The organism is Variovorax sp. Varisp53, from assembly GCF_059491555.1.
This window is the reverse complement of the sequence record NZ_CP168512.1, coordinates 2,642,556-2,863,071: the sequence shown is the minus strand read 5'-3', so window position 1 is coordinate 2,863,071 and position 220,516 is coordinate 2,642,556. Positions and strand designations below refer to the sequence as shown.

Sequence of the window (220,516 nt, the reverse complement as noted above, 5' to 3'; positions counted from 1 at the left end):
TGAACCGCGTCTTCCTCGAAGCCGTAGCAAGGCGTGAGGTCCATGCCGCCGCCGAACCAGCAGACCGGCTCCCCGCCCTCGGGCAGGGCAGCCAGCATGCGCACGTTCATGTGAACGATGGGCACGTACGGATTGCGCGGGTGGAACACCAGCGACACACCCATTGCCTCGAAAGGCGCGCCCGCCAACTCGGGCCGGTTCTGCGTGGCAGAGGGTGGCAGCTTCGCTCCGCGCACCTGCGAGAAGCCGCAGCCCGCGCGCTCGAAGAGTTCGCCGCCCTCGAGGATGCAGGTCAACCCGTGGCCCTGCAGCGGCTCGCCGGGAGCCTTCTGCCATACATCGCGCACGCACGCACTGCCGTCGGCCTTCTCGACAGCCGCGATGATCGACTGCTGCAGCCCGCGAAGGTATTCGCCGACCGCTGCCGGGTTGGTTTGCTGCATCAAGCGCCGTGAGGGTTGCGCGCGTGAACCGCGCGGAATCCGATGTCCTTGCGGTACTGCACGCCGTCGAAGCTGACGCGCGCCGCAACCTCATAGGCCCGTTGCTGCGCCTGCTTCACGCTATCGGCCAGCACGGTCACGCAGAGCACGCGGCCACCGCTGGTCTTGAGCTCGCCGTCCTGCAGCGTCGTGCCGGCGTGGAACACCACGGCGTCGGGCGCCTCGGCCGGAATGCCGGTGATGCGGTCGCCCTTGCGCGGCGACAGCGGGTAGCCGTGCGCGGCCATCACCACGCCCAGTGCCACGCGCCGGTCCCATTGCAGCTCGACCTGGTCGAGCGTGCCGTCGGTGGCATGCCAGAACACTTCGAAGAGGTCGGACTTGAGACGCATCATGATCGGCTGCGTCTCGGGGTCACCCATGCGGCAGTTGAATTCGAGCGTCTTCGGATGGCCGGTGGCGTCGATCATCAGGCCGGCATAGAGGAAGCCGGTGAACGGAATGCCGTCTTTTTCCATGCCGCGGATGGTCGGCAGGATGATTTCGCGCATGGCGCGCGCATGCACCTCGGCCGTGACCACCGGCGCAGGCGAGTACGCACCCATGCCGCCGGTGTTGGGGCCTTCGTCGTTGTCGAGCAGGCGCTTGTGGTCCTGGCTGGTGGCCAGCGCGGTCACGTTCTTGCCGTCGCACAGCACGATGAAGCTGGCTTCCTCGCCCTGCAGGAATTCCTCGATCACGACACGCGCGCCGCCTTCGTTGTGCGACACGCCGAACTTGTTGTCGACCAGCATGAAGTCGACGGCCTCGTGCGCTTCCTGCGCGGTCATGGCCACCACCACGCCCTTGCCTGCCGCCAGGCCGTCGGCCTTGACGACGATGGGCGCACCCTTGGCGTCGATGTACGCATGCGCAGCTGCGGCGTCGGTGAAGGCCTCGTATTCGGCTGTCGGGATCTTGTGGCGCTTCATGAACGCCTTGGAAAACGCCTTCGAGCTTTCGAGCTGCGCGGCCGCCTGCGTCGGGCCGAAGATGCGCAGGCCGTGCGCGCGGAACTCGTCGACCACGCCCGCAGCGAGCGGCCCCTCCGGGCCGACCACGGTCAGCGCGATCTTTTCCTTGATGGCCCACTCGCGCAACGCGGCAGGCTCGGTGATGTCGATGCAGTCGTAGCGTTCGTCGGCCGCGGTGCCGCCGTTGCCCGGCGCCACGTAAACGCGGCTCACCCGGGCGGCCTGCGCCAGGCGCCATGCCAGAGCGTGTTCACGGCCCCCGCCTCCAATTACCAGTACCTTCATTCGCGGGCCTTCATTTCTCGCTGTGATTCAACAAACAAACTAACAGTCATTCATTCCGACAGCGAGGCGTTGTGATAAACGTCCTGCACGTCGTCCAGGTCCTCGAGCACGTCGAGCAACTTCTGCATTCTTGCGGCGTCCTCGCCGGTCACGTCCACGGTGTTCTCGGCGCGCATGGTGACTTCGGCCGCGTCGGGCTTCAGGCCCGCGGCTTCGAGCGCGTTCTTCACGGTCTCGAAGTCGGCCACGGCGGTGATCACCTCGATGGCGCCGTCGTCGTCGGTCACCACGTCCTCGGCGCCCGCTTCGAGCGCCACTTCCATCACCTTGTCTTCACTGGTGCCCGGCGCAAAGATGAACTGGCCGCAGTGCTTGAACTGGAAGGCCACCGAGCCTTCGGTGCCCATGTTGCCGCCGTGCTTGGAGAAAGCGTGGCGCACTTCGGCCACGGTGCGCACGCGGTTGTCGGTCATGGTGTCGACGATGATCGCCGCGCCACCGATGCCGTACCCTTCGTAACGAATTTCTTCGTAATTGACGCCTTCCAGATTGCCCGTGGCCTTGTCGATATTGCGCTTGATGGTGTCGATCGGCAGGTTCACCGCCTTGGCCTTTTCCACCGCCAGCCGCAGCCGGGGGTTGGAGCCCAGGTCGGCGCCGCCGGCGCGGGCGGCCACCGTGATTTCGCGAATGGCGCGGGTCCAGAGCTTGCCCCGCTTCTCGTCCTGGCGGCCCTTCCGGTGCTGAATATTCGCCCACTTGCTATGTCCGGCCATGGCTTTCTATCTCGCTGTCTTGTGTTTTCAAAGCAAGCTCCGAGTTTACTGTCCGGCGCACACAACGCCCGCCGCGGGCCGGGAATTCGGGGTAGAGCTTTTGGTGATAATCGTTCGATGACGCCATCGCCTTCCGTCGGGCCCGGGAATCCCGACACCCTGCCGCCGCACGCTCCTTTGCCGCTGTACTACAAGACCGAGGCCGAGCACCAGGCGTTCCTGCTGCGCATCTTCGACAGCACGGCGGCGGACTACGACCGCATCGAGAGCGTGCTGGCCTTCGGTACCGGTCCCTCGTACCGCCGCGCGGCACTGCAGCAGGCCGGACTCTCGGCGGGCATGCAGGTGCTGGACGTAGGCATTGGCACCGGGCTCGTGGCCCGGGAGGCGCTCAAGCTCATCGGCTCCATGGGCCACCTCGTGGGCGTCGATCCCAGCCCCGGCATGATGAGCCAGGTCAAGCTGCCCGGCGTCGAGCTGGTGCGCGGCGTGGCCGAGGCCCTGCCCCGGCCCGACGCCAGCTGCGACTTCGTGAGCATGGGCTACGCCATGCGCCACATCAGCGACGTGGCGGCGGCCTTCGGCGAATTCCACCGCGTGCTGCGCCCCGGCGGGCGCGTGGCGGTGCTCGAAATCACCAAGCCCGAAGGCCGCGTCGCCACGGCGCTGCTCAAGGGCTACATGCGTGCCGTCGTGCCGCTGATCGCCCGCGTGGTCGGCCGCCAGCGCAACACTTCCGAACTGTGGCGTTACTACTGGGACACGATCGAGGCCTGCATTCCCCCCCAGCGGGTGATGCAGGCACTGGCCGCCGCGGGCTTTCGCGACGTGCGCCGGCATGCGAGCCTCGGCGTCTTCTCTTCCTATACCGCCATCAAACCCGAACATCCCGCCGAGGCCAGCTGACAGTGCGAGCTCTGGACGACACCTCTTCTTCCCATTTGCGCGTCGAGCGCCTGTCGCTGCCGGCCAGCCTGGCGCTGGCCACCGACGGCAAGGCGCCTTTCGCGGCGCTTGGCTATGGAACGCCGCACGGCGTGGCCTGGATGCCGACGGTCAACGCGCGCGTGCTGTCTGCCAACGGCGCCATGGCCGACGTGTGGCATGCGAGCGGCCCGAACATCAAGTCGGGCACCACGGGCATTGCGCGCTGGCGCACCGACGGGCATTGGCTGCTCGGCGCCATCGATCTCGACGAGGCCAAGGAAAGGCAGGGCCTCGCCGAACTCGCGCACCGCGCCTACCGCGATCTCTTCAAGACGCTCGACCAGGCCGGCACGCCGCACCTGCAGCGCATCTGGAACTACCTGCCGCAGATCAATGCCGATGGCGGCGGGCTGGAACGCTACCGCCAGTTCAACCTCGGCCGGCAAGAAGCGTTTCTCGAAGCCGGCCGCGCCGCCTTCGAAGGTGCGCCGGCGGCCTGCGCGCTGGGCATCCACCAGGGCGCCCTGTCGATCCGTTTCCTGGCCGGCCAGCAAGCGCCGCTGCCGGTCGAGAACCCGCGGCAGGTCTCGGCCTACCGCTATCCCGAAACCTACGGCCCGCGCTCGCCGACCTTCTCGCGCGCCGCGCTGGCAGACATCGGCGATGGAAACATCGCGCTCTTCATCTCGGGCACCGCGAGCATCGTCGGCCACGAGACCGTGCACCGCGGCAACCTGCCGGAGCAGACGCGCGAAACGCTGCGCAACCTGCAGGCCGTGATCGCGGCCGCCAACGAACGCGGCACGGCGCAGTTCTCGCTGGGCGAACTCGACTGCGTGGTCTACGTGCGGCATCCGTCGGACACCGAGACGGTGCGCGGCATCATCGAGGACACGCTCGGCGCCGACGCCCCGATGGCGCGCCACGCGGTGTACCTCGAAGCCGACATCTGCCGCAGCGACCTCCTGGTCGAGATCGAGGCCCACACGGTCGCGGCCGGCCAGCTGCGGGCCTGACCGGTCGTTGTCCGGCACCCATCGTCTGATTGACTGATTCAATGACTCGCGTGCTGCGATTTCTCATGTCGATTCCGCTCGCGTTGATGCTCTACGCGCTGCTGCTGTTCCTGGGCCTGATCTCGCTGGTCTGGAACTTCGTTGCCATGCTGATCCACCCGGTGATGCCGGCCGCGCCCGCGCGCACCCTGGGCCGCATGACCATCGCCTTTGCGTACCGCATGTTCTGGTGGCTGGCATCGGTGACCGGCATGATGCGTATCGACGCCACCTGCCTCGACCCGATGCGCAAGGAGCCTGGCGTGATCTTCGTGGCCAACCACCCGACCATGCTCGATGCGCTGCTGCTGGTGGCACGCCTGCCGCGCAGCGCCTGCATCATGAAGGCCGACCTGATGGGCAACATCTTCCTGGGCGCGGGGGCGCGGCTGGCGCGCTACATCAGCAACAGGTCGGCCCGCACGATGGTGCGACTGGCCGTGAACGACCTGCGCAACGGCGGCCAGCTGGTGATCTTTCCAGAAGGCACGCGCACGGTGACGCCGCCGCTCAACCCGTTCCGCCCCGGCACCACGCTGATCGCCAAGCTCGCGCAGGCGCCCATTCAAACAGTGTTCATCGACACCGATTCGCCTTACCTCAGTAAAGGCTGGCCGCTGTGGCGCGTGCCGCCGCTGCCCATCGTCTTCACCTTGCGGCTCGGCAAGCGCTTTGCGCCCACGCAGAACAGCGACGTGCTGCAGGCCGAGCTCGAACAATACTTCCGCCAAAACATGGAGCAGCGCGCCACCGACGCGTCCCCCGAATGCCAGACGCCTCGCGCACCCACCTTGTCCTGATCCCCAGCTACAACACCGGCGAACGCCTGTTCTCGACAGTCGCCGCGGCGCGCGCGCAATGGAACCCCGTGTGGGTGGTGGTCGACGGCAGCGACGACGGCACGGGCGAGCGGCTGCAGCAGATGGCCGCCAGCGATCCCGGCCTGCGCGTGTGGGTGCTGCCGCAGAACCAGGGCAAGGGTTCTGCCGTGCTGCACGGACTGCGCGCCGCGAAGGACGCAGGCTTCACGCATGCGCTGACGATGGACTCCGACGGGCAGCATCCGGCGGACCTGATCCCGGCATTCATGAAGGCATCGCTGGCGCGACCCGAGACGATGGTGCTCGGGCGCCCGGTGTTCGATGCCAGCGCGCCGCTGCTGCGCGTGCGCGGGCGGCGCGTGTCGAACGGATGGACGCAGCTGGAAACACTGTTCGCCGGCGTGGGCGATTCGCTCTACGGTTTCCGCGTGTACCCGGTGGCCGACCTGATCGCCGTGATGGCACGCCAGCCGTGGATGCGGCGCTTCGACTTCGACACCGAAGCCGTCGTGCGGCTGGCATGGCGCGGCGTCAAGCCCGTGAACATCGATGCGCCCGTGAAATACCTGACGGCCGAGGAAGGCGGGGTCTCGCACTTCCGCTATGGACGCGACAACGTGCTGCTGACGTGGATGCATGCACGGCTGATGGTCGAGTTCGTGTTGCGGCTGCCCGCGCTGGTGTTCCGCAAGCTGGCGAAGAAGCCGCCGTTCCAGGACTGATGTCTTGCCCCCTCCCCCTCCGGGAGAGGGTTGGGGTGAGGGCTTCAGCGCGCGCGGCGCGAACGCAGCAGCAGCGTGACCAGCAGCAGCGAGAGAACGACGAAAGCAATGAACGACCAGTTCGCCAGCGTCAGGCCGAACAGCGTCCAGTCGACCTTGGAACAGTCACCGCCGCCGCGGAAGATCATCGGCAGCGCGCGCTTCAGCGGGAAGGTCTCGATCATCCCGTAGAGGTCGCGCCCGCAGGACACGACTTCGGGCGGATACCACTGCAGCCAGCTTTGCGAGGCCGCCGTGTAGGCGCCGCCGACCGCTGCGATCAGCGCCAGCACTCCGCCCGCGACCCGCAGGCCGACGCTGCGGAACACCGCGGCCAGCCCGGTGAACAGCGCCACCAGCACCAGCGCATAGCGCTGCACGATGCACATGGGACAAGGCTCGAGCCCGACCACGTGCTGCAGGTAGAGCCCGAAGGCCAGCATGAGAACGCAGGCCAGGCAAATCAGCGCGAACGCGCGGCGCGGCGCGCCGAAGTACCAATCGATCAAGGAGACACCCAATCTTCTTCTACGAACACCCTGGCCTTGCGCGGATTGGCGACGACGGTGTCGCCTTCCTTCAAGCCCAGTTCCCGGAACTGTTGCGCAGGGAGTTGCGCCTCGATGATGGTTCCGGAGCCCGGATTATCTGGATTCGTTTCGGTGGGTTCAAGTTCCAGCCGCGCGATGGGCCCGACCACGATGGCGCGCGCCAGCGTGGCGACGATGCCGGAGGCGCCAGGCACATAGCGTGTCACGTCGATGTCATGCGGGCGCACATAGGCGCGCGCCTTGGCGTCGCGCGCGCCGCTGTGCTCGGGCGAATCGAGGCGCATGCCTTCGAGCTGCACCTGGCCGTTGTCGGCCCGTCCATGGAACAGGTTCACGTCGCCCAGGAAGCCATAGACGAACGGGCTCGCGGGCTTGTCCCACACGTCCTGCGGCGAGCCGACCTGTTCGATCTGGCCCTTGTTGATGACCACCACGCGGTCGGCCACTTCGAGCGCCTCTTCCTGGTCGTGCGTGACGAAGATCGAGGTGACGTGCAGTTCGTCGTGCAGCCGGCGCAGCCAGCGGCGCAGTTCCTTGCGCACCTTGGCGTCGAGCGCGCCGAAGGGTTCGTCGAGCAGCAGCACCTTGGGCTCCACCGCCAGCGCGCGGGCCAGCGCAATGCGCTGGCGCTGGCCGCCGGAGAGTTGCGACGGGTAGCGGTCGGCCAGCCAGTCGAGCTGCACCAGCTTGAGCAGCTCGGTCACCTTGGCCTTGATCTGCGCATCGCTCGGGCGCTCCTTGCGCGGCTTCACGCGCAGGCCGAAGGCGACGTTCTCGAACACGGTCATGTGGCGGAACAGCGCGTAGTGCTGGAACACGAAGCCGACCTGCCGCTCGCGCACGTGCACGTCGGTGGTGTCCTCGCCCGCGAACAGGATGCTGCCGGTGTCGGCCGTTTCCAGGCCCGCGATGATGCGCAGCAGCGTGGTCTTGCCGCAGCCCGAGGGACCGAGCAGCGCGACGAGTTCGCCGGATTCGACGTCGAGACTCACGTCGCGCAGCGCACGGAAGTCGCCGAACTGCTTGCTGATGTTGCGGATTTCGATGCTCATGATTTCTTCTCTCTCAGGCTCAGGCCGCCGTGGTTTCCGGAGGACGCTCGGGGGGCAGCTCGGCAATGGCTTTCATCTCGCGCTCGTGGCGCCATTCGATGACCGACTTGATCACCAGCGTGACCAGCGCGAGGATGGCCAGCAGCGAGGCCACTGCGAACGCGGCCACCGACTGGTATTCGTTGTAGAGCACTTCCACGTGCAGCGGCATGGTGTTGGTCTGCCCGCGGATGTGGCCCGACACCACCGACACCGCGCCGAACTCGCCCATGGCGCGCGCGTTGCACAGGATCACGCCGTACAGCAGGCCCCACTTGATGTTGGGCAGCGTCACACGCCAGAAGGTCTGCCAGCCGGTCGCGCCGAGCACGATGGCCGCCTGCTCCTCGTCGGTGCCCTGCGCCTGCATCAGCGGCACGAGTTCGCGCGCGATGAACGGAAAGGTCACGAACACGGTCGCCAGCACGATGCCGGGCACCGCGAAGATGATCTTGACGTCATGCTCCGCAAGCCACGGGCCGAGCCAGCCCTGCGCGCCGAACACCAGCACGTAGATCAGGCCCGCCACCACCGGCGACACCGCGAACGGCAGGTCGACCAGCGTGGTGAGGAAGGCCTTGCCGCGGAACTCGAACTTGGCGATGGCCCAGGCCGCCGCCACACCGAACACGAGGTTCATCGGCACCGCGATGGCGGCCGTGATCAGCGTGAGGCGGATGGCGCTCCAGGCATCGGGCTCCTTCAGCGCGTCGAGGTAGGCACCGACGCCCTTGCGCAGCGCCTCGGTCGCCACGGCAGCCAGCGGCAGCACGAGGAACAGGAACATGAACGCCAGCGCGAGGCCGATCAGCACCCAGCGCACCCAGGGCGATTCGGTGGTGCCGGCCTGTGCGCGGCGAATGACTTTGGAAGGGGCGCTCATCTCATGCTCCCGCGCGGCGGCGCTGCCAGGCTTGCAGGCCGTTGATGACCAGCAGCAGCACGAACGAAATGACCAGCATCACCAGCGCGACCGCCGTGGCGCCCGCATAGTCGTATTGCTCCAGCTTGCCGATGATGATCAGCGGCGTGATCTCCGAGATCATCGGCATGTTGCCGGCGATGAAAATCACAGAGCCGTACTCGCCGATGGCGCGCGCGAAGGCCATGGCAAAGCCCGTGAGCAGCGCGGGCGCGATCGACGGAAAGATCACCTTGGTGAAGGTCTGCAGCCGCGTCGCACCCAGCGAGGTGGCGGCTTCTTCCAGCTCCTTCTCGGTGTCTTCGAGCACCGGCTGCACCGTGCGCACCACGAAGGGCAGCCCGATGAAGATCAGCGCGATCACGATGCCCGCCGGCGTGAACGCCAGCTTGATGCCGTGCGGCTCGAGCAGTTGCCCGACCCAGCCATTGCCCGCGAGCAGTGCGGTCAGCGAGATGCCGGCCACGGCCGTCGGCAGCGCGAACGGCAGGTCGACCAGTGCATCGACGATGCGCTTGCCTGGGAACTTGTAGCGCACCAACACCCAGGCCACCAGCAGGCCGAACACCACATTCACGATAGCCGCGATCAGCGAGGCGCCGAAGGTCAGCCGGTACGAGGCCATCACGCGCGGCGCGGTCACGGCCACCCAGAACTGCTCCCAGGTCAGCGTGAATGTCTTGAAGACCAGCGCCGACAGCGGGATCAGAACGATCAGGCTGAGGTAAAGAATCGAGAAGCCGAGCGTGATGTGGAAACCGGGCAGCACGCGCTTGGCGCCCCCTGCCCGGTTGGCACGAGAAAAAGGCGCTCCCGCTGACGGGAGCGCCGAAGAAACAGCGCCGCTCATTACCTGCCGCCGGGGGTGTACAACTTGTCGAACTGGCCGCCGTCGTTGAAGTGCACCTTCTGCGCTTCGCCGAGGCTGCCGAACAATTCCTGCACCGTGAACAGCTGCAGCGGCTTGAAGGTCGATGCGTACTTCTTGAGCACAGCCTGCGAGCGCGGGCGAAGCGCATGCTTGGCCGCGATTTCCTGCGCGTCATCGGAGTACAGCCAGTCGAGGTAAGCCTTGGCCAGTTCGCCCGTGCCCTTCTTGTTGACGGTGCGTTCCACCACGGCCACCGGGTTCTCGGCCACGATGCTGATCGACGGGTACACCGAGTCGACCTTGCCGGTGCCGAATTCACGATCGATGGACACCACTTCCGATTCGAAGGTGATCAGCGCATCGCCGATATTGCGTTGCAGGAAGGCGGTGGTCGCGTCGCGGCCGCCGCGTGCCAGCACCGGCACATTCTTGAACAGCTTGCCGACGAACTCCGCCGCCTGCGCGTCGGTGCCGCCCTTCTTCTTGATGTAGCCCCAGGCGGCCAGGTAGGCGTAGCGGCCATTGCCGCCGGTCTTGGGGTTGACGATCACGACCTGCACGCCGGGCTTGACCAGGTCGTCCCAGTCCTTGATGCCCTTGAGGTTGCCGTTGCGCACGAGGAACAGCATGGTCGACGTGGTCGGCGATGCGTTGTCGGGGAATTTCTTGCTCCAGTCCTTCGCGACCACGCCGGTGTTGGCGAGGAAGTCGATGTCGGTGGTGGTGTTCATAGTCACCACGTCGGCATCGAGGCCGTCAGCCACCGCACGGGCCTGTGCGCTGGAGCCGCCGTGCGACTGGTCGATCTTCACGTCCTTGCCGGTGGCCTTCTTGTAGTGCGCCACGAAGGCCGCGTTGTAGTCCTTGTAGAACTCGCGGGCCACGTCGTACGAGGCGTTCAGCAGCGACGTGCCCTGGGCAAAGGCGCTGCTGCCGGCGAGTGCTGAGGACGCCAGCGCGAGCACGGCGACGAAGGTCTTGATTCTGGAAGTCATGTGGTTGCCAAGGTTTCTGAAAATTCACGGCCCGCCGGCCAGGCGGCGGGCTCGTCGGTCAAGGACTGGAGCAAGGCAAGGCCCAGCGGCCAGTCCCCGTGCCCCGAGTCGACGTTGATGTGGCCCGCATTCTGCATGCGCACGAACTCGCTGCCCCAGGCGCGCGAATATGCACCCGCCAGGCGAATGGGGCAAAAGGGGTCGTTGCTGCTGGCCACCACGATGCTGCGGTACGGCAGCGCGGCGTACGGCACGGGCGCGAAGTCGGACAGCACGGCGCGGCGTTCGGGGTCCGCAGGTGCCACCAGCAGCGCGCCCTGGATGCGGGCAGCGGCTTCGGCCGGCAGGTGCGCCGTGGCGATGCAGCCCAGGCTGTGTGCCGCGATCACCACCGGGCCGGGGCTGTCGAGCACCAGCTTCGCCAGCGTCGACACCCACGCATCGCGCTTGGGCGAGGCCCAGTCGTCCTGCACCACCCGCGCCGCGCCGGGAATGCGCTCCTGCCACAGGCTCTGCCAGTGGCCGGGCCCGGAGTCGCGCCAACCTGGCACGATGATGACGCGGGTGTTCATGAGCACTCCCCCAGGCTTCGCGCACTTCGTGTCGCTTCGCCTCCCCCCTCGCCGGGGGCAACACCAGCGGCCCGGCAAAGCCGGTTCCGCGGTGTTCCACGAAGGAGCGTCGATGCTTTCACCGCCTGCTGTTCCGCTCTTACTTGTTCGGCTGCGGCGTGATGCGCAGGTAAGGCTTGACGGCCTTGAAGCCCTTGGGGAAGCGCTGGGCCAGTTCGGCCGGGTCCTGGATGCTCGGGATGATGACCACGTCGTCGCCGTCCTTCCAGTTCACGGGCGTGGCCACCTTGTGGCTGTCGGTGAGTTGCAGCGAGTCGATCACGCGCAGGATCTCGTCGAAGTTGCGGCCGGTCGAGGCCGGGTAGGTGATGGTCGTGCGGATGACCTTCTTCGGGTCGATGATGTAGACGCTGCGCACCGTGGCCGTGGCCGAGGCGTTCGGGTGGATCAGGTCGTACAGGTCGGCCACCTTGCGGTCTGCGTCCGCGATGATCGGGAAGTTGACCGTGGTGTTCTGCGTCTCGTTGATGTCGCCGATCCATTCCTTGTGCTTGTCGGCCGGGTCGACGCTCAGCGCGATGGGCTTCACGCCGCGCTTGGCGAACTCGCCCGACAGCGCCGCGGTCTTGCCGAGTTCGGTGGTGCACACGGGCGTGAAGTCGGCCGGGTGCGAGAAGAAGACGACCCATGAATCGCCGGCCCATTTGTAGAAGTCGATGGGGCCTTCGCTGGAATCCTGGGTGAAATTGGGGGCTGTATCGCCGAGTCGCAGAGTCGCCATGGTCGCTCCTGGGATGGATGGGAGCTTCGGATTGTGCGAACCATTGCTTCAATGCCAAACGAATATCTGCTTGTTTGGATATGGCGTTTTCCGCATAAGAAGCGGCTTCAGCAGCCTAATACATGCCGGATTCGTCGCCATGCAGATGTTCGGCCAGGAAATCGATCAACCGGCGAATCGCAGGCACCATCGCGCGCCGCGCCGGAAAAACCATGTGCGCGATGACCGGTGCCGGTCCCCATCCGGGCAGCAGCTTCGCGAGCCGGCCGGCCTCCAGGTCTGCCCGGCACATGTAGTCGGGCAGCAAGGCTGCGCCCACCCCCTCGAGCGCGGCGAGCTGCAGCATGGCAAGGTCGTCCGCCACGTAGCGCGGTGTATGGACATGCACGTGGATCTCGCCGTTGGGGCCTTCGAGCCGCCATTCGCTGCGCCCCTCGCCGCTGGCCGACATGGCAACGGTCTGGAGCCGCCCGAGGTCGGCCGGCGTGTTCACCGGCCCCAGGCGCTGCAGCAGTTCCGGCTTGGCCACCAGCACGGCGCGGCTGGTGCCGAGGACCTTGGCGACGAGCGTCGCACTGTCCTCGATGGCGGGGCGCACGCGCAAGGCGATGTCGATGCCCTCCTCGATCAGGTCCACCGGCCGGTTCATGACCCGCATGTCGATCCGCACGGCCGGATAGCGCTCCATGAAACGCGGCAACAACTGCCCCAGTCCGCTGTGAGCGATGGTGACCGGGCAACTCAGGCGGACCATGCCACAGGGCTCGGTGTGCACCTGCGCCACCGCTTCCGTCGCGGCTTGTGCCGCATCCCGCACGGCAGCCGAATGCCGCAGGAAGGTCTCGCCCGCAGGCGTGAGCGACAACCGCCGGGTGCTGCGCTGCATCAGCTGCACGCCCAGCCGCTCCTCGAGTTCCGCCACGCGGCGAGACAGGCGCGATTTGGGAATGCCGAGCGCCCGGCTGGCCGCCGCGAAGCCGCCGCGCTCAGCCACTTCGGCGAAGAAAACCATGTCGTTGAGGTCTTGCATGGCATCGATTGTCCCGCAAACAGGACGATCTAGGCGATTTTTGGCTACTTATCGATCACTCGATCCAAAAATAGAATTCTCCCATCCGCCGGCCACCTTGAGCGCCGACAGCCAACACAGAAAGTGATTGATTGACATGAAGCTGCTCCACATCGACTCCAGCATCCTCGGTACCAACTCCACCTCGCGCCTGCTCTCGGCCGAAGTCGTGACCGCCTGGCGTGCCGCCCACCCCGACACCGCCGTCGAATACCTCGACCTGGCCGTCGACACCCCCTCGCACTTCAGCGCCGACGCGCTGGGCATCAAGACCGGCGTGCAAGCACAGCCCACCGAAGCGCAACAGCGTGAAAACGCCCTGTCCGAAAAGCTCGTGAGCCAGTTCCTGGCCTCGGACGTGATCGTCATCGGCACGCCCTTCTACAACTTCTCGATCCCGACCCAGCTGAAGGCCTGGATCGACCGCCTCGCGCAAATCGGCCGCACCTTCAAGTACACCGACAAGGGCCCCGTGGGCCTGGCCAGCGGCAAGACCGTCATCGTGGCCTCGACCCGCGGCGGCGTCTATTCGACCAGCGAAGGCGGCCAAGCGATGGAACACCAGGAGAGCTACCTCAAGGTGATCTTCGGCTTCTTCGGCATCACCGACGTGCGCTTCGTGCGCGCCGAAGGCGTGGCGATGGGCGACGAAGCCAAGGGCAAGGCCCTGGCCGCGGCCCGCGCCGACATCCTGGTGGCGACGGCCGAAGCCGCGAACCAGCGCGATGCCGCCATCGCGGCCTGAGTTCGCTCCCGCACCATGAAAAGAGCCGCCCGGCGTGGGCGGCTTTTTTCGTTCTGCGCAGATCAGATCAGATCAGGCTGCGTGGTTCTTGACCCAGGCCACGTACTTGTCCATCCAGCTCTGCAGGAACTTCTTCGAGCCTTCGTTGCCGATGTGGCCCTTGTCGTCGAACAGGTCGTCCTTGGTCTGCAGGAACACTTCGGGCGTGCCCATCGTGGGCACGTCGAGGTAGGCCAGGATGTTGCGCAGGTGCTGCTGCGCCAGCGCGGTGCCGATGGCACCCACCGAAATGCCGAGCACGCCGGCCGGCTTGCCCGCCCAGGCGCTCTGGCCATAGGGGCGCGACGCATGGTCGATGGCGTTCTTCAGCACGCCTGGCACCGAGCGGTTGTATTCGGGCGTGACAAACAGCAGGCCCTGAGCCGCCGCGATCTCGGTCTTGATGCGCTTCACCGCCGGCGCCTGGTTGCCATCGTCGTCCTGGTTGTACAGCGGCAGGTCGTCGATGCGCAGGTGCTCGAAAGTGAAGTCCGCGGGCGCGAGGTGCGCCAGCGCGAGGGCCAGCTTGTGGTTGTACGAATCCTTGCGCAGGCTGCCGACAACGACGGCGATCCGGGTCTGGGCCATGGACGAAACTCCTTGTGTGAGAGGTTGGAATGACGGACGGATTATGCGAAGCGCCCAAGACCTTACGTGGAAAAGCCCATGCGGTGCCGGGCGAACGGCGTCGAATTGAACCGCATTCCGCCAACCCCATCAAGGCGCAGGACGCTCCCGTGACCCGGTCCTCTTCTTCTAACTGCGCCCCCAAGGCACGCGCCTGCATGCGCCCCTTTGCCCGCCAGCGGCTGCTGGAGAAGGCGACGGTGCAAAGCGGCCTCGCGCGAACGAGGGCATCATCGCTTCCGATCTTTTGGCTCAGGAGCAACACGCGATGAGATTTCTGGTGGTGGGTGCCGGTGCACTCGGTGGTTATTTCGGCGGCCGCCTGCTGGAGGCAGGGCGCGACGTTACCTTCCTGCTGCGCCCGCGTCGCGCGGCACAGCTCGCGAAAACCGGGCTGGTGGTGCAGAGCCCCTTCGGCAACCTGCAGCTGCCCGCACCCAGGCATGTGCTGGCCGACGGCATCGACGGCCCCTACGACGTGGTCGTGGTCGGCAGCAAGGCCTACGACCTCGATTCGACGATGGACTCATTCGCGCCGGCGGTCGGTCCCGACACCGTGATCCTTCCGCTGCTCAATGGCATGAGCCACATCGACCGCTTGGCCGAACGCTTCGGCAGCGAGCGCGTGCTGGGCGGCCTGTGCATGATCTCGGCCACGCTCGACGACGAGGGCCACGTGCTGCACCTCAACGACATGCACGGCCTGAGCTACGGCGAACGCGCCGGCGGCCGCTCGGCCCGCGTCGATGCCATCGCGGCACAGTTCGCGGGCGCGAAGTTCGACGCCACGGCCAGCGAGAGCATCTCGCAGGACATGTGGGAGAAGTGGGTCTTCATCGCTTCGGCAGCAGGCCTCACGAGCCTGATGCGCGCGTCCATCGGCGACATCGTGAGCGCCGGCGGGCAGGACGTGGCGCTGTCGATCTTCGACGAGTGCTGCGCCATCGCCGCGCACAACGGCTTTGCGCCCCGCCCCGCCGCCGTGCAGCGCGGCCGCGCCATCATGACGGCCGCCGGATCGCCGATGACGGCGTCGATGTACAAGGACATGGTGCGCGGCGCGGCGGTCGAGGCCGATCACATCGTCGGCGACCTGCTGGGCCGCGCGGCCCCAAGTAAATCGCCGATGCCGACGGTGCTGCGCACCGCATACGTCCACCTCAAGGCCTACGAAGCGCAACGCGCCCGCACGGCGAGCGCCTGAGGCCATGCGCGACGCACTGGCGTTCCTTCACACGGCGCAGGTGCATGTGCCCACCTTCGAACGGCTGGTGAGCGAGATCGCGCCCGGCCTGCGCGCGCGGCATTCGGTGCGGGAGGACCTGCTGGCCGATGCGCGCGTGGTGGGCCTCGATGACTCGGGGCTCGTGACACGCGTTCACGACGCCATGCGAGAGGCCGCATCCGGCGGTGCTGCGGTCGTCGTCTGCACCTGCTCGACCATCGGCGCCATCGCGGAACGAACAGCTTCGAGCGGCGCATTCAAGGCCATGCGCATCGATCGCGCCATGGCCGACCGCGCTGTGCGCACCGGGCCGCGCGTGCTGATCGTGGCGGCGCTCGAAAGCACGCTTGCGCCTACAAAGGCCTTGATTCTTTGCGCTGCGGAAAACGCGAGCGTCACGGTGCAGCCGGACGCATTGCTCGTCGAAGAGGCCTGGCCCTATTTCGAAGCCGGCGACGGCGCGCGCTACATCGAGACCCTGGCCCGTTCGATCCGCGCTGCGTCAGGCAGGGCCGACGTCGTCGTGCTTGCACAGGCCTCGATGGCCCCCGTGGCCGCCCTGCTCGCGGACCTCGGCATCGACGTACTCAGCAGCCCCGCCCTGGGCGTTGAACGCGCAGCAGCGCTGGCGGCTACTCCGACTTGAGGATCGTCTCCCCCTTCAACATGCCCATGTCCCGGATGTTGAAGCGATGCCGCTTCCAGCCCTCCCAGGTCCGCCGCATGTGCGTGATCGAGATGAAGTAGTACAGAACCTTGAACATGCCGAGCGGCCCCCGCATCGGCGTGCCGCGGTAGATGTCGCCGGCCAGCAGCGACATCAACCCCTCCTTCACGCGGAAGGGGTTGCCCGGATGCATGAACATGTCGCGGATGGTCGGGTTGGTCACGCGGTAGATGAACCACGAGTACTCGCGCGGGCCCTTGCGCATCATGGCCTCGAAGCCCTTGCGCGCCGCCGCCAGTTCGCCCGGCCGGTCGAGCGCGGTCGCAACGAGCGCCGCGCCGTCGAAGGCGCTGTGCATCGCGAGGTACACGCCCGACGAGAACATCGGATCGATGAAGGTGAAGGCGTCGCCGAGCATCAGGTAGCGGTCGCCCGTGGCGTGGGAGCTCGAATACGAGAAATTGCCGGTGGCATGCACCGCATCGTCGACCAGCGTGGCGTTCTTCAGGCGTTCCACCAGCACCGGGCAGGTCGCGATGGTGTCGTAGAAGAACTCCTTCAGCGGCTTGTCGCGCGTCTTCAGGTAGTACGGCCAGCACACCGCGCCCACGCTGGTGGTGCCGTCGGCCAGCGGAATGAACCAGAACCAGCCGCGCGGAAACCAGCAGATGCTGATGTTGCCTTCCTTCTTGCCCTCCAGCCGCTCGGCGTTCGTGAAGTGGCCGAACAGCGCGGTGCTGTTGTGGTCGGGGTTCTTTTCCTTGCAGCGGAATTTGTTGGCCAGCAGCGTGTCGCGGCCGGTGGCATCGACCACGAAGCGGGCGCGCCAGCTGCGGCGCGCGCCGTCGTCCATCTCGGCTCGCACCGTGGCGCCGTCGGCATCGAAGGCCACGTCGCGCACCTTGCAGCCTTCGACCGTCTGCGCGCCGCGCGTGGCCGCGTTGCGGAACAGCAGTTCGTCGAGTTCCGAACGGCGCACCTGCCAAGCGGAGTCGAGCGACTTGTCCATCCCTTCGGCAAAGTCCACGTAGCTGCGGTGCTCGTGCTCGGGTGAGACGAACTCGATGCCGAACTTGGGCATGCCGATCTTCTCGACCTGGTCGCGTACGCCGAGCTTGTCGAACAATTCGACGTTCGCGGGCAGCAGCGATTCGCCGATGTGAAAGCGTGGGTGGTGCGCCTTTTCGAGCAGTACCACCTTGCGGCCCTGTTGGGCCAGCAGCGCCGCGATGGTCGAACCGGCAGGACCGCCGCCGACGACCATCACGTCGCAGGACTCGTCGGCGGTTCCGGGCGCGGAAGAAAAAGAAGCTTCGGGCAAGGACATGCGTGGGCGGGCGACATTGTTAACGACAGTTAAGCATAGCGCGCCGGCCACCCGAAGAAAGCAAGGTCTGCTAAGCGGCGCACGCCGGAGCGCGGCACACTCCGGGCATGCCCTCGCGCCCAGTCGAACAGAACTACCGGGAACGTGTGTCGCGTGTCGTCGCAGCCATCGTTGCCGACCCGATGGCCGAGCACCGTCTCGAAGACCTGGCGCGCCTCGCGAATTTCTCGCCCTTTCATTTCCACCGCGTCTACCACGGCATCGCGGGCGAAACGGTGGCCGCCACGGTGCGGCGCGTGCGGCTGGCGCTCGCCACGCACTTGCTGACGCGCAGCGACGAGAGCATCACGCAAGTGGCGCTGGCGGTGGGCTACGAGAGCCCACAGGCTTTCACGCGCGCCTTCGGCCAGTTTGCCGGGCAGCCACCGCGCGAGTTCCAGCGGCAGATGCGCCAGGCGATCCTCGATGCGGCTCCCGCGCTCCAAGACCGTGGCACCGGCGCCCCGCCGCCCGTACGGATCGTCGAACGCCGCGCGCAGCCAGTGCATGCGCTGCTCCATCGCGGGCCGTTCTCCACCATTCCCCATACGCACCGGCGGCTGCGCGCGCATGCCACCGGCCGGGCCGTATCGCACTGGCTTGGCATTTCGTGCGGCGCCCCGGATGCACGGTACTACGCCGCTGCGGCATCGCCCGATCTCTGGCCGGTCGACGATGCGGAGATCGAACTGCTCGACATTCCTGGCGGCCTCTACGCCGTGCATAGCCTCGCGGGGCCCTACACCCGCATCAATGCAGCCGTGCACGCGCTCTACACGCTATGGCTGCCCGACAGCGGCTACGAGCCGGACGACCGCCCCGCACTGGAGCACTACCTGAACTCGCCGCGGCAGGTCGCCCCGGCCGCACTGCGCACTGACCTGCTGATTCCGATCCGCCCGGCAGGCTGACATCCGATCTTCATACAGGACCGACTCGCCATGCCCCTTCTTCGCTTCCTCTTCCTCGTTGTCTTCTGCCTCTCGGCGACGCTCTCCCAGGCCGCGGGCGTCAACACCATCGAGATACCGGGCGGCCGCGAAGGCCCGGCGATGCAGGGCGCCGTATGGACGCCCTGCGCCACGCCCGCGGGCGAGATCAGACTGGGCCGCTCCACGATCCAGGGCGTGCGGGACTGCCCGCTCCCGCCGGGCAGCACCCGGCTGCCGCTCGTCGTGATCTCGCACGGCTACGGGGGCTCCTTCCTCGGCCATCACGACACGGCACAGGCGCTGGCCGACGCGGGCTTCATCGTCGCGGCCGTCAGCCATTCGCAAGACAACTTCCAACTCCGCGGCGGCCCGGACGACAAGATCGTCGCGCTGGCGACGCGGACCACCGATATCAAGCGGCTGATCGACCACATGCTCCAGAAGTGGCCCGCGCACGGCAGGATCGCGGCCGACCGGATCGGCTTCTACGGTTTTTCGAGGGGCGGCTACACGGGCCTCGTGCTCGCGGGAGCGCGTCCGGACTTCGAACGGCTGCCGCCGCTGCCCTCATCCCCGTGCGCAACGGAGCCCGAGGGCAGGGCGTGCGAATGGATGAAGCAGGGCTTCCAGGAACTGCTCGCCACGCCGCTGACGCGCGACGCCCGCATCAAGGCCGCCGTGATCGCCGACCCGGTCAGCATGCTCTTCGACGCCCAAGGTCTGAAGAACGTGGCGATCCCCATCGAGCTCTGGGCTTCCACCTACGGCGGCGACGGCGTCACGCCCGAGAGCGTTGCCGCTGTCCGCCGCAACCTGTCGGTGGCGCCCGAATGGCATGTGGCCGAGAAGGCAGAGCACTTCGGCTTCCTCGCGCCATGCTCGCAGGCGCAACTGGACGCCAAGATCGAGATCTGCCGCGACGCGCCCGGCTTCGACCGCACGGCCTTTCACAAGGCTTTCAACGCCGAGGTGACGGTCTTCTTCAACCGCCACCTCGCGCCGCAGCACTAAGCAGGCTTCAGCCCGCGCGCCGCTGCGACGCCAGCCGGCGCACCACCGCCACCAGCCGGTCGATCTCGTCGAAGGTGTTGTAGAACGCGAGCGAAGGCCGCACCGTCGTCTCCACACCGAAGCGCCGCAGGATCGGTTGCGCACAGTGATGGCCCGTGCGCACCGCAATGCCTTCGTCGTTCAATGCATGCCCCACCTCCTCGGTGCTGTAGCCGTCGAGCACGAAGGACATCACGCTCGCCTTGTCGGCCGCCGTGCCGATCAGCCGCACACCTGCAATCGCACCGAGCTGCGCCATGCCGTACACCAGCAGGTCGTGTTCGTAGCGCGCGATGTTCTCGATACCGACCTTGTTGACGTAGTCGATGGCGGCGCCCAGCCCCACGGCGTCGGCGATGTTGCCGGTGCCGGCCTCGAACTTGTTCGGGATCGGCTGGAACACGGTCTTCTCGAAGGTCACGTCGGCAATCATGTTGCCGCCGCCCTGCCAGGGCGGCATGTCTTCGAGCACCTCGCGCTTGCCCCAGACCACGCCCATGCCGGTGGGGCCGAACACCTTGTGGCCCGAGAACACGAAGAAATCGGCGCCGATGTCCTGCACGTCCACGCGCATGTGCGACACCGATTGCGCGCCGTCGACCAGCGCCTTCGCGCCCGCGCGATGCGCCAGCTCGACGATCTCCTTCACCGGTACCACGGTCCCCAGCGCATTCGAGACCTGCGTGACTGCCACGATCTTCGTGCGGTCGTTCAGCAGCTTGCGGTATTCGTCGAGCAGCACCTGGCCCGAGTCGTCCACCGGGATCACGCGCAGCTTCGCGCCCTTGGCGGCGGCGAGCTGCTGCCAAGGGACGATGTTGGCGTGGTGTTCGAGGTTCGACACGATGATCTCGTCGCCCTCACCCACGTGCTGCCCACCCCAGCTCTTGGCCACGAGGTTGATGGCCTCGGTGGTGCCGCGCACGAAGATCACCTCTTCGACTTCGGGTGCGTTGATGAAGCGGCGCACCCGTTCGCGCGCGCCTTCGTAGGCGTCGGTCGCGCGCGCGGCCAACTCGTGCGCCGCGCGGTGGATGTTCGAGTTCTCGTGCTCGTAGAAGTACGCGATGCGATCGATGACCGATTGCGGCTTGTGCGTGGTGGCGGCGTTGTCGAACCACACGATCTGCTTGCCGTTCACCCGCTCCTGAAGGATCGGGAAGTCGCGCCGCACGGCCTGGATGTCGAACGGCGGATGCTGCCCGCTGCCGGCCAGCGGCACGGCACCGGGGCCACGCGGATCGGGTTTTGCCGGCGTGACGAAGCCGCTGGGCAGGCGCACCGCGTCGACGAAGTAGAACCTCGGCTCGCTCCCTCGCCCCTCTGGGGAGAGGGTTGGGGTGAGGGGCAACCCCGCGCCCTGACTCGTCCGCAGACCCTCACCCCGGCCCTCTCCCAAAGGGAGAGGGGGCAAGACCACGGGGGTCGCACCGGCCGAAGGATGGCCGTAGCCGTTGTCCAGAAAGTAGAACGACGAGGCCGCCGCTTGCGGTGCCACGGCCGCATTCACCTGCTGCGGCACGCCCAGCACCGCACCGCCCGAGCGCGGCTCGAACGCCGGCGCCACCGACAGCACGCTGTCCGGCACGCCATTGCCTGCCGCCGCATGCGGCCGCAAGGCGGGCGCGCGGTTCGCGAGCGAGGGCAGTTGCGTGGGTGATGCCGGCAGCAAGTTGGCGCCCGGAATCTGCCCTTGCGGAACCGGCGTGCCCGGCACGCTCGGCCCGAAGCCTGCAGGGCTTGCCAGCGGCGAACCCGGCGGCGCGACGTTGGCGGGAAACTGCGCGCCCGGAACCTCGGAGAACATGGCGCCCGCCATGCGCGCGAGGATGGCCGGGTCGAACGGCGCTTCGGGCGCCTCGCCCGGAATCGATGGAATGCTGCTCACCGCGGCTTACTTGTAGGTGTCGGGATAGTCGTGGTACTTGCCGATCTCGACGTCGTCGAGCACGGCCAGCGCGTCGGTGGTCAGCACCGCGAGCGAGCAGTACAGCGAGATCAGGTAAGACGCGATCGCGTGGTTGTTGATGCCCATGAAGCGCACCGACAGCCCCGGGCCCTGCTCGCCCGATAGACCCGGCTGGAACAGGCCCACCACGCCCTGGCGCTTGTCGCCCACGCGCAGCAGCAGGATCTTGCTCTTGCCGTCGGCCACCGGCACCTTGTTCGACGGAATCAGCGGAATGCCGCGCCAGGTGATGAACTGCGAACCGAACAGGCTCACAGTCGGCGGCGGCGTGCCGCGGCGCGTGGCTTCGCGCCCGAAAGCGGCGATGGCCAGCGGGTGCGTCAGGAAGAATGCCGGCTCTTTCCACACCTTGGTCAACAGCTCGTCGAGGTCATCAGGCGTAGGTGCACCGGTCAGCGGGAAGATGCGCTGCTCTTCCGTCACTTGCGCCAGCAGGCCGTAGTCGGGGTTGTTGATGAGCTCGCTCTCCTGGTTCTCCTTGATCGTCTCGATCGTGAGGCGCAGCTGCTCTTTGATCTGGTCGTGCGGGCTGCTGTAGAGGTCGGAGATGCGGGTGTGCACGTCGAGCACGGTGCTCACGGCATTGAGGTAGTGCTCGCGCGGGCTTTCTTCGTAGTCGACGAAGGTGCGCGGCAGCTGGTTTTCTTCTTCGCGCGAGGTGCAGGTGACCTTGATCGATTCGGGGTTCTTGACCTTGTTCACGCGGTAGATGCCGGCCTCCACCGGCACCCATTGCAGCAGGTGCGTCAGCCAGCGCGGGCTGATGGTTTCGAGCTGGGGGACTGTCTTTGTGGCATTGGCCAGCTGGCGTGCGGCGTTGTCGCCAAGGGCGGTGATACCACCGACTGTTGCGCTCATGAATCAAGGCTCCGTGTTGAGAAAAAAGTGGCCGCCAGTGTCCGGTGGCCACGGGTTTTCCCTCAACAGGCTATAGCCGCCAAGTTGATCCTTCGCGCAAGACGCGATTGCTCCAACTGCTCGCAGCGCATGAGCAGGCCGACCATGTTGATGCCGAGCGCGGTGGCCAGCTTCTGCGCGGTAACGATCGACGGGATGACGCGGCCGCGTTCGATCTCGCCCACGTAGGAGCGATTCAGATCGGAGCGCTCGGCCAGCTCCTCCTGCGACCAGCCCTCGCCTTCGCGCAGCTGGCGGATGGTCACGCCGAAGTCTTCGACGAATGCTTTCATGCGCCACCCTTCGGTGCGTTCTGCAGGCTGGCCTGCGTGACGCTCGCGCCCGGTTTCACGTCGTCGGTGATCCAGACGTTGCCGCCGATGACCGCGCCCTTGCCAAGCGTGACGCGGCCGAGGATGGTTGCGCCCGCGTAGATGACCACGTCGTCTTCCACCACCGGATGCCGCGGCAGCCCCTTCTGCAGGTTGCCCTCGGTGTCGATCGGAAAGCGCTTGGCACCGAGCGTCACGGCCTGGTACAGCCGCACGCGCTTGCCGATGACCGCCGTCTCGCCGATCACCACGCCCGTGCCATGGTCGATGAAGAAGCCCGCGTCGATCTGCGCGCCAGGGTGGATGTCGATGCCCGTCTGCCCGTGCGCCAACTCGGCCACGACGCGTGCCAGCAGCGGCAGGCCGAGCTTGTAGAGCTCGTGCGCAAGGCGATGGTGGATCATCGCGAGCGCGCCGGGGTAACAAAGCAGCACCTCGTCGACGCTGCGCGCGGCCGGGTCGCCCTGGTAGGCCGCGAGCACGTCGCTGTCGAGCAGGCGGCGCAGTCCGGGCAGCGCGTTCGCGAACCGGCGCACGGCCTCGGTGGCGATGTCGTCGACCTCGCTCGCGGGGCGCGGCTCGTGGCGCGAGTTGTAGTTGAGTTCAAGCCGTGCCTGCGCCAGCAGCGCCTGCAGGGCAGCATCGAGCGTGTGGCCGACGTAGAAGTCTTCGCTCTCGTGGCGCAGGTCCGGCGGGCCCAGCCGCATCGGAAAGAGCGCGCCTTTCAGCGACTCGACGGTCTGCGCAAGCGCATCGCGCGACGGAAACTCGCGTGCGCCAGGCTCGCGCGAGCGGCGCTGCGAGTCGCGCCACTCGTCGCGCACGCTGTGCAGCGCACGCACGATATCGCTCACTTCGAAATGGGCCATGTGTGTTTCTCCCTGGAAGATGTGCCTGGTGCCGCTCAGTCCTGTACCCACGGCAGGCCGTGGAAGCGCCAACCGTCGGAGCCGCCGCGGTGCTGCTGCGCATCGATCTCGCCCTCGAAGCCTTCGAGCACGTTGAACACCTGCGTGAAACCCGCCTTGGCAGCGGCCTCGGCCGCCAGCGCGGACCGCTTGCCGCTGCGGCACAACAGCAGCGCCACGGTCTCCTTGCCGCCGTCCTTCGCAAGCCTGGCTTCGAGTTCGCGCACGAAGCGGGGATTGCGCGTGAGCGCCGTGCCGGTTGCCCACGCCACGTGCAGGCTATCGGGCACATGGCCGACGAACTTGCGTTCTTCGCCCGAGCGCACGTCGACCAGCACGGCCAAGCCCTTCTGCACCAACTCCCAGGCCCCCGGCGGCGCCACGCCGCCGGCGTAAGGTAAATTGCTTTTGGTGGCCTTGGCGCGCGCCTGTTCCAGTGCTTCGGGCAAGACGAGTTCTTCAACTTCCACTGACATGCTGTGCGGCTCCTGTTGTGCGTTGGATTCGCCTTGATGGCGATGGCCACCACTGTAGGAGCCCTAGGCGGAAGCTCAAACAACCGAAAAGTCGGTTCCTAACAACCAGACGTTGTATAGACGCGTGTCAGGCAGCGGCGCCCGCGGTGGCGGCGCGCACGGCCGGCGCGGTCCGATCCACGCTCCTCGCGCCATCCACGCCGAACGGCACGTCGCCCGCAACCGTCACCCGCCGCACCACGCGGTGCTGGTCACCGTAGTCGTTGATCGCATAGTGCTGCGTGGCCCGGTTGTCCCAAATCGCCACGTCGCCCTGCGTCCAGCGCCAGCGCACCGTGTTCTCCAGGCGATGCACGTGGCTCTGCAGCACGCTCAGCAGGTGGCCCGAGTCGTTCGTCGAATGGCCGACGAGCTTCTTCGCAAAATGGCCCAGCACCAGGCTGCGCTCACCCGTCTCGGGGTGAACGCGCACCACCGGGTGCTCGGCTTCGAGCAGGCGGCACGTGAAGACCTCCCTGTAGCGCCTGGTGCCCTCCTCGTCGAGGTCGCCGGGCGAGCGCGCCGCTGCGTAGTCGTAGTCGTTGCCGTGGATGGCGCGCAGCCGGTCCGCCAGCGCCTTTAAGTCGTCGGGCAGGCTCTCGTATGCCGCCACTGTGTTGGCCCAGACGGTATCGCCGCCATAAGCCGGGATCACCACGGCCCGCAGGATCGACACCTGCGGATACGCGACCTCGAAGGTCACGTCCGTGTGCCACGAATTGGCACGGCCGCCATGGCGCGAGTCGAGTTCCAGCAGCCGCGTGCCGTCCCTCGAAGGCACGGTCGGGTGCGGCACCAGTTCGCCCCACAGGCGGCCGAAGGCCTCCTGTTGCGTGTCGTCCAGATGGTGTTGGCCGCGGAAGAAGAGCACCTTGTGTTTGAGCAATGCGGCCTTGATGGCGCCGAATACTTCCGGCTGTAGCGTGCCGGAGAGGCGCACGCCGCGCACTTCGGCGCCGATGTGGCCGGCCTGGCGGACGATGTCGAGTTCGGGGGCCTGTGCGGCTTGCGCAGGGGTTGTGGAAGAAAGAATGGCGCTCATCGGAGGTCCTTTTTCGGGGTTCCGGAAGATTCTGCGAGGCACCTGGTGGGGGTGGAAGGAAGCTGTTTGCAGTTCCTAATGCGCGGGCCGACTAAGAGGGGCGCCCCCGGAAACGAAAAAACCCGGCGCCAAAGCGGCGCCGGGTCGTCGCAGATGCCCGAGGGTCCGTCAGAGCTTCGCGATCGAAACCTCGGTCGACTTCACGAGCGCGACCACGTCGGAGCCCACCTTCAGCTGCAGCTCGTCGACCGAGCGGGTGGTGATGACCGAGGTGACGATGCCCCAGGCGGTCTCGACATCGACTTCGGAGACGACGTCGCCGCGGATGATCTCGCGGACCTTGCCCTTGAACTGGTTGCGCACGTTGATGGCTTGAATGGACATGATGGTTTCTCTTTCAGGATGAAGGAAGGACGGATGGGTGAAGGGAGAGAGGGATCGGTTCAAACGATCTCGGCCACGTCGTCGAAGGCCAGCCGCGGCCCGCGCTCGAAGGTGCCGGAGTGGTCGGCCACGCCGAGGTTGACGAGGAAGTTGGCTCGGTAGCGCCCGTCGGGAAAGAAGGCCTTGTCGACCAGGTCGGCATTGAAGCCCGACTGCGGCCCCACGTCGAGCCCGAGCGAGCGCGCCGCCAGGATCAGGTAGGCGCCCTGCAGGCTGCTGTTGCGAAAGGCCGTAGCCTGCGCGGCCTCGGCGCTCTTCTCGAAGAAAGGCTTGGCGTCGTAGGCCGGAAACAGGCTCGGCAGGTGCTCGTAGAAGCGCGTGTCGTGCGCCACGATCACCGTCACGCCGGCCGCGAGCGTCTGCGCGGTGTTGCCCGCGGACACGGCCGGCTTGAGCTTCTCCTTGGCCTCGGCGCTGCGCACGAAGACATAGCGCGCAGGCTGGGCGTTGTAGGCGGTCGGCCCCCACTTCAGGAGGTCGTAGAGCTTGTGAATCAGCTCGTCGGTCACGGGCACGGGCTTGAACGCGTGCACGGTGCGGGCCTTGCGGAACAGCTGGTCCAGCGCGGCTTCGGGAATGGCTTGCAGTGTGGTCATGGCTTCAGGAGAAAACTTTCAGTTCGATGCCGCGGCCAGCGCCTGGTCGAGGTCGGCGATCAGGTCGTCGATGTGCTCGATGCCGACCGACAGGCGCACCGTGTCCTCCGTGACGCCGGCCTTGGCAAGCTCTTCGGGCGACAACTGCCGGTGCGTGGTCGAAGCGGGGTGCGTGGCCAGCGAGCGCACGTCGCCGATGTTCACGAGGCGCGTGAAAAGCTTCAGCGCATCGAGGAACTTCGCCCCACCCTCACGACCGGCGCCGATGCCGAAGGTCAGCACGCCGCTGGAACGGCCGCCGAAGTACTTCTTCGCCAGCGCGTAGTCGGCGTGGTCTTCGAGCGCCGCGTAGTTCACCCAGTTGACGGCCTTGCTCCGTTCCAGGTGCTGCGCCACCGCCAGCGCATTGCTGCTGATGCGGTCCATGCGCAGCGCGAGCGTCTCGATGCCCTGCAGGATCAGGAAGGCGTTGAACGGCGAGATGGCCGCGCCCGTGTTGCGCAGCGGCACCACGCGCGCGCGGCCGATGTAGGCGGCCGCGCCCAGCGCCTCGGTGTAGACCACGCCGTGATAGCTCACGTCGGGTTCGTTCAGGCGCCTGAAGCGCTGCTTGTGCTCCGCCCACGGGAACTTGCCCGAATCGACGATGGCGCCGCCGATGCTGGTGCCATGGCCGCCCAGGTACTTGGTGAGCGAATGCACCACGATATCGGCGCCGTGCTCGATGGGCCGGCTCAGGTACGGTGACGGCACCGTGTTGTCGACGATCAGCGGCACGCCGTGGCGGTGCGCGATCTCGGCGATGGCCGCGATGTCGGTCACGTTGCCGGCCGGGTTGCCCAACGATTCGACGAACACAGCCTTGGTCTTCTCGTCGAACAGCTTCTCGAAACTCGACGGATCGCGGTGGTCCGCGAAACGCGTGGTGATGCCGAACTGCGGCAGCGTGTGGGCGAACAGGTTGTAGGTGCCGCCATACAGCGCGGTGCTGCTGATGATGTTGTCGCCAGCCTCCGCGATGGTCTGGATTGCATAGGTCACGGCCGCCTGGCCCGAGGCCAGCGCGAGCGCCGCGATGCCGCCTTCGAGCGCGGCCACGCGCTGCTCAAGCACATCCTGCGTCGGGTTGTTGATGCGGGTGTAGATGTTGCCCGGCACCTTCAGGTCGAACAGGTCGGCGCCGTGCTGCGCGCTGTCGAAGGCGTAGGCCACCGTCTGGTAGATCGGCGGCGCCACGGCGCGGGTGGTCGGCTCGGGCGAATAGCCGGCGTGCACCGACAGGGTTTCGAATTTCCAGTTCTGCGACATGCGACTGCCTTTCAAATTGGCGGATGGGTGAATGAAGAAGCTCAGATCGCCCAGCGCAGGGCGTGCGCCGGGGTTGCGAGCCAGCTGGCGTCGGTACTCTCGGCTTCGGTCTCTGCGGACTTCTGCAGCACCCGGTCGAGGATTCGTTTTTCAATCGCCGCAAAGGCCGGATCGCCCTGCGAACGCGGGCGGGCCAGCGCGATGTTCTCGTCGAGTGCGATGCGGCCGTCTTCGATCAGGATCACGCGATCGGCCAGCGCAACGGCTTCCTGCACGTCGTGCGTCACCAGCAGCGCGGTGAAGCGGTGGCGCTGCCACAGGTTCTCGATGAGGCGGTGCATCTCGATGCGCGTCAACGCATCCAGCGCGCCCAGTGGCTCGTCGAGCAGCAGCAGCCGCGGGTGGTGCACCAGCGCGCGCGCCAATGCCACACGCTGGCGCTGCCCGCCCGACAGGCGTGCAGGCCATTCGTTCTCGCGGTCGGCCAGCCCGACTTGCGCCAGCACTTCCTTGCCGCGCGCCATCGCATCGTTCGACAGGCCCAGCGTCACGTTGTCGAGCACGCGGCGCCAAGGCAGCAGGCGCGCCTCCTGGAACATGATGCGGGTGTCGTCGTGCAGGCCGTGCACGGCGTTGCCATCGGTGTAGAGACCGCCGGCGCTCGGCGCCTCGAGCCCCGCGACGAGCCGCAGCAGCGTGCTCTTGCCGCAGCCGCTGCGCCCGACGATGGCGATGAACTGGCCCGGCTCGATGGTCAGCCGGGTGTTGCGCAGCACTTCGCGCGCGCCATAGCGCTTGTGCAGGCCGCGCGCTTCGAGGCGCACGCCGCCGGCGATGGCCTGGGGTTGGATGTCTTTCAGAACGGCACTCATGGGTCAGGCTCCAGGCTTGAACAGCGCCACATTCAGCGCATCGATTTTTCGGGGCAGCAGCTTTTCGGCGAGAAAGGCGTCGGCGATGCGCTGCTGTTCGACCAGGCCCTCGGGCGCCACCGGGCGCACCGCGTAGCTGCGGCGGGCGTTGGCCTGTTCGATGGTCGCGGCGTCGAGGCCCCACACCGGGGACAGCAATGCGGCCGCCTCCTTCGGGTTCTGCTTGACCCACCGGCCGGTCTTCTCCAGTTCGGCATAGACCACGCGCAGCACATCGGGTCGCGCCTTCGCGAACCTGGTGCGCGCCAGGTAGTAGCGCTGGTACGACGCGATGCCCGTGCCGTCGGCCAGCACGCGCACCTTCGACTGGCGCTGCGCGGCGGCGAGGAACGGGTCCCACACCACCCAGGCGTCGATCGCGCCCTTCTCGAAGGCTGCGCGGCCGTCGGCAGGCGTGAGGTAGGCAGGCTCGATGTCCTTGAACGACAGACCGGCCTTGTCGAGCGCGGCGATCAGCAGGTAGTGCGCACCGGCCGCCTTGGCAAAACCGACCTTCTTGCCCTTCAGGTCGGCCACTATCTTGAGCGGCGAATCTTCACGCACGACGATGGCCTGCGCGGCGGGCGACGGCGCTTCCTGCGCAATGAAGGTCAGGTCGGCGCCTGCCGCCTGCGCGAACACGGGCACGGTGTCGGCCACGTCGGCGCTGATATCGAGGTTGTCGAGGTTCAGCGCTTCGAGCAGCGGCAGGCCGCTGGTGAACTCGTGCCAGCTCAGCGCGGCGTTGAGCGGCTCGAGCTGCTTCTCGAGCGCGCCCTGTGCCTTGAGCACGGCGATCAACGTCGACGACTTCTGGTAGCCGAGCCGCACGATGACCGGCCGCGCGGCCGCGCCCTGTGCAAACACTGTGCTGGCCCCCATTGCGCCCAGCGTGGCGATGGCCGCGCGTCGGGAGATGATGGACGAATGCGTCATGCCCCAGCCCTCACTTCGCCTTCTTCTGGTAGCCAGGGTGCCAGCGCAGCCACCATTGCTCCAGCCCGCGCGCGAACAGGTCGGCCAGCTTGCCGAGCAGCGCGTACAGCAGGATGCCCACCAGCACGATGTCGGTCTGCAGAAACTCGCGGGCGTTCATCGTGAGGTAGCCGATGCCGGCCTGCGCCGAGATGGTCTCGGCCACGATCAGGATCACCCACATCAGGCCAAGCGAGAAACGCAGGCCCACCAGGATCGACGACAGCGCCCCCGGCAGGATCACCTCGCGGTACAGCTGCCAGCGCGACAGGCCATAGGTGCGGCCCATCTCGATCAGCTGCGGATCGACGTTGCGGATGCCGTGGAAGGTGTTGAGATAGATCGGGAAGAACACCGACACCGAGATCAGGAACAGCTTGGCCGATTCGTCGATGCCGAACCACAGGATCACCAGCGGGATCAGCGCCAGCGCCGGAATGTTGCGCACCATCTGGATGGTGGAATCGAGCAGCGTCTCGGCGAATTTCACGGAGCCCGTCAGCAGGCCCAGCACAAGCCCTGCCCCGCCGCCGATGGCGAGCCCCGCGAGCGCGCGGCCCGCGCTGACCTTCACGTGTGTCCATAGCTCGCCCGAGGCCGTGAGCGTCCACGCGGCCTTGACCACGTCGACCGGCGCCGGCAGCACGCGGGTGCTGAGCCAGCCCAGCGACGACGCGATCTGCCAGAACACGATGAGCCCGACGGGCACGAGCCACGGCACCAGCCGCTTCGCGACGTTGACGGCGAAGGCCTTGAATGCATTGCCTTCGCTTTCGGTGAGCGCGATCGCCGGCAGATCCTGAACTTGTTCGGTCATGGGAGTCCTTAACTTTGGGAGGCGAGGCGCGAGGGCGCGTCGAGATTGGCAACGACTTCGCCGAACGGGCCGCTCAGCGAGCCGCCGGCCAGCTGCGTCTTCGCCTTGCGCGAGAGCAGCGGGAACACCAGCTCGGCGAAGCGGTAAGCCTCTTCGAGGTGCGGGTAGCCCGAGAGAATGAACTTGTCGAGGCCGAGCGCCGCGTACTCCTCGATGCGCGCCGCGACGGTCTTCGAGTCGCCCACCAGCGCGGTGCCGGCGCCACCGCGCACGAGGCCCACGCCGGCCCAGAGGTTGGGAGAAATCTCCAGTTCGGCACGCGAGCGCCTGGCGCCGCCCGCATGCAGCGCAGCCATGCGGCGCTGGCCTTCGGAGTCCATGCGCGCAAATGCGGCCTGGGCGCGAATGACCGTCTCGTCGTCGACACGGCTGATCAGCTCTTCGGCAGCCTTCCATGCGGCGTCTTCGGTCTCACGCACGATCACATGCAGGCGAATGCCGAACTCCACCGTCCGCCCTTTGCGCGCGGCGCGGTTGCGCACGTCGGCGATCTTCCTGGCCACCTCCGCGGGCGGTTCGCCCCATGTGAGATAGGCATCGACCTGCTCGGCCGCAAGCTCGTGCGCGGCGGCCGACGAGCCGCCGAACCACACCGGCGGATGAGGGTTCTGCACCGGCGGATAGAGCAGCTTCGCGCCCTTCACGCTCAGGTGCTTGCCTTCGTAGTCGAAGGCAAGCCCGCCGTGGCTGCGCGCAAGAATCTCGCGCCAGATGCGGATGAACTCGGCCGACTGCTCGTAGCGCGACGCATGATCGAGGTAGACGCCATCGCCTTCGAGCTCGGCCTGGTCGCCGCCGGTCACGAGGTTCACGAGCACACGCCCGCCCGAGAGCCGGTCGAAGGTCGCGGCCATGCGCGCGGCCAGGCTGGGCTGGTGCAGGCCGGGGCGCACCGCGACCAGGAACTTGAGCTTCTTCGTCGAGCCGATCAGGCTGGATGCGATGACCCACGGGTCTTCGCACGAACGGCCCGTCGGGATCAGCACGCCCTCGTAGCCGAGGTTGTCGGCCGCGCCGGCGATCTGCTGAAGGTAGGCCAGGTCGACGGGGCGCGCGCCTTCGCTCGTGCCGAGGTAGCGGCTGTCGCCGTGCGTGGGGAGGAACCAGAAGATCTGCATCACGCGACTCCCGCGCCGGCTGCTTCGAGCACGTTGATCTTTTTGGGGATCAGCTTCAGCGCGAAGAAGGTGTCGGCGATCTTCTGCTGCTCGGCCAGGATGGCCTTGGTGATCGGTGCCGTGCCATAGGCCCAGCGGTTCACCGACAGTTCCGCTACCGGCTTCGGCAGGCCCCAGAGCGCGGCCAGCTCACTGGCCAGCTCGCCCTTGTTGGCGGCGCCCCATGCGTCGACCTTGTTGAGCTCCTCGATCGCGATGGCCAGCACGTCGGCGTTCTTCGCCACGTAGTCCAGCGACGAGAAGTAATAGGCACGGTTGCCGACCACGCCGGTGGCGTCGGCCAGGATGCGCGCGTCGAGCGACTTCTCGGCCGCGGCCAGGAACGGGTCCCAGATGACCCATGCGTCGACCGAGCCCTTCTCGAACGCGGCGCGCGCATCGGCCGGCGGCAGGTAGACCAGGTTGAGGTCCGCGTATGCGAGGCCGTGCTTTTCGGCCAGCTTGACGATGAAGTAATGAACGTTCGAGCCCTTGTTGAGCACGATCTTCCTGCCCTTCAGATCTGCCACGGTCTTGATGGCGGAGCCCTTGGGCACCAGCACCGCCTCGGCCCGCGGACGCGGCACCGTCGCGCCCACGTAGGCCAGCGGCGCACCGGCGGCCTGCGCGAAGATGGGTGGCGCCTCGCCCACGTCGCCGAAGTCGATCGAGCCGACGTTCAGTGCTTCGAGCTGCACGGGGCCGGCCGTGAACTCGGTCCACTTCACGCTCACGCCGAGCGGTGCCAGGCGCTTCTCGAGCGTGCCGCGGCCCTTGAGCAGCGTGAGATAGCCCTTCTGGTGGCCGATGCGGAACTGGCGCGCGGGCGCCTGCGCCAGTGCGGCGAACGAGGAAGGCAGCGCGATGGCTGCGGCAGCGCCCTGGATCAGGCGGCGGCGGGGAGCAGAAATCTGTTGTGTCATGGCAAGGCTTGTGTGGAATGCGCCGCGCTCAGGCGGCGGCAATGAAGCTCACGATCAACGCGATGGCGCTGACGACGACGACGCTCACGGCGAGATCGCCCAGCGCGTGCCAGAGGGAGCGCGGCGTCGTGTCGAGCACGGAGTCTTCGGTAGCAACGGGGTTCATGCGGAGATTCCTTGGTGTTGCAAAACGTCGGGCAAAGGCTGTCCCGCACCGCGCGCAGGCGGTTTTCAGAACAGCGGGAATGAGGATGAGAGCGAGGAAGCCGGACTCGCGACGAGTCCGCGCTTTCAGACGCTACATCGCACTCGGGAGAACGGCACCGGCTCGAAGCCGTGGGTCGCGGGCAGCTTCAGGCCTTCCGTGGCCAGCACCTCGGTGGCCTCGTTGAGCCGTTCGGCCAGGTCGGGGTGCACCTGGTAGGCGTTCTCGGGCGTCAGCGCAATCTGCGATTCGCTGGCGTAGACGCCCGGCAGGATGTGACGCGCCGCCAGCGACTGCAGCACGGGCCGCAATGCGTAGTCAAGCGCGAGCATGTGGTGCGGGCTGCCGCCGGTGGCCAGCGGCAGCACCGTCTTGCCCTTGAGCGCGTTCTGCGAGAGCAGGTCGAGAAAAACCTTGAGCACGCCACTGTAGGCCGCCTTGTAGACCGGCGTGGCCACCACGACCACGCGGGCCTCGGCCACCTTGGCAATCGCGTTGACGATGGCCGGATGGTTCCAGTCGGCCAGCAGCAGCGCCTGCGCCGGCAACTCGCGGATGGCGAGCCGCTCGATCCGCGCATGGCGCCGGGCCAGGCGCTCGCCCACCGCGTCGAGCAAGGCGGTCGAGCGGGACGGGGTCGAGGGGCTGCCAGCAATGAGAAGAACGGACACGGGAGGAGACTTTCGTACAGAGCAAAGAAGCGCGAATTCGCGAGGGCCGCCGCGCACGGCCGCCCGAAGCGGCCGGCCCGCCCCCGGCAGGGGGTGGGCGAAGCGACACGAAGTGCGCGCAGCCTGGGGGGTTACTTTTGTTTTGTCGTATAGATCTGGTCGAAGGAGCCGCCGTCAGCGAAATGCTCCTTGTCGGCCTTCGCCCAGCCACCGAAGGCCTGGTCGATGGTCACCAGCGTGAGCTTGGGAAACTGCTTGTCGTACTTGGCCTTCGCCTTGTCCGACGTCGGGCGGTAGAAGTTGCGGCCGGCGATGTCCTGGCCTTCGTCGGAGTAAAGGTACTTCAGGTATTCCTCGGCCACGGCGCGCGTGCCCTTCTTGTCGACGACCTTGTCGACCACCGACACGCTGGGCTCGGCCAGGATGGAGATCGACGGCACGACGATCTCGAACTTCTCGGGGCCGAACTCCTTCAGCGCCAGAAAGGCTTCGTTTTCCCAGGCCAGCAGCACGTCGCCCACGCCGCGCTGCACGAAGGTGATGGTCGAGCCGCGCGCGCCGGTGTCGAGCACAGGCACGTTCTTGAACAGGCTGCCGATGTATTCCTTGGCCTTGGCGTCGCTGCCGTACTTGCGCTTGGCGAACTCCCACGCGGCCAGGTAGTTCCAGCGGGCGCCGCCCGAGGTCTTGGGGTTGGGGGTGATCACCTGCACGCCGGGCTTGACCAGGTCGTCCCAGTCCTTCAGGCCCTTGGGGTTGCCCTTCTTCACCAGGAACACGATGGTCGAGGTATAGGGAGCCGAGTTGTGCGGCAGGCGCTTCTGCCAGTCCGCGTTGACGAGGCCGCCATGCTTGACGATGGCATCGATGTCGCCGCCCAGCGCCAGCGTGGCCACGTCGGCGTCGATACCGTCGATGATCGAGCGCGCCTGCTTGCCCGAGCCACCGTGCGACTGCTTGACCGACACATCCTGGCCGGTCTTGGCCTTCCAGTACTTGGCGAAAGCCTGGTTGTAGTCCACGTAGAGTTCGCGCGTCGGGTCGTACGACACGTTCAGCAGCGTCACCGGGCCCTTCGCCGCGGCAGGAACCTGTTGCGTGAACGCCGGCAACGCCGACAGGGCCATGGCACCGACCACACCGGCACCCAGGGAAAGCTTGATAAAGTCGCGGCGAAGGCTCATGGTGTCTTGTTCTAAAAAGGCATATCAATGAAGCTGCGTATTCTCAATACGACATATAGAAACTGGAACAACCAAGTTTTCAGTTCTAAATAGCCAAATCAACTAAGCAACCGCTTTCCCCACTTTTCCCGTTCAAAGGCAATCGAAATGGCACGCATGGTTCAGTGCATCAAGCTCGGCAAAGAGGCCGAAGGGCTCGACTTCCCGCCCTATCCAGGCGATCTGGGCAAGCGCCTGTGGGAAAACGTCAGCAAGGAAGCCTGGGCCGCCTGGCTCAAGCAGCAGACCATGCTGGTCAATGAAAACCGGCTGAACCTGGCCGACCTGCGCGCCCGCCAGTACCTGGCGCGGCAGATGGAAAAGCACTTCTTCGGCGAAGGCGCCGACGTGGCCCAGGGCTACGTACCCCCTTCCGGAAGCTGATCGCCGCCGCTGCGTCGTGAACGCAGAACCGGTGGCCTGGCGCGCCGATGGCGTGCCGCGCAGCGAACGCTTCGACGACATCTACCACACCGAAACCGGGGCACTGGCGCAATCGCGCCATGTATTCCTGGGCGGCTGCGGCCTGCCCGAAGCCTGGGCCGGACAGCCGCAATGGCTGATTCTCGAAACCGGCTTCGGGTTGGGCCTCAATTTCCTGACAACCTGGCAGGCGTGGCGCTCGGATTCGGCGCGGCCGCGCATGCTGCACTTCGTCTCGGTCGAGGCGCATCCGGTTTCGCCCGACGATCTGCTGCGCGCGGCCAGCGCGTATCCCGAACTGGCGTCCCTCGCCGGCGAACTGGCTGCGCAGTGGCATGGGCTGCTGCCCGGCTTTCACCGGCTGACGTTCGATGAGGGCCGCGTGCTGCTCACCCTCTGCATCGGCGACGTGCAGCCGATGCTGCGCGCCCAGCGTTTCGAGGCCGACAGCGTCTTTCTGGACGGCTTCAGCCCGCAGCAGAACCCTGCAATGTGGTCGGAAGACACGCTCAAGGCCGTATCGCGCTTTGCGCGGCAGGGCACGCGCATCGCCACCTGGACCATCGCACGGGCGGTGCGTGATGCGCTCGTGCAGTTCGGGTTCACGGTCGAGAAGCGCCAGGGCCTGCCGCCCAAGCGCGATTGCCTGCACGGCGTGTTCGCGCCCGCCTGGACGGTGCGCCGCCGCGGCCCCACGCCCGAGCGAATTCGCGCGCCAGGCCATTGCGCCGTCATTGGCGCCGGGCTCGCGGGCGCGGCCGTGGCGGCCAGCCTGGCGCGGCGTGGATGGCAGGTCACGGTGCTGGAAGCCGCCGAGCGGCCCGCATCAGGCGCTTCGGGGCTGCCCGTGGGCATGCTGGCGCCGCACGTGTCGCCCGACGACGCCCTGCTCTCGCGCCTCACGCGTGCCGGCATCCGCGCCACGTGGATCGAGCTGACGCGGCTGCTCGAAGAAGGCCGCGACTGGCGCGCCAGCGGCGTGCTGGAGCGCCGGCCCGACGGCGATGTGCGCGTCCCGCCCGGCTGGAGCGACGACGGGCCCAACGAATCGTGGCCCGCGAATGGGGCGCAGTTGGCGGCGGTTGGCCTGCCGGTCGATGTGCCCGCCCTCTGGCACGCACGCGCCGCCTGGGTGCGGCCGCACAGGCTGATCGCCGCATGGCTGCGCCAGCCGGGCGTCGAGTTTCGCGGCGGATGCCAGGTGGCACGCCTGGAGCACCATGCGAACGGCTGGCAGTTGTTCGACCCGGCCGGTGAGTTGCTGACAGACGCCGACCGCGTGGTCATCTGCGCCGGCTTCGAATCGGGCCGCTTCGCCCCCAAGCTGCCGCTGCAGCCGGTGCGCGGCCAAGTCGCCTGGGGCCACATACCCGACGACATCGAATTGCCCGCCACACCCCTCAACGGCGACGGCCATCTCATCGCACGCGTGCCCGATGCCGAAGGCTCCCCGATCTGGCTGGCCGGCGCGACCTTCGACCGCGACAGCACGGACCTCGCCCCGATCGCGGCCGACAGCGACGCCAACCGCGAGCGCCTTGCGCGGCTGCACCCGGCGTCGGCCGCTGCGCTGGCTCCATCGTTCGCGCACGGCAAAATCCATAGCTGGGTTGGCATCCGCTGCGCTTCGGGCGACCGGCGCCCGTTGGTCGGCCCGATCGACGCGGAAGCACCGGGCCTCTGGGCCTGCACCGCATTGGGTTCGCGCGGCCTGAGCTTCGCTGCGCTGTGCGCCGAACTGCTGGCTGCGCAGTGGCATGCCGAGCCGCTGCCCCTGCCGGCCACGCTGGCCAAGGCGCTGGGAACGCAGCGGCTCTAGCCAGCGCCCTGCCCCGAAACTGCCAGCGGTGGTCGATCCGGCTGTCCCCATAGGGGCGCCGATTTTGTGGCATCCGCCCACGCAATCACCGCTTTGCCACGCGAACGCGTGAGAATGCGGCGCATGGCCATCCAGTACGACATCAAGCACACCACCGTCTACCGCTACAAGAAGCCGGTCACCTTCGGCCAGCACCGTGTGATGTTCCGCCCGCGCGACAGCCACGACCTGCGCGTGCTGGCCACCGACCTGCAGGTGAGCCCGCAGGCCTTCACCCGGCTCATTCAAGATCCGCACTCCAACTCCGTGGCGCTGGTGCAGCCGATGGGCGAAGCGACCGAGCTGCGCATCGTCTGCTCGTTCACCATCGAGCAGGTGCCGGCGCAGCAGGACCAGCTGGCGCTCGACCCGGCCGCCGAATTCCTGCCCTTTGCCTACTCGGTGCAGGAGCGCCTCGACCTCGAGCACTACCTGCGCCCGCACCACGACGACGACGCCCAGGGCACGCTGATCCGCTGGGCCCACCAGTTCCTGCACACCGACAAGCCCAACAGCACGCGCGAGGTGCTCGCACGCATGAACGCGCACATCGGCCAGAGCCTCGAATACAAGGCGCGCGACGAAGAAGGCACGCAAACGCCGCTCGTCACGCTGGCGCTCGGCAGCGGCAGTTGCCGCGACTACGCGCTGCTGATGATGGAAGCCGCGCGGCGCCTGGGCATCGCGACGCGTTTCGTCTCGGGCTACATCTATGACGCCGCGCTCGACAACGCCGCGCAGGTCCAGGGCGAATCGATGACCGGCGCCGGCACCACGCATGCCTGGCTGCAGGCCTACCTGCCGGGCATCGGCTGGCTGGCCTTCGACCCGACCAACAACCTGATGGGCAGCGGTCAACTGATCCGCGTGGGCGTTACGCGCGACCCGGCGCAGGCGGCGCCGATCTCGGGCAGTTGGTATGGCGATGCCGAGGCCTATGAGGGCCTCGAAGCGACGGTGGTCGTCACGCGCCGCAAGAACTGAACGGGCATCGCCGGGGGCCGCCGGCGCTGGGGCCTCAGCCCCCCGCCGCACCGCCCAGCTGGAACCGGAACACCGCGCCCTTGTCGGGCTGCTGCACCAGCCGGATGTCGCTGCCGTGCAGCTGCAGGATTCGCTTCACGATCACGAGGCCCAGCCCGCCGCTGCTGGCGCTGTCTGTGCGCGAACCGCTCATGAACACCGGTCGCATGAACAGGGCCTTCTGCATTTCGCCCGGAATGCCCGGCCCCGTATCGCTCACCTGCACCGTCACGCCCGCGTTCTCCGCCCGCAGCTGCACCACGATCTCGCCGCCCTCGGGCGTGTGGCGGATGGCGTTGTCCAGCAGGTTGGTCAGCACGCGCTCGATCATTCCGAGGTCGGCCGACACTACCGGCAGGCCCGGTGCGATGTCGGGCTCGAGGCGTTGATGGCGCGCTTCGGCCGCCAGCTCGAACTTCTGGAACACGTCCTGCACGAGGTCGGCCAGCGCGAAGTTCTCTTTCTCGGGCTTGACCACGCCGTACTCGAGCCGGGCCAGCTCAAACACCTCTTGCGCGAGCCGGCCGACCTTGCGGCTCTGGCCGAGCGCGATCTCCAGGTAGCGCCGACGCTCTTCTTCACTGAGCGTGCCGGCCTTGAGCAGCAGCGTCTCGAGGTAGCCGTGCAGCGACGTGAGCGGCGTGCGCAGGTCGTGCGAGATGTTGGCGAACAGCTCGCGGCGCTGCTGGTCCTGCAGCGTGAGCTCGCGCCATTGCTCGGCGATGCGGCGCGTCATCTGCGTGAAGGCCTGGCCCAGCTGGGCGATTTCGTCTGTGCCGTGGGAGAGGCGCTCCAGCGTGGGCGCTTCGCTTTCGAGTGAAGCGATGCCCTCGGTCTCGAAGCGCTTCACCGCCGCCGTCAGCTCGCGCAACGGCCGCGTGATGAGGCGAAAGGCCGCGAGGCCCGCGAGCAGTCCGAGCAGCGCCACCAGCCCCATCGACCAGAGCGTGGTGCGCAGCACGTTGTCGGCGCCCACGTTGGCGACCAGCGCGTCGTGGTCCTCGCCCTGCAGCACCACGTAGACGTAGCCCGCATCGCGCCCGCCCATGCGCAGCGGCGCGGCGCTGAATACCTTGGAGGCTGTGAGGCTGCGCGGGTCGTCGCCCGCAATCGGCAGTGGCGCGCCCGATAGCAGCTTGCGGATCGGCCCCAGCGCGACCCTGTAGCGCTTCAGGTGCCCGGGCGGTGCGGCCTGCGCCTCGATGCGGCCGTCGAGCCCCAGCAGGTAGACCTCCACGCTCGGGTTGACGGCCATCAGCTTGTCGAACAGGTCCTTTACCGCTTCCTGGTCGAGGCCGCCCGGCTTCATCAGCTCGGAGTTTTCCGCGATGTGCGCCGCCAGCCCGGTCGACAGGCGCTGGACGACCTCCTGCTCGTGCATGCCGTTGGAGCGCACCTGCAGCCACACCGAGGCGCCGCAGCACACCAGCAGCAGCACCGCGAACACGGCCGACAGCCGCCGCGACAGGGTGGCCCAGGCGATCACGCCACGTCCTCCCCGCTTCCGGTGGCCGACAACTTGTAGCCGCGTCCCCACACCGTGAGGATGCGCCGTGGCTCTGCCGGGTCGGCCTCCACCTTGGTGCGCAGCCGGTTGATGTGCGTGTTCACCGTGTGCTCGTAGCCATCGTGCTGGTAGCCCCAGACCTGGTTGAGCAGGTCGAGCCGCGAGAACACCTTGCCCGGGTTGCGCGCGAAGAAGTACAGCAGGTCGAACTCGCGCGGCGTGAGCTCGATGAGCCTGCCGTCCACGCGCACCTCGCGCGCCAGCGGCTCGATGCCGAGGTTGCCGAGCGTGAGGCTGCCGGACTCCATGCGTGCGTTGCGCGCCAGCGCATCGGTGCGCCGCAGCAGCGCCTTCACACGGGCCACCAGCTCCAGCACCGAGAAAGGCTTGGCCAGGTAGTCGTCGGCGCCCAGTTCCAGCCCGAGGATGCGGTGCACCTCGCTCGACCGCGCGCTGATGATGATGATCGGTGTGTAACGTGTCATGGCGCGGGCACGGCGGCAGATTTCGAGGCCGTCGATGCCGGGCAGCATCAGGTCGAGCACCAGCGCGTCCCAGCTGCCGCGCTCCAGCTCGCGCAGGCCGGCATGGCCGTCGGCGGCGTGCTCGACCGCATAACCTTCGTCGCGCAGGTGCATGCGCAGGAGTTCGGCGATGTGGGCGTCGTCCTCGACGATCAGCACGCGTTTGGGGGTGTCCATGGCCTCGATTGTCCCGCCATCCGGGTTCTGGAGTTATCACGATTAATTGAACTTTGCGTGATGAATCGGCCATGGGGTGCGCCCAACAATCCACCCCATGAACAGCTCAGCCATCGCCCCTCCTGCCGACCCGGCCGCGGCGTCCGATCGCCGCCCGATCCATCCGCTGTGGATGCGCATCACGCACTGGCTCAACGCGCTGGCCGTGCTGATCCTGGCGACGAGCGGCTGGCGCATCTACGACGCGTCGCCGTTCTTCCCGTTCACCATTCCGACCGTCATCACGCTCGGCGGCTGGCTCGGCGGTGCGCTGCAGTGGCACTTCGCGGCGATGTGGCTGCTGGTGTTCAACGGCCTCGTGTACCTCGCTATCAACATCGCCAGCGGACGGCTGGCGCGCAAGTTCTTTCCCGTGACGCCCCGCGGCGTCTGGCACGACGCGCTGGCCGCACTGAAAGGCCAGCTCTCGCATGCCGACCCTCGCCACTACAACAGCGTGCAGAAGCTGGCCTACCTGTTCGTGATGCTCGACCTGATCGTGATCGTGCTGTCGGGCCTGGTGCTGTGGAAGTCGGTGCAATTCCCCGTGCTGCGCGAACTGATGGGTGGCTACGAGTTTGCGCGCCGCATCCATTTCTTCGCGATGGCGGCCATCGTCGCCTTCGTCGCCGTGCACCTCGTGATGGTCGCCCTGGTGCCCCGAACCCTGCTCACCATGATCCGCGGCCGCGCGCCCAAAGCCCGATGAAAATCTTCAAAGCCCCCACCCTGAGCGGCATCGACGGCGACGCCGTGCTGCGCGAAGCCCGCACGCTGATCGCGAAGCAGCTCGACCAGCCCTCGCGCCGCGCCTTCCTGCAGCGCTCGCTGACGCTCGGCGGCCTCTCGCTGCTCACCGGTTGCAGCATCAGCGACAACACGCAGGTGGAAGCCGCGCTCACGAAGATCTCGCGCTTCAACGACAAGGTGCAGGGCCTGATCTTCAGCCCGACGCAGCTTGCGCCGACCTACTCGGAGGCAGAGATCACGCGCCCCTTCCCCTTCAACGCCTACTACGGCGAGGACGAGGTGCGCGAGGTGGACGAGGCCAGCTACAAGCTCGAAGTGACAGGCATGGTCGCCGACAGGCACGCCTGGACGCTTGCCGAGCTGCGCGCCATGCCGCAGCAAGACCAGATCACCCGTCACATCTGCGTGGAAGGCTGGAGCGCCATCGGCAAATGGGGCGGCGTGCGCTTTGCCGACTTCCTGCGCCACATCGGCGCCGACACCACTGCCAAGTACGTCGGCTTCAAGTGCGCCGACGACTACTACACCAGCATCGACATGCCCACCGCGCTGCATCCGCAGACCTTGCTGACGCTGACCTACGACGGACAGCCCCTGCCGCCCAAGTACGGCTTTCCGATGAAGCTGCGCATGCCGACCAAGCTTGGCTACAAGAACCCGAAGCACATCAAGGCGATGTTCGTCACCAACACCTATTCCGGCGGCTACTGGGAAGACCAGGGCTACAACTGGTTCGGAGGGAGCTGAGGGGCTGCTGAAGCCGCTCGACTGCCGAAGAAAGCGCGAGGCCGTGTTCACTGAACCGAGCCGATCCTGAAAACGAAACTTCATCAACCACTAGGAAAATTCCAAATGAACAAGCTCACCGCAACCCTGCTCGCAACCTGCATGGCCTTCGCCGGCGCCTCGGCCTTCGCCGCGGACGAAATGGTGAAAGACGGCATGGCCAAGGACGGCATGAAGAAAGACGCGATGACGAAGGACTCCATGTCGAAGGACGGCATGAAGAAAGACTCGATGGCCAAGGATTCGATGGCCAAGGACGGCATGAAGAAAGACTCGATGAAGAAGGACGCCATGAAAAAGGACAGCATGGACAAGGACGAGATGAAGAAGTAAGCGCCGTCGCAACCGCCATTGACGCCCGGCAGATTCGGCGTCAATGTCGCGTCGGCCGGTTTCCCAGCCACTGAAATCTCTCTCAAGGAACCCTCATGAAATCCCTTGCACTCACTGCCGGCACGCTGGCGGCCGCCGCCCTGGTCTGGTACGCGGTGCCCTCGTTCGCCGAAACCGCCCGCCGCGTGCCCGCGCCCACGGCCGACCTCGTGGCACCGCCGGCCGCCAAGACCGAAACCGCCGTGTTCGCCGGTGGCTGCTTCTGGGGCGTGCAGGGCGTGTTCCAGCGCGTCAAGGGCGTGAGCAATGCGGTGTCGGGCTATGCCGGTGGCGACGCGAAGACGGCGCGCTACGACGAGGTCGGCTCGGGGCGCACCGGCCATGCCGAATCGGTGCGCATCACCTACGACCCGCAGCAGGTCAGCTACGGCAAGCTGCTGCAGATCTACTTCTCGGTGGCGCACGACCCGACCGAACTCAACCGGCAGGGTCCCGACACCGGCACGCAATACCGCTCCACCGTGTTCGCCGAGAACGCCGAGCAGGCCCGCATTGCCAGCGCCTACATCGCGCAGCTGAACCAGGCCAAGACCTTCGGCAAGCCGCTGGCCACCACCGTCGAGATGGCCAAGCCCTTCTACGCGGCCGAGGACTACCACCAGGACTACCTGACGCTGCACCCGAGCCAGCCCTACATCGCGATCAACGACATGCCGAAGATCGACGAGCTGAAGAAGCTGTTCCCCGAGAGCTACAAGGCTACGCCTTCGCTGGTGAAAGCGGCCAAGGCCGGCTAAGGCCGATCAAGGCGTTGTGGCCAGTGCCCCGCGGCGCGCGGCCTGGTTGGATCGGGTGCGAAGCACCAGCGCCTGCTGTGCAGCAGCTGCGTTGGCGGCATCGCCCTTCCATGCGTCGAGCGCGGGCTGCTGCACCGCACGGGAGAAAGAGAAGGCCAGCGCCCACGGCACACGCGGCCTGAACCGGGCGTTCATTTCATTGAGGCGGGCGGAAGCCAACTGCGCCGGCTGGCCGCCCGAGAGAAACGCCACGCCGGGCACGGCGGCGGGCACGGTGCGCAGCAGGCAGGCGACCGTGGCCTCGGCCACCGCTTCGACGGAATCCTGGGTGGGCGCCTTCAGTCCGGGCAGCACCATGTTCGGCTTCAGCAGCATGCCTTCGAGCAACACGCCCTGCGCGCGCAACGCGGCGAAGGTCCGGTTCAGCACCTCTTCGGTCACCTCGGCGCATTGCGCCAAGGAATGGCCGCCGTCCATCAGCACCTCCGGTTCGACGATGGGTACCAGTCCGGCCTCCTGGCACAGCGCCGCATAGCGTGCCAGGGCATGCGCGTTGACGTCGATGCATGCGCGCGTCGGTAACCCATCGCCGATGGCGATCACGCCGCGCCATTTGGCAAAGCGCGCGCCCATGCCAGCGTATTCGGCGAGGCGCTCGCGCAGGCCGTCGAGCCCTTCGGTCACGGTTTCGCCCGGATGTCCGGCCAGCGGCTTTGCACCCGTGTCGACCTTGATGCCGGGGACGATGCCAGCGTCGGACAGCGCCTTCGCAAAGGGCACACCCGCATGGGTCTGCTGGCGGATCGTCTCGTCGAACAGGATCGCGCCGCTGATGCTGTCGGCCAGGCCCGGCGCGGTGACGATCAGTTCGCGCCATTCGCGCCGCGCCGCCTCGGTTTGCGGGATGCCGAGCGTGGCAAAGCGCTTGTTGCAGGTGGCGTTGCTCTCGTCCATTGCGAGCAGGCCCTTGTCGCCGGCGACGAGGGCGCGGGCGGTGTCGATCAGCGTCTGTGCGGTCATGGGGCACCTCTTTTGCGGAAGATCGTACGCCCTCCCCCCAGGCTGCGCCTAGATCACGTTCTTCTCCAGCAGCGGCCGGTTCTCCAGGATGCGCGCGAAAGACACCGGCGATAGATCGAGGCTGCGGTACTCGCCGAAGCGGATCAGTTCCGCAATGCCGCGCCCTGCGGCCGGGCACTGCTGCAGCCCATGGCCCGAGAAGCCATTGGCGAAGTACAGGTTGTCGCAGTCCGGGTGCAGGCCGAGGATGGCGTTGTGGTCGAACACGTTCATCTCGTAGTAGCCGGCCCACGCGCCGGTCATGCGAATGGCCTCGAAGGCCGGCACGCGCTCGGCCAATGACGGCCAGATGAAGCTGTCGAAGGCCTCGTACTCGACGTCGAGCGGAACGTCGTCGTGGTCCTGGTCTTCGGGCGGCGCGAAGCCGCAGATGAACTGGCGGCCTTCGGGGCGCAGCCAGATGCCGGAGGTGTCGATCACCAGCGGACAACCCGGCAATGTCTCGGGGCACGAGAAGCTGAACACGCTGCGGCGGCGGCCGCGCACCGGAAGATCGATGCCGGCCCATCCGGCGACCTGGGCGGCCCATGCGCCTGCGGCGTTGACGACAACGTCTGCTTCCAGGGTCTCGCCGCTGTCCAGCTGCACGCCCGTCACGGCGCGGCCGTTGCGGCGCAAACCCGTTGCATGGGCCTGCACATAACGCGCGCTTTGCGAGGCGGCCTTCTTGCGAAAGGCCTGCAGCAGGCTGTAGCCGTCGTACCAGCCCTCGCCCGAGAGGCCCAGCGACGCGAGCGCAACGCCCTCGGTCGAGATCCACGGAAAGCGCGCCTTCAGTTCGCCGGGCGTCATCAGCGCCACGTCCACCGCGTGCGCCTTCTGCATCGCATGGTTCTCGCGCAGCACGTCGACACCGGCCGGCGAGGCCAGGTACAGGTAGCCGGGCTCGACCAGGCCGATGTCGGGCACGTCATCGCCCACACGCAGGGTCTCGCCGAGCGTGCGGAAAAAGTCGATGCCGTAGAGCGACATCTCGATGTTGATGGCGGTGGAAAACTGCTGGCGGATCGAACTGGCCGACAACGCCGAAGAGGCCTGCCTGTACGAGAAATCGCGCTCGACCACCGTGACCTCGAAGGGCTCTTCCTCGGGGCTTCGGGTCAGGAAATAGGCGATGGCTGACCCGATCGCTCCACCTCCAATGATCACCACACGACGCATGCTGGGCCTCATGCCGGCCTAGACCGGGTTCGGATTGCGCTCAAGAAAGCCCTGCTGATGCCAGTACGGATAAGCCCGCGTCGTCGCGCTGGCCGCGTCGAGTTCCGCGACCTGCGCGGGTGTGAGGTTCCAGCCCACGGCGCCGAGGTTCTGGCGCAACTGCGCCTCGTCGCGCGCGCCCACCACCACGCTCGACACCGTCGGGCGCTGCAGCAGCCAGTTCAGCGCAACCTGCGGCACGGTCTTGCCCACCTCGGCGCCAACCTTTTCCAACGCCTCGACCACGCGGTAAAGCAGTTCGTCCGGCACCGGCGGGCCCATGTCCGCTGTCGCGTGCAGGCGGCTTTTGGCGGGCAGCGGCTGGCCGCGCCGGATCTTGCCCGTGAGCCGACCCCATCCGAGCGGGCTCCACACCACGGCGCCCACGCCCTGGTCTTGCGCAAGCGGCATCAGCTCCCATTCGTAGTCGCGGCCGACCAGCGAGTAGTAGGCCTGGTTCGCGACGTAGCGCGCGAGGCCGTAGCGCTCTGAAGTGGCCAGCGATTTCATCAGGTGCCAGCCCGAGAAGTTCGACACGCCGATGTAGCGCAGCTTGCCCGCGCGCACGAGGTCGTCGAGCGTCGAAAGCGTTTCTTCCACCGGCGTGCTCGCGTCGAAGCCGTGCATCTGGTAGAGGTCGATGTAGTCCGTGCCGAGGCGCTTGAGCGCGCCATCGACGGCCTGCACGAGATGGTGGCGCGACGAGCCGACGTCGTTCGGTCCCTCGCCGCTGCGGAAGGTGGCCTTGGTCGAGATCAGCAGCCGGTCACGCGGCCGGCCCTTGATCGCCTCGCCGAGCACCGATTCAGCGGCGCCGCCCGAGTAGACGTCGGCGCTGTCGAACATGTTGACGCCAGCGTCGATGCAGATGTCGATCAACTTGCGCGCCTCGGCCACGTCGGTGCTCCCCCATGCGCTGAATAACTCGCCCTTGCCCCCGAAGGTGCCGGTGCCAAAGCTCAACACGGGGACCTTGAGGCCCGATTTGCCCAGGTGACGGTATTCCAAAGTGGTACTCCTTCGTGTTTGCGGATTCAGGGAGAAAACCGACAAGCCGACCGGCATGTCGTCGCGCCATTCTTGGACGAAGCAGTGAACCCTGCAGGCCGGTGGACTTTGTGGAAATCGATCGGAATAAGTTGACAACCGTCACTGAATTCCCTGCTGTAGCATGCGCCGCGAAGCCGTGATCTGGGCCGTGAATTGATGGGAAGACACGCCTTCGTGGGAATCGATAACTAAATAATTATTTTCAGGAGGACCCGCATGCTTGTCGAAATTGACGCGAACGGAATGATCAATCACGCGCGAGTCAGAAGTGCTCGCAGCCCCGAAATCGAAAGAGGCAGGCGGACCGGTGCGATCACCGGCATCGTCGTTCATCAAACCGATGCCGACACATCGGCATCTTCACTGAACAGCTACAAGCGGCCGAAGGCGAATGGCGCGCACTTTCTCATCGATACGGATGGGACTATCTATCAGACGGCGGGGATTTATCAGCGTACGAATCATGTGGGGCCGCTGAAGGCGAGATGCTTGGCCGTAGGGGCCGCAATGCCGTGCGCCCTGCGCGACTATGCGAAGGCGGGAGTGGAAGGAATGCATCGCATTGAAATGCGCAAGCCGCCCAGCGATCGTTATCCGAGCAACATGGAGGCCGTCGGAATTGAATTGGTCGGCAGGGCAAGGCTGCCGGTAGGGTTCAAGCCAATCGGTGAAGCAGCAAAGTGGCCGCTCGAAAAACAACGAGGTGAGTACGGCATATTCGATACCCCGACTGCGGCTCAAAATCTATCTCTCTCGTGGCTTGTCAAGGCGCTTGAAGATTCCGTGCAGATTTCTTCGAGTGAAGTCTTTCCTCATCCCGCAGTCAGCAGAAAGAATCCAACGGAAGCCCGGGGCGCGAACTGGAATCTGCCCGTACCAACGCCATGAACAAGACCCACATTTTTGTGACCGTGGCGGCGCTGATCTTGGCCGCCGTCGCATGTCCGGCGCAGGCAGCCGACAGGCGCTATCGCCTCGCATATGTGCAGAAAGTGAAGGTCATAGAACCTTCAGGCCGAACTGCCTGGGAAAACAAGGATATCCTGGACTGCGACGACGTCGTGTTGACAGAAGAGGATGTCCGCTATGCCTTGCAGCACATGCGCAGGGTTTCATGGAAGGCCTACGACCCCGAAAACACCGACACCACGGGGTGTCATGGGAGCGCACTCGTTACCTTCCAGAACGGGAAAATCCTCGCCATGGGCATTGAGCCCACGGGGCGGATCAGCACCCAAGAGTATGACGCCAAGATGAAGCTCACGGCGAGTCCACCGGGCTTCTACGATTGCGCTCCTTGCGGCAAACGCAAGATGGCACTCCTGAAGGACGCGCTGTATCGAGCGCACGAGCGAGCGCTGAGGAAACTGGCGGCTGAAGGGAAGTTTCCGCCTGACGAGGTGGAGCGCCGGCTGAAGTGGTTCCGGGACAGTCGCTAACGGCCCTGACGCGCCTGCCAGGGCAACGACTCTCCCACCCCGCTGCGGCGGGGTTTTCCTTTTGGCCTCAGGGACACCATAAGATCCGGCGACCCAACGAAATCCTCCGCATGAACATTGCCCTCGAGCGCCCCAACCAGCCCGACGTCATCCAGCTCATCGACGATCTTGATGCGTACCAGAAGCCGCTGTATCCGCCCGAGAGCCACCATGGCATCGACATTGCGGCACTGTCGGCGACGCACGTGCTGTTCGCGGTGGCGCGCGACGAGGCGGGCATGGCCATCGGCTGCGGCGCTCTCGTCGTGAACCCCGGCTACGGCGAACTCAAGCGCATGTATGTGCGCCAGCAAAACCGCGGGCAAGGCGTTGCGGCGAAGATGCTGAGCTTTCTCGAAGGCGAAGCCGCGGCGCGCAATTGCACCCTGTTCCGGCTGGAGACGGGCGTGAGCCAGCCAGAGGCGCTCGCGTTCTATGCGCGCGCGGGGTATGCGCGGCGCGAGCGCTTCGGCGACTATCCCGACGATCCGTTGAGCGTGTTCATGCAAAAGACGACGAATCGTGGCGCACGGTTCATCGATTGAGGCGTGAGGCGTTGACCCAGGGTTTTTCCTAGTCCTCGGGCATGTCGAATCGCAGCGGGCTCATCCGACGTAACCACAGAGGGTCGTCCTCTGTTCTTCAGGAGAAAGCAACCATGGCTACCAACACTGTTCGTCTGCACCGCGTCCTGCGCACCTCCCCCGACCGGCTCTACCGTGCCTTCGTGGAGGCCAGCGCGTTCGAGCGCTGGCTGCCGCCCTTCGGATTCACCGGCAAGGTCCACACCATGGAGCCCGTGGTGGGCGGCGCCTGGCGCATGTCCTTCACCAACTTCGGCACCGGCCACAGCCACTCGTTCGGCGGCAAGTACCTGGAACTCGTTCCCGGCCAGCGCATTACCTACGACGCCAGCTTCGACGATCCCCATCTTCCAGGCACGATGAAGACCACCGTGACCCTGACCGCGGTGTCATGCGGCACGGACATGTCCGTCGTGCAGGAAGGCATCCCCGACGTGATTCCCGCCGAGATGTGCTACCTGGGCTGGCAGGAATCGCTGATCGCGCTGGCCCAACTGGTCGAGCCGAACATTCCGGGTTGAGGCGCTTGCGCTTCGGAAGCGTTTGAAGGCCGGCGCGGGCCCATGCCGCGCCTCACAGCCGGCAAATCCTTCTAGCCCGGCCAGCTCTTCCAGGATGGGGCACTCGGGACGCTCGTCACCTTCGCAGCAGTGGGCCAGGCGCTCCAGCAGGCGCTTCATGTGCGCGAGCTCTTCGATCCGCTGGGCCAGCTCCTCGGCCCGTTCGAGCGCGACGCGCTTCACATCGAAACTCGCGCGGCGCCCGTCTTGCCACAGCGCATGCAGCTCGACGACTTCCGCTGTGTCGAAACCCAGCGTGTGCGCCCGTCGTACGAACCGCAGCGTTGGCACAGTTTGCTCGTCGTAGAGACGGCCGTCCGCGCCGGTGCCGTCGAGCAGCCCGAGCGATTCGCAGTCGTGCAGCAATTGCGCGGACGCACCAGAGCGGGCAACCACGTCGGCAAGGGATAGGCGCGCCGCAGCAGTCGGCGCCGTGGGATGTCCCATGAAGTTCTCCTTCGAACCAAAACGCAAAAGTCTCAGCCTTCACACCATGGCAGGGTCAAGCCGCCGCATGACCTTGGCGCGCAAGGGGGTCAGGCTCCTGAGTTTTCGAGACCCGCCCGCCTGGCTTGTCCACCCCGGGCAAACCCTCAAATGCCCCCTCCCTTCTGGCCCGGTATTTGCGTCTACGATCGGAAATGACAGAAAATTTTCTTATCTGTCATATATTTGTAAATTCATTTTCATCGTCCGCACCCTTCCAGGTGCATCGCCCGCCCCATGAGCACCAACGTCGACACCCCAGGCACCACAGTGGCCCAGCGCATCGCGCAGGCGCTGCCGCGGCTGACGCGTTCGCATCGGCAGGTGGCCGACTTCGTGCTCGAGCACCCGCTGCAGGTTGCGACGCTGCCCATCGACGAGCTGGCCACCGCGGCGGGCGTGTCGGTCGCCACGGCCAACCGGTTCGCGCGGGCGCTGGACTTCGACGGCTACGCCACCTTCCGCGCCGAACTCGTGCGCGGCTTCGAGTCGCTGGTGGCGCCGGTCGAACGGCTGCGCGGCAACCTGGAGCGCCCGACCACGGTCGCCGAGGTGTTCGCCACGGCGCTCGACGAAAGCCGCCGCAACATCGAGGCCACGCGCCAGTCGCTGGACTACGCGGCTTGCGAGGCCGCGGTGCAGCGCATCCTGAAGGCGCGCTCGATCTACATCGGCGGCTTCGGTGCCAGCGCCTGGCTCGCGGGGCTGCTGCAACACGGCCTCGATGGTTCGTGCAGCGACGTGCGCATGCTCTCCAGCGTGAGCGGCATCACCCACGCGGCGCGCACACTGATGCACGCGGGCTCGCAGGACCTGTTCATCGGCCTGACCTTTCCACGCTACCTCACCGACACGGTGGCGCTGGCACAGATCGCGCGCGGCCAGGGCTGCGCGGTGCTCGCGCTGACCGACCGCCCCAGCTCGCCGCTCGCGCCGCTGGCCGACGTGGTGCTGTATTGCCAGACCGAAACCAGCTACCGCCCCAACTGCGAAACCAGCGTGCTCGCACTGATCGAAGCGTTGACCAGCGCGGTCGCCCTGCGCGCGCCGGGCGCGGCGCAATCGGCCGGCCGCATCCTGCAGGCGGTGCGCCCGTGGCTGCACGGCGGACTGGGCCAGGGCCATGTGCGCGGCGAGGTCTCCATGCCGTCCGTGCCTGCCGCCGTCGCTTCCGACGCCGGCAAGAAAAAGAAGAAAGCTTCCCGATGAAGAACGTCACACCCGTCATCGCCATCCACGGCGGCGCCGGCACCATCAGCGCGGCCACGACCGACGCCGCCCAGGCGCAGGCCTATCACGACGCCCTGCAGACCATCGTGCGTGCCGCGCAGGCCGCGCTGCTCAAGGGCATGTCCGCACTCGACGCCACCTGCCTCGCGGTCGAGATGCTCGAAGACTGCCCGCTCTTCAATGCCGGCTACGGCGCGGTGTTCACGCACGACGAAACGCACGAGCTCGACGCGGCCGTGATGGACGGCGCCACGCTCGCTGCCGGCGCCATTGCCGGCGTGAGCCACGTGCGCCGACCGGTGCGCGCCGCGCGCGCCGTGCTCGAGGACGGAGCCCACGTGCTGCTGGCCGGCGCGGGCGCCGAGGCCTTCGCGCGCGACCGCGGCCTGGAGATGGTCGAGCCCTTCTTCTTCTCGACCGACGCGCGCCGCCAGCAGCTGTACCGCGTGCGCGACACCGGCCGCGTGGTCACCGACCACGAGGGCGCCGCCATGACCAAACCGCCGCTGGACGAAGACAAGAAGCTCGGCACCGTCGGCGCGGTCGCACTCGACATGCACGGCCATCTGGCCGCCGCCACTTCCACCGGCGGCATGACCAACAAGCGCGTCGGCCGCATCGGCGATTCGCCGCTCATCGGCGCCGGCACCTATGCCGATGACCGCACGGCGGCCGTGTCGTGCACCGGCAGCGGTGAAATGTTCATCCGCGTCGCGGCTGCCTACGACGTATGCGCCCGCATGGCCTACGGCGGTGCCACGCTCGAAGCGGCCACGCACGCGGTGGTGCGGCAATCGCTGCCCGCCATCGGCGGCACGGGCGGGCTGATCGCCGTCGACCGCCACGGCAACCTGAGCCTGGCCTTCAACACCGAAGGCATGTACCGAGGCCACGCGCGCGGCGACGAAGCGCCGAAGACGGCCATCTTCGCCTGACGCCGCAGGCCCCATTTTCTTCGCACTCCCATGTCCACCCCTGCCATTGCCCTGCCGGACGGCCGCGTTCTCGCCGTCGACGACCTCACCGTTCGCTTCTCGACCTCCGAGCGCACGGTCGATGCTGTCAAGAAGCTGTCCTTCCACGTCGACCACGGAGAAACGCTCGCGGTGGTGGGCGAATCGGGCTCGGGCAAGTCGGTCACCTCGCTCGCGCTGATGCGGCTCGTGGAGCATGGCGGCGGGCGCATCCTCGATGGGCGCATGACCTTCCGCCGCCGCAACGGCGAAGTGCTCGATCTCGCACAGGCACGCGACACCACGATGCGCAACATCCGCGGCGCGGACATCGCGATGATCTTCCAGGAGCCGATGACATCGCTGAACCCGGTGTTCACGGCCGGCGATCAGATCGCCGAGGCCATCCGCATCCACCAGGGCAAGAGCGACTCTGCCGCGCGCGCGGAAGCCTTGCGCATGCTGGAGCTGGTGCGCATTCCTGAAGCGCGCAATGTGCTCGACCGTTTTCCGCACCAGCTGTCGGGCGGCATGCGCCAGCGCGTGATGATCGCGATGGCGCTGTCGTGCAAGCCGCAGCTGCTGATTGCCGACGAGCCCACCACCGCGCTCGACGTGACGATCCAGGCGCAGATCCTGCAGCTCATCCGCGAACTGCAGAAGGAGATGCGCATGGGCGTGCTCTTCATCACGCACGACATGGGCGTGGTGGCCGAGATTGCCGACCGCGTGCTCGTGATGTACCGCGGCGACAAGGTGGAAGCCGGCAGTTCCGACACCGTGTTCGCAGCGCCGCAGCACCCCTACACCAAAGCGCTGCTGTCGGCGGTGCCCAAGCTCGGCGCGATGCAGGGCACCGACCTGCCGGCCAAGTTCGAACTGCTGCGCACCGAGGCCGGCGCCGACACCGTGCCGTGCACGCAGACCACGCCGCAGGACACCGTGCGCGAAGACGCCGGCCCCATCCTGCGCGTGCGCGACCTCGTCACGCGCTTCGACGTGCGCAGCGGCATCTTCGGCCGCGTGAAGCGCCGAGTGCATGCGGTGGAGAAGATCAGCTTCGACCTGTACCCCGGCGAGACGCTGGCGCTGGTCGGCGAATCGGGCTGCGGCAAGTCGACCACCGGCCGCTCGCTGCTGCGCCTGGTCGAAAGCCAGAGCGGCGCCATCGAGTTCGGTGGCAAGAACATCCGCGAACTGCCCACGCGCGAGTTGCAGGCGCTGCGCCGCAACATCCAGTTCATCTTCCAGGACCCGTTCGCTTCGCTCGACCCGCGCGTGACGGTGGGCTTCTCGATCATGGAGCCGCTGCTGATCCATGGCATCGCCAAGGGCGCCGAGGCGCAGCAGCGGGTCGATTGGCTGCTGCAGAAGGTGGGCCTGCCGCCCGAGGTGGCGCAACGCTACCCGCATGAGTTCTCGGGCGGCCAGCGCCAGCGCATTGCGATTGCACGCGCGCTCGCGCTCAACCCCAAGGTGGTGGTGGCCGACGAATCCGTGTCGGCGCTGGACGTGTCGATCCAGGCGCAGATCGTCAACCTGATGCTCGACCTGCAACGCGAACTGGGCGTGGCCTTCCTTTTCATCTCTCACGACATGGCGGTGGTGGAGCGCATCAGCCACCGCGTGGCCGTGATGTACCTGGGCCAGATCGTCGAGATCGGCCCGCGCCGCGCCGTCTTCGAGGCGCCGCAACACGCCTACACGAGCAAGCTGATGGCCGCGGTGCCGGTGGCCGACCCGTCGCGCCGCCACAAGCCGCGCGCGCTGCTCGAAGGCGAGATTCCCAGCCCCATCCGCGCGGTGGGCGACGAGCCCGAGGTGCCGCCGCTTGTGCAGGTCGCGCCAGGCCACTTCGTTGCACGGCACGCCATCGGCGGCGCTTTCTGATTTTTCAACCCGCAGGCCCTCCTGCTTTTTTCCTCGAACCGACTGGAGTTCTTTTTCCATGAAGCAATCTTCTTCCTCTCTGCGATGGGCATCGGCATTGCTGGGCCTGGCCGCGTTGGCCGCATCGGGCACGGCACTGGCCGCGAAAGACGTGGTGCTGTCGATCGGCTACCAGCCGGAAACGCTGGACCCGTACAACACCAACACCACCATCACCACGGCCGTGACCAAGACCTTCTATGAAGGCCTGTTCCAGTTCGACAAGGACCTGAAGGTGCAGAACGTGCTCGCCGAGAGCTACGACGTGTCGAAGGACGGCCTGGTCTACACCATCAAGCTGCGCACCGGTGTCAAGTTCCACGACGGCACCGACTTCAACGCCGACGCCGTGAAGTTCACGCTCGACCGCGTGCTGAACCAGGACAACAAGCTGCTGCGCTACAACCAGTTCAACCGCGTGAGCAAGGTCGAAGTGGTGAACCCCAGCACCGTGCGCATCACTCTGAAGGAGCCCTTCGGCCCCTTCATCAACTCGCTGGCCCACGCATCGGCCGCCATGATCTCGCCCACCGCGCTGAAGAAGTGGGGCAACAAGGACATCGCCTTCCACCCCGTGGGCACGGGCCCCTTCGAATTCGTCGAGTGGAAGCAGACCGAAGCCGTCAAGGCCAAGAAGTTCGACGGCTACTGGAAGAAGGGCTATCCGAAGGTCGACAACGTCTCGTGGAAGCCGGTGCTCGAGAACAACACGCGCGCCGCGATGCTGCAGACCGGCGAGGCCGACTTCGCCTACCCCATTCCCTATGAGCAGGCCGACCTGCTGAAGAAGAGCGAGAAGCTCGAAGTGGTGGCGACGCCCTCGATCATCACGCGCTTCCTGGCATTCAACATGCTGCAGAAGCCCTACGACAACCCGAAGGTGCGCGAAGCCATCGGCTACGCCATCAACAAGGAAGCGCTGGCCAAGGTCGCGTTCGGCGGCTACGCCTTCCCCGCTCAGGGCGTGCTGCCCCAGGGCGTGAAGTACGCCGAGAAGATGGCTCCCATTCCCTACGACCTGAAGAAGGCCAAGGAACTGATGAAGGAAGCCGGCTACCCCGACGGCTTCGAGTCGGTGCTGTGGAGCGCCTACAACAACACGACCTCGCAGAAGACGATCCAGTTCGTGCAGCAGCAGCTCGCGCAGATCGGCATCAAGCTGCAGGTGCAGGCGCTCGAAGTGGGCCAGCGCACCGAGCAGGTGGATGCATGGCCCGATCCGAAGACGGCCAAGGTCCGCATGTACTACACCGGCTGGTCGTCGTCGACCGGCGAAGCCGACTGGGGCCTGCGCCCGCTGTTCGCCTCGGAAGCCTGGGCACCGAAGCTGAACAACATGTCGTTCTACAAGAGCGAGGTGGTGGACAACGCGCTGGCCAAGGCGCTGGTGACCACGGACGAGAAGGAACGCACTGCGCTGTACAAGACCGCGCAGGAAGAGATCCGCAAGGACCTGCCGCGCGTACCGATGATCACCGAGCAGAACCTTTCGGCGCACGCCAAGCGTCTCTCGGGCGTGTTCGTGATGCCTGACGGCAACATCAACATCGACGCCATCGCCACGTCGAACTGATCCCGGCTCCTCGTTTCCTGACTGACTGCCCGACGGGCGATGGCATGCCGCCATCGCCCGATCGCGGCAACCGCACCCCATGCTGAATTACTTCCTCAAACGACTGTTGGGCCTGATCCCCACGCTGCTCATCGTGGCGGTGCTGGTGTTTCTGTTCGTCCACATGCTGCCCGGCGACCCGGCGCGACTTGCCGCCGGCCAGGATGCCGACGAGCAGACCGTGGCCATGGTCCGCGCGGAGCTCGGGCTCGACAAGCCGCTGCCGCAGCAGTTCGTGAACTTCTTCACCCACATGCTGCAGGGCGACTTCGGCACCTCGATCCGCACACGGCGGCCGGTGTCGGTGGAAATCGGCGAGCGCTTCTTCCCGACGGTGATGCTGACCATCACCAGCATGGTGTGGGCGGTGATCTTCGGCATGGGCATCGGCATCGTGTCTGCCGTGTACCGCAACAAATGGCCGGACCGGCTGGGCATGACGCTCGCCGTGTCGGGCATCTCTTTCCCCGCATTTGCACTCGGCATGCTGCTGATGCAGATCTTCTCGGTCCAGCTCGGCTGGCTGCCCACGGTGGGCGCCAGCAGCTGGAAACACTACATCCTGCCCTCGATCACCCTGGGCGCGGCCGTGGCGGCCGTGATGGCGCGCTTCACGCGGGCCTCCTTCGTCGAGGTGATCCAGGAAGACTTCGTGCGCACCGCGCGCGCCAAGGGCGTGCACGAATCCAGCGTGGTGTTCAAGCACACGCTGCGCAACGCGCTGATCCCGGTGGTCACGATGATGGGCCTGCAGTTCGGCTTCCTGCTGGGCGGCTCCATTCTTGTGGAGGCGGTGTTCAACTGGCCGGGCCTCGGCCGCCTGCTGGTGGACGCGGTGCAGATGCGCGACTACCCCGTCATCCAGACGCTGGTGCTGTTGTTCTCGCTCGAATTCATCCTGATCAATCTCGTGGTCGATGTGCTCTATGGCTACATCAACCCCACCATTCGCTACAAGTGAGCAGCAAGCCATGACGCAAGCTACCGGCGCGACTGCCGATCCGATCACTCAGCCCATCGTGGCGGTTCAAACCGCCGGCAAGGTCCGCACCCCTTGGGGCGAATGCTGGCGCCGCTTCAAGAAGCAACCCGTGGGCATCGTCGCCGCGGTGTTCGTGCTGCTGCTGGTGTTCGTCGCGGTGTTCGCACCCTGGATCGTGCCCTTCGATCCGGAGAACTTCTTCGACTACGACATGCTCAACACCGGCCCCTCGGCCACGCACTGGTTCGGCGTCGATCCACTCGGGCGCGACATCTTCAGCCGCATCCTGGCTGGCGCGCGCATCTCGCTGATGGCGGGCTTCCTGTCGGTGGTGCTGGGCGGCATCATCGGCACCGCCTTCGGCCTGCTGGCCGGCTACTACGAAGGCTGGTGGGACCGCATCGTGATGCGCATCTCCGACGTGCTGTTCGCCTTCCCCGGCATTCTTCTCGCGCTCGGCGTGGTCGCCATCCTGGGCAGCAGCATGACCAACGTGGTGGTGGCGGTGTCGGTGTTCAGCGTGCCGGCGTTCGCGCGCCTCGTGCGCGGCAACACGCTGGTGCTGAAGCAGCAGACCTACATCGAGGCCGAGCGCAGCATCGGCGCATCCGACTGGACCATCATCGTGCGGCACATCCTGCCGGGCACCATCTCCTCGATCGTGGTGTATTTCTCGATGCGCGTCGGCACCTCGATCATCACGGCCGCCAGCCTCTCGTTCCTGGGCATGGGCGCGCAACCGCCGACGCCCGAATGGGGCGCGATGCTCAGCGAGGCCCGCGCCGACATGGTGACCTCGCCGCACGTGGCGCTGTTCCCGAGCCTGGCCATCTTCTTCACCGTGCTCGCCTTCAACCTGCTGGGCGATGCGCTTCGCGACGCGCTCGATCCGAAGATCGACCGCCAGTAATTCTTCGTTCATGCCATCCATCACCCTGCCCTACATCGGCAACCTGCTCCAGGGCGCGCGCAACGCCATCACCGACGTCGAAGGCGTCACGGTCGGCCACCAGACGCTGGATGACGGCGGTGTTCAGACCGGCGTGACGGTCGTGCGACCGCATGCCGGCGATCCGTTCCGCGACAAGGTGCCGGCGGCCGCCGTGGTGCTCAACGGCTTCGGCAAGAGCGTGGGACTGGTGCAGCTGGCCGAGCTCGGCGTGCTCGAGACGCCGATTGCGCTGACCAACACCTTCTCGGTCGGCACGGTTGCCACGGCGCAGATCCGCCATTGCGTGGCGGCCAACCCCGAGAGCGGTCGTTCGCTGCCCACGGTCAATCCGCTGGTCTTCGAATGCAACGACGGTTTTCTGAACGACATCCAGCGGCTGGCCGTGACCGAGGCGGACTATCTTCGCGCGCTCGACGGCGCCGGCGCCGATTTCGCGCAGGGCTCGGTTGGCGCGGGGCGCGGCATGTCGAGCTTCCAGTTCAAGGGCGGCATCGGCAGCGCCTCGCGACGCGTGTCGGCGCTGGACGGCGACGTGCATACCGTGGGGGCGCTGGTGCTGGCGAACTACGGGCGCCAGCCGCAGCTGGTGCTGGCCGGCCATGCCGTCGGCGAGCGGCTGGCAGCGCACGGCACGGCCGAATGCAAGGAGCCGGAGAAAGGCTCGATCATCATCGTCGTCGCCACCGACGCGCCGCTCGATGCGCGCCAGCCGCCGCAGCTGGCGCTGCGCGCGGGCGCGGGGCTGGCGCGCACCGGCTCGGTCTTCGGCCATGGCAGCGGCGACATCGTGCTGGCCTTCTCCACCGCCTACACCGTGCCCGACCGCATCGACCGGCCGATGCCGGCCATTGCGATGGTGCACGACGGGCTGCTCGACGGGCTCTTCCAGGCTGCGGCCGACAGCACCGAGCAAGCCATTCTTCACGCGCTCTGGCGTGCCACGGCCGTCACCGGCCGCGATGGCAACCACCGGCAGGCGCTGTCCGAGCTTCTGCCGCCCTCTTCTCTTTCTTCCTTTGCGGAATCGAGCATCCCTTCATGAAAGTCCTGATCTCCACCGACATCGAAGGCGTTGCCGGCGTTTACCACTCGGAGCAGACGCGTCCCGGCAACCCGGAATTCGAGCGTGCCCGCCTGCTGATGACGCAGGAGGCCAATGCCGCGATTGCCGGGGCCTTCGATGCCGGCGCCACCGAGGTGCTGGTCAACGACTCGCACGGCGGCTTTCGCAACATGCCGCCCGACGTGCTCGACCCCCGCGCCCGCGTCGTGCAGGGCAAGCCGCGCTACCTGAGCATGGTGGCGGGCGTGGAGGAAGAAGGCGTGGAAGCGGTCTGCATGGTGGGCTACCACTCGCGCGCGCAGGGCCGGGGCATCCTCGCTCACACGATCAACAGCTTTGCCTTTGCCGGCATCCGGCTCGGCGAGCAGGAGCTGGGCGAGGCCGGGCTCTACGGCGCGCTGGCAGGCGAGTACGGCGTGCCGGTGGTGATGGGCAGCGGGGACGACGTGTTCATCGCCGAGAACCGCGCACTTTTCCCGCATGCGACGTTTGTCGAGACGAAGAAAGCGACGGGGTTCAACAGCGGCGTGTCGCTGTCGCCGGAGCAGTCGCGCAAGGCGATCCGTGCCGGCGTGGCCGAGGCGCTGGCTGCGCGTGGCAACGCAAGGCCGCTGGTCTTCAAAGGTTCGCAAGTGGTCACGCTGCGCACCCAGTCGCCGATGATGGCTGATCTGTTTTGCCAGTGGCCAGCGTTTGAGCGGGTCGATGGCGTCACCCTGCGCTTCAACGCCGAGACGGTGGAGGCTGCGGTGCGCATGCTGAACTGCTGTTCGGCGATGTCGTCGATGCTGCGCTGATATCGGGCGGTCGGGGGAGACGGTGCCAGCGCTTCGCTGGCGGACCAGTTTCAGTGACGCACTCAGGGCCCGGGAATGCGATGGGGATCGCGTAGTGCATGACGGATGTGTCCGACGTCGGGTGGTACTGCGAATCGTATATCTCAAGGTCCGGCCCCAGGGTGTGCGAGTTTCCAGACGACAACATCCAGCTGGAATAGATGTAGTTCACCGTCGCGTCGATCTTCTGGGCGGCGCCCCGGTGGGTGAAGCGCGCGTAGGTCGATGCGGGCACTTGCATGGCAACCATGCCGAGCGGCAGTTCGCCAGGGCCGCGGACCTCGGTGCATGCGAGATAGCGCAACTGTTCGCTGTGCGGCCCCGCCGGTGCCACGACGCCGTAGCAGACTCCGGGCACCGCATGGGCAATCTCCTTCAATCGCGGCAGAAACTGGGCCCACAGGGGAGGCAGTTTCTGGCCGAGGTTGTTCTTTTCAGAATCGATGCCGTAGTAGTCGGTGGGCATTCCCACCATCTGCATGGCCGGCTGCGCCTTGATGTCAGGCGTCAGGGAGATGTTCTGGTGAAGGTGCGCAAGGTAGCTTTGGTCGAACCGGATCTTCCGGATGAAAAGCGACCGGTTTCCCATCTTGCGGTATTGCGACGGCGTCAACCGGAAGCACTCCCTGAAGGCGCGGGTGAAGCTTTCCTGGGTTTCGTAACCCGCCGCCAGCGCAATATCGAGCACGCTCAGCCGGGTGCCGGTCAGCTGCTCCATCGCCTTTGCAAAGCGGCGCGACCGGATGTAGGTCTTCAAGGTTTCGTTGGTCAGCGCCTTGAAGATCCTTTGGAAATGCCACTGGCTCAACCCGGCGGCCCGTGCAACATCGGAGGGATGGATATCGGATTCGAGATGGGCCTCGATGAAGTCGATGCCCTCCTGTATTTGCCTGAGATGAAGCACGGCCGTATCGGCTCAAGCGGTTTCGAAGAAACCGGTCATGGAAACCAGCCGGTCCTGGTCGTTGTAGCGGCCGTAACTCACGCCTTCTCCGATCACCTGGCCGCTGCCATTCAGCATGTTCCATTTGGCGATGCTTTGCCGATGGTGGCTGGCGAAGTAGTGTGTGACGAAATGGCCGCCCGGCACTTGACGGTGGAAGTCATCCATGCAGGCCGTCAATTGCGCCCAGCCCTGGGCGGTGGCCAGCGGGTCCTCGTAGGTGCAGGCAGGGTCGAGGGACTGGGCAAAGAGGGCTTCCCTGTCTGCGGCCGAATTTGCCTTCCATGACGCGGTATAGATCTCCCAGATGGATTGAAGCGAAGGGCTCATGGTGTGCTCCTGACGAGTGGTTTGGAGACGCCATGGTGCCGAGCCCCTGTGTGCCTTTTGGACATTTTGTGCTTATTTTCAGGCCAGAATTGCCGGTCCGGCGGCTCCTCGCCGGCGCCAGCGCCTTATCCGGAATAAGCATCCAACCGTCCCGCAACCCGCGTGGATACTGGGGAATAAGCTTATCCGCATAAGGCGCGAACCAAAAAATAGTTTGTTTCCATAAGGCCGGCTTTCAGAATCTCGGCTTCTTGCTGGGGCGATGGACGCACTGCACTTCAAGACACACGCACGATGTACCAATACACAGAATTCGACCGACAGTTCGTTCATCAACGAGCCGCCCAATTTCGAGACCAGCTCGAGCGCTGGCAAAAGGGCCGCCTCCACGAGGACGAGTTCCGCCCGCTGCGGCTGCAAAACGGCTGGTATGTCCAGCGCTACGCACCGATGCTGCGCGTGGCCGTGCCTTATGGCGAGCTCTCCAGCCGCCAGATCCGCGTGCTGGCCCGCATCGCCCGCGAATACGACGAGCCCGAAGCCGAGGTCTATAAAAAGGCCATCGAGACGCAGGGCCTGCTCGGCAGCCACAAGCTCCCGACCCACTACGCCCATTTCTCGACACGCCAGAACGTCCAGTTCAACTGGATTCCGCTCGCCAAGTCGGCCGACGTGATGGACCTGCTGGCTTCGGTCGACATGCACGGCATCCAGACCAGCGGCAACTGCATCCGCAACATCACGAGCGACGAGCGCGCCGGTATTGCCGTCGACGAAATCGCCGATCCGCGTCCGTTCGCGGAAATCATGCGGCAGTGGAGCACGCTGCACCCCGAGTTCGCGTTCTTGCCGCGCAAGTTCAAGATCGCCATCACCGGCGCCACCGAAGACCGCGCCGCGACCGGTTGGCATGACGTGGGCCTGCACATCGTGAAGAACGAGGCCGGCGAGATCGGCTTCCGCGTGCAGGTGGGCGGCGGCATGGGCCGCACCCCCATCATCGGCACCGTGCTGCGCGAGTTCCTGCCCTGGCAGCAGATCATGAATTACCTCGAGGCGGTGATTCGTGTGTACAACCGCTATGGCCGCCGCGACAACATCTACAAGGCGCGCATCAAGATCCTGGTGAAGGCCGAGGGCCAGCGCTACATCGACGACGTCGAGGCCGAGTACAAGCAGATCCTCGAGCACGACGGCGCGCCGCACACCATCACGCAGGAAGAGTACGACCGCGTGGCCGCCTCCTTCGTGCCGCCGACGCTCGCCACCCGCGTGCTGCAAAGCGCCGAGAAGACCGACGCCGAGCTGCGCGCCCAGGCCGCCGACGACGTCATGTTCGCCCGCTGGCTGGCGCGCAACGTGGCGCCGCACAAGAACCCCGCGCTGCGCGCCGTGACGCTGTCGTTCAAGCGCCTGAAGCAGGCGCCCGGCGATGCCTCGGCCGACCAGCTCGACACGCTCGCGCAATTGGCCGACCGCTTCTCGGCCGGCGAAGCCCGCGTGACGCACGACCAGAACGTCGTGCTGCCCTGGGTGCACGCCGAAGACCTGCACGCGCTGTGGCTTGCCGCCCGCGCTGCCGGCTTTGCCAGCGCCAATGTGCACCTGCTGACCGACATGATCGCCTGCCCCGGCGGCGACTTCTGCGCGCTGGCCAACGCACGCTCCATTCCCATCGCCGAAGCGATCACCGAGCGTTACCAAGACCTCGACGAGCTCGACGACCTGGGCGAGATCGACCTGCACATCAGCGGCTGCATCAACTCGTGCGGCCACCACCACAGCGGCCACATCGGCATCCTGGGCGTCGACAAGGACGGCAAGGAGTGGTACCAGGTCACCCTCGGCGGCTCCGACGGCTCCGCGCTCAGCGGCACGTCGCAGGCCGGCAAGGCGGTCGGCCCGTCGTTCTCGGCGGCCGAAGTGCCGGGCGTGATCGAGGCCGTGCTCACCGCGTACCGCGACACCCGCGAGAGCGGCGAGAACTTTATCGACACGCTGCGCCGCGTGGGCCATGACCCGTTCAAGGCCGCGGCCAACGGTGCGCGTTTCAAGGTGGAGGAAGCAGCATGAAGAAGAACCTGAACATCCTGGCCGCCGAAGAACATGTGGACGACGGCGACCCGAAAGTGCTGCAGTTGCCGAACGACGCAGACCCGCTCGCCATCGAGGTATGCCTGGAAGACATCGAGCGCATCGACCTGAACTTTCCGAAGTTCACCGACGGCCGCGCCTACAGCCAGGCCTTCCTGCTGCGCCGCCGCCTGGGCTTCAAGGGCGACATCCGCGCCACCGGCGACGTGCTGATCGACCAGCTGGTGCAGATGGAACGCACCGGCTTCTCCAGCGCCGTGCTCAAGGAAGGCGTGGACGCCTCCGACGCGCAGCGCCAATTCGACCGTTTCGCCGCGTTCTACCAGGGCGATGCGGTGAAGACCGCGCCGCACTTCGTGGCCGGCACCTGAGCCCCAAGAGACCTTCAGCCATGAGCATGGACCTCACCAAAATCAACGCCGAACTCGGCCGCAACGCCGAGGGCCTGGTGGACTGGGCGATCGGCCTGGGGCAGCCCACCATCGTCACCACCAACTTCCGCCCTTTCGAGGCCGTGATCCTGCACATGGTCACGCGCGCCAAGCGGGATGTTCCCGTGATCTGGATGGACAACGGCTACAACACCGAGGCCACATACCGCTTTGCCGACGAGGTGACGAAGCAACTGGGCCTGGACTTGCACATCTACCTGCCGCGCCGCTCGCGTGCGCATCGCGAAGCGGTGGAGGGCCCGACGCCGGCACTCGACGATCCGCGCCATGCCGCCTTCACGGAAGAAGTGAAACTGGAGCCCTTTGCCCGCGCGCTGCGCGAGACGGCGCCCAAGGTCTGGTTCACCGCGCTGCGGGCCACCGACACGGCCGTTCGTGCGCAGATGGACCCGGTCAGCGTCAACCCGGACGGCCTGATCAAGGTCGCACCGCTGCTGCACTGGTCGTCCAAGGAGTTGTACGAGTACTGCGAGGCGCATGGCCTGCCGAACAACTTCGATTACGTGGACCCGACCAAGGGCGAAGACAACCGCGAGTGCGGATTGCATCTTGCGCACTGAGAGCCAAGGTCTCACCAATTCACCGCATCCAGCATCCCCTCCGATGAACGCCCGTACCGAAACCGAACTGCTGCAGCCGCCCATGCACTCTCCCGCGCGCCTGTCCAACACGCACCTCGATGCACTCGAAGAAGAAACCGTCTTCATCCTGCGCGAGGTCGCGGCCGCCTTCGAGCGGCCCACCCTGCTGTTCTCGGGCGGCAAGGATTCGCTGGTGCTGCTGAAATGCGCCGAGAAGGCGTTCGGCACCGGCCGCATTCCCTACCCGCTGCTGATGATCGACACCGGCCACAACTTCCCCGAAGTGACCGACTACCGCGACCAGCGCGCGAAGGAGCTGGGTGCCGAACTCATCGTGCGCAGCGTCGAAGACTCGATGAAGCGCGGCACCGTGCGCCTCGCGCACCCCGGCGAATCGCGCAATGCGCACCAGTCGGTGACGCTGCTCGAAGCCATCGAGGAGTTCCGCTTCGACGCGCTGATCGGCGGCGCCCGCCGCGACGAGGAAAAGGCGCGCGCCAAGGAGCGCATCTTTTCGCACCGCGATTCCTTCGGCCAATGGCAGCCCAAGGACCAGCGCCCCGAGCTGTGGACGCTGTTCAACACGCGCCTCGCTCCCGGCGAGCACTTCCGCGTGTTCCCGATCTCGAACTGGACCGAGCTCGACGTGTGGCAATACATCGAGCGCGAACACGTCGGCCTGCCGTCGATCTACTACACGCACAAGCGTGAAGTGGTCGAGCGCCGCGGCCTGCTGGTGCCGGTGACCGGGCTGACCCCGGCGCGCGACGGCGAAACCGTGCAGGTGCGCGACGTGCGCTTCCGCACCGTGGGCGACATCACGACCACCTGCCCGGTCGAGAGCCTCGCGGTGGACGCGGGCGACGTGGTGCTCGAAACCCTGTCGGTCGACGTGAGCGAACGCGGCGCGACCCGGATGGACGACATGACCTCCGAAGCATCCATGGAAAAACGCAAGAAAGACGGTTACTTCTGATGAGCGCGACGACTGCAACCCCTGCGACCACCGACGTGCACGGCGACACCGGCACCGCCCTGCGCTTCATCACCTGCGGCTCGGTCGACGACGGCAAGAGCACGCTGATCGGCCGCCTGCTGGTCGACAGCAAGACCGTGCTGCAGGACCAGCTCGCCGGCGTGCAGCGCGGCGGCGAGACCGACCTGGCCCTCCTGACCGACGGCCTCTCGGCCGAGCGCGAACAGGGCATCACGATCGACGTGGCCTACCGCTACTTCTCGACCGCCAAGCGCAAGTTCATCATCGGCGACGCGCCGGGCCATGAGCAGTACACGCGCAACATGGTCACGGCGGCCTCGGCCGCCGACGCCGCCGTGGTGCTGGTCGACGCCACCAAGCTGGCCTGGGCCGCCGAGGTGGAAGACGGCACCGTGGTCAAGCGCGAGCTGCTGCCGCAGACGCGCCGCCACTCGCTGCTGTGCCACCTGCTGCGCGTTCAGTCGATCGTGTTCGCGGTCAACAAGCTCGACGCCATCGACGACGCCGGACTCGCCTTCGAGCGCATCTCGGCCGCGCTGAACGCTTTTGCCGAAGCTGCCGGCGTGCAGGTCGCGGCCATCGTGCCGATCTCCGCGCTCAAGGGCTGGAACGTGGCCACGCGCCATGCCGACTGGGTCGGCTACGAAGGTCCGAGCCTGCTGGAGCTGCTCGAGGAACTGCCCGTGACGGCGCAGGACGAGGCCGTGCCTTTCGCCTTTCCGGTGCAGTGGGTCGAGAAGTTCTCGGCCTCTGCCGACACCTCGCAGGGCCGCCGCGTGTTCTGGGGCCGCGTCGCCTCGGGCCATGTGGAACCCGGCCAGCGCGTGACCGTGCTGCCGAGCAACCAGACCGCCACGGTCGCGCAGGTGCTGAGCCATACGCGCCAGCCGAAGTCGGTGCATGCGGGCCACAGCGCCGGCATCGTGCTCGATCGCGAGGTCGACGTGTCGCGCGGCGACTGGCTGCTGGCGCCCGAGGCCTTCGAGCCGGTGCGCGAGATCACCGCCACCGTGGCCTGGCTCGACGACGAGCCGCTGGTCGCGGGCCGGGTGTACTGGGCGCTGCAGGGCCACCGCTGGGTCAAGGCCAAGGTGGCGCGCATCGTCGATCGCGTGAACATCACGACGCTCGAATCGGAGCCGGCAACGCAGCTGGAAGCCAACGCCATCGGCGACGTGGTGCTCACGCTGCAGCAGCCGCTGGCCGTGCTGCCCTTCACGCAATCGCGTGCACTGGGCTCGCTGGTGCTGGTCGATACCGCCTCCCACAAGACCGCTGCTGCCGTGCTCGTGCAGCCTGCCGCCGCAAGGGCCTAAAATCTGGGGTTTTCCCCGATCAAACTGACGTTAAAAGACAAATGACCCACGTCGTCTCCGAAGCCTGCATCCGCTGCAAATACACCGACTGCGTGGACGTTTGCCCCGTCGACTGCTTCCGCGAAGGTCCCAACATGCTGGTGATCGATCCGGACGAGTGCATCGACTGCGCGGTCTGCATCCCCGAGTGCCCAGTCAACGCGATCTACGCCGAGGAAGACCTGCCGGCCAACCAGATCGCCTTCATCAAGATCAACGCCGAGCTGGCCCTGGCCGACGGCTGGAAGAGCATCACCAAGCGCAAGCCGGCTCTGCCTGATGCTGAGGAGTGGAAGGACAAGACGGACAAGATCGGGGAGCTGGTCCGCTGAACCAGCCGGCCGCCACCGCCGCTGCGATCGAAACCGACGCGCTGATCGTCGGCGCCGGCCCCGTGGGGCTGTTCCAGGCCTTCCAGCTCGGCCTGCTCGAGATCTCCTGCCACATCGTCGATGCGCTGCCCGCCGCGGGCGGCCAGTGCGTGACGCTCTACGGCGACAAGCCGATCTACGACATTCCCGGCACGCCGGTCACCAGCGGCCGCGGCCTCGTGCAATCGCTGCTGGAGCAGATTGCGCCCTTCAAGCCCCAATTCCATTTCGGCGAGCAGGTGGCCACGCTCGAAAGGCAGGCCGACGAGCGGCTGCTGCTGACCACCTCGGCTGGCACCGCTTTCCTCGCCAAGACGGTGTTCATCGCGGCCGGCGTCGGCGCCTTCGTGCCCAAGCGCATCGCCGTCGAGGGCATTGCGCAATTCGAGGGCGCATCGCTTTTCTATCACCCCGATTCGCTGGAGCGTTTTACCGGCCAGACCGTGGTGGTCAACGGCGGTGACGACATCGCGCTCGAAACCGCCATCGCGCTCACGGCCATCGCGACGCAGGTCACGCTGGTGCACCGGCGCGACGGCTTCCAGGCCGAGGAAGCCACCGTGTCGGCCATGCGTACGCTCGTGGCCGAGGGCAAGCTAGCCTTCAAGGTCGGCCAGCCTACCGCGTTCGACGGCAAGCACCTGCAGATCACCACGCCCGATGCAACGACCGTCGATCTGCCGCTCGACGCGCTGATCGCCTGCCTCGGCATATCCCCGCGCCTCGGCCCCATCGCCGACTGGGGGCTGGAGCTGGAGCGCAAGCAGGTGCCGGTGGACACCGAGAAGTACGAGACCCGCGAACGCGGTGTGTTCGCGGTGGGCGACATCAACACCTACCCGGGCAAGAAGAAGCTCATCGTCTGCGGCTTCCACGAGGCTACGCTGGCCGCCTGGGGCGCCACGGCCATCGTGTTCCCCGGCAAGGCCGTGCCGCTGCAGTACACGACCACCAGCACCCGCCTGCACGAGCTGCTGGGCGTGGCCAGCTCCCGCTAGTTCCTGGCACTGGGCAGCAGCGCCCGGTACTCGCCGATGAAGCTGCCGATGGCGGCCACGTAGCGGTCGATGTCCGCATCGGTCAACGGCAGCGACAGCACGACGAAACCACGCGGCGAGGTATAGATACCCTCGCTCAGCAGGTGAAAGAACAGCAGCTGCCGCAGGCGGGCATCCACCGGCGCCAGGTCGTCCGTGCTGCGCACCTCCCCGCCCACGAAATGCGCGTTCATCAGCGAACCGATGCCGGTGAACTGCATCGCGACACCCTCGCCTGCGCACAGCGCGTTGAGCCGTGTCCGCATCGCATCGCCCCGCCCGGCCAGCGCGCCTGCCGCCTCCGGCGTGAACAGCTTCGTGAGCCCCGCGTGGCCGGCCGTCATCGTCAGCACGTTGTTGTTGAAGGTGCCCGAATGGGCCAGCGGGCCGGTGCGCGGGTCGAACAGCGCCATCACGTCGGCACGGCCACCGAAGGCGCCGAAGGACATGCCGCCGCCGATGTACTTGCCCAGCGTGGTCAGGTCCGAGCGAATGCCCAGCTTGTTCGCCAGGCCGTGCGGTGCCAGGCGCGAAGTCATCACCTCGTCGAATATCAGCAGCGCGCCGACGCGCGTGGCCGATTCGCGCAGCGCCTGCAGAAACTCCAGGCGACCCGGAATGCAACCGCTCGCGCCCTGCATCGGCTCCAGGAGGATGGCGGCGATCTCGGGGCCGTGTTTCTCGATCTGCTCCCGTGCGGTCTGCGTGTCGTTGTAGGGCAGCACCAGGAAATCGAAGGGCACGGTCGTTGGCAATGGCTTGGCACCGAAGCCCAGCACGCCGCCGTGGTAGCCACCCGAGAACACCACGATCTTGCGGCGTCCGGTGAAATGCAGCGCCGCCGTCAGCGCCATCAGGTTCGCCTCGGTGCCCGAGTTGGTGAAGCGCAGCTGCTCGATCTGCGGAAAGCGCTCGCAGATGAGCCTTGCGAGCCGGCCTTCGAGCAGGTTGTGGCCCGTGAGGTTGATACCGCCCTTCATCGCCTCGGCGACGGCCTCGCGGATCTCGGGCGCCGAGTGGCCGTAGACGCCGGCCGTGTACTCGGCGATGAAGTCGGCGTAGCGGTGGCCATCGACGTCCCACAGCGCGGCGCCCTCGCCCTTGGCGATGGTCAGCGGAAACGGCGCGTAGAACAGCACCGAGCGGCTGTTGGCGCCGGGCATGTAGCGCGCCTGTTCCTCGAACTGGCGCAGGCTCGCCGGGTTGTCTTCGGTGAAGCGCCGGTGCGCGGCTGCAAGGGCCTGGTCGATGTCGGCATGGGCCATGGCGATGTCCTTTCGGGATGACGCGCTCTTCGCATGCAGCGCGATTTATTGATCGATGCTCAATTTATTTTGTTTATACAGTCAAGCCGGCTGCCGCACAATGGCTGCAACCATGACGAAGAACCCGCTCCCCAAGCCCCCGAAGCCGCGCACCGCCGGCCGCCCCTCCGGCGGCGCAGGCCTGACGAAGCAGCGCATCGCCGAAGAGGCGCTCGCGCAGATCGACGAATTCGGCCTCGGGGCCTTCAGCATGCGCGAGGTGGCAGCGCGGCTCGACGTCTATCCCGCCACGGTGCACTGGCACGTGAGCACGCGCGAGGCGCTGCTGGCCGGAGTGGCCGCCCTCGTCATGGCCGAGGTCGCGCCGCCGCCCGGCAGGCTCATCTGGAAGGACTGGCTCGCCGAACTCTTCCGGCGCTGCCGTGCCGCCGTGCGGCGCCATCCGAACGTGGCGCAGCTGCTGGGAGCGCAGCTGGTGTCGAACGGCAGCCTGCCGATGGAGCTGGTCGAAGGCGTGCTGGCCGCGCTGTCCGAGGCCGGCTTCGAGGGCGAGCAGCTGCTCGAGGCCTACAACTGCGTGGTCGCCGCGATGCTGGGCTTCCTGACGATGGAGTTCTCGCCCCTGCCCGCCGACAACACCCAGGCCTGGGCCGAGGAGCTGCGCGAGCGCGTGCACACGATCCGCCCGCTCGACCATCCGGTGCTCACGCGCAACCTGCCGCTGCTGGCCAACAAGGCGTTCATCGTGCGATGGGACAACGGCACGACGGTGCCGCTCGACGGCAGCTTCGAGCGGCACATCCAGATCACCATCGACGGGCTCGAGGCCTTCGCGCGCCGAGTCGAGGCCGCATAGGACCCGCGGTTCGTACAGCGCCTCGCCGATGGTGGTGGCCTGCGGCCGGTGCTTCTGCGGGTTTACCCCCTGGAATGGCACGCCCGTCGTCGCGGGCTTCCCCGCAGCGGATAAACTCCGCCCTGCGCCGCGGTTCGCCACGGTGCAATTGCTAGGGGTGCTGAGCGGCTTGCCGTCCGGCTGAGAAAGTCCCTTTGAACCTGTCCGGTGGTTTCACCGGGGGCCCGCATCGTTTCCAACGACGCGGGCTCGAGGCAATCCTCGCGCAGGGAAGCTGGTCCGGTGGCCTCTCACGTTCTCTCGCGTGACGGCTGCGCCGCTCGGGCCCCGCCCACCTGCCAAACCTTTTGCACTGGAGCAAATGGATGGCAAATGATGACACCGCTACCGGCGCCAATGAGGCGCTGACGCCGCTGCCCGCCTCGCAGCGCGTGTTCGGCTGGCACGACCACGCCTCGCTCTGGTTCAGCCTCGGCGTGGGCCTGCTGGTGATGCAGATCGGCGCCTACCTGGTGCCGGCCGTGGGCACGCGCGACGCGGCCATTGCCATCGTGCTCGGCTCCTGCATCGGCGCCGGCCTGCTGGCCTGGACCGCGCGGCTGGGCTGCGAGAGCGGCCTCGCCAGCGCCGGCCTGATGCACGCCACCTACGGCAGCGCCTTCGCGCGGCTGCCGGTGCTGCTCAACATCGTGCAGCTGGTGGGCTGGACCACTTTCGAACTCGTCATCATGCGGGAAGGCACGCAGGCCATCGGCCAGTCGGTGGTCGGCCCTTCGCTCGGCACCGCCTGGGGCGGCGTGCTGACCACGCTGCTGTGGGGCGCGGTGCTGCTGGCGCTGCTCGCAGGCTCGATGGTCAAGCTGGTGCGGCGCTTCGTGAGCCGCTTCGGCCTGCCGCTGGTGGTGCTGTCGCTGATCTGGCTCACCTGGCAATTCGCGACGCGGCTGCAGGCCAAGGGCCTGGACGCCTTCTGGGCACGCCCGGGTGACGGCACGATGGGCATGTTCGGCGCGCTCGATCTGGTGATCGCGATGCCGGTCTCGTGGCTGCCGCTGGTGGCCGACTACGCGCGGCACGGCCGGCGCAGTGCGACCGGTAAGGGCGGCCTGGGCAGCGCCTTCAGCGGCACCTGGATCGGCTATGCGCTCGCCAACATCTGGTGCTACGCACTGGGCGTGATGGTGGTGAGCGTGGCCGAGCCCGGCACGGGCCTGGTCACCGCGTTGCTGCTGGCACAGGGCGGGCTGATGGCGCTGGGGCTGATCCTGATCGACGAACTCGACAACGCGTATGGCGATGTCTATTCGGGCTCGGTCTCCACGCACAGCCTGCTGCCGCGCTGGAGCGTGAAGCGCTGGGGCCTGCTGCTGGCTGCCCTGTGCATCGCACTGGCGCTGGTGCTGCCGATGCACACGCTGGAGCCCTTCCTGCTGCTGTTGAGCTCGGTGTTCGTGCCGCTCTACGGCGTGATCATCGGGCGGCTGGGCGGCGGCCAGTCGGTGTCGCCGGCCGGCACGCGGCAGATCGATTTCGGCGCGGCGCTGATCTGGATCGCGGGCATTGCGGCGTACCACGCGCTGGCCAGGTGGGCGCCGCAGTTCGGCTCTGCGCTGCCCACGCTGGCGGTGACTTTTGTTCTCGCGCGGCTCAGCCGGCCTTCACCGGCAAACGGTGCGTCGGCACTGGCGCAAAGCCGTGGTTGAGGGGGCCATGACCCGCGCCGACCTGCACGTTCGCACCAGCGGCCATCGCGCCGAGGATGTAGTCGCGCGCCTGTTCGACCGCCTCGGGCAGCGCCGCGCCCAATGCCAGATGCGCGGCAATGGCCGAAGACAGCGTGCACCCCGTGCCATGCAGATTGCGGCTGGCAATGCGCCTGGAAGCCAGCCGCTTGCGTTCGCCGCCGGATTGCAGCAGCACGTCGACCACGTCGTCGCCCGGCAAATGGCCGCCCTTGAGCAGCACGGCCTTTGCACCGAGCGCGAGCAGTTCGTCGGCGGCGCCGTCGAGGGCATCGACGCCATCGATGGCATGGCCGATCAGCAAGGCGGCTTCATCAAGGTTGGGCGTGACGACCACGGCGCGCGGGAACAGTTCGCGCACCAGCACCTGCACCGTCTCGGCCGCGATCAGGCGGTCGCCGCTGGTGGCGACCATCACGGGGTCGAGCACCACGTTCTTCAACTGATAGCGGTCGATGGCCCAGGCCACCACCTCGATCACCTCGGGCGCGTGAAGCATGCCGAGCTTGACGGCATCGACGCCGATGTCTTCCACCACCGCCTGTATCTGCGCCTTGAGGAAATCGGGCGGCACGCCGTGGATGCCCGAGACGCCGAGCGTGTTCTGCGCGGTGAGCGCGGTGATGGCCGTCATGCCATAGCAGCCGAGCGCCGCGAAGGTCTTGAGGTCGGCCTGGATGCCGGCGCCGCCGCCGCTGTCGGAGCCGGCGATGGAGAGCACGCGTGCGTAGCGCTGGGTGGGTGCTGGGGTCATGCCGAAAATTATCGGCGACCGGGCATGCATTTCTCCCTCCCCTTCCGGGGGAGGGTGGGGGTGGGGGCACGCGGCGCATCCATTGGGCGCTCTGCCCGCCCCCATCCCAGCCTTCCCCCAGAGGGGGAAGGAGCAAGACCATGAGCCTTCCTTTTCAATCGGCTGCCATCCTCGGCGCAGGCCTCATGGGTCGGCTGCTGGCGGTGACGCTCGCGCAGGCCGGCTGCAAGGTCGATCTGTTCGAAGCCGGCAGTCCCGATGCCGAAGGCGCCGCCGCGCGCGTGGCTGCGGCGATGCTCGCCCCGTTGGCCGAATCGGCCGTGGCACCGGTGTCGGTCGTGCGCATGGGGCAGCATGCGCTGTCGCGCTGGCCCGAACTGCTCGCCTCGCTCGCTCAGCCCGTGTTCTTCCAGCGCGAAGGCACGCTGGTGCTCTGGCACCGGCAGGACGCCGCCGAAGCCGCACGGCTTGCGCGCGTGCTTGCGAACACCGTCACGCAGGTACCTGAACTTGCGCCGATGCAGACGCTCGACGCGCAAGCAATCGCCGCGCTCGAGCCTTCGCTGGGCCAACGTTTCGCGCAGGGCCTGTTCCTGCCGGGCGAAGGCCAGCTCGACAACCGCGCGTTGCTGACTTCGCTGCTCGCCACGCTGCAGGCCAGCCCGCGCGTCACGCTGCACTGGCAATCGCCGCGCGCGCCCTCGGACTTTTCGCCCGGTGCGACGGGCCAGCCCGACTGGGTGATCGACTGCCGCGGCCTCGGCGCCAAGCCGCAATGGAACGCGCTGCGCGGCGTGCGTGGCGAGGTGATCCGCGTGCACGCGCCCGAGGTGAGCCTGAAGCGCCCCACCCGCCTCGTGCATCCGCGCTACCCGCTCTACATCGCACCCAAGCCCGGCAAGCTGTTCGTGATCGGCGCGACCGAGATCGAATCGGACGACATGTCGCCCGCCAGCGTTCGCTCCACGCTCGAACTGCTGAGCGCTGCCTATGCCGTGCACAGCGGCTTCGCCGAAGCGCGCATCGTCGAGATCGCCACGCAGTGCCGCCCCACACTGCCCGACAACCTGCCCGCCATTCGCCAGCCGCAGCCGCGCGTGCTGCAGATCAACGGCCTGTACCGCCACGGTTTCATGATCGCGCCCGCGCTGCTCGACGCCGCGATGGAACTTCTTGCGCATGGCCACTCGGCCCTCGCAAGGAGCTTCGGCATGGAGACCTCCGACACATGACGATGAACATCCTGATCAACGACAAGCTCTTCACGCTGCCAGACCACGCCAGTCTGACCGACGCTCTGGCGGCATTGAACGCCACGCCGCCTTTCGCGGTGGCCGTGAACCGCGAGTTCGTGCCGCGCTCGGCATACGCCGCGCGCACGCTTCAACCCGACGACCGCATCGAAGTGATCCGCCCCGTGACCGGCGGCTGAATGATGATGGAGACAAAGAACATGACCACGAACGACCCCTTGGTGCTCTACGGCGAGACCTTCCAGAGCCGCCTGCTGCTGGGCACCGCGCGCTACCCCTCGCCCGACCTGCTCGAAGCCGCGGTGAAACGCGCAAGGCCCGCGATGCTGACCGCCTCGCTGCGCCGCCAGACCGCCAGCCGGGGCTCGGGCAACAGCGAGCTCGGCAACGGCTTCTGGGAGCTGCTGCGCAAGCTCGCGGTGCCGGTGCTGCCCAACACCGCCGGCTGCCACAGCGTGCAGGAGGTGATTGCCACCGCGCAGATGGCGCGCGAGTTGTTCGACACGCCGTGGATCAAGCTCGAACTGATCGGCGACGACTACACGCTGCAGCCCGACACTTTGAACCTCGTCGATGCCGCTTCGCAGCTGATCCGCGATGGCTTCAAGGTGCTGCCCTACTGCACCGAAGACCTCGTGCTGTGCCAGCGGCTGGTCGACGTCGGTTGCCAGGCCGTGATGCCCTGGGCTGCGCCCATCGGCACCGGCCGCGGGCCGATCAACCCCTACGCGCTGCAGGTGCTGCGCGACCGCCTGAAGGTGCCGATGCTCGTCGACGCGGGCCTCGGGCTGCCATCGCATGCCTGCCAGGTGATGGAGTGGGGGTACGACGGCGTGCTGCTCAACACCGCCGTTGCGCTGGCGCAGGACCCGGTCGCGATGGCCGCTGCTTTCGCCGACGCGGTGCAGGCCGGCCGCACCGCATACCGCGCCGGCGCCATGGCCGCGCAAGACGCTGCGCAGCCCAGCACGCCCGTGCTCGGCACGCCCTTCTGGCATCACGCACCATGACCGCCGCGACCGACGCCCGCGCCATTGCGCACGCCGTCGTCGCGGCCCACGGGCTGCGCTTTGGCGCCATCACCTCCGCGCCCGTGACCGCGCCCAGCTTCTCCTCAGACGACCCCGTCTACCGCGGCGCCAAGCAGGCCTGCACCGCTCTCGGCTTCATCGAGATCGATGCCGAATGCCTGGCCCATGCATGGCGCGCACAGACAAAGCGCCTGGACAGCTTCGACGCCGTGCTGTGGCCCGCCGCACCCGAAGATTTCGGCATGCGGCCGTTTCCTCCCGCTGCGCGCGACGATGCGTTCCCGGCCTGCCCCGAACGGCTCGGCCTGTACGCCGTGCTGCCCGACGCGCAATGGGTCGGCCGCATGGCGCGCGCTGGCGTACCGACGGTGCAGCTGCGCTTCAAGTCCGATGACGCGGCGGCTGTCGAACGCGAAGTGCAGGCGGCCGTCGAAGCGGTGCAAGGTACCGGCGCCCTGCTCTTCATCAACGACCACTGGCAGGTCGCCATCGCGGCCGGTGCCTACGGCATCCACCTCGGCCAGGAAGACCTCGACGCACTCTCACCCGACGAGCTGGCGCAACTGCGCGCCTCGGGTCTTCGCCTGGGCGTCAGCACGCATGGCTACGCCGAGATGGTCCGCGCCGACAAGGTGAGCCCGAGCTACATCGCCATGGGCGCGGTGTACCCAACCACGCTCAAGAAGATGGCGACCGCACCGCAGGGCGTGGCCCGGCTCGGCGCCTATGCACGGCTGCTGCGCGGCTATCCGCAGGTCGGCATCGGCGGCATCGACGCCGTGCGGCTGCCCGAAGTGCTCGCCACCGGCGTCGGCTCCGTCGCCGTGGTGCGCGCGCTGGTCGCGGCCGAAGACCCCGAGGCCACGGCCGCGCAATGGATGGCGGCCATAGGCGCCACAGTGGGCAACTGAACAGAATGAACCAATCCAAGCTCTCTCCCTCCCCCGCCTGGCCGCTCTCGCCCGTTTCGCGCGCACTGGCCGTCGTTCTTTTCACCACTGCCTTCGGCGTGCATGCGCAACAGAGCACATTGCGCGAAGTCACAGTCACCGAAGGCGCCGCAGCACCGCAAGCCGACATCAGCAGCTTCGGCGACGTGCCACTGCGTGAACTGCCGCTCTCGGCCACGGTGATCGACGGCAAGCAGTTGCGCGACAGCGGCGCGCGCCGGCTCGCCGACCTCACGCAATTCGATGCCTCGGTCACCGACGCCTACAACTCCGCGGGCTACTGGGACTACCTGACGGTGCGCGGCTTCGTGCTCGACAACCGCTTCAACTACCGGCGCGAAAGCCTGCCGATCAGCGCGGAGACATCGATCCCGCTCGACAACAAGGAGCGCGTCGAGATCCTGCGCGGCACCAGCGGCATCCAGGCCGGCACCAGCGCGCCGGGCGGGCTGGTCAACTACGTGGTGAAGCGGCCCACCGAACAGGACCTGCGCACGGTGCGCATCGAGACCACGAGCCGCGGCAGCACGCTCGGCGCCATCGACCTTGGCGGGCGCTTCGGCGCGGACCGCCAGTTCGGCTACCGGATCAACGTGGCGAGCGAAAACCTCAAGCCGCTCACGCACAACCTCGACGGCAACCGCAACCTGTTCTCTCTCGCGGCCGATTGGCGCATCACGCGCGACTCGGTGCTGGAGTTCGAGGTCGAGCAAAGCCGCAAGACGCAGCCGAGCCAGAACGGCTACAGCCTGCTGGGCAGCGTGCTGCCTGCGCCGGTCGATCCGCGCATCAACCTCAACAACCAGCCGTGGTCGCAGCCCTCGGTGTTCAAGGCGCTGACGGGCACGGTGCGCTTTAGCCAGGCGTTGAACGCCGACTGGCGCTGGAGCGCGCAGATCGGCCAGCAGCGCCTGAAGAGCGACGACCGGCTGGCCTATGCCTTCGGCTGCGGCGCCGAAGGCAACTTCGACCGCTACTGCTCCGACGGCACCTTCGACTTCTACGACTTCCGCAGTGAGAACGAGCGCCGCACGCAGACTGCGGGCAGCCTCAATCTCAAGGGCAACGTGATGACGGGCAGCGTGCGGCATGAGCTCGGCTTCGGGCTGCTGCAAAGCCGCGTGCGCAATCGCTTCGACAACCAGGCCTACAACTACGCGGGCACCGGCAACATCTGGGGCACGGCCATCGTGCCGCCGAGCCCCGATGCCACCACGCCGCAGACCAACCGCGACGAACGCTCGACCGAGCTGTCGGTGCAGGACGCGATACGCTGGAACGACCGCTTCACCACCTGGCTCGGCGTGCGCCACACGCGGCTCGATCGCAGCAGCATCGGCAACGATGGCTCGAGCCCGACCGGCTACAAGCAGGACGTGACCACGCCGTGGATCGCGGCGAGCTACGCCATCCAGCCGGGGCTGCTGGCCTATGCGAGCTGGGGCAAGGGCGTCGAATCGCAGGTCGTGCCGAACAGGATCTCGCAGTACAGCAATGCGGGGCAGGCGCTGCCCGCGTTGACCTCGCGCCAATGGGAGCTGGGCCTGAAGGGCGGCAGCGAAGCATTCGGCTGGCAGGTCGCGTGGTTCGACATCTCGCGGCCGATGACCAACCTCGACCTGTGCGGCGCCTACTGCGAAGTGCGCAACGACGGGCGCGCGGTGCATCGTGGCCTGGAGGCCGGCGCGCAATGGAGCGAGGGGCCATGGCGCATCGGCGGCAGCATCGCGGTGATCGATGCCAAGCGGCGCGGGAGCATCGCGAATCCGGCGCTCAATGGAGAGTCGCCGACCAACGTGCCCAAGGAGGTGCTGCGGGCGCAGGCCGCGTACCGCGTCGCCTCGGTGCCGGGTCTCGAAGTCGCGGGGCAGCTTTCGTACGAAGGCCGCCGCAACGTGTTGCCCGACGGCTCGGTCACGCTGCCTTCGTGGACGCGCGTCGATGCGGTGCTGCGCTACGACACCAAGGTACGGGGCGTGAACACGAGCTGGACGCTGGCCGTCGACAACCTGTTCGACCGCCGCTACTGGAAGGAATCGCCCTATCAGTTCAGCCATGTCTATCTGTTCCCGGGTGCGCCGCGCACGCTGCGCCTGGGGCTGAGTGTTGCGCTTTGACGCGAGCACGGATGGCGGCATCAAAAAACACGCTATAATCTAAGGCTTGTTCCTCGATAGCTCAGTCGGTAGAGCGCCGGACTGTTAATCCGTAGGTCCCTGGTTCGAGCCCAGGTCGAGGAGCCACTACAAAGCCGCAAGGCCTCTGAATGCCCCGCTACTCACAAGGTAGCGGGGCATTTTCATTTGCACTGTCGCGCCGGGTGCTCGGCGTCACGCAAAAAATCGGGGATAGCCGGCGAGATCGGCAAATCCATTGCATATAATTTAAGGCTTGTTCCTCGATAGCTCAGTCGGTAGAGCGCCGGACTGTTAATCCGTAGGTCCCTGGTTCGAGCCCAGGTCGAGGAGCCACCACAAGCCGCAAGGCCTCTGGAAAGCCCGCTGTCTTTTTGGACAGCGGGCTTTTTCTTTGCCCGGCACGCGCTTAACGGCAAGGCACGTGAGGCCATTGCTCGAGGGCCTCGCGGCACGTCCTACACTCGGGCGCATGGTCCCCTCGTCCGTGTTCCGCAAACACCCTGCACGCGCAGCCCTGCCCCAGGCAGCGGCTGGCCGCCGCGCGAGTGCTGCCCTTGCGGCGACCACGGCAGTCTTGCGACGCACCCGCGCACTTTCCTGAGCCCGGCGGTCCGCTACCCTCCTTCCTGATGCGCGAACCATTGACCGCCGGGCACCCGCCGCGCGGCAGCGACGCCGTTCGTTCTTCCATCCAGAACGGCGCCGCAATCAACTGGAGTGCTTCATGCTTGAAACCATTCACGGGGAGCGCACGCTCACCGAACTCGACTTTGTCCGCCTCGGCAAACTGACGGGCCACCAGCTTCCGCCCGTGCTCGCCGAACTCCTCGATGTGGCGGACGTGCTGCCCTCGCGCGAGGTCCCTGAGGACATCGTGACGATGAACTCCCAGGTGGAGGTCGAAGACCCCGTCACGCGGCAGCGCCAGAAGATCACCCTCTGCTACCCCGGAGACGCGCAGCCGGGCGCGGGCTTCGTCTCGGTGCTGTCGCCCGTCGGCATCGGCCTGCTGGGCATGAAGACGGGCACGCTCGCCCGCTGGCACATGCCCAATGGCACGGAAGGCGCCGCGCACGTGGTCGCGGTGCTGTTCCAGCCGGAGGCCAGCGGCGACTACACGCGCTGAGGTCACTCATGACTTTCGGCACTGGCGCGCCGTAGTGCCGGGGTCGTATCGTCGCGCGGCCGCCGGCGGCGCGTCGAATCGGGAGGCCGTACAGGCCATGGCAATTCCAACTTCGGTCTTGACGAGTGACGCCTGCCACGGGCGCAGCATCCTTCTTCTCACTCGACAGATCGAACATGGCTTTTTCCAAACTCTCTCTCGCAAGCGCACTCACCGGCCTGCTGGCCCTTTCAGGTTGCCAGACCATGGACATGCAGATGGGCAGCCAGTCGGCCAAGACCATGGCCACCGGCAGCGCCGCAGGCAGCGCCACCTCCGGCGAAAGCAGCCAGCTCGAGCGCTGCGATTCACCGCTCGGCACGGTGTCAATGATCGAGAACGTGAATGCAGGCTGGTACACCATCCTGACCGGCGAATACAAGCTGCCGCCCACGGCCAACCTGCTGCGCCTGCTGGTGCAGCAATCGAACTGCTTCATCGTGGTCGAGCGCGGCGCGGCCGGCATGAACGCGATGACGCGCGAGCGCGCGCTGATGCAGTCGGGCGAAATGCGCGGCGGCAGCAACTTCGGCCGCGGGCAGATGGTGGCGTCCGACTACGGCCTGTCGCCCGAGATCGTGTTCAGCAACAACGATGCCGGCGGCATCGGCGGGACGCTGGGCGGCCTGGTGGGTGGCGGCCGTGGCCGCGCCATCGCCCAGCTCGGCGCGAGCATGCAGACCAAGGAAGCCAGCGCCCTGCTGACACTGATCGACAACCGCTCGGGCGTGCAGGTCGCGGCCGCCGAAGGCAGTGCCTCCAAGACCGACTTCGCGGGCTTTGCCGGGCTGGGCGGGCTTTCCGCCGCCGGCGGCGTGGGCGGCTACACGCGCACGCCGCAGGGCAAGGTGATTGCCGCTGCCTTCATGGATGCGTTCAATCAGATGGTGCGTTCGCTGCGCAGCTACAAGGCGCAGACGGTGCGCGGCCAGGGCCTCGGCGGCGGCGGCCGGCTGGGCGTGGACGGCGGTGCTGCGCCGTCGCAGACCTATGTGCCGGCGGAGCAGGCACCGGCACGCCGCCGCAAATAGGTGCGCATCGCCGGCCCGCCCACCTCGCTCAGAGGTAGCGCGTCTCGGCCGGCGGCTCGAACCAGTTGTTGTTGCGGCCGTCCATGTACTTGACGGGCGCCGTCGACAGCTCTTCCAGCGTGGCGTCGTCCAGGCAGTTCACGCTCACGCTGACATAGGCACCGCCGATCTCGGGCACGTTGCCGCGCCCGAACGGCCGGATGCCGCAATGCCTGCAGAACAGGTGCTCAGTGCTGTGCGTATTGAACTGGTACAGCGACAGGTCTTCCTCGCCCGACAGCAGCGTGAAGGCCTCCGGCTTCACGATCGCGCCCCATTCGCGGGCCTTGGTACAGATCGAGCAATTGCATTTGCCCGTGCCCTCGGCGAGATCGATCAGGGCCTGGAAGCGAACCTTGCCGCAATGGCAGCTGCCGTTGTATGTCTTCTTCATGGGTCTGTGTCCCGGTGGTGAGAGGAAAGCCAAGGCTACGCCCCATTGCGGACACTTTCCGTCCTCGATCGCAGGCATCATGCGCCCATGCTTTCCGCCTCCGCACGCCTGATCCGGCTTCTTTCATTGTTCCAGGCGCAACGTTCCTGGACGGGTGCCGACCTCGCCGCCCGCCTCGACATCACCGGGCGCACCCTGCGCCGCGATGTGGATCGCCTGCGCAGCCTCGGCTACACGGTCGATTCCACCTCGGGCGTTGCGGGCGGCTACCGGCTTGGCGCGGGAACCGCCCTGCCCCCACTGCTGCTGGAGGACGAGGAGGCTATCGCCGTCGCGCTCGGCCTGGGCAACCCGGCCGGAGCCTCGGAAGACATCGAAGACGCCTCGATGCGCGCCCTGGCCAAGCTCGAACAGCTGATGCCACCGCGCCTGCGCCGCCGGCTCGACAGCGTACGCGTGTCGGTGGTGCCGGTGATGCGCAGCAAGTCGCCCGTGCGCCTGAAGGCCGTGTCTTTTCTTGCCGAGGCCTGCACCGACCGGCTCCAACTGCGCTTCGGCTACAGCGACCACCACGACACCACCACCGAACGCACGGTGGAGCCGCACCGCGTGGTGCAGATGGGGCAGCGCTGGTACCTGCTGGCCTGGGACACGGTGCGCGGGGACTGGCGCACTTTCCGCCTCGACCGCATCGTCGAGCCCGCACCCACCGGTGCGCGCTTCACGCCGCGCCGGCTGCCCCACGGCGACGTCGCGGCCTACATGGAGCATGCGCTGCAGGTCTCGCCCTACCTGCACCACGCGCAGGTCGTGGTGCATGCGCCCGCCAAAGCGCTCGAACCCTACCTCGGCTGGGTCAACGGCAAGCCGCAGGCCATCGACGAGGGGTCGACGCGCATCGCCACCGGCGCCAACTCGCTCGACGCGCTGGCCGTCTGGCTCGGCTGCCTGCCTCACGATTTCGAGGTCGAATCGCCGAAGGAACTGATCGATCACCTGGCGCTGGTGGCAGCGCGGCTCGGCAAGGCGGCGCGCAAGCCACCGGGAGCAGCAGCCCGTCTCCCGCGTAGATAGGTCGGGCAGCGCCAGGGCCGCCCGCCTGCTGCGCAATTTCGGTTGGCTTCCTTGAGCCTCACCCGATCCGCACGGGCACGAATATCTTGTCTTCACCGCGCTGGATCAGCAGCGCCACCGACTTGTTGGTCGCCTTCGCCACCACGTCGCGCACCTGCTCCACGCTCTGCGCCGGCGTGCCGTTGATGGCCAGCAGCACGTCGCCCGCCTGCACCCCAGCCTGCGCCGAAGGACCGCCGACATCCTCGATCAGAAGACCGTTCTCGACCGAGGCCTGGCGCTTTTCCTGCGGCTGCAGCTGACGCAGCGCCAGGCCCAACTTGCCCTGCCCCACGTCGGCATCGGCCTTCGCGACCTTGGCGGGCTTGTCGCTCGCATCGCCCAGCTTGGCCTGCAGCTCCTTGCGTTCGCCCTGGCGCCACACTTCGAGCGTGACCTTCTTGCCCGGCGCCTGCTGGCCGATCACCGCGGGCAGGTCGCCCGAAGAGACGATGGCCTGGCCGTCGACCTTGCGGATCACGTCGCCAGCCTTCAGGCCCGCCTTGTCGCCGGGGCCGCCCTTCTCGATGTTCGAGACCAGCGCGCCTTCGGGCTTGTCGAGCTTGAACGAATCGGCAAAGGCCTGGTTCACTTCCTGCACCGCCACGCCGAGCCGGCCGTGCGTGGCCTTTCCGGTCGCGACGATCTGGTCCTTCACCTGGATCGCCACGTCGATCGGGATCGCGAACGACACGCCTTGGTAGCCACCACTGCGGCTGTAGATCTGCGAGTTGATGCCGACCACCTCGCCGCGCGTGTTGAGCAGCGGACCGCCCGAGTTGCCGGGGTTCACGGCCACGTCGGTCTGGATGAAGGGCACGTAGCTGTCGTCGGGCAGCGAGCGGCCCTTGGCGCTCACCACGCCGGCCGTCACGGTGTTCTCGAAACCGAAGGGCGAGCCGATGGCCAGCACCCATTCGCCGACCTTCAGGTCCTTGGTGTTGCCCAGCGCGAGCACGGGCAGGCTCTTCGCATCGATCTTGAGCACCGCGATGTCGGTCTTGGCGTCGGCACCGAGTACCTTGGCGCGGAACTCGCGGCGGTCGGTCAGCTTGACGGTGACCTCCTTCGCGTCCTTCACGACGTGGGCGTTGGTGATGATGATGCCGCTGGGATCGACGATGAAGCCCGAGCCCTGGGCACGCACCGGCACGTCGCGCTGCTGTTGCTGCTGGCCGCGCGGGTTGATCTGGCCCTGGAAGCGGCGGAAGAACTGGAACATCGGGTCTTCGGGGTCGATGCCCTGCATCTCGGCCGCCTCGTCGTCGGACGCCTTCATCGTGCCCGTCACGCTGATGTTGACCACGGCCGGGCCGTCGCGCGAGGTGATCGTCGAGAAGTCGGGCAGCGTGACCATGGCCGCGGGCGCCACGGCGGTAGCGTTGGTGGTCGGCGCGCTCACGGCACGGGCACTGGTGTAGGCACCGGCACCGACGGCACCGATCACGCCCGCGCTCGCCAGGGCAATCACCAGGGCGCGGGGCGAAGTCAGACGGGAGTTCATTTGTCGGTTCCTTTCAGGGCGTATGGACGCCAATGCGATGAAAGGAATGTCGCCCCCCCGACTTAAGCGCCGCTTAAACCAGGCCCGCCCCCGGTTCCAGCCCTCTCCCCTTGGGAGAAGGAGCGAAGACGACGCGAACCCGCAGGCCGCCCAGGCTCGGAGATTGATCGAGCGCCACCGTTGCCCCATGCAGGTCGGCAATCGACTTGACGATGGCCAGCCCGAGGCCGCTGCCGGATGCTTGCGTTTCACCGGAGCGATAGAAACGGTCGAGCACGCGCTCGCGCTCGGCCGGAGGCAGACCCGGGCCGCTGTCGTCCACGGTGAGCTCGACCGAGTCGCCTTGCCGGGCGATGCCGATGTCGACGCGGCCCTCCAGCGGCGTGTACTTGATCGCGTTCTCGAGCAGGTTGCGCAGCAGCATGCGCAAAGCCTCGGGCTGGCCGTCGACCACGGCCGCATCGGCATGCGCGATGCCGATGTCGATGCCGCGCGCCTGGGCCGCCGCCACCGCGTCGGAAACCGCGAGGCGCGCCACCTCGGACAGGTCGACCGGCTCCGGCTTCGCGCCGGCCGCCATGCTGGCCTCGTGCCGCGCCAGCGCGAGCATCTGCTCGACCAGCCGCGTCGCGCGATCGATGCCCGCCACCAGGCGGCTCACGGCGAGGTCGCGCGACGCACCGTCGGGCGCGCGCTGCAGGCCCTGCACCTGCAGCTTCAGCGCGGCCAAGGGCGAGCGCAACTCATGCGCGGCATCGGCGACGAAGTGCTTCTGCGCATCGAAGGCATGGCGCACGCGGTCGAACAGCAGGTTCAGCTCCTGCACCAGCGGGCGCACCTCCTCGGGCAGCCCCTCCTCGCTCACCGGCGACAGGTCGTCGGCCTGCCGCGACGCCACCTGCTTGCGCACGCGCGCCACCGGCGCCAACGATCGGCTCACCACCCACCACACGACCAGCATCAGCAGCGGCGCCATCAGCGCGACCGGTGCGACGGTGCGCAGGGCCAGCGTGCCGGCCATGTGGCGCCGCGCCGCCATGTCCTGCGCCACCTGGATCACCAGTCCGCGCGTCTGCATGGAGAACACACGGTAGGTGGTGCCGCGCGCATGCACGTCGGCGAAGCCCAGCACCGCGAGCTGCGGCAGTGCGGCCTCCTCGGCAGATTCGAAAATGCGCACGCCATCGGCCGTCCATACCTGCACGACGAAATCGAAGTTCTGTTCACCGGTGCCGATGCCGCCCACCGCCGCGCTCGGCGGCAGGCCGGCGCGCAGCGAGAGGGCCATCTGCTGCATGTGGTAATCGAAGATGTCGTCGGCCTCGGCGAGCACCGTGCGGTAGGCGACGAGCGCTTGCGCCCCCGCGGCGAGCACGATCGCCACCAGCAGGAACCAAAGCAGTCGTGCGCGCAACGAGCCAGTCAATGAACTCCAAACCTTTTTCATGCGCACTCCGTTCGTGGGACGACACGGAACCGGCTCCGCCGGGCCGTAGGCGTCGCCCCCGGCAGGGGGTAGGCGAAGCGACACGAAGTGCGCGAAGCCTGGGGGCGAGTCACAGCTTCGGCACCATGTAGCCAACGCCGCGCACATTGCGGATGAGTTCGGCGCCGAGCTTCTTGCGCAGGCCGTGCACGTAGACCTCGACCGCATTGCTGCTGATCTCGTCCTTCCAGCTATAGAGCTTTTCCTCGAGCTGGGCGCGCGACAGGACCATGCCGGGCCGCGCCAGCAAGGGCTCCAGCACCGCCCACTCGCGCGCCGACAGCACCACCGGCTGGCCCGCCACCGTCACCTCCCGCGTCGCGGGGTTGATGCTCACGCCCATGTGCTCGTACACCGGCTCGGCGCGCCCGGCCGCGCGGCGCAGCAAGGCGCGGATGCGGGCCAGCAGCTCGTCGAGGTCGTAGGGCTTGAGCACGTAGTCGTCGGCGCCGGCATCCAGGCCTTCGATGCGCTGCTGCACCGAGTCGCGCGCGGTGGCGATCAGCACGGGCATGCGCTGCTTGCGCGCGCGCAGGTTGCGCAGCACCTCGAGGCCGTCGCGGCGCGGCACGCCGAGGTCAAGCATCACGAGGTCGTATTGCTGGGTGCGCAGGGCCGACTCGGCGGCCTCGCCATCTTTCACCCAGTCCACCGCGTACTGCTCTGCGCGCAGCAGGTCGAGCACGGCTTCGCCGATCATCACGTCGTCTTCGAGGAGGAGGAGTCGCATAGGTGTGTCCGTTCTCGGGATTCGAGGCTGCGGCAGCGCCGAAAGTTCAGATCAGAGGAGCGAGCGCACCTCGCGCGCCGCCTCGAACAGCAGCGGCAGCATCTCGCGCTGCAGCGTCTCTTCCTGGTAGCGGGTGCCGGACAGCACCACGTTGAGCGCGGCCACGGTGTGGCCCTGCATGTCGCGCAGCGGCACCGCCAGCGCCTGCACGCCGAGTTCGTGTTCCTCGCTGGCAAAGCAATAGTCGTTCTTGCGCACCTGCGCCACCAACTGACGCAGGCCCCGCGCCTGCGTCACGGTGTGGGGCGTGAGCCGCGCCAGGTGGCGGCCCTTGAGCCACTGCGTGAACTGGGTCGGCGCCATCGCCGCCAGCAGGACCCGGCCGGTGGAGGTGGCATGCGCGGGCAGCCGCGCACCGAGATGCAAGCCATAGGCCAGCACGCGCGTCGGCGTGCCGTAGCTGCCGCTGCGCGCAACGATGACCGCTTCTTCGCCGTCGAGCACCACGGCCGAGAACGACTCCCCGGTCTGCGCTGCGAGCCGGTTCAGCGTGGGCTGCAGCGCCCGTGGCAGCCGCGACGAAGCGAGGTAGCTGCCCGAGAAGCGCAGCACCTTCGGCGCCATCCAGAAATAGCTGCCATCGGTTTCCAGGTAGCCCAGGTGCGCCAGCGTCAGCAGGTGCCGGCGGGCCGCGGCACGCGTGAGGCCGGCGCGCTCGGCGGCCAGCGTGGCATTGAGGCGCTGGCGTTCGGTGTCGAAGCTCTCGAGCACCGCCATTCCCTTGGCGATGCCCTCGATGAAGTCGGCTCTGGCGATGGTCATTCGTCGTCTGTGGTCGAGTTGTTGCGCGATCATCGCGCACGCATTCGCATGATCGCACAGAGCCTCGCGCAGCGCCCCCACAGACCGCCGCGTGCGCCCTACGCTCCATGAAACCCTCTCGGAGACACGAACATGCGCACACAAGTCGCGATCATCGGCGCCGGCCCAGCCGGCCTACTGCTCGGGCAGCTCCTGCACAAGGCAGGCATCGACAACATCATCGTCGAGCGCCAGAGCGGCGACTACGTGCTGGGCCGCATCCGCGCCGGGGTGCTGGAGCAGGTCACGATGGACCTGCTGGCCCGCGCGGGTGTCGACAGCCGCGCCAAGGCCGAGGGACTCCCGCACGCAGGCATCGAACTGCTGTTCAAGGGCGCGCGCCACCGCATCGACATGCACGGCCTCACGGGCGGCAAGCAGGTGACGGTGTACGGCCAGACCGAGGTGACGCGCGACCTGATGGAAGCGCGCACCGCGGAAGGCCTCACGACGATCTATAGCGCCGCGAACGTGAGCCTGCACGACTTCGATTCGGGCAAGCCGCGCGTGCGCTACGAGAAGGACGGTCGGACGCACGAGATCGAATGCGACTTCATCGCCGGCTGCGACGGCTACCACGGCGTGAGCCGCGCGAGCGTGCCGGCGGATGCGATCCAGACCTACGAGAAGATCTATCCCTTCGGCTGGCTCGGCGTGCTGGCCGACGTGCCGCCGGTGTCGCACGAGCTGATCTATGCCAACACCGAACGCGGCTTCGCGCTGTGCAGCATGCGCAGCGCCACGCGCAGCCGCTACTACGTGCAGGTGCCGACAGAAGAGCGCGTGGAAAACTGGAGCGACGAAGCCTTCTGGAACGAACTGCGCGCGCGCCTCGACCCCGAGGCCCGCGCGCATTTGGTGACGGGGCCCTCGCTCGAGAAAAGCATTGCGCCCTTGCGCAGCTTCGTCGCCGAGCCGATGCGCTTCGGTTCGCTGTTCCTCGCGGGCGATGCGGCGCACATCGTGCCGCCCACCGGTGCCAAGGGGCTGAACTTGGCGACTGCCGACGTGGGCTACCTGTCGCGCGCCTTCGAGATCTTCTACGCAGAGAAGTCGGCCTCGGCACTGGATCGCTACTCGGACTTGTGCCTGCGCCGCGTCTGGAAGGCCGAGCGCTTCTCGTGGTGGTTCACCTCGCTGATGCACCGCTTTCCGGAGACGGGCGCCTTCGGCCAGAAGATCCAGGAGGCCGAGCTCGACTACCTCGTGCACTCGAGCGCCGCATCCACCGCGCTGGCGGAGAACTACGTCGGGCTGCCGCTCGAAGACTTCTAGGCCGCAGCCGCAGTCGCCGCGGGAGCCGGGCGGCCCTCCAGCGCTGCCTTCATGGCGACCCCGCCCCGCTCCATCATCGGCCCGATGTAGGCCGCCATGGCATCGGGCAGCACGTCGGAGATCCAGACGAAGCGCGAGCGGCCCTCGCCTTCGTCGAACACCTGCGCCGTCGCATGGTGATGCTTCGCCTGTCCGCCGGTGACGGTGTAGGCCAGCCGGCGATGGGCCTCGTCGATACCTACCAGCACCTCACGCGCGACCATACCGTTGGCGAAGGTCAGGATGCGCGCACCCTCCGCGTCGATCGTGCAGGCCGTGAGAAAGCCCGGCGCGAGCCGCGTGTGCACGGCGTTGAAATCGCGCAGCGCGTCCCAGACCTGCGCCGCATCCGCCTCGACGATGAATTCCTTGTAGACCGTGGCCATGGGGATGAACCTCGCTTCAGGGGCAGACCGCCTCGACGTTGTTGCCGTCGGGGTCGATCAGGAAAGCCGCGTAGTAGGTCGGGCTGTAGTCCGGCCTCGGGCCCGCGCCGCCGTTGTCGGAACCGCCGGCTTTCAGGCCGGCCTTGTGGAAGGCGGCCACGGCCTCGTGGTTCGGCGCGCGAAAGGCGATGTGCGTGCCGGGGCCCTTCGCGCCCTTGGCTGCGTAAAGCCATAGCGCCGGCTCGTCGGCCGGCCCGATGCCGGCATAGCTGTCGTCGTGCGGACCCGGCACGTGGCCCAGCGGCGCGAGCGCGGCTTCGTAGAAGCGGCGGCTCGCGGCGAGGTCTTTGACTTTCAGTCCGATGTGGTCGTACATGATGGCTTCCTGCTCGATGGGTTGATCAGGAGTCCATCATCGAAGAGCGCCGCGATGCGTTCTTGGAGAATCTTGCGGTCGCCCTTGGCCGCCTTGCGGAAGCCGCCCGGCGACACGCCGGCGGCGCGATGGAAGGTGCGCACGAAGTTGCTGAGATCGGCAAAGCCCACGTCCAGCGCGACCTCGGTCACGGGCCGGCTGTCGTCGTCGGCCAGCAGGCGCGCGGCGTGCCGCAGGCGGGAGCGCACGAGGTACTGATGCGGCGTGACGCCAAGCACCTGCGAGAACAGCCGCAGGAAGTGAAAGGAGCTCAGGCCGGCTTCGGCCGCAGCGCCGTCGAGGCCGATGTCGTGCTGCGAATTGGCGTCGATCCACATCGCCGCATCGACCGCGCGGCGGCGGTCGCGCGAGATGGCGGACGAAGGTGCGGTGGGCTTTGCCCGGCCGGAAACGACATCCACGAAGCGGCTCGCGAACCACATGCCCAGCTCGTCCAGCCCCACGTCGCTCTGCCTGTCGGCAGCGGCCTGCGCCAATTCGCCGATGACCACCAGTTCGGCCAGGGGCGGCAGGCCGCCGGTGCGCCAGGTCTTCCGGTCGCCGCCGATCAGGTCGACAAAGCCCGGCGACAGGTGGAACGCCAGGCACTCGTCGCCGCAGACATGGTGGTCATGCGTGCAGACGTACTCGTCGCCCGGGCAGCCGACCAGCACCGATCCGGCGACCAGTTCGTAGGCCTGGCCGCGCGTGCGGTAGCCGAAGCTGCCCTTGCGCACATACGAGACCGAGTAGCCTTCGTGCAGTTCGGTGAAGGGCTGCGCGTCGGGCCCCGCGTCGCAGCGGTAGCTGGCGACGCGGATCGGGTCGGTCTGCAGTTCGGTGGTGACGAGCATGGCTTGCGCCTTTCAGGTCCACCGCACCGCAACGCTCAGTCGATGGTCTGCATGGCCTGCCACACGCGCGCCGGGCTCAGCGGCATGTGCAGGCGCGGCGCGCGCGTGGCGAGGCCGTTGCGTGCAAAGGCATCGGCCACCGCATTGACGATGGCCGGCGTGGCGCCGATGGTGCCGAGCTCGCCCACGCCCTTCACACCCAGCGGGTTGTTCTTGCACGGCGTCGATTCGTCCATCTCCATCTGGAACATCGTGTCGACGATGTCGGCACGCGGGGCCGCGTAGTCCATCAGGCTACCGGTGACGGGCTGGCCGGTTTCGTTGTCGTACACCACCTGCTCGTACAGCGCCTGCCCGATACCCTGCACCGCGCCGCCCTCGAGTTGGCCGCGCACGATCATCGGGTTGATGACCCGGCCCACGTCGTTGACCGAGCTGTAGGCCACCACGCTGATTTCGCCGGTGGGCGGATCGATCTCGATCTCGCAGATGTGGCAGCCGTTGGGCCAGGTCGGACCGGCCACGGTGCTGGTGGAGTCGACGAAGATTTCTCGCTCGGGCTGCTTGGCGGCAAGCGCAAAGAGGTCGAGTTCGAGGTCGGTGCCGGCCACGTTGAAGACACCGCGGCTGTAGACGATGTCGTCGATGGAGGCCTCGAACTCCTGCGCGGCAAGTTCGCGCGCCTTGTCGATGGTGCGCTCGGCGCCGACGCGCACGGCCGAGCCGCCGGTGAACAGCGAGCGAGAACCGGCGCTGCCGAAGCCGTCGCCGCGGTCGGTATCGCCGAGCACCACGCGCACTTTCTCGATGGGCACGCCAAAGGCATCGACCGCGAGTTGCGCGAGCGAAGTGGCAATGCCCTGCCCCATGGCGTTGACTGCGGAAAACACCTCGATCACGCCATCGGCCTGCACCGAGACCGTGACACGCTCCTCGAACACGTTTCCGCCCGTCCATTCGAGGAAGGTGGCGATGCCCAGGCCGCGGTGCCTGCCCTTGCTGGCCGAGTTGGCCGCGCGGGTCTCGAAGCCCTCCCAATCGGCGAGCGTCAGCGCCTGGTCCATCACCGACTCGAAGTTGCCGGTGTCGTAGGTCTGCGCCATCGGGTTCTTGTACGGCATCTGCTCGGGGCGGATGAAATTGCGGCGGCGCAGCGCGATGCGGTCGATGCCGGTCTGGCGCGCGGCCTCGTCCATCAGCCGCTCGATGGTGAAGATGGCCTCGGGGCGCCCTGCTCCGCGATAGGCGCCGGTGGGCGCAGTGTTGGTGAGCACCGCCTTGAAATGGAAGTCGATGGTCTGGATGTCGTAGACGCTGGTCTGCACCCAGGGGCCGATCAGCAGCTGGATTGCGACGCCGGTGCCGGTGGCGTAGGCGCCCACGTTGGCCAGCGTCTTGATGCGCAGGGCCAGGATCTTGCCGTCGGCGTCGAGCGCCATTTCGGCGCGCGCCTCGATGTCGCGTCCGTGCGCGCTCGACAGGAACTCCTCGCTGCGCTCGGCCACCCACTTCACCGGCCGGTCCACCTGCAGCGCGGCGAAGGCGACCGCAATATCTTCAGGGTAGGCGCCGGTCTTCATGCCGAAGCCGCCACCGACGTCGCCGACCACCACGCGCACCTTTTCCTTTGGAAGGCCGATGGCGGCACAGACGGAATCGCGTACGCCGGAGGGCATCTGCGTGCTCATGCGGATCGTGAGGCGGCCGGTTTCGGGGTCGCGCGCCGCCAGCACGGAACGCGGCTCGATCGTCAGGGCGACCACACGCTGGTTGTGCACATCGAGCGCCACCACATGGGCGGCCTTGGCGAAGGCCGCGGTCGCGGCCTCGCTGCTGCCGTGGCGCATTTCGGCGGCGATGTTGCCCGACGCCTCTTCGCACAGCAGCGGCGCATCGCTGGCGGTGGCACTCTCGAGGTCGACCACCATGGGCAGGTCTTCGTAGTCGACCATGATGGCCTCGGCGGCATCGCGGGCCTGCTGCACCGTATCGGCCACCACGGCGGCCACGACTTCGCCGACGAAGCGCGCGCGCTCGTGCGCGATGGCGTAGCGCGGCGGGCTGGCGCTGTCGCTGCCGTCCGCACGCTTGAAGCCCGCGGCGCCGGGCAGGGGCTTGACGTCGGCCTCGGCCATCTCGGCACCTGTAATCACACGCAGCACGCCGGGCATGGCGGCGGCGGCGCTGGTGTCGATGGAGAGGATGCGCGCGTGCGGATAGGAGGATCGCAGGAAAACGAGATGCGCCTGCTCGGGAAGCGTGACGTCGTCGGTGTAGCGTCCGGCACCTGACAGCAGGCTTTCGTCCTCGAGGCGGCGCACCGCCTGGCCGCTGCCGAAGCGCGTGGGATTGGGTTCAGTGGTCAACATGGTCCTCTTGTGCTCATCCCCGGCGTGTGCGCGGGCCTGCCTGATCTGCTTGTGGAAGCTGCGATTGCAAGCTGTGGACTATAGGGTTTTCGGCGGGTTTTGTGGTGCCGCAGCGTGAGGGCCGAACCTTGTGGCGCGTCAGCGGTGTGCGATTTTCACCCGGCTGGATTCGGTTTCGCGAAGCCGTGTATACCTATGCCCATGCGACAACTGCCTTGGCTCGAACCCGGAGACGCCCTGCCCGACCCCGCCTCTGCCTGGGGCGTGGCCGACCCCGTCCCCGGGCTGCTGGCGGCCGGTGGGGCGCTCGATGTCGATACTTTGATGCAGGCCTATGGCAACTGCGTCTTCCCCTGGTTCAGCGAAGACCAGCCGATTCTGTGGTGGAGCCCGGACCCCCGCATGGTGCTGCAGGTGGCGGAGTTCAAGCTGCACCGGTCGCTGCGCAAGACGCTGTTGCGTTTCGTGGAGACGCCTGGATGCGAGGTGCGCATCGACCATGATTTCGCGGCCGTCATCAAGGCCTGTTCGACCTCGCCGCGCGTCGGCCAGTCGGGCACCTGGATCGTGCCGGACATGGTCAGGGCCTATACGAATTTGCACGACGCCGGCAATGCCCACAGCGTCGAGACCTGGATCGACGGCAAGCTCGCGGGCGGACTCTACTGCGTGGCCCTGGGCCGCGCGGTGTTCGGCGAGTCGATGTTCACCCGTCGGCCGGACGCCTCGAAGATCGCGCTGGCCGCGCTCGTGGCGCTGTGCCGGCATGCCGGCGTCCAGATGATCGACTGCCAGCAGAACACCTCCCATCTCGCGAGCCTCGGCGCCCACGAGATGGCGCGCAAACGCTTCGTCGCACACGTGGCGCGGGTACGGCAACAGGAGGGCCCACGCTGGCGATTCGACCCCGTATACTGGTCCGAACTCCTTTCCGCGCGACCTCTTTCACCGACGTGACGCACCTCAAGGACCTTCCGCTTCACACGCTGCAGTTCTACGCAACGGCGCCCTACCCCTGCAGCTATCTGCCGGACCGGCAGGCCCGCTCGCAGGTGGCCACGCCCAGCCACCTGATCCACAACGACGCCTATTCCGACCTGGTGCTCAGTGGCTTCCGGCGCAGCGGCATGTTCACCTACCGGCCCTATTGCGACGGCTGCCGGGCATGCATCCCGCTGCGGGTGCTGGCCAACAGTTTCCGGCCCACGCGCAGCCAGCGCCGCGCGCTCAAACAGCATGCCGGCCTGCAGGCGCGCGTGCTCAAGCTGTGCTTCATGCCCGAGCACTACCAGCTCTACCTGCGCTACCAGAACGGCCGCCACGCGGGCGGCGGCATGGACCACGACAGCATCGACCAGTACACCCAGTTCCTGCTGCAGAGCCGTGTGAACTCCCGGCTGGTGGAGTTCCGCGAAACTCTGCCCGACGGCAGCGCGGGCGCGCTCAGGATGGTGTCCATCCTCGACGTGCTGAACGACGGCATCTCGGCCGTCTACACCTTCTACGAGCCCGAGACCCGCGCCGCGTCGGGCCGTCCCGAGCAAGCGGACGGCCCCCAAGGGGAGCAACGGGAACGCGAAGGGTCGGGCGGGGGGGCAATATCCACCGGTTACGGCACCTACAGCGTGCTCTGGCAGATCGAGCAGGCCCGCAAGCTGGGGCTGCCGCACGTCTACCTCGGGTACTGGATCGAGCACAGCCCGAAAATGAGCTACAAGGCGCGTTTCTCCCCGCACGAAGTATTGGTGGATGGACACTGGCAGGCGCCGGGCGATTTCACAAGGTAAAATGGCGCCCGGTCATCACCGCAGAGCGCCATGAGAAAAAACCAATCCGACATTCCCGCCGTTCCCGTGATCCAGGTGATCGAGCGCATGTTCGCGCTGATCGATGTCCTGGCATCCCGCGAGGAGGCGATTTCGCTGAAGGAAATCAGCGAAAAGACCGGGCTTCACCCCTCGACCACGCACCGCATCCTCAACGACCTGGCGGTCGGCCGCTTCGTCGACCGGCCCGAAGCCGGAAGCTACCGGCTGGGCATGCGCCTGCTGGAACTGGGCAATCTGGTGAAGGGCCGGCTCAACGTGCGCGATGCAGCACTCGGCCCGATGCGCGAGTTGCACAAGCTGACGCAGCAGCCCGTCAACCTCAGCATGCGCCAAGGCGACGAAATCGTGTACATCGAGCGCTCCTACAGCGAGCGCTCGGGCATGCAGGTGGTGCGGGCCATCGGCGGGCGGGCCGCCCTGCACCTGACCTCGACGGGCAAGCTGTTCCTGGCGGCGGACGATCCGCAGCGGGTGCGCAGCTACGCCACGCGCACGGGCCTGGCAGGCCACACGCGCAACAGCATTACCCAGTTGCCGGCGCTGGAGCGTGAACTGTCGAAGGCGCGCCAGTACGGCATCGCCCGCGACAACGAGGAACTGGAACTGGGCGTACGCTGCATGGCTGCCGGCATCTACGACGACCAGGGCAAGCTGGTGGCGGGCCTGTCGATCTCGGCACCGGCCGACCGGCTGGACGAAGGCTGGCTGCCCAAGCTGCAGGCCACGGCCAATGAAATCTCAGGCGCGCTGGGCTTCAAGGACGGGATGGCCGTCACGCCCTCGCCCACGAGCAGCAGCACCCCGCCGGCAGGCTGACCCGGCGAAGAAGGCCCGCCTCAAAAGCAAACAGGCCCTGCGAAGGGCCTGTTTTCATTGCGGGCTGGCGGACTGTTGCGGCGAATCGATCAGCCGGCCACCTGGTAGCTGGTATTGCGCGAAGAAGCGGCTGGCGTACCGTTGGCATGGGTGGCCTCCACCCAGCGGCGAACCCGCTCGGCGTCGGCGATGCGGCTGAACTTGCCGGCCGAATCCAGGAACACCATGATCAGCTTGCGCCCGGCCACCCGGGCCTGCATCACGAGGCACTGGCCGGCTTCGGAGATGTAGCCGGTCTTCTGCACGCCGATTTCCCAATCGGGGCTCTTCACGAGGCGGTTGGTCGTGTTGAACTGCAACACACGGTTGCCGACTTCGACCTGGTACTCAGGCGAGGTGGACAGGGAACGCACCGTGGCATCGGAGTAGGCGGCATTGACGAGCAGCGCCAGGTCTTGCGCGCTCGACTGATTGCGGCTCGACAGGCCGGTGGGCTCCACGTAGCGCGTGTCCTTCATGCCAAGCATCTTGGCCTTGGCATTCATGATGCTCACGAAGGTCGTCAGGCCACCCGGGTAGGTGCGGCCCAGCGCGTGCGCGGCGCGGTTTTCGCTCGACATCAGCGCCAGGTGCAGCAGTTCGCCGCGCGAGAGCGTGGTACCGATCGTCAGGCGCGAACTGCTGCGCTTTTCGGTGTCGACGTCGTCCTGCGTGATGGTGATGAGTTCGTCGTTCGGCAGATGAGCCTCGCTGATGAGCAGGCCGGTCATGAGCTTGGTGAGCGATGCAATCGGCAGCACGGCATGGTCGTTCTTGCTGAACAGCACTTCGTGCGTGTCCTGGTCGATGACCAGCGCGACGCTCGACTTCAGGTCGAGCACGTCCTCGGTCCCGTGCAGGCCGGCCATCTGGCCGAAAGATTGGCGCGGTGCCTCTGTGACACGAACCACCGAGCGGCGCTGCACGGCCACCACGGTCTTGCCGTTCTTTTTGCGGATGGTGGCCACGACATTGCGGCCGCCACGAACCACCTTGTCCGCCTTTTCGCTCTTCTCGGCCCGTCCGGCACGCGCCGTCTTGGACGATGCGCTGTGCTTCACTTCGACCGGCACCGGCCCCTTCGCCTTCTTGGCGACGGCGGCTTTGGCGACGGGCTTTTCTTTCTTCGCGGCCTGGGCGCCAGGCAGCAAAAACGCCGCGGCGCATAGCGCAACGGCGAGCATTTTGAGTGCGGGTAGAAACCGCTGGCTGGAAACTCGGCGGAGACGGGCTTCAGACATTTATAAATCTCCAGCGGCGACAAACGAGGACCGCAGTGTATCGAAATCAAAAAAGGCACGCAATATCAGTTACTTGCGTCCTCTTCTTCAATCGAAAATCAAGGATCGCCTAAAACCTAACCCTGTGCCGCAACTCTCTCAGCTTGGCTCTGTAACTTGTTGAGCGCGCTCAAATAAGCCTTTGCCGAAGCGACCACGATGTCCGGGTCTGCACCCACACCGTTGACCACCCGCCCTGCGTTTTGTAACCGAACTGTAACCTCCCCTTGGCTTTCCGTCGAGCCACTGATGGCATTGACAGAGTAAAGAACCATCTCGGCGCCGCTCTTGACGTGCGACTCGATGGCTTTCAACGAAGCATCAACCGGGCCATTCCCGTCGGATTCGCCTGTGACTTCCTTGCCCTGGACAGTGAACACGACCTTCGCCTGGGGGCGCTCGCCGGTTTCGCTGTGCTGGGAGAGAGAAACAAAAGCAAACTGTTCTCCAACGTGCGACACCTCTTCCGCGCTGACGAGCGCGAGGATGTCCTCGTCGAAAATTTCCGACTTGCGGTCGGCCAGCTCCTTGAACCGGAGGAACGCGGCATTGATGTCGCCTTCGCTTTCCATGGCCACGCCCAGCTCCTGCAGTCGCTGCTTGAAGGCATTGCGGCCGCTGAGCTTGCCGAGCACGATCTTGTTGGCCGCCCAGCCTACGTCCTCGGCGCGCATGATCTCGTAGGTGTCGCGCGCCTTGAGCACGCCGTCCTGGTGAATGCCCGAGGCGTGCGCGAAGGCGTTGGCCCCCACCACCGCCTTGTTGGGCTGCACCACGAAGCCGGTGGTCTGGCTGACCATGCGGCTCGCGGCCACGATGTGCTGCGTGTCGATGCGCAGGTCGAGCCCGAAATAATCCTTGCGGGTCTTCACCGCCATGACCACCTCCTCGAGCGAACAGTTGCCCGCGCGCTCGCCCAGGCCGTTGATGGTGCATTCCACCTGGCGCGCGCCGCCGATCTTCACGCCCGCCAGCGAATTCGCCACGGCCATGCCGAGGTCGTTGTGGCAGTGCACCGACCAGATCGCCTTGTCGCTGTTGGGAATGCGTTCGCGCAGCATCTTGATGAAGTTGCCGTAGAGCTCGGGAACGGCGTAGCCGACGGTGTCCGGCACGTTGATGGTGGTGGCCCCTTCGTTGATCACAGTTTCGAGCACGCGGCATAGGAAGTCCGGGTCACTGCGATAGCCGTCTTCGGGGCTGAACTCCACGTCGGCCAGCTGGTTGCGCGCGAAACGCACAGCCAGCTTGGCCTGCTCGTGCACTTCGTCGGGCGACATGCGCAGCTTCTTCTCCATGTGAAGCGGCGAGGTCGCGATGAAGGTGTGGATGCGCCCGCGGGCCGCGCCCTTGAGGGCCTCGGCCGCGCGCGCGATGTCACGGTCGTTGGCTCGCGAAAGGCCGCACACCGTCGAGTCCTTGATCGCATTGGCAATCGCCTTCACGGCCTCGAAGTCGCCGTTCGAGCTGGCGGGAAAGCCGGCTTCGATGACGTCGACCTTCAGCCGCTCCAGCAGCTTGGCAATGCGCATCTTTTCATCGCGCGTCATCGAGGCGCCGGGCGACTGCTCTCCATCGCGCAGGGTGGTGTCGAAAATAATGAGTTGGTCGGTCATCGTGAATCTCCTGTGATCGTTCCCACCTTGCGCGTCGGCAGCGTCAGGCGGCTTCAACCACCGATTGTGCGCCGTGTGCGCCCAGGGCACGAGCACGCTGCACGCCCGAGACAATTGCTTTCAGCGACGCCGTGATCACGTTCGCGTCGATGCCCACGCCAAACAGCGTGCGGCTTTCGTCGACGCGCAGTTCGAGGTAGGCCACGGACTTCGCATCGGCGCCGGCGCCGATGGCGTGCTGGTGGTAGTCCATCACGCGTACCGTGTGGCCGGTGGCCTGGCTCAGTGCCTGCGTGAAGGCGTCGATAGGGCCATTGCCGCGGCCTTCGATGGTATGGTTTTCACCGTCCCACGACAGGTCGCCGCGCAGGACCACCGAGGCGTTGACGCCCTCGCCTTCTTCCTCGATCACACGGTGCTGCAGTGCCTGAGCGGTCTCGATGCCGTACTCGCGCACGAACAGCTGCCAGAGGTCGGCGGCAGTGAGTTCCTTGCCGGCGACGTCCATCACGCGCTGCACGGTCTGCATGAACTCCATCTGCAGGCGGCGCGGCATCTCGAGGCCGTACTCGCTCTCGAGCAGGTAGGCCATGCCGCCCTTGCCGGACTGGCTGTTGACTCGGATCACGGCTTCATAGCTGCGGCCCACGTCCTTCGGGTCGATGGGGAGATAAGGCATGTCCCAGATGTCGCCTTCCTTGCGCGCGGCGAAGGCCTTCTTGATCGCGTCCTGGTGCGAGCCCGAGAACGAGGTGTAGACCAGGTCGCCCACGTAGGGATGGCGCGGGTGCACGGGAATCTGGTTGCAGTGCTCGACGGTGGCGCGGATCTCGTCGATGTTCGAAAAATCGAGCTCGGGCGAAACGCCCTGCGTGTAGAGGTTGAGCGCGACGTTCACAAGGTCGAGGTTGCCGGTGCGCTCGCCATTGCCGAACAGGCAGCCCTCGATGCGCTCGGCGCCGGCCATCAAGGCCAGTTCGCCGGCTGCGGTGCCAGTTCCGCGGTCGTTGTGCGGGTGCACGCACAGCACGATCGAATCGCGGCGCGCGAGATTGCGGTGCATCCACTCGATCATGTCGGCGAAGATGTTCGGCGTTGAATGCTCCACCGTCGTGGGCAGGTTCACGATGCATTTGCGCTGTGGCGTCGGCGCCCAGACCTCGGTTACCGCATCGACCACGCGCTTCGAGAACACGACGTCGGTGCCGGAGAACATCTCGGGCGAGTACTGGAAAGTCCACTGCGTTTCCGGCTGCCTGGCGGCGAACTCGTTGAACATGCGCGCATGGCTGCTGGCGAGCTCGACGATCTGGCCTTCGTCCATGCCGAGCACCACGCGGCGCATCACCGGCGCCACGGCGTTGTAGAGGTGCACGATGGCGCGCGGTGCGCCCTGCAGCGATTCGAAGGTGCGTTCGATGAGGTGGTCGCGCGCCTGCGTCAGCACCTGGATCGTCACGTCGTCGGGAATGCGGTCTTCCTCGATGAGCTTGCGCACGAAGTCGAATTCGACCTGCGAGGCCGAGGGGAAACCGACTTCGATTTCCTTAAAGCCGATGGCCACGAGGGTTTCGAACATGCGCATCTTGCGCGCGATGTCCATGGGCTCGACCAGCGCCTGGTTGCCATCACGCAGGTCGGTCGACAGCCAGATCGGCGCCTTGGTCAGCACGGCATCGGGCCAGGTGCGGTCCTTGAGGCCGATCGGGGCGAATGCGCGGTATTTGCTTTGAGGTTGCTTGAGCATGTCGATTTCTCTGAGATGGTTGGTAATCAACCAGCAACCCCAAAAACAAACGGCCCGTTGCTGGTGCGAACGGGCCGTGGTGAGGGATTTGCGCGTGCGCTACCGTCTCCGCCCGTGAGGGAGGGCTAGTAGGGCCAGCAGCGAAATCTTGGTCATGAGGATTGCGAATGTAGCACAAGCCACCGTCAGTTATGCAGGCCCCGTTCGTCCGGCTCTTCGGTCGAGGTGCTGATCACGCTCACCGGCTGGCCCTTGGCCTTGCGCCACGCGTACACCACGTAGCCGCTCAGGCCGTACATGACGAAAAGGCCGAACAGCACGGTGGGCGGATGGATGTTGATGACCGCGATGCCGAGCGCGATGAGCACGATTGCGGCGAAGGGCACGCTCTTCTTCATCTGGATGTCCTTGAAGCTGTAGAACGGCGCATTGGTGACCATCGTGAGGCCCGCATACAGCGTGAAGGCAAAGGTGACCCAGGTGATCTGCGTCCACGAGAGATACAGCACCTCCCCGCCGCGCTTGCCCCATTCGTCCACGAGCCAGATGAAGCCTGCTACCAGTGCAGCAGCCGCAGGCGACGGCAGCCCCTGGAACCAGCGCTTGTCGACCACGCCGGTGTTCACGTTGAAGCGCGCGAGCCGCAGCGCCGCGCAGGCGCAGTACACGAAGGCGGCGATCCAGCCCCAGCGGCCCAGACCCTTGAGCGACCACTCGTAGGCGATGAGCGCTGGTGCGGCGCCGAACGACACCATGTCGGACAGCGAATCCATCTGCTCGCCGAACGCGCTCTGCGTGTTGGTCATGCGGGCCACGCGCCCGTCCAGGCTGTCGAGAATCATCGCGGCGAACACACCGAGCGCCGCGAGGTCGAATCGCGCATTCATGGCCATCACGACCGAGTAGAAACCGCCGAACAACGCTGCGAGCGTGAACAGGTTCGGCAGGATGTAGATGCCCTTGCGGCGCTTGCGCGGCTGCACGTCGTCGGGAATCGTATCGTCATGCATTGGAATGGCCTCCGTCCCTCGTGGGCGCTACGCGGTCAGCTATCCATTCGATAGCATCTATGTCTGTGAATCGCATGGCTTGCAGTGTAGTTCAGGGGACCTCTTCGGCCCCTGCAAACAAAAGGGCCACCGCGACGGGTGGCCCTTGGGAAACGGGTGCCAAAGCACCCTCTCACCGGGAAGATCAGTTACGGGTTTGATCGACCAGCTTGTTCTTCTTGATCCAGGGCATCATCGCGCGCAGCTTTTCGCCGACGACTTCGATCTGGTGCTCTGCATTCAGGCGGCGGCGGCTGATCAGCGCGGGCTGGCCGGCAGCGGCTTCGAGCACGAAGCTCTTGGCGTATTCGCCGGTCTGGATATCGCGCAGCACTTGCTTCATGACCTTCTTGGTCTCGTCGGTCACGATGCGCGGGCCCGTGACGTACTCGCCGTATTCGGCGTTGTTCGAGATCGAGTAGTTCATGTTGGCGATGCCGCCTTCATAGATCAGGTCGACGATCAGCTTGAGCTCGTGCAGGCATTCGAAGTACGCCATTTCGGGCGCGTAGCCGGCTTCCACCAGCGTTTCGAAACCGGCCTTGATCAGTTCGACCGTGCCGCCGCACAGAACCGCTTGTTCGCCGAACAGGTCGGTCTCGGTTTCTTCGCGGAAGTTGGTTTCGATGATGCCGGCCTTGCCGCCGCCGTTGGCGGTGGCGTAGCTCAGCGCGAGGTCGCGCGCCTTGCCGGTCTTGTCCTGGTGCACGGCCACGAGGTGGGGCACGCCGCCGCCTTGGGTGTAGGTGCTGCGCACGGTGTGGCCGGGGGCCTTGGGAGCCACCATCCACACGTCGAGGTCGGCGCGCGGCTGGACGAAGCCGTAGTGCACATTGAAGCCGTGCGCGAAGACGAGCGAAGCGCCTTCCTTGATGTACGGGGCCACGTCGTTCTTGTAGACGTTGGCGATCTGCTCGTCGGGCAGCAGGATCATGACCACGTCGGCTGCCTTCACGGCGTCGGCGACTTCGGCGACTTGCAGGCCGGCCTTCCCGACCTTGTCCCACGAAGCACCGCCCTTGCGCAGGCCGACCACGACCTTGACGCCGCTGTCGTTCAGGTTCTGCGCGTGCGCATGGCCTTGCGAGCCGTAACCGATGATTGCCACCGTCTTGCCCTTGATGAGGCTCAGGTCCGCGTCTTTGTCGTAGTAAACCTTCATGTATTTCTCCTAAAAAATCTCAAGCACCCGCAGAGCGGGCGAATTTCACTCAGAGGCCGGAGGAATTCCGGTCCTTCATTTGCTGGTTGATGGACACGAGGCTGTCGTGGATGCGGAACAGCACGATGAGCAGTTCGCTGTAGATGCGGACACCGATGGCACCGAAGATCAGGAACGTGAAGGCCGGCAGGTACTGGCGCTGATAGAGCGCCGCCCCCGCAAGGACGATCACGCCCAGCAGGCCGAGGAAGTAGAGCACCCGCACGATCGCGGGAGTCACCATCCTGTCGAAACCGAGCAGACCTCGCATCACTTTTGCCTCATGTGTGGATGAACTGATGAACTGAGGGCGCCTTCACCCTCCTACACGCGCAGAATGCGCTCGCCGCGGCCGATGCCGCTGGCACCGGTACGGACAGTCTCGAGGATAGCGCTACGTTCGATCGCTTCCAGAAAAGCGTCGTTCTTGCCATGGTCGCCGGTGAGTTCGATGGTGTAGCTCTTATCGGTCACGTCGATGATGCGGCCGCGAAAAATTTCGGCCATGCGCATCATTTCCTCGCGCTCCTTGCCGACCGCGCGCACCTTCACCATCATGAGCTCGCGCTCGGTGTAGGCGCCTTCGGTCAGGTCGACGACCTTCACGACTTCGATCAGGCGATTCAGGTGCTTGGTGATCTGCTCGATCACGTCGTCGGAACCGGTCGTGACGATGGTCATGCGCGAGAGGCTCGCATCCTCCGTGGGCGCGACCGTCAGCGATTCGATGTTGTAGCCACGGGCCGAGAACAGGCCCACCACGCGGGAAAGAGCACCCGGCTCGTTTTCCAGCAGCACTGCAATGATGTGTTTCATGTTTGCGTGACTCCTCTTTTCGCCGCCCTCCCCCGCGCACGGTAATGCGCGGGCTTGGCGGGCAATAGATTCGTCAGTAAAAGTTGAACGAGAGAAAAATGCCCCGCGGATCAGAGATCCTCGGAACCCATCAGCATCTCGGTGATGCCCATACCGGCCTTCACCATCGGGAACACGTTCTCGGTGGGATCGGTGCGGAAGTCCATGAACACCGTGCGGTCCTTGAGCTTGCGTGCTTCGCGCAGCGCGGGCTCCACGTCTTGTGGACGCTCGATCAGCATGCCGACGTGGCCATAGGCCTCGGCGAGCTTCACGAAGTTGGGCAGTGCGTCCATGTAGCTGTGGCTGTAGCGGCCGGAGTATTCGATTTCCTGCCACTGGCGCACCATGCCCAGGTAGCGGTTGTTGAGCGAGCAGATCTTGATCGGCGTGTTGTATTGCAGGCAGGTGGAGAGTTCCTGGATGCACATCTGCACCGAGCCTTCGCCGGTGATGGTGAACACTTCCGAATCGGGCTTGGCGAGCTTGATGCCCATGGCGTAGGGAATGCCGACGCCCATGGTGCCCAGGCCGCCCGAGTTGATCCAGCGGCGCGGCTCGTCGAAGCGGTAGTACTGGGCAGCCCACATCTGGTGCTGGCCCACGTCCGACGTGATGTACGCGTCGGCGTCCTTGGTCATGTTCCAGAGGGTCTCGACCACGTACTGCGGCTTGATCACGTCCTTGTTGCCGCGGTCGTACTTGAGGCAGTCGCGCGAGCGCCAGGCTTCGATGGTCTTCCACCAGTCGGCCAGCGCGCCGGCGTCGGGCTTGGTGGTGCTCTCGCGGATCATCGAGATCAGCTCGGTGAGCACGTCCTTCACGTCGCCGACGATCGGGATGTCGACCTTCACGCGCTTGGAAATGCTCGACGGATCGATGTCGACGTGGATGATCTTGCGTTCGTTCTGCGCGAAGTGCTTGGGGTTGCCGATGACACGGTCGTCGAAGCGCGCGCCCACGGCCAGCAGCACGTCGCAGTTCTGCATCGCGTTGTTGGCTTCGATGGTGCCGTGCATGCCCAGCATGCCCAGGAACTTGCGGTCGCTCGCCGGGTAGGCGCCCAGGCCCATCAGCGTATTCGTGACCGGATAGCCGAGCATGTCGACCAGCGTGCGCAACTCGTTGGTGGCATTGCCCAGCAGCACGCCGCCGCCGGTGTAGATGTAGGGACGCTTGGCGGCCAGCAGCAGTTGCAGCGCCTTGCGGATCTGTCCGCCGTGGCCCTTGCGCACCGGGTTGTACGAGCGCATCTCGACTTTGTCGGGATAGCCTGCGTAAGGCGTTTTCTTGAACGAAACGTCCTTGGGCACGTCCACCACCACCGGGCCCGGGCGGCCGCTGCGCGCGATGTGGAAGGCCTTCTTCATCGTCATGGCCAGATCCTTGGGATCCTTGACGAGGAAGTTGTGCTTGACGATGGGACGGGTGATGCCGACCGTGTCGCATTCCTGGAAGGCGTCGAGGCCGATGGCGGCCGTCGGCACCTGGCCCGAAATGATCACCATCGGAATCGAGTCCATGTACGCGGTGGCGATGCCGGTGACCGCATTGGTCAGGCCAGGACCGGAAGTGACCAGCGCCACACCGACGTCGCCGGTAGCGCGTGCATAGCCGTCGGCCGCGTGAACGGCAGCCTGCTCGTGACGCACCAGCACGTGCTGGATGGTGTCCTGCTTGTAGAACGCGTCGTAAATGTAGAGAACTGCGCCGCCCGGATAGCCCCAGACGTACTGGACGCCTTCGACCTGCAGTGCCTTGACCAGCACTTCAGCGCCCATGAGTTCTTGCGTTGGGTTGCCTGCGCCTGAGGACGCGGCTGCTGCGGAAGCGATTTCCGCCTTGGAGATTTCCATGATCAACCTTTGTGTTATTTCGGGAACGAAATACCTTGGGTGCCCCTTGCCAACCCTTGTGGGGCCGCGCCAGGACTTGAGGCCAAAGCCATGGGCGGACTGATGTTCCGCCGGACCGTGACCCGTTTGCCTTTTGACTTGCAAGGCGGATTATGACATTTCCGGGCGTTCAGATTCGCTTCAGCTGCCTTGTAAAGCTACAAAGGCATAATCCGCGGCGATAAACACACACGCGACGTACGCAATCGCCAGACCCCTTTTCCCACGCGGCGCACCTTTCGCGCCCCCTCTCGCTTGGCAACTGAACAAGAACTCTCCGACTTCCTGAAAAGCGTCGAACGGCGCGCTTTCAAGCGCTCGGTCTACCACGTGCGGGATGAAGAAGCAGCGCTCGATATCGTGCAGGACAGCATGATGAAGCTGGCGCAGCACTACGGCGACAAGCCACCGGCCGAGTTGCCGATGCTGTTCCAGCGCATCCTGTCGAACTGCACGCTCGACTGGTTCCGCCGCCAGAAAACCCGGCGCGCCCTGTTCTCCAACCTCAGCGATTTCGAATCGATCGACGACGACGGAGATTTCGACCTGCTGGAGAACTTCGTCTCGCCGACCGACTCTAGGGAATCGGAGAGCGCCGAAGACACGACTCGCCGCGCCCAGGTCTTCCACGAAATCGAGGAACAGATCGCAGCACTGCCGGGTCGTCAACGCGAGGCTTTCCTGATGCGTTACTGGGAGGAAATGGACGTCGCAGAGACGGCCGCTGCGATGGGCTGCTCCGAGGGCAGCGTCAAAACCCATTGTTCGCGAGCCGTTCACGCTCTGAGCAAGGCGCTCAAGGCCAAGGGAATATCGCTATGAACACTAAGGTTCCAACATCAACTTCCGGCATCGCCGAAGACCAGTTCGGTCAGCGCGTGGTTGCCCGCCTTTCGGCTGGTAATCGGGAGTTGCCGCACGACATCGGCGAACGGCTTCGCGTGGCGCGCGCGCAGGCCGTGGCCGCGCGCAAGCTGCCTCCGCAGTTGCGAACCGCGACTGTGGCAGTGCAGTCGGGTCATACGCTCACGATGGGTGGCAGCTGGTGGACCCGCATCGGCTCCGTGGTGCCGCTGATCGCGCTCGTGGCCGGCCTGATCGCCATCAGTGCGATGCAGGAGGACGATCGCGCCAGCGAACTGGCCGAAGTGGATTCCGCGCTGCTGACGGGCGACCTGCCGCCCGCCGCCTACACCGACCCCGGTTTCGCTCAATTCCTGAAGGCCGACAGCGCCTCCGACTGAACCTTCACCAACCGAATGCGACGCCGTTCCATCTCCAGCGCGAACACCACCCATCCGTTGCGCCCGCTCCAGGCGGGCGCAGTCGTTTGGGCGGGTGCGCTTGCGGCCGCAGCCTTCGGCCTGACGCTCGCCAACGCCCAGCCCCCCACCGAGGCGGCGGTCAAGGGCTCGACCCCGGCAAGTTCCGCGTCGGCCACCAGCCCGAAGGCCATCTCGACCACAAAGCCGCTCTGGAGCGAACTCACGGCCGAGCAGCAGCAGGCCCTCAAGCCGCTAAGCGTTCACTGGAACACGCTGAATGTCGGCCAGAAAAGGAAATGGCTGGCGCTGTCTCGCAACTACGCGAGCATGTCGACCGAAGATCGGTCCACCCTGCACAGCCGCATGATCGAATGGGCTGCGCTGAGCAACCAGCAACGTGCGCAGGCTCGCCTGAACTTCGCCGAGGTCAAGCGCATTTCGCCCGACGAGCGCAAGGTCAAATGGGAGCAATACCAAGCCTTGAGCGAGGAAGAAAAGCGCAAGCTTGCGGAAAGCGCCCCGCCCAAGCCACGTGGGGCAGCCATTCCCGTGCGGCCGGTTTCGTCCCAGAAGCTCGTGCCGGTGCCGGCCGTCACGCCTGCAGGGCAGCACACGCCCAGAATCCTGCTGGCACCGTCGCCCGCAGCCGGGCCCGCAACGATCCTGGTGGCCTCGCCGCCGGAGCGCGCCCCCGCGGCAACGACGCCGGCGGTTTCCGTCACGCCTGCTGCACCCGCGCCAGCCAGCGCCGCGCCGGTTCCGGCGGAAGCCCAGGTACCGGCACCGTCTTCTGCGGCCGAGGCGCCTCCCTCTGCCCCCTGACCCCAAGGCTCCGATGGTTTCCAGCTCTCCCGAGGCGTCGGGCTCCGATCAGGCTGCCTCGCAGATTCCTCCAGCGACCCGCGCTCCTGTTTCGATAGTGCCGGGCCTCTGGCGCCGCATGGCCTGCTGGCTCTATGAGGGCATGCTGCTGTTCGCCGTGGTGTTCGTTTCTGGCTGGCTCTTCAGCACGCTGGGCCAGATGCGCGACGCCATGGATTCGCGGCGCCATCTTTTTCAGGCTTTTCTTTTCGTGGTGTTCGGCGTGTACTTCGTCTGGTTCTGGACCAAGGGCCAGACCCTCGCCATGAAGACCTGGAACATCCGCATCGTCGACGCACATGGACGGCCTGTCAGCCAGCGCCGGGCGTTGGTGCGCTACCTGCTGAGCTGGGTCTGGTTTCTGCCGCCGCTGGCCGCCATTGCGCCGTTCAAGCTGTCGGGCGGCGAATCGACCGTCCTGATTTTCGGCTGGGTCGCCGTCTGGGCGCTACTGGCGCGTTTTCACCCCGAGCGCCAGTTCTGGCACGACGCCTGGGCCGGCACACGGCTCATCACCTCCAAACCGATGAGTCGCCGATGAGTGCCTTGCCCAAACTTCCCGATCCCGCCGTCAATCCGCAGAAAGCCCGCAAGGGCCTCGAACGGGTCTGGCATGCCGCGCTGATCTCTCTGCACGGCCTGCGCGCCGGCTGGAGCGAGCCCGCTTTCCGCCAGGAAGCCATCATGTCGATCGTGATGATCCCGGCCGCCTTCTGGCTCGGGCGCGGCTGGACCGAGGTGGCGCTGCTCGCGGGCAGCGCGATCCTGGTGATGATCGTCGAGCTGCTCAACACGGCCGTCGAAGCAGCCATCGACCGCATCGGGCCCGAGTGGCACGACCTCTCCAAGCGCGCCAAGGACATGGGCAGCGCCGCGGTGCTGCTGTCGCTCACGCTCTGCGGGGGCATCTGGGCGGCGGCGTTGTGGCAACGCTTCGTGTCATGAGCAGGCCCGCGGGCTGCGGCATGATGGCAGGATGAATCCTGAATTTTCGATTTGCGTGTATTGCGGCTCGCGCCCCGGCGAGCGTCCCGAGTTTTCCCAGGCCGCGCAAGCGGTCGGCCAATGGATCGGCCGGCATGGCGGCCAACTGGTCTATGGCGGCGGCCGCACCGGCCTGATGGGCACGGTGGCCGAGGCCACCCGCCTCGCCGGCGGCCGCGTGGTCGGCATCATCCCCAAGGCGCTGGTCGACAAGGAACTGTCCAACCCGCTGTGCGACGAACTGCATGTTGTCGACACCATGCACGAGCGCAAGGCCATGATGGGCGAGCGCGCCGACGCCTTTGTCGCCCTGCCGGGCGGCATCGGCACCTTCGAGGAACTGTTCGAGATCTGGACCTGGCGCCAGCTCGGCTATCACGACAAGCCGACCGGCATCCTCAACACCGCCAACTACTACGACGGCCTGCTGGGCTTCCTGGCGCACAGCGTGCGCGAAGGCTTCATGGGCGATTGGCAGATGGAACTGATCCGCATCGGTACCGAGGTGCCCGAACTGCTCACGGCGCTGCGCGCCGAAGTGCCGCTCCACCCGCGCGAAGACAGGCTGTCGGAAAACCTCTGAGGCGCGCGGTTCGAAAAAAGCCCCCGTCGCCGGAGGCTTTTGCTTCAGACTGCGTTTTCGTTTTCTTCGCCGGTGCGGATGCGCACGATGCGCTCCACGTCGGTCACGAAAATCTTCCCGTCGCCAATCTTCCCGGTGCGCGCCGAGCTGACGATGGCCTCGATGCAGCGTTCCACATCGGCCTCGTTGACGACCACTTCCACCTTCATCTTGGGCAGGAAGTCGACCACGTATTCGGCGCCGCGATAGAGCTCGGTGTGCCCCTTCTGGCGGCCGAAGCCCTTGACCTCGGTGACGGTCAGTCCGGTAACGCCCACTTCGGCCAAGGCCTCGCGCACGTCCTCGAGCTTGAAGGGTTTGACGATGGCGGTGATCTGCTTCATGGTTTTTGCGCTCCGGCGGTTTCGTTGAATTTGCTGGTGATAGGGTAACGCCAATCCTTGCCGAAGCTTCGGTGGGTGACCCGGATGCCTACCGGCGCCTGGCGCCGCTTGTATTCGTTGATCCTGATGAGCCGCGCAACCCGCTCGACCACCGCGCGGTCATAGCCCGCGGCAATGACCTCGTCGATGCCTTCGTCGTCCTGCATGTAGCGTGCCAGGATGCCGTCGAGGATGTCGTAGGGCGGCAGGCTGTCCTGGTCGGTCTGGTCGGGGCGCAGCTCGGCGCTGGGAGGCCGCGTGATGATCCGCTCGGGGATCGGCGCTGCCCCCGTACCGTACGGGTCGTGGGCGTTGCGCCAGCGCGCCAGCGCAAACACGGTGGTCTTGAGCAGGTCCTTGATGACCGCGAAACCGCCCGCCATGTCGCCGTAGAGCGTGCAATAGCCGGTAGCCATCTCGCTCTTGTTGCCCGTGGTGAGCACGATGGCGCCGAACTTGTTCGACAGCCCCATCAGCAGCGTGCCACGGATGCGGGCCTGGATGTTTTCCTCTGCCGTGTCTTCGGGCCGGCCCTTGAACTCCTCTGCCAGCGCATCCTTGAAGGATTCGAAGGTGTGCTTGATCGAAATCTCGTCGTAGCGCACGCCCAGGCGGCTGGCCATGTCGCGCGCATCGATCCAGCTGATGTCGGCGGTGTAAGGCGAAGGCATCATCACCGCGCGGACCTTGTCCTTACCCAGTGCATCGACCGCGATCGCAAGCACCAATGCGGAATCGATGCCGCCCGAAAGCCCCAGGATGGCGCCCGGAAAACCATTCTTGCCGACGTAGTCGCGCACGCCCAACACCAGTGCGTCCCAGAGCTGGGCTTCAGCATCGCGCGGCGGTGCGATCGCAGCGGGCTCGGCCACGAAGCCGACGCTGCCCCGGGGTGTGCGCTCCAGCTGTGCGAAGACCAGCCCTTCCCGGAAGCTCTGCGCCTGCATGGCGGTGGCGCCGTCGGCCTGCAGCGCGAACGAAGCGCCGTCGAACACCACCTCGTCCTGCCCGCCGACCAGGTGCGCATACACCAGCGGCAGCCCCACGGCACGCGCCCGGTCGGCCATGCGCGCGATGCGCTCGCCTTCCTTGCCCACGTGGTAGGGCGAAGCATTGATCACCGCCAGCACCTCGGCACCGCCTTCGCGGGCCAGCTCGGCCGGCTGGTCGAACCAGGCGTCCTCGCAGATCAGCAGACCGACCGAGACCTCGCCCACCTCGAACACGCAGGTGCCCTGCCCCGGCGTGAAATAGCGGCGCTCGTCGAACACCTGGTAGTTCGGCAGTTCGCGCTTGGCGTAGGTTTCGAGGATGCGGCCCTCCTTGATGACGCTGGCCGCGTTGTGGCGCATCTGCACGGCCACCGAGCGGCTGCGCAGGCTGCCGCCGGTTGGATGCCCCACCACCACGACCATGTCTTTGAGGTCGGCCAGAGCGGCGGCAATGCCTTTCACGGCATCATCACAGGCTTCGGTGAAGGCGGGACGGAGGAACAGGTCCTCCGCCGCATAGCCGGCAATCGAGAGTTCGGGCGTCAACAAAAGACGCGCGCCCTGTGCATGGGCCTGGCGCGCGGCGTCGACGATCTTTTTCGCGTTGCCGGCGAGGTCGCCCACCACAAAATTGAGTTGCGCGATGGCGAGCTTGAGCGTCATACAGAAGGAAGAAAAAGGCTTGAACGATTATGTCATTCGGGTTCTGTCGTCGCCGTCGGACGTGAGCCCGGAAGCATGGAACGCGCTGCTGGCCGCCGAGGCCGAGCCCTCGCCTTTCATGCGCCACGAATACCTTGCGGCGCTGAACGACAGCCGCAGCGCCTCGCCGGACAGCGGATGGGTGCCGCAGTTCGTCACGCTGTGGCAAGGTGAGCAGTTGCAGGCGGCGTGCCCGTTCTACATCAAGGACCATTCCTACGGCGAGTACGTGTTCGACTGGGCCTGGGCCAACGCCTACGAACAGCACGGGCTGGCCTACTACCCGAAGGCCGTGGTCGCCGTGCCGTTCACGCCCGTGCCCGGCACACGGCTGCTGGCGCGCGACGCGCAGAGCCGCACATTGCTGGTGCAAGGGCTCGTCGCGCTGTGCAAACAGGAAGAACTGTCGTCGCTGCACCTGCTGTTCGGCGCCGAGGCGGACATCGCCGCCTGCACCGAAGCCGGCCTGATGCTACGCAACACCGTGCAATTCCACTGGACGAACACGGCACCCGCGGCCGGCACTGGCTACGCGGACTTCGACGCGTTCCTCGCCAGCCTCTCCCACGACAAGCGCAAGAAGATCCGCCAGGAGCGCCGCAAGGTGGCCGACGCGGGCGTGCGCTTCCGCTGGTCGCGCGGCACCGACATCTCGAAGGCCGATTGGGACTTCTTCTACCGCTGCTACGAACGCACCTACCGCGAGCACGGTAACCCGCCCTACCTCACGCGCGACTTCTTCCGGCGCATGGCCGGCACCATGCCCGAGGCCTGGCTGCTGTTCGTCGCCGAGCGCAACGGCAAGCCGATGGCCGCCAGTCTGATCGCCCTCTCGACGCAGTCTGACAGGCCGTTGGTCGCCTATGGCCGCTACTGGGGTGCGCTGGAGCGCGTGGACTGCCTGCATTTCGAGGCCTGCTACTACCAGCCGCTGGCCTGGTGCATCGAACATGGCGCCCAGCGCTTCGAGGGCGGCGCCCAGGGCGAGCACAAGATGGCGCGCGCGCTGATGCCGGTGAAGACCACCAGCGCCCACTGGCTGGCGCATCCCTCGTTCGCCGATGCAGTCGAGCGCTTCCTGGAGCGCGAGGGCGCGGGCATCGAGAACTACATGGACCACCTGGGCGAGCGCAGCCCCTTCAGGTCCGCCTGAGTTGCCATTCGGGGCTGCTATAAAGGCGCCCGATTCGACAACAACACAAAGAAACCAATGCCATTCTTCGGACTGGGGCTGCACGTCCTCATTGCGCTGTTCTTTGCCGTGCATGCGATGCGCCACGGCAAGCAGATGTACTAGCTCATCATCCTTTTCAGCTTCCCGCTGCTGGGCAGCATCGTGTACTTCATGGTCGAGTACCTGCCCGCCTCGCGCATGCAGCGCACCGCGGGCAAGGTGGCGAGCGCGGCCATCGGCTTCATCGATCCCGAGCGCGAATACCGTGCGGCCACCGAAGCCTACGACCTCGCGCCCACGGCCCAGAACAAGCTGCGCCTGGCCAAGGCCGCGCTCGACAAGGGCCAGGCCGCCGATGCCGTCGGCCACTACCGCGACGCGCTGAAGGGCCCGCTCGCCTCCGATCCCGAATTGCAATTCGGCCTCGCCAGCGCGCTGATGGCCGCAGGCGGCCCTTCGGCGGGTCGCGATGCCCTGCAGGCCTTGCAGACCCTGCGCAGCACGCGCGACGATTACCGCAACGACGAAGTCGCCGTGCTGACGGCCCGCGCCCTGGCGGCCGACAGGCGCAACACGGAAGCGCGCGAAGCCTTCGAAGCCGCATTGAGCAAGTACAACACGGTCGAGGCACGCGCCAGCTATGTGGTCTGGCTGGCGCAGCAAGGCGACGCCGCTGCGGCGCAGCGCCAATGGGACGAGCTCCAGCAGGCCGCGCGCCACTGGAACTCGCACGCCAGGTCGGTCAACCGCGAGTGGATGCGGCAGGCTGGCGATGCGATCCGGGGCTGATTACTTCTTGTAGGCGGCGATGCCGTCCAGGATTTCCTTCTTGGCGGCGTCGATGCCTTCCCAGCCCAGCACCTTGACCCACTTGCCGGCTTCCAGATCCTTGTAGTGCTCGAAGAAGTGGCTGATGGCCTTCAGGCGCATCGGGTTCACGTCGTCGACCGACTTCCAGTGGCTGTAGATCGGCAGCACCTTGTCGGTGGGCACGGCCAGCACCTTGCCGTCGACGCCAGCTTCGTCTTCCATCATCAGGATGCCCAGGGGGCGGCACGGCACCACCACGCCCGGCAGCAGCGGGTATGGGGCAATCACCAGCACGTCCACCGGGTCGCCATCGCCCGACAGGGTCTGCGGCACGTAGCCGTAGTTGGCGGGGTAGTACATGGCCGTCGTCATGAAGCGGTCGACAAAAATCGCGCCGGATTCCTTGTCGACTTCGTACTTGATCGGATCGGCGTTCATCGGGATTTCGATCACGACGTTGAAGGCATCGGGAACGTTCTTGCCAGGGGAAACTTTGTCGAAGGACATGACGTTTTTCGAGTAGTTGAAAAGTATGAGACGGATGGGGACAAACCCGGAGTTTACTTTCCGTGTCACCGGCCCGTCGCACGCTCGCTCGTTTTTGCCTGTAAATTGCAACCGTTGGCCAATCGGCTCCGCACCCCAGGTGCAGCGAGCTTCGAGGAAGCAACGCGGCGGAAAACATGGTCCCGTACGCGTTGCACGCAGGGCCCATGCTGTCCGTCTCCACAAGTCACAGCGAACGAATGGAGAAGCAAAGCATGATCGGCAACACCCCCCTGATACTGGCCATCGTCTGCGGCCTCGTGGCCGTGGCCTACGGTTTCTGGGCCCGAAGTTGGATTCTCGCGAAGGACGCCGGCAACGCCCGCATGCAGGAGATCGCGGCGGCCATCCAGGCCGGCGCCTCGGCCTACCTCGCCAAGCAGTACAGCACCATCGCCGTCGTCGGCGTGGTGCTCGCCATCCTCATCGCCATCTTCCTCGACCTGACCACGGCGGTCGGCTTCATCGTGGGCGCGGTGCTCTCGGGTGCCTGCGGCTTCATCGGCATGAACGTGTCGGTGCGCGCCAATGTGCGCACGGCGCAGGCGGCCACGCACGGGATCGGCCCGGCGCTTGACGTCGCGTTCCGCGGCGGCGCCATCACCGGCATGCTGGTGGTGGGCCTCGGCCTGCTGGGCGTGTCGGTCTTCTACTGGGTGCTGGCCGCTGGCGGCATTCCGGCCGGGGCCCACGGCCTCTCGGCCATCCTCAATCCGCTGATCGGCTTTGCCTTCGGCTCGTCGCTGATCTCGATCTTCGCGCGCCTGGGCGGCGGCATCTTCACCAAGGGCGCCGACGTCGGCGCCGACCTGGTGGGCAAAGTCGAAGCCGGCATTCCCGAAGACGACCCGCGCAATCCGGCGGTGATCGCGGACAACGTGGGCGACAACGTCGGGGACTGCGCCGGCATGGCGGCCGACCTGTTCGAGACCTACGCCGTGACGCTCATCGCCACCATGGTGCTGGGCGCGCTGATGGTCACCGCGGCGCCGACCAACGCGGTGCTGTATCCGCTGGCGCTGGGCGGCGTGTCGATCATCGCGTCGATCATCGGCTGCTTCTTCGTGAAGGCATCGCCGGGCATGGTCAACGTGATGCCGGCGCTCTACAAGGGCCTGGCGGTGGCGGGCGTGCTGTCGCTGATCGCGTTCTGGTTCGTCACCAGCTGGCTGATTCCCGACAACGCCATTGCCCCGAGCGGCAGCCAGCTCAAGCTGTTCGGCGCCTGCTTCGTCGGCCTTGCGCTGACGGCCGCCCTGGTGTGGATCACCGAGTTCTATACCGGTACCCAGTACAAGCCGGTGCAGCACATCGCACAGGCCTCGACCACGGGCCACGGCACCAACATCATCGCGGGCCTCGGCGTGTCGATGCGCTCGACGGCGTGGCCGGTGATCTTCGTGTGCATCGCGATCCTGACGTCCTATTCGCTGGCGGGCCTCTACGGCATCGCGGTGGCGGCCACGTCGATGCTGAGCATGGCCGGCATCGTGGTGGCGCTCGACGCCTACGGCCCCATCACCGACAACGCCGGCGGAATCGCCGAGATGAGCGAGCTGCCCGACAGCGTGCGCGCCGTGACCGACCCGCTCGACGCGGTGGGCAACACCACCAAGGCCGTGACCAAGGGCTACGCCATCGGCTCGGCCGGCCTCGCCTCGCTGGTGCTCTTTGCCGACTACACGCACAAGCTGGAGAGCTTCGGGCAGGCCATCAGCTTCAACCTGAGCGATCCGATGGTGATCGTCGGCCTCTTCATCGGCGGCCTGATTCCCTACCTCTTCGGCGCGATGGCCATGGAGGCCGTGGGCCGCGCTGCAGGCGCGGTGGTGGAGGAAGTGCGCCGCCAGTTCCGCGACATCCCCGGCATCATGGAAGGCACCGGCAAGCCCGAGTACGGCAAGGCCGTGGGCATGCTGACCGGCGCCGCCATTAAGGAAATGATGATCCCGTCGCTGCTGCCGGTGCTGGTGCCGATCATCGTGGGCCTGGTGCTCGGGCCGAAGGCGCTGGGCGGGCTGCTGATGGGCACCATCGTCACAGGCCTGTTCGTCGCCATCAGCATGTGCACCGGCGGCGGTGCCTGGGACAACGCCAAGAAATACATCGAGGACGGCCACTTCGGCGGCAAGGGCAGCGAGACGCACAAGGCCGCCGTCACCGGCGACACCGTGGGTGATCCCTACAAGGACACCGCCGGTCCGGCCGTGAACCCGCTGATCAAGATCATCAACATCGTGGCGCTGCTCATCGTGCCGCTGGTGGTGAAGTTCCATGCAGGCGATGCGGCAGCCGTACCGACGATGGCCGCGACGCCGCCGCCCGCGACGGCCCCCGCCGCCATGGCGCCGTCGACCCCGTCCACGCCTGCTGCTGCGGTCGCTTCAGGCGCCGTATCGGCCGCCGAGGCTGCCGCCGTGAAGGTAGAGAACGGCGTCGTGAAGTTCTACTTCGCAAGCGCCAGCGCCGAAGTCGCGCCCAACGCCAAGGAGGCACTGGCCGACGTCATCAAGGCCGTGCAGAGCGGCAGCACCGTGCTGGTGAGCGGCTACCACGACGCCAGCGGCGATCCCGCGAAGAACGCCGAACTCGCCAAGCAGCGCGCGATGGCCGTGAGCGATGCGCTCAAGGCCGCCGGCGCACCCGAGGACAAGATCGAGCTGGCCAAGCCCGAGCAATCGCAAGCCGATGGTCCTCCCACCGAAGCGCGCCGGGTCGAAGTGAAAGTAAAGTCCTGAGATGCCCACACCCGCCCGACTCGAATCTTTCATCGCCGCTGTCGAAGGCGGTGCGCATGCCCAAGCCATCGAGGACTTCTACACCGAAGATGCCACCATGCGCGAGAACCAGGCCGAGCCGCGGCGCGGCCGCAGTACGCTGGTGGCGCAGGAAACCGCCGTGCTCGAGCGCACCGAATCGGTGGCCTCCACCTGCGTGCACCCGGTGCTGGTGAACGGCGACCATGTGGCCATCCACTGGATCTTCGAGTTCACGTTCAAGGGTGGCAGCAGGATGCGCATGGAAGAGATCGCCTGGCAGCGCTGGGAAGGCGATCGCATCGCGCAAGAGCAGTTCTTCTACGATCCCGCGCAGAGAAAGCCGAGCTGAACGCTTCCGCGCAACGCCAACCTGAATTTCGGCTTCTAGCGCCTGCTCTCGGCCGCCACGGCCCGCACCAGCCGCGTGGCGGGCGCCACCAGTTCGCGCAGGTCGCCCGCGCGGTCCTGCTCGATGGCCTCCAGCACCAGTTCGTTGATGCCGCCGACCACCGTCATCGCCATCTCGCCCGTCAGGTGCACCCCGGGGTCTTCCGCGCCGGCACTGCCGCTGTTGATCGCCATCTGGATGAAGTTGGCGATCTCGTCGTTCACCCGGCGCCGCACCACGAGGCCGGGCATGCCGAGCCCCAGGATCTCGACGAACAGCGTGCGCAGCAGCACAGGGTCTTGCGCTAGGTAGTCGAAATACGCGGTCATGGCCTGCTCCACCTGCGCATGCCAGGGCTGCACCGGATCGAAGGCCTCGCTCACCGCCTGCAGTGCGAGGCGGCTGGCGGTCTCGTAGAGCGCGATCAGGCACTCGGTCTTGGTGCCGAAGTGTTCGTAGAAGGTGCGGCGCGACACGGCGGCCTCGCGCACGATGTCGGCAATGGTGGTTTCGGCGTAGCCCTTGGCGGCCACGGCATGCGCCATGCCTTGCAGCAGGCGCGTGTAGTGCTCGCTTCCGATGCCGTCGGCTGACTTGGAAGGCGCGGCTGTTTCGACGGTTTCACTCATGAACGGCACATTTTCCTACGCCTTGGTACTTGACAGTACCAACTTGCAATTGCACCATGGAGGCAAGCTGGTACGAAGACGTACCAGCCATTTCATCCCGTGCTTTTTTCCGAGGCTTGTTTTTCATGACTGATCTCGTGGTCCGCCGCCTTCTGATCGATTTGCAATCGCCCTTTGCCCGCGACTGGTGCGGCGGCGACGCATTCTCGACCGCTTTCTTCAACGCCCTGTCGATGAGCTTCCCCTTCGGCGAGCAATTCTTCATCGACGCGGTTCGCGATGCCGTCGCCACGCTGCCGACGGAAGTGCAGGAAAAGCATCGCGCCGACGTGCGCGGTTTCATCGGACAGGAAGCCACACACCGGCGCATTCATTCGCTCTTCAACAACCACCTCGAAAGCCAGGGCCTGGTGGATGGCTGGACGGCGCGCGCGGGCAAGCGCCTGGCGCTGATGGAGGACGCCGACCCGCGCCACGCGCTGGCGGTGACGGCGGCCACCGAGCACTTCACGGCGCTGTTCGCCGAATGGCTGCTGGCCCACCCCGAGATCCTCGACGGCGCCGAGCCCCGGCTGCGCACCATGTGGCTGTGGCACAGCGCTGAAGAACTGGAACACAAGAGCGTGGCCTTCGACATTTACAAAGCCGCAGGCGGCTCCGACGAATGGCGCAAACGGTGGTTCCGCCGCGTCACGATCATGTTCCTGAGCGACCTGATGCACCAGACCATCGACAACCTGCGCCGCGAAAAGCAGCTGTGGAAATGGTCGACCTGGAAGAGCGCGGCGCGCATCCTGCTGAACCGCGACGGTCTGCTGCGCGGCAACCTGGCCGGCTGGCGCAGCTACCTGCGCCCGGACTTCCATCCGATGCAGCAGGACAGCAGCCTCTCGGTGCGCTGGCTGGCGGACAACCGCGCACAGTACACGCCCGTAGGCGCGGCACCCGAGGCAGCGGCCGCGGGTTGACCGACAAGAAAGCTCAGTAGAAGTTGGCGCGTTGCGGCGCACCGCCGCTGGCCTGCTGGTGTTCGGGGCGCAGCGCCAAGTCGTGCAGGGTGTCGAAATCGGACGGAGCGTCCGGCACGCGCATCACCACTTCCAGCTCGTGCATCGAAGTGACCCAGCGGCCGGCCGGCGATTCGGCGGGCTCGTCGTTGGCGAACACGCCGTCGCGGATGTAGAGGGTCTCGCCCTCGGGGCGCTCGGTATGCAGCTCGATCAGGCGCGCGATGGAGAAGTTGTACGTCACGAGCTTCTCGCGCGTCTTGCGGTCCTTGCCGCCGCAATTGAACGAGCCTTCCGCGGCAATGACGATGCAGGAACCATCAACGCCTCCGTCCATCTCGATCTCGTTGCCCGAGCGCCAGATGGCGTTGGGCAGGCGCACGCGCACCTTGTCGATCACGAGGTCGCGCTGCTTGTTCAGGCTGCCAAGAGGCGGCACCAGCGAGCGCAATTGGCGCAGGCGCTCGGCGAAGTTGTCGTCCATCAGGAATTCGACATGGTGCGTGGCGCTGCCGGAAGAGCGCTTGACCACCTGTATGACCACGTGGCGCGACTTAGCCATGGCAGAGCCCCTTTGCAAGCGTTGAATTCCATGTCCCGCGAGGGGCGTCGACGGCGTGGCTGCAATTCATTGGAAATCGGCTACAAATTAGAACTTTTGAATTCATGCAATCACTTGCATCATTTGTTTCTAACTGTATAACGATTGGCGGCAATGGGGAAGGCCAATTCGTGACTTATGCACGCGGAAATGTCTCCAAAGTGCCTCCCTGATGTGCTATCAGGGTGTCCTTCACCGGACTCGGTCAATCCCCTATTCGAGGGATTCGTCGAGCGCCTTGCAGGAAGGCGCGCAAACGGTCTGGGACTTGCCCAGCACCTGGCGGGTGCGCAACTGCGAGCGCACGCGGTGCTTGCCGCACATGAAGCACGACATGGTCGCGCCACTGAACGACGCCGAGGCGCGAAACGGCGAACCGGGCGTCTTCGATTTGTAACGCAGGCCGTCCGCCACCACTGCCGTCTTCACTTCACCCTTCGCCATGCGTCTTGTCCTTGCTGTTCGGTTCGGCACGGCGCATCGCGCGTGCAATGGCTTCCCGGGCACTGGTTTCAGCCGCCAGGGAAGCGTCCAACGCCGAGCGGCAAAGCCCGGCGTACTGGTAGTTGAGGTTCTCGTACACCTCGGCCGCGGCCGGATAGGCATCGAGCAGGCGGCCGAGTTCGGCGCCCTGCTCGACATCCTCGAACTCATGCACGAGGTGTTCGACCACGGAACGGTACTGCTCTGCGCCAACAGGCACAGCGCTGTGTTCAAGCTTTTCCAGCAGTTGTGCCAACACGTGGGTCACTGCCAGATCGGTCTTGGGAGACGGATTATCGGTCGTGTTCATGGTTCGCATCTGGGGGCAGCATACGCCTATGCAAGTGGCTGCTCGCACGGGGAGGTCTCTGGCGCCCCGGTTTCCTGGGCCGCCTGCATCCGCTGGAGCAGGCTGTGCAGCATCTCGGTGGACAGCCCGTGGATCACCAGCCGATGCCCCGCCCGCAAAGTCGACAGGGGCACGAGCGGGTGCTTGTTGTTGACCAGAATGAGGTGTTCGGGCGCGGCCAGGATCGTGGCTGCGTAGATGCCGATGGTTTCGTCCAGCTGCAGGGAGTTGGCGGCGCGCCAGAAATCGTTGTCCGTCAGCATCAGCTGGTAAAGCGGCGTAAAAAGCTCGATTGCGCTTTGCAGGTCGAGAAAATTGAGCCTTCCCCGGGGCATGTCTTCCAGCCGCGGACCGGGCTCTTTGATCATCGAGAAATCGGCCAGCTCCGCCTTGCACAGCGCCACGCCCTTGTCGCGCAGCGCCTTGTTCAGCCGGATCACGAAGTTGAACAGGTTCAGGTCGTGCTTCAGGAACATCTCGTCCTTCAGCGCGTCGATGTCGGCCGGCTCCAGCGGGCTCGTCGCCACCGGGGCCGGCGAGTTTCGCCCGATGAAGGCCAGCACTTGCGAGCCCAGGTGAAAGTGCCGCAGGATCAGCCAATTGGCCTCCGGCGAAACAAAGCGCTTCAGCCCCCACGCGAGAAGTCGGTGCAGCAGCATCGAATGCGACCAGTTGCGCGGCACGAACACCTTCACGATCTGGATCAGGATGATCGTCAGCCGCGCGATCGGCCGCAGGAACGGCAGCAGGTACTGGCGCGAGGCCGAACTCGAATCGGCCAGCCACGCCGCCTTGACGTCGTCGGGCAGCGGCGTGCTCTGGTCGAGGTACAGCGCCAGCCAGGGACTGGGGTCGCGCTCGTCGTGCGCCTGGGTCAGGAAATCAGGTGTTCGGTCCATGGGGCCTGCGTTCGGTGATGTGCTGGAACTGCATCAGGTACAGCGCTGCCGTATGGCGCGCGGTGTCGGCTATCTGTCGAGCGGCGCGCGCCTGCCCCTCCACGGCCATGACCATCTCGACCGCCGTGAGCCAGCGGCTCAGGTGATGCTCGTCGTTGTGGCCGTGGTACTCGAGGAAGCGGAAGGCGTCGGGCGGCAGCTTCAGGCCGGACTTGAGCAGCGGCAGCAGCGCCGGCACGATGCGCTGGCCCGTGCCCTCGATGATGTAGATCGCGCCCAGCAGCCCGATCGGGTCGCGCGTGGCGGCCAGGCCATGCAGATAGGCGTTGAGCGCCTCGCCGCCGGGGTTGCGGCGCAGGTCCTCGATGGTCTCGACGGTGCCGCCGGCTTTGCGGTAGTCGCTGAAGAGGATGTTGAAGTCGTTCTGCTCCTCCCCCGCGTGCACGCCGATCAGCGAGGCCAGCATCTGGTACGGCTCGCTCAGCGAGGCGGCGCCTTCGCGCATCCACAGGCTGCCTTCGCGAACCTGGGGCACCCATTGCTCCATCCAGTTCAGGTAGTCGGGCACGGCAAAGCGGCGCTCGCGGATCTGGCGGACCAGCGGCGTGCGCCAGACGCGGGAGCGGTAGTCGTGCCAGATGGCGGCCAGTTCGGTCAGCAAGGCGCCGAGGCCTTCGGGCGCGGCGGCTGGGTCGTGCGGGGGCGCGATCACGAGGTCGTCGTCAGGCGCCACTGCCGCCGCGCGCGGTGCGGCAACCACCGGCACGGCATCGACCGCCTCTACTTCGAGCAGCATGTACGCTGCCATGAAGCGCCCCGACTCTGGCACGTAGCAGAAGATCTGCTCGCCGGGCTTCAGCGCCTTGGTGTGCAGGAATTCGGCCAGCATCACGAGGATCGACGCGGCCCCGGTGTTGCCGCGCCAGGCGAGGTTGCTCCACCAGCGCTCGCGCGGAATCGACAGGTCGGCCTTGGCCATCAGGTCCTCGACCACCGGGATGAATTTTTCCGACGAGTAGTGGCAAAGAAAGTGATCGACCCGCTTCGGATCGACCCAGCCGTCGCGCACGAGACCCGCGTACTCGTGGATGCCGATGTCGAACAGGTGCGGCAGCAGACGGATGTCCTGGCGCAGCGACAGCGCGCCTGCAGCTTCGGCCTCGGCCCAGGAGCCGAAATCGAGGTGGCCGCGTGCCCGGTCTTCGGTCAGCCCGAGCTGCATGCACACCGGATAGTCGCCCGAGAAAGCGCGCTGGTGCACCCACTTCAGCTTCAGCCGCAGCCCCGGTGCGCCGGCCAGTGCAGGCGTACCGTCGGACAGCAGCAAGGCGCCCGCGCCATCGGACAACATCCAGCGCAGGAAGTGCGAGTCGAAGTCGGTCTCGTAGCCGCGCGCCGCGAAGCGCGAGCGCTTGAAGAGGCGCGACGGCATCTCGCTGGCCACCGCCACCGCCGAGCGGTGCGCCCCCAGCTCGATGCCCTGCGCAGCTGTCTGGATCGCCGACACGCCCGCCGCGCAGATGCCGTGCACCGAATGCGTCTCCATCGGCTGCGCCGCCAGCTCGCCCTGGATCATGTTGGCAAAGCCTGGCATCAGCGTGTCGCCGCCCGACGAGCCGCTGGCCAACAGCGACACGCGCGACAGCTCCGCGCCGCCCCGCCGCAGGCAGTCGCGGATCGCACCGGCCGCCAGTTGCGCATTGGTGTGGCGGGCCACGCCTTCCTCGTCGATGGCGTAGTGCCGCGTGAGGATGCCGTTCTCCGCCAGGATGCGCCGCTTGATGCGCTCCGACATGCGGTTGAGCGGCGCGATGTAGGCGTCCATGCGGTCGTTGGGAATGGGCTCGCCCGGCATGAAGTAGCCGGCGCTTTCGAGGTAGACGCGTTGAAATGAGACAGGCATGGTTCAGTTGATGGATGAATCGGGAGGCATCAGCGGGCGGCTGCGAAAACGCGGCCACACGGCCCCCAGCAGGAACACCCGCACCATGTACGGCACCAGCCCGCCCTCGTTGAGCACGGGATCCACCTGCGCGCGGTAGCGCGTGCGATGCAGGCGGGTGAGCTCGGACCAATGGGCATGCGGGTTCTCGTGGTGTGCGGTGTGCAGGCCGATGTTGAACAGCAATGGGTTCACCAGCCCCTCGAAATTGCGGGCGTAGTTCAGCCGGCTACCCGGGGTATCGCCCTGCGCCTCCTTGCGAGGAGCCTTCCGGCCGTCGGCGTGGGCATGCTGCAGATAATTGGTCGCCAGCAGCCAGTGCAGGCCATGCAGCTGCGGCACGATGACGAAGAGCAGCGCCTTGCGCCAGTCGAGCGCCAGCAGCACCGCCCAGCTGGCCAGCCACAGCGCGTACTGCGCCATGCAGTAGCGCCACGCGCCGCGCCTGTGCAGGCGCAGCCGGGCAAGCCACGCGAAGAACACCGGTATCAGCGCCCACACCGCCTGGAACGGATGCAGAAGGTAGCCCCGCAGGTGGTTGGTATCGCCGCCGAAGCGGTAGGTGCGCGCCACGTCCTTCGGGCCATGGCGATGGCGGTGATGATTGGCGACGTGCGCGGGCCAGAACACGAAGGTCGGATGGCCTTGCAGCAGCGTGATCCAGAAATCCGTCAACCGGTTCATGCCCCGCCCCCGCCACATGCGCAGATGCACATGGTTGTGGTGGATCACGCCGACGCCGAGCGTCAGGAACAGCGTCAGCCCATACAGCGGGACATCGAAGCCGTGGAACCACTGCCACGCAGCCAGCACAGGCAGCGCGACGAGATAGGCAAGGCTCTGCCAGTCGCGCCAGTGACGCAGCCGCGGCAGGTGGCGGCTCGCGTCAGGCCGTGGTCGCGCCATGCTTCTTGCGAAAGGCCTGGAGAACCGGCTCAACTGCATCGGCCGCGACACGCGTTCCGAACAGCCGGTCCATGAACGTGAACTGAAAACCGTAGTTGCCGTTGTGCACGGCATGGTGCAGATGGTGCCGGCGGCTCGCCGCGAACCAGTGGCTGTACGACACGCCCGTGAAGAAGTCGTAGTTCGAATGCCCGACGCAGTTGAAGAACAGGCTGAACACCGGCACCGCCGCGAGCGACCAGAAGCTGAAGTCGTGCACCACCATCGGCAGCAGGATCACGTTGCCGAGCATCAGCGCCTCGACGGGGTGAAAGCTGTAGGTGGCCCACGGCGTGGTCACGAACGAGCGGTGGTGCGGCCCGTGAAAGCGCCGCAGCCAGCGCGTGTGCAGCAGCCGGTGATTGATCCAGAAATGCACGTCATTCCAAAAGGCGAGCGCGAGGATCTCGACCGCGACCTGCGGCCACCCCGCATCGCCGTCGAGCCGCGCCCAGCCCAGCTGCAGCACCCCCCATGGAAACACCATGCCCAGCCCGAAGATCAGCACCGACACCCCCGACTGCCCCAGTTCGCGCCGCAGCTGCCCCGGCTGCAGCGGCCGAGGATCGAGTTCGCGCCCGATGCCCAGCGCGGGCAGCATGCGCTTCGTCAGCAGCCACGTGAGGCTGCCAAAACAGAGATAGATGCCGCCGAAAAAAAGCACGCCCCACAGCATGACCTGCGGGGCGGACAACGAGGTGAAAGTCTGCGCCATCCCCCGAGGCTACAACAGCATCTCGGGAACGATCGGCGCAATGAGCATGTTGTAGAAGCGCTGGAAGAAGCCCGATTCGGGCTCCGAAGTCAGGATCATCTCTTTCTCGCCATCGTTCGTCAGCCATTGCAGCGTGCCGGTGTCCTTGGCCAGCCGCAGCCGGTAGGAATTCTGCAACTTGCTGATGTTGATGACGCGCAACATCTCGCGCGCCAGCTGCGGGCTGTCGACCACCACCCCCATCTCGGTGTTCTGGCTGGCCGAGCGCGGATCGAGATTCATCGAGCCGATGAAGATGCGCGTCCTGTCGATCGCAGCGGTCTTGGAGTGCAGCCGCCCCAGCGACTTGCCGAACATGCCGAAGCGCTCGCCCGCGCTGGTGCGCTGCGGACTCAGTTCGTAGAGGTCGGCGCCGCTTTCGAGCAGCCGCTGGCGATAGCGCGCATAGCCGGTGTGCACCAGCGGCTCGTCGTTGGCCGCCAGAGAATTGGTCAGCAGCGTGAGCTTGACCTTGCGTCTGGCCAGGTCCTCGAAAGCCTCCATGCCGCGCTCGCCCGGCACCAGGTAGGGCGAGGTCAGGTCGACCTCGGTCTTGGCGTCGAGCAGCAGCGCCCAGACCTTCATCGTCACGCTGGTGGCGATGGCCTCGTCGGCGGACATGGTCGCGGGCTTGGTGGGCGGGTCGGCGATGGCGCGGGCCTCGCCCCACAGCAGGCCCATGCGGCCGCCGTCGAGCTCCTCGGCAATGGGCCCGTAGCCGAGGATGTCGGATGGCGGCAGCACGATCTTCGGTGGTGGCGCGGCCATGCCCACCCAACTGTCGAAATCGGCGCCGTTCGGCTTGCGGCCGCCCTCGCCCGTCACGATGTCGGCAATCGGCCAGACCTGCACGCTGTTCCAGTAGGCGTCGAAGATCGATTCGAGCTGCGGCACCACCTTGCCGATCACCAGCGCATCCATGTCGATGAAGTTCTGCGCCTCGCTGAGCACGAAATACTCTTCGGCGATGTTGCGCCCGCCCACCACCGCCATCACGCCGTCAGCAATGAAGAGCTTGTTGTGCATCCGGTGGTTGAGCCGCGAAATCTCCCACGGCGACGCCGCGAAGCGCGACAGGAAGCCGTTACGCCCGCAGCAGAACGGGTTGAACAGGCGCACATCGACATTGGGCGTCTCGGACAGTGCCAGTAGCAGCTGCTGGCTCTTGACGGTGTACAGGTCGTCCACCAGCACCCGCACCTTCACGCCGCGCATCGCTGCCTCGCGCAGCGTGCGCAGCAGCAGTCGGCCGACCGCATCGTTCTCGAGCTGGTAATACTGCACCACCAGCGAGCGCTGGGCCCGCTGGGCGAGTTGGATGCGTGCGTCGAGCGAATACACGCCCAGCGGCATCAGCCGGAAGCCCGAGTGCTCGCCAGGCGGCGTGGATGCGGCGGCGATCTTCGCGAGCGTGGTCGACGGGTCGGCAGAGGAGGCAAATTCGGCGGGCCGTTCCCGCGCCGGCGGCAGTGAACCGCAGGCGCCGAGCGCCGCAATCAGGGCGCCAGCGAGCGCGAGGCGCAGAAGCGAGAGGCAGGCGTTCATGATGGTGCTTCCATGGCGTGGTTCTTCTCGTCGTTTCTTCAATTGTTCTGCTCAATACGCGGGCCGGCCTGCACCGGTTTCAAGGGCCCCTTTTGGGGACGCCCGGCCTAGAATTCGACCCACATCGCTGCGGAGTTACATCATGGCCCGTTCGCACCTCCATCGCATCGTCTGGATGACGGTTTTTTCAGCCCTGGCGCATCCCGCCTGGGCCGCCCTGGACATCGGCGACCCCGTGCCCAAGTTCACCGCCACCGCGGCCCTGGGCGGCAAGACCTTCCGCTACTCGCTGGCCGACGCGCTCGCCAAGGGGCCGGTGGTGCTGTACTTCTTTCCAGCGGCCGATTCCAACGACTGCTCGATCGAGGCCCACGCCTTCGCCGAAGCCGTAGACCAGTTCGCCGCACTGGGCGCCAGCGTGATCGGCGTTTCGGCGGACGACATCGGCACCTTGTCGAAGTTCTCGGTCAAATCCTGCCAGAGCCGCTTTCCGGTGGCGTCGGACGAGGGCAAGACCGTGATCCAGGGTTTCGACGCGCTGATGCAGACGCGGCCCGACTTCGCCAACCGCCTGTCGTACGTGATCTCGCCGGACGGCAAGGTCGCCTACTACTACCAGAACCTGAATCCGGACAAGCATGTGGAGCGCACGCTGAATGCGGTGAAGGCGCTGCCGAAGGCCGGCACGGCCAAGTAAGGATTGCGGGCCGCAGGGCCATGGGATTCGCGCGCTTCGCGCAAAATCCGCGCATGCAGCTCAACTACATCGCCAACGCGCACGTCCCGTCCTCTTCCGGCCGCACCCTGCCCGTCATCGACCCTTCCGACGGCCAGGTTTTCGACGAAATCCAGCGCAGCAACGCGGCCGATATCGACTCCGCCGTGCGCGCCGCGCGCGACTGTTTCGAAGGCGTCTGGCACAAGGTCAGCGCCGCCGACCGCAGCCGCCTGCTCTACAAGCTCTCGCAGAAGATCACCGAGCACGTCGACGAGCTCGCGCTGATCGAGCAGCGCGACTGCGGCAAGCCGGTGAAGCAGGCGCGCGCCGACGCTGTGGCGCTGGTGCGCTACTTCGAGTTCTATGCCGGCGCCTGCGACAAGCTGCACGGCGAAACCATCCCCTACCAGGACGGCTACAGCGTCTTCACCTGGCGCGAGCCGCACGGCGTCACCGGCCACATCATTCCGTGGAACTACCCGATGCAGATCTTCGGGCGCAGCGTGGGCGGCGCCCTGGCGGCCGGCAATGTGTGCGTGGTCAAGCCGGCCGAAGACGCCTGCCTCTCGCTGATCCGCGTGGCGCAGCTTGCGGCCGAAGTTGGCTTTCCGGCCGGCGCGCTCAATATCGTGACGGGCTACGGCCATGAAGTGGGAGACGCGCTCGCTCGGCACGAGGGCATCGACCACATCAGCTTCACCGGCAGCCCGAAGATCGGCACGCTGATCCAGCAGGTGGCGGCCGAGCGGCATTGCCCGGTCACGCTGGAGCTGGGCGGCAAGAGTCCGCAAATCATCTTCGCGGACGCCGACCTGGACGCGGCCATTCCCGTGGTCATCAATGCCATCGTGCAGAACGCCGGCCAGACCTGCTCGGCCGGCTCGCGGGTGCTGATCCAGCGCGACATCTACGAACCGCTGCTCGAGCGCCTGGGCCATGCCTTCGAGGCGCTGCGCGTCGGTCCCGCGGCCATGGACCTCGACGTGGGCCCGCTGATTCGCCAGACGCAGCAGCAGCGCGTGTGGGACTTCTTGAGCGATGCGCAGCATGCCGGCATCCCGATGGTGGCGCAGGGCATCGTGGTCGAGGAGGCGCCCGAGACCGGCTTCTACCAGGCACCCACCCTGCTGCGCGACGTGCCGGTGAATCACCGGCTCGCACAGGAAGAGGTGTTCGGCCCGGTGCTGGCAGCCATGGCCTTCGCCGACGAAGACGAAGCCGTGGCGCTTGCCAACGCCACGCAGTTCGGCCTGGTCGCCGGCGTGTGGACCACCGACGGATCGCGCCAGTTCCGCATGGCCAGGCGCGTGAGGAGCGGCCAGGTGTTCATCAACAACTACGGCGCGGGCGGCGGTGTCGAGCTGCCGTTCGGCGGCGTAAAGTCCTCGGGCTACGGCCGCGAGAAGGGGTTCGAGGCCCTCTACGGCTTCACCACGCTCAAGACCGTCGCCGTCAAGCACGGCTGAGGCCAAGGGACGGCCCGGCAGTCGCCCCAACACATAGTGCATTGCAGAAGATTGATCTGGGACATGGTTTACGCGGCGGCGATCAAGTAGCCTGAGGTTCACAGGCCCTTGGGCCGTGGCGCAAAATCGGACCCGCTTCATGAAAAACAGCAGCAATACCGTCATTCCGATCTCCACGATCGGCCGCGCACGCCCCGCCGTGGCCGTGCCGGACGTCGCCGTGCCCGCCACGGGGTTGCTGCTCGACCGTCTGGGCCGGCCCATGACCGACCTGCGCATCAGCGTGACCGACCGGTGCAACTTCCGCTGCAGCTACTGCATGCCGAAGGACGTGTTCGACAAGGACTACAAGTACCTGCCGCACAGCGCGCTGCTGAGTTTTGAGGAAATGACGCGGCTGGCCCGCCTGTTCGCCGCGCACGGCGTGCGCAAGATCCGCCTGACCGGCGGCGAGCCGCTGCTGCGCAAGAACATCGAAGGCCTCATCGAACAACTCGCCGGGATCCGCACGCCCGCCGGCGAGCCGCTGGCGCTGACGCTCACCACCAACGGCTCGTTGCTCGCGCGCAAGGCCTCCGGGCTGCGGGCCGCAGGCCTGCAGCGCGTGACCGTGAGCCTCGACAGCCTCGACGACGCCGTGTTCCGCCACATGAACGACGTCGACTTTCCGGTGGCCGACGTGCTGGCGGGCATCGACGCGGCGCTGGCCGCCGGCCTCGGTCCCATCAAGGTCAACATGGTGGTCAAGCGCGGTACCAACGAGCAGGAAATACTGCCGATGGCCCGCTACTTCCGCACGCACCTCGGCGGCAAGGTGGTGCTGCGCTTCATCGAATACATGGACGTGGGCGCCACCAACGGCTGGCGCATGGACGAGGTGCTGCCCTCGGCCGACGTCATCGCTCGCATCCATGCCGAATTTCCGCTGATGCCGCTCGAAGCCACCACGCCCGGCGAAACCGCCCAGCGTTGGGCCTATGCCGACGGCAGCGGCGAGATCGGCGTGATCAGCAGCGTCACGCAGGCCTTCTGTCACGACTGCAGCCGCGCGCGCCTGTCGACCGAAGGCAAGCTGTACCTCTGCCTCTTCGCCAGCACCGGCCACGACCTGCGCCCGCTGCTGCGCGGCGCCGCCAGCGACGACGACATCGCCTCGGCCATCGGCCACATCTGGCAGGGCCGCGCCGATCGGTATTCCGAGCTGCGCGCACTGCGTGGGCCCGACGACGACAGCGGCGATGCCAGCGGCAAGGCGCCGCGCCGCGTCGAGATGAGCTACATCGGCGGATGACGCAGGCGGCCGCCATGCCAGCGCACGCCTTCATCGCGGCCACCGACATCACGGGGCTTCTGCTGGCCGGCGGACGCGGCTCTCGCATGGGCGGGGTCGACAAGGGATTGCAGCCTTTCAACGGCGAGCCGCTGGCTCTGCATGCGATACGGAGGCTGGGGCCGCAGGTCGGCCGGCTCATCGTCAATGCCAACCGCAACCTCGCCGACTACGAAGCCTTCGGCGTGCCGGTGTGGCCCGACAGTCTCGCGGACTATCCGGGGCCGCTCGCGGGCTTTCTCACCGGGTTGGAGCACTGCACCACCCCCTGGCTGTTGACCGTGCCTTGCGACACGCCGCTGTTTCCGCCAGACCTCGCCGCCCGGCTCGCCGAAGCGGTGGCCGCCGAAAATGCAGAGATCGCGATGGTCAACGCACCCGAAATCTCCGAAGGCGAGGTGGTGCTGTGCCTCCAACCCGTCTTCTGCCTGCTGCGTGCCGACCTGCGCGAGAGCCTGCGGCGCTACACCGAAGCCGGCGGCCGCAAGGTCCAAGCATGGACCGCACAGCACCGCACAGTGCACGTGCCCTTCAACCGCCCCGGCGACGTGCCCGACGCTTTCTTCAACGCCAACACCCTGGCCGAACTGCACGCCCTCGAAAACCGATGAGCCGCATCGCAGACATCGCCTCCGCCCTTTCGGGCTACGACGCCGCCATTGACCTGAGCGTCGAGGCCGTCCACGCTTTTCTCTCGCAACTCACGGCCTCGGCTGTCGTCACGCAACGGGAGACCGTCTCCCTGCTCGACGCCCTCGGCCGGGTGCTGGCCGAAGATATCGTCTCACCCGTCAGCGTGCCGCCGCACGACAACTCCGCCATGGACGGCTACGCCTTCGACGGCGCGGTGCTGCCCCGGGACGCACCCATCGACGTCTCGGTCACGCTGCGCGTAGCGGGAACGGCGCTGGCCGGGGCCGCCTGGCGTGGCACGCTGGGTCCAGGCGATGCGGTGCGCATCATGACCGGCGCCATGATGCCGGCTGGCCTCGACACCGTCGTGCCGCAGGAGTTCTGCAAGGTCGACGGCGACCGCGTGTGCTTCCCGGCCAGGGTGCTGCGCCGCGGCGACAACCGCCGCCTTGCGGGCGAAGACCTGATGCAGGGCCAGACCGCGCTGCGCAAGGGCGAACGCCTGTCGCCCGCCGCGCTCGGCATGGTCGCGAGCCTCGGCCTGCCGAGCGTGCCTGCGCTGCGGCGGCTGCGGGTGGCCTACTTCTCGACCGGCGACGAGATCCTGAGCCTCGGCGACACGCCGCGCGAAGGCGCCGTGTACGACAGCAACCGCTACACCGTGTTCGGCATGCTCGCGCGGCTGGGCTGCGAGGTGATCGACCTCGGCCTCGTGCGCGACGATCCGGCCACGCTCGCCGCCACCTTGCGGCGCGCCGCGTGCGAGGCCGATGCCATCATCACCAGCGGCGGCGTCAGCGCCGGTGCGGCCGACCACACGCGCGACGTGATGCAGCAACTGGGCGACATGGCGTTCTGGCGCGTGGCCATGCGCCCGGGCCGGCCGCTGGCGGTGGGGTTGATCCCGCGCCAGGCGTCGCCGCAGCCGGCGGTGCTGTTCGGCTTGCCGGGCAATCCGGTGGCCGTGATGGTGACCTTCCTGGCCTTCGTGCGGCCGGCGTTGCTGCGCCTGATGGGCTGCCACGACGCGGCAGCCGCGCCACCGCCCCTGCTGCGTGCACGCAGCACGGGCCCGATCCGCAAGAAGCCGGGCCGCACCGAGTACCAGCGCGGCTTCGTGAAGACCGTGCCGGGCGCGTTGCCTGAGGTGTGCGTCGCGAGCCACCAGGGCTCAGGGGTGCTCAGCTCGATGGTCGAAGCCAACGGGCTCGTGGTGCTGCACCACGATCAGGGCAATGTCGCGGCGGGCGGCGAAGTCGACGTGATGATGTTCGACGGCAACATCTAGGTACCCCGAACGGTCAGATCCGGCCCAGGGCCTTGTCCACGCCCTTGTTGGCCAGCATGTCGGCGCGCTCGTTGCCCGGGTCTCCCGAGTGGCCCTTGACCCAGCGCCACTCGATCTGGTGGCCGCCCTCGCTCACCAGCTTGTCGAGCCGCTGCCAGAGTTCGACGTTCTTCACGGGCTGCTTGCTGGCTGTCATCCAGCCCTTGGCCTTCCAGCCGCGGATCCACTCGGTGATGCCCTTGCGCACGTACTGGCTGTCGAGGTAAAGCAGCACCTTGCAGGGCCGCTTGAGCGCGGCCAGGCCTTCGATGACGGCGGTCAGCTCCATGCGGTTGTTGGTGGTGTCGAGTTCACCGCCGAACAGGTCTTTCTCGGTGGAGCCCGACTTGAGCCACGCGCCCCAGCCGCCAGGGCCGGGGTTTCCCTTGCATGCGCCATCGGTGTAGATCACGACTTCGTTCAAACCGGCTTTTCCTTCTTCATCATCATTCGTTTTCGTTCATTCTCAATTCTTGCCGACCTCGTTGCGGTGCACCTTGCCCGCGATGGGCACCGGCGCCGTGGCGCGGGCGGCCGAGCGGCGCCACTCGGCGCTCAGCAGACGCATGCCGCGCACCCGCTTCACGGCGACCACGAAGTAGGCGGCGCCGAAGATCGGCCACCAGCGCTCGCCGGCGGCATCCATCCAGCGCGAGCGCTCCAGCCAGGCTTCGCTTCGCACCGCGGGCCGGTAGATGCCGAAGCGGCCCGACTCCACCTCGAAGCTCAGGAGCCGCAGCCAGTCGCGCATGCGCCAGTAGCCGATGAACTCCCCGCCTTCGGGCAGGTACAGGTCGCCGATGCCGAGCCGGCGATAGAGGTGTGCGCGGCGCTGCCGCATGCCCCAGAGGCTGGCCGGATTGAACCCGCAGATCACCACGCGGCCCTCGGGCACCAGCACCCGTTCGACCTCGCGCAGGGTGGCGTGCGGGTCGGGGCTCAGTTCGAGCGCGTGCGGCATCACCACCAGGTCGAGGCTGTTGGCTGCAAACGGCAGTGCCGCAAAGTCGGTCAGGAGCGTCGCCCTGCCGCCTCGGGCGGGGTCGTCCAGCGCCAGCCAGCGGTGCGGCATGCGGTTGGCGCGCAAGCCGTCGACCTCGGCCGCACCCAGTTGCAGCGCGTGATAGCCGAACACGTCGGCCACCGCCTGATCGAACTGGGCCTGCTCCCAAGCCAGAAGGTAGCGCCCCGGGGGGGTCGCGAACCAATCCTGCAAACCTATAATTTGACCGCTCATGACCCTTGTTCCGCTGCCCGCCTTCGCTGACAACTACATCTGGATGCTGCACGACGGGTCCCACGCCATCGTGGTGGATCCGGGCGACGCCCAACCGGTGTTCGACGCGCTGGCGCGCCACAAGCTGCAGCTGGCCGCGATTCTAGTCACGCACCACCATCCCGATCACACAGGGGGCGTGGCAGCGCTGCACGAGGCCACCAGCGCACCCGTGTGGGGGCCGGCGCGCGAGCGCATTCCCGAGCCGTTCACGCCGCTGGCGCAAGGCGACATTGCCGAGGTGCTCGGCCTGCGCTTCGAGGTCATCGACGTGCCGGGCCATACGGCCGGCCACATCGCGTACTTCCTGCCTGCGGCGCAAACGGCGGGTGGCGATGCACCGCTGCTGTTCTGCGGCGACACGCTGTTCTCCGGCGGCTGCGGGCGCCTGTTCGAAGGCACTCCCGCGCAGATGCTGGCTTCGCTAGATGCGCTTGCCGTACTGCCGGGCGACACGCGTGTCTGCTGTGCGCACGAATACACACTTTCTAACCTGCGTTTTGCCCAGGCGGTGGAACCGGGCAACGCCGAACTGGATCACTACAACGCGCGCTGCGAAAGCCTGCGCGCGCAAGGGCAGCCCACACTGCCATCGCAACTGGCAATCGAACGCCAGGTCAACCCCTTTCTTCGCAGCCGCGAAGCCACTGTCCTTCGAGCGGTGCGTGCCCACGCTGAGCTGGCTGCCGATGCAGCCGAGGCCGACGTGTTCGCCGCACTGCGCCAATGGAAAAACGACTTCCGATGAAACTGATCGCTGCCACCTGCCTTGCAGGTTCACTGGTGCTCGCGGGCTGCGCGGGCACGAGCAACAACAACAGCTCCTCCCCCTCTTCTTCTTCGTCGGCCGGCGGCACCGGCGCCAAGGCCACGGGTAGTGCGACACCAGTCTACCCACGCGACTCTCTCTCGCCCCTCACCACCGGACAGGCCCAATCGCAGAGCGTGGTCACGCTCGCCCCGCCGGTCGACATGTGGGACCGCATCCGCCGCGGCTTCAAGATGCCCAACCTCGACAGCGACCTGGTGCGCGATCGCGAGCAGTGGTATTCCAGCCGGCCCGACTACATCCAGCGCATGACGGAGCGCTCGAACAAGTACATCTTCCACATCGTCGAAGAGCTCGAACGGCGCAACATGCCGACCGAACTCGCACTGCTGCCCTACATCGAGAGCGCGTTCAACCCGCAGGCCATCTCCAGCGCGCGCGCCGCGGGCATGTGGCAGTTCATGCCGGCCACCGGCACCGACTTCGACCTGAAGCAGAACATCTTCCGCGACGACCGCCGCGACGTGGTGGCCTCCACCCGCGCCGCGCTCGACTACCTGCAGAAGCTCTACGGCATGTTCGGCGACTGGCAACTGGCCCTGGCCGCCTACAACTGGGGCGAAGGCAGCGTGAGCCGCGCCATCGCCAAGAACCAGCGCCTGGGCCTGCCCACCACCTACAGCGACCTCACAATGCCCGCCGAGACGCGGCTCTACGTGCCCAAGCTGCAGGCCGTGAAGAACATCGTGGCGAATCCGCAGGCCTTCAACACCGAGCTGCCGCTGATCGCCAACCACCCGTACTTCCAGACCGTCACGCTCACGCGTGACCTCGACGTGGAACTCGCCGCCAAGCTTGCCGACGTGCGGCTCGAAGACTTCCGCGCGCTCAACCCCGCCGCGCACAAACCGGTGCTGATCGCGGCCGGCACGCCGCAGCTCCTGCTGCCGTGGGACAACGCGGCCGTGTTCCAGCGCAACTTCGATGCCTATTCGCAGGGCCAGTACGCCAGCTGGACCGCCTGGGTCGTGCCCAGCACCATGACCGTGGCCGACGCGGCCCAGCGCTCCGGCATGAGCGAAAGCGACCTGCGCGCCATCAACAACGTGCCGCCGCGCATGCTCATCAAGGCCGGTTCGACGCTGATCGTGCCGCGCGGCGCCCGCGTGAAGGAAGACGTGGCGGCCGTGGTGGCCGATGGCGGCCACCTGAGTTTCCAGCCCGAAATCGTCACCCACCGCACGACGGTGAAGGCCGGCCGCGCGGACAGCGTCGCCAGCATTGCGCGCCGCTACAACCTCAAGCCCGCCAACGTGGCCGAGTGGAACGACGTGAAGCCCAACCACGCCTTCAAGCGCGGCTTCAGCGTGGTGGTGTACCTGCCGATCCGCGCCACGGTGGCAGCGCGCGCCGGCACCGGCGTGGCGGTCGGGCGCGGCCACGCGGTGGCGGTATCTGCGAAGCGCGGCGCACCGGTGAAGGCTTCGCCGCGGGGCACCAATGTCGTCAAGGTGCCTGCCAGCAGCAAGCAGCAGGTGGTGCGCGAGAAGCGCGGCGGCACGCCGGCCAAGAAAAAGCGCTGAAACGGCGCTCTTCGTGCTTCGGTTTCTGCAGGTTCAGCGGGCTGCCGCCGCAGCCCATGCCCTGCGGCGCACCACGGCTTCGAGTGCCGCCACGGCGATCATGACGAGCGTCGTGAGCGTGCCCACCACCATCACCGAGAGGTGCGGTGCAAAGACCGCGAGCACGGCCAGCAGGCCCAGGCCGTAGAGGTGCGACTGCGGCAGGAAACCGCGCACCACACGCTTGAACAGCGCATTGCCGAACAGGTACAGCGCCGGCCCGCCGATGAGCGCGCCCAGGTACTTGAGCTCGGCATGGTGCGAGCCCTCGTTGATCGTGAGCTCGTCCGCCACCGCGCACACGATGATGCCCGCCACCAGGATCACGTGCGTGTAGTGGAACTTGGCGCCGATGCCGCCGGGGTCGGGCGAATGCTCGATGGCATGGGTCGCCTCCTTCGCGCTGGTGTCGAAGTACATCCACCACATCGCGAGGCTGCCCGAGAAACCCACGAGCAGCGCGAACAGGTCGATGCCGTGCCATTCGGTGTGCTGGCCGAAGGCGATGCCGGTGGCCAGCACCGACTCGCCCAGCGCGACGATCACGAACAGCTGGCAGCGTTCGGCGAGGTGGCCGCCGTCGATGGTCCAGTCGGCGGTCGTGGAGCGGCCCAGTCCCGGAAAGCGCAGCCCGATCATCGGCGCGATGTATTCGCACAGCACGCCGACGAACCACAGCGCGAGGCGCGCCTGCCCTTCGGCCAGGCCGCCCGCGATCCAGAACGCGCCGGCCAGGCAGTTCCATGCCAGCAGCCGGCGAAAATTGGGTGTGAGCGGATCGTTCGAGCCGATAGCGATCAGCATGCAGAACGTGCGCCCCGCCTGGATGCCGACGAAGCACAGCGCGAACACCAGCCCGCGCTCTGCGAAGGCGCCCGGCAATGCCGAGGCCATCACCATGGCCAGCAGCATGATGGCGAACAGCACGCCGCGAATGCGTAGCGCGCCAGGGTTGAACCAGTTGGTGGTCCAGGCCGTGTACTGCCAGCCCAGCCATACCGCGAACCACATCACCAGCGTCTGGAACGCGCCCAGCAGCGTGAGGTGGTCCAGCAGATAGTGGGAGAGTTGCGTGACCGAAAACGCATAGACCAGGTCGAAGAACAGCTCTTCGTTCGAGACCCTGGCAGCCTCGTCGCGCGAGCGCAAGGTCGTGGCCCGCTTGTTGTCGTGGCTCATTGGCTTACTACCCCAGTGAAATCGTTGCCGCGCTCTCCGGCGCCGCGCAAGATCATCGCATGAGGGAGTTACAGCTTCTCGGTTTCGCCGGTCTTGGGCTGCCACTTCATGAGCCGCTTCTCGATCAGCCCCACGATGCCGTCGAGCACCAGCGCAAAGGCCGTGAGCACCACGATGCCGGCGAACACTGTGTTGACATCGAAGGTGCCCTCGGCCTGCAGGATCAGGTAGCCCACGCCGCGCGCCGAACCCAGGTACTCACCCACCACCGCGCCCACGAAGGCCAACCCGACCGAAGTGTGCAGGCTGGAGAACACCCAGCTCGTCGCGCTCGGCAGGTACACCGTGCGCAGCAGCTGCCGCTGGTTCGCGCCCAGCATCTTCGCGTTGGCCAGCACCACCGGGCTCACCTCGCGCACGCCCTGGTAGACATTGAAGAACACGATGAAGAACACCAGCGTGACGGCCAGCGCCACCTTGCTCCAGATGCCCAGGCCGAACCACAGCGCGAAGATGGGCGCAAGGATCACCCGCGGCATCGAGTTGGCGGCCTTGATGTAGGGGTCAAGAATCAGGCTCGCCGTGGGCGCGAGCGCCAGCCACAGCCCGCAGCCCAAGCCGAGCACCGTGCCGATGCCGAAGGCCAGCACCGTCTCCAGCAGCGTGGTGCCCAGGTGCAGGTAGATGTCGGCGTTGCCCTTGAGCCCGTCAGGGAACAGCGCATTGGGCGGCACCTCGAACGGCAGGAACCAGCTCCAGATGCGGCCCGCCACCTGGATCGGCTCGCCGAGGAAAAAGGCGAACTGCTGGTTGCGCGAGGCAATGTGCCACGCCACCAGGATCACCACCAGCAACGCCAGCTGCCAGAAGCGCGCGTTGCGCTCATTGAGTCCGAGGCGGGGCATCACGCGGCCTTCCTCAGTTGCTGCGCGTAGCCCTTCAACACCTCGTCGCGCAGCACCTCCCAGATCTGGGTGTGCAGCTCGACGAAGCGCGGCTGCGTGCGCACCTCGGCAACGTCGCGCGGGCGCGCCAGGTCGATGGCGAACTCGCCGATGGGGTGCGTTGCCGGGCCGGCCGACAGCACCACCACGCGGTCGCTCATGGCAATGGCTTCGTCCAGGTCGTGCGTGATGAACAGAACGGCCTTCTTCTTTGCGCTCCAGAGGTCGAGCACTTCGTTCTCCATCAGCTGGCGCGTCTGGATGTCGAGTGCGCTGAAGGGCTCGTCCATGAGGATGATGTCGGGGTCGAGCACCAGCGTCTGTGCCAGCGCCACGCGCTTGCGCATGCCGCCGGAGAGCTGGTGTGGGTAGCGGTCACCGAAGCCCGAGAGGCCCACGCGCGAGAGCCATGCCTCGGCCTGTTGGCGCGCTTCGGCATCGGACACGCCGCGGTACTGAAGGCCCACCATCACGTTGTCGATCGCGCTGCGCCAGGGCATCAGCGCCTCGGTCTGGAACATGTAGCCGGCGCGCGTGTTGATGCCCGCGAGCGTCTGGCCGAAGACCTTCACGGTGCCCGAAGAAGGTTCGAGCAAACCTGCGCCAACGTTCAGCAACGTCGACTTGCCGCAGCCCGTAGGTCCCACCACCGAGACGAACTCCCCCGCCTTGATGCGCAGCGTGGTGTCGGCCACCGCGGTGTAGCGCTGGCCTGGATCGTCCTTCGAATGGAAGGTGCAACTGATGGAGAGAAGTTCGAGTGCGTGGTCGGACATGGCGTAAAAAACCCGGCCTGAGCCGGGTCGCGAGGACGTTCGGAATCAGGCTTTGAACCTGTCTTTCGCGCGCCGAGCAAAATCGTTGGTGTAGGTCTTTGCGAGGTCGATCCTGTCGGCCTTCACGGTGGTGTCGAAGCTGGCGATCGCGGTCAGCGCGGTCTTGGGGCCGTCGACCGGCACGAGGCCATCGGTTGCGATCGACTCGCGCACCTTGTCGAAGGACGCGAGGTACAGCGCCCGGTCGCCGAGCAGATAGGTCTCGGGCACCGTCTTGATGATGTCGCCGGGCCCCGCCGTCTGCAGCCACTTGAGCCCGTGCACGATGGCATTCGCCAGTGCCTGGCAGGTGTTGGGATTCTTCTGGATGAACTCGCTCGACGCATACAGGCAGGCTGCCGGCATCGGGCCGCCGAACACCTGCTGCGTGCCCTGGAGCGTGCGCGTGTCGCTGATGATCTTCACGTCGCCCTTCTGTTCGAGCATCGTCATCACCGGGTCTGTGTTGCTGATGGCGTCGATCTGGCCCGAGCGCAGCGCGGTGAGCGCACCGGCCGCCACGCCCACGCCGATGTAGCTCACGTCGCTGGCCTTGAGGCCGCCGCGCGACAGCACGAGGTTGGCGACCATGTTGGTCGATGAGCCTGGCGCCGAGACGCCGATCTTCTTGCCCTTGAGGTCGGGAATGCCGGTGTAGCCCGCCATGTTCTTCGTCGACACGCCCACCGCGATCTGCGGTGCGCGGCCCTGCAGCACGAAAGCCTGGAAGAACTGGTTCTTGGCTTGCAGGTTGATGGTGTGTTCGTAGGCGCCCGAGCAGACATCGGCCGAACCGCCGACCACCGCCTGCAGCGCGCGCGCACCGCCGGCGAAATCGGAAATCTCCACATCGAGCCCCTCGGCCTTGAAGTAGCCGAGCTGTTCGGAAATGGTGAGCGGCAGGTAGTAGAACGCCGCCTTGCCACCCACCGCGACGGAGATCCTGGTTTTCTCCAGCTTCGCCTGCTGCGCAAAGACACGCGGCAACGCGATGGTTGCGGCAGCGATGGCGGAAGCTGAAATGACGGTTCGGCGATGGAGCATGAAACGGTGCCTGCGGGCTCGATGATTCCTGGGACTGAATCGAGCTTAGGGGCCGCATCAGGCGACGGCATCGGGGTGATCCCGTGCGGGTTTTCACGTAATCATGAAGGCCTCGCCGCGAAGCCCGCGCCGAAGCGTCAGCGCGCCAGGAAAAGTATCGCGACGTTGACCAGGAACCCGAGCGCCCAGACAGCGCTGCGCGCACTGCCCAGGCCCTTGATGTAGAGCACGATGTAGATCGCGCGCAGCACCACGTAGGCCGCGGCGAGCATGTCCAGGCGCGCCTGTGCCGCGCCAAGCTGGTGCGCGATGATCACCGCGCCGATGAAGAACGGCAGGCCTTCGAAGCTGTTCGCCTGCGCACTGTTGGCACGCGCGCGCCATCCGCCCTGCTTCGCGGCCCAGTCGCGCGGATGCTGGTTGTCGCACGGGCCGAAGCTTCCAGCCTTGGCGGTCCACGCCGCGAAATACGGCAACCCGCAGGCGATGAAAACGCACCAGTAGGCGATCGTGAGCAACGAGAAAGTCATGTCCGCGTGCGCGTGCTACCTGCGATCCACCAGGGCATGCGCGATGGTGCCGAGATCGACGTATTCGAGTTCGCTGCCAGCCGGCACGCCGCGCGCAAGGCGCGTCACCGTGAGGCCATGCTGCTTCAGCGCCTCGCCGATCACGTGCGCGGTGGCTTCGCCCTCGGCGGTGAAGTTCGTGGCCAGGATGACCTCGCTCACCGTGCCGTCGCGCGCGCGGTCGAAGAGCTTCTGCAGTCCGATGTCCTTCGGCCCGATGCCGTCGAGCGGACTGAGCTTGCCCATCAGCACGAAGTAATAGCCGCGGAACGCGCCGGTGCGCTCGAGTGCTGCCTGGTCGGCCGGCGTCTCGACCACGCAAAGCTTGGTCCCGTCGCGCCGCGAGTCCATGCAGACGCTACAGATCGGCGCCTCGGTGAAGGTGTTGCAAAGCTCGCAATGCCGCACGTGGCCCGCGGCCTGCTGCAGCGCGCGCGCGAGCAGCTGCGCACCCTCGCGGTCGTGCTGCAGCAGATGGAACGCCATGCGCGAGGCCGACTTGACGCCGACACCGGGCAGGCGGCGCAGCGCATCGACCAATGCATCCAACGAACTCGCGTCTGCCATGTCAAGCGGCTCCTTCGCGGGAACACCGCGGAACCGGCTTCGCCGGGCCGCAGGTGTTGCCCCCGGCGAGGGGGTTGGCGGCCACACGAAGTGGGCAAGCCTGGGGGAGAGTCATTCAGAACGGCAGCTTCATGCCGGGCGGGAGACCAGGCATGCCGGCCGTGAGCTTGCCCATCTTCTGCTCGCTGGTTTCCTCAGCCTTGCGCACGGCAGCGTTGAAGGCGGCAGCCACGAGGTCTTCGAGCATGTCCTTGTCGTCCGCCAGCAGGCTGGGGTCGATGGTGATGCGCTTGACGTCGTGCTTGCAGGTCATGACGACCTTGACGAGGCCGGCGCCGGATTCGCCTTCGACCTCGATGTGGGCGAGCTCTTCCTGGGCCTTCTTGAGGTTGTCCTGCATTGCCTGCGCCTGCTTCATGAGGCCGGCCAGTTGTCCTTTGTTGAACATCGTTGGTCCTGATTGTTAGGTTGAAAAGTGGGTGAAGGATAAGAGAGTTGGAGGCTCAGGCCGGTTTCAGCGTTCCGGGAACGATCTTCGCGTCGAAGTCGCGCATCAGCGCCTGCACTTCAGGGTCGCTCATGATGGCCTCTTCGGCCACGCGCTGGCGCTCGTCGGCGGCCTGCTTGTTGCGGCGCGCGGGGCTGTCGACCACGCCGCCGATCTCGATGGCGAGCTTGATGTTGTGGCCGAGGTTGTTCAGCGCAGCTGTCAGCTTTTCGCGGCTCGACGGCTGGTTAAGCGTCTCGCGCTCGATGCGCAGCAGCCACTGGTCCGTGTCGCGGCCCACCAGCTGCGACTGCAGCGCCAGTTCGCGTGCCAGGGCCGTGATGGCCTCGGCCGCGACCAGTTCGGAAACCGTGGCGTACCAGAAGTCGCCGTCTTCACTGGCCGGAATGGGGGTGAATGTGCTGCGCGGCTCATCGGGGCGCGGCGTGTCCCGGACACTCGGCGGGGGCTGCACGCGAATGGGCACGCCGACGACCCTGGCGGTCGCATCGCTGGCCTCGGGGCGGGATTCGGCCTGTCGGGGTTCATCGACCACCGCGAGGCGATGGCCGGCGGGGACCGGGGCGGCATGGGCGGGCGCCGCAGCAGGCGCTTCAGCTTCAATCGGAGCGCGAACGACCGGCATGGGCGCCGGAGCGGGGGCTGCGGCACGCACCGGAACCTGCGGCGCCGCGGCCGCAGCTTCATTCAGAGTTTTTTTTTCCGTGGAGGCCGTCGAAGCAGCAGCGTTGGAGGGCTTGAAGGCAAGTAGCCGCAACAGCACCATGGTCAGCGCGGCGTACTCATCGGGGGCTAGGCCCAGCTCGCCGCGGCCATGCAGGCACAGGCTGTAGAGCAGTTGCGTCTCGTCGGCCGGCATCAGCGCGGCGAGGCGCGCAGTGTCGGCCGCGTCAGGATCGGTGGCGGCATCGGCCGACTCCGCCCGCGAGGGCACGGCCTGCAGCACGGCCATGGCCTGCAGCACAGCCGTCATTTCTTCCAGCGTGGAGGCGGCGGACATGCCATCGACGCGCAGCGCCTCGGAGGTTTCGACCACCGTCTTGCCGTCGCCCTGCGCGAGCGCCTCGATCAGGCGGAATACATGGCCGCGATCGACGCTGCCGAGCATCTGGCGCACGCCGGTCTCGAGCAGTTCGCCGTTGCCGAAGGCGATGGCCTGGTCGGTGAGCGACAGCGCGTCGCGCATCGAGCCACGCGCCGCGCGCGCCAGCAGGCGAAGCGCCTGCGGCTCGGCCGGAACATTCTCGGTTTGCAGCACGCCGGTGAGATGTTCGAGCACCGTCTCGGGGGCCATCGGCCGCAGGTTGAACTGCAGGCAGCGCGACAGCACCGTGACCGGCACCTTCTGCGGATCGGTCGTGGCCAGCACGAACTTGAGGTACTCGGGCGGCTCCTCGAGCGTCTTCAGCATCGCGTTGAACGCGGTGTTCGTGAGCATGTGCACTTCGTCGATCATGAAGACCTTGAAGCGCCCCTGCACCGGCTTGTAGACGGCCTGTTCGAGCAGCGACTGCACTTCGTCCACGCCGCGGTTCGAGGCCGCGTCGAGCTCGGTGTAATCCACGAAGCGGCCCGAATCGATGTCGCGGCAGGCCTGGCACACACCGCACGGCGTGGCCGTGATGCCGCCCTGCCCGTCCGGGCCCTGGCAGTTGAGCGACTTCGCCAGAATCCGCGAAACGGTGGTCTTGCCCACACCCCGGGTGCCGGTAAAAAGATAGGCGTGATGCAGGCGCTGCGTTTTCAACGCGTTCTCGAGCGCCTGCACCACGTGCCCCTGGCCGACCATCTCACCGAAGGTTTTCGGACGGAACTTGCGAGCGAGCACGAGATAAGACATTGCGGGCATTCTAAAAGGCGTGAGGCGGGTCCTCGGCCCCACCTCGCAATCAAAAAAGACCCCTCTTTTCGTGAGACACCGAGGAACCGGCTCCGCCGGGCCTCTGGTGCCGCCCCCAGCAGGGGGGTGGGCGAAGCGACACGAAGTGCGCGCAGCCTGGGGGGTTACAATAAGCCTTGACGGGCCTCCCTGCATGGTGAAGTGGCCAACCGGGTCAGGTGGGGAACCAAGCAGCCCTAACTGCGTAGTCAGTGCCAGGGGTAAGGCTCGTCAACCTAACATCCAGAAGCCGTGAGTTTTCAATAACTTACGCGCTGACAAGGGGTTACGAGCCCTGGTCTGTAGAACCCAACTGTAGAACCTCGCACAGCCATGACCTTGGAGAAAGACATGGCAGGCACCCTCACGGGCTTGAATTTGCGAGGCACTCGGTGGTCCATCAACATCGTGATTCCGCCCGACCTCAGGCAGGTCTACGGCAAGCGCGCGATGAACTTTGCACTCGGCACCAGCGACCGCCGAGAGGCCACCGTTCGGGGCACCATGAAGCGTGCCGAATGGCTGGCTGAATTCGCCGCAAAACGCCGCGAACTGAAACCTGAGCCGCTTGCAGTCATCACGCCGGAACTGGCCCAAGAGTTGGCCCTGAGGGTTCGCGCTCGGGTGCTTGAACAAGACGACACTTTGCGCGATGACGCCGCAATACTTGCCCCATTCACCGATGCCGTAAAGGCCGTCGAACATCGTGGGCGCACCTCACTATCCATCGGCGGCTCCACGCCCTACGTCCCGCCTCTTCGCGATACCTCGCCCAGGGCGGGCCTCAGCGATGACGACGCCGAAACCTTGGCGGGATTGAACGCGCTGCTTGATGCCCGCGCAGGAGCTGATTTGGCAAAGCGCAGGCGTGCTGCCGTCCTTCCCTTGGTGCGTTTTGAGGCGCTCAAGCTGGGGATCGCATTCGATCCCAACGGAGAAGGCGCCCAGGAGGCTCTAGCTGCATGCCTGCTGGCGTATCGCAAGGCACGACAAGAAGCAGCCTTGAGAGATGCTGGCGAGGCCATTGAAACCCCAGTAGTTCCGCACACCTCACAGCCCATCACAACCGTCGCCAAGGCCAAAGCCCGAACCCTGCGCGATGCCTACGACAAGTGGAAAGTGTCAGGCGACAAGGCTCGCTCCACCGACTCCCTCGCAGTCTATGACCGCGCCCTGAGGCAGTTCGAGGGCCAGCACAAGGGGCTCGCCCTTGCCGACATCACGCGAGAGATTGGCGACACGTACCGAACATGGTTGCGCGAGAACTGCAACACGACAAAGACCGCGCGTGACCGGTTGACGAACATCAAGTCCCTCTTGAAGTTCGCTCATGAAACCCTTGAATGGATGCCTAAGCAGCCGTGGCGCGGCTTGGACATCAAGACCACGACGACGAACAAGCGGAGGCCGTGGACGACTGACGAACTGGCGACGCTGTTCGCTGCACCACTGCACACTGCCTACGCCCTCCCTGAGGCTCGCTACGGTGGTCGTGAGGCGGCGTACTGGATACCCCTCTTGGGCCTTTTTACAGGAACCCGCCTGGGAGAACTCTGCCAGCTTCGCACGGTCGATGTTCAGAAGGTCGAGGGCATCGATGTCCTTGTGCTGACCAACGAGGGCGAAGGCCAGAGCATCAAGAGTGACGCTGGACACCGCAGCGTGCCCATTCATAGCGAGTTGGTGCAGCTCGGATTTCTCCGATACGTGCAGACCGTCAAGGAATCTGGCAGAGACTCTCTATGGCCGTCCCTCCCGTTTCGTGAAGGGAAGCCAAGTGACTACTTCGGGCGCTGGTTCAAGGAGCATCGCAATGCCTTGGGCCTCACCGGCACCCGCCCCGACTTCCATTGCTTCCGGCACACAGTTCGCCCACTGATGCGCAAAGCGGGCCATAGCGAGGGCACCATGGACAAGGTGACGGGGCACAAGACGGTGGGCAGTATCGGGACTGTGGTTTACGACCATCGCACGCTAAACGAGGTCCAGGAGGCTGTTGAGGCTATCCAGTACCCTGCCCTCAAGCTGCCCGTCGTGGCGCCTTCTGGGGGACATCTACTAGCTCATGAAATGCCCCCCAAAAAACCGCGATTGCCCGATGTCAATTGAGCCAGTGACATGCCTTACCATGTGATTCCGGCCTACAGAAATCCCGCTTCCGAGCGGCATATCTCTTAAGAATGCAGAAAATGACGCCCACCAGTGCACCACTTGAAGACCAGGAGCCTGTATCGGGAAACGGAACGAAGCCGACGCAAGCGATAAAAGCGGTCCGGCGTCGCGCAACCCACTCGGCACGGCGGGATCTGAACGAAAAGGAACTGAATTCGCCGGGTGTTCAGCAAATGTTGCTGGACGAGTTAGCACAAGCCGAAGAACAGATTCTTGAGCTAACGACATTTCGAACGGCCTATTACTCGGCAGACAAAGAGGTGGCCGTGTTGCAAGCCAAAGGGAAAATAGTTGTCAGTCAAGAGATTATTTCTTTCTTGACGGGTGCACTCGGAGGCGCTGCGTTTGGTTTTTTGCCGACCGTGTGGGAGAAAACAGACGGCAGCGGCGCTCTTACATTGGCGGTCGGCGTGGTCCTTCTTGCAGCAGGTGCGATTGCAAAGGTAGTCCGAGCATGAAACTGAATCTCAGCTATATCGCTGATCGAGGCGAGCTTAAGGGCGAGCGGCTCGTTATGGTCGCCGCCGAAGATATCGACCTAGGAGATTACCTTGTGTTGTGCACTCGTTATGAAGGAACCCAGTTAACAACCGCAGTGGCGGCTACGTTCTGGTTTCCAGACGAGCCCTTAAAGAAGGGCGACAGAGTAATCCTGTATACGAAGGCCGGAACACCAAGCTCGCGAGATCGAGCATCGGGCGGCAAGAGCCACTTTCACTACTGGGGACTTGAGGCGTCACTCTGGAGTAAAGCAGAAAACGGGGTGGTACTTCTTCATGCAGCGTCGTGGTTGTCCAATCGATCTGACGCACTGCCAAGCGCGCCGCCAGTCAATGTCGCGGCGGCTGTTCCTGTGGATTGAGCTTGCGAAGGCACGATGGATAAGGCAGTTGTAGGCCGTGGACAAATTGTTAGCTCCTATGAAAAGAGAAGCCCCCGAGGCGTGAACCTGCGGGGGCCGTGAGGGGACGCTGAAGGGTTACTTCGTGGCGTTTTCGTCGGTCGGGTAGTCGTTCGCCAATGCGTTGAGGAACGGGGCCACGAGTGCTGTGTTGTTGAGGGGCAGCAGCCGGCCCCACGCCCCCGATGGTGTTCTCCGGGTGGTCTAGGAAGTCATGAGGGGCCTTACCCGTGGCGATGTCGCGGCGGATCGCTCGGAGTTCGCTTGCGGCCCCGAGGGTGGCCTTCCATCCCATCGACCCAACGATCTGCGACAGCTCGGACACCTGATTCCACACCGCCCCGCCCATCAGGCGGATCACGTTGAAGTCCCGCCATTGGCTCATCGCCTTGTTGAGCATCGAGAACTCCTCTTGGGGAATCCCTTGGATGCGGTCAACGGCGAACTTGAGGTCCTTCTTCGCTTGCACGGCTGCGGCCTCACTGAAGCCCTCGCCGCCGAACGTCTTGGCCGTGGCCTTGTCGATCAAGGAGCCGATGTCGGATTGCTTGTAGATGTCCAGCCTGTCGGCCAGCGCGATGCTCGAAGCGGTGCGCCGGAAGTAGGACTCGCTCACGTCGAGGGCGTTGGACTGGATGAAGTCGTTGATGGTGATTTCCACCTCGCTGTCTTCGCCCGCCTTCTTCCACTTCTCGCTGTGTGTCTCCGAGAGTGAACTGACGGACTTCCCCCGTCGAGGTCGGTTGACCCATGTGTTTTCCTTGGCGTGTTGATTCGTAGAGAGCAAAGAAAAAGCCCCAACACCAAGATGGCGCAGGGGCTCGGAATAAAGACGCGAAGATGGGCCTATCGGCAACCGCTTGGGGTCACGTAGAGGCGGTCTGAAGGGGGATCAAGCCGCCGTCGATAGATGCACCAGGGGCTTAGAACAGATGCCCTGACGGGCATCCCAGAATATGAAAAGAAAGAACGGAAGAGCAGAGGGCGTACATGCCCCCCCCCCTGCCCTGGCGTCACTCGATAGGTTCGCTGAACGACCGTTCTGAGGAGCGTCGCTTGTTGGGCCGGAGCGCCCAATGCCTCGCGTCTCTTTCTTCCGCCGCGCAGAGCCCCACCCTCTCGGCCTTTCGTTCCAGACCTTTGCGCATAGTCGCTTGCAGCATCGCAAGTTGCGCCTGAAGTTGCTCGGGGGTGGCATCAGCTAGCGCAAGCCGCTCCTCGCCACGGATGTAGATACCGTCCATCCGGATCGCCGGGAGGACAACCCCAGTGACCCATCTCTTGAACGCAAGCGCTTCAGGTTTGTGGCTCCGGAAAATGAGTGCAAACAGGCCCGCTTCATTGATCGTTGCGAACGGCTGAAGGCCCCCGGGGGTGAGCAATTGGCACACCCCCTTGTCCGCGTTGTCCAACCGCCCAAGCGTGCGGCCGGTTTTCGCCAAGCCGAGTACCTGTCGAACATCCTGAAAGATGAACCATGGGAGGCCGGACGCGTCCTTGACAGCGCGGATATTGATCTGGGCATCGCCAAAGGCGAAGGTCAGGATGTCATCGGAGGGCGTATTCGGGCGGGGGGCCGCTTGAGTGCGGAGTTGCTGCCCGCCGAAGTTGTCGTTGATTTGAAGGCGGCTCATCCGGTCACCTTCCGTTGCGTGCGCAGTTCGCCGCCAACGTAGGCGTTCGCCACCCGGAGACCGGCGCCGAGGTAGTCCGCGACACCTGGCCCACCGACATCACGGATGCCCGCGAGCTGGCTGCGCTGGTTGATGCCGATGTTTGCCACGCGATCTTCACGGGCAGCAGCCGTGCGGGCGTAGTTCGTGGCGCTGGTGGTTCCCGCTTCGAGGCCCTTACCTGCCAGGTCGAGCATCAAGGCGTCCACCGAAGCTCCGCCGACTCCAGCGGCCCCAGCGGAGACCCGGGCGCTTGACAGACGGGTGACCTTCTCGCGGTTGATCTGGCTCAACTCAACCGACTGGTTCTCACGGTCTTCGATGCCCTGCCGGTTGGCCTGGGTGTAGTTCTCGATGGCGGCGGCGTGGACCGCCACGCGGTGCTGTTCGTTGGCCGCGTTCTGGTTCTTGGATGCCACGCGCTGCGAGTACAGTGCGGAGCCCGCAGATGCCGCCGCCGAGGCGATTAGGAGCATAGTTGGCGTGATGACGTCACACATGCTTCGCCCTCAATGCGCCACGGCGTCGCTAGCTTCAGGCAGCACGGGCGCCCCCCGAACACCTTGCTTGTGCCACTCGTTCGCCACTCGCGCATTCGCCGCGATGACAGAAAGAGACGTTCCTTCGCGAGTACTCATTTCGGCGATAGTCGCGTGTGTACGAACGATTTCCGTGAGTGCATCGATAGCTTGGGCATGGCCGCAGGCCACACGGTAGACCTCAAGATAGGCGGCGGCGTCGGCGGGAAGTTGCACCGCCCGCCCTTTGCTGGGGATGAAGGTCCCGAGACACAGGGCGTTCACAAATTCAGCAACAAGCATGCCCTCCCGCTCGGCAACTGAGGTGAGCTGCCGGTGAATTTCTACGATGTCACCAAGCGCTTCGCTCGTACTAATCCAATGGGGATCACCTTCTTGCGCAACCTTGCCGCTGCGCCGGTCGATGTCGCATTGGTGTCGGCGCTTGATGCCTTGGAGATGGTCGAACTGCTCGACGGAGAGGGAGTAGGCGCGGAGCACACGCCGAGAGGATTTGTCTGTCATAAATGGACTCGTAGATGCGTAGGTACAAAGAAAAAGCCCCGGCACCGGTTAGGGTGTGGGGGCTCAGGACAAGGACGCGAATATGCGACCTATCGGCAATGGCTTGGTGTCACGGAGAGGTGAACGGGGTGGGCGTCAAGCCGCTGGCGATAGCTCACTGGGGAGAGGCCGTTGCACGGGTGAGACCACGAAGGAATTTCATCGTGAAGGCGAAGACTGAAGGACCACAGTTGGCCCCACGCCGGAGGCACAGTTAGAGGTCATCAACTCGTTACCTTCAGGTCGAATCTCTAAGGTTTTTTCTTCTTCTAATCATCCTCATAAGGGATGCACCTTCTGGAATCGCGGAGGAAATCTTCTCGACACCTTTAGGTGCTCCCCCTACCCCCTCGTACATCACGATGCCATCGCCCCCTTCGAGGGTCTCGCTGCGGACCCTCGGGAGGTCTGCGGATGATTTTGGGTGCCCGCACTAGGCTGGTCTTGGTGGTCTCGGCAAATCACGGGTGTGACGGGCTCTACCAAATGAAGGGGATAATCGATCCGAGAAGTCCATCGCCCCTAGCGAGCACAAGTAGGGCGAAGCGATCGCGGTGTACGGTAAACGCGGAGTTCCCATCCGAAGGCTTGCCATGCGGTTGTGTTATGTCCGTCGTTGTTCCGGGCCTGCGGTCGCCGGGTGTCCTTTGGACTTTTAGAGCCGACTTGAGAATGCAGCCTGTTCAAGGCCGGGACAAGGCGCAAACAAGATAGGCCGGTTCTCCTTTGTTATCGTGAAGTTACCAAGCACCACGAAGCAACTGAGACCAGCCTATGCAGCGGATTCTAGCGAGCATCACCAGCCTCGAACAACACGCTCAGGCCTTGGCCGAAGGTGGTGAGGCTTACCGCCCGACAGCGTGCCCGCACTGCCGGCATGGCGGGCTGTGGCGACACGGTTGCTATCACCGCAAGGCCGATCGCGGCGCGGGTCGCGGCGAGTCGCTCAATCCGGTGGCGGTGCTGCGCTTCCTGTGCCGGGCATGCGAGCGCACGTGCTCGCGGCTGCCGGCATGCATCGCGCCTCGGCGCTGGTATGACTGGGCCGTGCAGCAGGTGGTGTTGTTGCTCGTGTTGAGTGGCTGCTCGGTGCACCGTTGCGCGGTCTGCACGTGCCGTGATCGCCGCACCGTGCGGCGCTGGAGGGACTGGCTGCGGGGTCGCAGCGAGGGCTTTGCCTTCTTCCTGCGTAGCCGGTTCCCGGAGTTCGGACGATTCGCCGATCACGAATCGTTCTGGCGCAACGTGATCAACAGACTGTCGCTGCAGCAGGCCATGGCCTGGCTGGACCGGGACCTGATCGTCCCGTGATGAGTCGCCCCTGAATCGCGCGCGGACAGCGCAGGCCCCGCCCGGGCGGGGCCCCCACACACTTTGCCCCCTGCCGTCGCAGACGGATCGCCGCTGTCATCGGACCTCCACAACCTGAAGGTGCATGACATGAAGCAAATCGATCCCAAGGCCTTGTTCCGGCTGTCCGTGCTGGGGCCACTGGTCAGCCGCGAACGACTCGAGCGTGGCGAGTTGCAGCAGGTGATCCGCGAACTTGCGCAGCGCGAGTACGCCATTCCCCAGTCGCAGCGCCGCCATCTGGGCGAGAAGACCATCCAGGCTTGGTACTACGCATGGCGCCGCGAGGGCATCAATGGGCTGGAACCCAAGATCCGTGCGGACCGCGGTCAGTCCAAGATCGCGCCGGCGATCCAGGAGGCGGTGCTGGCGGCCAAGCGGGACAATCCGCGGCGCTCGATCCGCCAGATCCTGCGTTTGCTCGAAGTCGCCGGAATCGTGGCGAGCCAGAGTCTGTCGCGCTCGGCGATTCATCGGCTGCTGCACCGGCACGGCCTGTCGCAGATGGCCGGCTCGGCCAGCCTGCCCGAGGAGAAGCGCAGCTTCACAGCCGAGTTCGCCGGCTCGATCTGGTACGGCGACGTGATGCACGGCCCGCGTGTTCCCGTCAAGGGGCAGCTGCGCAAGACCTACATGGTGTCGCTGATCGACGATGCCTCGCGACTGGTCGCGCACAGCGCGTTCTGCCTGGGCGAGACCGCGCTCGATGTCCAAGGGGTGCTCAAGCAAGCGCTGTTGCGTCGTGGAGTGCCAACCAAAATCGTTGTCGACAATGGCGCCGCTTACCGGGCCCACACCCTGCAGGGCTTGTGCGCTCGGCTGGGCATCCATCTCATCTTCTGCCGCCCTTATGCCCCAGAGGGAAAGGGGAAACTCGAGCGCTGGCATCGGACATGTCGGGATCAATTCCTCACGGAGATTGACGAGCGCCACATCACGAGCCTGGGCGATCTCAATGCCCGTCTGTGGGCCTGGCTTGAGCAAATTTACCACCAGACGGCGCACGGCGGCCTCGGTGGCATGACGCCGCTGGCGCGCTACCAGCGCGACCTGCCCAGGATCCGCAGCCTGGGTGCCAAGGCCGCTCATCTCGATGCGCTGTTCCACCACCGGGTGCCGCGCTTCGTGAGGAAGGACGGCACGGTGTCCTATCTGGGCCGGCGCTTCGAGGTGCCCTATGAGCTCTCGGGCAAGACCGTCAGGCTGGTGGTCGATCCGCACGCCGAGCGTGTCGTGGGCGTCGAGGACGAGGCTGGTGCATCGCTGGGCAGCGCCACCGAGCTCGATCAACTCGCCAACCAGCACCGCACCCGGCGCAAGCCCGACCCCGACGTGGCCACAGGCAGTGTGCGCAGTGGTCCCAACCTGGTGGAGATCGCCCTGGCCCAGTACCACGGCACGAAGGAGCAATGACATGTACCTTCAGCACTTCGGCTTGCGCCACCCGCCGCTGGGCAAAGATGTTGCCCAGCCCTGGGATGACGGCGCCCTGGAACAACTCACCCAGCGCTTCAACTGGCTGCTGCAATCGCCGGGCATCGGCCTGCTCACCGGCGAGCCCGGCGTGGGCAAGACTGCCGCCCTGCGCAGCCTCACGCGCGCGCTCAACCCGCACCGCTACCTGGTGCTCTACCAGGCCGAGACCGACTTCGGGCGCGTGGACATCTACCGCGGCCTGGCGCGCGCCCTGGGGATCGAGCCCAGCTACCGGCGCGCCCAGCTCTGGCGCGACATCAAGCAGCGCGTGCACGAACTGGTCGACACCAAGCAGGTGACGCCGTTGTGGATCATCGACGAGGCGCAGAACCTGCCGTGCGAGTTCTTCCGCGACTTCCCCGCGTTCCTGAACTTCGCCTTCGACTCGCGCGACCTCATCACCGTCTGGCTCGTCGGGCATGTGGCATTGGCGCAGATGCTCGAGCGTGCGCCGTATGCCGCGCTGTACAGCCGCATCCAGGCCCGCGTCCAGCTCAAGCCCGTGGTGGAGCGCGAACGCTTCGCCGCGCTCATCGAGCACGCCCTGACGAGTGCCGGTTGCCAGCACACCGTCGTCTCCACCTCGGGCATGGAAATCCTGCGCCAGGCCTCCAAGGGCCTGCCCCGGCAGGCCGGGCGCATCCTGTGCACCGCCATGCGACTGGCCGTGCCCAAGGGGCTCAACCATCTGCCGGACGAGGTCCTGCAACTGGCCATCGCGGAGCTGCAATGAAGAAAGCCTCAACACCAAAGAGGTTCGACGACGTGCCGCTGCCCAGGCTCAGCGACGATGCCGCCGTCGAGATCTACCACTTCCTCGAATACCTCTTCGATCTCTTCGAAGCGCGCTACGGCGATCAGATCAGCCGCTTCTACGAAGACCGCTCCAGGCACAACCTCGTCGAACCAGACCCGAACCTCGAACTCGACGACCCGCCGTTCTGAGGTCCCCGCCAACTTGCTCATCAACGCCGCCAGCTTGACCGCCGGCGGCGTTGCTCATGGTGCCTCGCGAGTGCCTGCGATCACGCCCGACCGGTCGACCGCTGACCACCTTCGTCTCACCTTCCTCGCGGTCCGCGTCCGGGCTATGCGAGCCCGGGACGCCACCCTCCGATCGGCCTCACTTAGCGCGGGACCGGCTCTCGAAACTATCGTGGGACGTAACAGTTGTCCTCTTGGAGGCGCCGCAGCTTGCACGCTCCCTGAGAAAATCCAACGGGCGTCCCTTCCAACCAATCATTCCCGAATGCTATGAATACTGGGCGTCCAATGCGATTCATGCCTATCGGCCCAACCGCTGATCGTGGAGACGGGGCCTTCCCGGAAAGGCCCGAATATGAGGAGTTCTATATCGCTTACGGCGAGTGCTTCGCAATATGGTCAAAGGTTGAAACTCAGCTGATGGCGATCTTCCTAGTTCTTTTGAAGTCTCCGGACTATGACGCCGCGTCGTCGGCCTTCTACTCGACAACGGGGTTTCGCGCCAAGCTGGACCTAGTCAACTCTGCCATATCAAATTCCAAGCGAATTTCAAACACCGACAAAGAAGATTGGACCGAAATCCACAGGAGCGCGTCGAACAGTTCCAGGCGTAGGAATCAACTAGCGCACAACACGGTTTTCTTTGGCCGCTTAGGAGAGGAGCGCCGAAAAATCTTTCTTGGAGACCCTCACGACCCAGCCGGAAAGTCTCGTTTTCACGCGCACGACCTAAAGGCTCTGCAAGAGTCTTTTGCTTCGCTTTTAGATCAGCTCTACTTGTTTTGGGAACGCCTTTTAACCCTGCCGTGAGCGGTGTTGACCTTCAACATGCTCAGGAGGCCGTGGAGGCATCTCGAATTCGCATGATTGTCTGACGGCTGGTGCTGAACGTTCTGGCAATCGCTGCCACGCTCTCCCCCGCCGCGAGGCGCCTGCGCACTTTGTCAACGGCATCGCTCTGCAAAGCATGCGGCCTGCCGAGAATTTTCCCTTCGGCTTTGGCCCGAGACAGTCCAGCTTGAGTACGCTCGACTAAAAGGTCCCGCTCAAACTCTGCGACGGCGGCGATAACGCCCATGGTCATCTTCCCTGCGGGACTCGTCAGGTCCACGCCACCAAGCGCCAAGCAGTGCACTCGTACGCCCATACCAGACAGCCCCTCAACCGTGCTCCTCACGTCCATCGCGTTTCGACCAAGACGGTCCAACTTGGTGACTACGAGAACATCGCCGGCTTCCAGCTTGTTTAGGAGCATCCCGAACCCAACCCGCTCCGAGGCTGCGACGGAACCCGACACGGTTTCCGCGATGGTGCGCTGAAGGGTGACACTGAAGCCTGCCGCACCGATTTCTTTAACTTGGTTCTCGGTGGTCTGGTCAGCAGTGGAGACACGGCAGTATGCAAACACACGTGACATGAGGGGGCCTCTTTGATGTACGGAAAGGATGTCCGAATCATCAGGCATGTTCAAAATGCCGTCAAGCTATTTTCTGAACGCCCTCTCCGGGACTGTCCGTATCCGGTCGATTTTGGACACATATTCCGGGCTCTGACCCACTACTTCTCCCGATTGAAGCTCGTGTGATTCGCAAGGCCACTGATATAGCCAGCGAGCAGGACGCAAGACATTGAAGTGAATTCTTCCAGCACTTGCCGTGGGTGCGTCAGCTCTTTGGCCTTGTCCAGCCCCGAAGCTTTCGTAAGGTATTGCGTCAGAGGCAAGAGATGCTCAAGTTCAATCTTGAAGTCGATGTTGTGGCTTAACCTGTTCCGCAGCGAGTTCATGTGCTTGATTGCTGGTATGCAGTCGTACTTATCGGAAACTTTGAAGTCGGACAGGAGAGCGACCTTTTGACCAAACGTGTGGCGTGCAGCTGCCCAATCTAACGTGGGATACGAGATGCGTAGGAACTCGTCGAGATAGTGCTCAACGATCAGGTGACAAGACAGAAAGTAGCCGAGAGTCTCATAGTCAATTCCCTCAAGCCTTCCCCATGTCACTTTTCCATTGGCTATATCCAAAATTTTCGGAGGAAGTGAAGCAGTGACCATGGAGCGTAGAAGCTGAGTGATGGAGACAGCACTCTATCGCGCCCTCTGAATTAACGCCACGCTTCCTTATCAACACTTCGGTGTGCTGCGATGCCCTGTATGCGCCAGCGGGTGCGCAAGCGCTCCACCTGCGTTGACGGGCGCGGTACGCGGGTGGACTGCGCGAGGGGCCACGGGGGGATTCGGCGCCCGGATGTCTTCGAGGGGGCTTTCAGATTTTTGCGATGAAACCAAAGCCGCGAGCCTCCTATGATGTTGATCTCACAACGAGGAGAGAAGATGACTTGGATTTGTGACACGTGCCATGAAACGATCAACTCGGTAGACGATGGCTGGGTCGAGTGGAAGTCTGTGCATAAGGTGGACGGCGCCTATGGGGGAAAGATCGGCTTCCGCTTGGTTCATGCTGGGACCAAAGGCCCTAACGGGCTAAAGGGGTGCATGTACGACGAGCGCGGCTTCGCCAGGGGGGAGTCTCTGGCTGATCTCCCGATGGAGCAGTTTGTCGGGGCAGACGGCCTCATGAACCTTATGGAGTTTTTGTCAGACAACCCAGGCTCTGATGAACTGATCGAAATGATCAAACGCCTTCATGTCCCCGGCTATGAAGGGGTTCGCTCGCATTTCGACAGGGCAATTAGCGTGGGCGTGTTCGAGCCAAACTCGAAGCCCGGCTTTTATAGTCAACGTCAGATTGAACGAGTGCGGACTTGGCTTGAAGAAAAGAAGTCCGATTGACCGCAATCAGTCCTTGTCATTCGCCGCTTGCTTGACCTTCAAATACTGCAAAGCGGCGAAGCAAACCTCCACATCGGCTCGCGTGGACTCGTCGCTGATTGCCTGACTGTCCCAGTCAAAGTCCGGCTTCAGTTCATAGACCAAGCTTTCCATGATCCGCAGGAGGCTCCCCGTGCAGGTCGGGCCGTGCATGTCACTTACCAGCATCGCCAGGAACTTGCGCTGGTCTTCGCTGAAGGAGTCCGGATCAGTCATGGCGGTGATGTGCGGCTGGTCGCAAAGGCGCAGATCATCGCACGTCACAAGTTAGGGTTGCTAGCGAAGTTAGGCCACCGCTAACACGAGGTGCCAGCACTATAGGCACGTCTGCTGCCGTCGCAATCCTGAGCATCCTAGAAACAATGTACTTGGCGCCGCACTTTTCGTGCGAACCATCTGCTACATCCAACAACTCTTTCAGTTACACTCATTGCGCCTTGCTCGATGGAGTAAGGGTGTGTCACAGGATGTCAAGCGTCCCGGCAGCTGCCGCGACGAAGGCCATCATGAAGCTTGTTGAAATCTGCATAGCAGAGAACCTCCAGGTGATACTGACATTATACGTCATTGTTAACATAAGCGGTTTACCCGAATTCGGGTTAGACGGTGATTAATATCACTAGGTTAAGCCGGAAAGGGATTAATGGATTACCGCAGTCCTTCCCTTTCCGGTTTTGCTAAATGAAAAACCCGCCCGCTTGGTACAAGAATCGACGCTACCTTCATTTTGACTCTCCCATTTCTGCAGCGGCAGCAGAAAAAATCGTGAACGACAGCGCCACCGTTCAGCGACATTCATTCTATCCGTTAATTCGATATACGCTGTCGACGTATAAGTTGTCAGTTGAAAAATCCACGAGCATGCTCGTGCGCGTCTCAAAGGAGCGCCCTATCTCCTACGCAAGTCACGTAGATTCCCACATTTATGCCTTCTATACGGAGAGCTTGAATGGACTCTACGAGGCAAAACTTCAAGAGCTAGGCCTAGAGGAAAATGTCATGGCCTTCCGAGCGCTTGGAAAAAGCAACGTTGACATCGCGAAGTTAGCCTTTGACAGAATTAAATCCAGAAAAAAGTCAGTTGCCCTCGCGCTTGACATCACTGGCTTCTTCGATAACCTCGACCACCATATTCTAAAAATCAGCTGGCAAAATCTTCTAAACTTAAAACAGCTCCCAAAAGATCATTTCAATGTTTTCAAATCCATCTCCAAATATTCATGGGTAGTGTTACGTCCCACGATAGTTTCGAGAGCCGGTCCCGCGCTAAGTGAGGCCGATCGGAGGGTGGCGTCCCGGGCTCGCATAGCCCGGACGCGGACCGCGAGGAAGGTGAGACGAAGGTGGTCAGCGGTCGACCGGTCGGGCGTGATCGCAGGCACTCGCGAGGCACCATGAGCAACGCCGCCGGCGGTCAAGCTGGCGGCGTTGATGAGCAAGTTGGCGGGGACCTCAGAACGGCGGGTCGTCGAGTTCGAGGTTCGGGTCTGGTTCGACGAGGTTGTGCCTGGAGCGGTCTTCGTAGAAGCGGCTGATCTGATCGCCGTAGCGCGCTTCGAAGAGATCGAAGAGGTATTCGAGGAAGTGGTAGATCTCGACGGCGGCATCGTCGCTGAGCCTGGGCAGCGGCACGTCGTCGAACCTCTTTGGTGTTGAGGCTTTCTTCATTGCAGCTCCGCGATGGCCAGTTGCAGGACCTCGTCCGGCAGATGGTTGAGCCCCTTGGGCACGGCCAGTCGCATGGCGGTGCACAGGATGCGCCCGGCCTGCCGGGGCAGGCCCTTGGAGGCCTGGCGCAGGATTTCCATGCCCGAGGTGGAGACGACGGTGTGCTGGCAACCGGCACTCGTCAGGGCGTGCTCGATGAGCGCGGCGAAGCGTTCGCGCTCCACCACGGGCTTGAGCTGGACGCGGGCCTGGATGCGGCTGTACAGCGCGGCATACGGCGCACGCTCGAGCATCTGCGCCAATGCCACATGCCCGACGAGCCAGACGGTGATGAGGTCGCGCGAGTCGAAGGCGAAGTTCAGGAACGCGGGGAAGTCGCGGAAGAACTCGCACGGCAGGTTCTGCGCCTCGTCGATGATCCACAACGGCGTCACCTGCTTGGTGTCGACCAGTTCGTGCACGCGCTGCTTGATGTCGCGCCAGAGCTGGGCGCGCCGGTAGCTGGGCTCGATCCCCAGGGCGCGCGCCAGGCCGCGGTAGATGTCCACGCGCCCGAAGTCGGTCTCGGCCTGGTAGAGCACCAGGTAGCGGTGCGGGTTGAGCGCGCGCGTGAGGCTGCGCAGGGCGGCAGTCTTGCCCACGCCGGGCTCGCCGGTGAGCAGGCCGATGCCCGGCGATTGCAGCAGCCAGTTGAAGCGCTGGGTGAGTTGTTCCAGGGCGCCGTCATCCCAGGGCTGGGCAACATCTTTGCCCAGCGGCGGGTGGCGCAAGCCGAAGTGCTGAAGGTACATGTCATTGCTCCTTCGTGCCGTGGTACTGGGCCAGGGCGATCTCCACCAGGTTGGGACCACTGCGCACACTGCCTGTGGCCACGTCGGGGTCGGGCTTGCGCCGGGTGCGGTGCTGGTTGGCGAGTTGATCGAGCTCGGTGGCGCTGCCCAGCGATGCACCAGCCTCGTCCTCGACGCCCACGACACGCTCGGCGTGCGGATCGACCACCAGCCTGACGGTCTTGCCCGAGAGCTCATAGGGCACCTCGAAGCGCCGGCCCAGATAGGACACCGTGCCGTCCTTCCTCACGAAGCGCGGCACCCGGTGGTGGAACAGCGCATCGAGATGAGCGGCCTTGGCACCCAGGCTGCGGATCCTGGGCAGGTCGCGCTGGTAGCGCGCCAGCGGCGTCATGCCACCGAGGCCGCCGTGCGCCGTCTGGTGGTAAATTTGCTCAAGCCAGGCCCACAGACGGGCATTGAGATCGCCCAGGCTCGTGATGTGGCGCTCGTCAATCTCCGTGAGGAATTGATCCCGACATGTCCGATGCCAGCGCTCGAGTTTCCCCTTTCCCTCTGGGGCATAAGGGCGGCAGAAGATGAGATGGATGCCCAGCCGAGCGCACAAGCCCTGCAGGGTGTGGGCCCGGTAAGCGGCGCCATTGTCGACAACGATTTTGGTTGGCACTCCACGACGCAACAGCGCTTGCTTGAGCACCCCTTGGACATCGAGCGCGGTCTCGCCCAGGCAGAACGCGCTGTGCGCGACCAGTCGCGAGGCATCGTCGATCAGCGACACCATGTAGGTCTTGCGCAGCTGCCCCTTGACGGGAACACGCGGGCCGTGCATCACGTCGCCGTACCAGATCGAGCCGGCGAACTCGGCTGTGAAGCTGCGCTTCTCCTCGGGCAGGCTGGCCGAGCCGGCCATCTGCGACAGGCCGTGCCGGTGCAGCAGCCGATGAATCGCCGAGCGCGACAGACTCTGGCTCGCCACGATTCCGGCGACTTCGAGCAAACGCAGGATCTGGCGGATCGAGCGCCGCGGATTGTCCCGCTTGGCCGCCAGCACCGCCTCCTGGATCGCCGGCGCGATCTTGGACTGACCGCGGTCCGCACGGATCTTGGGTTCCAGCCCATTGATGCCCTCGCGGCGCCATGCGTAGTACCAAGCCTGGATGGTCTTCTCGCCCAGATGGCGGCGCTGCGACTGGGGAATGGCGTACTCGCGCTGCGCAAGTTCGCGGATCACCTGCTGCAACTCGCCACGCTCGAGTCGTTCGCGGCTGACCAGTGGCCCCAGCACGGACAGCCGGAACAAGGCCTTGGGATCGATTTGCTTCATGTCATGCACCTTCAGGTTGTGGAGGTCCGATGACAGCGGCGATCCGTCTGCGACGGCAGGGGGCAAAGTGTGTGGGGGCCCCGCCCGGGCGGGGCCTGCGCTGTCCGCGCGCGATTCAGGGGCGACTCATCACGGGACGATCAGGTCCCGGTCCAGCCAGGCCATGGCCTGCTGCAGCGACAGTCTGTTGATCACGTTGCGCCAGAACGATTCGTGATCGGCGAATCGTCCGAACTCCGGGAACCGGCTACGCAGGAAGAAGGCAAAGCCCTCGCTGCGACCCCGCAGCCAGTCCCTCCAGCGCCGCACGGTGCGGCGATCACGGCACGTGCAGACCGCGCAACGGTGCACCGAGCAGCCACTCAACACGAGCAACAACACCACCTGCTGCACGGCCCAGTCATACCAGCGCCGAGGCGCGATGCATGCCGGCAGCCGCGAGCACGTGCGCTCGCATGCCCGGCACAGGAAGCGCAGCACCGCCACCGGATTGAGCGACTCGCCGCGACCCGCGCCGCGATCGGCCTTGCGGTGATAGCAACCGTGTCGCCACAGCCCGCCATGCCGGCAGTGCGGGCACGCTGTCGGGCGGTAAGCCTCACCACCTTCGGCCAAGGCCTGAGCGTGTTGTTCGAGGCTGGTGATGCTCGCTAGAATCCGCTGCATAGGCTGGTCTCAGTTGCTTCGTGGTGCTTGGTAACTTCACGATAACAAAGGAGAACCGGCCTATCTTGTTTGCGCCTTGTCCCGGCCTTGAACAGGCTGCATTCTCAAGTCGGCTCTAAAAGTCCAAAGGACACCCGGCGACCGCAGGCCCGGAACAACGACGGACATAACAGTAGAGCGTACACCGCTGTATGAAGCGTTTGGCATATCGCCCTACAATCCCAAAATGGGGCGATATCGTATATGTATGCCAGCAGAATTTCGTGCAGAAGTGCGAGGCAAGAACCTTATAAAGAAAAACATTGAAAGCAAAGGAATCCCACAAGGCGCCCCCATCAGCGCATTCCTCTCCAACCTCTACATGTTGGAATTTGACAAATTCGTCAAACTCATAACCGCCCGGGTCAAAGGTTGGTACATACGCTACTGCGATGACATCTTGATTGTTGTGCCTCCGTACTGCGCAGACAGAATTGAAAAGAGGGTTCTCAAGAAAATAAAAGAACTCCGCCTGGAAATCAACTCCAAAAAGACTGAGCGCAGCCGATTCTCGACCATCGGAAACTCTTTGGTCGCGGATAAATCGCTCCAATATCTGGGATTCACTTTCGATGGACAGCGAATATTAATCCGCTCAGCCGCTCTCGCCCGCTACTCACAGCGAATGAAAGGGGCAGTCCGCAGAGCCAAAGCAACTGCAAAAAGCCGAAACACCGCAAAAGTGTCCAAAGGCTTACCCACAAAGCCTCTTTATAAGAAATCGCTTCTAGAAAAATACTCTCATGTGGGGCGGCGCAACTTTATTACCTATGGGCTCCGCGCGGCCCAAACTCTTGAGTCCAAAAGCATTAAACGTCAACTCCGGCCTCTCTGGAAAAGGCTACAGGATGAGATTGCAAAATAGACCGGCGCTGGATGTTCATGGCAAGCCCCCTACGACTCAAAAGGCCGTCGTCGCAGCTATGGCGATTTAACCGACTCAAGCGTACCGCTGAGTGATGCTGGCACGAACCTTCCGAGCGCAGTGAGGCGCACCACCCGACGCCGACCGTTCTCAAGGTCTCTATGCTGGACCAAGAGGCCAGCATCTACAAGCTTCGCAACGTGCCGCGATGTGGTTTGTCTTGAAAAACCTGTCACCTTGCTGATGTCCGTCTGCGAGCATCGACCATTGCGCACGACCGCAATGAACGTCTGAATTTGCTCCGCAGTGATCCCAGGCGCTGCCCTGCGCATCTCCGAGGTCACGCTTTCATAGCTCATCAGGCCAATGTTGAGAGCGCCCGGAAAGGTACCGGTCGCGGGTGGTGAAAGATCGTGCATGCGCATATCTCGCACGTTCAAGCTCCGCGCATTTCTTCCCGCATGAACAGCAGCAACCAGCACGCCACCTCGCCGGATTCACAAGAAGAGTCGTTGCCGGCAGCCGTTTTTCCAAGCTCTACGACTGCGTAGTAAACGCTTTCGAAGGGGATCACATCAATGTCCCACCACTCTGCCTCATCGTTCATGAAGCAGTAGTAGGCCGCCGCGAGAAGGGATGCCCCGAAGGGCTCCAAGTCGGCCTCAAGGGTGAAAGTGTTGGACAAAAGGTCAAATGCCATCGGGTGCTTTCTTGATGATTTGCGTGCGTCGGGATTGACGCGACGGACTGAATCATCATGAGGAAAACAGGCCGAAGCTATACGCAAAATCACGCCTAGAAAGGCGACGTGCTAGAGTCGAAATTAATGCGAGGAATAACGATGTCCCTTGCCTTTCGGCAAGCGCACATACTCATCCTTTCGAGACTATCTCGCAATCAAGATGATTCTTCCTCTGGACGTGTCCACGTCCTGCTACGATGGTTCAGGCTGTGCAACCAAACTGTAGAACCTAGCTGCGCATCGAGTTCTGTAAGTCATTGATTTCATTGACCATTCAGAAACTGAGGACGGCGGTAAGGCTCGTCAACCTCTTCAGCAGCTTCGTTTCATTCCGTGCGAAATGAAACGAGGCTTGCAACAACCGCTATCAGCCCAGACCCAGGCGACGAATCGCGCCGCGCGCCGCGGCCGCGCCGCTGGCCATCGACGCTGTCAGCAGGTAGCCGCCGGTCGGCGCTTCCCAGTCGAGCATCTCTCCTGCCGCAAACACGCCGGGCAGCGCGTTCGACATCAGCTGCGCATCCAGTGCGTCGAAGCGCACGCCGCCTGCCGTGCTGATCGCCTCGTCGACCGGCCGCGTCGCGATGAGCTTCAAGGGCACCGCCTTGATCGTCGCGGCCAGTTGCGCCGCGTCCTGCATCGCTTCGCGGCTCAAGGCCTCGTGCAGCACCCCCGCCTTGATGCCCTCGAGCCCCAGCCGGCTCTTGAGATGACTGCTGAGCGAACGCGCGCCGCGAGGGTGCGTCACTGCGGCCAATACCTGTTCGGCACTGCGGTCGGGCAGCAGATCCAGCAACAGCGTCGCGCTGCCCTTCGCGGCAATCTCGTCGCGCAGCAGCGCCGACGCGGCATAGATCAGGCTGCCTTCGATTCCCGTGGCCGTCGCGACGAACTCACCCTTGCGCGCAAAGTGCCTCCCCTGGCTGTCGGTGAACGAGATCGCGACCGACTTGAAGGGCTGCCCGGCAAAACGGCTGGAGAAATGCTCGCTCCAGCCCATGCTGTCGAAGCCGGAATTGGCCGCCAGCAGCGGCGCCACCTCCACACCCTGCGCCTGCAGCCACGGCGCCCACGCGCCATCGGAGCCGAGGCGAGCCCAGCTTGCCCCGCCCAACGCCAGCACTACCGCATCGGCCTTTGCCGTAATGCCGCCGGTCGGCGTCGCGAACCGCAGCGACGCCATGTCGAAAACCCCATCGCCCATCCAACGATGCCGCATATGAAACTGCACACCCGCCGCACGCAGGCGATGCAACCACGCGCGCAGCAGCGGCGCGGCCTTCATGTCGGTCGGAAACACGCGCCCCGACGTGCCGACGAAGGTCTCGATGCCCAGGCCGCTCGCCCATTCGCGCATCTGCTGCGGTCCGAACAGCGCCAGCATCGGCTCGAGCTGCGCGCGGCGCTCGCCGAAGCGGGTCATGAACACGTCGAAGGGCTCCGAGTGCGTGAGGTTCAGCCCGCCACGGCCGGCCAGCAGGAACTTGCGGCCGACCGAAGGCATCGCGTCATACACATGCACCTGTGCGCCGGAAGCGCTCAGGACTTCAGCCGCCATCAGGCCGGCAGGTCCGCCGCCGATGACGGCGACGGTAGGGGAAACAGTCATTCGAGATTTACCAGTTCGCCCTGCCCGGTGAGGAACGCGACGCGCACCGTGGCACCGGGATAGGCATGTTGCACTGCCGCGCGATAGCGCTGCATCTGTGCGATCAGCGCAGCGTCCCGTTCGGGGCGCGCCGCAGATTTGTAGTCGAGGATCCACCAGGCGCCGCTGTCGCGCTCGCGCACCAGACGGTCGATGCGCAAGGTCTCGCCTTCATGCACCAGCGTGACTTCGTTGCCATGCCAGTCGACCCTGCGATCGTCCCACACCCAGGCGCCCTCGCCCGCGCGGATACGCCGCGCCAGGGCGGCGGCACCGCGCGCCTGCTGCGCATCGAGCATGAATTCGCGTGCCGCGGCGCGCACGTGGGCCGCAGGCAACGGCTCGCCAGGGACCGCCCATTCGAGCAGACGGTGCATGGCCTGGCCGAAGGCGGCGGCGCGCGCGTCAACGGTGGTGCCTGGCGCTTTCTTGGTGGCAGGTTGTTCGACCAGCACGGGCGCCGCAGGCATGCGCTTCATCGAGAAGCTGCCCGCGCCGGAGTCGGTCGGCAAGACGACCAGTGGCTCGTCGGCCTCGGCAGGCTCGCACAGCGGTTCCAATCGTGCCCACCAGCTGCCTTCGTTGGCGCGCGCCGGGCGCACCGACGACAGCACCAGCCGCTCGCGTGCCCGCGTGGTCGCGACATAAAGGCCGTTGAGCTCTTCACGATGGCGTGCGCGCTGCTCCTCTTCGAGCAATGCCGCCGCGCAGGCCGGCGGCGTCTTCTCGCTCGCGAGGAACACGAAGCGCGTCGGCGCGCTGTCGCCGCCCTTCCATTCGACCAGCACGCCCATGGTCTGGGCGCGCGGTGGTGCCGCGTCGCAGTCGAGCATGAGGACGGTATCGGCCTCCAGTCCCTTCGCGCCATGCACGGTCAGCAGTTGCACCGCATCGGGCGCGGCCACGGTCGGAGCGCGCACGCCGCCCGCGCGCAGGGCGCGCACCAGCGCATACGGTGTCGCGAAACGCGCGCCGTCGATCTCGAGCGATGCGGACAGCAGGCCGCGCAGATTGGCCAGCGCGCTCTGGCGCATCGCGGCTGGAACCGCGGCCCCGAATTTCGCGAGCAGATCGCCATCGTGGAAGATCGCGTCGAGCGCGTCGTGAGGCGGCAGTGTCATCAGCCAGCGCTGCCACTTCCTGAGCTTGGTGCCCACCTCGATCAACGCCGGCGGCAGACTTTCGTCCTTCAGGATCAGCGCGAACCAGCTCACCGGGCCGCGCTCGCGCTGCGCCAGCGCGAGCTGCACCAGCGCCGCGTCATCGATGCCGAACACCGGCGACTTCAGCGCCCGCGCCAGCGAAAGATCGTGCGCGGGCGACACCAGGGCGTCGATCAGCGCGACCACGTCCTGCACTTCGGGTGCGTCGTGCAGATCGTTCTTCTCGGGCTGCTGCACGGGGATGTGGCGCTGGCGCAGTTCGTCCTGCATGGCCGAGAGCCGGCTGCGGCGGCGCGCCAGCACCATGATTTGGCGCGGCGGCGTTCCGTCGGCGATGCGCTGCGCCACCCATTGCGCGGCCTGTTCGCATTCCTTCTGCAGCAGCTGTTCTTCGGGCAGCACGCGCGGCGTGACGAGGCTGTCGCGCCAGTGCAGCATGCCGTCGTCGGCCGGCGCCGCGTCGGACGCATCGCCGAGTGCGTCGCGGTCGATGGCCGGCAGCTTGAGCAGTTCGCCTTCGTCGCCGCGCTCGGTGGTGTGGGCGCGGTAGCCATCGAACTCGCCGGCCTCTTGCGCCGCAAGCATCGCCGCGTTGACCAGCCCGACCACGGCCCGTGCATTCCGGTGGGTGTGGTCGCAGTTCAGCAACTCGCCGTCGAGCCCTTCGCGCACGAACTTCTTCGCGGCGATGAACACCTGCGGCTCGGCGCGGCGGAAGCGGTAGATGCTCTGCTTCGGGTCGCCCACGATGAACACGCGCGGCGCGCGGCCCTGCGCCCCGGTGTACGCGCTGAGCCAGCCGTAGAGCGCCTGCCACTGCAGCGGGTTGGTGTCCTGGAATTCGTCGATCAGCAGGTGCGCAATGCGCGCGTCGAGCCGCTCCTGCACCCAGCCCGAGAGCGCCGACTGGCCGAGCAGCAGCTGCGCGGCCTGCTCGACGTCGTTCATGTCGACCCAGCCGTGGGCGCGCTTCACATCGGCAAAGGCCGCGATCAGCAGGCGCGTGAGGCGCGTCATGCGCTGCTGGTAGAGCCATGCGGCGTGCTGGGCCTGTGCGCCGCACAGCACCTGCAGCTCGGCCTCGGCTTCCTGCGCGGCGGGGAATTTCTGCAGGTTCTTGTTGAGGCGGTCTTCGGTGGCGACGAAGAAGTTCTTGCGCAGGTGTGCGAGCGCGGCCGCCAGCGAATCGGCTGCGGGCTCGCCCATGCCGAACACGTCGATGATGGCCTCGGCCGCCTTCTGCGGCGTCTTGTTGCTCTCTCGGCCAAGCGCGGCGGCGCGGTCGAGCCAACGGCGGCGCACCGGCTCGCCGAGCAAGGCCTCGGTCGGTTCGTCCAGGCCTTCGAGCGACGGAAAGAACGCGCTGAAATGCTGGACGGCATTCTCTGCATCGGCCAGCGAGAACTCGACGCGCTTCGACAGCGCCTCGCTCAGGGCCTTGGCCGTTTGCGAGCGGCCGTGCGTGGCCACGACGGCGTAGTAGTCGGCCAGCACGTTCTTGTCGGCGGTGACGGCCTCGAAGAAGGGCCGCCATGTGTGGCCGCGCGCCTCGGCATCGTCTTCGAGCAGTTCGTAGTTCGACGGCAGGCCCAGCTCGCGCAGCACCGCGAGCGGCGCGTTGCGCAGCAGGCCCGCGAACCAGGCGTGGAAGGTGCGGAACTGCACCGGCCTGCCGCCTTCGAGCAGGCGCCGGTAGAGGCCCTTCAGGCGCGGCACGGCCGCTGCCGCAGCGACGGGCTCCACGCCGCGCATCACGAGTTGGCCGACCAGTTCTTCCGGCGTCCGTTCGGCAAAATCTTCAAGCCACTGGTCGAGCCGCTCACGCATCTCGCCGGCCGCCTTCTTCGTAAAGGTGATGGCCAGGATCTCATGCGGCTCGCAGGCAGACTCGCCTTCTTCGAGCAGCGCGCGCAGGATGCGCGACACCAGCATCCAGGTCTTGCCCGCGCCTGCGCAGGCCTCGACGGCGACCGAACGGCGCGGATCGCAGGCGACGGTGTAGAAGGCCTCGCGCGTGACGTGCCGGCCGTTGTGTTCGTAGGCGGCGCCGTTCATTTCGCAATGCCCCCGAAACGGGGTGCCTCGTTGCCCCAGAAGTCCTTGCGGCAGAGGCCGCGCGCGGCGCAGTAGTCGCAGACGGCGCCCTCCCCCAGCGGCGGCAGCGCAGCCCCGTGCGCGATGCGCGTGAAGTCGTCGATGATGCCGGCCACCAGCGCATCCCGCGCCTCGACCACGGCGGGCTGCTCGACGGTCTGCGTGCCGGAGGACTTTTCCCCGACGTTCACATAGGCCGCGCGCAAGGTGTCGTCGGCCACCAGCGCGGCGTAGAAGGCCAGTTGCGTGTCTTCGGTCGGGTCCTTCACGCGCTCCTTGCTGACCGTTGCCGATTCGGTCTTGTAGTCGATCACGAAAGCCTGGCCGTCGGGCATGCGGTCGATGCGGTCGAGCCGGCCGATCAGCCGCAGCGTGCCCAGGGGCTGTTCCTTCCAGGGTTCGGCTTCGACGAAGACCGCGCCGCCCGCCTCGTGCCCCGTCAACCAGTTGAGGTAGCCGTCGCGCACCGCGGGCCAGGCCGCGGCGAATGGCAGGAACTCGGCTTCGGACAGGCTGAGCTCCTTCGTTGCGCGCCGGGCCGCCTCTTCGATGAGCGAGATTCGTTCCTGCGCATCCTGCGCCGGGGTTTCGACCAGCGCCTCGTGGAAATGACCAAGCACGGCATGCAGCCAGTTGCCGAAGTCGCGCTTGTCGACCTCGGCATCGAGCTCGTCGGCGCTGCGCAGGCCCAACTGCCGCAAGGCGAAGAAGCGGTAGGGGCAGCGGCGCAGGTCTTCATACACGCTGGTCGAGATGTTCTCCAGTGGCAGGAGCGCGCCGGAAGGAGTCGGATATTCGGTTGGCTGCACGGCCACTTCGCGCGGCGTGCGTGGATCGGCCGAGGGCTGCAGCGCGTGATCGAGCTGCAGCGCCTGCACCAGCGGACTGGGCCGTACCGGCTCGCCGCTGGCGTCGGACTGGCGCCAGATCAACTCGCACGACGGGTTGTGCAGGGCCGCGGCCCAGGCTGCGCGCTGTGCGGCTTCGAGCGTTTCACGCGATGCCAAGCCCAGCTCGAGTCGCTGGGCGGCGCTCCAGTTGCCGGGCGGCTCGGGTGACGCGGGCAGACGCCGGTCGTCGCAGCCCGGGATGACCACGGCACCGAACGCCCGACCCAGCAATTGGTACAGCGGCAGCACGACGACCTTCGGCGCCTGGTCACCCGCGGGGGGCACGAAGCTCGCGTCTTCCAGCACGTCGCGGACCCAGGCGGTGAACTCGGCCAGCGTGTGGCGGCCGCCGGGGAAATCGTCGTCGTCGCCGTGCGCGCCGGCATCGAGCCACAGGGCGCCGATCACTTTGCCGCCGGCGAGGTCTTCGTCGAGCAGCGCCCATTGGCCGCTGGCTTCCAGCAGCTCGCGCAGCGCGCGCAGCCAGTCGGCCAGGGGGCGGGACCGGGCCATGGGCGCGCGTCGCGCCTCGATGGCCTCGGTGAAGGACAGCAACGTGGCGTCCTGCGCCTTCTCGCTGCGCGCCACCAAGGCACACCAGGCCAACCAGTCGCGCAGGCCTTCGCGGCGCAAGCGGGCTTCGAGCAGTTGCACGGTCGGCGCATCACCATCGGCGCCGCTCTTGAGCCATTCGAGCACCTGGTCGCTGGCGGCGTCATGGGCACAGGCGCGCAGCGCGCTCATCAGCGTGGCGGCGGCGCGCGTGGTCGACAGCTTCCAGCCCGTTTCGTCGTGCGTGACGATGTCTTGCGCACTCAGCTGGGCGCTGATGCGGCGCGTGAGGGCGCGGTCGGTTGCGATCAAGGCGACCGGTGCGCGGCCTTCGGCGAGGTGGCGCAGCACGCAGGCGGCGGCGAGCTCGGCTTCGTCTTCGGGGTCGAGGGCGACGTGCGAAACCGCAGCCTGCGTGGGCGCGCCCGAAGGCACGAGCGAGAGATGAAGAGCGCGGTCGCCCCACAGCTTGCAGAGCGACTGCGTGAGCGGATCGGCCAGGAAACCCTCGAGCACGATCAGCGCATCGACCTGCGCACGCGTGCTGTCGCGCTGAAGCACGTCGGTGGCATAGCCCGAGGTCGAGGCCCACGCGACGGCGATGCGGATCAACGCGCTCTCGATGCGGAACCATTCCGACTCGCTGCCCGCCTCGGCCACGCCCGCTGCGCGTTGCGCCCATTCGCCGCCCCGCACTTCGGGACTCACGGCAGCTGCAAGAGGGGCCAGTTGATACGCCAGTTCGACGACGCGACCGGCCAGGGCGAAGCGCTCGGCACTGAAACCGGCTTGCGACAGCAACGCCTGCGCCGTGACGAGGTCGCGCGCCATGTCGTGCGCGATGTCGTAGCCGGTCGGCACGAAGCCGCCCGCGCTGCGGGCCCAGTTATGGGTGGTCTCGAAGCGCGGCACGAAGCCGGGGCTGCCGCAGCGAGCCCACATGGCGCGCGCCACGCCCATCAACTGCGCGTAGGGCACCAGCACCACGGTGCGGGCGGCATGCAGCTGGCGATCGGCCAGCGCGCGGACGATCCGCGCAACGACGCCATTGGCGGGATCGCACCACAGGGCCTGGACAGGGAGGCCTTCGTTCATGTTCTATCGAGGGGTTGGAGAGCGCGTGGACGTGACGCACAAGGGCTTTTGGCTATCGCCGCCATAGCGTCCCCGCACGGCACGCCACCCCTTGGTTTCTGTCACAATGACCAGCACTTTAGCTGCACCGAAACTCTCTGCGCACAAGGACCCACACATGGCCAGCGAACTCATCAAACACATCTCCGATTCCTCCTTCGAGGCCGACGTGCTCAAGTCCAGCCAGCCCGTGCTGGTCGATTACTGGGCCGAATGGTGCGGTCCCTGCAAGATGATCGCCCCGATCCTCGACGAAGTGTCGGCCACCTACGAAGGCAAGCTGAAGATCGCCAAGCTGAACGTGGACGAGAACCGCGACATTCCCGCCAAGTTCGGCATTCGCGGCATCCCCACCTTGATGCTGTTCAAGGACGGCCAGTTGGCCGCCACCAAGGTCGGCGCCATGAGCAAGGCGCAACTCACGGCCTTCATCGACCAGCAACTCGCCTGAGCGATTTCCACCGGCCAGCGCGCAATGCGTTGGCCGGCGCGTTTTTCCTGTCATAATCTCCCACAGATCACCGGCCCTTTATCCAGGCAACCGGTTCGAGTTCCCCGGTTGGTGAGGCACCTCTCGCTTCACACCCAACCTCCCCCCGTTTTCCGTTCGATTACCCCGCGAGGGGTCATTCCATGCACTTAAACGAACTCAAGGCACTCCACGTGTCTGAAGTCCTCAAGCAAGCCGAAGCGCTTGAGATCGAAAACGTCGGCCGCATGCGCAAGCAGGAGCTGATGTTCGCGATCATCAAGAAGCGCGCCAAGGCCGGCGAGCAGGTCTTCGCCGACGGCGTGCTCGAAATACTGCCCGACGGCTTCGGCTTCCTGCGCAGCCCCGACACCAGCTTCACGGCCAGCACGGACGACATCTACATCTCGCCGAGCCAGGTGCGCCGCTTCAACCTGCACACCGGCGACATGATCGAAGGCGAGGTGCGCACGCCCAAGGACGGCGAGCGTTATTTCGCGCTGACCAAGCTCGACAAGGTCAACGACGGCCCGCCCGAGCAGAACAAGCACAAGGTGATGTTCGAAAACCTGACGCCGCTGTTCCCCAAGGAGCAGATGAAGCTCGAGCGCGACGGCATCAAGGGCGACGAGAACATCACGGGCCGCATCATCGACATCATCGCCCCCATCGGCAAGGGCCAGCGCGCCCTGCTCGTGGCGCCGCCCAAGAGCGGCAAGACGGTGATGATGCAGCACATCGCCCACGCGATCAGCGCCAACTACCCCGACGTCCACATGATGGTGCTGCTCGTGGACGAGCGCCCTGAAGAAGTGACCGAAATGCAGCGCACGGTGAAGGGCGAAGTCATTGCTTCGACCTTCGACGAGCCCGCAGCGCGCCACGTGCACGTGGCCGAAATGGTGATCGAGCGCGCCAAGCGCCTGGTCGAACTGAAGAAGGACGTGGTGATCCTGCTCGACTCGATCACCCGCCTCGCCCGCGCCTACAACAACGTCGTGCCCTCGTCGGGCAAGGTGCTGACCGGCGGTGTGGATTCGAATGCGCTGCAGCGTCCCAAGCGCTTCCTGGGCGCCGCGCGCAACGTGGAAGAAGGCGGCTCGCTGACCATCATCGGCACCGCGCTGATCGACACCGGCAGCCGCATGGACGAAGTGATCTTCGAAGAGTTCAAGGGCACCGGCAACTCCGAAATCCACCTCGACCGCCGCCTGTACGAAAAGCGCGTGTTCCCCTCGATCCAGCTCAACCGCAGCGGCACGCGCCGCGAAGAATTGCTGCTGGCCCCCGAGATCCTGCAGAAGACCCGCATCCTGCGCCAGCTCATGTACAACATGGACGAGATCGAGTCGATGGAGCTGATGCTCAAGAACATGAAGGCGACGAAGACCAATGTCGAGTTCTTCGACATGATGCGTCGCGGCGGCTGAGCATCACGCTCTCCCGCAAAAAGCGCGTTGGCCCCACGGCCAAACGCGCTTTTTTCATGGGCGCTCGATGCGGATGGCGCGGCCTTCGGCGGCGCTCTGGCGGCCGATGTCGAGCAACTCCATCAGCGCGACGGCCTGCTCGGGCGGCACGGGATTCGGGCCGTTGCCGAGGATCGCGTCGCGGACCGCGGCGTAGTAGTCGACGTAGTTGCCGGCCCGCGTCGGCAAGGCGCGAAAGTGCGGCGCCCCGTCGCCACCGATCAGCGTGAGCTCGCCATCGAGCGGATCGGCGCCCCATCCCACGGCCGGCGGGCGCTGCCCGGCGCGCAGCGCGTCCTCCTGCGGATCGACGCCGTGCTTGACGTAGCTGCCGCGCGTGCCGTGCACGATGTAGCGCGGCGCAGCGTGGGCGGCGAGCGTCGTCGAATGCAGCACCACGCGCAGCGGCGCATGCGGCCCCTGCTCGTAGCGCAGCACGGCATGAAAGTAGTCTTCGACCACGGCACCGTCGCGCAACACGGCGGTGTCGAGCTGGATGGTGTCGGGCCGGCCGAAAAGCTGCACCGCCTGATCGACCAGATGGGCGCCCAGGTCCACCCACAGGCCCGACCCCGGCACGGCCTGCTCGCGCCAGCGCGCCTTCACCTCGGGCCGGAAGCGGTCGAAATGCGACTCCAGGTACACCGGCCGCCCCAATTCGCCGGACGTCAGGACCTCCTTGAGGGTCAGGAAATCGGCATCGAAACGCCGGTTCTGATACACCGCCAGGACAAGGTTGTTGCGCTTGGACAACGCCTCGAGCTCCCTCGCCTCAGCCACATCGAGCGTGAAAGGCTTGTCCACCACCACGTGCTTACCGGCTTCCAGCGCCGCCTTGGCGACCGGATGGTGTTGTGCGTTTGGCGTCGCGACCACGACCAGGTCGATATCGGCGCGCGCCACCAGCGCCGCCACGTCGGGCACCACGAGCACACCAGGCCAGTCGGCGTGCACCTTGTGCGGCTGCGAACTCGCCACTGCGGCCAGTTCGAGCCTCGGAACGGCCGAAAGCACGGGCGCATGGAAGGTCTGGCCGGCAAAACCGTAGCCGACGAGGCCGGCGCGCAAAGGTGCAAAGGTCATGGAAGGGCTCCGTTTGCTCGAAAATGGGGCAGTATGCGATAATCATGGGCTCCGCGAAAAGTGCGGCTGGGCAGCTTCGCCCGGCCTCCTGGATTTCCCAGGGCAGCGCGCCAGACCATTGGCACGCTGGTGGCTCTCGCATCGACCGCGCATTGATTCCAACAGCGCAAAAGGAAAAACCATGGCAAAAGAAGGCATCCACCCGAATTACCGCGAGATCCTGTTCGTCGACATGTCGAACGGCTTCAAGTTTGTGACCCGTTCGTGCGCGAACACCAAGGAAATGGGCAAGACCGACGACGGTCGCGAGCTCCCCCTGTTCAAGCTCGACACCACCAGCGAATCGCACCCGTTCTACACCGGCACGCAGAAGTCGGTCGACAACATGGGCGGCCGCGTCGAGAAGTTCCGCAACCGTTTCGGCAAGACCACCGGCGCTGCTTCGAAGTAAGGCACGCGCTTTTGCGTCGAGGGCAGCCCGGTTTACCGCGCTGCCCTTTTTCTTTCCGAATCCTGCCCTCTTCCGCCACTTGAACCAGCCCACCCCCGCGATCGTTGCCCAGAGTGCCGTGCGCCGGCTGCCGCGCATCGCGTTGCTTCTGCTGTGTGCGGCCTACCTGCTGCCGGGCCTGGTCGGCCGGGGCCCCTGGAAGAGCGCGGACATCACGGCCTTCGGCTACATGGCCGAACTGGCCCGCAGCACCGAAGGCATCGCGCGCTGGTTCGACCCTCTGCTGCTGGGCCTGCGCCCTGAAACGCCCGCGCTGATCCCATACTGGATCGGCGCCCTGGCCATCAAGATCGCGCCGTCGTGGCTCAACCCCGACCTGGCCGTGCGCATCGCATTCGCGTTCCTGCTCTGGGGCACCTTCACGGCCAGCTGGTATGCGGTGTACTACCTGGCCCGTACGGCGCGCGCCCAGCCCGTGGCCTTCGCCTTCGGCGGCGAGGCACGGCCGACCGACTACGCACGCGCAATTGCCGACGGCGGCCTGCTGGCGCTGATCGCCTGCCTCGGCCTCGCCCAGCTTGGCCACGAGACCACGCCCGCGCTGGCACAGCTGTTCTTTGCCTCGCACCTGTTCTACGGCGTGGCCGCACTGCCCTATCGCCGCGCGGGCCCGTTGATCGCACTGACGGTGGGCACCATCGGCATCACGCTGAGCGGTGCGCCCACCGTAGGGCTCGCGCTGGCTGTCGGCAGCGTGCTGTACATCGCCTACGAGCGCCGGCTCGCCGCGCAGTCCGAGCGCGAGAACATCAACGACGAAGACAACGGCCCCGGCTACACGCGAGGTGCCCTCCTCGCGATGGCTGGCATTACCGTGCTGGCGGCGGTGCTCGTGTTCGGGCTGAAGCTGCCGACATGGAAGATCACCGTGCTCGGCGGTTCTCTGCTGGGCGACGTACGCAGCCAGGCCAAGCTGCTGCTGTGGTTCACCTGGCCGGTCTGGCCGCTTGCCATCTGGACGCTCTGGCGCTGGCGGCGACAGCTCACGGCGCGCCACGTCGCGCTGCCCTTCTGGTTCGCGCTGGTGCCGCTGGCGGCCACCTGGACCACCGACTACTCCGACCGCTCGCTGCTGCTGGCGCTGCCCGCGTTCGCCACGCTGGCCGCCTTCGCCTTGCCCACCTTCAGACGCAGCGCAGCGGCGCTGATCGACTGGTTCAACGTGCTGTTCTTCAGCGGCCTGGCCGTGCTCGGCTGGATCTACTGGGTTGCCATGCAGACTGGCGTCCCGCCCAAGCCCGCCGCCAGCGTGGCGCGACTGGTGCCCGGCTTCGTGCCCGAGTTCTCTCCCATTGCCGTTGCGCTCGCGGCGGCCGCGACAATCGCCTGGTGCTGGCTGGTGCGCTGGCGCACGGGGCGGCACCGTGCCGCGCTCTGGAAGACGCTGGTGCTGCCCGCCGGCGGCACGGCGCTGTGCTGGATGCTGCTGATGACGCTGTGGCTGCCGCCCATCGACTACGCGCGCAGCTACGTGCCGCAGGTGCGGGCCGTGGCCGAACGCGTCGGCCAGCCGCGCTGCATCGCGGAACTCGCGCTCAGCCGCCCGCACATCGCGGCCCTGCGCCACCACGGCAACTTCAACGTGCAACCGCTGCTGCTGGGCACCGATTGCCCATGGCTGCTGGCGAGCCCAGAGACCATCGAGCGCCTGCACACCATCATTCCCTTCGACCAGTGGCGCTTTGCCGGCACGCTGCGCCGACCCAGCAGCGCGGCCGACGACCTCCTGCTCTACCAGAAGATCACGCCGCAGTGAGGGGCGGCGAACGGGCCCTGATCGCGCGGCACGCGGGCACCGTGCTCGCCGGGCAGCTGGCCGTGATGGCCTTCGGCGTGGCCGACACCATCATCGCCGGGCGCTACTCCGAGCAAGCACTGGCCGCCCTGTCGGTCGGCGCCGCCATCTTCGTCAGCGTGTACGTCTCGCTGATGGGCGCGCTGCAGGCGCTGCTGCCGGTCTGGGCCGAACTGCACGGTGGCGGCCGCGCCGGCGAGGTGGGCCGCTCGGTGCGGCAATCGCTTTACCTGGCCGCCATTGCCATCATGGCCGGCATGGCGATCCTGCTGCTGCCGGACGCGGCCCTGCGGTGGACCCAGGTGCCGGCTGCGATGCGCGGCGAAGTCGAGGCTTATCTGGCGGTGCTGGCCTTTGCGCTGGCGCCGGCCCTGCTCTTTCGCCTGTTCAGCACGCTCAACCAGAGCCTGGGCAAGCCCCAGCTCGTGACATGGCTGCAGCTCGGTTCGCTGGCCGTGAAGCTGCCGCTGTCGATCTGGTTCACCTTCGGCGGCGCGGGCTTGCCGGCCATGGGCCTCGTGGGCTGCGCCTGGGCCACGCTGTGCGTGAACTGGGCGATGCTGGGATGCGCCATCTGGCTGCTGCGCAATCGCGCGTTCTATCGCGACTACGGGCTCTGGAAGCGCATCGAGGCGCCCGACTGGCAGCAGATCCGCAAGTTCGCGCGGCTCGGCGTGCCAGGCGGCTTGGCGGTGCTGGTCGAAGTGACCTCGTTCACGCTGATGGCCTTGTTCATCGCCCGCCTTGGCACGGCGGCCGCGGCGGCTCACCAGATCGCGTCGAACCTGCTGGCCGTGGCCTATATGACCCCGCTGTCGCTGGCCATCGCGACCAGCGCGCGCGTGAGCTTCTGGCTCGGTGCCGGGGATACGGCCAGGGCCCGGCACGCCTGTCGCCTGGGCTTCGAGCTGACCGCGCTGTGCGCCCTGTTCTACGCCGCCGCCATGGCTGCGCTGCGCTACGAGCTCGCCAACGTGTATTCAGACAACCCCGCTGTGATCGCGATGGCCGGCGCACTGCTGCTGGCAGTGGCCATGTATCACTTCGCCGATGCGGTGCAGACCTTCTGCGTGTTCGTGCTGCGGTGCTACCGGGTCACGCTGGCGCCGCTGGTGATCTATTGCGCGATGCTGTGGGGGCTGGGCCTCGGCGGAAGCTACCTGCTGGCGTACCGCGGCCTTGGCCCCTGGACGGCCATGCAATCGCCGCTAGCGTTCTGGATCATGAGCGCCTTCGCGCTGGTGCTGACGGCCCTGCTTTTCGGCGCGCTGCTGCGTTGGACGATGCGCCAGCGCGCCTGACAAGAGCTGCCTGCTACCTGGCCAGCACGCGAGCTTCCCGCACGCGCGCTGCGGGAAACACCAGCGCAAAGCGCGAACCCTTGCCCACCGTGCTTTCGATGCGCAGCTCGGTGCCGTGCCGCTGTGCAATGTGCTTGACGATGGCCAGCCCCAGCCCCGTGCCGCCCGTCTCTCGCGAACGGCTGCGGTCGATGCGGTAGAAGCGCTCGGTCAGTCGGGGAATGTGCTCGGCGGCAATGCCGGGGCCCGTGTCTTTCACTGCGTATTCGCCACGCCCGTCAGGCAGCACCCGCCAGCTCACCGCCACCTCGCCGCCGCCGGGCGTGTAGCGGATGGCATTGCTCAGCAGGTTCGACATCGCGCTCTGCAGTTCGGTCGGTGCGCCCGACACTTCGGACTCGGCATCGATGGTGAACGACAGCCGATGTCCCTGCGGTGCCACACGGCCCGACAGCCCGCGGCCCTCGTCTTCGCACTGTGCGAGCAGCGCACGAATGCGGATCCACTGGTTGCCCGAAGGCGCCGCGCTGCCTTCCAGCCGCGACAGCGTCAGCAGGTCGTTCACCAGCGTTTCCATGCGGTGCGACTGCTGCCCCATCAGCGACAGGTAGCGCATGCGTTCGTCCGCATCGAGCGGCAGGTTCTGCAGCGTCTCGACGAAGCCCGCCAGCACCGTCAGCGGCGTGCGGATTTCGTGCGACACGTTCGCCACGAAATCACGCCGCATCGCCTCGGCCTGCTCCAGCGCCGTGATGTCGCGCGTCAGAAGCATGCGGCGGTTGCCGGCATAGGGATGCACCTGCACCGACAGCCGCACTAGGTGGGGGCGCTGATGCGAGTGGCCGGGTCCGGAGGCGTCGATGACCACGTCGCGGCTGTAGTTCCACGATGCAAGGTAGGCGACGAAGGCCGGATCGCGCACGAGGTTCGCCAGATGCTGCGCAAGGTCGCGCTCGGCGTCGATGCCGAACTGGCTGGCGGCCGTCTGGTTGCACCATTCGATGCGGCCCTGCTCGTCGAGCAGCACCACGCCGTTGGGCGACGCCTGGATGGCCGCGAGGAATTCCTGCAGCCGCTCTTCGGCTTGCCGCGTCTGCTGCTCGCGGTCGCGCAGCAGCTTGCGGATGCGCTCCGACAGCTCGCCCCACACGCCCGCTCCCCGCGTCGGCAGGCCCGCCGCGTCGTTGCGCAGCACCCGCATCAGCCGCTCGGCGCGCCAGGCATCGAGCGCCAGCCAGAGCACCGCGCCCAGCCATGCGCCCAGCCATCCGTACTTCCAGCCAAAAATGGCGACAGCGCCCGCTCCTATTGCAAGGGACGCTATTAAAAAAGTAGCAATTCGAAAAGGCATGGCGGGCGATTATCCGCGCCCGCGGCCGAGGGACGCCACTGCGCTCAAACCGTGACTTGGGCGGTCAGCCGGTAGCCCGCTCCGCGGACGGTTTCGACCATCGGCGCCGCCGCACCCAGCGATTCGCGCAGGCGCTTGACGTGCACGTCGACCGTACGCTCCTCGATGTAGACGTGGTCGCCCCACACCTTGTCGAGCAGCTGCGCGCGGCTGTGCACGCGCTCGGCATGCTGCATCAGGTAGGCCAGCAGCTTGAACTCGGTCGGCCCGACCTTCAGCGCGCCGCCCTGCCAGGTCACGCGGTGGGTGGAGGTGTCGAGTGCCAATTCGCCGATCTCGACGCGCTCGGTCACCACTTCCGGCGCGCGGCGGCGCAGCACCGCGCGGATGCGAGCCAGCATTTCCTGCGTGGAGAACGGCTTGGTGATGTAGTCGTCGGCACCTGCATCGAGGCCGGCCACCTTGTCGGGCTCGTCGCCGCGCGCAGTCAGCATCAGGATCGGGATGGCCTTGGTGCGCGGGTCCTTGCGCCACTGGCGCGCGAGCTGCAGCCCGCTCTGGCCCGGCAGCATCCAGTCGAGCAGGATCAGGTCCGGCAGGAAGGCGTCGATCTCGCGCTGGGCCGCGGCGCCATCTTCCGACCAGATCGGCTCGAAGCCGTTGTGGCGCAGGTTGACGGCGATCAGCTCGGCGATCGAGGACTCGTCTTCGACGATCAGGACTCGGGGTTTCTTCATTGCTTTCTTGGGAGTCTTGCCGCGGTTGTCACTGCAGCGCGGACTCTATTTCTTGCATCGAAGTGTGCCGCACATCGGCGCCCTTGACGATGTAGATGATGAACTCGGCGATGTTCTTGGCGTGGTCGCCGATGCGTTCGATGGCCTTGGCCAGGAACAACAGGTCCAGGCTGGCGGAGATGGTGCGCGGGTCTTCCATCATGTAGGTGACCAGCTTGCGCACGAAGCCGTCGAACTCCTTGTCGATCAGGTCGTCGTCTTTCAGGATCGACAGCGCCGCGGCCGTGTCCAGGCGTGCGAAGGCGTCCAGCGCGGTGCGCAGCAGGCCCGAGGCCAGGTCGGCCGCGATGCGCAGTTCGGTCGTGGGCAGCTGGCGGGCCGCCCCGCTCTCGATGATCGACTTGACCATGCGCGCGATCTTGTTGGCCTCGTCGCCCACGCGCTCGAGGTTGGCGGTGGTCTTGCTGATGGCGATCAGCAGGCGCAGGTCGCGGGCGGTCGGCTGGCGGCGCGCGATGATGGACGACAGCTCGCGGTCGATGTCGATTTCCATCGCATTGACGCGGTGCTCGGTCTCCATCACGCGGTCGGCGGCTTCGGTGTCGAACTGCAGCAGCGCATACACGGCCTGGTGAATCTGCGACTCGACCATGCCGCCGAGCTCCATCACGCGCGACGAGACGCCGTTGAGTTCGCTGTCGAACTGGCTGGAAAGGTGTTTCTCGGTCATGGTGTCTCCTTAGCCGAAACGGCCGGTGATGTAGTCCTCGGTTTCCTTGCGCTGCGGCTTGAAGAACATCTGTTCCGTCGCACCGAACTCGATCAGGTCGCCGAGGTACATGTAGGCGGTGTAGTCGCTGCAGCGGGCGGCCTGCTGCATGTTATGCGTCACGATGACCACTGTGTATTCATTCTTCAGCTCGGCGATCAGTTCCTCGATCTTCGCGGTGGAGATCGGGTCGAGCGCCGAGCAGGGCTCGTCGAGCAGCAGCACTTCGGGCTTGATCGCGATGCCGCGCGCAATGCACAGGCGCTGCTGCTGGCCGCCCGAGAGGCCCGAGCCGCTTTGCTGCAGCTTGTCGCGCACTTCGGTCCACAGGGCGGCCTTCTTCAGGGCCCACTCGACGCGGTCGTCCATTTCGCTGGCCGAGAGATTCTCGAACAGCTTCACGCCGAAGGCGATGTTGTCGTAGATCGACATCGGGAACGGCGTGGGCTTCTGGAACACCATGCCGACCTTGGCGCGGATCAGCGCCACGTCCTGCTTCGACGTGAGCAGGTTCTCGCCGTCCAGCGCGATGGTGCCTTCGGCACGCTGCTCCGGGTAGAGCTCGAACATGCGATTGAAAGTGCGCAGCAGGGTCGACTTGCCGCAGCCCGAGGGGCCGATGAAGGCGGTGACCTTGTTCTCGGGAATCTCGAGGTTGATGCCCTTGAGCGCGTGGAACTTGCCGTAGTAGAAGTTCAGGTCCTTGACCGAGATCTTCGAGCGCGACGGTTGTTGTGCGACGGTGTTTGGCATGTTGTCTTCTTCTGGATTCAGTGTTTGGTGCGCGTCAGGACCCGCGCCAGGATGTTGAGGGCAAGCACGGCAATCGTGATCAGGAACACGCCGGCCCATGCCAGCTGTTGCCAGTTCTCGTACGGGCTCATCGCGAACTTGAAGATCGTGACCGGCAGGCTGGCCATCGGCTGGCTCACGTCGGCGGTCCAGAACTGGTTGTTCAGCGCGGTGAAGAGCAGCGGCGCGGTTTCGCCCGCGATGCGCGCCACAGCCAGCAGCACGCCCGTGACCACACCGGCGCGTGCAGCGCGCAGCGTGATGCTCAGGATGACCTTCCACTTCGGCGTGCCCAGCGCGTAGGCCGCTTCGCGCAGGCCCGGCGGCACCAGCTGCAGCATGTTCTCGGTGGTGCGGATGACCACGGGGATCACGATCAGCGCGAGCGCCAGCGCACCGGCCAGGCCCGAGAAGGTCTTGAAATAGGCCACCACCACGGCATAGACGAACAGGCCGATCACGATCGACGGCGCCGACAGCAGGATGTCGTTGACGAAACGCGTGACGGATGCGAGCCAGCCCTTGGGGTTGTACTCGGCCAGGTAGATGCCGGCCATGATGCCGATGGGCGTGCCCACGAAGGTGGCCAGCATCACCATCACGAACGAACCGAAGATCGCGTTCGCGATGCCGCCCGCCTCGTTCGGCGGTGGCGTCATCTCGGTGAAGGTGGCAATGGCCAGGCCGCCGACGCCCTGGCGCAGCGTTTCCCAGAGGATCCACACCAGCCAGAACACACCGAAGGCCATCGCAGCGAGCGACAGCGTGAGGGCGATCTTGTTGACGCGGTTGCGCGAGGCGAACCGGGCCTGGCGCGTTTCAGCAAGCGCCTTGGCGTTCAAGAGATTTTGAGCGGTACTCACGATTTGGTTCCTTCGCTCTTCTTCATCTTGGCCAGCAGCATCTTGGAGAGCGACAGCACGACGAAGGTGATGAAGAACAACACGAGGCCGAGGTACATCAGCGCAGCCTGGTGCAGGCCCGCGCCGGCTTCGGCGAATTCATTGGCGAGTGCCGAGGTGATGCTGTTCGCAGCCTCGAACACCGACAGCGAGTTGAGCTGGTTCATGTTGCCGATCACGAACGTGACCGCCATCGTTTCACCCAGCGCCCGGCCCAGGCCGAGCATGATGCCGCCGATGACGCCGGCCTTGGTGTAGGGCAGCACCACCTTGGAGACGACTTCCCAGGTGGTCGAGCCGAGGCCGTAGGCCGACTCCTTCAGCAGCGGCGGCGTCACCTCGAACACGTCTCGCATCACCGAGGCGATGAACGGGATGATCATGATCGCCAGGATGATGCCGGCCGACAGGATGCCGATGCCCACCGGCGGGCCGGAGACCAGTGTGCCGAGGTAAGGCACGCCGCCGAGCAGCTTCTGCAGCGGCTGCTGCACCCAGGTGGAAAGGATCGGCCCGAACACCAGCAGGCCCCACATGCCGTACACGATGGAGGGCACCGCCGCCAGCAGTTCGATGGCCGTGCCCAGCGGGCGCTTGAGCCAACTGGGCGAAAGTTCGGTGAGGAAGAGCGCAATGCCGAAGCTCACGGGCACCGCGATCACCAGCGCGATGATCGAGGTGGCCAGCGTGCCGTAGATCATGACGAGGCCGCCGTACTCGTCCTTGACCGGGTCCCACACGCTGCTCGTGAGGAAGCCGAGGCCGTACTTCGAAATGGCGGGCCAGGCGCCGGCGATCAGCGACAGCAGGATGCCGATGAGCATCGCGAGCGTCAACAGCGCGGCGCCCTTGGCGGCCCAGCCGAACAGCCGGTCGGCCATCGGGCCGGAGCGCGGTGCCTTCACGGGCGGCGGAGGGGCGGTGGCACGACCGCGCTCGGCCGCGAGGTCGAGGGAGGTGGCAGCGGCGGGAAAGGTGGATGACACAGGTCGCTCCGGCAAAGACGAAAGCGGCGCGTCCTGGAGCGAGGGTTTGCTCATGGACACGCCGTTCTTCTGGGCTGATGGGTGGATTACTTGAACGCGACGGCCTTGCCCGACGCGTCCTTCACTTCACCCCATGCCTTGGCGATGGTCGCCTTCACGGCGTCGGGCATCGGCACGTAGTCGAGGTCGTCGGCCGTCTTGTCGCCGCTCTTGTAGGCCCAGTCGAAGAACTTGAGCACAGTAGTGGCGTTGGCGGGCTTGTCCTGCACCTTGTGCATCAGGATGAAGGTGGCGCCGGTGATGGGCCATGCATCCTTGCCGGCCTGGTTGGTCAGCACCTGGTAGAAGCTCTTGTTCCAGTCGGCGCCGGCGGCGGCGGCCTTGAAGGCCGAGTCGTCGGGCGACACGAAGGTGCCGGCGGCGTTCTGCAGTTGGGCGTACGTCATCTTGTTCTGCTTGACGTAGGCGTACTCGACGTAGCCGATCGAGTTGGGCAGGCGGTTCACGAAGGCTGCGACGCCTTCATTGCCCTTGCCGCCCGCGCCGGTGGGCCAGTTCACGGCCGTGCCTTCGCCGACCTTGCTCTTCCACTCGGCGTTGACCTTGCTCAGGTAGTTGGTGAACAGGAAGCTGGTGCCCGAGCCGTCGGCGCGGCGAACCGGGGCGATGGCGGCGTCGGGCAGGTTCAGCGAACCGTTCAGCGCCTTGATGGCGGGGTCGTTCCACTTGGTGATCTTGCCGAGGTAGATGTCGCCCAGGACCTGGCCGCTGAGCTTCAGCTCGCCGGGCTTGATGCCGGGAATGTTGACCACGGGGATCACGCCGCCGATGACGGTGGGGAACTGCATCAGGCCCTTGGCCTGCAGTTCGTCGTCCTTCAGGGGAGCGTCCGAAGCGCCGAAGTCGACGGTCTTGGCTTCGATCTGCTTGATGCCGGCGCCCGAACCGACCGACTGGTAGTTGATCTTCACGCCGGTGGCCTTGTTGAAGTCGGAGGCCCACTTGGCGTACAGCGGTGCCGGGAAGCTGGCGCCGGCGCCGGTCACGTCCTGGGCGAAGGCGGAAATGGAGAACACCGCGGCCACCAGGCCGGCTGTTGCAAATTTGAACGTCGTTTTCATGAAGCTTCCTTTAGAAGTAAGAAGTAGTCCCTTTTTTGGGCTTGAACGGACTCTAGAAAGCTTGTGTGACATCGGTGTGACACCCCTCTGTCGAGGGAAAATGCCTTCGTTTCCCTCGCGATCCATGTGACGCTGTCACGCAACCGTCATGGTCCGCGCCTAGCCTTGCGAACCTCGCTGTCGCGCGAATCTGGAGGCTGCGCGCTCTGTCACGGCGCTACGATCAAACACAACAAGACACCCGCCTTCTTCTCGGAACCACATGCAAAACGGCACCCGCCTCGCAGCAGTCGACCTGGGCTCGAACAGCTTCAGGCTCGAAATCGGACAGGTCGATCACGGCCAGATCCACCGCACCGAATACCTCAAGGAGACCGTGCGCCAGGGCAACGGACTGGACAGCGCGCGCAACCTCACCACCGAAGCCATGCAGCGCGGCTGGGACGCCCTCGCCCGCTTCGGCGAGCGGCTGGCCGGCTTCAAGCGCTCGCAGGTGCGAGCCGTAGCCACGCAAACGCTGCGCGAAGCACGCAACCGCGAAGAGTTCCTGCTGCGTGCACGCACCATCCTGGGCTTCGGCATCGACGTGATCCCGGGCCGGGAAGAAGCCCGCCTCATATATCAAGGTGTGGCGCACATGCTCCCGCACACCGACGCATCCGAGCGCGAGCGCCGGCTGGTGGTCGACATCGGCGGGCGTTCCACTGAAATGATCATCGGCCACGCGCTCGAGGCCGAGCTGGTCGAGTCGTACCGCGTGGGCAGCGTCGCCTGGTCGATGAAGCACTTCGCCGAGGGCCAGTTCACGCCCGCAGCCTTCCGCGCCGCCGAAGTGGCCGCCAAGGCCGTGCTCGACGATGCGCTTGGCAGCTACACCCGCGACCAGTGGGACGTGGCCTACGGCGCCTCGGGCACCATCGGCGCGGTCGGCGACGTGCTCGCTGCCGCGGGCGCCGAATCGGGCCTCGTCACCCGCGAAGGCCTCGACTGGCTGCTCGACCGCTTGCTCAAGGCCGGCAGCGCCGACAAGCTGCGCATCGACGGCATGCGCGAGGACCGCAAGGCCGTGATCGGCGGCGGCGTGAGCGTGCTGCGCGCGGTGTTCGATCTGCTCGGCATCGAGGAAATGAAGGTGGCGCAGGGTGCATTGCGCCATGGCGTGCTCTACGAATTGCTGGAACGAGACGAGAGCGTGGCCGACATGCGCACGGCCACCGTGGCCCGTCTGGCCAGCCGGTTTTCGGTCGATGCGGCCCAGGCCAAGCGCGTGGGCGAAACGGCCGCGTCGCTGTTCGTGCAGCTCTCCCCCGCCGCACGCGGCGGCAGCACGTCGAGCCGCGCCGGCCGCGCATTGCGCAAACTGGGTTGGGCGGCCCAGCTGCACGAGATCGGCACGCTGGTCTCGCACAGCGACTATCACAAGCACGGCGCCTACATCCTCGACAACACCGACGCGCCCGGCTTCGCGGTGAACGAGATGCACGCGCTCGGCCAGCTGGTGCTTGGCCAGCGCGGCAAGCTGCGCAAGCTCGAAATCGCGCTGGACGACGAGACCTTCGTCATGCAGCTGCTGTCGCTTCGGCTCGCGATCATCCTGTGCCATGCGCGCCGCGATCCCGATCCGCTCGCGCTGCATCTCGCGGCATTGGGCGCCAGGGCTTTCACGATTGCCTGCGCGCCCGACTGGGCCGAGGCCTACCCGCAGTCCGCACACCTCCTGCGCGAAGAAGTGCAGGCCTGGCAGAAGACCAGCACCTGGCGCGTGGAACTCAGCGGGGCCTGAGCCGCTTTACTTGGGGTCGAGGCCGACCGTCCGACCGGCTGTCGCATGGGCCATGCGAGGCTCGTCGTCCCCGAACATCCCGGCATAGGCAGGCTGAACGACCTGGGCAAGCCCTTGCCTCAGCCCTTCCCGGGCAACCGCAGGATCGCTGAGCAGGCCGTCATACCGGAAGTAGGTCGGCTGGCTCAAGTCGGAGGTATGGCTTGCCTGGTAGAGGACAGCCTGATGCTCGTCTCTGAGCAACTGCTCGACCGCCACGATGGGCTTGAAGCTCGAAGTCGCATCGGATGCCCCATAGGCAGTCGTGATCCGCAGGATCAACGTGCTGTAGCCGGGGGTCGGCTGGAGTTCCGGCACCTTCATCTCGGGGAGCTTTCCGGTCGCGCGCATGAAAGGCGTCAGCTTCACCTCGCGGCCGCCGTCCCGCAGGCGCGCCGCCAGCCGCTCTGCGAAATAGCTGTTGAGCCCCATGGGCACACCGCTGTTCCTCACCGCGGCCGTGAACTCCTTGCTGCGCCGGTCCGTGCGGTCGGCCGTCGTCATCCGGCTGTTGGTGTCGATGCCAAGTGCCAGCAGCGCGCCGATGGGCCCCAGGAACCCGGCAAAGCCCGTCAGCCCCGAACCGCCGCCATCCACGACGATCAGTTCGTCTTCCTGGTTGTAGATGATTTCGACCTTCGCCACCGCCCGGGCGGCATCGTGGCGGGCCTGCAGCGCAGGCGGAGGCGTGTCCGTGGCGCACCCTGACACAAGGGCCGCGGCAACAAGCAGGGGAGTCAGCGTTTTCAACGACATGCCCGCGCTTTCCCGCAGCAGGTTCGTGAAGCTTCTTGGCGAGAGGTTGAGCAGTTTCATGCGCGTTCCCCAGTGAGTTGGCCGACTGGCAATGGCCTTTCCCCTCATCGGGGCCAGGCGGACTGCCGTGGAGTCACTGTAGAAATTGCGCCGCTTTCGCACATGAGCGGTGCGCCCCTTTTCCGGGGAGACAAGCGCCCCTCCCCGCCTGGTCTGCAACCATGACAAAGCGCCTGCCCGGAAGCGGCAGGCCGGGGGGCGCCTAGATGAGTTCGGGCGACTGCACCGTGACGACGACGGTCTGCACGTCGCCGTCGCGCTCGCGCGTGCGGATCCACCACAGCGCGCCCTTGCGCACCGGGCAGCTGTCCTGCTTGAGGCCGAGCAGGAGCGAGATGGCCTGCCCCACCGAGGGCTGGTGGCCGATCATCAGCACCACCGATTTGCCGTTGGGCCAGCCGGCCGCGCCGAGCAGCGCCTCGGGCGTGGTGTCGGGCGCGAGTTCCGAACGCAGCTTGTACTTGCGGCCCAGGGCCAGCGCGGTCTGCTCGCAGCGTCGCGCGGGGCTGCAGATGATGCGCGTGCCGTCGGGCAACTGGCGGTCCAGCCAGCTGGCCATCCGCTTGGCCTGCTTCTCACCGCGCGGGGTGAGCGAGCGCTGCATGTCGTCGCAACCCTCGGTCCAGTCCTCGGCTTCGGCGTGGCGCCAGAAGATCAAGTCCATGGTCATGGTCCTTCGTGCGTCAGTTGCTGGATGCATCGCGCAGATGCCCTCGTGAAGCATAGCGGTTCATGAGCGCAGACTGCGCACCATGAGCCTCGATGGCGCGCGCCACGCCGTCCTCGCCCGGATGCGTGTCGTGGTCGATGCGCGTGTAGATGCCGTCTGCGCCCAGGTCCCAGGCGTCGCGCCCGTCGTGCAGGTAGGCCACCAGGCATTCGTCGATCAGCCGCTGGCGCAGCGCGGGGTCCGTCACGGGCCACGCGAGTTCGATACGCCGCATCATGTTGCGGTTCATCCAGTCGGCGCTCGACAGGTACAGCGACTCGTCCTCGCCGTTGCGGAAATAGAAGACCCGCGAATGCTCCAGGAAGCGCCCGATCACCGAGCGCACGCGGATGTTGTCGGTCAGACCCGGCACCTGCGCGGGCAGCGTGCACGCGCCGCGCACGATCAGGTCGATCTTCACGCCCTTTTGCCCTGCGCGGATCAGCGAGGCGATGATCTCCTCGTCGGTCAGCGCGTTCATCTTGGCGACGATGCGCGTGGGGTGGCCCGCCGCAGCGGCCATGCCCAGCGCATCGATCTGCGCCGTGATGTTCTTGTGCAGGTCGAACGGCGCCAGCCACATGCGGTTGAGTCTGGGCAGCCGGCTCTGGCTGGCCATGTGCACGAACACCGATTCCATGTCGGCCGTGAGCAGCGGGTCGGCCGTGAGGTGGCTGATGTCGGTGTAGAGCCTGGCCGTGCGCGGGTTGTAGTTGCCCGTGGAAAGATGGCCGTAGCGGCGCATCTGCTTGCCCTCGCGCCGCGTCACCAGCAGCATCTTGGCGTGGGTCTTCAGGCCGACCACGCCGTACACCACCTGTGCGCCGATCGACTCGAGCATCTCGGCCCAGTTGATGTTGGCCTCTTCGTCGAAGCGCGCCTTCAGCTCCACCACCACCGTGACTTCCTTGCCGCGGCGCACCGCTTCGCGCAGCAGATCCATCAGTTCGGAATCGGTACCCGTGCGATAGATGGTCTGCTTGATCGCCAGCACCTGCGGGTCGAGCACCGCTTCACGAAGGAACGCGAGCACGCCCTCGAAGCTCTCGAAAGGTTGGTGGATCAGCACGTCGCCGCGCTGCAGCCGCTCGAAGAACGACTGCGCCGGCGACAGCGTGACCGGGTACGACGCCGGGTATGGCGGGAACCGCAGCTGCGGCTCCTCGAGCAAGTCGGCCAATTGGGTGAGCCGTGCCAGGTTGACCGGCCCGTGCACGCGGTACAGCGACTGCGGCGGCAGGTTGAACTGCGCCAGCAGAAAGCTCGCGAGCGACTCGGCACAGCTCGCCGACACTTCCAGCCGCACGGCCTGCCCGTAGTGGCGATGCTGCAGCCCCTGGCGCAAGGCGGTGCGCAGGTTCTTCACGTCTTCCTCGTCCACTGCCAGGTCGGAATGCCGAGTGACGCGGAACTGCGAAAAATCGCCTACCTCCCGCCCCGGGAACATGCTGGCAAGGTGCGCACGCACCACGCTCGACAGCGCCACGAACAGTGTCTTGCCGTCCGACACCTTGGCCGGCATCTTGATCAGGCGCGGCAGCACGCGCGGCACCTTCACGATCTGGATCGGGTTCTCGCGCCCGAACGCGTCCTTGCCACCCAGCCGCACGATGAAGTTGAGCGACTTGTTGGCCACCTGCGGAAACGGATGCGCCGGATCGAGCCCGACCGGGATCAGCAGCGGGCGCACCTCGCGTTCGAAATACTCGCCGACCCACTTGCGCTGCGCCGGATTGCGCTCGCCGTGCGAAATGATGTGGATGCCATGCGTGGCAAAGGTCGGCATCAGCTCGTCGTTGTACAGCGCGTACTGGCGCGCCACGAGCTTGTGTGCCGCTTCGGCCAGCCGCTCGAACGACTCGACGGTGTAGACGCCCTTGCGGTCGCCGGCGCTGCCCGCGATCAGGTGCGGCGCGGCGCGAACCTCGAAGAACTCATCGAGGTTGGAAGACACGATGCAAAGGTAGCGCAGCCGTTCGATCAGCGGCACCTCGGGCCGATGAGCCCAGTCGAGTACCCGTTCATTGAATGACAGGATGCTGTGGTCGCGGTCGAGCAGCGTGAACGTGGGCGCCGCGACGGCTGGGGACCGGTCTGCGGGGGCGAGTGGCATGGGCACTGATTCTGGAGCAAGCGGCACGGGAGCACACGTAGGCGGAAATATGACAGTGTCGATGTCGTTTGTGACGCTCTCATGACACTCTCGTGACGCCACCGCCGCCGTCTTGTGGGGCTCCATCATGCCCGGAGACAGGGCGGGCAACCCGTTGTGAGACGGGGCAGCCGCCGGCTTCATGCGCCCAGGAAATGCTTGCGGTAGCGCGCCGGCAAATCGTCGATTCGCATCAGCATCGGCAGGTCGGCCGCGTTGAAGTCCGGGTCCCAGGCCGGCGCGCCGAGCACCTTGGCGCCCAGGCGCAGGTAGCCCTTGATGAGCGCCGGCGGCTCCACGTCGAGCGTGCTGTCGAGCCGCTCGACCGGCAGCGGCAGGCGGGGCTGCACCTGGTACTGGATCGGCGCCATGTGCTTGGCCGACACCTGGCGCCAGATGCTGGCCGCCGCGTCGCCGTTCGTGACACCGTTGTGTGACATCGGAATGCTCGCGCAGCCGATCATCGTGTCGAGCTTGTTGCGATGCATGAAGCCGGCCAGCGCGCCCCACAGCGCGAGGATCACGCCGCCCTGGCGGTGGTCCGGATGCACGCAGCTGCGGCCCAGCTCGACCATGCGCTCGCGCAGGTCGCGCAGGCGGGTGAGGTCGAACTCGGTGTCGCTGTAGGTGCTGCCGACGCGGCGGGCCTGGGCCGGCGTGAGCACGCGGTAAGTACCGATGACCTGCTGCGTCAGCTCGTCGCGCACCAGCAGGTGTTCGCAGAAATCGTCGAACAGGTCGATGTCGTGGCCGGCCAGCGGCGAGGAGACCCGGGCGCCCATTTCGCCGACGAACACGTCGTAGCGCAGGCGCTGGGCGGCTCGCACGTCGTCCAGGTGGCGGGCCCAGCCCACGGTGATGCCTTGCTTGGACTCGACAACCGGCGGCAGGATGACAGCAGGCGCCTGAGGCACCGACGTGCGGGCAACCGCAGGCACACCGGTTGCGGGAGCGGGCCACAAGGCCGCGCGCAGCCCGATCTGTGAAAGCGGAAACGTCGGGTTGGGCAGTTCTTTCATGGGGAACCCTTTCTGCCGAGGGAGTCTCCGCACCTGCCATGAAGCGCGCGTGTCAGGAAGATTGCAGCCGCATGACGGTGTGCGGCGCGCCGCTTCGTCGTTTAATGCAGTGGATTCGCGACATGGAGTTCCCAGACATGCCCCTCGACGCAAACGGCACCGACAGCAACCGCCTTCACCAGACTTTCCCGGTCCTCAGTGACACCGAGATTGCGCGCATTGCGCACTTCGGCACCGTGCAGCAGTTTGCGCGCGGCAGCCGGCTCTTCACCGCCGGGGAAACCGGTCCCGGCATGTTCGTGCTGCTCAAGGGCGTGGTGGCCGTCACGCAGCGCGACGGCCTTGGCCACGTCGTGCCCATCGTGCGGCAGGGGCCGGGCGAATTCCTGGCCGAAGTCGGCCAGTTGAGCGGCCGCCCTGCCCTGGTCGATGGCCATGCCGACGAAGACGTCGAGGCGCTGCTCGTCTCCCCCGCGCAGTTGCGCGCACTGCTGGTGGCCGAAGCCGACCTGGGCGAGCGCATCACCCGCGCGCTGATCCTGCGGCGCGTGGCGCTGATCGAGTCCGGCGCCAGCGGCCCGGTGCTGATCGGCCAGCCGCAGTCGCCCGACATGGCACGGCTGGAGAACTTTCTTCGCCGCAACGGCTATCCATATCACCTGGTCGATGCCGCCGAAGACCCCGACGCCGCCGCGCTGCTTGCGCAATACGGCGCCAGCAAGCTGCTGGCCGTGTGCCCCGACGGCTCGGTGCTGGTCAACCCGGCCGACGACGCGCTCGCGCGCTGCCTGGGCATGGTCGACACCGCCGAGCGCAACGAGCTGTTCGACGTGGCCGTCGTCGGTGCCGGGCCGGCAGGGCTCGCCACCGCCGTCTATGCGGCCTCCGAAGGCCTGCGCGTCATCGTGCTCGACTGCCGCGCCTTCGGCGGTCAGGCGGGCGCGAGCGCGCGCATCGAGAACTACCTGGGCTTCCCGACCGGCATCTCGGGGCAGGCGCTGGCGGGCCGGGCTTTCGTGCAGGCGCAGAAGTTCGGCGTCGAGATGCTGATTCCGGCCAAGGTGGTGTCGCTCGACTGTTCGCGCGACAACGCCCTCGACAGCCTGGCCGTTGCGCTGGCCGATGGCCGCACGATCCATGCGCGCACCGTCGTCATTGCCAGCGGCGCGCGCTACCGGCGACCGGAAGTACCGCGTCTCGCCGAATTCGAAGGCCGCGGCATCTGGTACTGGGCCTCGGCCATCGAGGCGAAGATCTGCGCGCAGCAGGAGGTGGCGCTGGTCGGCGGCGGCAACTCGGCGGGACAGGCCGCGGTGTTCCTGTCGCGCCACGCGGCCAAGGTCAACGTGCTCGTGCGCGGCCCGTCGCTGGCCGCCAGCATGTCGCGCTACCTGATCGACCGCATCGAGGCCACGCCCAACATCTCGCTGCAGCCCCACACCGAACTCGTGCGCCTGCACGGCGACTCCGACGAAGGCCTCACCGGAGCGACCTGGCGCTGTCACACCAGCGGAGCCGAACATGACTGCCCGGCGCGCAACATCTTCCTGTTCGTTGGCGCCGAGCCCGAAGCCTCGTGGCTTGAAGGCTGCGGGGTGGCCGTCGACAAGCACGGCTTCGTGCTCACCGGCGCCGCCGCGAGCAGCGGCTTTCCGGCGCGGCCAGCCGCGGCGCTCGAATCGAGCGTGCCGGGCGTATTCGCCGTGGGCGACGTGCGATCGGGTTCGGTCAAGCGCGTGGGCGGCGCCATCGGCGAAGGCGCGGCCGCGGTCGCGCTGATCCATCAGCACCTGTCGCAGGCCTCGGCCGTGGCCTGAGCCGCGCATCCATCCGCCAAGCCAGGCCAAACAATTGCGCCCCGCACGCGTTCGAAAGGCCGCGTATATGCTGCCGGGCTCGCATCACATCACGGAGTGCAAGTCGACATGCCCGCATCGCCCATCGAGGTTTATTCCTGGCCCACGCCGAACGGCCACAAGGTTCACGTCATGCTGGAGGAGTGCGGCCTGCCGTACCACGCGCACCCCGTGAACATCGGCAAGGGAGATCAGTTCGCGCCCGAGTTCCTGCAGATCAGCCCGAACAACAAGATCCCCGCCATCACCGACCCCGACGGTCCCGACGGCAAGCCCATCTCGCTCTTCGAATCGGGCGCCATCCTCGTCTACCTTGCGGGCAAGACCGGCAAGTTTCTGCCCACCGGCGATCGCGAACGCTACGACGTGCTGCAGTGGCTCATGTTCCAGATGGGCGGCGTCGGCCCCATGCTCGGCCAGGCGCACCACTTCCGCCTGTACGCACCCGAGAAGATCGCCTATGCCATCGACCGTTACAGCAACGAAGCCAAGCGCCTGTACGGCGTGATCGACAAGCAGTTGTCGAAAAACAGGTTCATTGCCGGCAAGAGCTATTCGATTGCCGACATTGCAATCTTTCCGTGGCTTCGCAGCTGGGAGAACCAGGGCATCACCCTCACCGACTTTCCGCACCTGAAGGCCTGGTTCGACGGCATCGCCGCGCGCCCCGCCGTGCAGCGCGGCGTGAAAGTGCTGGCCGACCTGCGCCAGCCGATCACCGGCGACAAGGAGCGCGAGATTCTTTTTGGCAAGACCCAGTACGAGAAACGCTGAGAAGTCCGAGAAGGGCCAAGATCCGGGCTAGAATTGAAGGCTTGTCGGGGTGTAGCGCAGCCTGGTAGCGCATCTGGTTTGGGACCAGAGGGTCGAAGGTTCGAATCCTTTCGCCCCGACCATAGAAAACGCAATGCGGACAGTCACTCAAGTGGCTGTCCGCATTTTCGTTTCTGCGGGGATGGTGTCCCTGTAGCCGTCGGCAGCGTTCGCTTCAGGTGCAGGCCTTGCACTCAAAAAAGGATCACCCATTCGCCGCGCAGGTATCGATAGTGGTAGCTGGGCCCCGAAAAGGTAGTGCTGCGGCTGTAGCCCGCGCCAAAACGAAATACCTGCGAGCCCCTGACCGGACTTTGAAGGCTCAGGTCGAACAATCTCGTTGGTTGATTCAAATCGTGGTTGATCGTCTCGTTGCCAAGCCCCGCCGTCAGGGAGGCCGTCCATCCCTGGAAACGGTGCCGCCAACCGATCGCCAGCATCGACTCGCTGTAGCTCTTCGGATTGAAATAGGCTCTGTCCACGTCCTCATGGGTGCTTCGGTACGTTCGATAGCGCGCCTGCAAGGTCAGCCCCAGATCGAGTGACGGCTGATAGATCAGCCGCAGGCGGGCATGGTCCCGTCGATTGCCGTCCGAAAAATATTGCTGTCCCAGCAGTCCGACCAGAGTCAAATGGCTTCCCAGCCCCTGGTCCACGGCAACCCCGACAAACGAAAAATCGATCCCGCGGTCCAGGGACTTCGGAGTTTCCACCCAGTCGCGGGTTACGAGAAACTCCACCGCGGTACTCTTCGTGGGTGACATGCGGTAACTGCCGTCCAGTGTCAGCAGCGTGTGCCCTCCCTGCTGAAACAGGCCGGCCTCCAGGGCCCCTCCATCGCCAGTCCTGGATTCGATCGAGCGGGCTAGAAATGAAATCTTCTTTCCGACCCTTTGCCAGCTATCTTGCTTGTATTGGTAGTCGGAGAGACGAAAACCCAGGTAGCGATCGGCATTCTCGAAAGCAGGAAAGAATTCGGCCGATACCCTCCTCGACTGAAAATGATCGCTGTCGCTGGTCAGGAAAAATTCCGTGCCAAAAGCCATGTCGCTTGGTTTTTCCTTGCCTTTTTCTTCTTCGGCTTTACAGGGTCCAGCCAGCACCATGGCCCCGGAGAGAACGGCAATGGAATATCTCAACGCCTCCATCATTTCGTCCCCCAGGCCTTGGGCTTTCTGAACAACTCATCCAGATATCCGAGAATACTGGCGGGCTGCAGCAGCAGGCTGTACAGGAGCACGTAAACGAAGAAGCCCTGGATATTTTTTCGCACGACCAATCCCGTTTTCTTGAACATTCTGCGTTCGATTGAAAACATCAGAAGACTCAACGCGAATGCCGCCGGTATCAGCGCGAGCGTCATTACGCCCACAATCCAGTAATAGCCGAAAAGCGCGAATATGATTCCTGGAATGAATCCGATCGTGTATGCCAGATCCAGCCATGGAAACACCAGATTCCAATAAATGAAAAATGTCGACAACCTGGGTTTGAAGAGGATTCCCGGGTGCTTGACAAAGGCCTCGGTCATGCCGCGCGCCCATCGCTGGCGCTGCTTGACCAACTGCCTGATGGTGCTGGGCACATTGGTAAACAGGCACGCATCCTCACAGTGACCCACCCGATACCCGGCTTTCAGCAGGGCCCACGTCAGCACGATGTCTTCTCCCACGCACTCAGGCCACCCTCCGACCTCGATCAGCGCGGCCCGGTCGTAGATGGAAAACGCGCCCTGCGCAACCAATGTGCCTTGAAACAGCGATTGCACCCGCTTGATTGCTGCAATACCGTGAAAATAGTCCCATTCCTGGCAGCGGGTAATCCAATTTTGCCTCGAGTTCCGGACCAGGATTTTTCCTGCGACGGCCCGGGTATTGGGTGGATCGGCTCGGTAACGCTCGACAATGCTGGCGAGGGCTCCTCGGTACAGAAAAGAGTCGGCATCCACGGTAACGACCAGGTCGTGCAAGACTTCCTTGAATCCGATATTCAGGGCCCGGGCTTTGCCTCCATTTTTTTTCAGATCGACGAAGGTGAGCCAGGAGTACTGATCCTTGGCTCGCTGAACAACAAGAGAAGTGTTGTCCGTGGATCCGTCGTTGATCACGAGAACCTGCAGTTCGCCAGGATAATTCTGGCGCCCGATGCTGGCAAGCGTCTCCTCAATGGAGGCTTCCTCGTTGTAAGCGGCCACCAGAATGGAAATCGGGGGATAGACGGACAACGGGGAATGCGTCGGTCTCTTGTCGAGAAGCAGGCTTATGGCCATGAAGGCATTCATGAAGCCCGGAATAATGGCAATTCCATATACCAGGAAAATGGCCAGCACGGTACCGACGTAATGCTTCAAATCGGCCAGCCATGCCTCCGCAGCCCATATTGAAAATCCCATCCACGCGGTGGCACCAATTAACGCGATAAGGAATTTCCCGGAAACCGACAGGTAAAGCAGTGGCAGTGCTTTTTGACCATCTTCGTTCATATCGCCCTTGATAGTTCCATGGAATGTAACGCTCAAGAAACGTGCTGAACAGTCTGTTCAACCCACTCGCGCGGCTTTGGCGCCACGCGGATTCGGTCAGACTTCCCTGATTACGAAATTAGGCTTCCCTCCGAACCAAACCTGATTCGGCTCCCGCGTGGCGTCGAACTACGGTCCCGCCCTGCGAGTCAAGGCGCGGAACTCGGTAGAATCCGCCGCTGCCGACTGTAGGTAAAGCATCTAAGTCGTTGATTTTCCGGGCATCCCTCCAGCCTGGAATCTGCCCGTAGCTCAGTTGGATAGAGCACCTGCCTTCTAAGCAGGTTGTCGGGGGTTCGATCCCCTCCGGGCAGGCCAATCCCGCATTTCATGCAGCTTCACGCTGCCTCAGAACTCGCACTTCTCACAGGGGCGGCGGGTTTTTCTTTGCCTCTCACAATGTCGGGCCGTAGCATCGAATCTTCGTAATTTGTCGGTACTTCTTCAGGTACCTGCACGTGGCCTGAATCCAGGTACCGACAGCACGGGGATCACCATGCCACTGACCGACGCATTCGTGAGGCACGTAAAGCACAAGGGCACTGCAATCCGCGAGCGCTACGCCGATGGCGGCGGCATGTACCTTCGGGTCAAGGCGGCGGGTAGGTACTGGCGCATGGATTATCGTTTCCACGGCAAGGCCAAGACCCTGGCGCTCGGTCTTGCGACGTCGACAACTAGAAGTTGTCCGCGGTGAATTTCGGGATGTCGCGCGCCATGGCCAACAGGGCCTGCGCTCGGGTGGCCACGAACTGAGCAAGGCCCTGTACGAAAGCGACTTCCTCTCCCATGTACGCCGGGTCCGCCGCCTGCGCCGGTGCCTCTTGAAGTGCGAACTCACAGAGTCGCGTCAACTCGCGTGCGAAGTACCTGCGGTCAATGCCCATGCGCATGCAGAAGTCCGCAAGCGCGAACGAGCGCACTGCTTCCAGCTCGAACTCATCTCCGAATGCCATCGCCAACTCGTGATGGAACCCCGCGTACTGCACGACACTCACCAGGTCATACAGCGGCGTCGGCGTGAGCCCGGTGCGGTCGACGAAGAACGAGATGTTCTTGCCGTGCGAATCGCTGTTGCCGAAGAGCAGCGTCGCGACCGCCCAAAGGACCAGGCGCTGCATCCCCAGCGCCGGTTCGACGAACCCGGGCCTGAGTGTGCCGAGCTTTTCGAAACTGGCGCCATCGCGAATGTGCCGCACCTCCGGTTGATCCCCCACGTTGCGCTCGTACTTTGCACTCACCGACAGATCCAGTGCCTGGCACCCATCAATGATGTGCAACCGCTCGACACCGTCCGGCGTCCTGCGGCGGTCGAACCGCTCGATGCTCAAGACCGGCGACGGTACCCGCAGGATGCTCACATGTGCGGCACTGGGCGCCTTCCAGCGTCGCATGCTGATGCGATTGGCCAGTTGCATGCAGAAATGCTCGTTGGCTACCATGAACCTCGTTTTCTCGCGCGCAGGCTCAGGCTTGAGGATGTGCGTAGATGACAGCACCCCGTCAACCAGGAACAGTTGGTCTTCTTCGATGGCCACCAGAAGCTTGTCCTGGTGCCCCGCGATGGACATGCGCACTTTGCCGTCCCACCGGTTGAAGGGTTCGTTCGCGCGGTTGTCGATCCGTGCCTGCAGCTCTTCGAACGGCAGGCGCCGGCGCAGTGGCGCCTGCTCGGCCGGCACTTGGCCGGTGGAGATAAAGCTCAGCGCGCCAGCAGTCTCATGTCCGAGGTGGCGAAGAAGGCCAAAGACGTTGTTGCGCGCCACGCGAGCATCGTTGGCCGCCACAGCCAGTGCCTCGCCTTCAGGGAGCAGGTTCTCCAAGAATCGGCGGATGGCCTGCGGCGCTGCGCCACCCTCCAAGGGCAGGTGTGGCGAGAGCGGGTACCGGCTTGGCAACGCCCGCCAGGCAGCGTCATAGTCAAAGTGGAAGGCATCCTGAGCCTGGTCGTAGCCCAGCGTGCCGACGCGCACGGCTCCCGCGTAGACGTCCAGCATGTACCCGTCCATCACCGCCCCTCCCCCGCAGACGGGTCAAGCGCTGCCTCGAGGGCAGGAACGGCGCTCTTGGGCACGACGAGCATGCGAAGGCCCAGGCTCTCGAGCACCAGCATGAGCTTGTCCGAGGTCACGGGCTTGCCGTTCTCCAAACGCGAAAGCAAGTCGCTGGAGACTCCGCTGAGGGATGCAGCGTCGTCGATGCGCATGCGCGACTGGGCGCGTCGATTTCGCACGAGCTTGCCGAGTTGCTCGAGGGATGCCACGGCTGGACTTAGGTTCTGCTGGAATTCAGGAAGTGTGCGGGCCATATTGTTCCGTATTTCCGGAATTATAACCCAAAAGCTGAAAATCCCCCATTAATTTCGCAATGACGGAACAATTCTACACCGGCATCTCTAAAGGCGCTTGTTCCGACATGCCGGAACAAACAGTGTTTGAATGGCAGGCATCGCGGTCACCACCGTAGCGTGACCCGTTAGGCCGAGTCACGATATCGGCAGCCAGTAGTGCGGCGCTGGCGAGCCCACTGAGAAGCTACCTGCGCTTCCGACGTTCGAGGGTGGCTCGAAGGGAAAGCTCAAAGTAGCCATGTCGTCCTCCTTGAACGGTTACGGGCGGGATTGCCCGGGACCGCCCCCGGCACTCCGCAGCGCCGCAGTCAGGGTTCGAAGACGGTCGCAGGCCGCCAGCGCGCCAAGGAGGTCGCTCACACCTGACAGGGACCTCAATCCGTAGTGTGGACGTGACCGAACTGGGCGCGGCGATGATCCTGGCGTCCACGTTTCCGACTAACCATCACGTGCATCGGAGCTACGCCGCGGCACGACAGCGGATCACGGCTTCAACTGCCGCCTGACTCCGCCGATCGCTCGATCTGCGTCCGGAAGTGCCGTGCGACTGGACTGTCGTCCCAGACGACGGCCCTGCCATCGTCGACCGCCTGGCGTCCGTAGACGATCCATGCATCGCAGACAGTGCCAATGGACTGGACCATCTCGAAGCGCTCTGCATGCGCCGTGTTATGTCCGTCGTTGTTCCGGGCCTGCGGTCGCCGGGTGTCCTTTGGACTTTTAGAGCCGACTTGAGAATGCAGCCTGTTCAAGGCCGGGACAAGGCGCAAACAAGATAGGCCGGTTCTCCTTTGTTATCGTGAAGTTACCAAGCACCACGAAGCAACTGAGACCAGCCTATGCAGCGGATTCTAGCGAGCATCACCAGCCTCGAACAACACGCTCAGGCCTTGGCCGAAGGTGGTGAGGCTTACCGCCCGACAGCGTGCCCGCACTGCCGGCATGGCGGGCTGTGGCGACACGGTTGCTATCACCGCAAGGCCGATCGCGGCGCGGGTCGCGGCGAGTCGCTCAATCCGGTGGCGGTGCTGCGCTTCCTGTGCCGGGCATGCGAGCGCACGTGCTCGCGGCTGCCGGCATGCATCGCGCCTCGGCGCTGGTATGACTGGGCCGTGCAGCAGGTGGTGTTGTTGCTCGTGTTGAGTGGCTGCTCGGTGCACCGTTGCGCGGTCTGCACGTGCCGTGATCGCCGCACCGTGCGGCGCTGGAGGGACTGGCTGCGGGGTCGCAGCGAGGGCTTTGCCTTCTTCCTGCGTAGCCGGTTCCCGGAGTTCGGACGATTCGCCGATCACGAATCGTTCTGGCGCAACGTGATCAACAGACTGTCGCTGCAGCAGGCCATGGCCTGGCTGGACCGGGACCTGATCGTCCCGTGATGAGTCGCCCCTGAATCGCGCGCGGACAGCGCAGGCCCCGCCCGGGCGGGGCCCCCACACACTTTGCCCCCTGCCGTCGCAGACGGATCGCCGCTGTCATCGGACCTCCACAACCTGAAGGTGCATGACATGAAGCAAATCGATCCCAAGGCCTTGTTCCGGCTGTCCGTGCTGGGGCCACTGGTCAGCCGCGAACGACTCGAGCGTGGCGAGTTGCAGCAGGTGATCCGCGAACTTGCGCAGCGCGAGTACGCCATTCCCCAGTCGCAGCGCCGCCATCTGGGCGAGAAGACCATCCAGGCTTGGTACTACGCATGGCGCCGCGAGGGCATCAATGGGCTGGAACCCAAGATCCGTGCGGACCGCGGTCAGTCCAAGATCGCGCCGGCGATCCAGGAGGCGGTGCTGGCGGCCAAGCGGGACAATCCGCGGCGCTCGATCCGCCAGATCCTGCGTTTGCTCGAAGTCGCCGGAATCGTGGCGAGCCAGAGTCTGTCGCGCTCGGCGATTCATCGGCTGCTGCACCGGCACGGCCTGTCGCAGATGGCCGGCTCGGCCAGCCTGCCCGAGGAGAAGCGCAGCTTCACAGCCGAGTTCGCCGGCTCGATCTGGTACGGCGACGTGATGCACGGCCCGCGTGTTCCCGTCAAGGGGCAGCTGCGCAAGACCTACATGGTGTCGCTGATCGACGATGCCTCGCGACTGGTCGCGCACAGCGCGTTCTGCCTGGGCGAGACCGCGCTCGATGTCCAAGGGGTGCTCAAGCAAGCGCTGTTGCGTCGTGGAGTGCCAACCAAAATCGTTGTCGACAATGGCGCCGCTTACCGGGCCCACACCCTGCAGGGCTTGTGCGCTCGGCTGGGCATCCATCTCATCTTCTGCCGCCCTTATGCCCCAGAGGGAAAGGGGAAACTCGAGCGCTGGCATCGGACATGTCGGGATCAATTCCTCACGGAGATTGACGAGCGCCACATCACGAGCCTGGGCGATCTCAATGCCCGTCTGTGGGCCTGGCTTGAGCAAATTTACCACCAGACGGCGCACGGCGGCCTCGGTGGCATGACGCCGCTGGCGCGCTACCAGCGCGACCTGCCCAGGATCCGCAGCCTGGGTGCCAAGGCCGCTCATCTCGATGCGCTGTTCCACCACCGGGTGCCGCGCTTCGTGAGGAAGGACGGCACGGTGTCCTATCTGGGCCGGCGCTTCGAGGTGCCCTATGAGCTCTCGGGCAAGACCGTCAGGCTGGTGGTCGATCCGCACGCCGAGCGTGTCGTGGGCGTCGAGGACGAGGCTGGTGCATCGCTGGGCAGCGCCACCGAGCTCGATCAACTCGCCAACCAGCACCGCACCCGGCGCAAGCCCGACCCCGACGTGGCCACAGGCAGTGTGCGCAGTGGTCCCAACCTGGTGGAGATCGCCCTGGCCCAGTACCACGGCACGAAGGAGCAATGACATGTACCTTCAGCACTTCGGCTTGCGCCACCCGCCGCTGGGCAAAGATGTTGCCCAGCCCTGGGATGACGGCGCCCTGGAACAACTCACCCAGCGCTTCAACTGGCTGCTGCAATCGCCGGGCATCGGCCTGCTCACCGGCGAGCCCGGCGTGGGCAAGACTGCCGCCCTGCGCAGCCTCACGCGCGCGCTCAACCCGCACCGCTACCTGGTGCTCTACCAGGCCGAGACCGACTTCGGGCGCGTGGACATCTACCGCGGCCTGGCGCGCGCCCTGGGGATCGAGCCCAGCTACCGGCGCGCCCAGCTCTGGCGCGACATCAAGCAGCGCGTGCACGAACTGGTCGACACCAAGCAGGTGACGCCGTTGTGGATCATCGACGAGGCGCAGAACCTGCCGTGCGAGTTCTTCCGCGACTTCCCCGCGTTCCTGAACTTCGCCTTCGACTCGCGCGACCTCATCACCGTCTGGCTCGTCGGGCATGTGGCATTGGCGCAGATGCTCGAGCGTGCGCCGTATGCCGCGCTGTACAGCCGCATCCAGGCCCGCGTCCAGCTCAAGCCCGTGGTGGAGCGCGAACGCTTCGCCGCGCTCATCGAGCACGCCCTGACGAGTGCCGGTTGCCAGCACACCGTCGTCTCCACCTCGGGCATGGAAATCCTGCGCCAGGCCTCCAAGGGCCTGCCCCGGCAGGCCGGGCGCATCCTGTGCACCGCCATGCGACTGGCCGTGCCCAAGGGGCTCAACCATCTGCCGGACGAGGTCCTGCAACTGGCCATCGCGGAGCTGCAATGAAGAAAGCCTCAACACCAAAGAGGTTCGACGACGTGCCGCTGCCCAGGCTCAGCGACGATGCCGCCGTCGAGATCTACCACTTCCTCGAATACCTCTTCGATCTCTTCGAAGCGCGCTACGGCGATCAGATCAGCCGCTTCTACGAAGACCGCTCCAGGCACAACCTCGTCGAACCAGACCCGAACCTCGAACTCGACGACCCGCCGTTCTGAGGTCCCCGCCAACTTGCTCATCAACGCCGCCAGCTTGACCGCCGGCGGCGTTGCTCATGGTGCCTCGCGAGTGCCTGCGATCACGCCCGACCGGTCGACCGCTGACCACCTTCGTCTCACCTTCCTCGCGGTCCGCGTCCGGGCTATGCGAGCCCGGGACGCCACCCTCCGATCGGCCTCACTTAGCGCGGGACCGGCTCTCGAAACTATCGTGGGACGTAACACGCCGTCGCGAAGGAAGTGAAGACGATGCCCGCGCTGTAGCGTCCTTCTGTCAGACCGGACTGGACAGCAAGCACCGTCGGCTCGTGGACGATGATCGGCCAGTCGGAAAAGGTCGACATAAGCTCTGCGTTGCAGTCTGCACACCCACCTTGCCAGCGCCCTCCCCGCCTCCCCTGGACCGCACCAGCGCCATGGACTGGCTGGGCGAAATGAAGGAGTCGACCACCACCATGGCCGTGCGATAGGTGCCCGTGATCTCGGCCGCGGCCGGATGCACGGCGCACTGAAGCAGGTAATCCGCCTCCCCGGCGATCAGCGCGCGCGCCGCTGTGGAAGTCGTCGAACAACACGATGCGGCAGGCTTGCGCAATGCCGTGCGCGGCCAGGTACTGCTGGAGAACGAAGTGATGGTTGCTGCCCTCATGGCCCAGCGTTGCAAAGATCAGCATGTGTTCGCCTTGGCAGTGCCGCACGGCCGGTGACAGTGGGTCGGCCTCGACGGCCACCTGATGGGGATCGCGGCATGCGCGAGCGCCGGCAGAGCCGGAACCAGCGCTTGCTCGAGCGCACAACGAGCGACTCATGCAGACGTCGAGGGCGCACCGATGATCTCATCCTCGAGCCGGCATGTCTCCCTGATGATCAGGTCGTAGAGGGCACGCAGGAGAGTGGTGGAAGCCAGCGGCAGCTCCGCAGCGAAAGCGGTCTGTCGGGCGTCTGCATTTGACATCCGCTTCTTGCATCGCGGCTGCTCCAACTACCCGCGGGAAGAAAAGCTGGCCACAAAAGCCGGGGCGATTCAGTTCGCCCTGTGCTGTTAGCCTTACATGGTCGGCAGGGCCTCTGCCACGCCAACTCCGGCCATCGTGCCCAATTTTAGAAGTGAACTCACTATGACCAGCCCGCTGTACCACGCCTCCGTTCCCGTCATGCAGCAGATGCTGCGCGCCCTGTCCGACGTGCTCAAGAAGGCCGAAGACCACGCGACGCAAAAAAATATCGATCCAAGTGCGCTGCTGCAGGCGCGGCTGTTCCCTGACATGTTTCCGCTGGTACGTCAGGTACAGATCGCCGCAGACTTCTGCAAGGGCATTGCCTCCCGCCTGGCTGGTGCCGAGGTGCCGTCCTGGCCCGACACTGAGGTCAGCTTCGCTGACCTGCAAGCGTTGATCGCCAAAGCTTTGGCCCATATCGGCTCGTTCAAGTCTGAGCAATTTGATTCAAGCGAGAGCCGCGAGATCGTATTGCGCCCCGGCACTCCCAAGGAAAAGAAGCTGACCGCCAGCGCATATCTTCTGCACTATGGATTGCCGCAGTTTTTCTTCCACGTGACCACCACCTATGCCATCTTGCGCCACAACGGTATTGAGATCGGTAAGCGCGACTACATGGGTGCCTACTAACCCAAGACAGGCAGGAGTTCAGCCACTCTGGCCACTGCCGCTCGATAGCAACCAGAGCCTCAGTCGCTGCGCGAGCGGCCATGCAGCGGGAGCGGACTGTCGTTGGCCGAAGCTAACTTCCGGGTTCGGCCAGAAGCATCGGTGATCGGGCGGGTGCCCGATCACCGATGCTCTTGATCGACTACGGTCTCAGACGCGTCCTCTTGGGTGATGCACGCAAGCTGGGAGGTCGGGCCCAGCGGGCGCGGCAGCGCGATCTCCTGTAACCCCCGATCGAGCAGCACACGAGTGCTTCGGTCGCGCCAAGGAAGATGGCTTCTGCGCATCGCACCATCTCGAAAGGCTGAAGAATTCATCCGACTGGGAGCGCAGCGCAACAGGTGGCGGCGGGGTTTGCTCGAGAAGTTGAAACTGCTCACTGAGTGCGGGGGCTGCTCGCAGTCAGATCATCTCGTGCCGGTCGCATCCAGGTGGCGTTTGGCCATCTCGATCCAGAGGGTCAAAACCGGCTCGTTGTCATCCGGGCGAACGGTCAATCCATCGTAAATTGCCATGCCTCGGAGCACGGCAAAGTTCAGCTTCAAGAACGTCGCGGTCTTCTCCAGATCTCCGTCGAGACCCGCGACCCGACGGAACGTGTCATCACGGGCGACAGTCCATGTCGCCAGCGATTCCTGCAGGCGCGTGCGCAGAGGCGCGTCGTGCCGCGCGGCCAGCATCAACTCGATCGCAGCGACGTAGTCGGGTTGGTTGAAGACCTCTCGCCATAGGTAGCGAAGCATCTCGTCGATCGAAATGGGCGCTCCCGGAATCGCGAGCATGGCCGACCTTCTCTGCTCCCAACTAGCCAGCAAGTAGTCGAAGGCGGCAGCGAGAACGTCCGCTTTCGTCGGGAAATGGTGCGTCTGCGCGCCCTTAGACACCTGCGCACGCTGGGCAATCAGCGCCGTGGTCACCCGCTCGTAACCCATCTCCGAGAGCAGTTGCAGAGCGGCCTCGCAGAGTTTCTGTCGAGTTTCCGTGCTGCGTTCGGCGTGAGAGCGGCGCAGTTTCGGTACGGGTGACAGACGCTTCGGAGCGTGGGGACGTGCGGTGATTGTCATTGGGAGGATTCTCCAGGAACTGCAGTGCCTGCCCGATCTGCGGCCGCGCGCCCTCATTTTACCTATTTACAAACCGCCTGGTCGGTTTCTATAATTCAAACCGCTGGGCTCGTTCCCAGCTCACCTTCTGGAGATACCCCGAGATGCCCAAGCTGACTCAAGCCGTATGGCGGTACCGCCGCGAAAAGATGCAGACCCTGATGGATGACTTGGGCGTGGATGCCCTGGTCTTCACTACAGCTGACTTCTTCCAGTTCGCAACGAACTTCCACACCGACGTTCAACCTTGGGAGCGCCCGATCTTTGCGGTGATTCCACGGCAAGGCGACGGTTTCCTCGTGATGAACGAGCTGTCGACGAACCACATGCGCTTCTCGGTGGAGGCGGAAAAGGTGTGGGTGACGGACGTCACCTTCTACGCCGAGCACCCGATGGTCCGAGCGCGCCTGCCGCTGATCTCCCAGTTGCCCGAGGTCCTGGCCGATCGGCTGAAACGAGCCGGACTGGCGCGTTCGAGGATCGCAGCCGACGCGGGAAGCCCGGTGCTCGCCGCCGCACAGAGGCTGCTGCCGGACCTGCAGGTACGCGTTGCGACAGCCGACTTCCGCAGCTTGCGTTGGCAGAAGCATGCCGAAGAGCTGCAGGTCATGGAAGCGATGGCCAGCCTCACCGACTGGCTGCAAGACCGCTACCGCGAGTCGATCAAACCCGGCAGGCTGGTGCAGGAGCTGGACTTCGCCATGGCGAGCCTGTTCGTGCAGGAAGCCGCCGAGCGCTTTCCAGGCGAACAGTTCGAGGTGATTCGGTGCTGGACGCTCAGCGGCCCCGCCTCGGCGTCTCCTCACGGCGATGGTGCGTCATGCGGTGCCCGCATCCGCGAAGGCGATGTCTTGGTCAACATAGTCATTCCTCGCCTGAACGGCCTCACGATCGAAAACGAGAGAACCTGGTTCTGCGGGCGCCCGGACGAGCAGAAGAAGGCTCTGTGGACCGCTGCCCGGGACGCAAGCGCGGCCGCCACTGCCGCGGCGGCGACCGGGAATCCCGTCTGCGCCATCGATGCGGCCGCACAAACCGTCATCGAGCAAGCCGGATTCGCTGACTGCATCCGGCATCGAACGGGCCACGCGATCGGGATCGTCCACCACGAGTATCCCGAGGACATGGCCTTCAGCCAGCGCCCGTTGCTGGACAACGAGGTCTATTCGGCGGAGCCAGGCTTGTACCTCTATGGCGTTGGCGGATTCCGGATCGACGACACCGTCGTCGTCGGCCAAACGCCGCGCGTCCTCACCGCCACGCCCAGAACTCTCGAATACGCCACGGTCGGCTGATGCGGCCCCTACAACCTAAACACGAAAGCCGCCCATGTTGATTCGTCGCACCCTGCTCTGCGGCTCAGTCGCCGCTGCATCGCTGCTCGCCCTGCCCTCGTTCGCACAAGGCAACTTCCCTAGCAAGCCCATCAAGATCATCGTTCCGCAGCCCTCGGGCTCCGGACCCGATGCGCTCGCCCGAACCCTCGCCGACATTCTGCAAAAGAGCCTCAATCAGATCGTTGTCGTCGAGAACAAGCCCGGCGCCAACGGCTCGCTCGCAGCAACCTACGTGCTTTCACAGCCGGCCGACTGCTACACGCTGTTCCTGGCGGGCGTTTCCAACATGTCCTGGAACCCGCTTCTCTACAAGACCTTGGCCTACAACCCGGCAAAGGATTTCTCGGGAATCGCAGTCGTCGCCAACACGCCGTTCGTCACCGCCGTGTCGCCCAGCCTCGGTGTGAAGACACTGCCCGAACTCATCAAGATGGCCAAGGCAGAACCCAACAAGCTGAGCTACGCCTCCGCCGGCATCGGGAACTCCACCCACCTCGCGACCGAATTGTTGAAGTCGCGCGCGGGCATCCAGATGCAGCATGTACCCATCAGCGGCGCAGGCGGCCCCAGTGCGGTCACCAGCGTCATGGCGGGCGACACCCCGGTGATCACCACAGTCCCCGTAGGCATCGTGCCGTTCGCGAAGTCCGGCAAACTCGTCGCGCTCGCGGTGACGGGCGACCAGCGTCTTTCGCAATTGCCCGATGTCCCGACCTTCAAGGAACTGGGAATCGACATGGAGGTACCGGGTTGGTACTCCGTCGTGACGCGTTCAGGCGCCCCTGCTGACGCCATCGATCGCCTGAACAAGGAGATCAACAAGGCGCTCGATACAGCCGAAATGAAGGAGCGCCTTGCCGGCCAGATGTTGACTGCAATCAAGTCAACGCCGGCCGATGTCCAACGCCTGACGAAGCGCGATTCCGAGGCTTGGGCGCCCGTCATCGCACGCCTCGGCATTGCGCAATGAATTGAGCCGCGATGAGGTCACCATGAGCGCGCAAGGACAAGGGAACGCTGACGATCTCCACGAGCTCGACGCCCGCCTCCGGACGAATCCGGCAAGCGCGCTTGCAGTCATCGACGACTACTTGCGAAGGTATCCGGGACACAGGCTCTTCACCGTGCTGGCGATCGACTGGACGCGACACGAAAACAGGCGCATCTATAGCAGCAATCCGGACTCGTATGCATGCGGCGGTTCAAAGCCGCTCGTGCCTGGCAGTGCCTTCCATCAGGAAGTCATCCTGGGCAACCGCGCTCGAATCTGTCCGGACCGTGCGTCGTGCATCCAGGCATTTCCCGACTTCGACCTGATTTTCTCGCTGCACTGCGAATCCGCAATCAACGTGCCAATTCGTCGGAGTGACAGGACGATCGGCTCGCTCAACTTGCTCCACAAGGCCCACTGGTATCAGCCGGCAATGACCGCCCTGCTGACCCGGGTCGCAGGCCTCGCAGCACCTTTTCTTCCTTGACTTCGATCTGGACCGCATCCATGAATCATCCGTACCGTCGCTCGTTGGTCATCTCTCTGCTGGCAGCCTGCGCATCGTTCATTGCGCCGTTGGCAAGGGCGGCAGACGCTCCCTATCCGACCAAGCCAATTACCATCGTCTACCCCTATGCCGCGGGCGGTGCTTCCGACCTCCTCGCCCGGCAGATCGGTGAGCTCATTGGCAAGTCCCTCGGCCAACCCGTCATCGTGGACGCGAAGCCCGGTGCAGGTGGCTCAACGGCTCTCGAGATGGTGACTCGCGCACCTGCCGATGGCCACACCCTTGTCTTGACGGCCAGCGGCACGATGGCTGTGAACCCGTATATCTACAACCTCCGGTACAAGCCTGCTGAGGACCTGGCCTCCATCACCATCCTGGCAGAGATTCCGTTCATCGTCGTCACGAACAACTCCTTCCCAGCCAGAAACCTGAAGGAGTTCGTTGCGTACGCCAAGGCAAATCCAGGAAAGATCAGCTTCGCCAACGCCGGCATTGGAACGCAGGCCCACCTCACGCAGGTGATGTTCCTCAAGACCGCAGCTATCACTGCGAACGTGGTGCCCTACAAGGGCGGAACACCCGCGACCACTGACCTCCTTGGCGGACACGTGGATGCCCTCTTCGACAACGCCGCCGCACAGGTCGGCAACGTCCAGGCCGGCAAAGTCCGCCCCCTCTTCGTGACGACAAAGGCTCGAAGCCCATCATTGCCCTCTGTTCCCACTGCAGAAGAAGCAGGCCTGCCCGGATTCGTGACCGCTGGCTGGTTTGGTCTCGCGGCCCCCAAGGGAACACCGCAGGCCGTCATCGACAAACTCAACGCCGTCATCGTCAAGGGCATGGCAGAGCCGGAGCTGCACAAGAAGCTGATGGAGGCCGGCTGGACTCCGATCGGAAGTTCGCCCAGCGATGCCACGGCTCGCGCCAAATCCGATCTCGCACGGTTCGGGGCCGTCGCGCAGCAACTCGGCCTCAAGAAGGAATAGGTCTCTGCCGACCGTTCAGGAAGCAAATCCATGACCATGATTTCCGCCCGCATCGAGCGGCTTCCCTTTTCCGGTTTCCATCGCAAGTTGCTGCTCGCGGGCGGCCTCGGCTACACCTTCGATGCCATGGACGCCGCGGTGCTCGCCTTCGTGCTGCCTGCGTTGCGCACGGCCTGGAGCCTGTCCGCCATGCAACTTGGCATGCTGGCCAGCGCTGGCTTCGTCGGCGCCGTGGTCGGCGCCTTGGTGGCCGGCACGCTGGGCGACCTCATTGGCCGGCGCAAGGTGATGATGTCCGCGCTGGTGCTGTATTGCGTGGCGTCGGCCGGTAGCGCGGTGATCAACGACTGGACGTCCTTCCTGAGCTGGCGCGTCGTGGCTGGCATCGGTGCCGGCGCCGAGAGCGTGATCATCGCGCCCTATCTGTCGGAGTTCGTCGCCCGCCGCTATCGCGGCATCTTCACCGGGGCGTTGGCTGGCTTCTTCTCGTTCGGCTTCGTGCTGGCGGCGGTGCTGGGCTATTTCCTCGTGCCAGCCTCGCCGGAAGGCTGGCGCCACGTCATCCTCGTCACCGCCGCGCCGGTGGTGATGCTGCTGTGGTGGCGCCGCAGCCTGCCCGAATCACCGCGCTGGCTCGAGAGCCAGGGCCGCGTCGCCGAGGCCGAGGCGACCCTCGACACGATGGAAACCGACGCCCTGCGCCGTGGCACCGTTCTGCTCACGCTGGACCCGCAAGAGGTTGCCTCGCCGCCGCCGAGCCGCGAGCGCGGCTCGGCGGCGCGCAACTACCGCACCCTTCTGTCGAGCAAGCTGCGCCGCATCACGATCATGACTTGGCTGATGTGGATGACGCAGTCCTTCAGCTACTACGCCTTCTTCACCTGGATTCCCACCCTGCTGGTGCAGAACGGCATGACGATCACCAAGAGCTTCGGCTTCTCCATCGTGCTCGCCATCGCGCAGATCCCGGGCTACTTCTCCGCTGCCTGGCTCAACGAGCGCATCGGGCGGCAGGCCGTGATCGTCTCGTACATGCTGCTGGGCGGATGTGCCGCGATCGGCATGGCCTCTGCCCACGGCGACAACCAGATCATGGTGGCGGGCGTGCTGCTCTCGTTCTTCATGAACGGCGCCTATGCGGGCCTGTATGCCTACACGCCTGAGCTGTTCCCGACCCATGTGCGCGTCACCGGCGCCGGGCTGGCCTCGACCATGAGCCGGCTGGGTGGTGTCGCGGCCCCCGTGCTGGTGGGCATGGTCTCTGCCAGCTCCGGCTTCGGAGGGGTGTTCGTCATGACAACGGCCGTGCTGGTATGCGGCGCGGCCGCCGTGCTCGTCCTCGGCGTGCCTACCAAGGGGCGTTCGCTCGAAGCCATCGCGGCCGACGAGTTGGCCCGCTAGAGACAACACCACAACACAGCAACACCACAACACCCAACGAGGCCACCATGCAAATCGTTCCTTCCTGCGAGAACCCCGCCCCCTCCGAAATCGCGAGGCGCTTGGCTGCGGTCCAGGCCGAGATGGCGCGGCAGAACCTGGACTTCTACGTCTGCCACGATCCGTCGAATGTCTTCTACCTGACGAACTTCAAGAACTTCGTCCACGAGCGGCCGTTCATCCTGCTGGTGCCGGCCAGTGGCATGCCGGTCTTTCTCATTCCAAAGCTGGAGGCGTTGCACGTGCGCTCGCGCGCCGTCGGCGAACTGCAACTGCTGGACTACTTCGAGTTCCCGGCGCCCAAGGGGCAGATGTGGTTCGACCGCCTGCACGAGGTGCTGAAGCCGGCGCATCGGGTCGGCGTCGAATCGCTGTGTCCGCTCGCGGTATTCCGCGCCGTTCCGGGCACTGCGGTGACGACCGACATCGTCGACGAGGTGCGCGAGATCAAGTCGACCTACGAGATCGACCGCCTCGCCTACGCGAGCCAGTGGCTCAGCCGGGGCCATGCGCGGCTGCTCGCCGCCGCCAGGCCGGGGGCGGCGACGATGGCGCTGAACTCGCAGATCGCCGGTGCGCTGGTCGGGGAACTGCTCGTCGCCAACCCGCATGCCAACGTGCTGGCCTGCGAGGCGATCGCGTTGGCCACGCCGCCTGCGTTCTCGCACGACCCGCACTTGGTGCCCGACCTGTCGTGCAAGCTAGCCGAAGGCGGGCCGCACGTCACGCTGGTGTGCGGAACGGCGAACGGCTACGGCGCGGAAGTGGAGCGAACCTTCTTCATCGGCCACGTGCCCGAGGCGGCGGTGCGGCCATTCCACGCGATGCTCGAGGCGCGCGCGCTCGGCTACGAGCTGGTGGTGCCAGGTGCCGACATGGCCGAGGTGGACCGCCGCGTTAACGATCTGCTGAAGGCGCGCGGCTACGGCGACCACCTGCTGCACCGCACCGGTCACAGCTTCGGCGTCACGCGGCATGAGGCGCCTTTCCTGGCCGAAGGCTATTCGCGCGAAATCAAGCCAGGCATGGTGTTCAGCATCGAGCCGGGCATCTACCTGCCCGGCGTCGGCGGCTTCCGCTTCTCCGACACGGTGCTGATCACCGAGACCGGCAACCAGAAGCTCACGCAGGCGCCCGAAACGCTGGAAGCACTGACGCTGCAGGTGTGAGCATGAAGTGGAGGTCGCTGCTCGTATTCCGCGTGCGCCCGGGCATGCGTGACGAGGCCGTGCGCGCTTTCGCTAGGGCAATCTGGCGATCTTCCATAAAGACTTCAGCCACACCATCGGTTTGGTGCGGTTGGGCCGGCTTGATTCGGGCGTGGACTCGATCAGTCGGCCCACTGCTATCCAGGTCCGGATTGAACGGCTACTGCGGCAATGATTCAAGCATTGCCCAAAGTCGGCTGCTGTCGTTCACGGCAACTTCTACGACCGACAGCATTAGTCTTAAGCGGGTATAGCCGAACGGCTGCTATTGCCGTCGTGACCGGTGACAGCGGCTCAGGTGTGAAGGCGGGCAGCGGCGCCTTCGTTCGGCCCGACTGGCGCTTTCTCATCGGGTACTGATCGGCGTGCTCGCGCAAGTCGGGGAGATCGGACCCTCAGCGCTCGCCGTGCAACTGCAACTGGATCGCGTGCGCACTTCGCGCGGGCTGCGAAGTCTTTTCGAGAAGCGGCTGATCGAGAGACGTCAAGATTCGGAAGACCGCCGCGAAGTCCATGTGCAGCTGAGAGAGACCGGTCGACAACTCTTCGACGATATGTTCCCACGCATCTGTGCCCTTAATATCGATCTTCTTGAGGGTCTCGACGCCGAAAAATGGCATCTTTCTTCAGTGCTTGCGTGAGTTGGAATTGCACAGCACCGCGTTGAATGCACGTTTCACCGTTTCGGAGAAATCCGACTGTCGCTTGGGCGGCACACGTCACCGTTGGTCAGGGCAGAGCAACTGAGTCGCCCAGACGCCATTTTTAACGACTCAAAAGTGTCTAGGGGAGCCGGGGCGATTCATGGACCACCACCTCAGCGCCGAGTGGGGACAACTCTCGTACCAAATGAAACTCAGTCGATCATTTTTAAAGCTAATCGAATGATTGCCAACGTGTTTCTTTTAGTTACACTATTGATTTGATGAGGCCTCCCCACTCTCGGGCAGTCCAACCTCCAGGGAAGACCAAAAGCTTATATGTCCTGAGCAACTGGCTCACAAAGAGGGTGGATCCAGATTCGATGGAAATCAACCCCCATTGCTCACATCCTCTTCCTGGATGAACACCAGGATTCGCCCGCTTCGCGAGCCGAAAAGCCTTTAAGGCGGATCGCGGGCTTATCAATGAATCAACGCCTCGAGGAAAGCTGGTGGCCCGTGCCGGGTTCTGCGCCTTTTCCGCGTATCGACCAAGAAGGTTCCCATGTTTGATAAAGCCGATTTTGCTGCTGCGTTGCTCGTGTTGAGCGCGGTCATGCTCCCGGGTTGCGGGGGCGGAAATTCGGGAAGTTTCCAGGCGGACGCTACGGCCCCTATTGTCGCGGGGGGCACCCCGGTGGTCCCCGCTGTCACAGGAGGCACACCGGAGGTCCCCGCTGTCGTGGGAGGCACCCCGGAGACTCCCGCCCCCCTGGAGTCTCCCCCGAAATCCCCGCCGCCCCGGGAGACAACGCCCCGGTGGCCCGCGTCATCAAGCATCCAGGCGTTGGGGTAACCCTCTCGGATCTCGCGACGCTCAAGGCCTACGTCGACCAGGGCAAGGAGCCATGGAAGTCCGGCTATGAGCAAGTGGCGGGCAGTCCCGAGTCCAGGCTCAGCTACGCAGGGCGTGGTGGCCCATTCGCGAAGGTGAGCCGCGCCCCCGACGAGAATCTCAATGCTTGGCGCTCCGATATGGTCGCGATCTCGAATCTCTCGCGGATGTGGTACTTCACCCGTGACGAGCGATACGCGGAGAATGCGCGCAAGTTGCTGCTTGGGTGGGCCACCACCCAGACCGAGTTTTCGGGTCGCGAATCGATGCTCGATCTGGGCGACTACGCGCTCCAGTTCGTGGGCGGCGCGGAAATCCTGCGCGCCACATGGCCGGGCTGGAAGGAGGCCGACACGGCGACGGTGAAGAAGTACTTCAAGGACGTGCTGATGCCGGCGGCGAACCCCTATGGCGAAAGCCAGTTCGGGGCCGCCAACAAGGGCGCACTGGCCCTCGCCGCGCTGGGGCTGATGGCGATCTACAACGACGACATCGAGACACTGGACAGGGTCGTCTATCAGGCCCGCACGCTCGCCCACATCGGGCTGCGAAATTCCAACGACATCGGCATGCTCGGCGACTACCTGCGCGACCAGGGGCACGCCTATGGGCAGCTCAAGTCATTGACCGTGCTCGCCGAGGCGCTCTGGAGCCAAGGCATCGACATCTATTCCGATTTCGACAACCGTCTGCTGGCCGCGGGTGAGTATTTCGCGAGGGTGAACGAACTCGTCCCAACAACAGCCCTTCCTTTCGGCACCACCGATCGCTACTACCTCACCGACGTCACCAATCGCGGCTGGGACGGCGCCAATGGCGGAAGCGTCGCACTGACCCAGCTCTATGGCGCCTACGTCCTGCGCAAGGGTCTGCAGGCACCCTTCATCGCGCAGAGGCGCCTCCGGCTGCCGGTGGACGGCACCAGCTTCATGTTCCTCAAGGAGTCCGACACCTCGAAGGCGACGCCGCCGCCGGCGCTGCCCATTCCTTCGACCGCCTCGATCACTTCGGGATTCAGCAATGCCGACATCGGGGGCGCCACCCCAGCCAGCATGGCCACATACGCCAATGGCAAATGGATGGTTCAGGGAGCAGGTAACGACATCTTCTGGGGCGCACAGGACGCCTGTCACTTCACCTACAAGGCCCTCACCGGCAACAGCGCCATCATCGCGAAAGTCGAGTCCGTCCAGAACACCAACCCAGCCGCAAAGGCGGGCGTGATGATGCGAACAAGCCTGGAAACAGGCGCTCCCCGCGCCTGGATGGCCATCTCCAGCAAAGGCAATGCCGAACAGAGCATGCCGAAGCTCGCGGTGTATGGCGGTACGAACTATGGGACCAAAGCCATGGCCATCGCCAGCTCCACGGGCTCGTACTGGGTGAAGCTCGAGCGCATCGGGAACATCATCACCGGCTACGTTTCGCCCGACGGCACCAATTGGGCTGCCACCGATGTCGGCCGCATCAACGCCCCTGTTCCCGACACGATCTATGTCGGTCTGGTGGTCGCATCGGCCGCCTGGGGCACCATGAACAGTTCCACCTTCAGCAACGTGCAGATCACCGGCGGCGACGGTGGGGCGCCGCGCGTCATCCCGGCGGCACCCGCCATGCTGCTGGCCTCGCCGGGCGATGGCGCCGTGCCGCTGCGCTGGCAGGCGTCCTTCGGGGCCACCGGCTACACGGTCGGCCGCTCCGAGTTCAGCGGCGAGCCCTACGAGGCCATCGCGTCGGGCGTCACGGGCAGCAGCTACACGGACACCGCCGTGGTCAATGGCACCACCTACTACTACACCGTCACGGCGAGCAACGCCGCCGGCACCAGCGGCCGTTCTCCTGAGGACAGCGCCGCACCGGCTCGTCCGATGGTCAACGCTGCCACAGGCGGCACTGCCACCGAAAGCGCGAGCAACTCCGGCAACGTTGAAAGCGCCTTCGACCAGAACTCGGCGACGCAATAGTTCAAGAACGATCTCACAGCCGCCAAGCGGACGTTGGGAATGCGCACTGAGTTCTGACGCTGCTGTTCGAGATGATCAAGGAAGCCGAGCAGGAACTTCGCGCTCAGATCGGTCAGCTGGAAGTCGGTCGGCGCCTTCACGGCGCTTGCATGACCTTACCGTCGGCCCGCAGCGCTTCTATGCGGTTTGGGCCGCGGCCGCCTTCAAAAGCATCTAGATCATTGTCCGTTTCCTCCCCGGCCTTGCAGCGACGATACAAAATCTCCAACCCGCACACTCGCGCTTTCGCCTATTTCGCTCGGGTGGTGCACGGCGCCGCAGCTGCCGCGCGATTGGCTCCCCCCTGACATCTGCGCCATCTACCAACTCTGCGGACCATTTTTCTCGGTTGGTATTCAGCCGCTGTTTCGGGTGACGCGCGAGCGCTCGGCTTTCAGGCCACCACCGACGGGACAAATTGGTTGCGCAGGTGACGCGCCATGAAATCGCGTGCCTCGTCGGCAGGCATGGGCCTGCACAGCCAGTAGCCCTGAGCTTCGTCGCATCCGCGGCTGTGCAAGTAGTTGAACTGGACTTCGGTTTCGACACCTTCGGCCACCACCTTCATCCGCAGCCCGTGGGCTAGCGTAATGATTCCGTCAATGAGCGCGCGCGCGTCGGCGTCCTGCGAAAGGTCGTTGATGAAGGAGCGGTCGATCTTGACCGTCGACAGCGGGAAGTGCTTCAGGTAGGACAGCGAGGAATACCCTGTCCCGAAGTCGTCCATGGCCAGCCCCACGCCCATGTCCCGGATCGTCTGCAACAACGTCACCGCGTTTTGGGGATCAGCCATCATCGCGCTCTCGGTGAGCTCCAGCTCCAACAGCGACGGATCCAGACCCGAGGCGTCCAGCACGGCCTCTATGTCGGTGATGAGCGTGCGGCTTTCGAACTGGCGTGGCGACAGATTGACGCTCATCAACATCTCCGGCAAGCCGTGCTTCTGCCATGCGAGCGCATCGGCGCAAGCCTTCCCCAGCGCCCACTTGCCCATCGACACGATCAGGCCGAGTTCCTCGGCGATCGGAATGAACTGCACGGGCGGAATCAAGCCCAGCACCGGATGGTGCCAGCGCATCAGCGCCTCGACGCCGACGATGCTTTGGGTCCGCAGATTCATCTTCGGCTGGTAGTGCATTTCCAGTTCGCCGCGATCCAGGGCGTGGCGCAGCGCGCTCTCCAGCATCAGCTGCTCGGTGCTCTGCGCATTCATCTTCGCCGCGTAGAAGCGGTAGGTGTTGCGGCCCTTTTCCTTGGCGCGATACATGGCGGTGTCGGCGTTCTTCAGGAGCATTTCTGCATCACCGCCATTTTCCGGGTAGATGCTCACACCGACGCTGGCGCTGACGTGCAGCTCGCGCCCCCCGATGACAAAGGGCTCGGCGCAACGCTGGAGGACCCTTTCGGCGACCACTGCGGCATCGTTCGCGCTGTCAAGGTTCTCCATCAGCAGCACGAACTCGTCGCCGCCGAAGCGCGCCACGACATCGGCATCGCGCAGCAACGCCGTGAGGCGCTCGCCGCAGATCTTGATCATCTCGTCGCCCACGCCGTGGCCCAGCGTGTCGTTGATCTGCTTGAAGCGATCCAGGTCGACGAACATCACCGCGAACTGCTTCTGTTGACGGTTGCTGCGCCTGATGGCCCGGGCAAGCTCGAGCTGCAGCGACGCCCGGTTGAGCAGGCCCGTCAGTTCGTCATGGCTGGCCATGAAGCGAAGGCTGCGCTCGGCCAGCTTGCGCTGCCTGTACTGAGCGATCTGCAAGACGATCACGCGCAGCGACTCCAGCGTCTCGACCTCGACAATGGAGGGCTTAGCGCTGAAAAGCTCCAGTGCCGTGGTCGCTTCGGGGGCAACGATCGGCACGACGAGGCCAGTGGTCAGCCCCGCCTCACGGGCCATCGCATCGCGAGCGAAATGGGCCGGCGACGCCTGCGTGTCGATGCGCACCACGCCGCCGATACCGAACGCGCGGCCCAGCGAGCCCTCGTCGGGCCGATGTTCGCGCGACCGGCTGTCGCAGGCGAATTGCGTCACCGCAGGCCCCTTCTCTTCAGCATGCCAGACGGCATCGCAACGGGCCAGACCGTCCTCGCCGACGCTCCACAGCGCACCGCAGTCCCAGCACAGGTCGGTACATATCGCCTCGAGCGCCAACGCGATCACCGTCTCGGCCCTGCCATCGCCGGCAAGCAGCCGAGCAATCTTGTATTCGAGCTTCTGTCGCAGCGCATCCTTACGCGGCCGCGTGGCATCGCGCACCGTGCCACGCACCAGCTTCTTGCCCGCCTCTTCGCCCGACTGCGCGATGACATGGAGCCAGCGTTCGGTGCCATCGGCCAGGCACAGACGGTGCTCGAACTCGCTTCGCTCGGTGGATCGGGAGGCCAATGTGATTTGCTGGTGGACTGCGGCGCGCTCTAAAGCCGGCACACGCGAGAGCAGCGCGTGCAGGTCCGGCGGCGAGGGATCGTCCCCGAAACCAAAGATGCGCAGCGCTTCCTCGGAGCATTGCAGGGCGCCGGTCTCGGGATCGAGGGTCCAGCCACCCAGGCTGGCCAGCTGCTGGGCGTCCTTCCACTGCCGGTCGCTGACGCGCAGATGGCTGGTCATCTCGGTAGCAAGGACATGAGCCCGGCTGCGCGAGGTGATCAGCGAAAAGACAATGCCCGCGAGCAGCGTGCTGGTGGCAAGGCCGCCGAGAACGATGAACCACGGAATGGCCTTGTCCAGAGGACCGAGGATTTGGCTTTCGTTCTGCCTCACCTCCACCAGCCAGGAGTGGCCGCCAAGCTCGAAGCCGAGCATGCGCTGCAGACTATTCGCCGGTCCGGGAACCGGCTTAGTCAGCGTTGAACTGTCGAACAGAAGCTCGCGCTCGCCGAGTTCGACCGGCGCCACGAAGCGAGTTTCGATGCGCGTCCCGATCGGTCCCCTGCCTGGCCCGGCGTCGGCCAGGCGCAGCCGCAGCGTCTTCGCTGCCTCGGTGCCGACGATGTCTCGCAGCATTCCGGAGATGCTAAGGCCCGTGCCCACCGAGCCCATGTAGGCGTGGCGCCGCTGCTCGAGCGTATCGAGCGGCATTTGCGGGCGATAGACCGGCAGCCGCATCGCCAATCCGATGTCAGCCTCGCGACCCGGGATGCGGACCTTGCGACCGGAGGTGACGAGCCCGCCGGTGTCGCGCCCCTGTTCGAGCGCATTCCCCCGGTCGGGCATCGCGCCCAAGTCGTTGCCGAGCAGCATCTCGTTGCCGGCTTGGGGTTCGATGTAGAGCAGAGGATAGTAGAAGTCCCGCTCGCCGGGCGGCTTGATGGCGAAGCCGAAGGCAACGCCAACGCCAAGGTTCGCCTCGCGGCGGACCTGCTCCTCGAAGGCGCTCTTCTCGTCGAAGGCAACGAAGGGTGCGTAGGTGGCGGCCTGAAACCCAGGGTACGCACTCGCCAGATTGAGCCCCGCGACGTAGTTCCTGAAATCGCTTCGCGTCACCGCCTCGGGGGTATTGAACCGCGCCCGCAATCCTGTCAGGACGGCGACATAGTCGTCGAATCGGTCTTCGACCTTTCGCGCCAGGTCGAAGGCGGTTGCGTCGAAGCGCGTCTGCGCGCTGCGCTCGATCTCCTGGTGGACAGAGACGCCGAGGGCAATCGAAAGCGCGGCACCGATTACAAGAATCGCCAACGGGAGGCGAACCTTGACCCAAATGATTGACATTGGACTTGCCCTCGTCGCTGGCTCAGACCATTACATCGTTGCCGCAATATATAGATGCAGCGCAGAACCGTCACGCGATTCATTACGAGGATGCAAGGTCTGAATTCGGACGATCCGTCCAAATCTCAATCTAAGTATTGGTCGAAACGGGTGACGCTTGAGTCCAAAGGGGGGGAATAGCAAGCGGTTCCACTTGGAAAGAACCCTCGACGACTCTGCTCGGTTCGTACGAAGGCGTTCCAACTCGCACGTCGTTCAAGAAGTTGGTGGACGTGCCGCAGCACAGATGCGATCACGACCTTCGATTTTGGATTGGTAGAGGACCCTGTCGGTCGCTCCGATAAGTTCCTTTGATGGCACATGCGGGGATTCGCGCCCGGACGACAAAGCCAGCCACGGAGTTGGCGAAATCGGAGAAACGCCCGCGGGTCCTTCGCATCATTCGAAGCCGCGCATCGAAATTGAGGACGGTCACTGGTGTCCCGCTCACATTCGAATTCCGCATTCTCAACTCCCGATTGAAGACCGATTGCAAAATTTCTTCTACCGTTGGAATGCCTGCCCTGTCGGATTCCGCAGCGCGCATTCGCGCTCTCTTGATGAACGGCTGCGTTGTCTCCAAGGAGGTGCTCATGCGAAAGCATCCGCAGTTGAATGCCCCGGATGCCCCTGTCTTCAAGCTCAGGCGCGCATGGGCCGCGCCTGCACGAATCGTCAATAACGCATAAGCGATCGTCACTCCTTCTTACGCGTCAATGTCGATGCCCTGGGGCCGGCGGCATTTCACGAAGAGCACAAACGGGATGACTCCAAGATTCAGGATCAACAGCAGCCGGAAGTCGAACTGATACGCGAGGAATGCTGTGCCGTGATTCGCGAGGTTGACAAACTGCGCATCCGGTCGCGAACCTCCATGAAGCCGAAGGTCTGCATACGGTGCCGATGTCGCCTAATTTCTTAAAAAAAGTTTAAAAGCAAATCCGCCAGCAGGATCAGAGCAGCGAGCTTTTGGCGGCGCCTACAGACACAGCAGGAAGATGTGGCTATAAGCGGTCAAGAACCTCGAGGGACGAAATTTCTTTCATGAGAATTTCCGCATCGACTGCTGAATCCGAAAGGCGTCGTGAGTCCGAGCGCCTGTTCGCCCTGCGTTCCACACATATGCTGGATACGGCACCGACAGAGAACTTCGATCGGATCATGCGCTTGGCCGCCGAGCTTTTCGATGTTCCCATTGCGCTGATATCCCTCCTCGACGAGGATCGCCAGTGGTTCAAGGCCCGCGTGGGCCTGGACCTTCCCGAAACGCCTCGGGAATACGCCTTTTGCGACTACACCATCCGCCAAACCGATGTGATGGTGGTCGAGGACGCATTGCAGGACGACAGGTTTGCGAACAATCCATTGGTCGCGGGCGACCCGGGCATCCGCTTCTACGCCGGTGCACCGCTCATCCTGCATTCGGGTCACGCAATAGGAAGCCTGTGTCTTGTCGACCGCCGCCCTCGCCTGTTTTCTGCGAAGCAGCGCAAACAACTCAAGGATCTTTCCGCCCTCGTGCTGTCACAGATCGATCTCTATCGCACGGCGGGGAGAGTCGACGAGGTCACTCAACTACCCAATCAAGCGCAGATGTCCGAGGATCTTCATGACCTCGCCCTGCGCTTTCCCGAAGGAAGGTACACCCTTGCGCTCGTGGATATCTTGGATCGCAACGCGCTGCGAGACGCCGTTCTGGCAGTCGGGATCCGGCCGCTGGAAATCTTTCAGCGAGATCTGTCGATTCAGCTTCAGTCGCTCTTGAGTGCCGGCTCAGGGCTCTATTGCGTTGATGACGGACGATTTGCCTTCCTTATAAAGCGTGAGGGGGAGGCGAGCGACCGTTTCATCGATCGGCTCGTCATGGTCTTGAAACAACCAGTCGCAAGCGGCAGTCTACTGATCGAACTCGACGCGCGCGTGGGCGTCGTGCAGATCAACCTGGAAGCGAGCGAAGAAATCGACGATGCACTGCGCAAAGCCATGACGGCTGTTCACCAGGCAAGGACCTTGGGTCTTTCTCGAGTCCTCTATGTGTCGGAATTCGATATCCGTCATCAGCGTGCGTATGCCATCCTGCGTGATATCCCTCGGGCCATCGCCCATGACGAGTTCCATCTTGTGTTTCAACCAAAGCTGCGCGTGAGCTCGGGCGCGTTCGAGGGTGTCGAAGCTCTGATCAGGTGGCAGCATCCGATATTCGGCAACATTGCGCCCGCCGAGTTCATACCGTTGGCAGAAGGCACGACGCTCATCCATGAGCTTACGAGTTGGGTCATCGCAGCCGCGCTGAAGGAACTGGCAGAGCTTCATCACGAAGGATTCCGGATCGCGATCGCCGTGAACGTGTCCGCGCGTAGCCTGGAGCGCCCGCAGTTTGCGAATGACCTGAAGACCATCTGCGCGAGATACGCGGTGTCCCACGACATGCTTCACATCGAATGCACCGAATACAGTGGCTTGACGGCTCCAGCGACCCTGGAATCTCTGAGGCAGATCAGAGCCTTGGGAATGCAGCTCTCTCTGGACGACTTCGGCGCGGGCTACTCCAACTTGACATGTTTGGAGAACCTTCCCTTTCAGATGCTGAAGGTCGACCGAGGGCTCGTGGCGCATGTGGTGGCAAATCCCCGGGCACACCAGTTGCTCCAAGGCATCGTCAGCCTTGGCCATGCCATGGGTTTTCGGATGCTCGCCGAAGGGGTCGAAACGAGGGATGTGTTCGAGTGCATCGTGTCGATGGGCTTCGACCACGTGCAGGGCTACTACCTCTGCAGACCACTCTCGGCTTCCGCGCTCAGGAAGTTCCTGCGTCTTCCCCCTCGGTTCTAGAAAAACGAACGAATCATCGCTCGGCCATACTCTTCATGCGAACCCAACCTGCCTCCACCAAAAGCTCGCCCCTCCTCACGGAAACAGCGCCGATCGTCGAGCAGATGCCCGTCGGCATTTTTCGCAAGGACGCCGACGGGCGCTTCGTCTTCGTCAACCCTCGGTTCTGTCAACTCAAGGACACGCCTGCAGACCAGGTTCTGGGCCGCACGGCAACCGAGATCGCCTCCAGTGCGGCACTGGAAATGAACTCGATGTGGCGGTCTGATCTCGCCGCGCAGGAAAGCCTTCATCACACGCTGATCATGCAGACCGGGTAGCAGGTCGAGCGGGAGGAGGCTCTTTCTGGCGCGGGCGGCCACCCGCTGTTCTTGCAGGTTGTCGAGTCCGCAGTGATGGGGCCTGGCGAGACGGTCGTCGGCAGCCAGGGGGTCCTTTTCGACATCACCCAGCGGATGCAGGCGGACGAGGACCTGGTCAACGAGCGCGAACTGCTTCGGGCGCTGCTGGACAACTCTCCGGACCACATCTATTTCAAGGACACGCAGTCTCGTTTCATCAAGTCCAGTACTGCCCAGGCTCTCGAGTTCGGAATGGCCACGCCCGACGGGCTGGTGGGGAAGTCGGATTTCGACGTCTTTTCCGACGAGCACGCCCGTCCGGCGTTCGAGGACGAACAGGAAATCATCCGCACGGGCTTGCCCATGATCGGCAAGGTGGAAAGGGAAACCTGGATAGATGGGCGGCCGGACTCTTGGGCCTTGACCACGAAGATGCCTCTGCGCAACCGTGCAGGCCAGATCATCGGAACCTTCGGCATCACCAAGAACATCTCCGACCTGAAGGAAGCCGAACGCCAGGTCGCCGAGGTGAACAAGCAGTTGATCGAAGCCTCGCACCTGGCTGGCATGGCCAGGATCGCGATCAATGTGCTGCACAACGTCGGCAATGTGCTCAACAGCGTGAACGTGTCCACGGCGATGATTCTTTCGGGCCTTCGCGCCTCGAAGATCCACGGGCTCACGCGGGCGGTCCAACTGATGGAAGAGCACGCGGATGACTTGGGGGCATTCCTGGCGTCGGACGCCAGAGGCAAGGTGCTTCCCACCTACCTGTGCCAACTGGCCCCGGTACTGGTGGCCGAGCAGCACGACGCCATCAAGGAGCTGACGGCTCTGAGCAAGAACGTGGAATATATCAAGGAGGTCATCGCTGCGCAGCAGGCCCATGCCGGAGCGTCCAGACTGCAGGAGACGGTGCGGATCCACGAACTGGTGGAAGACGCATTGCGCATCAACGCGCAGCCGTTGGCGCGACGCCATATGGTGGTGGACAAGGAGATCGCGGCGGTTCCCGAATTGCTGCTGGACAAAGGCCGGGTATTGCAGATTCTGGTGAATCTGATCGCCAATGCCGAGCAGGCCATGGAGGGTGTGGCAGATCGAGAGCCGAGGCTCGCACTGCGGGTGGAACTGGCGCAAGGCCGGCGGTTGCGCATCCGGGTCGCGGACAACGGGGTGGGCATCGCGGCGCAGACCTTGCCCCAGTTGTTCGCGCACGGGTTCACCACGAAAAAGACCGGGCACGGATTCGGGTTGCACAGCGCAGTGATCGCCGCCCATGAAATGGGCGGAACGCTCACGGCCCACAGCGACGGGCCGAACACCGGAGCAACATTCACGCTCGAACTTCCGATCGATAAGTGCGGGGAGACCCATGAGAAAGCAACGCAATCGGCGCATTCTTCTGGCGGACGACATGCCGGCCATCCATGAGGACTTCAAGAAAATCCTCCTCCCGGCAGGAGCCTCGGCGAATCTGGACGACCTGGAATCTGCGTTGTTCGGCACCACAGCCAAGGCATCCGCCGAGGAGTTCGTGCTGCACAGCGCCTACCAGGGGCAGGAAGCGCACGCGATGGTTCGCAAGGCATTGGAGACCGATGAGCCTTATGCCATGGCGTTCATCGACATGCGCATGCCTCCGGGGTGGGACGGCGTCGAGACCATCGAGCAGTTGTGGCTGGCAGACCCGCGCCTGCAGATCGTGATCTGCACGGCCTATGCAGACCAGTCATGGGTCGAGGTCTTCGATCGCCTGGACGCACGCGACCGCCTGCTCGTTCTCAAGAAGCCCTTCGATCCGATCGAAGTGCGCCAGTTGGCAAGCGCGCTCACCATGAAGTGGCAAATGACGGAAGATGCCGCCTTCAAGATGAACCTGCTCGAGCAGGCTGTCGAAGAGCGCACGCGGGAGCTGTCCGATGCCAACATCATCGTCCAGAACAGTCCGACCATCCTCTACCGCTTGCGCGGCGAGCCCGCGTTCCCGCTGATCTACATCTCGCACAACATCACCAAGTTCGGCCACGAACCGGCGGCCCTGTTGGCCAACCCGGATTGGGCGGATGTGCTGATCGACCCCGCCGACCAGCCCGAGGTCGCTGCAGCGATGGCGCGCGTGCTGGAAAAGGATGCCGAAGGCGCTTCGATCGAATACCGCCTGTGCACCGGGGACGGCGCACGTCGCTGGGTCGAGAACCTCTACGTTCCGGTTCGCGACAAGGAGGGCCGGCTCATCGAGGTCGAGGGCATCGTCATCGACGTCACCGAGCGCAAGGCGGCGGAGGAACAGCTGGCAAAACTTGCGCGCACCGATGGGCTCACGGGCCTGGCCAACCGCGCCACGCTCACGGAACGCCTTCACCAAGCCCATGGCGCAGCGCAACGGGGCTCCTTGCCGTTCGCGATCCACTGCCTGGATCTGGACCATTTCAAGCCGGTCAACGACACATTCGGCCATCCGGGCGGCGACCTGCTGCTGCGCGAGGTGGCGCAGCGATTGAAGAATTGCACGCGGGAAACCGATCTGGTGGCGCGCCTGGGCGGCGACGAATTTGCCGTGCTCCAGAGCGAGATGGCCGAGCCCGCCGCCGCCGGCGCATTGGCTACGAAGATCCAGCAAGAGCTGGCCCGCCCGTACATGATCGATGGCAACGAGGTGCATGCCTCGGCCAGCATAGGCATCTGCCCCTACATTCCAGGCAGCGAGAGCCCGGAGGAAATGATGGCGCAGGCCGACCTGGCGCTCTACCGCTCGAAGGAACAGGGGCGCAACCAATACCACTTCCACTCGGAAGAGCTCGACCGGGAAGTCCGCGACCGGGTTGCACTGGGCGAAGACCTGAAGAAGGCCATCGAACGCGAGGAGCTGGAGCTGTACTACCAGCCTCAGGTCGAGCTGTCCTCCGGCAGGATCGTGGGTGTGGAAGCACTGCTGCGCTGGAACCATCCGGGGCGGGGCTTGCTCGACGCGAATGTGTTCGTGCCGATTGCGGAGCGCACCGGCGGCATCGTCATGCTGGGCCGCTGGGTGCTGAACCAGGCGTGCAGGCAGATGAGCCTGTGGCGCGAACAGGGAATGGCGCCCCCTGTCGTCGCGATCAATCTGTCACTCGGCCAGCTCAGGAACGGCAGCGAGCTGATCCGCGATGTGGTCGACTGCCTCGCGAAATGGCAGCTCAAGGCTTCCGACCTGGAGTTCGACGTGACCGAGTCGACCTTGGCACAGATGACATGGGCTCACAACGACGTGCTGCCGCAGTTGCGGGCGCTCGGCGTCCGCATTGCGATCGATGACTTCGGCACCGAATATTCGTCGTTCGAATACCTGCGGACCTATCGCGTCAATCATCTGAAGATCGCGCAGTCGATGCTCAAGAGAGCCGTCGACGACCCCGACAGCGCAGCCACCGTC

218 protein-coding genes, 4 tRNA genes, 1 other RNA gene and 1 pseudogene (2 of these 224 only partly in view) are annotated in these 220,516 nt (G+C 65.5%); 110 read left to right on the top strand and 114 right to left on the bottom strand.

Annotation, left to right across the window (positions count from 1 at the left end; all coding sequences use genetic code 11):
• The 3 genes in view from hemF to ACEOAB_RS13420 are tightly spaced (at most 50 nt apart) and all read right to left on the bottom strand, a layout consistent with a single transcriptional unit that may run on beyond the window.
• Positions 1-443 carry the 5' portion of an oxygen-dependent coproporphyrinogen oxidase gene (hemF, locus tag ACEOAB_RS13430; RefSeq protein ID WP_413747544.1) on the bottom strand. It extends 475 nt beyond the left edge of the window, so only the first 443 of its 918 coding nucleotides appear in the window; its start codon is at positions 441-443; its stop codon lies beyond the left edge, outside the window.
• Complete coding sequence (gene purD / locus ACEOAB_RS13425; RefSeq protein WP_056598909.1) at positions 443-1,741, bottom strand: phosphoribosylamine--glycine ligase; 1,299 nt, start codon at positions 1,739-1,741, stop codon at positions 443-445. The genes hemF and purD overlap by 1 nt, the downstream gene beginning before the upstream one ends.
• Before the next feature lie 50 nt (positions 1,742-1,791).
• On the bottom strand, positions 1,792-2,517 hold the full coding sequence (locus ACEOAB_RS13420; RefSeq protein ID WP_056598914.1) for a YebC/PmpR family DNA-binding transcriptional regulator: 726 nt from the start codon (positions 2,515-2,517) through the stop codon (positions 1,792-1,794).
• A 117-nt stretch (positions 2,518-2,634) separates the two neighbouring features.
• On the opposite strand from ACEOAB_RS13420, the gene ACEOAB_RS13415 reads away from it, so the two are divergent.
• Genes ACEOAB_RS13415 through ACEOAB_RS13400 form a run of 4 tightly spaced genes read left to right on the top strand, consistent with a single transcriptional unit; the run spans position 2,635 to position 6,042 of the window.
• Positions 2,635-3,423 (top strand): class I SAM-dependent methyltransferase, encoded by a 789-nt coding sequence (locus ACEOAB_RS13415; RefSeq protein WP_056598917.1) that lies wholly within the window; start codon positions 2,635-2,637, stop codon positions 3,421-3,423.
• A gap of 2 nt (positions 3,424-3,425) precedes the next feature.
• Positions 3,426-4,460, top strand: coding sequence for a chorismate transformation FkbO/Hyg5 family protein (locus ACEOAB_RS13410; RefSeq protein WP_495653778.1), 1,035 nt, complete (start codon positions 3,426-3,428; stop codon positions 4,458-4,460).
• 41 nt (positions 4,461-4,501) lie between these two features.
• Positions 4,502-5,299 carry a lysophospholipid acyltransferase family protein gene (locus ACEOAB_RS13405; RefSeq protein WP_413747542.1) on the top strand — a complete coding sequence of 266 codons (798 nt, stop codon included), beginning with the start codon at positions 4,502-4,504 and terminating at the stop codon, positions 5,297-5,299.
• Positions 5,266-6,042 (top strand): glycosyltransferase family 2 protein, encoded by a 777-nt coding sequence (locus tag ACEOAB_RS13400; protein WP_413747541.1) that lies wholly within the window; start codon positions 5,266-5,268, stop codon positions 6,040-6,042. The genes ACEOAB_RS13405 and ACEOAB_RS13400 overlap by 34 nt, the downstream gene beginning before the upstream one ends.
• A gap of 44 nt (positions 6,043-6,086) precedes the next feature.
• On the opposite strand, the gene ACEOAB_RS13395 is transcribed toward ACEOAB_RS13400, so the two are convergent.
• The 8 genes from ACEOAB_RS13395 to ACEOAB_RS13360 form a co-directional block, all read right to left on the bottom strand.
• Complete coding sequence (locus ACEOAB_RS13395; protein ID WP_413747540.1) at positions 6,087-6,590, bottom strand: disulfide bond formation protein B; 504 nt, start codon at positions 6,588-6,590, stop codon at positions 6,087-6,089.
• Complete coding sequence (locus tag ACEOAB_RS13390) at positions 6,587-7,684, bottom strand: sulfate/molybdate ABC transporter ATP-binding protein (RefSeq protein WP_413747539.1); 1,098 nt, start codon at positions 7,682-7,684, stop codon at positions 6,587-6,589. Before ACEOAB_RS13390 ends, ACEOAB_RS13395 begins: the two co-directional genes overlap by 4 nt.
• Positions 7,685-7,703: 19 nt before the next feature.
• Positions 7,704-8,606: a sulfate ABC transporter permease subunit CysW gene (cysW, locus tag ACEOAB_RS13385; protein ID WP_056598934.1), complete on the bottom strand. Its 903-nt coding sequence runs from the start codon at positions 8,604-8,606 to the stop codon at positions 7,704-7,706.
• Position 8,607: 1 nt separating this feature from the next.
• Positions 8,608-9,495, bottom strand: coding sequence for a sulfate ABC transporter permease subunit CysT (cysT, locus tag ACEOAB_RS13380; protein WP_413747538.1), 888 nt, complete (start codon positions 9,493-9,495; stop codon positions 8,608-8,610).
• The gene (locus ACEOAB_RS13375) at positions 9,495-10,511 is read right to left on the bottom strand and encodes a sulfate ABC transporter substrate-binding protein (RefSeq protein WP_413747537.1); all 1,017 of its coding nucleotides are present in this window, start codon (positions 10,509-10,511) and stop codon (positions 9,495-9,497) included. The genes cysT and ACEOAB_RS13375 overlap by 1 nt, the downstream gene beginning before the upstream one ends.
• Positions 10,508-11,083 carry an RBBP9/YdeN family alpha/beta hydrolase gene (locus ACEOAB_RS13370; protein WP_413747536.1) on the bottom strand — a complete coding sequence of 192 codons (576 nt, stop codon included), beginning with the start codon at positions 11,081-11,083 and terminating at the stop codon, positions 10,508-10,510. Before ACEOAB_RS13370 ends, ACEOAB_RS13375 begins: the two co-directional genes overlap by 4 nt.
• Positions 11,084-11,222: 139 nt before the next feature.
• The gene (locus tag ACEOAB_RS13365; RefSeq protein WP_413747535.1) at positions 11,223-11,864 is read right to left on the bottom strand and encodes a peroxiredoxin; all 642 of its coding nucleotides are present in this window, start codon (positions 11,862-11,864) and stop codon (positions 11,223-11,225) included.
• A gap of 115 nt (positions 11,865-11,979) precedes the next feature.
• A complete protein-coding gene (locus tag ACEOAB_RS13360; RefSeq protein WP_413747534.1) occupies positions 11,980-12,894 on the bottom strand; it encodes a LysR family transcriptional regulator in 915 nt (304 codons plus the stop codon).
• A gap of 136 nt (positions 12,895-13,030) precedes the next feature.
• Between ACEOAB_RS13360 and ACEOAB_RS13355 the strand changes: the two genes are divergently transcribed.
• Positions 13,031-13,678, top strand: a complete 648-nt coding sequence (locus tag ACEOAB_RS13355; RefSeq protein ID WP_413747533.1) for an FMN-dependent NADH-azoreductase — start codon at positions 13,031-13,033, stop codon at positions 13,676-13,678.
• Positions 13,679-13,750: 72 nt separating this feature from the next.
• Here the strand turns inward: ACEOAB_RS13355 and ACEOAB_RS13350 are convergent, their stop codons facing one another.
• On the bottom strand, positions 13,751-14,305 hold the full coding sequence (locus ACEOAB_RS13350) for an NADPH-dependent FMN reductase (RefSeq protein ID WP_056598947.1): 555 nt from the start codon (positions 14,303-14,305) through the stop codon (positions 13,751-13,753).
• Positions 14,306-14,612: 307 nt separating this feature from the next.
• On the opposite strand from ACEOAB_RS13350, the gene panE reads away from it, so the two are divergent.
• Together panE and ACEOAB_RS13340 are read left to right on the top strand one after the other, a co-directional pair.
• A complete protein-coding gene (gene panE / locus ACEOAB_RS13345) occupies positions 14,613-15,548 on the top strand; it encodes a 2-dehydropantoate 2-reductase (protein ID WP_413747532.1) in 936 nt (311 codons plus the stop codon).
• 4 nt (positions 15,549-15,552) lie between these two features.
• Positions 15,553-16,215, top strand: a complete 663-nt coding sequence (locus ACEOAB_RS13340; protein WP_413747531.1) for an Asp/Glu/hydantoin racemase — start codon at positions 15,553-15,555, stop codon at positions 16,213-16,215.
• Here ACEOAB_RS13340 and ACEOAB_RS13335 read toward each other — a convergent pair.
• The gene (locus ACEOAB_RS13335) at positions 16,202-17,563 is read right to left on the bottom strand and encodes an NAD(P)/FAD-dependent oxidoreductase (RefSeq protein WP_413747530.1); all 1,362 of its coding nucleotides are present in this window, start codon (positions 17,561-17,563) and stop codon (positions 16,202-16,204) included. The two genes, ACEOAB_RS13340 and ACEOAB_RS13335, sit on opposite strands and share 14 nt — an antisense overlap.
• Before the next feature lie 107 nt (positions 17,564-17,670).
• Here ACEOAB_RS13335 and ACEOAB_RS13330 point away from each other — a divergent pair, with 107 nt between their 5' ends.
• Complete coding sequence (locus tag ACEOAB_RS13330; protein WP_056598959.1) at positions 17,671-18,513, top strand: AraC family transcriptional regulator; 843 nt, start codon at positions 17,671-17,673, stop codon at positions 18,511-18,513.
• A 30-nt stretch (positions 18,514-18,543) separates the two neighbouring features.
• Positions 18,544-19,545, top strand: a complete 1,002-nt coding sequence (locus ACEOAB_RS13325; protein ID WP_413747529.1) for an alpha/beta hydrolase family protein — start codon at positions 18,544-18,546, stop codon at positions 19,543-19,545.
• A gap of 7 nt (positions 19,546-19,552) precedes the next feature.
• Here ACEOAB_RS13325 and ACEOAB_RS13320 read toward each other — a convergent pair whose 3' ends face one another.
• From ACEOAB_RS13320 to ACEOAB_RS13240, 17 genes are all read right to left on the bottom strand, one after another.
• Positions 19,553-21,403 carry a family 2A encapsulin nanocompartment cargo protein cysteine desulfurase gene (locus tag ACEOAB_RS13320; protein WP_413747567.1) on the bottom strand — a complete coding sequence of 617 codons (1,851 nt, stop codon included), beginning with the start codon at positions 21,401-21,403 and terminating at the stop codon, positions 19,553-19,555.
• Between the two features lie 75 nt (positions 21,404-21,478).
• Entirely contained in the window at positions 21,479-22,411 is a 933-nt protein-coding gene (locus ACEOAB_RS13315) for a family 2A encapsulin nanocompartment shell protein (protein WP_056598965.1), read from the bottom strand.
• Positions 22,412-22,473: 62 nt separating this feature from the next.
• Positions 22,474-22,743, bottom strand: coding sequence for a helix-turn-helix domain-containing protein (locus ACEOAB_RS13310; RefSeq protein WP_007829247.1), 270 nt, complete (start codon positions 22,741-22,743; stop codon positions 22,474-22,476).
• Positions 22,740-23,651 (bottom strand): serine O-acetyltransferase EpsC, encoded by a 912-nt coding sequence (epsC, locus tag ACEOAB_RS13305; RefSeq protein ID WP_495653777.1) that lies wholly within the window; start codon positions 23,649-23,651, stop codon positions 22,740-22,742. The genes ACEOAB_RS13310 and epsC overlap by 4 nt, the downstream gene beginning before the upstream one ends.
• A 35-nt stretch (positions 23,652-23,686) precedes the next feature.
• Positions 23,687-24,166: a rhodanese-like domain-containing protein gene (locus ACEOAB_RS13300; protein ID WP_495653776.1), complete on the bottom strand. Its 480-nt coding sequence runs from the start codon at positions 24,164-24,166 to the stop codon at positions 23,687-23,689.
• A 127-nt stretch (positions 24,167-24,293) separates the two neighbouring features.
• The gene (locus tag ACEOAB_RS13295) at positions 24,294-25,247 is read right to left on the bottom strand and encodes a TauD/TfdA dioxygenase family protein (protein WP_495653775.1); all 954 of its coding nucleotides are present in this window, start codon (positions 25,245-25,247) and stop codon (positions 24,294-24,296) included.
• Between the two features lie 168 nt (positions 25,248-25,415).
• Positions 25,416-25,631, bottom strand: a complete 216-nt coding sequence (locus ACEOAB_RS13290; protein ID WP_007829250.1) for a TOBE domain-containing protein — start codon at positions 25,629-25,631, stop codon at positions 25,416-25,418.
• A gap of 59 nt (positions 25,632-25,690) precedes the next feature.
• Complete coding sequence (locus tag ACEOAB_RS13285) at positions 25,691-26,287, bottom strand: malonic semialdehyde reductase (RefSeq protein WP_413747525.1); 597 nt, start codon at positions 26,285-26,287, stop codon at positions 25,691-25,693.
• A gap of 18 nt (positions 26,288-26,305) precedes the next feature.
• Positions 26,306-27,595: an O-acetylhomoserine aminocarboxypropyltransferase/cysteine synthase family protein gene (locus ACEOAB_RS13280; protein ID WP_413747524.1), complete on the bottom strand. Its 1,290-nt coding sequence runs from the start codon at positions 27,593-27,595 to the stop codon at positions 26,306-26,308.
• Positions 27,596-27,636: 41 nt separating this feature from the next.
• Positions 27,637-28,467, bottom strand: a complete 831-nt coding sequence (locus ACEOAB_RS13275; protein WP_413747523.1) for an ATP-binding cassette domain-containing protein — start codon at positions 28,465-28,467, stop codon at positions 27,637-27,639.
• A gap of 3 nt (positions 28,468-28,470) precedes the next feature.
• Positions 28,471-29,442 carry an aliphatic sulfonate ABC transporter substrate-binding protein gene (locus ACEOAB_RS13270; RefSeq protein ID WP_413747522.1) on the bottom strand — a complete coding sequence of 324 codons (972 nt, stop codon included), beginning with the start codon at positions 29,440-29,442 and terminating at the stop codon, positions 28,471-28,473.
• A 10-nt stretch (positions 29,443-29,452) separates the two neighbouring features.
• The gene (ssuC, locus tag ACEOAB_RS13265) at positions 29,453-30,298 is read right to left on the bottom strand and encodes an aliphatic sulfonate ABC transporter permease SsuC (protein WP_413747521.1); all 846 of its coding nucleotides are present in this window, start codon (positions 30,296-30,298) and stop codon (positions 29,453-29,455) included.
• A gap of 8 nt (positions 30,299-30,306) precedes the next feature.
• Positions 30,307-31,476: an FMNH2-dependent alkanesulfonate monooxygenase gene (gene ssuD, locus ACEOAB_RS13260; RefSeq protein ID WP_413747520.1), complete on the bottom strand. Its 1,170-nt coding sequence runs from the start codon at positions 31,474-31,476 to the stop codon at positions 30,307-30,309.
• Positions 31,476-32,438 carry a sulfonate ABC transporter substrate-binding protein gene (locus ACEOAB_RS13255; RefSeq protein ID WP_413747519.1) on the bottom strand — a complete coding sequence of 321 codons (963 nt, stop codon included), beginning with the start codon at positions 32,436-32,438 and terminating at the stop codon, positions 31,476-31,478. The genes ssuD and ACEOAB_RS13255 overlap by 1 nt, the downstream gene beginning before the upstream one ends.
• Before the next feature lie 28 nt (positions 32,439-32,466).
• Positions 32,467-32,604 (bottom strand): hypothetical protein, encoded by a 138-nt coding sequence (locus ACEOAB_RS13250; protein WP_007829260.1) that lies wholly within the window; start codon positions 32,602-32,604, stop codon positions 32,467-32,469.
• A 125-nt stretch (positions 32,605-32,729) separates the two neighbouring features.
• On the bottom strand, positions 32,730-33,314 hold the full coding sequence (ssuE, locus tag ACEOAB_RS13245; RefSeq protein ID WP_413747518.1) for an NADPH-dependent FMN reductase: 585 nt from the start codon (positions 33,312-33,314) through the stop codon (positions 32,730-32,732).
• A 131-nt stretch (positions 33,315-33,445) separates the two neighbouring features.
• Positions 33,446-34,498 (bottom strand): sulfate ABC transporter substrate-binding protein, encoded by a 1,053-nt coding sequence (locus tag ACEOAB_RS13240; protein WP_413747517.1) that lies wholly within the window; start codon positions 34,496-34,498, stop codon positions 33,446-33,448.
• Between the two features lie 147 nt (positions 34,499-34,645).
• On the opposite strand from ACEOAB_RS13240, the gene ACEOAB_RS13235 reads away from it, so the two are divergent.
• From ACEOAB_RS13235 to ACEOAB_RS13225, 3 genes are all read left to right on the top strand, one after another.
• Positions 34,646-34,921, top strand: a complete 276-nt coding sequence (locus ACEOAB_RS13235) for an oxidative damage protection protein (RefSeq protein ID WP_007829266.1) — start codon at positions 34,646-34,648, stop codon at positions 34,919-34,921.
• Between the two features lie 16 nt (positions 34,922-34,937).
• Entirely contained in the window at positions 34,938-36,779 is a 1,842-nt protein-coding gene (mnmC, locus tag ACEOAB_RS13230; RefSeq protein ID WP_495653774.1) for a bifunctional tRNA (5-methylaminomethyl-2-thiouridine)(34)-methyltransferase MnmC2/FAD-dependent 5-carboxymethylaminomethyl-2-thiouridine(34) oxidoreductase MnmC1, read from the top strand.
• 123 nt (positions 36,780-36,902) lie between these two features.
• Positions 36,903-37,802, top strand: coding sequence for a transglutaminase family protein (locus ACEOAB_RS13225; protein ID WP_235508113.1), 900 nt, complete (start codon positions 36,903-36,905; stop codon positions 37,800-37,802).
• Between the two features lie 34 nt (positions 37,803-37,836).
• Here the strand turns inward: ACEOAB_RS13225 and ACEOAB_RS13220 are convergent, their stop codons facing one another.
• Together ACEOAB_RS13220 and ACEOAB_RS13215 are read right to left on the bottom strand one after the other, a co-directional pair.
• Positions 37,837-39,327 (bottom strand): sensor histidine kinase, encoded by a 1,491-nt coding sequence (locus ACEOAB_RS13220; protein WP_413747516.1) that lies wholly within the window; start codon positions 39,325-39,327, stop codon positions 37,837-37,839.
• Positions 39,324-40,049 carry a response regulator transcription factor gene (locus tag ACEOAB_RS13215; RefSeq protein WP_413747515.1) on the bottom strand — a complete coding sequence of 242 codons (726 nt, stop codon included), beginning with the start codon at positions 40,047-40,049 and terminating at the stop codon, positions 39,324-39,326. The genes ACEOAB_RS13220 and ACEOAB_RS13215 overlap by 4 nt, the downstream gene beginning before the upstream one ends.
• Positions 40,050-40,146: 97 nt before the next feature.
• Between ACEOAB_RS13215 and ACEOAB_RS13210 the strand changes: the two genes are divergently transcribed.
• From ACEOAB_RS13210 to msrA, 4 genes are all read left to right on the top strand, one after another.
• Entirely contained in the window at positions 40,147-40,797 is a 651-nt protein-coding gene (locus ACEOAB_RS13210; RefSeq protein WP_413747514.1) for a cytochrome b/b6 domain-containing protein, read from the top strand.
• Positions 40,794-41,585 carry a molybdopterin-binding protein gene (locus ACEOAB_RS13205; RefSeq protein ID WP_413747513.1) on the top strand — a complete coding sequence of 264 codons (792 nt, stop codon included), beginning with the start codon at positions 40,794-40,796 and terminating at the stop codon, positions 41,583-41,585. Before ACEOAB_RS13210 ends, ACEOAB_RS13205 begins: the two co-directional genes overlap by 4 nt.
• A 105-nt stretch (positions 41,586-41,690) precedes the next feature.
• A complete protein-coding gene (locus tag ACEOAB_RS13200; RefSeq protein ID WP_413747512.1) occupies positions 41,691-41,957 on the top strand; it encodes a pentapeptide MXKDX repeat protein in 267 nt (88 codons plus the stop codon).
• Between the two features lie 95 nt (positions 41,958-42,052).
• Positions 42,053-42,754 (top strand): peptide-methionine (S)-S-oxide reductase MsrA, encoded by a 702-nt coding sequence (gene msrA, locus ACEOAB_RS13195; protein ID WP_413747511.1) that lies wholly within the window; start codon positions 42,053-42,055, stop codon positions 42,752-42,754.
• 6 nt (positions 42,755-42,760) lie between these two features.
• Here msrA and ACEOAB_RS13190 read toward each other — a convergent pair whose 3' ends face one another.
• Genes ACEOAB_RS13190 through ACEOAB_RS13180 form a run of 3 tightly spaced genes read right to left on the bottom strand, consistent with a single transcriptional unit; the run spans position 42,761 to position 46,042 of the window.
• Positions 42,761-43,774, bottom strand: coding sequence for a class I fructose-bisphosphate aldolase (locus ACEOAB_RS13190; RefSeq protein WP_413747510.1), 1,014 nt, complete (start codon positions 43,772-43,774; stop codon positions 42,761-42,763).
• Between the two features lie 48 nt (positions 43,775-43,822).
• On the bottom strand, positions 43,823-44,995 hold the full coding sequence (locus tag ACEOAB_RS13185) for an NAD(P)/FAD-dependent oxidoreductase (protein ID WP_413747509.1): 1,173 nt from the start codon (positions 44,993-44,995) through the stop codon (positions 43,823-43,825).
• 18 nt (positions 44,996-45,013) lie between these two features.
• Entirely contained in the window at positions 45,014-46,042 is a 1,029-nt protein-coding gene (locus ACEOAB_RS13180) for an aldo/keto reductase (RefSeq protein ID WP_413747508.1), read from the bottom strand.
• A 258-nt stretch (positions 46,043-46,300) separates the two neighbouring features.
• On the opposite strand from ACEOAB_RS13180, the gene ACEOAB_RS13175 reads away from it, so the two are divergent.
• The 4 genes from ACEOAB_RS13175 (at position 46,301) to ACEOAB_RS13160 (ending at position 48,667) form a co-directional block, all read left to right on the top strand.
• Positions 46,301-46,972: a peptidoglycan recognition protein family protein gene (locus tag ACEOAB_RS13175; RefSeq protein WP_413747507.1), complete on the top strand. Its 672-nt coding sequence runs from the start codon at positions 46,301-46,303 to the stop codon at positions 46,970-46,972.
• Positions 46,969-47,523 (top strand): hypothetical protein, encoded by a 555-nt coding sequence (locus tag ACEOAB_RS13170; RefSeq protein ID WP_056599035.1) that lies wholly within the window; start codon positions 46,969-46,971, stop codon positions 47,521-47,523. Before ACEOAB_RS13175 ends, ACEOAB_RS13170 begins: the two co-directional genes overlap by 4 nt.
• 110 nt (positions 47,524-47,633) lie before the next feature.
• Positions 47,634-48,107: a GNAT family N-acetyltransferase gene (locus ACEOAB_RS13165; protein ID WP_413747506.1), complete on the top strand. Its 474-nt coding sequence runs from the start codon at positions 47,634-47,636 to the stop codon at positions 48,105-48,107.
• 113 nt (positions 48,108-48,220) lie between these two features.
• Positions 48,221-48,667: an SRPBCC family protein gene (locus ACEOAB_RS13160; protein WP_413747505.1), complete on the top strand. Its 447-nt coding sequence runs from the start codon at positions 48,221-48,223 to the stop codon at positions 48,665-48,667.
• Between the two features lie 198 nt (positions 48,668-48,865).
• On the opposite strand, the pseudogene ACEOAB_RS13155 reads toward ACEOAB_RS13160, so the two are convergent.
• Positions 48,866-49,153 (bottom strand): annotated as a pseudogene (locus ACEOAB_RS13155) (MerR family transcriptional regulator); the annotation flags it as partial.
• A 276-nt stretch (positions 49,154-49,429) separates the two neighbouring features.
• On the opposite strand from ACEOAB_RS13155, the gene ACEOAB_RS13150 reads away from it, so the two are divergent.
• The 8 genes from ACEOAB_RS13150 to ACEOAB_RS13115 all read left to right on the top strand — a co-directional run bounded on the left by ACEOAB_RS13150 (position 49,430) and on the right by ACEOAB_RS13115 (position 58,710).
• Positions 49,430-50,401 (top strand): MurR/RpiR family transcriptional regulator, encoded by a 972-nt coding sequence (locus ACEOAB_RS13150; protein WP_495653773.1) that lies wholly within the window; start codon positions 49,430-49,432, stop codon positions 50,399-50,401.
• Positions 50,398-51,357, top strand: a complete 960-nt coding sequence (locus ACEOAB_RS13145; protein ID WP_495653772.1) for an isoaspartyl peptidase/L-asparaginase family protein — start codon at positions 50,398-50,400, stop codon at positions 51,355-51,357. Before ACEOAB_RS13150 ends, ACEOAB_RS13145 begins: the two co-directional genes overlap by 4 nt.
• A gap of 30 nt (positions 51,358-51,387) precedes the next feature.
• Positions 51,388-53,265: a dipeptide ABC transporter ATP-binding protein gene (locus tag ACEOAB_RS13140; protein ID WP_495653771.1), complete on the top strand. Its 1,878-nt coding sequence runs from the start codon at positions 51,388-51,390 to the stop codon at positions 53,263-53,265.
• Positions 53,266-53,323: 58 nt separating this feature from the next.
• Positions 53,324-54,877: a glutathione ABC transporter substrate-binding protein GsiB gene (gene gsiB / locus ACEOAB_RS13135; protein ID WP_413750677.1), complete on the top strand. Its 1,554-nt coding sequence runs from the start codon at positions 53,324-53,326 to the stop codon at positions 54,875-54,877.
• Between the two features lie 79 nt (positions 54,878-54,956).
• On the top strand, positions 54,957-55,877 hold the full coding sequence (gsiC, locus tag ACEOAB_RS13130) for a glutathione ABC transporter permease GsiC (protein WP_413750676.1): 921 nt from the start codon (positions 54,957-54,959) through the stop codon (positions 55,875-55,877).
• 10 nt (positions 55,878-55,887) lie between these two features.
• Complete coding sequence (gsiD, locus tag ACEOAB_RS13125; protein ID WP_413750675.1) at positions 55,888-56,808, top strand: glutathione ABC transporter permease GsiD; 921 nt, start codon at positions 55,888-55,890, stop codon at positions 56,806-56,808.
• 10 nt (positions 56,809-56,818) lie between these two features.
• Entirely contained in the window at positions 56,819-57,892 is a 1,074-nt protein-coding gene (locus ACEOAB_RS13120) for a P1 family peptidase (protein WP_495653770.1), read from the top strand.
• Complete coding sequence (locus tag ACEOAB_RS13115) at positions 57,889-58,710, top strand: M55 family metallopeptidase (RefSeq protein WP_413749798.1); 822 nt, start codon at positions 57,889-57,891, stop codon at positions 58,708-58,710. Before ACEOAB_RS13120 ends, ACEOAB_RS13115 begins: the two co-directional genes overlap by 4 nt.
• On the opposite strand, the gene ACEOAB_RS13110 is transcribed toward ACEOAB_RS13115, so the two are convergent.
• Both ACEOAB_RS13110 and ACEOAB_RS13105 read right to left on the bottom strand, forming a co-directional pair.
• Entirely contained in the window at positions 58,637-59,653 is a 1,017-nt protein-coding gene (locus ACEOAB_RS13110; protein ID WP_413749799.1) for a helix-turn-helix domain-containing protein, read from the bottom strand. The two genes, ACEOAB_RS13115 and ACEOAB_RS13110, sit on opposite strands and share 74 nt — an antisense overlap.
• Positions 59,654-59,665: 12 nt before the next feature.
• Positions 59,666-60,022, bottom strand: coding sequence for a nuclear transport factor 2 family protein (locus ACEOAB_RS13105; RefSeq protein ID WP_413749800.1), 357 nt, complete (start codon positions 60,020-60,022; stop codon positions 59,666-59,668).
• Between the two features lie 294 nt (positions 60,023-60,316).
• Here ACEOAB_RS13105 and ACEOAB_RS13100 point away from each other — a divergent pair, with 294 nt between their 5' ends.
• The 7 genes from ACEOAB_RS13100 to ACEOAB_RS13070 are packed head-to-tail and all read left to right on the top strand — an operon-like array spanning position 60,317 to position 66,870.
• Entirely contained in the window at positions 60,317-62,095 is a 1,779-nt protein-coding gene (locus ACEOAB_RS13100; protein WP_056599082.1) for a nitrite/sulfite reductase, read from the top strand.
• The gene (locus ACEOAB_RS13095) at positions 62,092-62,487 is read left to right on the top strand and encodes a DUF934 domain-containing protein (protein ID WP_056518187.1); all 396 of its coding nucleotides are present in this window, start codon (positions 62,092-62,094) and stop codon (positions 62,485-62,487) included. Before ACEOAB_RS13100 ends, ACEOAB_RS13095 begins: the two co-directional genes overlap by 4 nt.
• A gap of 20 nt (positions 62,488-62,507) precedes the next feature.
• The gene (locus tag ACEOAB_RS13090) at positions 62,508-63,128 is read left to right on the top strand and encodes a phosphoadenosine phosphosulfate reductase domain-containing protein (RefSeq protein ID WP_056599085.1); all 621 of its coding nucleotides are present in this window, start codon (positions 62,508-62,510) and stop codon (positions 63,126-63,128) included.
• 43 nt (positions 63,129-63,171) lie between these two features.
• Complete coding sequence (cysD, locus tag ACEOAB_RS13085) at positions 63,172-64,125, top strand: sulfate adenylyltransferase subunit CysD (RefSeq protein WP_413749801.1); 954 nt, start codon at positions 63,172-63,174, stop codon at positions 64,123-64,125.
• A complete protein-coding gene (locus ACEOAB_RS13080) occupies positions 64,125-65,462 on the top strand; it encodes a sulfate adenylyltransferase subunit 1 (protein WP_413749802.1) in 1,338 nt (445 codons plus the stop codon). The genes cysD and ACEOAB_RS13080 overlap by 1 nt, the downstream gene beginning before the upstream one ends.
• Positions 65,463-65,503: 41 nt before the next feature.
• Complete coding sequence (gene fdxA, locus ACEOAB_RS13075; RefSeq protein ID WP_056599092.1) at positions 65,504-65,833, top strand: ferredoxin FdxA; 330 nt, start codon at positions 65,504-65,506, stop codon at positions 65,831-65,833.
• On the top strand, positions 65,791-66,870 hold the full coding sequence (locus tag ACEOAB_RS13070) for an NAD(P)/FAD-dependent oxidoreductase (protein ID WP_413749803.1): 1,080 nt from the start codon (positions 65,791-65,793) through the stop codon (positions 66,868-66,870). Before fdxA ends, ACEOAB_RS13070 begins: the two co-directional genes overlap by 43 nt.
• Here ACEOAB_RS13070 and ACEOAB_RS13065 read toward each other — a convergent pair.
• A complete protein-coding gene (locus ACEOAB_RS13065; protein ID WP_413749804.1) occupies positions 66,867-68,174 on the bottom strand; it encodes an aspartate aminotransferase family protein in 1,308 nt (435 codons plus the stop codon). The genes ACEOAB_RS13070 and ACEOAB_RS13065 overlap by 4 nt on opposite strands.
• Positions 68,175-68,286: 112 nt before the next feature.
• Here ACEOAB_RS13065 and ACEOAB_RS13060 point away from each other — a divergent pair, with 112 nt between their 5' ends.
• Positions 68,287-69,030, top strand: coding sequence for a TetR/AcrR family transcriptional regulator C-terminal domain-containing protein (locus tag ACEOAB_RS13060; protein WP_413749805.1), 744 nt, complete (start codon positions 68,287-68,289; stop codon positions 69,028-69,030).
• Positions 69,031-69,395: 365 nt separating this feature from the next.
• Positions 69,396-70,733 carry a purine-cytosine permease family protein gene (locus ACEOAB_RS13055; RefSeq protein ID WP_413749806.1) on the top strand — a complete coding sequence of 446 codons (1,338 nt, stop codon included), beginning with the start codon at positions 69,396-69,398 and terminating at the stop codon, positions 70,731-70,733.
• Here ACEOAB_RS13055 and thiD read toward each other — a convergent pair.
• The gene (gene thiD, locus ACEOAB_RS13050) at positions 70,678-71,526 is read right to left on the bottom strand and encodes a bifunctional hydroxymethylpyrimidine kinase/phosphomethylpyrimidine kinase (protein ID WP_413749807.1); all 849 of its coding nucleotides are present in this window, start codon (positions 71,524-71,526) and stop codon (positions 70,678-70,680) included. The two genes, ACEOAB_RS13055 and thiD, sit on opposite strands and share 56 nt — an antisense overlap.
• A 140-nt stretch (positions 71,527-71,666) precedes the next feature.
• On the opposite strand from thiD, the gene ACEOAB_RS13045 reads away from it, so the two are divergent.
• The 9 genes from ACEOAB_RS13045 (at position 71,667) to ACEOAB_RS13005 (ending at position 79,094) form a co-directional block, all read left to right on the top strand.
• Positions 71,667-72,758, top strand: a complete 1,092-nt coding sequence (locus ACEOAB_RS13045) for an FAD-dependent oxidoreductase (protein ID WP_413750857.1) — start codon at positions 71,667-71,669, stop codon at positions 72,756-72,758.
• Positions 72,755-72,958 (top strand): sulfur carrier protein ThiS, encoded by a 204-nt coding sequence (gene thiS, locus ACEOAB_RS13040; RefSeq protein WP_413750858.1) that lies wholly within the window; start codon positions 72,755-72,757, stop codon positions 72,956-72,958. Before ACEOAB_RS13045 ends, thiS begins: the two co-directional genes overlap by 4 nt.
• A gap of 21 nt (positions 72,959-72,979) precedes the next feature.
• Complete coding sequence (locus ACEOAB_RS13035) at positions 72,980-73,789, top strand: thiazole synthase (protein ID WP_413750859.1); 810 nt, start codon at positions 72,980-72,982, stop codon at positions 73,787-73,789.
• On the top strand, positions 73,786-74,721 hold the full coding sequence (gene thiE / locus ACEOAB_RS13030; protein ID WP_495653769.1) for a thiamine phosphate synthase: 936 nt from the start codon (positions 73,786-73,788) through the stop codon (positions 74,719-74,721). Before ACEOAB_RS13035 ends, thiE begins: the two co-directional genes overlap by 4 nt.
• Positions 74,722-74,726: 5 nt before the next feature.
• Positions 74,727-76,877, top strand: a complete 2,151-nt coding sequence (locus ACEOAB_RS13025) for a TonB-dependent siderophore receptor (RefSeq protein WP_413750861.1) — start codon at positions 74,727-74,729, stop codon at positions 76,875-76,877.
• A gap of 50 nt (positions 76,878-76,927) precedes the next feature.
• Positions 76,928-77,003 (top strand) — tRNA-Asn (locus ACEOAB_RS13020).
• Positions 77,004-77,155: 152 nt separating this feature from the next.
• A tRNA-Asn gene (locus ACEOAB_RS13015) sits at positions 77,156-77,231 on the top strand.
• Positions 77,232-77,622: 391 nt separating this feature from the next.
• On the top strand, positions 77,623-78,024 hold the full coding sequence (locus ACEOAB_RS13010; RefSeq protein WP_413751424.1) for a GreA/GreB family elongation factor: 402 nt from the start codon (positions 77,623-77,625) through the stop codon (positions 78,022-78,024).
• A 176-nt stretch (positions 78,025-78,200) separates the two neighbouring features.
• The gene (locus ACEOAB_RS13005; RefSeq protein WP_495653768.1) at positions 78,201-79,094 is read left to right on the top strand and encodes a CsgG/HfaB family protein; all 894 of its coding nucleotides are present in this window, start codon (positions 78,201-78,203) and stop codon (positions 79,092-79,094) included.
• A 28-nt stretch (positions 79,095-79,122) separates the two neighbouring features.
• Here ACEOAB_RS13005 and ACEOAB_RS13000 read toward each other — a convergent pair whose 3' ends face one another.
• On the bottom strand, positions 79,123-79,527 hold the full coding sequence (locus tag ACEOAB_RS13000) for a GFA family protein (RefSeq protein WP_056599124.1): 405 nt from the start codon (positions 79,525-79,527) through the stop codon (positions 79,123-79,125).
• A gap of 87 nt (positions 79,528-79,614) precedes the next feature.
• On the opposite strand from ACEOAB_RS13000, the gene ACEOAB_RS12995 reads away from it, so the two are divergent.
• Positions 79,615-80,601, top strand: coding sequence for a helix-turn-helix transcriptional regulator (locus ACEOAB_RS12995; RefSeq protein WP_413751106.1), 987 nt, complete (start codon positions 79,615-79,617; stop codon positions 80,599-80,601).
• 58 nt (positions 80,602-80,659) lie between these two features.
• Here the strand turns inward: ACEOAB_RS12995 and ACEOAB_RS12990 are convergent, their stop codons facing one another.
• From ACEOAB_RS12990 to ACEOAB_RS12975, 4 genes are all read right to left on the bottom strand, one after another.
• Positions 80,660-82,144, bottom strand: coding sequence for a DegQ family serine endoprotease (locus tag ACEOAB_RS12990; RefSeq protein ID WP_413751107.1), 1,485 nt, complete (start codon positions 82,142-82,144; stop codon positions 80,660-80,662).
• A 73-nt stretch (positions 82,145-82,217) separates the two neighbouring features.
• The gene (locus tag ACEOAB_RS12985) at positions 82,218-83,591 is read right to left on the bottom strand and encodes an ATP-binding protein (RefSeq protein ID WP_495653767.1); all 1,374 of its coding nucleotides are present in this window, start codon (positions 83,589-83,591) and stop codon (positions 82,218-82,220) included.
• Between the two features lie 109 nt (positions 83,592-83,700).
• On the bottom strand, positions 83,701-84,360 hold the full coding sequence (locus ACEOAB_RS12980; RefSeq protein ID WP_056518096.1) for a response regulator: 660 nt from the start codon (positions 84,358-84,360) through the stop codon (positions 83,701-83,703).
• A gap of 51 nt (positions 84,361-84,411) precedes the next feature.
• Positions 84,412-85,182, bottom strand: coding sequence for an IclR family transcriptional regulator domain-containing protein (locus tag ACEOAB_RS12975; protein ID WP_007834214.1), 771 nt, complete (start codon positions 85,180-85,182; stop codon positions 84,412-84,414).
• 132 nt (positions 85,183-85,314) lie between these two features.
• On the opposite strand from ACEOAB_RS12975, the gene pobA reads away from it, so the two are divergent.
• Positions 85,315-86,496: a 4-hydroxybenzoate 3-monooxygenase gene (pobA, locus tag ACEOAB_RS12970; protein ID WP_413747994.1), complete on the top strand. Its 1,182-nt coding sequence runs from the start codon at positions 85,315-85,317 to the stop codon at positions 86,494-86,496.
• Here the strand turns inward: pobA and ACEOAB_RS12965 are convergent.
• From ACEOAB_RS12965 to ACEOAB_RS12950, 4 genes are read right to left on the bottom strand one after another with little or no spacing between them, the layout of a single operon-like run.
• Positions 86,493-86,921, bottom strand: coding sequence for an SRPBCC family protein (locus ACEOAB_RS12965; RefSeq protein WP_413747993.1), 429 nt, complete (start codon positions 86,919-86,921; stop codon positions 86,493-86,495). The two genes, pobA and ACEOAB_RS12965, sit on opposite strands and share 4 nt — an antisense overlap.
• A 16-nt stretch (positions 86,922-86,937) precedes the next feature.
• On the bottom strand, positions 86,938-87,297 hold the full coding sequence (locus ACEOAB_RS12960) for a VOC family protein (RefSeq protein ID WP_056599137.1): 360 nt from the start codon (positions 87,295-87,297) through the stop codon (positions 86,938-86,940).
• Positions 87,276-88,190, bottom strand: coding sequence for a helix-turn-helix domain-containing protein (locus ACEOAB_RS12955; RefSeq protein WP_413747992.1), 915 nt, complete (start codon positions 88,188-88,190; stop codon positions 87,276-87,278). The genes ACEOAB_RS12960 and ACEOAB_RS12955 overlap by 22 nt, the downstream gene beginning before the upstream one ends.
• Positions 88,191-88,225: 35 nt before the next feature.
• Positions 88,226-90,559 carry a xanthine dehydrogenase family protein molybdopterin-binding subunit gene (locus tag ACEOAB_RS12950; protein WP_413747991.1) on the bottom strand — a complete coding sequence of 778 codons (2,334 nt, stop codon included), beginning with the start codon at positions 90,557-90,559 and terminating at the stop codon, positions 88,226-88,228.
• A gap of 201 nt (positions 90,560-90,760) precedes the next feature.
• Between ACEOAB_RS12950 and aat the strand changes: the two genes are divergently transcribed.
• The 3 genes from aat to ACEOAB_RS12935 are packed head-to-tail and all read left to right on the top strand — an operon-like array spanning position 90,761 to position 93,204.
• The gene (aat, locus tag ACEOAB_RS12945) at positions 90,761-91,516 is read left to right on the top strand and encodes a leucyl/phenylalanyl-tRNA--protein transferase (RefSeq protein WP_413747995.1); all 756 of its coding nucleotides are present in this window, start codon (positions 90,761-90,763) and stop codon (positions 91,514-91,516) included.
• Entirely contained in the window at positions 91,513-92,346 is an 834-nt protein-coding gene (locus ACEOAB_RS12940; RefSeq protein ID WP_056599146.1) for an arginyltransferase, read from the top strand. The genes aat and ACEOAB_RS12940 overlap by 4 nt, the downstream gene beginning before the upstream one ends.
• A 30-nt stretch (positions 92,347-92,376) precedes the next feature.
• Positions 92,377-93,204, top strand: coding sequence for an IclR family transcriptional regulator (locus ACEOAB_RS12935; protein ID WP_056599149.1), 828 nt, complete (start codon positions 92,377-92,379; stop codon positions 93,202-93,204).
• 89 nt (positions 93,205-93,293) lie between these two features.
• Here ACEOAB_RS12935 and ACEOAB_RS12930 read toward each other — a convergent pair whose 3' ends face one another.
• From ACEOAB_RS12930 to ACEOAB_RS12895, 8 genes are all read right to left on the bottom strand, one after another.
• Positions 93,294-94,484, bottom strand: a complete 1,191-nt coding sequence (locus ACEOAB_RS12930) for a serine hydrolase (protein ID WP_056599152.1) — start codon at positions 94,482-94,484, stop codon at positions 93,294-93,296.
• Positions 94,485-94,600: 116 nt separating this feature from the next.
• Positions 94,601-96,139, bottom strand: a complete 1,539-nt coding sequence (locus ACEOAB_RS12925) for a 2-isopropylmalate synthase (RefSeq protein WP_056599156.1) — start codon at positions 96,137-96,139, stop codon at positions 94,601-94,603.
• 43 nt (positions 96,140-96,182) lie between these two features.
• Entirely contained in the window at positions 96,183-97,886 is a 1,704-nt protein-coding gene (gene leuA / locus ACEOAB_RS12920) for a 2-isopropylmalate synthase (protein ID WP_413747990.1), read from the bottom strand.
• 185 nt (positions 97,887-98,071) lie between these two features.
• Positions 98,072-98,896 carry a CDP-diacylglycerol--serine O-phosphatidyltransferase gene (gene pssA, locus ACEOAB_RS12915; RefSeq protein ID WP_056599161.1) on the bottom strand — a complete coding sequence of 275 codons (825 nt, stop codon included), beginning with the start codon at positions 98,894-98,896 and terminating at the stop codon, positions 98,072-98,074.
• Positions 98,897-99,080: 184 nt separating this feature from the next.
• Positions 99,081-100,097 carry a ketol-acid reductoisomerase gene (gene ilvC, locus ACEOAB_RS12910; RefSeq protein WP_056599164.1) on the bottom strand — a complete coding sequence of 339 codons (1,017 nt, stop codon included), beginning with the start codon at positions 100,095-100,097 and terminating at the stop codon, positions 99,081-99,083.
• Between the two features lie 49 nt (positions 100,098-100,146).
• Positions 100,147-100,407 carry a DUF4282 domain-containing protein gene (locus tag ACEOAB_RS12905; RefSeq protein WP_007834235.1) on the bottom strand — a complete coding sequence of 87 codons (261 nt, stop codon included), beginning with the start codon at positions 100,405-100,407 and terminating at the stop codon, positions 100,147-100,149.
• A 53-nt stretch (positions 100,408-100,460) separates the two neighbouring features.
• Positions 100,461-100,952, bottom strand: coding sequence for an acetolactate synthase small subunit (gene ilvN / locus ACEOAB_RS12900; protein WP_007834236.1), 492 nt, complete (start codon positions 100,950-100,952; stop codon positions 100,461-100,463).
• 110 nt (positions 100,953-101,062) lie between these two features.
• Positions 101,063-102,847, bottom strand: coding sequence for an acetolactate synthase 3 catalytic subunit (locus ACEOAB_RS12895; RefSeq protein ID WP_413747989.1), 1,785 nt, complete (start codon positions 102,845-102,847; stop codon positions 101,063-101,065).
• 294 nt (positions 102,848-103,141) lie between these two features.
• Between ACEOAB_RS12895 and ACEOAB_RS12890 the strand changes: the two genes are divergently transcribed.
• The 6 genes from ACEOAB_RS12890 to ACEOAB_RS12865 are packed head-to-tail and all read left to right on the top strand — an operon-like array spanning position 103,142 to position 106,579.
• Positions 103,142-103,708: an RNA polymerase sigma factor gene (locus tag ACEOAB_RS12890; protein WP_042673514.1), complete on the top strand. Its 567-nt coding sequence runs from the start codon at positions 103,142-103,144 to the stop codon at positions 103,706-103,708.
• Positions 103,705-104,130 carry a DUF3619 family protein gene (locus tag ACEOAB_RS12885; protein WP_056599169.1) on the top strand — a complete coding sequence of 142 codons (426 nt, stop codon included), beginning with the start codon at positions 103,705-103,707 and terminating at the stop codon, positions 104,128-104,130. The genes ACEOAB_RS12890 and ACEOAB_RS12885 overlap by 4 nt, the downstream gene beginning before the upstream one ends.
• A gap of 15 nt (positions 104,131-104,145) precedes the next feature.
• A complete protein-coding gene (locus ACEOAB_RS12880) occupies positions 104,146-104,973 on the top strand; it encodes a DUF3106 domain-containing protein (protein ID WP_413747988.1) in 828 nt (275 codons plus the stop codon).
• Between the two features lie 13 nt (positions 104,974-104,986).
• Positions 104,987-105,553, top strand: coding sequence for an RDD family protein (locus ACEOAB_RS12875; RefSeq protein ID WP_413747987.1), 567 nt, complete (start codon positions 104,987-104,989; stop codon positions 105,551-105,553).
• The gene (locus ACEOAB_RS12870) at positions 105,550-105,957 is read left to right on the top strand and encodes a diacylglycerol kinase (RefSeq protein WP_413313164.1); all 408 of its coding nucleotides are present in this window, start codon (positions 105,550-105,552) and stop codon (positions 105,955-105,957) included. The genes ACEOAB_RS12875 and ACEOAB_RS12870 overlap by 4 nt, the downstream gene beginning before the upstream one ends.
• A gap of 31 nt (positions 105,958-105,988) precedes the next feature.
• Complete coding sequence (locus ACEOAB_RS12865; protein ID WP_413747986.1) at positions 105,989-106,579, top strand: LOG family protein; 591 nt, start codon at positions 105,989-105,991, stop codon at positions 106,577-106,579.
• Between the two features lie 44 nt (positions 106,580-106,623).
• Here the strand turns inward: ACEOAB_RS12865 and ACEOAB_RS12860 are convergent, their stop codons facing one another.
• Both ACEOAB_RS12860 and ACEOAB_RS12855 read right to left on the bottom strand, forming a co-directional pair.
• Positions 106,624-106,962, bottom strand: a complete 339-nt coding sequence (locus ACEOAB_RS12860; protein WP_007834250.1) for a P-II family nitrogen regulator — start codon at positions 106,960-106,962, stop codon at positions 106,624-106,626.
• Positions 106,959-108,656: an NAD+ synthase gene (locus ACEOAB_RS12855; protein WP_413747985.1), complete on the bottom strand. Its 1,698-nt coding sequence runs from the start codon at positions 108,654-108,656 to the stop codon at positions 106,959-106,961. The genes ACEOAB_RS12860 and ACEOAB_RS12855 overlap by 4 nt, the downstream gene beginning before the upstream one ends.
• A 19-nt stretch (positions 108,657-108,675) precedes the next feature.
• Between ACEOAB_RS12855 and ACEOAB_RS12850 the strand changes: the two genes are divergently transcribed.
• Both ACEOAB_RS12850 and ACEOAB_RS12845 read left to right on the top strand, forming a co-directional pair.
• A complete protein-coding gene (locus ACEOAB_RS12850) occupies positions 108,676-109,848 on the top strand; it encodes a GNAT family N-acetyltransferase (protein ID WP_413747984.1) in 1,173 nt (390 codons plus the stop codon).
• Between the two features lie 183 nt (positions 109,849-110,031).
• Positions 110,032-110,658 carry a hypothetical protein gene (locus ACEOAB_RS12845; RefSeq protein ID WP_413747983.1) on the top strand — a complete coding sequence of 209 codons (627 nt, stop codon included), beginning with the start codon at positions 110,032-110,034 and terminating at the stop codon, positions 110,656-110,658.
• On the opposite strand, the gene ppa is transcribed toward ACEOAB_RS12845, so the two are convergent.
• Positions 110,659-111,186 carry an inorganic diphosphatase gene (ppa, locus tag ACEOAB_RS12840; RefSeq protein ID WP_056518061.1) on the bottom strand — a complete coding sequence of 176 codons (528 nt, stop codon included), beginning with the start codon at positions 111,184-111,186 and terminating at the stop codon, positions 110,659-110,661. It abuts the gene before it with no gap.
• A gap of 254 nt (positions 111,187-111,440) precedes the next feature.
• On the opposite strand from ppa, the gene ACEOAB_RS12835 reads away from it, so the two are divergent.
• On the top strand, positions 111,441-113,963 hold the full coding sequence (locus ACEOAB_RS12835) for a sodium-translocating pyrophosphatase (protein ID WP_495653766.1): 2,523 nt from the start codon (positions 111,441-111,443) through the stop codon (positions 113,961-113,963).
• 1 nt (position 113,964) lies between these two features.
• Complete coding sequence (locus tag ACEOAB_RS12830) at positions 113,965-114,333, top strand: nuclear transport factor 2 family protein (protein ID WP_413747981.1); 369 nt, start codon at positions 113,965-113,967, stop codon at positions 114,331-114,333.
• Positions 114,334-114,368: 35 nt separating this feature from the next.
• Here ACEOAB_RS12830 and ACEOAB_RS12825 read toward each other — a convergent pair whose 3' ends face one another.
• Positions 114,369-115,001: a TetR/AcrR family transcriptional regulator gene (locus ACEOAB_RS12825; RefSeq protein WP_413747980.1), complete on the bottom strand. Its 633-nt coding sequence runs from the start codon at positions 114,999-115,001 to the stop codon at positions 114,369-114,371.
• A 125-nt stretch (positions 115,002-115,126) separates the two neighbouring features.
• Between ACEOAB_RS12825 and ACEOAB_RS12820 the strand changes: the two genes are divergently transcribed.
• Positions 115,127-115,969 (top strand): metal-dependent hydrolase, encoded by an 843-nt coding sequence (locus ACEOAB_RS12820; protein WP_056599384.1) that lies wholly within the window; start codon positions 115,127-115,129, stop codon positions 115,967-115,969.
• Positions 115,970-115,982: 13 nt separating this feature from the next.
• Here the strand turns inward: ACEOAB_RS12820 and ACEOAB_RS12815 are convergent, their stop codons facing one another.
• From ACEOAB_RS12815 to ACEOAB_RS12780, 8 genes are all read right to left on the bottom strand, one after another.
• The gene (locus tag ACEOAB_RS12815) at positions 115,983-116,570 is read right to left on the bottom strand and encodes a hypothetical protein (RefSeq protein WP_413747979.1); all 588 of its coding nucleotides are present in this window, start codon (positions 116,568-116,570) and stop codon (positions 115,983-115,985) included.
• 252 nt (positions 116,571-116,822) lie between these two features.
• Positions 116,823-117,053 carry a hypothetical protein gene (locus ACEOAB_RS12810; RefSeq protein WP_007836713.1) on the bottom strand — a complete coding sequence of 77 codons (231 nt, stop codon included), beginning with the start codon at positions 117,051-117,053 and terminating at the stop codon, positions 116,823-116,825.
• Entirely contained in the window at positions 117,040-117,402 is a 363-nt protein-coding gene (locus ACEOAB_RS12805; RefSeq protein WP_413747978.1) for a hypothetical protein, read from the bottom strand. Before ACEOAB_RS12805 ends, ACEOAB_RS12810 begins: the two co-directional genes overlap by 14 nt.
• A gap of 26 nt (positions 117,403-117,428) precedes the next feature.
• A complete protein-coding gene (locus tag ACEOAB_RS12800; RefSeq protein ID WP_056599205.1) occupies positions 117,429-118,340 on the bottom strand; it encodes a DUF6999 family protein in 912 nt (303 codons plus the stop codon).
• On the bottom strand, positions 118,324-120,243 hold the full coding sequence (locus tag ACEOAB_RS12795) for an iron-containing redox enzyme family protein (protein WP_413747977.1): 1,920 nt from the start codon (positions 120,241-120,243) through the stop codon (positions 118,324-118,326). Before ACEOAB_RS12795 ends, ACEOAB_RS12800 begins: the two co-directional genes overlap by 17 nt.
• A gap of 3 nt (positions 120,244-120,246) precedes the next feature.
• Positions 120,247-121,188: a fatty acid desaturase gene (locus ACEOAB_RS12790; protein ID WP_056599211.1), complete on the bottom strand. Its 942-nt coding sequence runs from the start codon at positions 121,186-121,188 to the stop codon at positions 120,247-120,249.
• Positions 121,169-121,942, bottom strand: coding sequence for a sterol desaturase family protein (locus tag ACEOAB_RS12785; protein ID WP_056599214.1), 774 nt, complete (start codon positions 121,940-121,942; stop codon positions 121,169-121,171). The genes ACEOAB_RS12790 and ACEOAB_RS12785 overlap by 20 nt, the downstream gene beginning before the upstream one ends.
• A 9-nt stretch (positions 121,943-121,951) precedes the next feature.
• Complete coding sequence (locus tag ACEOAB_RS12780; protein ID WP_056599217.1) at positions 121,952-123,526, bottom strand: phospholipase D family protein; 1,575 nt, start codon at positions 123,524-123,526, stop codon at positions 121,952-121,954.
• A gap of 142 nt (positions 123,527-123,668) precedes the next feature.
• On the opposite strand from ACEOAB_RS12780, the gene ACEOAB_RS12775 reads away from it, so the two are divergent.
• The 5 genes from ACEOAB_RS12775 to moeA all read left to right on the top strand — a co-directional run bounded on the left by ACEOAB_RS12775 (position 123,669) and on the right by moeA (position 128,961).
• Complete coding sequence (locus tag ACEOAB_RS12775; protein WP_056599219.1) at positions 123,669-124,223, top strand: peroxiredoxin; 555 nt, start codon at positions 123,669-123,671, stop codon at positions 124,221-124,223.
• A gap of 53 nt (positions 124,224-124,276) precedes the next feature.
• Positions 124,277-125,710 carry an aldehyde dehydrogenase family protein gene (locus tag ACEOAB_RS12770; protein WP_413747976.1) on the top strand — a complete coding sequence of 478 codons (1,434 nt, stop codon included), beginning with the start codon at positions 124,277-124,279 and terminating at the stop codon, positions 125,708-125,710.
• A gap of 139 nt (positions 125,711-125,849) precedes the next feature.
• Positions 125,850-127,001 carry a GTP 3',8-cyclase MoaA gene (moaA, locus tag ACEOAB_RS12765; RefSeq protein WP_413747975.1) on the top strand — a complete coding sequence of 384 codons (1,152 nt, stop codon included), beginning with the start codon at positions 125,850-125,852 and terminating at the stop codon, positions 126,999-127,001.
• 14 nt (positions 127,002-127,015) lie between these two features.
• Positions 127,016-127,651 carry a molybdenum cofactor guanylyltransferase MobA gene (mobA, locus tag ACEOAB_RS12760; RefSeq protein WP_413747974.1) on the top strand — a complete coding sequence of 212 codons (636 nt, stop codon included), beginning with the start codon at positions 127,016-127,018 and terminating at the stop codon, positions 127,649-127,651.
• Positions 127,648-128,961 (top strand): molybdopterin molybdotransferase MoeA, encoded by a 1,314-nt coding sequence (gene moeA / locus ACEOAB_RS12755; RefSeq protein ID WP_413747973.1) that lies wholly within the window; start codon positions 127,648-127,650, stop codon positions 128,959-128,961. Before mobA ends, moeA begins: the two co-directional genes overlap by 4 nt.
• A 13-nt stretch (positions 128,962-128,974) precedes the next feature.
• On the opposite strand, the gene rnhA is transcribed toward moeA, so the two are convergent.
• Together rnhA and ACEOAB_RS12745 are read right to left on the bottom strand one after the other, a co-directional pair.
• On the bottom strand, positions 128,975-129,424 hold the full coding sequence (gene rnhA, locus ACEOAB_RS12750) for a ribonuclease HI (RefSeq protein ID WP_056518034.1): 450 nt from the start codon (positions 129,422-129,424) through the stop codon (positions 128,975-128,977).
• Between the two features lie 42 nt (positions 129,425-129,466).
• Positions 129,467-130,237, bottom strand: a complete 771-nt coding sequence (locus ACEOAB_RS12745; protein ID WP_235508116.1) for a class I SAM-dependent methyltransferase — start codon at positions 130,235-130,237, stop codon at positions 129,467-129,469.
• On the opposite strand from ACEOAB_RS12745, the gene gloB reads away from it, so the two are divergent.
• On the top strand, positions 130,236-131,024 hold the full coding sequence (gene gloB, locus ACEOAB_RS12740; protein WP_056599231.1) for a hydroxyacylglutathione hydrolase: 789 nt from the start codon (positions 130,236-130,238) through the stop codon (positions 131,022-131,024). The genes ACEOAB_RS12745 and gloB overlap by 2 nt on opposite strands.
• Positions 131,021-132,628, top strand: a complete 1,608-nt coding sequence (locus tag ACEOAB_RS12735) for a transglycosylase SLT domain-containing protein (protein WP_413747972.1) — start codon at positions 131,021-131,023, stop codon at positions 132,626-132,628. The genes gloB and ACEOAB_RS12735 overlap by 4 nt, the downstream gene beginning before the upstream one ends.
• Positions 132,629-132,661: 33 nt before the next feature.
• Here the strand turns inward: ACEOAB_RS12735 and ACEOAB_RS12730 are convergent, their stop codons facing one another.
• The 8 genes from ACEOAB_RS12730 to dnaX form a co-directional block, all read right to left on the bottom strand.
• Positions 132,662-133,846 carry a low temperature requirement protein A gene (locus ACEOAB_RS12730; protein ID WP_413747971.1) on the bottom strand — a complete coding sequence of 395 codons (1,185 nt, stop codon included), beginning with the start codon at positions 133,844-133,846 and terminating at the stop codon, positions 132,662-132,664.
• A 68-nt stretch (positions 133,847-133,914) separates the two neighbouring features.
• The gene (locus ACEOAB_RS12725; RefSeq protein ID WP_413747970.1) at positions 133,915-134,751 is read right to left on the bottom strand and encodes an ABC transporter permease; all 837 of its coding nucleotides are present in this window, start codon (positions 134,749-134,751) and stop codon (positions 133,915-133,917) included.
• A complete protein-coding gene (locus ACEOAB_RS12720) occupies positions 134,751-135,566 on the bottom strand; it encodes an ABC transporter ATP-binding protein (RefSeq protein ID WP_056599239.1) in 816 nt (271 codons plus the stop codon). The genes ACEOAB_RS12725 and ACEOAB_RS12720 overlap by 1 nt, the downstream gene beginning before the upstream one ends.
• 45 nt (positions 135,567-135,611) lie before the next feature.
• Positions 135,612-136,649 (bottom strand): ABC transporter substrate-binding protein, encoded by a 1,038-nt coding sequence (locus ACEOAB_RS12715; RefSeq protein WP_056599242.1) that lies wholly within the window; start codon positions 136,647-136,649, stop codon positions 135,612-135,614.
• 137 nt (positions 136,650-136,786) lie between these two features.
• Entirely contained in the window at positions 136,787-137,179 is a 393-nt protein-coding gene (locus tag ACEOAB_RS12710; protein WP_056599245.1) for an MAPEG family protein, read from the bottom strand.
• A gap of 15 nt (positions 137,180-137,194) precedes the next feature.
• Positions 137,195-137,785 carry a recombination mediator RecR gene (gene recR / locus ACEOAB_RS12705; protein ID WP_056599247.1) on the bottom strand — a complete coding sequence of 197 codons (591 nt, stop codon included), beginning with the start codon at positions 137,783-137,785 and terminating at the stop codon, positions 137,195-137,197.
• 115 nt (positions 137,786-137,900) lie between these two features.
• Positions 137,901-138,233, bottom strand: coding sequence for a YbaB/EbfC family nucleoid-associated protein (locus ACEOAB_RS12700; RefSeq protein ID WP_007836669.1), 333 nt, complete (start codon positions 138,231-138,233; stop codon positions 137,901-137,903).
• A 55-nt stretch (positions 138,234-138,288) separates the two neighbouring features.
• Positions 138,289-140,133 carry a DNA polymerase III subunit gamma/tau gene (dnaX, locus tag ACEOAB_RS12695; protein WP_056599250.1) on the bottom strand — a complete coding sequence of 615 codons (1,845 nt, stop codon included), beginning with the start codon at positions 140,131-140,133 and terminating at the stop codon, positions 138,289-138,291.
• A gap of 178 nt (positions 140,134-140,311) precedes the next feature.
• On the opposite strand from dnaX, the gene ffs reads away from it, so the two are divergent.
• From ffs to ACEOAB_RS12675, 4 genes are all read left to right on the top strand, one after another.
• Positions 140,312-140,408, top strand: an RNA gene (gene ffs, locus ACEOAB_RS12690) — signal recognition particle sRNA small type.
• A gap of 115 nt (positions 140,409-140,523) precedes the next feature.
• On the top strand, positions 140,524-142,281 hold the full coding sequence (locus ACEOAB_RS12685) for a DUF6538 domain-containing protein (RefSeq protein ID WP_413750489.1): 1,758 nt from the start codon (positions 140,524-140,526) through the stop codon (positions 142,279-142,281).
• 80 nt (positions 142,282-142,361) lie between these two features.
• Entirely contained in the window at positions 142,362-142,802 is a 441-nt protein-coding gene (locus tag ACEOAB_RS12680) for a hypothetical protein (protein WP_413750488.1), read from the top strand.
• Positions 142,799-143,206 carry a hypothetical protein gene (locus ACEOAB_RS12675; RefSeq protein WP_413750487.1) on the top strand — a complete coding sequence of 136 codons (408 nt, stop codon included), beginning with the start codon at positions 142,799-142,801 and terminating at the stop codon, positions 143,204-143,206. The genes ACEOAB_RS12680 and ACEOAB_RS12675 overlap by 4 nt, the downstream gene beginning before the upstream one ends.
• 49 nt (positions 143,207-143,255) lie before the next feature.
• Here the strand turns inward: ACEOAB_RS12675 and ACEOAB_RS12670 are convergent, their stop codons facing one another.
• The 4 genes from ACEOAB_RS12670 to ACEOAB_RS12655 form a co-directional block, all read right to left on the bottom strand.
• The gene (locus tag ACEOAB_RS12670) at positions 143,256-143,906 is read right to left on the bottom strand and encodes a hypothetical protein (RefSeq protein WP_413750486.1); all 651 of its coding nucleotides are present in this window, start codon (positions 143,904-143,906) and stop codon (positions 143,256-143,258) included.
• Positions 143,907-144,258: 352 nt separating this feature from the next.
• A complete protein-coding gene (locus tag ACEOAB_RS12665; RefSeq protein ID WP_413750485.1) occupies positions 144,259-144,879 on the bottom strand; it encodes a BRO-N domain-containing protein in 621 nt (206 codons plus the stop codon).
• Positions 144,876-145,418 carry a virion core protein, T7 gp14 family gene (locus ACEOAB_RS12660; RefSeq protein WP_495653765.1) on the bottom strand — a complete coding sequence of 181 codons (543 nt, stop codon included), beginning with the start codon at positions 145,416-145,418 and terminating at the stop codon, positions 144,876-144,878. The genes ACEOAB_RS12665 and ACEOAB_RS12660 overlap by 4 nt, the downstream gene beginning before the upstream one ends.
• Before the next feature lie 9 nt (positions 145,419-145,427).
• Positions 145,428-145,961 carry a hypothetical protein gene (locus tag ACEOAB_RS12655; RefSeq protein ID WP_413750483.1) on the bottom strand — a complete coding sequence of 178 codons (534 nt, stop codon included), beginning with the start codon at positions 145,959-145,961 and terminating at the stop codon, positions 145,428-145,430.
• 813 nt (positions 145,962-146,774) lie between these two features.
• Here ACEOAB_RS12655 and ACEOAB_RS12650 point away from each other — a divergent pair.
• The 5 genes from ACEOAB_RS12650 to ACEOAB_RS12630 all read left to right on the top strand — a co-directional run bounded on the left by ACEOAB_RS12650 (position 146,775) and on the right by ACEOAB_RS12630 (position 150,620).
• Entirely contained in the window at positions 146,775-147,311 is a 537-nt protein-coding gene (locus tag ACEOAB_RS12650) for a hypothetical protein (protein WP_413751254.1), read from the top strand.
• 129 nt (positions 147,312-147,440) lie between these two features.
• Complete coding sequence (locus ACEOAB_RS12645) at positions 147,441-148,763, top strand: DDE-type integrase/transposase/recombinase (RefSeq protein WP_413751255.1); 1,323 nt, start codon at positions 147,441-147,443, stop codon at positions 148,761-148,763.
• Between the two features lies 1 nt (position 148,764).
• Positions 148,765-149,559 carry an ExeA family protein gene (locus tag ACEOAB_RS12640; RefSeq protein ID WP_495653010.1) on the top strand — a complete coding sequence of 265 codons (795 nt, stop codon included), beginning with the start codon at positions 148,765-148,767 and terminating at the stop codon, positions 149,557-149,559.
• Positions 149,556-149,771: a hypothetical protein gene (locus ACEOAB_RS12635; RefSeq protein WP_413751391.1), complete on the top strand. Its 216-nt coding sequence runs from the start codon at positions 149,556-149,558 to the stop codon at positions 149,769-149,771. Before ACEOAB_RS12640 ends, ACEOAB_RS12635 begins: the two co-directional genes overlap by 4 nt.
• A 336-nt stretch (positions 149,772-150,107) precedes the next feature.
• Complete coding sequence (locus ACEOAB_RS12630) at positions 150,108-150,620, top strand: hypothetical protein (protein ID WP_495653764.1); 513 nt, start codon at positions 150,108-150,110, stop codon at positions 150,618-150,620.
• 22 nt (positions 150,621-150,642) lie between these two features.
• On the opposite strand, the gene ACEOAB_RS12625 is transcribed toward ACEOAB_RS12630, so the two are convergent.
• Positions 150,643-151,227 carry a recombinase family protein gene (locus ACEOAB_RS12625; protein WP_413751070.1) on the bottom strand — a complete coding sequence of 195 codons (585 nt, stop codon included), beginning with the start codon at positions 151,225-151,227 and terminating at the stop codon, positions 150,643-150,645.
• A gap of 140 nt (positions 151,228-151,367) precedes the next feature.
• Positions 151,368-151,862: a hypothetical protein gene (locus tag ACEOAB_RS12620; protein ID WP_413751071.1), complete on the bottom strand. Its 495-nt coding sequence runs from the start codon at positions 151,860-151,862 to the stop codon at positions 151,368-151,370.
• Positions 151,863-152,141: 279 nt separating this feature from the next.
• Here ACEOAB_RS12620 and ACEOAB_RS12615 point away from each other — a divergent pair, with 279 nt between their 5' ends.
• On the top strand, positions 152,142-152,600 hold the full coding sequence (locus ACEOAB_RS12615; RefSeq protein ID WP_495653763.1) for a hypothetical protein: 459 nt from the start codon (positions 152,142-152,144) through the stop codon (positions 152,598-152,600).
• A 6-nt stretch (positions 152,601-152,606) separates the two neighbouring features.
• Here ACEOAB_RS12615 and ACEOAB_RS12610 read toward each other — a convergent pair whose 3' ends face one another.
• Positions 152,607-152,855 carry a hypothetical protein gene (locus ACEOAB_RS12610; RefSeq protein ID WP_413751073.1) on the bottom strand — a complete coding sequence of 83 codons (249 nt, stop codon included), beginning with the start codon at positions 152,853-152,855 and terminating at the stop codon, positions 152,607-152,609.
• A 549-nt stretch (positions 152,856-153,404) separates the two neighbouring features.
• On the opposite strand from ACEOAB_RS12610, the gene ACEOAB_RS12605 reads away from it, so the two are divergent.
• A complete protein-coding gene (locus tag ACEOAB_RS12605; protein ID WP_495653762.1) occupies positions 153,405-154,037 on the top strand; it encodes an RNA-dependent RNA polymerase family protein in 633 nt (210 codons plus the stop codon).
• Between the two features lie 54 nt (positions 154,038-154,091).
• On the opposite strand, the gene ACEOAB_RS12600 is transcribed toward ACEOAB_RS12605, so the two are convergent.
• From ACEOAB_RS12600 to ACEOAB_RS12585, 4 genes are all read right to left on the bottom strand, one after another.
• Positions 154,092-154,307 (bottom strand): hypothetical protein, encoded by a 216-nt coding sequence (locus tag ACEOAB_RS12600; RefSeq protein WP_413751391.1) that lies wholly within the window; start codon positions 154,305-154,307, stop codon positions 154,092-154,094.
• Positions 154,304-155,098: an ExeA family protein gene (locus tag ACEOAB_RS12595; RefSeq protein WP_495653010.1), complete on the bottom strand. Its 795-nt coding sequence runs from the start codon at positions 155,096-155,098 to the stop codon at positions 154,304-154,306. The genes ACEOAB_RS12600 and ACEOAB_RS12595 overlap by 4 nt, the downstream gene beginning before the upstream one ends.
• Before the next feature lies 1 nt (position 155,099).
• Positions 155,100-156,422: a DDE-type integrase/transposase/recombinase gene (locus tag ACEOAB_RS12590; protein WP_413751255.1), complete on the bottom strand. Its 1,323-nt coding sequence runs from the start codon at positions 156,420-156,422 to the stop codon at positions 155,100-155,102.
• Between the two features lie 129 nt (positions 156,423-156,551).
• The gene (locus ACEOAB_RS12585; protein WP_413751254.1) at positions 156,552-157,088 is read right to left on the bottom strand and encodes a hypothetical protein; all 537 of its coding nucleotides are present in this window, start codon (positions 157,086-157,088) and stop codon (positions 156,552-156,554) included.
• 247 nt (positions 157,089-157,335) lie between these two features.
• Here ACEOAB_RS12585 and ACEOAB_RS12580 point away from each other — a divergent pair, with 247 nt between their 5' ends.
• Positions 157,336-157,992 carry a reverse transcriptase domain-containing protein gene (locus ACEOAB_RS12580; protein WP_495653761.1) on the top strand — a complete coding sequence of 219 codons (657 nt, stop codon included), beginning with the start codon at positions 157,336-157,338 and terminating at the stop codon, positions 157,990-157,992.
• 56 nt (positions 157,993-158,048) lie between these two features.
• Here ACEOAB_RS12580 and ACEOAB_RS12575 read toward each other — a convergent pair whose 3' ends face one another.
• The 5 genes from ACEOAB_RS12575 to ACEOAB_RS12555 form a co-directional block, all read right to left on the bottom strand.
• Positions 158,049-158,324: a MarR family winged helix-turn-helix transcriptional regulator gene (locus tag ACEOAB_RS12575; protein WP_413750092.1), complete on the bottom strand. Its 276-nt coding sequence runs from the start codon at positions 158,322-158,324 to the stop codon at positions 158,049-158,051.
• A gap of 104 nt (positions 158,325-158,428) precedes the next feature.
• The gene (locus ACEOAB_RS12570; RefSeq protein WP_413750090.1) at positions 158,429-158,692 is read right to left on the bottom strand and encodes a hypothetical protein; all 264 of its coding nucleotides are present in this window, start codon (positions 158,690-158,692) and stop codon (positions 158,429-158,431) included.
• 409 nt (positions 158,693-159,101) lie between these two features.
• The gene (locus ACEOAB_RS12565; RefSeq protein ID WP_056599253.1) at positions 159,102-160,343 is read right to left on the bottom strand and encodes a TIGR03862 family flavoprotein; all 1,242 of its coding nucleotides are present in this window, start codon (positions 160,341-160,343) and stop codon (positions 159,102-159,104) included.
• Positions 160,340-163,600, bottom strand: coding sequence for a UvrD-helicase domain-containing protein (locus tag ACEOAB_RS12560; protein WP_495653760.1), 3,261 nt, complete (start codon positions 163,598-163,600; stop codon positions 160,340-160,342). Before ACEOAB_RS12560 ends, ACEOAB_RS12565 begins: the two co-directional genes overlap by 4 nt.
• Positions 163,597-166,176, bottom strand: coding sequence for a PD-(D/E)XK nuclease family protein (locus ACEOAB_RS12555; RefSeq protein WP_413750089.1), 2,580 nt, complete (start codon positions 166,174-166,176; stop codon positions 163,597-163,599). The genes ACEOAB_RS12560 and ACEOAB_RS12555 overlap by 4 nt, the downstream gene beginning before the upstream one ends.
• A gap of 157 nt (positions 166,177-166,333) precedes the next feature.
• Here ACEOAB_RS12555 and trxA point away from each other — a divergent pair, with 157 nt between their 5' ends.
• A complete protein-coding gene (gene trxA, locus ACEOAB_RS12550) occupies positions 166,334-166,666 on the top strand; it encodes a thioredoxin TrxA (RefSeq protein WP_056599263.1) in 333 nt (110 codons plus the stop codon).
• 182 nt (positions 166,667-166,848) lie between these two features.
• Positions 166,849-168,114: a transcription termination factor Rho gene (rho, locus tag ACEOAB_RS12545; RefSeq protein WP_007836663.1), complete on the top strand. Its 1,266-nt coding sequence runs from the start codon at positions 166,849-166,851 to the stop codon at positions 168,112-168,114.
• Between the two features lie 54 nt (positions 168,115-168,168).
• Here the strand turns inward: rho and ACEOAB_RS12540 are convergent, their stop codons facing one another.
• Positions 168,169-169,236: an oxidoreductase gene (locus ACEOAB_RS12540; RefSeq protein ID WP_413748829.1), complete on the bottom strand. Its 1,068-nt coding sequence runs from the start codon at positions 169,234-169,236 to the stop codon at positions 168,169-168,171.
• A gap of 181 nt (positions 169,237-169,417) precedes the next feature.
• Between ACEOAB_RS12540 and ACEOAB_RS12535 the strand changes: the two genes are divergently transcribed.
• The 3 genes from ACEOAB_RS12535 (at position 169,418) to ACEOAB_RS12525 (ending at position 172,843) form a co-directional block, all read left to right on the top strand.
• A complete protein-coding gene (locus ACEOAB_RS12535; protein ID WP_007836661.1) occupies positions 169,418-169,687 on the top strand; it encodes a type B 50S ribosomal protein L31 in 270 nt (89 codons plus the stop codon).
• 79 nt (positions 169,688-169,766) lie between these two features.
• Positions 169,767-171,503: a hypothetical protein gene (locus ACEOAB_RS12530; RefSeq protein ID WP_413748828.1), complete on the top strand. Its 1,737-nt coding sequence runs from the start codon at positions 169,767-169,769 to the stop codon at positions 171,501-171,503.
• Positions 171,500-172,843, top strand: coding sequence for an MATE family efflux transporter (locus ACEOAB_RS12525; protein WP_413748827.1), 1,344 nt, complete (start codon positions 171,500-171,502; stop codon positions 172,841-172,843). The genes ACEOAB_RS12530 and ACEOAB_RS12525 overlap by 4 nt, the downstream gene beginning before the upstream one ends.
• 13 nt (positions 172,844-172,856) lie before the next feature.
• Here the strand turns inward: ACEOAB_RS12525 and phoR are convergent, their stop codons facing one another.
• From phoR to pstS, 7 genes are read right to left on the bottom strand one after another with little or no spacing between them, the layout of a single operon-like run.
• On the bottom strand, positions 172,857-174,194 hold the full coding sequence (phoR, locus tag ACEOAB_RS12520; protein WP_413748826.1) for a phosphate regulon sensor histidine kinase PhoR: 1,338 nt from the start codon (positions 174,192-174,194) through the stop codon (positions 172,857-172,859).
• A gap of 44 nt (positions 174,195-174,238) precedes the next feature.
• On the bottom strand, positions 174,239-174,931 hold the full coding sequence (gene phoB / locus ACEOAB_RS12515; RefSeq protein WP_007836652.1) for a phosphate regulon transcriptional regulator PhoB: 693 nt from the start codon (positions 174,929-174,931) through the stop codon (positions 174,239-174,241).
• A 28-nt stretch (positions 174,932-174,959) separates the two neighbouring features.
• On the bottom strand, positions 174,960-175,661 hold the full coding sequence (gene phoU / locus ACEOAB_RS12510) for a phosphate signaling complex protein PhoU (RefSeq protein ID WP_007836651.1): 702 nt from the start codon (positions 175,659-175,661) through the stop codon (positions 174,960-174,962).
• A gap of 9 nt (positions 175,662-175,670) precedes the next feature.
• The gene (gene pstB, locus ACEOAB_RS12505) at positions 175,671-176,453 is read right to left on the bottom strand and encodes a phosphate ABC transporter ATP-binding protein PstB (RefSeq protein WP_007836650.1); all 783 of its coding nucleotides are present in this window, start codon (positions 176,451-176,453) and stop codon (positions 175,671-175,673) included.
• Between the two features lie 17 nt (positions 176,454-176,470).
• Entirely contained in the window at positions 176,471-177,355 is an 885-nt protein-coding gene (gene pstA / locus ACEOAB_RS12500) for a phosphate ABC transporter permease PstA (protein ID WP_413748825.1), read from the bottom strand.
• Positions 177,352-178,434, bottom strand: coding sequence for a phosphate ABC transporter permease subunit PstC (gene pstC / locus ACEOAB_RS12495; RefSeq protein ID WP_056599279.1), 1,083 nt, complete (start codon positions 178,432-178,434; stop codon positions 177,352-177,354). The genes pstA and pstC overlap by 4 nt, the downstream gene beginning before the upstream one ends.
• Before the next feature lie 32 nt (positions 178,435-178,466).
• Positions 178,467-179,501: a phosphate ABC transporter substrate-binding protein PstS gene (pstS, locus tag ACEOAB_RS12490; RefSeq protein WP_056599282.1), complete on the bottom strand. Its 1,035-nt coding sequence runs from the start codon at positions 179,499-179,501 to the stop codon at positions 178,467-178,469.
• A 262-nt stretch (positions 179,502-179,763) separates the two neighbouring features.
• Here pstS and ACEOAB_RS12485 point away from each other — a divergent pair, with 262 nt between their 5' ends.
• On the top strand, positions 179,764-181,284 hold the full coding sequence (locus tag ACEOAB_RS12485) for a Ppx/GppA phosphatase family protein (RefSeq protein ID WP_007836646.1): 1,521 nt from the start codon (positions 179,764-179,766) through the stop codon (positions 181,282-181,284).
• Positions 181,285-181,290: 6 nt separating this feature from the next.
• On the opposite strand, the gene ACEOAB_RS12480 is transcribed toward ACEOAB_RS12485, so the two are convergent.
• From ACEOAB_RS12480 to ACEOAB_RS12465, 4 genes are all read right to left on the bottom strand, one after another.
• The gene (locus ACEOAB_RS12480) at positions 181,291-182,139 is read right to left on the bottom strand and encodes a hypothetical protein (protein ID WP_413748824.1); all 849 of its coding nucleotides are present in this window, start codon (positions 182,137-182,139) and stop codon (positions 181,291-181,293) included.
• Positions 182,140-182,341: 202 nt separating this feature from the next.
• Positions 182,342-182,803, bottom strand: coding sequence for a SixA phosphatase family protein (locus ACEOAB_RS12475; protein ID WP_007836643.1), 462 nt, complete (start codon positions 182,801-182,803; stop codon positions 182,342-182,344).
• A gap of 19 nt (positions 182,804-182,822) precedes the next feature.
• Positions 182,823-184,961: a polyphosphate kinase 1 gene (gene ppk1 / locus ACEOAB_RS12470; RefSeq protein ID WP_413748823.1), complete on the bottom strand. Its 2,139-nt coding sequence runs from the start codon at positions 184,959-184,961 to the stop codon at positions 182,823-182,825.
• Positions 184,962-185,140: 179 nt separating this feature from the next.
• Positions 185,141-186,019, bottom strand: coding sequence for a GNAT family N-acetyltransferase (locus ACEOAB_RS12465; protein WP_056599291.1), 879 nt, complete (start codon positions 186,017-186,019; stop codon positions 185,141-185,143).
• A gap of 137 nt (positions 186,020-186,156) precedes the next feature.
• Here ACEOAB_RS12465 and ACEOAB_RS12460 point away from each other — a divergent pair, with 137 nt between their 5' ends.
• From ACEOAB_RS12460 to ACEOAB_RS12450, 3 genes are all read left to right on the top strand, one after another.
• Positions 186,157-187,836, top strand: a complete 1,680-nt coding sequence (locus ACEOAB_RS12460) for an FAD-dependent oxidoreductase (protein WP_413748822.1) — start codon at positions 186,157-186,159, stop codon at positions 187,834-187,836.
• 108 nt (positions 187,837-187,944) lie between these two features.
• Positions 187,945-188,649, top strand: coding sequence for a glutathione binding-like protein (locus tag ACEOAB_RS12455; RefSeq protein WP_007836635.1), 705 nt, complete (start codon positions 187,945-187,947; stop codon positions 188,647-188,649).
• Between the two features lie 45 nt (positions 188,650-188,694).
• Positions 188,695-188,771 (top strand) — tRNA-Pro (locus tag ACEOAB_RS12450).
• 111 nt (positions 188,772-188,882) lie between these two features.
• Here ACEOAB_RS12450 and ACEOAB_RS12445 read toward each other — a convergent pair.
• Together ACEOAB_RS12445 and ACEOAB_RS12440 are read right to left on the bottom strand one after the other, a co-directional pair.
• Complete coding sequence (locus ACEOAB_RS12445) at positions 188,883-189,836, bottom strand: porin family protein (protein WP_413748830.1); 954 nt, start codon at positions 189,834-189,836, stop codon at positions 188,883-188,885.
• Positions 189,836-191,206, bottom strand: coding sequence for a glycosyltransferase family 2 protein (locus tag ACEOAB_RS12440; RefSeq protein ID WP_413748821.1), 1,371 nt, complete (start codon positions 191,204-191,206; stop codon positions 189,836-189,838). Before ACEOAB_RS12440 ends, ACEOAB_RS12445 begins: the two co-directional genes overlap by 1 nt.
• A gap of 244 nt (positions 191,207-191,450) precedes the next feature.
• Between ACEOAB_RS12440 and ACEOAB_RS12435 the strand changes: the two genes are divergently transcribed.
• Together ACEOAB_RS12435 and ACEOAB_RS12430 are read left to right on the top strand one after the other, a co-directional pair.
• Positions 191,451-191,527, top strand: a tRNA-Arg gene (locus tag ACEOAB_RS12435).
• Positions 191,528-191,705: 178 nt separating this feature from the next.
• A complete protein-coding gene (locus tag ACEOAB_RS12430; RefSeq protein WP_330897712.1) occupies positions 191,706-191,906 on the top strand; it encodes an Arm DNA-binding domain-containing protein in 201 nt (66 codons plus the stop codon).
• On the opposite strand, the gene ACEOAB_RS12425 is transcribed toward ACEOAB_RS12430, so the two are convergent.
• From ACEOAB_RS12425 to ACEOAB_RS12415, 3 genes are all read right to left on the bottom strand, one after another.
• Entirely contained in the window at positions 191,887-193,206 is a 1,320-nt protein-coding gene (locus ACEOAB_RS12425; RefSeq protein WP_413748820.1) for a HipA domain-containing protein, read from the bottom strand. The genes ACEOAB_RS12430 and ACEOAB_RS12425 overlap by 20 nt on opposite strands.
• An 11-nt stretch (positions 193,207-193,217) precedes the next feature.
• Positions 193,218-193,517 carry a helix-turn-helix domain-containing protein gene (locus ACEOAB_RS12420; RefSeq protein ID WP_330897710.1) on the bottom strand — a complete coding sequence of 100 codons (300 nt, stop codon included), beginning with the start codon at positions 193,515-193,517 and terminating at the stop codon, positions 193,218-193,220.
• A gap of 533 nt (positions 193,518-194,050) precedes the next feature.
• Positions 194,051-194,203: a hypothetical protein gene (locus ACEOAB_RS12415; protein ID WP_495653759.1), complete on the bottom strand. Its 153-nt coding sequence runs from the start codon at positions 194,201-194,203 to the stop codon at positions 194,051-194,053.
• 195 nt (positions 194,204-194,398) lie between these two features.
• Between ACEOAB_RS12415 and ACEOAB_RS12410 the strand changes: the two genes are divergently transcribed.
• From ACEOAB_RS12410 to ACEOAB_RS12385, 6 genes are all read left to right on the top strand, one after another.
• A complete protein-coding gene (locus tag ACEOAB_RS12410; RefSeq protein WP_413751254.1) occupies positions 194,399-194,935 on the top strand; it encodes a hypothetical protein in 537 nt (178 codons plus the stop codon).
• Between the two features lie 129 nt (positions 194,936-195,064).
• Entirely contained in the window at positions 195,065-196,387 is a 1,323-nt protein-coding gene (locus tag ACEOAB_RS12405) for a DDE-type integrase/transposase/recombinase (protein WP_413751255.1), read from the top strand.
• Position 196,388: 1 nt separating this feature from the next.
• Positions 196,389-197,183, top strand: coding sequence for an ExeA family protein (locus ACEOAB_RS12400; protein ID WP_495653010.1), 795 nt, complete (start codon positions 196,389-196,391; stop codon positions 197,181-197,183).
• Positions 197,180-197,395, top strand: coding sequence for a hypothetical protein (locus ACEOAB_RS12395; RefSeq protein ID WP_413751391.1), 216 nt, complete (start codon positions 197,180-197,182; stop codon positions 197,393-197,395). Before ACEOAB_RS12400 ends, ACEOAB_RS12395 begins: the two co-directional genes overlap by 4 nt.
• Positions 197,396-197,949: 554 nt before the next feature.
• Complete coding sequence (locus ACEOAB_RS12390; protein WP_413750642.1) at positions 197,950-198,102, top strand: hypothetical protein; 153 nt, start codon at positions 197,950-197,952, stop codon at positions 198,100-198,102.
• 411 nt (positions 198,103-198,513) lie between these two features.
• A complete protein-coding gene (locus ACEOAB_RS12385; RefSeq protein WP_413750643.1) occupies positions 198,514-199,023 on the top strand; it encodes a DUF1993 domain-containing protein in 510 nt (169 codons plus the stop codon).
• Between the two features lie 446 nt (positions 199,024-199,469).
• Here ACEOAB_RS12385 and ACEOAB_RS12380 read toward each other — a convergent pair whose 3' ends face one another.
• Positions 199,470-200,126, bottom strand: a complete 657-nt coding sequence (locus ACEOAB_RS12380; protein WP_413750644.1) for a TetR/AcrR family transcriptional regulator — start codon at positions 200,124-200,126, stop codon at positions 199,470-199,472.
• Positions 200,127-200,269: 143 nt separating this feature from the next.
• On the opposite strand from ACEOAB_RS12380, the gene ACEOAB_RS12375 reads away from it, so the two are divergent.
• From ACEOAB_RS12375 to ACEOAB_RS12340, 8 genes are all read left to right on the top strand, one after another.
• Positions 200,270-201,460, top strand: coding sequence for a M24 family metallopeptidase (locus ACEOAB_RS12375; RefSeq protein ID WP_413750645.1), 1,191 nt, complete (start codon positions 200,270-200,272; stop codon positions 201,458-201,460).
• A gap of 34 nt (positions 201,461-201,494) precedes the next feature.
• Positions 201,495-202,472 (top strand): Bug family tripartite tricarboxylate transporter substrate binding protein, encoded by a 978-nt coding sequence (locus ACEOAB_RS12370; protein WP_413750646.1) that lies wholly within the window; start codon positions 201,495-201,497, stop codon positions 202,470-202,472.
• 22 nt (positions 202,473-202,494) lie between these two features.
• On the top strand, positions 202,495-202,980 hold the full coding sequence (locus ACEOAB_RS12365) for a GAF domain-containing protein (RefSeq protein ID WP_413750647.1): 486 nt from the start codon (positions 202,495-202,497) through the stop codon (positions 202,978-202,980).
• A 20-nt stretch (positions 202,981-203,000) separates the two neighbouring features.
• Positions 203,001-203,987, top strand: coding sequence for a Bug family tripartite tricarboxylate transporter substrate binding protein (locus tag ACEOAB_RS12360; RefSeq protein ID WP_413750648.1), 987 nt, complete (start codon positions 203,001-203,003; stop codon positions 203,985-203,987).
• A gap of 30 nt (positions 203,988-204,017) precedes the next feature.
• Positions 204,018-205,388, top strand: coding sequence for an MFS transporter (locus ACEOAB_RS12355; RefSeq protein ID WP_495653758.1), 1,371 nt, complete (start codon positions 204,018-204,020; stop codon positions 205,386-205,388).
• Between the two features lie 47 nt (positions 205,389-205,435).
• Positions 205,436-206,596, top strand: a complete 1,161-nt coding sequence (locus ACEOAB_RS12350; RefSeq protein ID WP_413751186.1) for a M24 family metallopeptidase — start codon at positions 205,436-205,438, stop codon at positions 206,594-206,596.
• A 404-nt stretch (positions 206,597-207,000) separates the two neighbouring features.
• Positions 207,001-207,276 carry a MarR family winged helix-turn-helix transcriptional regulator gene (locus ACEOAB_RS12345; RefSeq protein ID WP_495653757.1) on the top strand — a complete coding sequence of 92 codons (276 nt, stop codon included), beginning with the start codon at positions 207,001-207,003 and terminating at the stop codon, positions 207,274-207,276.
• Between the two features lie 819 nt (positions 207,277-208,095).
• A complete protein-coding gene (locus tag ACEOAB_RS12340) occupies positions 208,096-210,135 on the top strand; it encodes an alginate lyase family protein (RefSeq protein ID WP_495653756.1) in 2,040 nt (679 codons plus the stop codon).
• 433 nt (positions 210,136-210,568) lie between these two features.
• Here the strand turns inward: ACEOAB_RS12340 and ACEOAB_RS12335 are convergent, their stop codons facing one another.
• Entirely contained in the window at positions 210,569-213,889 is a 3,321-nt protein-coding gene (locus ACEOAB_RS12335) for a bifunctional diguanylate cyclase/phosphodiesterase (protein WP_413748712.1), read from the bottom strand.
• A gap of 1,083 nt (positions 213,890-214,972) precedes the next feature.
• Between ACEOAB_RS12335 and ACEOAB_RS12330 the strand changes: the two genes are divergently transcribed.
• The 4 genes in view from ACEOAB_RS12330 to ACEOAB_RS12315 are tightly spaced (at most 51 nt apart) and all read left to right on the top strand, a layout consistent with a single transcriptional unit that may run on beyond the window.
• Entirely contained in the window at positions 214,973-216,760 is a 1,788-nt protein-coding gene (locus tag ACEOAB_RS12330; protein WP_056591461.1) for a bifunctional diguanylate cyclase/phosphodiesterase, read from the top strand.
• Between the two features lie 35 nt (positions 216,761-216,795).
• A complete protein-coding gene (locus tag ACEOAB_RS12325) occupies positions 216,796-217,080 on the top strand; it encodes a PAS domain-containing protein (RefSeq protein WP_413748713.1) in 285 nt (94 codons plus the stop codon).
• A 51-nt stretch (positions 217,081-217,131) separates the two neighbouring features.
• A complete protein-coding gene (locus tag ACEOAB_RS12320) occupies positions 217,132-218,535 on the top strand; it encodes a sensor histidine kinase (RefSeq protein WP_413748714.1) in 1,404 nt (467 codons plus the stop codon).
• Positions 218,477-220,516: the 5' portion of a two-component system response regulator gene (locus ACEOAB_RS12315; protein WP_413748715.1), read on the top strand. The gene runs 225 nt beyond the window's last position; the window shows 2,040 of its 2,265 coding nt (coding positions 1-2,040); its start codon is at positions 218,477-218,479; the stop codon falls past the right edge of the window. The genes ACEOAB_RS12320 and ACEOAB_RS12315 overlap by 59 nt, the downstream gene beginning before the upstream one ends.

What these genes read in the sequence shown, in the direction of transcription:
- ACEOAB_RS12820 (WP_056599384.1), top strand. Translation starts at nt 115,127, where the DNA reads ATGACTGATCTCGTGGTCCGCCGCCTTCTGATCGATTTGCAATCGCCC.
- thiS (WP_413750858.1), top strand. Translation starts at nt 72,755, where the DNA reads ATGACGATGAACATCCTGATCAACGACAAGCTCTTCACGCTGCCAGAC.
- ACEOAB_RS13045 (WP_413750857.1), top strand. Translation starts at nt 71,667, where the DNA reads ATGAGCCTTCCTTTTCAATCGGCTGCCATCCTCGGCGCAGGCCTCATG.
- ACEOAB_RS13025 (WP_413750861.1), top strand. Translation starts at nt 74,727, where the DNA reads ATGAACCAATCCAAGCTCTCTCCCTCCCCCGCCTGGCCGCTCTCGCCC.
- ACEOAB_RS12385 (WP_413750643.1), top strand. Translation starts at nt 198,514, where the DNA reads ATGACCAGCCCGCTGTACCACGCCTCCGTTCCCGTCATGCAGCAGATG.
- ACEOAB_RS12600 (WP_413751391.1), bottom strand. Translation starts at nt 154,307, where the DNA reads ATGAAGAAAGCCTCAACACCAAAGAGGTTCGACGACGTGCCGCTGCCC.
- ACEOAB_RS12770 (WP_413747976.1), top strand. Translation starts at nt 124,277, where the DNA reads ATGCAGCTCAACTACATCGCCAACGCGCACGTCCCGTCCTCTTCCGGC.
- ACEOAB_RS13415 (WP_056598917.1), top strand. Translation starts at nt 2,635, where the DNA reads ATGACGCCATCGCCTTCCGTCGGGCCCGGGAATCCCGACACCCTGCCG.
- dnaX (WP_056599250.1), bottom strand. Translation starts at nt 140,133, where the DNA reads ATGTCTTATCTCGTGCTCGCTCGCAAGTTCCGTCCGAAAACCTTCGGT.
- ACEOAB_RS12895 (WP_413747989.1), bottom strand. Translation starts at nt 102,847, where the DNA reads ATGGAAATCTCCAAGGCGGAAATCGCTTCCGCAGCAGCCGCGTCCTCA.
- ACEOAB_RS13200 (WP_413747512.1), top strand. Translation starts at nt 41,691, where the DNA reads ATGAACAAGCTCACCGCAACCCTGCTCGCAACCTGCATGGCCTTCGCC.
- ACEOAB_RS13105 (WP_413749800.1), bottom strand. Translation starts at nt 60,022, where the DNA reads ATGAGCCCTTCGCTTCAATCCATCTGGGAGATCTATACCGCGTCATGG.
- pstC (WP_056599279.1), bottom strand. Translation starts at nt 178,434, where the DNA reads ATGAGCAAACCCTCGCTCCAGGACGCGCCGCTTTCGTCTTTGCCGGAG.
- ACEOAB_RS12415 (WP_495653759.1), bottom strand. Translation starts at nt 194,203, where the DNA reads ATGGTCCAGTCCATTGGCACTGTCTGCGATGCATGGATCGTCTACGGA.
- ACEOAB_RS13010 (WP_413751424.1), top strand. Translation starts at nt 77,623, where the DNA reads ATGCTTGAAACCATTCACGGGGAGCGCACGCTCACCGAACTCGACTTT.
- ACEOAB_RS12880 (WP_413747988.1), top strand. Translation starts at nt 104,146, where the DNA reads ATGCGACGCCGTTCCATCTCCAGCGCGAACACCACCCATCCGTTGCGC.
- ilvC (WP_056599164.1), bottom strand. Translation starts at nt 100,097, where the DNA reads ATGAAGGTTTACTACGACAAAGACGCGGACCTGAGCCTCATCAAGGGC.
- ACEOAB_RS13165 (WP_413747506.1), top strand. Translation starts at nt 47,634, where the DNA reads ATGAACATTGCCCTCGAGCGCCCCAACCAGCCCGACGTCATCCAGCTC.
- ACEOAB_RS13170 (WP_056599035.1), top strand. Translation starts at nt 46,969, where the DNA reads ATGAACAAGACCCACATTTTTGTGACCGTGGCGGCGCTGATCTTGGCC.
- ACEOAB_RS13080 (WP_413749802.1), top strand. Translation starts at nt 64,125, where the DNA reads ATGAGCGCGACGACTGCAACCCCTGCGACCACCGACGTGCACGGCGAC.
- ACEOAB_RS12615 (WP_495653763.1), top strand. Translation starts at nt 152,142, where the DNA reads ATGACTTGGATTTGTGACACGTGCCATGAAACGATCAACTCGGTAGAC.
- ACEOAB_RS13275 (WP_413747523.1), bottom strand. Translation starts at nt 28,467, where the DNA reads ATGAGTGCCGTTCTGAAAGACATCCAACCCCAGGCCATCGCCGGCGGC.
- ACEOAB_RS12455 (WP_007836635.1), top strand. Translation starts at nt 187,945, where the DNA reads ATGCCCGCATCGCCCATCGAGGTTTATTCCTGGCCCACGCCGAACGGC.
- ACEOAB_RS13325 (WP_413747529.1), top strand. Translation starts at nt 18,544, where the DNA reads ATGCCCCTTCTTCGCTTCCTCTTCCTCGTTGTCTTCTGCCTCTCGGCG.
- ACEOAB_RS13370 (WP_413747536.1), bottom strand. Translation starts at nt 11,083, where the DNA reads ATGAACACCCGCGTCATCATCGTGCCAGGTTGGCGCGACTCCGGGCCC.
- ACEOAB_RS12620 (WP_413751071.1), bottom strand. Translation starts at nt 151,862, where the DNA reads ATGGTCACTGCTTCACTTCCTCCGAAAATTTTGGATATAGCCAATGGA.
- ACEOAB_RS12885 (WP_056599169.1), top strand. Translation starts at nt 103,705, where the DNA reads ATGAACACTAAGGTTCCAACATCAACTTCCGGCATCGCCGAAGACCAG.
- ACEOAB_RS13405 (WP_413747542.1), top strand. Translation starts at nt 4,502, where the DNA reads ATGACTCGCGTGCTGCGATTTCTCATGTCGATTCCGCTCGCGTTGATG.
- ACEOAB_RS13280 (WP_413747524.1), bottom strand. Translation starts at nt 27,595, where the DNA reads ATGTCGCAGAACTGGAAATTCGAAACCCTGTCGGTGCACGCCGGCTAT.
- ACEOAB_RS12430 (WP_330897712.1), top strand. Translation starts at nt 191,706, where the DNA reads ATGCCACTGACCGACGCATTCGTGAGGCACGTAAAGCACAAGGGCACT.
- ACEOAB_RS12660 (WP_495653765.1), bottom strand. Translation starts at nt 145,418, where the DNA reads ATGTGTGACGTCATCACGCCAACTATGCTCCTAATCGCCTCGGCGGCG.
- cysD (WP_413749801.1), top strand. Translation starts at nt 63,172, where the DNA reads ATGAACGCCCGTACCGAAACCGAACTGCTGCAGCCGCCCATGCACTCT.
- ACEOAB_RS13120 (WP_495653770.1), top strand. Translation starts at nt 56,819, where the DNA reads ATGCCATCCATCACCCTGCCCTACATCGGCAACCTGCTCCAGGGCGCG.
- pssA (WP_056599161.1), bottom strand. Translation starts at nt 98,896, where the DNA reads ATGCATGACGATACGATTCCCGACGACGTGCAGCCGCGCAAGCGCCGC.
- ssuD (WP_413747520.1), bottom strand. Translation starts at nt 31,476, where the DNA reads ATGCAGATCTTCTGGTTCCTCCCCACGCACGGCGACAGCCGCTACCTC.
- ACEOAB_RS12860 (WP_007834250.1), bottom strand. Translation starts at nt 106,962, where the DNA reads ATGAAGCAGATCACCGCCATCGTCAAACCCTTCAAGCTCGAGGACGTG.
- fdxA (WP_056599092.1), top strand. Translation starts at nt 65,504, where the DNA reads ATGACCCACGTCGTCTCCGAAGCCTGCATCCGCTGCAAATACACCGAC.
- ACEOAB_RS12735 (WP_413747972.1), top strand. Translation starts at nt 131,021, where the DNA reads ATGAAACTGATCGCTGCCACCTGCCTTGCAGGTTCACTGGTGCTCGCG.
- ACEOAB_RS12665 (WP_413750485.1), bottom strand. Translation starts at nt 144,879, where the DNA reads ATGAGCCGCCTTCAAATCAACGACAACTTCGGCGGGCAGCAACTCCGC.
- ACEOAB_RS13390 (WP_413747539.1), bottom strand. Translation starts at nt 7,684, where the DNA reads ATGAGCATCGAAATCCGCAACATCAGCAAGCAGTTCGGCGACTTCCGT.
- ACEOAB_RS13065 (WP_413749804.1), bottom strand. Translation starts at nt 68,174, where the DNA reads ATGGCCCATGCCGACATCGACCAGGCCCTTGCAGCCGCGCACCGGCGC.
- ACEOAB_RS12375 (WP_413750645.1), top strand. Translation starts at nt 200,270, where the DNA reads ATGCCCAAGCTGACTCAAGCCGTATGGCGGTACCGCCGCGAAAAGATG.
- ACEOAB_RS13095 (WP_056518187.1), top strand. Translation starts at nt 62,092, where the DNA reads ATGAAGAAGAACCTGAACATCCTGGCCGCCGAAGAACATGTGGACGAC.
- ACEOAB_RS12985 (WP_495653767.1), bottom strand. Translation starts at nt 83,591, where the DNA reads ATGAAAAAGGTTTGGAGTTCATTGACTGGCTCGTTGCGCGCACGACTG.
- ACEOAB_RS13420 (WP_056598914.1), bottom strand. Translation starts at nt 2,517, where the DNA reads ATGGCCGGACATAGCAAGTGGGCGAATATTCAGCACCGGAAGGGCCGC.
- ACEOAB_RS12730 (WP_413747971.1), bottom strand. Translation starts at nt 133,846, where the DNA reads ATGAGCCACGACAACAAGCGGGCCACGACCTTGCGCTCGCGCGACGAG.
- ACEOAB_RS12830 (WP_413747981.1), top strand. Translation starts at nt 113,965, where the DNA reads ATGCCCACACCCGCCCGACTCGAATCTTTCATCGCCGCTGTCGAAGGC.
- ACEOAB_RS13005 (WP_495653768.1), top strand. Translation starts at nt 78,201, where the DNA reads ATGGCTTTTTCCAAACTCTCTCTCGCAAGCGCACTCACCGGCCTGCTG.
- ACEOAB_RS12485 (WP_007836646.1), top strand. Translation starts at nt 179,764, where the DNA reads ATGCAAAACGGCACCCGCCTCGCAGCAGTCGACCTGGGCTCGAACAGC.
- ACEOAB_RS13365 (WP_413747535.1), bottom strand. Translation starts at nt 11,864, where the DNA reads ATGGCGACTCTGCGACTCGGCGATACAGCCCCCAATTTCACCCAGGAT.
- ppa (WP_056518061.1), bottom strand. Translation starts at nt 111,186, where the DNA reads ATGTCCTTCGACAAAGTTTCCCCTGGCAAGAACGTTCCCGATGCCTTC.
- ACEOAB_RS12875 (WP_413747987.1), top strand. Translation starts at nt 104,987, where the DNA reads ATGGTTTCCAGCTCTCCCGAGGCGTCGGGCTCCGATCAGGCTGCCTCG.
- ACEOAB_RS12650 (WP_413751254.1), top strand. Translation starts at nt 146,775, where the DNA reads ATGCAGCGGATTCTAGCGAGCATCACCAGCCTCGAACAACACGCTCAG.
- ACEOAB_RS12540 (WP_413748829.1), bottom strand. Translation starts at nt 169,236, where the DNA reads ATGACCTTTGCACCTTTGCGCGCCGGCCTCGTCGGCTACGGTTTTGCC.
- ACEOAB_RS12865 (WP_413747986.1), top strand. Translation starts at nt 105,989, where the DNA reads ATGAATCCTGAATTTTCGATTTGCGTGTATTGCGGCTCGCGCCCCGGC.
- thiD (WP_413749807.1), bottom strand. Translation starts at nt 71,526, where the DNA reads ATGACCCCAGCACCCACCCAGCGCTACGCACGCGTGCTCTCCATCGCC.
- aat (WP_413747995.1), top strand. Translation starts at nt 90,761, where the DNA reads ATGCGACAACTGCCTTGGCTCGAACCCGGAGACGCCCTGCCCGACCCC.
- ACEOAB_RS12355 (WP_495653758.1), top strand. Translation starts at nt 204,018, where the DNA reads ATGACCATGATTTCCGCCCGCATCGAGCGGCTTCCCTTTTCCGGTTTC.
- ACEOAB_RS12960 (WP_056599137.1), bottom strand. Translation starts at nt 87,297, where the DNA reads ATGTACGACCACATCGGACTGAAAGTCAAAGACCTCGCCGCGAGCCGC.
- pstB (WP_007836650.1), bottom strand. Translation starts at nt 176,453, where the DNA reads ATGCCAAACACCGTCGCACAACAACCGTCGCGCTCGAAGATCTCGGTC.
- ACEOAB_RS12575 (WP_413750092.1), bottom strand. Translation starts at nt 158,324, where the DNA reads ATGCGCAGGGCAGCGCCTGGGATCACTGCGGAGCAAATTCAGACGTTC.
- ACEOAB_RS13035 (WP_413750859.1), top strand. Translation starts at nt 72,980, where the DNA reads ATGACCACGAACGACCCCTTGGTGCTCTACGGCGAGACCTTCCAGAGC.
- ACEOAB_RS12935 (WP_056599149.1), top strand. Translation starts at nt 92,377, where the DNA reads ATGAGAAAAAACCAATCCGACATTCCCGCCGTTCCCGTGATCCAGGTG.
- gloB (WP_056599231.1), top strand. Translation starts at nt 130,236, where the DNA reads ATGACCCTTGTTCCGCTGCCCGCCTTCGCTGACAACTACATCTGGATG.
- ACEOAB_RS13100 (WP_056599082.1), top strand. Translation starts at nt 60,317, where the DNA reads ATGTACCAATACACAGAATTCGACCGACAGTTCGTTCATCAACGAGCC.
- ACEOAB_RS12930 (WP_056599152.1), bottom strand. Translation starts at nt 94,484, where the DNA reads ATGTCTGAAGCCCGTCTCCGCCGAGTTTCCAGCCAGCGGTTTCTACCC.
- ACEOAB_RS13190 (WP_413747510.1), bottom strand. Translation starts at nt 43,774, where the DNA reads ATGACCGCACAGACGCTGATCGACACCGCCCGCGCCCTCGTCGCCGGC.
- ACEOAB_RS13205 (WP_413747513.1), top strand. Translation starts at nt 40,794, where the DNA reads ATGAAAATCTTCAAAGCCCCCACCCTGAGCGGCATCGACGGCGACGCC.
- ACEOAB_RS12350 (WP_413751186.1), top strand. Translation starts at nt 205,436, where the DNA reads ATGCAAATCGTTCCTTCCTGCGAGAACCCCGCCCCCTCCGAAATCGCG.
- ACEOAB_RS13375 (WP_413747537.1), bottom strand. Translation starts at nt 10,511, where the DNA reads ATGACTTCCAGAATCAAGACCTTCGTCGCCGTGCTCGCGCTGGCGTCC.
- ACEOAB_RS13210 (WP_413747514.1), top strand. Translation starts at nt 40,147, where the DNA reads ATGAACAGCTCAGCCATCGCCCCTCCTGCCGACCCGGCCGCGGCGTCC.
- ACEOAB_RS13060 (WP_413749805.1), top strand. Translation starts at nt 68,287, where the DNA reads ATGACGAAGAACCCGCTCCCCAAGCCCCCGAAGCCGCGCACCGCCGGC.
- ACEOAB_RS12395 (WP_413751391.1), top strand. Translation starts at nt 197,180, where the DNA reads ATGAAGAAAGCCTCAACACCAAAGAGGTTCGACGACGTGCCGCTGCCC.
- ACEOAB_RS12460 (WP_413748822.1), top strand. Translation starts at nt 186,157, where the DNA reads ATGCCCCTCGACGCAAACGGCACCGACAGCAACCGCCTTCACCAGACT.
- ACEOAB_RS12700 (WP_007836669.1), bottom strand. Translation starts at nt 138,233, where the DNA reads ATGTTCAACAAAGGACAACTGGCCGGCCTCATGAAGCAGGCGCAGGCA.
- ACEOAB_RS12535 (WP_007836661.1), top strand. Translation starts at nt 169,418, where the DNA reads ATGGCAAAAGAAGGCATCCACCCGAATTACCGCGAGATCCTGTTCGTC.
- ACEOAB_RS13295 (WP_495653775.1), bottom strand. Translation starts at nt 25,247, where the DNA reads ATGAGCGCCATTCTTTCTTCCACAACCCCTGCGCAAGCCGCACAGGCC.
- ACEOAB_RS12725 (WP_413747970.1), bottom strand. Translation starts at nt 134,751, where the DNA reads ATGCCCCGCCTCGGACTCAATGAGCGCAACGCGCGCTTCTGGCAGCTG.
- ACEOAB_RS12775 (WP_056599219.1), top strand. Translation starts at nt 123,669, where the DNA reads ATGGCCCGTTCGCACCTCCATCGCATCGTCTGGATGACGGTTTTTTCA.
- ACEOAB_RS12405 (WP_413751255.1), top strand. Translation starts at nt 195,065, where the DNA reads ATGAAGCAAATCGATCCCAAGGCCTTGTTCCGGCTGTCCGTGCTGGGG.
- ACEOAB_RS12625 (WP_413751070.1), bottom strand. Translation starts at nt 151,227, where the DNA reads ATGTCACGTGTGTTTGCATACTGCCGTGTCTCCACTGCTGACCAGACC.
- ACEOAB_RS12720 (WP_056599239.1), bottom strand. Translation starts at nt 135,566, where the DNA reads ATGTCCGACCACGCACTCGAACTTCTCTCCATCAGTTGCACCTTCCAT.
- phoR (WP_413748826.1), bottom strand. Translation starts at nt 174,194, where the DNA reads ATGCCTTTTCGAATTGCTACTTTTTTAATAGCGTCCCTTGCAATAGGA.
- ACEOAB_RS12810 (WP_007836713.1), bottom strand. Translation starts at nt 117,053, where the DNA reads ATGGCGAAGGGTGAAGTGAAGACGGCAGTGGTGGCGGACGGCCTGCGT.
- ACEOAB_RS13285 (WP_413747525.1), bottom strand. Translation starts at nt 26,287, where the DNA reads ATGACCACACTGCAAGCCATTCCCGAAGCCGCGCTGGACCAGCTGTTC.
- ACEOAB_RS13240 (WP_413747517.1), bottom strand. Translation starts at nt 34,498, where the DNA reads ATGAGCCTTCGCCGCGACTTTATCAAGCTTTCCCTGGGTGCCGGTGTG.
- ACEOAB_RS12585 (WP_413751254.1), bottom strand. Translation starts at nt 157,088, where the DNA reads ATGCAGCGGATTCTAGCGAGCATCACCAGCCTCGAACAACACGCTCAG.
- ACEOAB_RS12800 (WP_056599205.1), bottom strand. Translation starts at nt 118,340, where the DNA reads ATGGACCGAACACCTGATTTCCTGACCCAGGCGCACGACGAGCGCGAC.
- ACEOAB_RS12995 (WP_413751106.1), top strand. Translation starts at nt 79,615, where the DNA reads ATGCTTTCCGCCTCCGCACGCCTGATCCGGCTTCTTTCATTGTTCCAG.
- ppk1 (WP_413748823.1), bottom strand. Translation starts at nt 184,961, where the DNA reads ATGCCACTCGCCCCCGCAGACCGGTCCCCAGCCGTCGCGGCGCCCACG.
- ACEOAB_RS12410 (WP_413751254.1), top strand. Translation starts at nt 194,399, where the DNA reads ATGCAGCGGATTCTAGCGAGCATCACCAGCCTCGAACAACACGCTCAG.
- ACEOAB_RS12360 (WP_413750648.1), top strand. Translation starts at nt 203,001, where the DNA reads ATGAATCATCCGTACCGTCGCTCGTTGGTCATCTCTCTGCTGGCAGCC.
- ACEOAB_RS13185 (WP_413747509.1), bottom strand. Translation starts at nt 44,995, where the DNA reads ATGCGTCGTGTGGTGATCATTGGAGGTGGAGCGATCGGGTCAGCCATC.
- ACEOAB_RS13160 (WP_413747505.1), top strand. Translation starts at nt 48,221, where the DNA reads ATGGCTACCAACACTGTTCGTCTGCACCGCGTCCTGCGCACCTCCCCC.
- thiE (WP_495653769.1), top strand. Translation starts at nt 73,786, where the DNA reads ATGACCGCCGCGACCGACGCCCGCGCCATTGCGCACGCCGTCGTCGCG.
- ACEOAB_RS12475 (WP_007836643.1), bottom strand. Translation starts at nt 182,803, where the DNA reads ATGGACTTGATCTTCTGGCGCCACGCCGAAGCCGAGGACTGGACCGAG.
- ACEOAB_RS12465 (WP_056599291.1), bottom strand. Translation starts at nt 186,019, where the DNA reads ATGAAAGAACTGCCCAACCCGACGTTTCCGCTTTCACAGATCGGGCTG.
- ACEOAB_RS12790 (WP_056599211.1), bottom strand. Translation starts at nt 121,188, where the DNA reads ATGGCGCGACCACGGCCTGACGCGAGCCGCCACCTGCCGCGGCTGCGT.
- gsiD (WP_413750675.1), top strand. Translation starts at nt 55,888, where the DNA reads ATGACGCAAGCTACCGGCGCGACTGCCGATCCGATCACTCAGCCCATC.
- ACEOAB_RS12990 (WP_413751107.1), bottom strand. Translation starts at nt 82,144, where the DNA reads ATGAACTCCCGTCTGACTTCGCCCCGCGCCCTGGTGATTGCCCTGGCG.
- ACEOAB_RS12855 (WP_413747985.1), bottom strand. Translation starts at nt 108,656, where the DNA reads ATGACGCTCAAGCTCGCCATCGCGCAACTCAATTTTGTGGTGGGCGAC.
- cysW (WP_056598934.1), bottom strand. Translation starts at nt 8,606, where the DNA reads ATGAGCGCCCCTTCCAAAGTCATTCGCCGCGCACAGGCCGGCACCACC.
- ACEOAB_RS12565 (WP_056599253.1), bottom strand. Translation starts at nt 160,343, where the DNA reads ATGACTGTTTCCCCTACCGTCGCCGTCATCGGCGGCGGACCTGCCGGC.
- ACEOAB_RS13175 (WP_413747507.1), top strand. Translation starts at nt 46,301, where the DNA reads ATGCTTGTCGAAATTGACGCGAACGGAATGATCAATCACGCGCGAGTC.
- phoU (WP_007836651.1), bottom strand. Translation starts at nt 175,661, where the DNA reads ATGACCGAGAAACACCTTTCCAGCCAGTTCGACAGCGAACTCAACGGC.
- ACEOAB_RS13300 (WP_495653776.1), bottom strand. Translation starts at nt 24,166, where the DNA reads ATGTCAGTGGAAGTTGAAGAACTCGTCTTGCCCGAAGCACTGGAACAG.
- pobA (WP_413747994.1), top strand. Translation starts at nt 85,315, where the DNA reads ATGCGCACACAAGTCGCGATCATCGGCGCCGGCCCAGCCGGCCTACTG.
- ACEOAB_RS13255 (WP_413747519.1), bottom strand. Translation starts at nt 32,438, where the DNA reads ATGACACAACAGATTTCTGCTCCCCGCCGCCGCCTGATCCAGGGCGCT.
- ACEOAB_RS12745 (WP_235508116.1), bottom strand. Translation starts at nt 130,237, where the DNA reads ATGAGCGGTCAAATTATAGGTTTGCAGGATTGGTTCGCGACCCCCCCG.
- ACEOAB_RS12780 (WP_056599217.1), bottom strand. Translation starts at nt 123,526, where the DNA reads ATGAACGCCTGCCTCTCGCTTCTGCGCCTCGCGCTCGCTGGCGCCCTG.
- epsC (WP_495653777.1), bottom strand. Translation starts at nt 23,651, where the DNA reads ATGGCCCATTTCGAAGTGAGCGATATCGTGCGTGCGCTGCACAGCGTG.
- ACEOAB_RS13235 (WP_007829266.1), top strand. Translation starts at nt 34,646, where the DNA reads ATGGCACGCATGGTTCAGTGCATCAAGCTCGGCAAAGAGGCCGAAGGG.
- ACEOAB_RS13000 (WP_056599124.1), bottom strand. Translation starts at nt 79,527, where the DNA reads ATGAAGAAGACATACAACGGCAGCTGCCATTGCGGCAAGGTTCGCTTC.
- ACEOAB_RS12610 (WP_413751073.1), bottom strand. Translation starts at nt 152,855, where the DNA reads ATGACTGATCCGGACTCCTTCAGCGAAGACCAGCGCAAGTTCCTGGCG.
- recR (WP_056599247.1), bottom strand. Translation starts at nt 137,785, where the DNA reads ATGGCAGACGCGAGTTCGTTGGATGCATTGGTCGATGCGCTGCGCCGC.
- purD (WP_056598909.1), bottom strand. Translation starts at nt 1,741, where the DNA reads ATGAAGGTACTGGTAATTGGAGGCGGGGGCCGTGAACACGCTCTGGCA.
- ACEOAB_RS12330 (WP_056591461.1), top strand. Translation starts at nt 214,973, where the DNA reads ATGAGAATTTCCGCATCGACTGCTGAATCCGAAAGGCGTCGTGAGTCC.
- ACEOAB_RS13320 (WP_413747567.1), bottom strand. Translation starts at nt 21,403, where the DNA reads ATGGCGGGCGCCATGTTCTCCGAGGTTCCGGGCGCGCAGTTTCCCGCC.
- ACEOAB_RS12835 (WP_495653766.1), top strand. Translation starts at nt 111,441, where the DNA reads ATGATCGGCAACACCCCCCTGATACTGGCCATCGTCTGCGGCCTCGTG.
- ACEOAB_RS12645 (WP_413751255.1), top strand. Translation starts at nt 147,441, where the DNA reads ATGAAGCAAATCGATCCCAAGGCCTTGTTCCGGCTGTCCGTGCTGGGG.
- rho (WP_007836663.1), top strand. Translation starts at nt 166,849, where the DNA reads ATGCACTTAAACGAACTCAAGGCACTCCACGTGTCTGAAGTCCTCAAG.
- ACEOAB_RS12715 (WP_056599242.1), bottom strand. Translation starts at nt 136,649, where the DNA reads ATGCTCCATCGCCGAACCGTCATTTCAGCTTCCGCCATCGCTGCCGCA.
- ACEOAB_RS12950 (WP_413747991.1), bottom strand. Translation starts at nt 90,559, where the DNA reads ATGTTGACCACTGAACCCAATCCCACGCGCTTCGGCAGCGGCCAGGCG.
- ACEOAB_RS12805 (WP_413747978.1), bottom strand. Translation starts at nt 117,402, where the DNA reads ATGAACACGACCGATAATCCGTCTCCCAAGACCGATCTGGCAGTGACC.
- ACEOAB_RS13310 (WP_007829247.1), bottom strand. Translation starts at nt 22,743, where the DNA reads ATGAAAGCATTCGTCGAAGACTTCGGCGTGACCATCCGCCAGCTGCGC.
- ACEOAB_RS13270 (WP_413747522.1), bottom strand. Translation starts at nt 29,442, where the DNA reads ATGACGCATTCGTCCATCATCTCCCGACGCGCGGCCATCGCCACGCTG.
- ACEOAB_RS13315 (WP_056598965.1), bottom strand. Translation starts at nt 22,411, where the DNA reads ATGAGCGCAACAGTCGGTGGTATCACCGCCCTTGGCGACAACGCCGCA.
- ACEOAB_RS12640 (WP_495653010.1), top strand. Translation starts at nt 148,765, where the DNA reads ATGTACCTTCAGCACTTCGGCTTGCGCCACCCGCCGCTGGGCAAAGAT.
- ACEOAB_RS13115 (WP_413749798.1), top strand. Translation starts at nt 57,889, where the DNA reads ATGAAAGTCCTGATCTCCACCGACATCGAAGGCGTTGCCGGCGTTTAC.
- ACEOAB_RS12870 (WP_413313164.1), top strand. Translation starts at nt 105,550, where the DNA reads ATGAGTGCCTTGCCCAAACTTCCCGATCCCGCCGTCAATCCGCAGAAA.
- ACEOAB_RS13350 (WP_056598947.1), bottom strand. Translation starts at nt 14,305, where the DNA reads ATGGCCCAGACCCGGATCGCCGTCGTTGTCGGCAGCCTGCGCAAGGAT.
- pstS (WP_056599282.1), bottom strand. Translation starts at nt 179,501, where the DNA reads ATGAAAACGACGTTCAAATTTGCAACAGCCGGCCTGGTGGCCGCGGTG.
- ACEOAB_RS13400 (WP_413747541.1), top strand. Translation starts at nt 5,266, where the DNA reads ATGCCAGACGCCTCGCGCACCCACCTTGTCCTGATCCCCAGCTACAAC.
- ACEOAB_RS13290 (WP_007829250.1), bottom strand. Translation starts at nt 25,631, where the DNA reads ATGTCCATTCAAGCCATCAACGTGCGCAACCAGTTCAAGGGCAAGGTC.
- panE (WP_413747532.1), top strand. Translation starts at nt 14,613, where the DNA reads ATGAGATTTCTGGTGGTGGGTGCCGGTGCACTCGGTGGTTATTTCGGC.
- ACEOAB_RS12680 (WP_413750488.1), top strand. Translation starts at nt 142,362, where the DNA reads ATGACGCCCACCAGTGCACCACTTGAAGACCAGGAGCCTGTATCGGGA.
- ACEOAB_RS12710 (WP_056599245.1), bottom strand. Translation starts at nt 137,179, where the DNA reads ATGACTTTCTCGTTGCTCACGATCGCCTACTGGTGCGTTTTCATCGCC.
- trxA (WP_056599263.1), top strand. Translation starts at nt 166,334, where the DNA reads ATGGCCAGCGAACTCATCAAACACATCTCCGATTCCTCCTTCGAGGCC.
- ACEOAB_RS12785 (WP_056599214.1), bottom strand. Translation starts at nt 121,942, where the DNA reads ATGGCGCAGACTTTCACCTCGTTGTCCGCCCCGCAGGTCATGCTGTGG.
- ACEOAB_RS12905 (WP_007834235.1), bottom strand. Translation starts at nt 100,407, where the DNA reads ATGCGAGGTCTGCTCGGTTTCGACAGGATGGTGACTCCCGCGATCGTG.
- ACEOAB_RS12400 (WP_495653010.1), top strand. Translation starts at nt 196,389, where the DNA reads ATGTACCTTCAGCACTTCGGCTTGCGCCACCCGCCGCTGGGCAAAGAT.
- ACEOAB_RS12815 (WP_413747979.1), bottom strand. Translation starts at nt 116,570, where the DNA reads ATGGCTAAGTCGCGCCACGTGGTCATACAGGTGGTCAAGCGCTCTTCC.
- ACEOAB_RS12325 (WP_413748713.1), top strand. Translation starts at nt 216,796, where the DNA reads ATGCGAACCCAACCTGCCTCCACCAAAAGCTCGCCCCTCCTCACGGAA.
- ACEOAB_RS13140 (WP_495653771.1), top strand. Translation starts at nt 51,388, where the DNA reads ATGTCCACCCCTGCCATTGCCCTGCCGGACGGCCGCGTTCTCGCCGTC.
- ACEOAB_RS13055 (WP_413749806.1), top strand. Translation starts at nt 69,396, where the DNA reads ATGGCAAATGATGACACCGCTACCGGCGCCAATGAGGCGCTGACGCCG.
- msrA (WP_413747511.1), top strand. Translation starts at nt 42,053, where the DNA reads ATGAAATCCCTTGCACTCACTGCCGGCACGCTGGCGGCCGCCGCCCTG.
- ACEOAB_RS12655 (WP_413750483.1), bottom strand. Translation starts at nt 145,961, where the DNA reads ATGACAGACAAATCCTCTCGGCGTGTGCTCCGCGCCTACTCCCTCTCC.
- ACEOAB_RS13145 (WP_495653772.1), top strand. Translation starts at nt 50,398, where the DNA reads ATGAAGAACGTCACACCCGTCATCGCCATCCACGGCGGCGCCGGCACC.
- ACEOAB_RS12370 (WP_413750646.1), top strand. Translation starts at nt 201,495, where the DNA reads ATGTTGATTCGTCGCACCCTGCTCTGCGGCTCAGTCGCCGCTGCATCG.
- moeA (WP_413747973.1), top strand. Translation starts at nt 127,648, where the DNA reads ATGAGCCGCATCGCAGACATCGCCTCCGCCCTTTCGGGCTACGACGCC.
- ACEOAB_RS12675 (WP_413750487.1), top strand. Translation starts at nt 142,799, where the DNA reads ATGAAACTGAATCTCAGCTATATCGCTGATCGAGGCGAGCTTAAGGGC.
- ACEOAB_RS12420 (WP_330897710.1), bottom strand. Translation starts at nt 193,517, where the DNA reads ATGGCCCGCACACTTCCTGAATTCCAGCAGAACCTAAGTCCAGCCGTG.
- ACEOAB_RS13335 (WP_413747530.1), bottom strand. Translation starts at nt 17,563, where the DNA reads ATGTCCTTGCCCGAAGCTTCTTTTTCTTCCGCGCCCGGAACCGCCGAC.
- ACEOAB_RS13090 (WP_056599085.1), top strand. Translation starts at nt 62,508, where the DNA reads ATGAGCATGGACCTCACCAAAATCAACGCCGAACTCGGCCGCAACGCC.
- ACEOAB_RS12560 (WP_495653760.1), bottom strand. Translation starts at nt 163,600, where the DNA reads ATGAACGGCGCCGCCTACGAACACAACGGCCGGCACGTCACGCGCGAG.
- ACEOAB_RS12595 (WP_495653010.1), bottom strand. Translation starts at nt 155,098, where the DNA reads ATGTACCTTCAGCACTTCGGCTTGCGCCACCCGCCGCTGGGCAAAGAT.
- leuA (WP_413747990.1), bottom strand. Translation starts at nt 97,886, where the DNA reads ATGCTCAAGCAACCTCAAAGCAAATACCGCGCATTCGCCCCGATCGGC.
- ACEOAB_RS12980 (WP_056518096.1), bottom strand. Translation starts at nt 84,360, where the DNA reads ATGCGACTCCTCCTCCTCGAAGACGACGTGATGATCGGCGAAGCCGTG.
- ACEOAB_RS12570 (WP_413750090.1), bottom strand. Translation starts at nt 158,692, where the DNA reads ATGGCATTTGACCTTTTGTCCAACACTTTCACCCTTGAGGCCGACTTG.
- ACEOAB_RS13215 (WP_413747515.1), bottom strand. Translation starts at nt 40,049, where the DNA reads ATGGACACCCCCAAACGCGTGCTGATCGTCGAGGACGACGCCCACATC.
- gsiC (WP_413750676.1), top strand. Translation starts at nt 54,957, where the DNA reads ATGCTGAATTACTTCCTCAAACGACTGTTGGGCCTGATCCCCACGCTG.
- ACEOAB_RS13250 (WP_007829260.1), bottom strand. Translation starts at nt 32,604, where the DNA reads ATGAACCCCGTTGCTACCGAAGACTCCGTGCTCGACACGACGCCGCGC.
- ACEOAB_RS12445 (WP_413748830.1), bottom strand. Translation starts at nt 189,836, where the DNA reads ATGGAGGCGTTGAGATATTCCATTGCCGTTCTCTCCGGGGCCATGGTG.
- phoB (WP_007836652.1), bottom strand. Translation starts at nt 174,931, where the DNA reads ATGAAGAAACCCCGAGTCCTGATCGTCGAAGACGAGTCCTCGATCGCC.
- ACEOAB_RS12795 (WP_413747977.1), bottom strand. Translation starts at nt 120,243, where the DNA reads ATGCCTGTCTCATTTCAACGCGTCTACCTCGAAAGCGCCGGCTACTTC.
- ACEOAB_RS13360 (WP_413747534.1), bottom strand. Translation starts at nt 12,894, where the DNA reads ATGCAAGACCTCAACGACATGGTTTTCTTCGCCGAAGTGGCTGAGCGC.
- ACEOAB_RS12975 (WP_007834214.1), bottom strand. Translation starts at nt 85,182, where the DNA reads ATGACCATCGCCAGAGCCGACTTCATCGAGGGCATCGCCAAGGGAATG.
- ACEOAB_RS12685 (WP_413750489.1), top strand. Translation starts at nt 140,524, where the DNA reads ATGGCAGGCACCCTCACGGGCTTGAATTTGCGAGGCACTCGGTGGTCC.
- ACEOAB_RS12965 (WP_413747993.1), bottom strand. Translation starts at nt 86,921, where the DNA reads ATGGCCACGGTCTACAAGGAATTCATCGTCGAGGCGGATGCGGCGCAG.
- ACEOAB_RS12425 (WP_413748820.1), bottom strand. Translation starts at nt 193,206, where the DNA reads ATGCTGGACGTCTACGCGGGAGCCGTGCGCGTCGGCACGCTGGGCTAC.
- ACEOAB_RS13355 (WP_413747533.1), top strand. Translation starts at nt 13,031, where the DNA reads ATGAAGCTGCTCCACATCGACTCCAGCATCCTCGGTACCAACTCCACC.
- ssuC (WP_413747521.1), bottom strand. Translation starts at nt 30,298, where the DNA reads ATGACCGAACAAGTTCAGGATCTGCCGGCGATCGCGCTCACCGAAAGC.
- ACEOAB_RS13340 (WP_413747531.1), top strand. Translation starts at nt 15,553, where the DNA reads ATGCGCGACGCACTGGCGTTCCTTCACACGGCGCAGGTGCATGTGCCC.
- ACEOAB_RS12825 (WP_413747980.1), bottom strand. Translation starts at nt 115,001, where the DNA reads ATGAGTGAAACCGTCGAAACAGCCGCGCCTTCCAAGTCAGCCGACGGC.
- ACEOAB_RS13225 (WP_235508113.1), top strand. Translation starts at nt 36,903, where the DNA reads ATGGCCATCCAGTACGACATCAAGCACACCACCGTCTACCGCTACAAG.
- ACEOAB_RS12590 (WP_413751255.1), bottom strand. Translation starts at nt 156,422, where the DNA reads ATGAAGCAAATCGATCCCAAGGCCTTGTTCCGGCTGTCCGTGCTGGGG.
- gsiB (WP_413750677.1), top strand. Translation starts at nt 53,324, where the DNA reads ATGAAGCAATCTTCTTCCTCTCTGCGATGGGCATCGGCATTGCTGGGC.
- ACEOAB_RS12335 (WP_413748712.1), bottom strand. Translation starts at nt 213,889, where the DNA reads ATGTCAATCATTTGGGTCAAGGTTCGCCTCCCGTTGGCGATTCTTGTA.
- moaA (WP_413747975.1), top strand. Translation starts at nt 125,850, where the DNA reads ATGAAAAACAGCAGCAATACCGTCATTCCGATCTCCACGATCGGCCGC.
- ACEOAB_RS12555 (WP_413750089.1), bottom strand. Translation starts at nt 166,176, where the DNA reads ATGAACGAAGGCCTCCCTGTCCAGGCCCTGTGGTGCGATCCCGCCAAT.
- mobA (WP_413747974.1), top strand. Translation starts at nt 127,016, where the DNA reads ATGCCAGCGCACGCCTTCATCGCGGCCACCGACATCACGGGGCTTCTG.
- ACEOAB_RS12580 (WP_495653761.1), top strand. Translation starts at nt 157,336, where the DNA reads ATGCCAGCAGAATTTCGTGCAGAAGTGCGAGGCAAGAACCTTATAAAG.
- ACEOAB_RS12365 (WP_413750647.1), top strand. Translation starts at nt 202,495, where the DNA reads ATGAGCGCGCAAGGACAAGGGAACGCTGACGATCTCCACGAGCTCGAC.
- ACEOAB_RS13150 (WP_495653773.1), top strand. Translation starts at nt 49,430, where the DNA reads ATGAGCACCAACGTCGACACCCCAGGCACCACAGTGGCCCAGCGCATC.
- ACEOAB_RS12380 (WP_413750644.1), bottom strand. Translation starts at nt 200,126, where the DNA reads ATGACAATCACCGCACGTCCCCACGCTCCGAAGCGTCTGTCACCCGTA.
- ilvN (WP_007834236.1), bottom strand. Translation starts at nt 100,952, where the DNA reads ATGAAACACATCATTGCAGTGCTGCTGGAAAACGAGCCGGGTGCTCTT.
- ACEOAB_RS12955 (WP_413747992.1), bottom strand. Translation starts at nt 88,190, where the DNA reads ATGCTCGTCACCACCGAACTGCAGACCGACCCGATCCGCGTCGCCAGC.
- cysT (WP_413747538.1), bottom strand. Translation starts at nt 9,495, where the DNA reads ATGAGCGGCGCTGTTTCTTCGGCGCTCCCGTCAGCGGGAGCGCCTTTT.
- ACEOAB_RS12480 (WP_413748824.1), bottom strand. Translation starts at nt 182,139, where the DNA reads ATGAAACTGCTCAACCTCTCGCCAAGAAGCTTCACGAACCTGCTGCGG.
- ACEOAB_RS12925 (WP_056599156.1), bottom strand. Translation starts at nt 96,139, where the DNA reads ATGACCGACCAACTCATTATTTTCGACACCACCCTGCGCGATGGAGAG.
- ACEOAB_RS12635 (WP_413751391.1), top strand. Translation starts at nt 149,556, where the DNA reads ATGAAGAAAGCCTCAACACCAAAGAGGTTCGACGACGTGCCGCTGCCC.
- ACEOAB_RS12630 (WP_495653764.1), top strand. Translation starts at nt 150,108, where the DNA reads ATGCCTATCGGCCCAACCGCTGATCGTGGAGACGGGGCCTTCCCGGAA.
- ACEOAB_RS13330 (WP_056598959.1), top strand. Translation starts at nt 17,671, where the DNA reads ATGCCCTCGCGCCCAGTCGAACAGAACTACCGGGAACGTGTGTCGCGT.